Genomic DNA, 230,686 nt, shown 5'->3' with positions numbered 1-230,686 from the left:
ACCCTCCCGTCCACGCGGCCTGGGTCGGCCTCCCCCAGGCCGATCACGAAGTCGCTCCGTTTCGTGCAGGACCAACCACGGGGAGTATTGAGTGAGCAAGGCCGATTTCATTCAGGCCGAATACATCTGGATCGACGGCACCGAGCCGGAGCCCCTGATGCGCAGCAAGACCCGCATCATCAAGAAGGGCAAGGACCCGGAGATCTGGGGCTTCGACGGCTCGAGCACCAACCAGGCGCCGGGATCGAACTCGGACTGCGTGCTGCGTCCCGTCTTCAAGACGCCCGACCCGATCCGGGGTGGCGACAACATCCTGGTGCTGTGCGAGGTCGAGCTGACCGACTTCACGCCCCACCCGACGAACACCCGGGCGGCCACCCGCGCCGTCGCCGAGAAGTACGCCGACATGTCGCCGATGTTCGGCATCGAGCAGGAGTACACCTTCTTCAAGGACGGCCGCCCGTACGGCTGGCCGGAGGTCGGGTACCCCGCGCCGCAGGGTCCGTACTACTGCGGTGTCGGTGGCTCGAAGATGCCCGGTCGCGAGATCGTCGAGAGGCACACCCAGGCCTGCCTCGACGCCGGCCTCGCCATCGAGGGCACCAACGCCGAAGTCATGATGGGCCAGTGGGAGTTCCAGATCGGCGTCCTGCCGGCGCCCGCCATCGGCGACCAGATCTGGTTGGGCCGCTGGCTGCTGCACCGGATCGCCGAGGAGTACGGCGTCGAGGTGTCCTTCGCCGCGAAGCCGATCCCCGGTGACTGGAACGGTGCAGGCGCGCACACCAACTTCTCCACCAAGCAGACGATGGAGGGCTGGGACGCCATCGTCACGTGCTGCGAGGCGCTCGGCACGCGCGTCATGGAGCACGTCACCCACTACGGCAACGGCATCCAGGACCGGCTGACCGGCAAGCACGAGACCGCCCCCTGGAACAAGTACTCCTGGGGCGCCTCGGACCGCGGCGCCTCGGTCCGCATTCCCTGGGCCGTCGAGAAGGCCAAGAAGGGCTGGCTGGAGGACCGTCGTCCGAACGCGAACATGGACCCGTACCTGGTCACCGCGCTCATCGTCGACACCTGCTGCAGCGCCCTGGCCGGCGACAAGCCGACCCTGTTCGTGCCGTCACAGACCACTCCGGCGCCCGCCGAGGTCAGCGTCTGAGCCTGACCGACACGTCTGCCCGGACCGATCGGCCGAGCAGCCCGCCGGGCCGGAGACATGCCGGCGCGGCGGAGACAGGTCGACGCGGCTGGGCAGACATCGCGTCATGGCCGGGGCGCTCGCGCGGGGGAGCGCCGGCGCCCCGATCCCCCGGTTCCCGCAACGGTGCGCACCGCGCGACGTGAGGTGGCAGGCGACAGGCCGGCCGTCCGAGGCTTCCCTCGGACGGCCGGCCTGTCGGCGTCCCGGGGCGGATCCATGCCCCCGAGATCGGACCGGAGCCGGCGGCGCGCCGGAGCCGGCGGCGGTCCGCAGGGGTCCGCGGCGGGCGGCGGCGTTCAGCCGGACTCGGCGGTCCTGAGCGGGCGGCGGGGCTCAGCCGAACTCGGCGGTCCGCTCCCGCGCGAAGACGTCCGCGACGACCGCCTCGGCCCGCGTCGCCAGCCGCCGGTACTCGGCGACGAGGTCGCCCGCGCCGTCCGCCGGCCAGCCCGCGGCCCGCGCCGTCGCCTCCAGGGCCGCCGGACGATCGGGAACCACGTCCGGCCGCGGCCAGCCCGCGAGCGTGCTCGCGTTGCGCAGCCGCGACGCCGACAGCCAGGCCGCCTGCAGGTCACCCGCCTCCGCCTCACCGAGCAGCCCGGCGAGCACCGCGGCCCGCAGGCCGTCGAGCGTCGAGGTGGTGCGCAGCGACGGGACCTGCCGGCCGTGGCGAAGCTGGAGAAGCTGCACCGCCCACTCCACGTCGGTGAGCCCGCCGGGACCGAACTTCAGGTGGCGGGTGGGATCGACCCCGCGGGGGATCCGCTCGCGCCGCATCCGACCGCGAAGTCGGATGATCTCATCGATCGTCGCCGCCGGCAGCGCCGTCGGGTAGCGCACCGTGTCGGCGAGCCGGCAGAACCGGTAGGCGAGCTCGGGATCCCCCGCCAGCGGCCGCGCCCGCAGCAGCGCCTGCGACTCCCAGTCCTGCGACCAGCGGCGATAGTAGGCGTCGTAGGCGTCGAGGGTGCGCGACAGGACGCCGCTGCGGCCCTCCGGGCGCAGCGTCGTGTCCAGCCGGAGCGCCGGATCCGGGCCGGGTACGGCGAGCAGCCGGTGCAACTCCCCGATCACCTCGGCGGCGGCCCGGTGCGCCTGCTGCGCCGAGTGGCCCGGTCGGGCCTCGTGCACGAACAGGACGTCGGCGTCACTGCCGTAGGACATCTCCGCTCCGCCGAGCCGCCCCATCGCGATGACGGAGATCCGCACCGGCAGGCCGGTGGGATCGCCCCCGGCGATCCTGCGCTCCGCGACGAGCAACGTCGCGGTGACGGTGGCGGCGGCGGCGTCCGCCAGGGCCCGCCCGACCGCGGCCACGTCGAGCAGGCCGAGCAGATCGGCGCAGGCCACCCGGACCAGCTCCTCCCGGCGCACCGCCCGGGCCCGGCCGACAGCGTCCTCCCAGTCGGGGTTGCGGTGCGCGATCGCGAGCATCGTCCGGCTGAGCGTCTCTCGCGGCACCGGGACGAGGTCGGCCTCCGTGCGCAGCAGCCGGACCGATTCGGGCGCCCGCGTCATCAGGTCCGCGACGTACCGGCTGGTGGCGAGGACCCGGGCGAGCCGGTCGGCGGCGCCGGCGGAGTCGCGCAGCAGCCGTAGGTACCACGGGGCGCGGCCGAGCGCCTCGCTGACCCGGCGGTAGGCCAGCAGGCCCGCGTCGGGATCGGGCGCGTCGGCGAGGGTCGGCAGCAACGTCGGTAGCAGATGCCGCTGGATCGCGGCCGTCCGGCTCACCCCGCTGATCAACGCCTCGATGTGGCGCAGTGAGCGGTCGGGGGCGGCGAAACCCAGCGCGGCGAGCCACTGCTGCGCCTCGGCGTGGGACAGCCGGACCTCCTCGGTCGACAGCCGGGCGACCGCCTCCAGCAGCGGGGCGTAGAACAGCTTCTGGTGCAGTGACCGCACGGTGCGCACGATCCGGGCGTGGGCGTCGGCGAAGTCCTGGGCGCTACGCATCCCCATCGACCGGGCGAGCCAGCGCAGCTCGCCCGGATCCCGCGGCAGGCTGTGCACCCGGCGCAGGCGCTGAAGCTGGAGCCGGTGCTCGGCGTTGCGCAGGAAGCGGTACGCCTCGGTGAGGTCGGCGGCGTCGCGCCGGCCCACGTACCCACCGCGGGCGAGGCCGTCGAGGGCGGCGAGCGTCGAGCCCTCCCGCAGCTTCGCGTCCACCCGACCGTGGACGAGCTGCAGGAGCTGGACGGCGAACTCGACGTCGCGCAGCCCGCCCGGGCCAAGCTTGAGGTTGCGCTCGGCTTCCGCGCGCGACAGCGACGATTCGACCCGGCGGCGCATCGCCCGCACGTCGGCGACGAAGTCCGGCCGGGAGGCGGCGGTCCAGACCAGCGGCGCGACCATGGCACAGAACTCCGCGCCGAGCACCAGGTCGCCGGCGATCGGGCGGGCCTTGAGCAGGGCCTGGAACTCCCAGGTCCGGGCCCAGCGGCGGTAGTAGGTGCGGTGGCTGTCGAGGGTGCGCACCAGGACGCCGTCGCGGCCCTCCGGGCGCAGGCCGACGTCGACCTGGAACAACGCGCCTGCGGAGGTCACCAGCCCCGCCGCCCGCACCAGCCCCTCGGCCATCCGCGTCGCGGCCCGCAGCGCCGCCTCCCCGTCTGCCGCCTCCCCGCCGGCCGCCGGCTCGGCGACGAACAGGACATCGACGTCGCTGACGTAGTTCAGCTCCCGGCCCCCGCACTTGCCCATGCCGATGACGGCGAGCCGGACCGGGGGCAGGTCCGGGTCGAGGCCGGCGCGGGCGATCGCCAGCGCCGCGTCGAGCGCCGAGCCGGCCAGGTCGGCGAGCTCCGTGGTGGCGTCGTCCAGCGCCACCGCGCCGGTGAGGTCTCGGGCGGCGACGACGAGCAGCGCCCGGCGGTAGGCGACGCGCAGCGCGTCGAGGGTCGCCGGCCGGTCGTCGGCGGCGCAGGGCGCCGGATCGGCGGCGTCGGCGCCGACCGCGCGCAGCAGCGCCGCCCGCACCCGGCCGGCCTCGGGCGGGGCGCCCACCAGCTCGTCGGGCCGCAACACCCGCCAGTCCCCGGGATGGCGGGCCAGGTGATCGCCGAGCGCGCGGCTCGCGCCGAGCACGGCGCACAGCCGTTCCCGCAACCCGGCGTGCTTGGCCAGGTCCGCGACAAGTCCCCGCCCGCGGGCCGGGCCGAGCGCGTCGACGAGCCGGTCCAGCGCGGCGAGCGCAAGGTCGGGGTCTGCCGCCGCGGCCAGGGCGCCGACCACGACGTTCGCCGCGAGCCGGACCTCCCCGCCGGAGCCGGCCCGCCCATCCCCACCGGTCGCCCCATCCCCACCGGTCGGCCCATCCCCACCGGTCGGCCCATCCCCACCGGTCGGCCCATCCCCACCGGTCGGCGCCGCCGAGCCTCCGAGCAGGCCGAGCCGCTCCATGGTCGCCGCCACCTGGTCGACGTCGCTGAAGCCGAGCCGGGCGAGCTGGGCGGCTACCGAGCTGCCGCGCGGATGGTCCGCCGCGGGCGGCGCGCCGGACCCGGGCGGGACCCCCGGCCATTCGACACGCATGCCGCAACGCTCACAGCACGGGCAGGTAGCGGTCGATCTCGAACGGCGTCACCTGCCGGCGGTAGTCCTGCCACTCGGCCCGCTTGTTCCGCAGGAAGAACTCGAACAGCTCGTCGCCGAGGGTCTCGCGCACCAGCGAGGAGCGTTCCATCACCGTGATCGCCTCGGCCAGCGAGCCCGGCAGGGCGGTGATCCCCCGCTCCTGACGCTGGACGTCGGTGAGCGTCCACACGTCGTCGGCCGCCGGCGCGGGCAGGTCGTAACCGCCCTGAACACCCCGCAGCCCGGCGGCCAGCACCAGGGCGAAGGTGAGGTAGGGATTGCAGGCGCTGTCCGGCAGCCGGAACTCCACCCGGGTGGCCTGCGACTTGTGCAGCTTGTACAGCGGCACCCGCACCAGGGCCGACCGGTTGTTGTGGCCCCAGCACACGTAGGCGGGCGCCTCCAGCACCTCGCCGAGGCGCTGGTCGCCGATGAGCCGCTTGTAGGAGTTCACCCACTGGTTCGTCACCGCCGTGATCTCCGCGGCGTGCGTAAGCAGACCGGCGATGAACGCCTTCGCGACCTTCGAAAGCTGGTATTCGTCGGTCGGGTCGTGGAACGCGTTGCGGTCACCCTCGAAAAGGCTGAGGTGGGTGTGCATGCCCGAACCGGCCTGATCGCCGAACGGCTTCGGCATGAAGGTGGCGTAGATTCCCTGCCGCAGTGCCACCTCCTTCACCACCTGCCGGAAGGTCATGATGTTGTCCGCGATGGTGAGGGCGTCGGCGTAACGCAGGTCGATCTCCTGCTGTCCGGGCGCGACCTCGTGATGGCTGAACTCCACCGAGATACCCAGCCGCTCCAGCATGCTGATCGCCTGCTGCCGGAAGTCATGGCTGATGTCGTTCGGCGTGAGGTCGAAGTACCCCGACTCGTCGACCGGTGCCGGCATCGGACCGCCGCGCTTCGGCGGCTCCTTGAGCAGGAAGAACTCGATTTCGGGATGTGTGTAGAAGGTGAAACCCGCATCCGCCGCCCGGGCCAGGGCGCGGCGCAGCACCCACCGCGAGTCCGTGGCGGCCGGCGCCCCGTCCGGCATGATCAGGTCACAGAACATCCGAGCGGTGAGCGGATGCTCACCGCGCCACGGAAGTACCTGGAACGTGGAGGGGTCCGGCCGGGCCAGCATGTCGGCCTCGTGCACCCGGGCAAAACCCTCGATCGCGGAACCGTCGAAACCGATGCCCTCGGCGAGCGCGCCCTCAAGCTCGGCGGGCGCGATCTCCACCGACTTCAGGTAGCCGAGCACGTCGGTGAACCAGAGCCGAACGAAGCGGATGTCCCGCTCCTCCAGAGTCCGTAGAACGAACTCCTGCTGCTTGTCCATGGTGCCTCCGCGCTGAGGTGGGGACTCGACCATACGGGCCGCCCGGTCAGCCTGACCCGACCATAGCGAGGACATCGCTCCGCCGTCGTGATGTTGCGTGCCGGCAACCGGCCCGCCAACGGCGCGTCACATCCTGCCCGCAGCACCTACCGCAGGGTCTACCCCGCAACCCGCGGCCGCACCGCGGATCATGCTGCCGACGGGGCGAGGTGGAGACAGAACTCAGGCCTGGCCTTTGCGGCCCATTCCCAGCGCCTTCCGGTAGAGCTCCGGGACTCGGTAACGCTCGGCCTCGTCCCGGGAGCCGGAGTCGATGTGCAGCAGGCCGACCTCCAACCCCGGACTCACCACATCGGAGGGCGACTTCCCGAACCCCGCAACGCCTGTTTGACGATCACCTTGAGATAGTCGGTCTGGTTCGCCCAGGGCAGCCGTGCGTCGCGGCCGAAGAAGTGGGGTCGCCAGCGTCGTTCCAGACCCCCCGGGGTCCGTCCGAAGCCTGCATCCAGAATTCGCACACTGGATGCGACTCCGGAAGGCGAGCTCATCCGGACACGGGCTGTCCCTCCACGTCCGTACCCGGGTAGGACGTGGAGGGACGGTGGTTCAGACCTGGATGCGGCGGGTGACGGCGTCGAGGATCTCGGCGACGGCGTCGTCGACGGGCACGCCATTGCGCTGGGAGCCGTCGCGGAACCGGAACGACACCGCACCCTTGGCGACGTCCTCGTCCCCGGCGAGCAGCATGAAGGGGACCTTCTGCCTCTGCGCCGTGCGGATCTTCTTCTGCATCCGGTCGTCGGAGGAGTCGACCTCCACCCGGATGCCGTGGGCGGCCAGCTTCGCGGCCACGCCGTCGAGGTAGGGCACGTGCTCGTCGGTGATCGGGATGCCGACCACCTGAACCGGGGCCAGCCACGGCGGCAGCGCCCCGGCGTAGTGCTCGAGCAGGATGGCGAGGAAGCGCTCGATGGTCCCGAACAACGCTCGGTGGATCATGAAGGGGCGCTGGCGGGTGCCGTCCGCGGCCTGGTACTCCAGGTCAAAGCGCTGCGGTAGCTGGAAGTCGACCTGGATGGTAGACAACTGCCAGGTTCGGCCGATGGCGTCGCGGGCCTGCACGGAGATCTTCGGGCCGTAGAACGCGCCGCCGCCCGGGTCCATGACGAGCTCCAGGTCCTGCTTCTGCGCCGCGGCGCGCAGCAGTTCGGTGGCCTCCTCCCATTCGGCGTCGGTGCCGACGGCCTTGCCCTCCGGCTTGGTCGACAGCTCCAGGTAGAAGTCGCTCAGGCCGTAGTCCCGCAGCAGCCCCAGGACGAAGTTCAGCACGCTGTCGAGCTCGGCGGGCAGTTGCTCGCGGGCGCAGAACAGGTGGGCGTCGTCCTGGGTGAGCCCGCGCACCCGGGTCAGGCCGTGCACGACGCCGGACTTCTCGTACCGATAGACCGTGCCGAACTCGAACAGCCGCAGCGGCAGCTCCCGATACGACCGGCCCCGCGACCGGTAGATCAGGATGTGCATCGGGCAGTTCATCGGCTTGAGGTAGTAGTCGGCGCCGCCGTCGAGCTCCATGGGCGGGTACATGCCGTCGGCGAACCAGTCGAGGTGACCGGAGATCTCGTACAGGTCCGACTTGGTGATGTGCGGGGTGTTGACGAACGAGTAGCCACCCTCGATGTGCCGGCGCCGCGCGTAGTCCTCCATGGCGGTGCGGATCGCGCCGCCCTTGGGGTGGAACACGGCCAGGCCCGGCCCGATCTCGGTCGGGAAGGAGAACAGGTCCAGCTCGGCGCCGAGGCGGCGGTGGTCGCGCTTCTCGGCCTCGGCGAGCCTCGTCTGGTAGGCCTTGAGTGCGTCGCGGGACTCCCACGCGGTGCCGTAGATGCGCTGGAGCTGCGGGTTCTTCTCGCTGCCCCGCCAGTAGGCCGCCGCTGAGCGCAGGATCGCGAACGCCGGGATCGACCGGGTGCTCGGCACGTGCGGTCCCCGGCAGAGGTCCTTCCAGCACAGCTCGCCGGTCTTCGCGTCGAGGTTGTCATAGATCGTCAGTTCGCCGGCGCCGACCTCGACGCTGGCCTCGGCATCCTCGCCCGCGCTCGACTTCAGCCCGATCAGCTCGATCTTGTACGGCTCGGCGGCGAGCTCGGCGCGGGCCTGCTCCTCGGTGACCACCCGGCGGGAGAACCGCTGACCCGCCTTGATGATGGCCTGGGCCTTCTTCTCGATGGCCTTCAGGTCATCCGGGGTGAACGGCGTCTCGACGTCGAAGTCGTAGTAGAAGCCGTTGTCGATCGGCGGGCCGATGCCGAGCCGGGCCTTCGGGAACAGTTCCTGGACGGCCTGGGCGACGACGTGCGCGGCGGAGTGCCGCACGATGGCCCGGCCGGTCGGCGAGTCGATCGCGATGGGCTCGACGACGGCGCCGTCGTCGAGGACATGCGCGAGATCACGCTGCTGGCCGTCCACCAGGGCGGCGATGACGTCGCGGTCGTCGGCGAACAGGTCGGCGGCCGTCGTCCCGGTCGGCACCACCCGCGGATCGCTACGCTGGGCGTGCTGGACGGTAACGCGGACGTCGGACACCGAAAGTCTCCTGTTGCGATAGGACACACGTGCGCGGGGATCACCGCGCCGACGACGTGTCGCCGGCCCTGCGGGCGACCCCACGGCGGGCCTTCCTGGCCCGATCGCGATGCTACCCGCGCCCGGACAAGGCCCCCAAGGCGTTTACACTCAGGGTGACGAGTCCGCCCCGCCGCGCCCGTTGGTGACGACCGGCCCGGTCAGCCGGTGCGTCCCGCCGGAGCCATGCCGGCTGGCCACGCCGCGCACGGCCCGGGTCGGGTAGGTCCCCCCGCCATGGCCCCGCGGACCGCCAACGCTGTACGAACCGCCAACGCTGTACGAACCGCCAACCGAGTACGAACCGCCAACCGGGTAGACGCCGGAGTCCGAGCCGCCGCCGGTGTTCGGATGAGCGGCCGGAAGGGCGGCCGGATCAGCGAGGGTGCCCGCCCCCGCGGGGCCCCCCGAGGCCGGCCCGTCGGGACGGCCCGGACCCCGCGGGCCGCCGTCCGGGTCGTCGGCGCCGGGGGCGGCATCCGGGCCCGCGCCGGTTCCCGGCACCCCGGGGTCACGGCGCAGGATGCCACCGAGCACGGTGTCGACGATCGTGCCGATACGAGTGCCACTCACCTCACGGTTGCCACTCATGTACTGGCGGTAGGCGACCGGGCCGATGAGCATGTCGACGATCAGGTCCACATCGACATCGGCGGCGAGCTCCCCCGAGTCGACACCCCGGCGCAGCAGGTCGGCCGCGCGCTGCCGGGAGGGCTCGATCACCTTCTGCGAGTAGGTGGCGAACAGCTCCGGATGGGTGGACCGCTCCGCGGCGAGCCTGGGCATGATGCGCCCGGACAAGGACTGGATGTTGTGCCGGCGCAGGGCGTTGAGCCAGGCCACGAGGTCATCGCGCAGGGAGCCGGTCTCGACGGCGTCCACGCTGTCGGCCAGCGTGCCGAGGGCGTCGACGATCAGGGCGTCCTTCGTCGGCCAGCGCCGGTAGACGGTGGCCTTGCCGACGCCGGCGCCGGTCGCCACCGCCTCCATCGACAGGCCGGCGAACCCGACGGTGGCCAGCTCGTGCAGGGCGGCGTCGAGGATCGCCTCATCGCAGCGCGGATCTCGGGGCCGGCCGGGAGAGCGCGCGGGCTTCACCCCGGAGGGCACGCGATCGGCCGGACGCCGGGGACGCGGGGGGCGCGCATCCGCGGTCGTCATCCGGCGCGTCCTCCGTCTGCTCTGCCATCCATCCCGTCACCACCGTGCCGATGCATCCGCATGGATAGGCCACCCGCTACCTGGTCGCGCCGTGTTCTCCCGCCGCATTTCAAGATCAGCATACGTGCCCGGAGGCCCAGACGCATCCGTTTGCCATGGCAGCGGCGTGGCGGGCGGTTCCATTCCACCCGGGTGTGCGGTGCGCACCGATTTCGCCACTCGGCGGGCGGGCCCGACCGTGGCAGCATGGACAGCACGCCGGGACGCCCAGCGCCCGGACGGACGCATCAGGAGTGCTCATGGATTCGTCAGGCACTGTCCGTAACCAGACATCCGACGACCACCCGCGGCCCGCGGACTCTCCGGACACGGCGGCGACGCTCTACGGCGCGCCGGCCGGAACCCGGCCGCCGCGCCGGTCGCGGTTCACGGTCCGCGACGTGGCGGCGGCGAAGAGCCGGGGCGAGAAATGGTCGATGCTCACCGCGTACGACTTCACCACCGCCACCGTCTTCGACGAGGCCGAGATCCCCGTCCTCCTGGTCGGGGACTCGGCCGCCAACGTGGTCTACGGCTACGACACGACCGTGCCGGTCACGGTCGACGAGCTGATCCCGCTCGTGCGCGCCGTGGTGCGCGGCGCGCCGCACGCGATGGTCGTTGCCGACCTGCCGTTCGGGTCGTACCAGGCCGGCCCGGAGCAGGCGCTCGCGACCGCCACCAGGTTCCTCAAGGAGGGCGGCGCCCAGGCGGTGAAGCTCGAGGGCGGCGCGCGGGTCGCCCCGGCGGTCGCCGCGCTCGTCGGCGCGGGCATCCCGGTGATCGGCCATCTCGGCCTGACCCCGCAGAGCATCCACGCCCTGGGCGGCTACCGGGTGCAGGGTCGGGACGAGGCGGGCGAGGTCCTGCTCGCCGACGCGCTGGCGATCGAGGCCGCCGGCGCGTTCGCGGTCGTGCTGGAGGTGGTGCCCGCGGATCTCGCCGCGCGCGTCACCAAGGAGCTGCACATCGCCACCGTCGGGATCGGCGCCGGCGCCGACTGCGACGCGCAGGTGCTGGTCTGGCAGGACATGGCCGGGCTGAGCGGCGGGCACGTCCCCCGCTTCGTGAAGCGCTACGCCGACCTGCGCACCGTGCTCGGCGACGCCGTGCGCACCTACCGCGACGAGGTGCGCGGCGGCCAGTACCCGACGGTCGAGCACAGCTACTGATCGCCCGCTGATGCCGACGGTCGGTGGCCGTTCGCGGACCGCCACGATCTGGCCACCGACCGTCCGGCCACCGGCCCCAGCCCGGCCCGGCCCGGCCCGGCCAAGCCCGAGACGTCGGCGCGCCGGGGTCGGGCGGTCAGGCGCGGGCCAGCGCCGCCGCAAGTTCGTAGCGCGCCGCCACCAGCGACGGTCCGTACCAGGTCAGCAGGCGGCCGGGGACGCAGACCGCGGGGGCGGCGAACGCCTCGGGCCCGTCGGTCGGGCTGAAGGCGTACGGCTCGTCGGGCAGCACGACGAGGTCGTGCGGTGGGAGGTGGGCCGGATCAAACCGCGGGTAGCGCTGCGGGGAGTCCGCCAGCACGTTGTCCACCCCGAGGCGGCGCAGCACGTCGCCGGTGAAGGTGTCGCGCCCGACCGCCATCCACGGGCGGCGCCAGATCGGCACCAGGGCGCGGCGGCGCGGGCCGGGGCGCGCGGCGTCGACGGCGGCCGCGTTGGTGGCAGCCGCGTTGGTGGCAGCCGCGTTGGTGGCGGTGTCGGCGGTGTCGGCCCAGGCCGCCCGGGCGGCGCCGAGCCAGGCGGGGCGCGGTAGGCCGCAGGCCAGCCGCAGCATCCGGTCAAGGCTGTCCAGGGCCGCCTCGACGGTGTTCGGCGCCGTCACCCATACGGCGAGGCCGGCGGCGCGCAGGGCCGCGAGGTCGGACTCGCGGTTCTCCTCGGCGTTGGCGCAGACCAGGTCCGGGGCGAGCGCGACGACCGCGTCGACGTCCGGATTCTTCGTTCCGCGTACCCGGGCCACCGCGAGTCCCGGCGGATGGCTGCACCAGTCGGTTGCCCCCACCAGCAGACCCGGCGCGGAGAGCGCGATCGACTCGGTCAGGCTGGGCACGAGCGAGACCACCCGGCCCACCGGTGCGGCAATCCGCACCGGGTGGCCGAGGTCGTCGTAGCTCAGGTCGCCGTGAGGCGCGGCGCCCGGGTCGGACCCTGTCCGCATCGTCCGCGCGGCGGTCAGACGTCGGTGATGCGCAGGCCGGCGTGCGACTTGTATCGGCGGTTGACCGAGATCAGGTTCGCGGTCAGCGCCTCGACCTGGCCGGCGTTGCGCAGCTTGCCGGCGTAGATGCCACGCATCCCGGGGATGCGCTCGGCGAGCGCGGCGACCAGGTCGGTGGCGGCCCGGTCGTCCCCGAGCACGAGGATGTCGGTGTCGATCTTCGCGACCGACTCGTCGGCAAGCAGCACGGCGGAGACATGGTGAAAGGCGCCCACGACGGTGCTGTCCGGCAGGACGGCGGCGGCCTGCTGGGCGGCGCTGCCCTCGGGCACCGCCAGCGCGAAGGCGCCGCCGGAGTCGAAGCCCATCGGGTTGACGCAGTCGATGACGATCTTCCCGGCGAGCGGCTCCCGCAGCGCCTCGAGCGTCTCCCGGTGACCGTCCCACGGGACGGCGATGATCACGATGTCGGCACGCTGCGCGACGGTGGCATTGTCGGCACCCTCGATGCGACGCCCGGGGCCGGCGAGCTTGGCCGCCGCCTCCTGGCCGCGCTCGGTCGACCGGGAGCCGATCAGGACGAGGTGGCCGGCTGCGGCGAATCGCAGGCCGAGGCCGCCGCCCTGCGGCCCCGAGCCGCCGAGGATGCCGATCGTCAGTGCGGGGACGTCCGGGAGGACGCGGTCAGTCGAAGTCACCCTGTCATCCTGCCCGACCGGGCCGTTCGCCGCGCGAATCCATGACCGGCCGTGAATCCGTTCCCGGACCTTTGTCGAACGGTGGGAACCGGGACGTTCACCCTCCGGCGCGACGTCCAGCCACGGCCCCACCCCCTCGCGGCCAGCCGGGGGCAATGAGGGACTATGCATGAACAACGGGACAGCTACGTGTTTGCTTCGCCCGCCCCCACCCGGCCGGGACTTCGGCCAGACCCGACGGGGCCCACACACGTCGCTACCGGCAGAGGAGCAGCGCAGGTGACTGACAGCTACAACACCTGGACGACCACGATAGGTGAGCGAGCGCATACGCCGAGCGAGAACGGTGGCGTCCACGGCAACCCCGGGCGTGCATTGGTCCCAGATGGGCCGTACCGTTCCGTTCCACACGCATCGAGCAGATCTTCCGAATCAGGCGAGAGAGGTCGAGCAATGGCGGACGTATCGGTTCGCTTCGCGATGACGAACGACAGCGAAGTGGTGCTGAACCTGTCGCTGCCGCAGGCGCTGCGCCTGATGGAAGCGATCGCACGCAAGGTGGGCGAGACTCTCGCCGAGCGCAGCACGCAGGCGGTCGGCGGAGTCGGCGGGGTGCCGACGTCGGCGCCGTCGAACGGCATGCCGAGCCTGGGGCCCTACACCCCGTCCTGAGCGGCCGGTTCCGGGCACGCTCGGTCACCACGGCGGCAGGGCCACCCGTCGTGCAGGGTCACCCGTCGAGCTGTGCCGCCCGAGTGTCGTGCCGCCCGCGACAGGGGCACGACCGGCGCGGTCGTAGCGGCGCCGGTGGAGTCCCTCATCCGCCGGCCGAGTGCCCGGGTAGCCAGCCGCTGCCAGCGGCGGCGGGCGGGCCCGCGCCCAGCGCCCGAGGATGTGACGTCGCATACACCTCCCGCAGCCGATCCACCGTCACCAGGGTGTAGATCTGGGTGGTGCTGACCGAGGCGTGGCCCAGCAGCTCCTGGACGACCCGGACGTCTGCTCCCCCGTCGAGCAGGTGGGTGGCGAAGGAATGCCGCAGCACATGCGGTGAGACCCCGTCGACCCCGGCCTGAGCAGCCGCGGTCCGCAGCACCGTCCACGCGCTCTGCCGGGACAGCCGGTTGCCGCGCCGGGAGAGAAAGACCGCCGCCCCCGACCGGGGGCCCGCGAGGCTCGGCCGGCCCAGGCGCAGGTAGTCCGCGAGCGCGGCGACGGCGCACCGACCCAGGGGAACGATCCGGTCCCGGCCGCCCTTGCCGTGCAGCCGCACCGCCGCGGCCTCCAGGTCGAGATCGTCGACGTCCAGCCCGACCGCCTCGGAGATCCGCGCACCGGTCCCGTAGAGCAGCTCCAGCAGCGCCGTGGCGCGCAGCCGGCGGACCGCCTCGGCGGGTTCCACCGGCGCCGGCGCGGGATCCTCGGCCCGGCCGGCCACCCCCGCCACCCCCGCCTGCGGGGTGCCCGCGGCCGCGGCGAGCACCGCGGTCACCTGGTCGACGGAGAGCGCCTTGGGCAGCTTGCGGGGCGGCGTCGGCGGTCGCACCGGGCGGGACACGTCCTCGCTGACGTCCCCCTCCTCGGCGGCGAAGCGGTGCAGCGAGCGCACCGCGACGAGCATCCGCGCCACCGATGCCGCGGCGAGCGGCGGATGGGTCTCGTCCCCCGCACGCAACGCGGCGGCGAAGCCGGCAACCTCTGCCTCACCGACCGCGTCCAACGAGCACAGGCCATGCGCCGACAGGTGGTTCAGGTAGCGGCGCAGATCGCGACGGTAGGCAAGGACGGAGTTCTGGGCGAGTCCCCGTTCGCCCTCCAGATGATGGAGATAACGCGCGATGACGTTCCCCGGCGTGCCCCGCTGCGAGGGCACGGGATGATCGAGGGCGTGGGCGGGCCCGCTGCCGTCGGGCGGCGATCCCGGCCGCACCGCCTCGACCGGCCCGCCCGCCGCGGCAGGCGGGCGCATCCGGAATGCCCGGTCGCCGTCGGTGACTCCCATCATCAAACTGATAGTAGGACCTGCGCACCGTTCTCCGTTGGCGCCTATCCACATGCCGGGCTCCTGCGGCTATTCTGGCGACTTGTGCGGACGGACGCCGAATCGTCACGCTGCGCCGCACGGCTGGGGGTCGTCATCACCGCCGTCACGACACTTGCCCTCCTGTCGGGAGCGGGCCTGCTCACGGGTTGCGGCGGCGACGGCCACGAGCCCGCCGGCGCGGCCGTCCCCGCCCGCCCGGGCGCGGCGTCCACCGGCAATCCGTCCGTCGGCGGCTCGTCGTCCGTCGGCGGCTCGTCCGCGGGCGGCTCCTCCGGGACGGCGGCCGGCCCGGCCGGGGGTTCCGACGACGCGCCCGCCGCGGCCGCCCGCACGGTCGAGGCGTACTTCCGCGAGATCAACGACGCCACCCGGGCCGGCCGGCTCGCCGTGATCACGCCGACCGCGCTGGCCGGCTGCCAACCGTGCGCCCTGGACGTCGGGGTGACCCGCTCGCTCCAACAGCGCGGCCTGCACGCCGACGCCGCCGCCTACCGCCTGACCGACCTGTCCGCCCAGCCCCGGGCCGGGCTCGTCTCCGTCGTGACCTTCACCCTGCACACCAGCGCCGTCGGGCTGCTCGACCTCGCCGGGCGCCGCGCCGCCGACGCCCCCGGCGTGCCCACCCGGGCCGCCACGGCCGAGCTCGCCCTCACCCAGCACGGCTGGCGCATCCAGACCCTGCGCTACGCCCCGGGGCCGGCATGACGATCCCGCCCGCGTCCTCGGAATCCCCGCCTGGTCGGCGAGCACTCGCCAGCCCGAGCCCGCCCTCCGACCGGCGGTCACTGCCCGACCGGCGGCCTCTGCCCGACCGGCGGCCTCTGCCCGACCGGCGGTGGCTCGCCCGGATGGCGGTGGTCGCCGTCGCGGTCGGGCTGCTGGCGGGTGTCGGCGGCCTGTTTCCCGGCCCGGGGCTGACCGGGCTGCCGGGCCTGCCCACCGCTGGCCGCGCCGAAGCGGCTCCCGGCGGCGAGACCCGGGTGCCCTGCGTCGGCGTGCTCTGGGGAAGCTGCGACACCCGGGCCACCGCCAACGGCTACCAGTACCGATACCACGACGGGGTGCTCGAGCGGATCCCCGCCGGCGCCGACGGGGGCGTCCCGAGGCGGGCATCCTGCGGGCAGGCCTGCCCGGACGACCCGGCCGCGGTCTGCGAGCTGTACGAGCTCGTCGGCCCGGACCCGGCGATGACGCCCGCCGAACGCGCCCAGTTCGACCAGACGATGGCCGGGTGCAACAACTACCTGCTGCCCGACAACGCGGTGCCGCTCGCGGCCGTGCAGGCGGCGCTCGCCGACTACCTGCGGGACAAGCTCCTGCCGAAACCGTCGATCGTCATCGCGCCGTCCGGGCGCAGCTTCGCGAACCTGGCGACGATCCTCTACTCGCCCGTGCCGGAGTCGTACACGTTCAACATCGACCAGCCCGTCATCGCCACGATCAGCGCGATCCCCCACTACCGCTGGGAGTTCGGCGACGGCGAGACCGGCCCCGACGCGCCCGGGCGGCCCTACGACTCGGCGATCTCCCCGCGTGACCATCCCGAGGCGTACGTGTCGCACGAGTACGCCCGGCCGGGCCAGTACCAGGTGACCCTCACCGTGACCTGGGACGGAACGTTCACCCTGCCCGGCGTCGCGGAGGCCTTCCCGCTGGACCCGGTGACCCTCGCCGCCGCGCAGGGCCTCGTCGTCAACGAGGCCGCCGGCGTCCTGGTCCACAACGACTGACGCCCACAGCAGCCGACGCCCACAGCAGCCGACCCCCGCGGCGACTGACCCCCTACGAGGGCTGACGTCCGCGAGGGCTGTCCCGGCGGGCTCGACGCTGCCCGGTCCGGCTGGTGTCGGTGCGCTCGGCGGTCAGCCGCGGTGGGCCGGTCGGGCGGGCCAGGGGGCGTCGAGCGGGCGCAGGCCGGCGAAGTCCGCCGCCCGCGCCCGCGCCGTCGCCAGCAGGCCGACGACCGCCATCGCGTTGGTGATCTCGCCGCGCAGGACCCGGGCGACGGCCTCGTCGAGGTCGATACGCGCCAGGCCCATCTCGGCCTCCTCGTGCACCGGCACGTACCGCTCGGCCGCCGGGATCTCGTGCAGGTCCCTTGCCAGGAAGACCCGGTAGGCCTCGTCGGTCATGCCCGGCGAGGACCAGACGTCGACAAGCAGGTCGTACCGGTCGGCGCGCAGCCCGGACTCCTCGGCGAGCTCCCGGGCGGCGGCGACGGACGCCGGCTCCCCGGGCACGTCGAGGATGCCGGCGGGCAGCTCCCACAGCGGGCCGCCGACGGGATGGCGGTACTGGTGCACCATCACGACCCGGCCGCCGTCGTCGAGCGCGACCACGCCCACCGCACCGGGGTGGACGACGACATCGCGCTGGGAGACGTCGCCCTCGGGCATGCGCACCTGGTCGCGGCGGACGGAGATGATCCGTCCGGAGTAGGCGAGCGTGCTCTCGGTGACCTCGTAGCGGTGCGCGTCGGCGGTCACGGCGACACCAGGGCGGCCGTGCCGTTCGAGCTGGCCCCCGGACGGGCGTTGCCGGCGCCGCGCCGGCCGCCACCACCCCGGCCGGACGTGCCCCCCGGGCCTCCCGCTCCCCCGGCGTGCCCCGCGCCGGCGGCGGCCGGCGCCGCGGCGTCGTCCGCGGCCCCCTCGGCGAGGGCGACCCCTTCCTCGACCCCGGCGTGGACCCCAGCGTCGGATACGGTTCCGGCCACGGCGGCCCCGGCCCCGGTGTCGACCGCGGAGGCGTCCGTGCGGGCCCCGGACCCCGGGGCGGGCGCGGCGGCGGCGTCGGTGGCCGGCAGGTCGACGGGCAGCACCCCGCGACGACGGTCGGCGTGCGCGATCGCCGCGGCGACGAGCCCCCGGAACAGCGGATGTGCCCGCGTCGGCCGGGACCGGAACTCCGGATGCGCCTGGGTGCCGACGTAGTAGGGGTGCACGTCGGCGGGCAGCTCCACGACCTCGACCAGCCGGCCGTCCGGCGAGGTGCCGGAGAAGACCAGCCCGGCGGCGGCGAGCCGCTCGCGGTAGTCGTTGTTGACCTCGTACCGATGACGATGACGCTCGGCGACCTCCGGCACCGCGTACTCGCGGCGGGCGACCGTGCCGGGGGCGAGCGTGCACGAGTACAGGCCGAGGCGCATCGTGCCGCCCATGTCCCTCGTGCCGGCGACGACCTCGTGCTGGTCGGCCATCGTGGAGATCACGGGGTGCGGGGTGTCGGGCACGAACTCGGTGGAGTTCGCCTCCTCGAGGCCCGCGAGCCCGCGGGCCGCCTCGATGACCATGCACTGCAGGCCCAGGCAGATACCCAGGGTCGGCAGGCCGTTCTCGCGGGCGTGCCGCAGCGTGGTGAGCTTGCCCTCGATGCCCCGGATCCCGAAGCCGCCGGGCACGATGATCCCGTCGACCCCGTCGAGCAGCGCGGCCGTCCCCTCCGGCGAGGAGCACTCGTCCGAGGTGATCCACCGCAGGTCGACCCGGGTGTCGGTGGCGAACGCGCCCGCCCGCAACGCCTCGGTCACCGACAGGTAGGCGTCCGGCAGGTCGACGTACTTGCCGACGATCGCGATCGTCGCCGAGTTCGTCGGATGATGCACCCGGCGCAGCAGGGTGTCCCACTCGGTCCAGTCGACGTCGCGGAACGACAGCCCCAGCCGGCGCACCACGTAGGCGTCGAGGCCCTCCCGGTGCAGCACCCGCGGGATGTCGTAGATCGAGCTCGCGTCCGGCGCCCCGACGACCGCCTCGTCGTCGACGTCGCACATCATCGCGATCTTCTTCTTCAGCGCGTCGGGCAGCGGTCGGTCGGAGCGGCAGACCACCGCGTCCGGCTGCAGGCCGATACTGCGCAGCGCCGCCACCGAGTGCTGCGTCGGCTTGGTCTTCAGCTCCCCCGACGGACCCAGATACGGCACCAGGCTGACGTGGACCGTCAGCGCGTTGTCCCGGCCGACCTCGTGGCGGACCTGGCGGATCGCCTCGAGATAGGGCAGCGACTCGATGTCACCGACGGTGCCGCCGACCTCGGTGATGACCACGTCGACGCTGTCGCCGGCGAGCCGCCGGATCCGATCCTTGATCTCGTCGGTGATGTGCGGAACGACCTGCACCGTCTGGCCGAGGTAGTCGCCGCGGCGCTCGCGGGCGATGACCGCCGAGTACACCTGGCCGGTCGTCACGTTCGCGCTGCCGTCGAGGTTCACGTCGAGGAACCGCTCGTAGTGCCCGATGTCCAGGTCGGTCTCGGCTCCGTCGTCGGTGACGAACACCTCGCCGTGCTGGAACGGGTTCATCGTGCCGGGATCGACGTTGAGATAGGGGTCGAGCTTCTGCATCGTGACCCGCAGTCCGCGAGCCTTGAGAAGCCGCCCGAGGCTGGATGCGGTCAGTCCCTTGCCGAGACTGGACGCGACCCCGCCGGTGACGAAGATGTGCTTCGTGACATGCACCTGGCCCACGTGAAACTCCCGTGGTCACGCCGCCGGTCCGGACCCGACGCCTCCACGGGACTTCACGGTAACACCTTCCCCGTGAGGTGCCTGCGGCACCTCACGGGGACCCCTGGTTCCCGGCGTCCGAGAGGGGTCCCGTCCGATCGCCTTCGGCGATCCTCCTGGGCACACCACCCGGCCGCCGTACGGCGGCGACGGATGCGTGGGAGAGCGGCTTCCTGTCTCTTCCACAGGGTTCGGCGCCCGATTTATCCCTGTGGAAGAGACATCTGTCGTCGCTCCCATGCACATCAGTAGCGGGCGCCGACCACCTGGGCGTCGAGGGCGTCGAGGACGGCCAGGTCGTCGGCGTCCAGGGTGAGGTCGAGGGCGCCGGCGTTCTGCTCCAGCCAGCGGCGGCGCTTGGTGCCGGGGATCGGCACCACCGGGACACCGAGCCGCTCGGCCTGCCCGTGCACCCAGGCGAGGGCGACCTGCGCCGGAGCGGCATTCCTGCGGGCGGCGATGTCGGCGACCGCCTGCACGATCGCACGGTTGGCCTCGCCGGCCTCCCCGACGAAACGCGGGCTGCGCGACCGGAAGTCGAGCGCACCGAGATCGGAGCCGTCGACGGTCGCGGTGAGGAAGCCCCGGCCGAGCGGGGAGTAGGGCACCAGCCCGACGTTCAGCTCGCGCAGGGCGTCGAGGACGGACGTCTCGGGATCGCGGGTCCACAGCGAGTACTCGCTCTGGACCGCCGCGATCGGGTGCACGGCGTGCGCCCGCCGCAGCAGCGCCCCATCGACCTCGGACAGCCCGAGATGGCGCACCTTGCCCTGCGCGACGAGCTCGCCCATCGCCCCGACCGTCTCCTCGATTTCGGCGGTCTGCGGCGGCCGGTGCAGGTAGTACAGGTCGATGACGTCCACGCCGAGCCGCAGCAGCGAGGCGTCGCAGGCGCGCTGAACGTACGCCCGCTCCCCGCGGACGACCCTGGCGCCGTCGCCGGCGGAGCGGTCGATGCCGAACTTGGTGGCCAGTTGCACCTGGTCCCGGCGGTCGTGGATGGCGCGGCCGACCAGCACCTCGTTGTGCCCGGCCCCGTAGACATCGGCGGTGTCCAGGAACGTGACGCCCAGGTCAAGCGCCCGGCGGATCGTCGCGATCGACTCGTCCCAGTCGGTGGCGCCGTACCACTCGCTCATCCCCATGCAGCCCAGCCCCTGGGCCGAAACGTTCAGTCCACCGAGGTTCACCTCGTGCATGCCGCTGCTCCCTGCCCGCCGGTCTGTGCGCTGCCAGCGGTAACCCTAGGTGTTGGAGCGCGCGCTAAGACAAGTCCGCGCCCAACGGTTGGGCCTTGTCCGCCACTCGCCGCCCGCGACGACGGTGGGGACGGCAGCCACATCGCCCCCTCGACCGCCCCGACCTCGTCGCGGACACTCTGCGCTCCTTCTTCAACCGTCACACCTGAGCCCGGGAGAGCTGGGGCTCGGACGAGGAGCTGCGCCGGCTGTGGCTGGAGCAGATGGACACGTTCACCGACGCGGCCGTCATCCGCATCGAGTCCGACCCGGTGGCGATGCGCCGCCTCAATGGCGCCGACATCCGGGCGATCGCGGCCTCGCTGACCTGGCTCGGCGAGCGCCTGTACTACCTGGCCGCCGCCGGAGTCGCCCCCTTCACCGACGAAGCCGTTCTCGTCGACACCCTCACCGACGCCTGGACGGCCGCGCTGTACGGGGTGCGCGCAACGGATCGGACCGATGCCGGTCGGACCTGACGCCGCCCGGACCTGACGCCGCGGGGCGGCCATGCGGCGACGATGGAGTGGGCGGGAGCCGAAGCCCTACGGACGGGCCTTGTCGGCGGCGGCGGCGGCGAGGAGTTCCTCGGCGTGGCCGCGGGCCAGCGTGCTCTCCTCCTGGCCGGCGAGCATCCGGGACAGCTCGCGGACGCGGCCGGCGTCGTCGAGGGTGATGACGCCACTGCGGGTGACCGAGCCGTCGTCGGCCTTGTGGACGACGAGGTGGCGGTCGGCGAACGCGGCGACCTGCGGCAGGTGGGTGATGCAGATGACCTGGTGGGTGCGGGCGAGGCGGGCCAGGCGGCGGCCGATCTCGACGGCGGCGCGCCCGCCGACGCCGGCGTCGACCTCGTCGAAGACCATCGTGGAGCCGGCGTCGTCGGCGGCGAGGACGACCTCGATGGCGAGCATCACTCGGGACAGCTCGCCGCCGGAGGCGCCCTTCTGCACCGGCCGGGGCGGGGCGCCGGGATGCGGGATGAGGCGCAGCTCCACGTCGTCGACGCCGGTGGGGCCGAAGGCGACGAGCCGGTCGCCGACGGGCAGGCCGGCGGGATCGTCGCGCTGGGCCACGGCGGCCTCGACTCGGGCGCGGGGCATCGCCAGGCCGGCGAGCTCGGCGGCGACCGCCTCGCCGAAGCGGGCCGCCGCCGCCGACCGGGCCTCGCTGAGCGTGGCGGCGAGGCGGGCGAGCTCGGCGGTCAGCTCGTCGCGGCGGGCCATGAGGGTCTCGGCGCTCTCGCCGGCGCCGTCGAGCTCCAGCAGCCGGCGGCCGGCCTGGTCGGCCCAGGCGAGCACGCCGTCGATGTCGGTGCCGTGCGCACGGATCAGGCCGGTCAGGGCGGCCTTGCGGTCCTGGGCGTCGGCGAGGCGCTCCGGGTCGGCGTCGATGCTCTCGGCGTAGGAGGCGAGATCGGCGGCGACGTCGGTGAGCAGCATGCTCACCTCGGTCAGCCGGGTACCGATCGCGGCAAGGTCGGCATCGAGGTCGGAGTCGCCGGCGATGACGCGGCGGGCGGCGGAGACCAGGTCGACGGCGCCGGGGTCGTCGGAGCCGGACGCGGGGTCGCTGATCAGCGCCGCATGGGCCATGCGGGCGGCGCGCACGAGCGTCTCGGCGTGTTCAAGCTTCGTCAGCTCCGCGTCGAGGGCGACGTCCTCCCCCGGCGCCGGTTCGACCCGCTCCACCTCGGCCAGGCCGATCCGCAGCAGCTCGGCCTCCTGCGCGCGTTCCCGGGACCGTTCGGTGACCTCCGCGAGCGCCCGGGTGACCCGGCTCAGCTCCGTGTAGACCACGCCGTAGCGGGCCAGGGGCCCCGCGACGGCGTCGCCGGCGAAGCGGTCCAGCGCCACGCGCTGCGTGGACGGGCGCAGCAGCCGCTGCGCCTCGGACTGGCCGTGGACGGCGATGAGATCCTCGGCGATCTCCGCGAGCAGGCTCGCCGGCACCGAGCGGCCCGCCACCTGCGCCCGGGATCGGCCCTCCGACGTCAGCGTCCGCCCGACGACGAGGACGGCGCCACCGGGATCGTCGTCGAGGTCGCCGCCGACGTCGCGGACCCGCGCGGCGACCGCGGAGTCCGCCGGGATGAGCAGGCGCCCCTCGACGAACGCCCGCTCCACCCCCGGCCGGACCAGGCCGTAGTCGGCCCGGCCGCCGGTCAGCAGGCCCAGGCCCTGCACAATCATCGTCTTGCCGGCGCCGGTCTCGCCGCTGACCACGGTCAGGCCGGCGGCGAGATCGAGGGCAGCGTCGTCGATGACCCCGAGGCCGCGGATGCGAATCTCCTCGAGCACGCCCCGAACTCTAGCCGCCCCACCGGCTCCGCCGACATCCTCAACCGTCAACAACCGTCTACAACCGTCACCGGGCCCGGCCCGCACCCGCACCCGGACCGAGAGCCGGACCCGGACCTGGACCCGCCCGAGTCACCCGACCAAGTCCGACGGCCGTTCAGCGCTCGTTGCGGCCCCGCCAGCCCGCCACGGGCAGGTCGAACTTGGCGACGAGCCGGTCGGTGAACGGCAGCGGGCGCACCACGGCCAGACGCACCGGCCGCCGGCCGCGCACGACCTCGACCCGCGACTCGGGCGGCACCTCGGCGAGGCGCCGCCCGTCGCAGTAGAGGACGCCGGGCACCGGCTCCAGGATCTCCACGGCGACGGTCGCGCTCGGCGCGAGCACGAGCGGCCGGGCGAACAACGCGTGCGCGCTGATCGGGGCGACGAGCAACGCCTCGACCCCCGGCCACATCACCGGGCCGCCGACGGAGAACGCGTACGCCGTCGACCCGGTGGGCGTCGAGCAGATCACCCCGTCGCAGCCCCACCGGGACAGCGGACGACCGTCGATCTCCAGGACGCATTCCAGCATCCGCGCCCGTTCGGCCTTCTCCAGCGACATCTCGTTGAGCGCCCAGCCGGAGTAGGTGACCGCGCCGCGGCGGCGGACGGTCACGTCGACGGTCATCCGGTCCTCCACCGTGTAGTCCTTGCGGACGACGTGGTCGATGGTGGACTCCAGCGCGTCCGGTTCGGCCTCGGCGAGGAAACCGACATGGCCGAGGTTGACGCCGAGCAGCGGCACGTCGGCGCCGCGGGCGAACTCCGCGCCGCGCAGCAGGCTGCCGTCGCCGCCGAGGACGAGCACCATCTCCACCCCGACGGCGGCGTCCGGGTCGTGCGGGACGACGTTCGCGCCGGTCAGGTCGAGCTGCTCGGCCTCGTCGCGCAGCACCCGCGGCGACACCCCGGCGGCGGCCAGCCCCTCGATCACCCGCTGGGCGCTCTCCCGCACGATCGAGCGGCGCGGATGGGTGACGACGAGGATCTCCCGGGTCATGCCGGACGCTCCGGTCGGCTCCCGGCGGGACCGGCCTCGACGGCGCGGGCGAGCGCGTCGTCGTCGAGCGGCGGCGCGCCCGCGGCGAGCCAGAGCAGGTACTCCACGTTGCCGGCCGGGCCGGGCAGCGGGCTCGCGGTCACCCCCCGCACGCCGAGGCCGAGGCCGCCCGCCACGGCCGCGACGTCGCGCACCGCCTCGGCGTGCAGCGCCGGATCGCGGACCACGCCGCCGGCACCGAGCCGCTCGCGACCCACCTCGAACTGCGGCTTGACCAGGAGCACAAAGTCGGCGTCCGGCGCCGCGCAGCCCCGCAGCGCCGGCAGCACCAACCGCAGCGGGATGAACGACAGGTCTCCGACGACCAGCTCGACCGGCTCGCCGACCTCGGCCGGGGTCAGCGCGCGGGCGTTGACCCGGTCGAGCACCCGCACCCGCGGATCCGAGCGCAGCCGCCACAGCAGTTGGCCATAGCCGACGTCGACCGCGACGACCGACGCCGCGCCGTGGCGCAGCAGCACGTCGGTGAAACCCCCGGTGGACGCCCCCACGTCGAGGCACCGCCGCCCCGCCACCACCAGCGACCCACCCGGAGCCGCCCCGGCCGGCGCGGCGTCGGCGTCGGCGTCGGGGTCGGCGTCGGGATCGGCGTCGGGATCGGCGTCGAAGGCGGGCACACCGAAGGCGGCGAAGGCGCCGAGCAGCTTGTGCGCGCCGCGCGACGCCCAACCCGGGTCGTCGCTCGCGGATACGGCGATCGACGTCGTTCCGTCGACGACCGTGGCGGCCTTCGTCGCCGGGATGCCGCCGACCAGGACCCGGCCGGCGCTGATCGCGGCCACGGCCTGCTCACGCGAACGGGCGAGTCCACGCCGGACGAGCTCGCTGTCCAATCGCACGCGACGGGCCATCACCCCCCCTGCTCGACTCACCGAACCGGCCGGACCGGACCCGGCCGTGGCTGCGCCCGATCGGCTTCGGCTGCCGCGTCGCCGCCCGACCCGTCCAGGTCGGCCAGGGCGTCGGCCAGTCGGCGGTTCATCTCCTCGAAGACCTCCACATGTTCCGACGTCGCCACGACGTCGAGGGTGTCCAGGCGCGCGAGCGCGTCCCGGATCTCGGCGGGCAAGTTCTCGGTGCTCACTCTGTCAGCCTCCCGCACTTTTCGTCGATGGTGCGGCGCCTCCTGTACGACGTGGGTCATGCGACGTATCTCATGACCGCCGCGAGCTGCCCGCGCCCCGTCCGCGCAGGCCCTCCGCCGCCCTCGCGACGCGGCCACGGAGGAGCCGTCACCGAGGACACCTGCCGCCCCGTGGAAGGCACCATGGGAGGGCCCCCGCCGACGCCAGGCCCCGAACCGACCCGAAGGAGGCCGGAGCTCCCGATGGCCGACAGGTCACAGTGTGAGATCGCGTTCCGTAGTATCGCCGCCCGGCTGGACAGGCTCGCCGCCGAGGGCCGTCCGCCCCGAACCCCCGACCGCACGATCGTCTGCCGCATCCCGGATCTGGGGACCGCCTTCTCCGGCGAGCTGCGCGACGGCTGCCTGCGCGACGTCGGCGAGGGTCACCGCGACGACGCCCAGATCACCCTGACCGTGAACAGCGACGATCTGGTCGCGGTGACCGAGGGCCGGCTGTCGGTGCTGTCCGCCTGGACGAGCGGCCGGCTGAAGGTGGAGGCAAGCGTGCGCGACCTGCTGAGGGTCCGCTCCCTGCTCTGACCGCACCCCCACGCAGAACCCGTGCGGCTACCACAGCGTTCATCCTGGCCAACGCCCGCGGCCCGAGTTGCGGCCGCCCACCGATCAGGACCGATACGGTGTCTTCACCGATACGGTGAATCGGAGGTAGCCATGCCCATCGCCGTCATTGGAGCCGGCTTGGGCGGACTGGCCCTTGCCCGTGTGCTGCATGTGAACGGCGTCGACGCCGTCGTGTACGAACGTGAATCGTCACGCGGTGCGCGCGGTCAGGGTGGCATGCTCGATCTGCACTCCGGGACCGGGCAGCAGGCGATGCGTGAGGCCGGTCTGATCGACCAGTTCCACGCGATTGCCCGTCCCGAAGGCCAGGACCTGCGACTTCTTGAGCCAGACGGCACTCTGCTGCTACAGCAGGACACGCCCGACGACGCCCCGCTCGAGCGACCTGAGGTCGACCGCGTAGATCTGCGCAACCTGCTACTGGATTCTCTCCCCGAACACGCGGTGCGCTGGGGGCACGCGTTCGAATCCGCCGACAATGGTCTGCTGCACTTCGCCGACGGCAGCACTGCGACGTATGACCTGCTGGTCGGCGCCGACGGCGCGGACTCCCGGGTCCGCGCACTGCTCACAGACGCCCGACCAACGCACACCGGCCAAAACGTCGTCGAGCTCGGCATTCCCGACATCGACCGCACTCATCCCGATCTCGCGGCGATGGTTGGGCGCGGCAACTACTGGGTGCTCGGCAACGGACAATCCCTGTCGGCGCAGCGGAACGGCGACGGTCGCGTACGCATTTACCTCAGCTTCCACACCGCCGAGGACTGGTTCGCGGCCAGCGGAATACCGTTCGGCGACCCGGCCGCCGCCCGGGTGCGGCTGATCGACTTGTTCACCGACTGGGACTCACGGTTCACCGCACTGATCGCAGCCTGCGACGACGCGATCCTGCCACGGTCGATCACCACCCTCCCGGTCGGCCTGACCTGGCCGTCGAGGCCAGGCGTGACGCTGCTCGGCGATGCCGCGCACCTGATGCCGCCGGTGGGGCAGGGCGCCAACATGGCCCTGCTCGACGGCGCCCTGCTCGGCCTCGCGCTGGCCGCGCACCAGGACGACTTTCCCGCCGCCGTCCGGGAGTACGAACGCGAGATGTTCGAGCGCACCAGCGCTGCCGCCCGGCAGTCCGCGCGCGCCCAGGAAATCCTGATGGCGCCGGACGCCAGCCGGAAAATGCTTGCGTTCTTCCAACCGGACTGAGGTAGACCGGACGGTGATGGCGCGCTCGTGCTGCCGGGGTCAGGACGCGGCGGCGGGTGCGACCAGGTCCGCGCAGCCCGCGGGCCGTTCGGCCGCGATCGCGTGGACGGCGGTGCCCGCGTCGGTGGCGGACCAGACCGCCGCGCACGCGGCCCGCAGCGCGTCGAGACCGTCCCCCTCGCCCTCCCCCTCACCCTCGCCGCGGCCGCCCTCGCCGGCGTTGCCGCCGTCGCTCCCGCCGTCCGCCGTCCAGCGCAGCTCGCCGTCGTCGACGTGGGCGACCCACCCGCCGCAGGCGGCGGCGTGCTTCCCGGCGTCCGGCCGCGCCAGCACCGGCGGCGCCGGCCGCAGCAGGCCGCGCAGATCGGCGGCCAGGAAGGTCGGGCGGTGCTCCGGCGGCGCGGCGAGCAGCTCCGACGGCGTCGTGACCCCGGTGAAGACGAGCAGGGTGGGCGTCGACGATCGGGTTCCGGCTTCGATGTCGGTGTCGAGCCGGTCTCCGACGATCACCGGGGTGCGGGCGCCGCTGCGCCGCATCGACTCGCGGTGCATCGCCGCCTCCGGCTTGCCGGTCACCAGGGGCTCCTGGTCGGTCGCGGCGCGCAGGAACGCCGCGACGGCACCGTTGCCGGGGGCGATGCCACGCTCGGTCGGCACCGTCCGGTCGGCGTTGCTCGCGACCCACCAGGCGCCGGCCCGGATCGCGTAGGTCGCCTCGGCCAGGCGGGCGTAGGTGAGGTCGGGGTCGAATCCCTGGACGACGGCCGCCGGCGCGTCCTCGGCGGAGTCGACCGGGGTCAGCCCCTCCTCGGTGAGCGCCTGGCGCAGCCCGCGCCCGCCGAGCAGGAGCACCCGGGCGCCGGCGGGCAGCCGTTCGGCGAGGACGTGCGCCGCGGCCTGCGCGGAGGTGACCACGTCCGCGGCCCGCGCCGGCACGCCGAACCCGGTCAGTCGGTCGGCGACCTCCGCCGGCGGGCGCAGGGCGTTGTTGGTGACGTAGACGGTGCGCAGGCCGCGGCGGCCCGCGGCGGCGATCGCCTCCGGGGCGTGCGGCACCGCCGACCCACCGCGGTTCACCACCCCGTCGAGATCCATCAGGGCGACGTCGAACAGGTCGGCGAGCGGCCGGTCCGTGCCGCGCAGCGGGCCGGCATCGGCCGCGTCGCGGGGCTTGGCCACCAGGCCGGCGGTCAGATCTGGGGACACGGCGAACTCTCCAGGGGTCGTGCTGATCGCGGGCCTGCCGGCCGCGGGCGACGGCGGCGCCGGGACGTCCCCGGCAGCCGATCGGTCATGCCCGGGCCAGGGCCGCGCGGGCACCGCGCAGCGCGACCCCGTAGTGCCGGATGTCCGGGCGCATCGCCACTGCGAGCGCAAGGTGCTCGACGGCCGCGCGAAGGTCGCCGATCTTGCGGGCGGACAGGCCGAGGCCGAACTGCGCGTAGTCGTCGGTGGGGTGACGGTCGACGATCCAGGCGAAGGTCTCCCGGGCAGCGACGTACTGGCCGGCGCTGAACTGGGCGCGGCCCAGTGCCTCGCGGACGCTCGGCGAGGCCGGCTCAGCCGCGACCGCGTGGGCGAGAAGCTGCACAGCGGCATTGGCGTCCCCATGGCCCAGCAGGGCCATCCCGCGGGTGTACCAGTCGTAGACCTCGCCTGCCGGCCCCTGGCGGACGCTGTCCGTCGGGGCGCCCTCGTCCGGAGTCTCTTCCGGGCGGCCGGTCATGTCGACCATCTTCACCTCCACGACGTGGACGAACACCTACGCTGCGCCGGCCGCCCGCACGCCCCTGCGCGCCGGGCCCGTTCTCGGCCGGACCACCCTGCGGCGGACCACTGCGTGATGGGCCACCGCGGGCCGCCCGCGGGCAAGCCCCCTGCCCTGGCAAGCCCCCCTGCCCTGGCGAGCACCGTCCCGGGCGAGCACCGTCCCCGGCGAGCACTGCCTGCGCCGCACGGCGCCGCAGCGCAAACCGGCCCCCTCGGGCCAACACCGCCGTGGACGGAATCACTCCGGTCGGCCCCGCCGCGCCCGGCCGGCCCACCCGCCGTGATCCCGAGACCTGGGAATCACGCTTTGTAGTCACTCCTCTCACCAGCGAGGATGGCGATACTCCCGCTTCCAGTGTCGCCGCAAAGCCCGCCGGGACGCCCCCGGATCGGATAATGATCACTTCCGGTGGCCCGCGACCTCACCGTCCCGGCCGGGCACACCACGCCCTGCGGTCATGGCGGTCGCGACGGGCGATAGGCGGTGACGCCCACCTACGGGCCGCCGGCGCCACCCCCGACCCGGCCGGCGGGCCCCGGGTCGACCGGGTGGCACCGGCCGGGTCCTACGATGCGGCTCATGCCGCACGCCGATCATCCCGTCCCCGTTCCCGCGGGACTCGTGCTCGTCCCGTTCCGGGCGGCGCGCTTCCCCGTCTCAGGGCCGGCTCTCGCCGCGTTGACCTCGCCGCCCTACGACGTGATCGACGACGCCGAACGCGCCCAGCTCCAGGCCCGCGACGTCCACAACGTGGTGCGGCTCATCCTGCCCGGCGACGACTACGACGGCGCCGCCCGCACGCTGCGGGAGTGGCTCGACGGCGGGGTGCTGCGCCGGGACGACAGGGCGTCCGTCTACGTCTGCGAGGAGGAGCAGGACGGCCACGTCCAGCGGGGGCTGATCGGCGCCGTCGCACTGGCCGACCCGGCGGCGGGGATCATCCTGCCGCACGAGAACACCATGGCGGGGACGGTTTCGGACCGACTGGCGCTGACCCGGGCGACCCACGCCAACCTGGAGCCCATCTTCCTGCTGTACTCCGGCGGCGGCGAGACCAGCCGGGTTGTCAGCGAACTGGTCGAGACTCCCCCGCAGGTCGAGACGACCACCGACGACGGGGTGACCCACCGGCTCTGGGCGATCGACGACCCGACGGTGCTCACCGCCGTGGCGGCCGACCTGCTGCCCCGGCGGGCCGTCATCGCCGACGGGCACCACCGCTACGCCACCTACCGGCAGTACCAGGCGGAGCGGCACGCCGCCGGGGACGGCTCGGGGCCGTGGGACTTCGGCCTCGTCTTCCTCGTGGACGCGACCGTCTCCGGCCCGCAGGTACACGCCATCCACCGGGCGGTGACCGGCCTGGACCTCGCCGCCGCGGTGCGCCGGGCCGCCGCCGAGTTCACCGTCCGCAGGCTCGCCGGCCCGGACGTCGCGGGCCCGCTACCGGCCGACACCGAGCAGGCCGACACCGAAACGGCCGACACCGAGCAGGCCGACACCGACCGGGCAGTCCTCGAGGCGGCCGGCACCGACGCGCAGCGCGACAGCGCGCCCGGGTCGCCCCAGGGATCCGCCGCCGGGCGGCCGGGTGGCGGCGTCGACCCGAACCACCTGCTCGACGAACTGGCCAAGGCCGGTCAGGGTGGGCATGCCTTCGTCGTCACCGACGGCACCTCCGCCTACCTGCTCACCGAGCCCGCCGCGGACCTGCTGGCCCGCAGTCTGCCGGCGGACCGCTCCGCCGCCTTCCGCCGGCTCGACGTCACCGTCGCCCACCTGGGGCTGATCGTGGACGTCTGGGGACTCGCGGACACGGTCGGCGTCGTCGACTACCACCACGACGCACCGGCCGCGATCGCCGCGGCGGCCGCCGCCGGGGGGACGGCGCTGCTGCTCAACCCGACCCCGGTCGCGGATGTGACCGCGGTCGCCGAGGCCGGGGAGCGCATGCCCCGCAAGTCGACGCTGTTCACCCCGAAGCCGCGCACGGGCCTCGTCCTGCGCCCGTTGGACGCCTGACGAGCCCGACCGCCGTCGACCCGGCCACCCCGCCGTCTTCCCGCCGAGGCCGTCTTCCCGCCACAGTGCGGCCAGATCGTGCCGAGGCCGAACGTGGTCTCGGATCCGAGAACCGCCGCCCGACCTCGACACGATTCGGTACCGGCCTAGGACGGACCGTGTGACCGCTCCGCCGAATCCGCCGGATTCACCACCGATGCGGCGACGTCCCCCGAGTCGACCTGATCCCGCGTATCCGCCAGATCTCCCGTATCTGCCAGATCCCCCAGGTCCGCCAGATCTCCCGAGTCAGCCAGATCTCCGGCGTTCGTGGCATCCGGCGCATCAACGACGTTCGGCTCCTCGATGGCGGCGTTCGGCTCCTCGATGGCGGAGCCCCGGAAATCCGGATCGGCATCCGTGATATCGGCCGAATCGGTGGCGCCCGAAGCCGAGGAATCGCCCGAACCGGCGACGCCGGCCGCGGCCTCCTGGTCCGTGGCTGCCTGCCCGCCGCCCACCAACTCGACGGCGTTCACCGCCTCGGGCTCGACGTCAGCCTCGGACTCGACGTCCTCGGGCATCGGCTGGCCGGTGACGATCTCGTAGGCGCGAGCGGTCGCGTCCGTCTCGCCGTCGTCGACGGCCGCGGCGGAGGTGAACCACCGAGCCGCCTCCTCGGAACGGCCGGCAGCCAGCAGCGCCTCGGCGTAGGCGTACCAGAGCCGGGGAGCCCACGGCGCCGGCGTGCCCTTCGCGGTCGCGAGGTCGCGCAGCAGCACGACGGCGGCCTCCGGCTGGCCCAGGTCCCGGCGCGCCCCGGAGATCACGATCAGCATCTCGGCGCGGGCCGCCGGATCCAGCTCGTCGGCCTGTGGATCGCGCAGGTAGGCGATGGCCCGCTCGGGCCGGCCGAGGCCACGCTCGCTGTCCGCCATCAGCGGCAGGTTGTGCCCCGAACCGTCCATCCGCCGGGCGGCCCGCAGCTCGACGAGCGCCGTGGCGTACTCGCCGGCGTGGTAGGCCGCGATGCCGACCGCCTCACGCACGGCGGGAAGGCGAGGCACCCGGTCGGCGGCGGCCTGCGCATGGGCGAGGGCCGCGGCAGGATCGTCGTCGAGCAGGAGCGCGGTCGCGACGAGATGCCGGGCGATCGTGTCCGCCAGGTTCGTCGGCAGCCCCCGCAGCGAGCGACGAACGTCATGGTCGAGCATGTCCGCGCGGGCCTCGTCCGGTAGCGGCGGGGTTTGCACCCGCGGCCGCCGGCTGCCGACGTCGGTGCGATCCGGCCGGGCCGACCGGTCCGGTCGGTCCCCCCGCCGATCGTCGGGACGGCCAGGTCCACCCGGTCGCCCGCCGCGTCCCTGCGGGGCCCCGCGCCCCTGGATCGCCCCGCGCGCCGCGGTGCCTCGGGGGGCGCCGTTGCCTCGCGCGCCCGGCGCACTGTCGCGTTCCCCACGGCCACCCGCGGCCCGAGCACCCGCGCCGCGAGGGCCGGCGCCGGCGCCTCGAGCACCTGCGCCCGAGCCCCGAGTAGCTGCATCGGGGGCGCCGGAGCCAGCCCCGTCGCGCCATGGCCGCTGCTCGCGGTACTCGCGCCGCTCGACGCCGTCCGCCGCGGCCGATCGAGGCGCGGCGGGTGCGTCACGACGATCGTTGCCGGCAGTGGAGTCCGCGGGTCGTGTGCCCGACGGACGGTTGGACGGCCATCTGTCGGATCGGTCGTCACGCGCCGACGGATCACGGTCCGGTGCCACACGCTCCCGGCCGCGCTCCCACGGCCGCTGCTCCCGGCCATCTCGCTGGTCCTGGCCGTAACGCTGGTCCTGGCGGGGGCGCTGGTCCTGACCGTGGCGGGGCGGCCGCTCGCCGCCGGCGACCCGTGGCCGTTCGGACGGCGCTCGGCTTCCGGTGGACGGCCGCTGCCCGGCGGTCCACGGACGGGCCGCAGGCCCTCCGCGTCCCTGGCCGGACTCGGTCCGCTGCCACCCTCCGCGCCCGGCGGCGCCCTCGGGGCGCGACGGCCGCTCAGCCTGCACGCGCCCGTGCGCCATGCCGCGGTCGGGCGCGCCGCGGTCGGGGCCGCGCTCGGTGGTACCGGCTGCGCCGTACCTGCGGGCACCGTCATCACGACGGTCGTCTCGGTCGCGTGCCGTCTCCCGGAATGGGCGGCGCTGCGCATCCGGGGCGCCGGTGCGGTGGCCGCCGGTGGCGGTCCGCTCCTCCGAACCCGGCCGGCCGCGGCGAACCCGCCACGCCGACTCCGCCGTCACCTTGCCCGGGACCTGCCCCGCACGGCCGACACCGCCCCCGCGCGACGCCCCGCCGGCACGCCCGTCACCGCTGGCACCCGCGCCCTCGCGAGAGCCGGGGCGCTGACGGCCGCCGCTGGTTCGGTCGTCACGAGGCCGACCGGCGCCGAACGACGCCCCGGCAGGCCCCCGCCGATCGAAGCGGTCCCCCCCGGCCGAACCCTGCCCGCCCTGCGGGCGGTCATCCCGCGCGCGGTCGGTACGCGGAAAGCGGGCACCCCCGTCCGGACCACCGCCGGAGTCGCCGGCAGCCTGCGGCCGTCGGGCCGGTGAATCGGTCCGGCCATACCCGCCGCTCTCGCCTTCAGTACGGTCGGCCCATCGGCGGCCTGCCCCGGTTGGCCGTGCGCCTCGGCCGGGGGCGGCGTCGGTCAGCCGCCGGACCTGCCCAGACCTGGCGCGGCCCGCGCCGCTGGCGGCATCGCCGGACCAGCCGCCGCGGGTGGTGCTCTGCCCCCGGGTCGCACCGGCACGCGGTGCCGTCGACCGGGCCGGAGCCGCACCCCGCCCGGCGCCGCCCGCTGCCTGATCACGGCGCGGCGCTCCCCCGAACGCACCGTCGGGGCCGGAGCGGCCACCGCGCTGAGGGGCACCGTCCCGCCCGGGCTCCCGGTCACGCCGCTGGGGCCGGTCGGAGGTGTACGGCGCCGATGCGCCGCGCTCATTCGCTCTGTCTTCCCTCGCCATGACCGGCCGTTCCCCTTCGTCCCGCATGCGCCGCGGTCGGCGGCTGCGGATCTGATGTGTGCTGAGCCAGGAGGGCATGGACCCACCGATCTGCCCCGGCGCGGTCCGCCGCGGCGCCGGAGGAGACCTCGACGAGAATCCGCGGGATGCCCGCAGCGATGTCCACAGTACGGGGTATGCCCGACGCCGCCGCTCCCAGTCGGGTGGCGCCGCCACGCCGGCGACGAGTCCCGACCAGCCTGATCCCGATCGGCCCGGCGCCGAGCGCCGCCGAAGGACAACGGCCGGCACCGCCTCAGCCGCACGCCAAGGATTGTCCACGCACAAAACAAGTGTGGGGTTGCCTTAAAAAGGCAACCCCACACTTTGTGTAAGTCCGGCGGCGTCCTACTCTCCCACACAGTCCCCCATGCAGTACCATCGGCGCTGAAGAGCTTAGCTTCCGGGTTCGGAATGAGACCGGGCGTTTCCCCTTCGCCAAAACCACCGAAACACTATTCAACTATACAACCGAAACCGGCCATACAGCTGGGAACCGCACAGTGGACGCGTAGCATCTTCGAAGACAAGCCCTCGGCCTATTAGTACCGGTCAGCTCCATGCGTCACCGCACTTCCACCTCCGGCCTATCAACCCGATCATCTAGTCGGGGGCCTTACCAGGCTACCCTGTGGGAGACCTCATCTCGAAGCAGGCTTCCCGCTTAGATGCTTTCAGCGGTTATCCCTTCCGAACGTAGCCAACCAGCCATGCCCTTGGCAGAACAACTGGCACACCAGAGGTTCGTCCGTCCCGGTCCTCTCGTACTAGGGACAGCCCTTCTCAAGTCTCCTGCGCGCGCGGCGGATAGGGACCGAACTGTCTCACGACGTTCTAAACCCAGCTCGCGTACCGCTTTAATGGGCGAACAGCCCAACCCTTGGGACCTACTCCAGCCCCAGGATGCGACGAGCCGACATCGAGGTGCCAAACCTTGCCGTCGATATGGACTCTTGGGCAAGATCAGCCTGTTATCCCCGGGGTACCTTTTATCCGTTGAGCGACGGCGCTTCCACAAGCCACCGCCGGATCACTAGTCCCTGCTTTCGCACCTGCTCGACATGTCTGTCTCACAGTCAAGCTCCCTTGTGCACTTGCACTCAACACCTGATTGCCAACCAGGCTGAGGGAACCTTTGGGCGCCTCCGTTACCCTTTAGGAGGCAACCGCCCCAGTTAAACTACCCACCAGACACTGTCCCTGATCCGGATCACGGACCGAGGTTAGACATCCAGTACGACCAGAGTGGTATTTCAACAATGACTCCACCAGAACTGGCGTCCTGGCTTCACAGTCTCCCACCTATCCTACACAAGCCGAACCGAACACCAATATCAAGCTATAGTAAAGGTCCCGGGGTCTTTCCGTCCTGCCGCGCGTAACGAGCATCTTTACTCGTAATGCAATTTCGCCGAGTCTGTGGTTGAGACAGTGGGAAAGTCGTTACGCCATTCGTGCAGGTCGGAACTTACCCGACAAGGAATTTCGCTACCTTAGGATGGTTATAGTTACCACCGCCGTTTACTGGCGCTTAAGTTCTGAGCTTCGCCCCGAAGAGCTAACCCGTCCCCTTAACGTTCCAGCACCGGGCAGGCGTCACTCCGTATACATCGTCTTACGACTTAGCACGGAGCTATGTTTTTAGTAAACAGTCGCTTTCCCCTGGTCTCTGCGGCCACTCCCCGCTACGGAAGCAAGTCCCTACACGGAGAACGGCCCCCCTTCTCCCGAAGTTACGGGGGCATTTTGCCGAGTTCCTTAACCACAGTTCACTCGAACGCCTCGGTATTCTCTACCTGACCACCTGTGTCGGTTTAGGGTACGGGCGGCCCTGACACTCGCTAGAGGCTTTTCTCGGCAGCATGGGATCATCCACTTCGCCACAATCGGCTCGGCATCAGGTCTCAGACACATGGAACGCGGATTTACCTACGCACCGTCCTACACCCTTGCCCCAGGACAACCACCGCCTGGGTTGGACTACCCTCCTGCGTCACCCCATCGCTTGCCTACTACCAGCCGGGATCCCACCCTCCCGAACACATCTCCGAAAAGACACATCCGATCAGATGGTTAGCACAACCAGGTTCAGCATGGGCGCGTCAGCGCCGGTACGGGAATATCAACCCGTTGTCCATCGACTACGCCTGTCGGCCTCGCCTTAGGTCCCGACTCACCCTGGGCGGATTAGCCTGCCCCAGGAACCCTTGGTCATCCGGCGGACGGGTTTCTCACCCGTCATTCGCTACTCATGCCTGCATTCTCACTCGTATGGCATCCACGACTAGGTCACCCCGCCGCTTCACACGCCACACGACGCTCCCCTACCCATACACACACCTGGACATCAAAGATGCCTGGCTAACATGCGTATGCCGCAGCTTCGGCGGTGCGCTTGAGCCCCGCTACATTGTCGGCGCGGAATCACTTGACCAGTGAGCTATTACGCACTCTTTCAAGGGTGGCTGCTTCTAAGCCAACCTCCTGGTTGTCTATGCGACTCCACATCCTTTTCCACTTAGCGCACGCTTAGGGGCCTTAGCTGGCGATCTGGGCTGTTTCCCTCTCGACTACGAAGCTTATCCCCCGCAGTCTCACTGCCGCACTTCACTTACCGGCATTCGGAGTTTGGCTGACTTCAGTAAGCTTGTGGGCCCCCTAGGCCATCCAGTGCTCTACCTCCGGCAAGAAACATGCGACGCTGCACCTAAATGCATTTCGGGGAGAACCAGCTATCACCGAGTTTGATTGGCCTTTCACCCCTACCCACAGCTCATCCCCCAGGTTTTCAACCCTGGTGGGTTCGGTCCTCCACACGGTCTTACCCGCGCTTCAACCTGGCCATGGGTAGATCACTCGGCTTCGGGTCTTGGACATGCGACTCAACGCCCTATTCGGACTCGCTTTCGCTACGGCTACCCCACACGGGTTAACCTCGCCACACATCGCAAACTCGCAGGCTCATTCTTCAAAAGGCACGCGGTCACCAGACCGAAGTCCAGCTCCCACGGATTGTAGGCACACGGTTTCAGGTACTATTTCACTCCCCTCCCGGGGTACTTTTCACCTTTCCCTCACGGTACTAGTCCGCTATCGGTCACCAGGGAGTATTTAGGCTTAGCGGGTGGTCCCGCCAGATTCACACGGAATTTCACGGGCTCCGTGCTACTTGGGAACACGTCCGGGAGGAACACTGTTTTCAGCTACAGGGCTATTACCCTCTATGGCGGTCCATTCGCATGACCTTCGCCTAACAGCGCTCTTTCTGACTCCCTGACGGAACGGCAGTCCCGTCCGGACGATCCCACAACCCCACCATCGCAACGCCTGCCGGCTATCACACGACAATGGTTTAGCCTCATCCGCTTTCGCTCACCACTACTCGCGGAATCACGGTTGTTTTCTCTTCCTGCGGGTAATGAGATGTTTCACTTCCCCGCGTTCCCTCCACATGCCCTATGTGTTCAGGCATGGGTGACAGGATTTAAAGCCCTGCCGGGTTTCCCCATTCGGAAATCCTCGGATCACAGCTCGGTTGACAGCTCCCCGAGGCATATCGCAGCCTCCCACGTCCTTCATCGGCTCCTGGTGCCAAGGCATCCACCGTGCGCCCTTACTAACTTGGCCACAAAGATGCTCGCGTCCACTGTGCAGTTCTCAACGTACGGACGGCCCCAGCCGACCCGGCAGAACCCACCCCCACACAGGAAGGCGGTCTCCTACCACGACCGGTCCGTTCACCAGCAGACCCCCACCACAACCCCCCCGAAAGGGAATCAGCAGAAGGGGTCACACCAGACGAGGAAGCCTCACTCCCTCAGGACCCAACAGCGTGCCACGCACCACCAGCCACCCACCAGACCCGTTCCACCCCCACCCGACCCCCCTCCAAAGAGAGAAGACAGCCAAGGAGTACTAGACGCCCACCGGACAACCAGCAGCACAATCGTCAGCGTTCCACCCATGAGCAACCAGACCGGCATGCACATCCGGTCCTGGCCCTGAACCAGCCCACCCCCAACAGGACAGACCAGCCAGACGCTCCTTAGAAAGGAGGTGATCCAGCCGCACCTTCCGGTACGGCTACCTTGTTACGACTTCGTCCCAATCGCCGGTCCCACCTTCGACGGCTCCCCCCACAAGGGTTAGGCCACCGGCTTCGGGTGTTACCGACTTTCGTGACGTGACGGGCGGTGTGTACAAGGCCCGGGAACGTATTCACCGCAGCATTGCTGATCTGCGATTACTAGCGACTCCGACTTCACGGGGTCGAGTTGCAGACCCCGATCCGAACTGAGACCGGCTTTTTGGGATTCGCTCCACCTCGCGGTATCGCAGCCCTTTGTACCGGCCATTGTAGCATGTGTGCAGCCCAGGACGTAAGGGGCATGATGACTTGACGTCATCCCCACCTTCCTCCGAGTTGACCCCGGCAGTCTCCTATGAGTCCCCGACATAACTCGCTGGCAACATAGGACGAGGGTTGCGCTCGTTGCGGGACTTAACCCAACATCTCACGACACGAGCTGACGACAGCCATGCACCACCTGTGCAGGACCCTTACGGACCCCGTATCTCTACGAGATTTCCCTGCATGTCAAGCCCTGGTAAGGTTCTTCGCGTTGCATCGAATTAAGCCACATGCTCCGCCGCTTGTGCGGGCCCCCGTCAATTCCTTTGAGTTTTAGCCTTGCGGCCGTACTCCCCAGGCGGGGCGCTTAATGCGTTAGCTGCGGCACGGAGGCCGTGGAAGGTCCCCCACACCTAGCGCCCAACGTTTACGGCGTGGACTACCAGGGTATCTAATCCTGTTCGCTCCCCACGCTTTCGCTCCTTAGCGTCAGTTCCGGCCCAGAGACCCGCCTTCGCCACCGGTGTTCCTCCTGATATCTGCGCATTTCACCGCTACACCAGGAATTCCAGTCTCCCCTGCCGGACTCTAGCCTGCCCGTATCGACTGCAGGCCCGGGGTTGAGCCCCGGGTTTTCACAGCCGACGCGACAGGCCGCCTACGAGCTCTTTACGCCCAATAATTCCGGACAACGCTTGCACCCTACGTATTACCGCGGCTGCTGGCACGTAGTTGGCCGGTGCTTCTTCTGCAGGTACCGTCACTTGCGCTTCGTCCCTGCTGAAAGAGGTTTACAACCCGAAGGCCGTCATCCCCCACGCGGCGTCGCTGCGTCAGGCTTTCGCCCATTGCGCAATATTCCCCACTGCTGCCTCCCGTAGGAGTCTGGGCCGTGTCTCAGTCCCAGTGTGGCCGGTCGCCCTCTCAGGCCGGCTACCCGTCGTCGCCTTGGTAGGCCATCACCCCACCAACAAGCTGATAGGCCGCGGGCCCATCCCGAGCCGATAAATCTTTCCACACCACCAGATGCCCGGCAGTGTCATATCCGGCATTAGCCCCGGTTTCCCGAAGTTATTCCAGAGCTCGGGGCAGGTTGCCCACGTGTTACTCACCCGTTCGCCGCTAGGAGCCGAAGCCCCTCGCTCGACTTGCATGTGTTAAGCACGCCGCCAGCGTTCGTCCTGAGCCAGGATCAAACTCTCCATCAATGATTTCGAGAGTGCCGGCAAAACCGGCAGACCCCGACATCGACACCACAACCGTGATGCCGTGTCCAAAGGAATCCCTCACAACCACAACCAGCCACCCCCACACACCAGAACGATGCGCAAAGGACAACCAGCCAGGCCATGAACGGGGTAAAACAATTGGCACTGACAATCGGCACGCTGTTGAGTTCTCAAGGAGCAGGCGCGAACGAGGTCACATCCAGAGATGTCCCACTCGTGCGGATTCCTAGCCACTTACGAAGTTTTTGGAGCGGTGCTCGTCAGTACGCCCAAGAAGGGGCCGCCTCGCACCTGCTCTACCCAAGCGCCCTCCGAGGAGGGGCTCTGCCAGCGAGTGGAGCCGCCCTGTTCGGCGTCTGCCGTGCTGCGCTGACAGAGAGAACATTACGGGTGGATGACGGTGGGCGTCAAATCAATCCCCCGATCAGATGTGTGACCTATGTCACACCACTCGCGGAGAGGTTCGTTGTGATGTTCTGATATGGGAGGCTTGGTGGTCTGGGCCAAGTTGCCCAGGAGAGAGCGGCGCGCCGTCCGTCCACATCTGTCCGCGGCTCTGTCACCTGCGGCGACGGCTTGGCCGCGCGCTGCTGACCGATGGCTCACCCGCCAGCCAGAAGCGCCACGGACGCTCGGCGCCAGCGCTGATCCCCACCCGTGGGCCTCGTTCGATCCTTTGGCCCGGCGCCCCCGGCCTCGCTCCTTCCTCTGCCGGTCGCTCGCCCACTGCCGGCTCCCCGCCCACTGCCGGTCCGCCGCCGAACCCGGCGGCCGCGGGCGCTGGCGGGAGGACGACAAGGGGTCCGCCGCCCGTCACCGGAGTTCCGGTCAGCGACGCAGCGACGCCGAGCACCCGCCCGAGCCGACCGGGCCCCCGGGCCAGGTCCCGGGCGGCGAGCGTCGGCCAGCGGGCCTGCGCCGCCTCGCGGCCGGCGACGACCTCGCCGGCCCGCAACAGCACCGCCGACCCCTCCCCCACCGGCCCGCAGACGATGTTGAGGCACCAGTGGACGCCGTAGCTGAGATACACGTACGCCCGGCCCGGCGGGCCGAACATCACCGCGGCCCTCGGGGTCGGCCCGCGAAAGGCGTGGGAGGCGGGATCGCGCAGACCGGCATACGCCTCGACCTCCGTGATCCGAACGGCAACCGGCCCGTGCCGGACCGTCGCACCGAGCAGATCCGGTGCCACGGCCAGCACGGGCCGGTCGAAGAAGCCCGCCGGGTACGGCGCCGGGCCGACCACGTCGGCTGCCGGCCCGGAACCCTCAGGGGGCTCGGGAGTCCCCGTCAGTCCACTGCCCACTCGCGGTCCCGGTCAAGGACCGGCCGCAGCGCCGCGAGCTGCTCACGCACGCGATCCGGCGCGGTCCCGCCGGGCGCGGAGCGGGCCTGCAGGGCGCCGGAGACCGACAGCACGCCGCGCACGTCCGCGGTCAGCAACGGATTGATCACCGCGAGGTCGTCGTCGGAGACGTCGTCGAGATCGACGTCGTGGGCGACACACCAGGAGACGAGCTGGCCGACGGCCTCGTGCGCCTGACGGAACGGCACGCCGCGGCGCACCAGGTACTCGGCGACGTCGGTCGCCAGCGCGAAGCCGTCCGGTGCGGCCGCGGCCAGCCGCTCGCGACGGACCCGCATCGTCGCGACGGTGCCCGTCAGCGCGGGCAACACCAGCAGCAGCGTGTCGACCGCGTCGAAGACCGGCTCCTTGTCCTCCTGCAGGTCCCGGTCGTAGGCGAGCGGGAGCCCCTTGAGGGTGGCGAGGAAGCCGGTCAGCCCGCCGATGAGCCGGCCGGACTTGCCCCGGGCGAGCTCGGCGACGTCCGGGTTCTTCTTCTGCGGCATGATCGAGCTGCCGGTCGCGAAGGCGTCGTCCAGCTCGACCCAGCCGAACTCGCGGGTCGTCCAGAGCACGATCTCCTCGCCGAGGCGAGACAGGTGCACCCCGATCAGCGCGGCCACGAACAGGAACTCGGCGGCGAAGTCACGGTCCGACACGGCGTCGAGCGAGTTTTCGAACGCCCGGTCGAACCCCAGTTCGGCGGCGACGCCCCGCGGGTCCAGCGGCAGCGACGAGCCGGCCAGCGCCCCGGCGCCGAGCGCGCTCACCGATGCCCGCCGATCCCAGTCCCGCAGGCGGTCGGTGTCCCGCACGAACGCCTGCACGTGGGCGAGCAACTGGTGGCCGAACGAGATCGGCTGGGCGTGCTGCAGGTGGGTCATCCCCGGCGCCGGGGTGTCCACGTGCTGCCCGGCGACGGTGACCAGCGCCTGGGACAGCTCGGTCAGCCGGGCCGCCACCTGACGGGCGTGCTCGCGCAGGTACAGGCGCAGGTCGGTGGCGACCTGGTCGTTGCGGCTGCGGCCGGCGCGCAGCTTGCCGCCGAGCGCGCCGAGCCGCTCCAACAGCCCGCGTTCGAGGGCGGTGTGGACGTCCTCGTCCTCGACCGTGGGCCGGAACCGGCCCTGGGCGACCGCGTCGGACAGGTCGTCGATGGCGGCGAGCATCGCGGCGATCTCGGCGTCGTCGAGCAATCCGGCCCGGTGCAGCACCCGGGCATGCGACTTCGAGGCGAGCAGGTCGTACGGCGCGAGCCGCCAGTCGAACTGGACGCTCACCGACAGCCGGGCGAGCGCCTCCGCCGGGCCGCCGGCGAACCGCCCGCCCCACAGCCGCATCGGTGCGCCGGCCGACGCCCCGCCGGCGAGCACCCTGCCGGCGGGCGCGTCAGCGTCGGTAGCCCCGTCGGCGGGTGGCGCACCGGACGGCTTCGGCACCGAGGCATCCTCGGAGTGATCCGTCGAGCTCACGGGTTCAGCCGCTGCTCACGGGCCGCCCAGACCTTCGTCGGCAGGCCCCAGAGCTCGATGAACCCGCGCGCGTCACCCTGGTCGAACTGGTCGCCGGCGTCGTAGGTGGCCAGGGCGTGGTCATAGAGGCTGCCCGGGCTGCGCCGGCCGACGACCTGGGCGACCCCGCCCGCGAGCCGCAGCCGCACGTCCCCGGTGACCCCGGCGCTCGCCGAGTCGACGAAGGCGTCGAGGGCGGCCTTGAGCGGCGAGTACCACAGGCCGTCGTAGACGATCTCGCCCCAGCGCTGGTCGACGCCGCGCTTGAACCGAGCGACGTCGCGCTCGAGGGTGAGGTCCTCCAGGTCGCGGTGCGCGGTCAGCAGCGTGATCGCCGCCGGGCACTCGTAGATCTCCCGGCTCTTGATCCCGACCAGGCGGTCCTCGATCATGTCGATCCGGCCGACGCCGTGCGCGCCCGCGCGGGTGTTGAGCTCGGCGACGAGCTCGGCCAGCGCCAGGGAACGCCCGTCCAGGCCGGTCGGGACGCCGTCGGTGAAGGAGATCGTCACCTCGTCGGGAGTCCGGGCGACCGTCGGGTCCGCCGAGTAGACGAAGACGTCCTCCGGCGGCTGCGCCCAGGGGTCCTCGAGGATGCCGCACTCGGCGGTGCGCCCCCACAGGTTCTGGTCGATGGAGTACGGCGAGCGCTTGGACACGTCGATGGGCAGCCCGCGCTCCTCGGCGAAGGCGATCGCCTTGTCCCGGGTCATGCCCGAGTCGCGCACCGGGGCGAGCACCCTCAACCCGGGGGCCAGCGCCGACACGCCGACCTCGAACCGCACCTGGTCGTTGCCCTTGCCGGTGCAGCCGTGGGCGATCGCGTCCGCGCCGTGCTCGCGGGCGGCCGCGACGAGGTGCTTGACGATGATCGGCCGCGACAGCGACGAGATCAACGGGTACCGGTCCATGTACAGCGCGTTGCTCCGGATCGCCGGGGCGACGAAGGACTCGGCGAACTCCGTGCGGGCGTCGACCACGATCGACTCGACGGCGCCGCAGGTGAGGGCGCGCTGGCGGATGGCCTCGAGGTCCTCGCCGCCCTGGCCGACATCGACCGCCAGCGCGACGACCTCGGCGCCGGTCTCGGCGCCGATCCAGCCGATGGCCACGGACGTGTCGAGGCCGCCCGAGTAGGCAAGCACGACGCGTTCGGTCACGAGACTTACTCCTTATGTCGGATTGCGCGAAAGATCATCATCAGGTGTGCCGGTGCCGGTGCCCGCCAGGACCGCCCCGCCCGCCGGCGGGGTGCGTGGGCGGGCCTGGGCGGCGGCGGCCATGCCCGGCACGGCGCGGGCGCGTCCGTCGGCGAGCCGTAGCAGGTGGGCGGCCAGGCCCGGGCCGCCCGCGACCGGGGCCTGGCCCGCGGACGGTCCGACCGGCGGCGGCGCCTCCCCCGGGCTCTCCCCGCCGGCCGGGGCAACCCCGGAGATGCTCCCATCCCCGGGGGCGGGCATCTGCGCCCGGCAGACGACGAGGACCGTGTCGTCCCCGGCGATCGTGCCCATGACCGCCGGCAGCGCCTCCCGGTCCAGCGCGGAGGCGAAGAGCTGGGCGGCCCCGGGCGGGGTGCGCAGGACGACGAGGTCACCGTTGGCCTCCGCCGAGACCAGCAACTCCTCGCACAGCCGGGTCAGCGGAAGCCGGACGATCTCTGCCGGCGCGAGGTTCACGTCGACGGCGTAGACCAGGCCGCCGTCGGCGCCGCGCACCTTCGTCGCCCCGATCTCCTCCAGGTCACGGGACAGGGTGGCCTGGGTGACCTGGACGCCCTCGGCGGCGAGCAGGCGGGCGAGCTCCGACTGCGAACGCACCGGCCGCTGCGCGATCAGTGCCGCCAGCCGCGCCTGCCGGGCGTGCTTCGTCAGCGGAGCGGCCCGCCGCACCCCCGCCCCCGCGCCCGCCGTGGTCATCGGACCGTGCCCTCCCCGGCGGCAGTGCCCTCCCCGGCGGACGAGCCGGCCCCCGTCGACGGCGGCGCGAGCAGGAGCGATAGCAGGGCCTTCTGCGCGTGCAACCGGTTCTCGGCCTGGTCGAACACGACCGATTGCGGCCCGTCGAGCACCGACGCGGCGATCTCCAGCTCCCGGTGCGCCGGCAGGCAGTGCATGACCAGCACGTCCGGCCGGGCGGCCTCGACGGCCTTCTCGTCGAGGCGGTAGGGCTGGAACACCAGCGAGCGGCTATCCGACTCGTCCTCCTGGCCCATCGACGCCCAGACGTCGGTGTAGAGCACGTCGGCGCCGGCGGCCGCCTCCAGCGCGTCGTGCATGACGAGCGCCTCGCCGCCGGTGGCCGCGCCGATCTCGTTGGCGTGCCGGACGACCTGCTCGAACGGCTCGTAGCCGGGCGGGGAGGCCACGTGCACCCGCATCCCCGCGAGCGCCCCGGCGAGCAGCAGCGAATGCGCCACGTTGTTGCCGTCGCCGAGGTAGGTCAGGGTGAGCCCGGCGAGCCCGCCCCGGCGCTCCCGGATCGTCTGCAGGTCGGCCAGCGCCTGGCAGGGATGGGCATGGTCCGACAGCGCGTTGACGACCGGCACGCTCGCCGCGGCCGCGAGCCGTTCGAGGCGCTCCTGGGCGAAGGTGCGCACGACGATCGCGTCGACGTACCGGCTGAGCACGGCGGCGGTGTCCTCGATCGTCTCGCCGCGGCCGAGATGGCTGGTCGTCGCGTCGATGAAGATCGGATGGCCGCCGAGTTCGGCGACGCCGACGTCGAACGACAGCCGGGTGCGGGTGGAGGGCTTCTCGAACAGCAGGGCCACCGACCGCCCGGCGAGCGGCCTGTCCCCCGGCCCGGGGGCCCGGCGTCGGGCCTTGAGCTGGTCGGCGACGTCGAGAACTCCGGCCTGCTCCGCGGAGGTCAGGTCGGTGTCGAGAAGGAAGTGTCGGGCCGTCATGCGCTGACCTTAGAGCCTTGGTCCGACAGGCCTGCGCCGTCGCGGGCGGCGCCGACGATCGCGGGCAGCGCCGCGACGAAGGCGTCCGCCTCGGCGTCGGTGAGGATCAGCGGCGGGGCGAGCCGGACGGCGTCCGCCGCGACCGCGTTGACCAGATAACCCGCCGCGCGAGCCGCCGTCTCCACCGCCGGGGCGAACGCGCCGTCGAGCTCGATCGCCCGCCACAGGCCCACGCCGCGCACCCCGACGATCCCCGCGATCCCCGCCGCGACGATCTGTGCGGCGAGCCGGTCGCCCAGCCGCGTCGCGTGGTCGAGCAGTCCCTCGGCGGCGATCGTGTCGAGCACGGCCAGGGCCGCCGCGCAGACGATCGGACCGCCACCGAACGTGCTGCCGTGATCGCCCGGGCGCAGCAGGTCCGCCGCGGTGCCGATGCCGATGCAGGCGCCGATCGGCAGGCCGCCGCCGAGGCCCTTGGCCAGGGTGACGACGTCGGGTTGGACGCCGGCGGCCTGGTGGGCGAACCAGGAGCCGGTCCGGCCGATGCCGCTCTGCACCTCGTCGAACACCAGCAGGGCCCCCACGTCGTCGCAGGCCGCCCGCGCCTCGGCCAGGTAGCCCGGCGGCGGCGGCACCACGCCGGCCTCCCCGAGGGTCGGCTCCAGGAACACCGCCGAGGTCCGCTCGCCGACCGCGGCCCGCAGCGCGGCGGCGTCGCCGTAGGGCACGAACCGCACACCGGGCAGCAGCGGCTCGAACGGCGCGCGCTTGGCCGGCTGCCCGGTGATGGACAGCGCGCCGAGGGTCCGACCGTGGAAGGAACCCTCGGCGGCGACGATCTCCGGCCGGCCGGTACGCCGCGCGATCTTGATGGCGGCCTCGTTGGCCTCGGCGCCGGAGTTGGCGAAGAAGATCTTCGCGCCGCCGGCGGGCAGGCCCGGGGCCGGGGCGCCCGCGGCGAGCAGCTCGACGAGCCGTTCGGCCAGGCGCACCTGCGGCTCGTTGGCGTACAGATTCGACACGTGGCCGAGGGTGTCGAGCTGGTCGACGACGGCGGCCCGGATCGCAGGGTGGCTGTGGCCGAGCACGCTGACGGCGATCCCGCCGAGCAGGTCGAGGTACTCGCGCCCGGCGTCGTCCCACACCCGGGTGCCGTTGCCGCGGACCAGGGAGATCGTCGGACGGCCGTAGGTCGCCATCACGACGGCGTCGCGCCGGGCGAGCAGATCGGCGGTCATAGCGTTCCTCCGGTCTCGTGGGCGGTCCGTCCGACGGCCGGGGCGGGCACGGCGGCCGGTGCGGGGGGCTTAATCGTGGGCGTGGGCGGGGGCGGGACGGCGGCGGGTCCGGCCAGGTCGCGGTCGGGGGTGATCAGGGTGCCGATGCCGTCGTCGGTGAAGATTTCCAGCAGCACGGCGTGCGGCACCCGGCCGTCGAGCACGTGCGCCTGCGGCACGCCGCCGCGCACCGCCCGCCGGCACGCCTCCATCTTCGGAATCATGCCGGCCGCGAGCGTGGGCAGGAGCTGTTCGAGCTCTGTGATGCTCAGCTCGCTGAGCACCTCGTCGCTGGTCGGCCAGTCCGCGTACAGCCCCTCGACGTCGGTGAGGACGACGAGCTTGGTGGCGCCGAGGGCGACGGCGAGCTCCGCGGCGGCCGTGTCGGCGTTGACGTTGTAGACGCCGCCGTCGATCCCGCGGGCGACCGACGCGACGACGGGCACCTTGCCGGAGTCGAGCAGGGCGTTGACCGTCTCGGCCCGGACCTCGACGATGTCGCCGACGAGGCCGACGTCGACCTCCTCCCCGTCGACGATCGCGGGGCGCCGGCGCGCGGTGAACAGGTTCGCGTCCTCGCCCGACAGACCCACGGCGAACGGCCCGTGGTCGTTGACCAGGCCGACGACGTCCCGGTTGACCTGGCCGAGCAGCACCATCCGCACGACGTCCATGGTCTCCGGCGTGGTGACCCGCAGGCCGCCGACGAACGTCGACTCGACGCCGAGGCGCGCCAGGTGCGCGGTGATCTGCGGGCCGCCGCCGTGGACGACCACCACCCGCAGCCCCGAGTAGCGCAGGAAGACGATGTCGGCGGCGAACGCGGCGCGCAGCGCGGGCTCGGTCATCGCGTTGCCGCCGTACTTGATGACGATCGTGGCGCCCTGGAAGCGGGACAGCCACGGCAGCGCCTCGATGAGGACCTGGGTCTTGGCCAGCGCCGCGTGCCCGCGGGCGGTCGCCGCCGGTCCCCGCGCGGCGGTGGTGGGAGCGGTGGGGGCGGTGGGGGCGATGTCGGTCATGTGGAGTAGGCCGAGTTCTCGTAGACGTAGCCGTCGGTCAGGTCGTTCGTCCAGACGGTGAGTTCGGTGGCGCCGGCGTGCAGATCGATGAGGATGTCGATCCGCCGGTCGGACAGGTCGACGAGGTCGCGGTCCTCCCCTGGCGCGCCCGCCCGGCAGACCTGCACCCCGTTCATCGACACGTCGAGCTGGTCGGGCTCGAAGGCGGCCTGGGTGGTGCCGACCGCGGCGAGGACGCGCCCCCAGTTCGGGTCCTTGCCGTAGAGGGCGCACTTGAGCAGGTTGTTGCGGGCCACGGACCGGCCGACCTCCAGGGCGTCGGCCTCGCTCGCGGCCCCGGTGACGGTGATCGCGATGGTCTTCGTGGAGCCCTCGGCGTCGCCGAGCATCTGCTGGGCCAGGTCGTCGCACACCTCGGCGACGAGCCCGGTGAGCTCGGCCTCGGGCAGCGTCACCCCGGAGGCGCCCGAGGCGAGCAGCAGCACGGTGTCGTTGGTGGACAGGCAGCCGTCGGAGTCGACCCGCTCGAACGTGACCCGGGACGCCTGGCGCACCGCCCGGTCGAGGGTCGCGGCGTCGGCGACGGCGTCGGTGGTGACGACGACGAGCATGGTCGCCAGCGACGGGGCCAGCATCGCCGCGCCCTTGCCCATCGCGCCGACGGTCACCCCCGGCGTCGTGGTGGAGATCCGCACCGCTGTCTTCGCGACGGTGTCGGTGGTGCGGATCGCCTCGGCCGCGTCGTCGCCGCCGTTGTCGGCGAGGTCCGCGACGGCCTTGGTGACCCCGGTGAGCAGGTTGTCCATCGGCAGCCGGACGCCGATCAGCCCGGTGGAGCAGACCGCGACGTCCCCGGCGCCGAGGCCGAGTCCGGCCGCGACGCGCTCGGCCGTCGCGTGGGTGTCGGCGAAGCCGGCCGGCCCGGTGCAGGCGTTGGCGCCGCCGGAGTTCAGGACCACGGCGCGCAGCCGGCCGTCGGCGAGGGTCTGGCGGGTCCACAGCACGGGCGCGGCCTGGATCCGGTTGCGGGTGAACACGCCGGCGGCGGCGTCGGACGGCCCGTCGTTGACGACGAGGGCCACGTCCGGACGCCCGGACGGCTTCAATCCGGCCACGACTCCGGCGGCCCGGAAGCCCTTGGGGGCGGTCACGCTCACCTCGGCCACTCCTGTCTGTTGTCCGCGTCTGTGCTGTCCCTGCCGCTGCTGTCCCGGTCGCTCGATCGGCGGCCGCCGGCCGCCTCTACTGCGTATCCCGAGGCCTCGGTGTCCGGTTCGTCCCGCTGGACAAGCAGGGGACCGCCGGTCACGGGGCGATGCCCTGGGCGGTCAGGCCGGCGGTCTCGGGCAGGCCGAGCATGAGGTTGGCGCACTGCAGCGCCTGGCCGGCCGCGCCCTTGCCGAGGTTGTCGATGGCGGACACGACGATCGCCCGCCCGGACTCGGCGTCGAAGGTGCCCTGCACGTGCACGGCGTTGCCGCCGAGGGTCGCCGCGGCGTGCGGCCAACGCCCGGGCGGCAGCACCCGGACGAACGGCTCGCCCGCGTAGGCCGAGCGCAGCGCCTCGTACACGGCGTCCGCGTCGGTGCCGGGGGTGGCCCGCCCGGAGCAGGTCGCGAGGATGCCGCGGGGCAGCGGGGCGAGCACGGGGGTGAACGACAGGCTCACCGCGGTCCCGGCCACGCCGGACAGGGCCTGCACGATCTCCGGACGGTGCTGGTGAGTGCCGACCTTGTAGGCGGTGAGGTCGCCCATCACCTCGCTGCCGAGCAGGTTGACCTTGGCCGAACGGCCCGCGCCGGAGGTGCCGCTGGCGGCGACGACGCTGAGGTCCTGCGGTTCGACGAGGCCCGCGGCCAGCAGCGGCGCGAGGGCGAGCGAGGAGGCCGTCGGGTAGCAGCCCGGCGCCGCGACCCGGCGGCTCGCCGCGATCCGCGCGCGCGCCCCGGGCAACTCGGGCATGCCGTAGGTCCAGGTGCCGGCGTGCTCGCCGCCGTAGGCGCGTCGCCACGCCTCCGGGTCGGTGAGGCGGTGGTCGGCGCCGAGGTCGACGACGCGCACGGTGCTCGCCAAGGTGGCCGCCACCGCCGCCGACTGCCCGTGCGGCAGGGCGAGGAAGACGACGTCCGCCTCGGCCGCAGCGAGCGTCTCGGCGTCGGTGAAGACGCGGCCGGACAGGTCGGGCAGGTTCGGGTGCACGTCCGTCACGGGCAGGCCGACCGACGTGTTCGCCGCCAGCGCGCCGATCTCGATCTCCGGGTGGGCGAGCAGCAGGCGGAGAAGCTCCCCGCCGCCGTACCCGCTCGCCCCTGCCACTGCTGCGGTCACTCCCATGTGCAAAGTTATACACACGAGCTTATGGGCATGCAACGACATTCGGCGAACGCGGGCGGCGCGGCGGGCAGCGCGTCCGCGTCGGCCGCAGGCGCAGACGTCGGTCCGCCCACCCTCCGGACCGGGCGTCGACCGCCTGACCTGGCAGTTGACCTCACGTTGAAACTGAAAGTACCGCGCCCTTCCATCCTGAGCCGCGAATATCACGCACTGTCCATCGGACAATGCACGGCGGTGAGGAGCGGCGGATGGTAATCGCGATCGGCTATGTCGCGCTGGTGGTCGTCCTGTGGATCGGCACGTGGGTCGCGTGGCGGGCGGCCCAGCGCGGCGCGCCCGCCGTCGACCGGGTCGGCACGGGAGCGGGCGACGCCGGGCGAGACGGCACCGACGGGGACCGCACCGACGGGGACGGCACAAGAAGGGGGCGCGTCGGGACTCGCCTGACCGCCCCCAGGTCGGTCGTCGACCGCTTCGGACTTGACGCCGACGGACTGGGACCGGGGCCGGCGCAGGCGGAAGAGCTGGCCCTGCTCTACGGCGGCCCGGATCTGGCAGCACTGGTCGCGGTGGTCGCGCTCGGCGAGTCGGGAGCTGTGGGGCCGGGCGCCACCCCGGGGACCGTGATCTCCCGTCGCCCCGCGGTCTACGCAGATCAGGATCTGCGCTGCGCCATCCACCAGGAGATCGACGCGCACGGCGGGCGCCGCATCGCCGAGCTCGGTCGGTGGCTCGCCGGCACCCCCGCGCTGGCCGCGACGCGCCTGCGGCTGTGCGAGGAGGGGCTCCTGCCCACCGTCGGGCAGCAGCGGATGCTGCGCTGGTGCCGGGCCGCCGCGCTGGCCCTGTTCGTCGGCGGGATCATCCTGCTGGTGGCGGACGTCGGCTCGCCCGACGGCAGCGCCGTCTTCGTGCTGTCGCTCGGCGAGATCGGCGCCCTTGTTCTCGGTGTCCGCCGCCAGACGCCGCGGAGCACCAGGGCCGGGTGGACGGTGGCGGCCGAGGCCCAGCGGCGCCTGCCCGGATTGGCCGGCGGCGGTCTGCCGGGGCAGCATGCGCTCGCGGTCGCACTGTTCGGGCCGGAGGCGCTCGGCCGCGCCGACCGGAAACTGGCCACCGAGCTCGGGCTGCTCGCGCCCGCTGGCCGGCCGCGGCCCCGCGGCGCCGCCGGATCGAGAAGAAGCCTGGACACCACCTCGAGTGGCGGCTGCGGCGGAGGGGGTAGCTGCGGCGGGGGATGCGGCGGTGGGGGTTGTGGAGGCGGGGGGTGTGGAGGCGGGGGGTGATGGCCCGGATCCGACCGTCCCGACCGGACTCGCCGCTGCCACCCGGGTTGGGGGTGGGCTGGCGCCCGCCCCTCGCCACCGCGATCGCCGAGCGTGGCGACCTGGCGTTCGTCGAACTGATCGCGGAGAGCGTCGACCCCGACCAGCCGTTGCCGGTCGCCCTGACCGAGCTGGGCGTGCCGATGGTGCCGCACGGCGTCCGGCTGTCGCTGGGGGGCAGCGAGCCGCTGGACCGCGCCCGCGTCGACCGGTTCGTCCGCGTCGCGGAGCGTCTGGACGCCCCGCTGGTCAGCGAGCACGCCGCGTTCGTCCGGGCCGGCGGGGTCGAGGCCGGCCACCTGCTGCCGGTGCCGCGTACCCGCGCGGCGCTGCGGGTGCTGGCACGCAACATCCGGTCGCTGCGCGCGGAGCTGTCCGTTCCGCTCGCGGTGGAGAACCCGGCGGCGCTGCTGCGCTGGCCCGACGACGAGCTGGACTCCGCGGCGTTCCTCACCGAGCTCGCCGAGCAGACCGGGGTGATGCTGCTACTCGACGTCGCCAACCTGTATGGCGACGTGGTCAACCACGGCATCGATCCCGACCGGTTCCTGGCCGCGATCCCCTGGGAACGAGTCGCCTACCTGCACGTCGCCGGCGGGGTCACCGCCCGCGGCCTGTACCACGACTCGCACGCCCACCCGGTTCGCCCACAGGTCCTCGAGCTGCTGCGCGCCGCCGCCGACCACTGGCCGGGCCCGCTGCCCTGCCTGCTCGAACGGGACACCCACCTACCACCGGTGGCCGAGTTCCACGCCGAGCTCGACGCGGTCACGCGCGCCGCGGGCCTGACCCGCGCGACGATCAGCGCGACGATCAACACGACGACCGGCGCGGCGGCGAGCGGGGCGGGATCGGTGCCGGGATCCGGGACGAGGGTCGAGACGGGGGCCGGGAGGGGATCCGGGACGGGGGCCGCCCGCGCGGGCCTGGAGCCGACCGACGCGCGGGCCGACGGGGAGCTACTTGCCGGGCAGATCGCACTGGTCCGGGCGCTCACGGCGGGAGATGGCCCACCGCCCGGTTTCGCCGCGGACCGGATCGAGGCGACCCGCGCGGCATTGATCGACAAGCGCCGGTCGGCAGTGGTCGAGCACTGGCCCGCGCTGGCGCGGACACCCGGCTTCCGCGCCGGGTTCGCGGCCGTCGCCGCGCGGCTCCCACCGATGGCGACCTGGGCAGACGCCCACGCGTACGCCCGGGAGCACTACGACATGCTCGATGTCGACGCCCGCGCGGAGCTGCTCGTGGCGCGCACGGCCGGCCGGCGGTTCGCCCTGGCGAGCAGCCGACCCGGCCGCCTCCCGGCACGCCTGCGCGGCCCCGGCACGGACCGATCCCTCGGTGGAGGTGGTTCCGGAGCCGATACCCCTGCCGCGGCGGACCGCGACGAACCGGTCCCGGCCGGGGCGGGAAGACGCGGCGGGCTACTCGTCTTGATCCGGCTGCCCCTGGTGGGGTTGCTCGTCCTCGGCAGGCGCGGGCACGGCTAGACCCGGCGGCCCGCCAGGACCAGGACCAGGACCAGTGATCATGGTGTTCCGCGGAACCGTCGCGTCCTTCTGCTACCAGTTGCGCACGGAATCGTGATCGTGCCGAGACGTGGTCGCGATTCTGGGCGCAGAACCGTGAGTATGCCTCGGCCCGATCTGGCCGCCATCCGGCCGAAAACCTGCCTGCCTAGGCGCGTAGGGCGGCGCCGGTGCGCTGCGCGGCGAGGTCGACGGCCGCGTCGCGCACCGCGTTCGCCTCGGCGGCGGTCAGCGTCCGGTCCCCCGCCCGCAAGCGCAGGCCGAAGGCGAGTGAGCGCTGCCCGGCGCCGACCTGGGCGCCCTCGAACACGTCAAAGAGGGTCAGCGACTCCAGCAGGTCGCCGGCGCCCTCGCGCAGGGCCTCGGTCACCTCGGCGACCGGCACCCGGGTCGGGACGACGAGCGCCACGTCCCGGTCCGCCGGCGGGTAGGTGGAGATCACCGGCGCCACGACCGGCGGCGCCGCCGTCGCGGCCTCGATGAGGACGTCGACGCTGAGCTCCATCGCGACGGTCCGCGGCGGCAGGCCGGCGTCGCCGAGCACCCGCGGGTGCAGTTCCCCGGCGAAGCCGACGGGGCGGCCGCCGACGGTCAGCTCCGCGCAGCGGCCGGGATGCCACGGCATCGCGTCACCGGCCGTGACGGTCAGCGTGAGCCCGACCGCCTCGGCGACGACCTGCGCGGCGTCGACGGCGTCCGCCCAGTCCGCCTCGCGGCCCGGCGTCGACCAGCCGGCCGGCTCGCGGCGACCGGTGAGCAGTGCCGCGACGTGACGGGCCTGCTTGGGCAGGACCGAGTCCAGCGCGGCGATCTCCTCGGCGGACGGGCGGCGGTCCACCGGCGGCGTCGGCACCCGCACCGGCGCGCCGGGCTGCTCCCGGAAGACCCGGCCGACCTCGAACAGGGCCAGGTCCTGCTGGCCCCGGCCGATGTTGCGCACCGCGGCGGCGATCAGCCCGGACAGCAGGGTCGTGCGCAGGTAGGCGGCGTCCTCGGCGATCGGGTTCGCGACCCGGACCGCCAGGCGCCGCTTGTCGTCCGCGGCCAGACTGAGCGCGTCGGCGGCGTCCGCGGCCACGAACGGCAGGGTCAGCACCTCGGCCAGGCCGGCGTACGCCAGCGCCCGGCCCACCGCCCGGTGCATCCGCTGCGCCGGGGTCAGGCCGCGGCCGGCGGGCAGCAGCGGCAGGGTCACCGGGATCGTGTCGTACCCCTCCAACCGCATGATCTCCTCGACGAGATCCGCGGCCCGGGTCAGGTCGGGCCGCCACGACGGCGGCGTGACGACGAGGACATCAAGATCACCGCCGGCGACGGTGGTGGTGGCCCTGCCGACGGTGGTGGCGCCGGTGACGTCCGGGGTGAAGTCGGTGACGTCCGAGGTGGCGCTGGCGGCGACCACGCAGCCGACGTCGGCGAGGCGGCGGCGGACGACCTCGGCGGAGTACGGCCGGCCGGCGAGCCGCTCGGGCTCGCGCAGGGGCAGCAGCACCGGCGCGACGGCCGGCCGGTGGTCGAGGTCGGTCACCCCCGCAGCGGGGCGGGCGCCGGCGAGCTCGACGAGCAGGTCGACGGCCGTCGCCGCCGCGACCGGGGCGAGCGCCGGGTCGACGCCGCGCTCGAAGCGCCGCGACGCCTCCGAGGACAGCCGGTGACGCCGCGCGGTGCGGGCGACGCTGATCGAATCGAAGTGCGCGGCCTCCAGCACGATGTCGGTCGTCTGCGCGGAGATCTCCGTGCTCGCGCCGCCCATCACCCCGGCCAGCGCGATCGGGCCGGTGTCGTCCGCGATGACCAGGTCCTCGGGGTCGAGGGTGCGCTCGACCCCGTCGAGGGTGCGCAGCGTCTCCCCCGGCTCGGCCCGGCGCACGATGATGGCGCCGGTGAGCTTCGCCCGGTCGAAGGCGTGCAGCGGCTGGCCGAGCCCGAGCAGCACGGCGTTGGTGACGTCGACGGGCACGGAGATCGGCCGCATTCCGGACAACGACAGCCGCCGGGACCAACCCAGCGGCGTGACGGCCGTGGGGTCGACGCCGGTGACCACCCGGGCGACGTACCGGTCGCAGCCCGCGGTGTCCTCGACGACGACCGGGTACGCCTCGCCGGCCGCACCCTCCCCAGCCACGGCCTGCCCGGCCGCAGCCTGCCCGGACCGTGGGGCGCCCGGGTCGGTGAAGGGCAGCGCGAAGGCGGTCGCCGCCTCCCGGGCGATGCCGCGCACCGACAGTGCGTAGCCGCGGTCGGGGGTGACGGCGATGTCGAGGATCTCGTCGGCGAGATCGAGCAGCTCGGTGACGTCGGCGCCGATCGGGGCCGACGGCGGGAGCACGAGGATGCCGTCGTGATCCTCGCCGAGACCCAGCTCCCGGGCGGAGCAGATCATCCCTTCGCTGACGTGGCCGTAGGTCTTGCGGGCCGTGATGGCGAACCCGCCGGGCAGCACCGCGCCGGGCAGGGCGACGGCCACCCGGTCGCCGACGGCGAAGTTGTGCGCCCCGCAGATGACCCCCCGCACACCGAGACTCGACGGCTCGGCGCCGGCCGCGTCCGGATCGGCGGGCTGCGGGGCCACGCGGACCTGGCACCAGCGGACGGCCTTCTTCTTCGTCTCCACGAGCTCGAAGTCGACGATCTCCCCGACGACGACGCCGGAGATATCGCCCCCGACGCCGCGCAGCCCCTCGACCTCGAAACCGGCGCGGATCAGCGCGTCGGCGACCGCCCGGGTGGGCGGCAGCCCCTCGACATACTCCCGCAGCCAGGACATCACGATCAGCATCTGCTCAGACCTCGATTCCGAACGGGAGGCTGAACCGGACGTCACCGTCGACGAAGTCGCGGATCTCCCGGACGTCATGCCTGATCATCGCGGCGCGTTCCAGACCCATGCCGAAGGCGAAACCGCTGTAGCGGGTGGGGTCGACCCCGGTGGCCCGCAGCACGTTCGGATCAACCATGCCGCAGCCACCGATCTCGATCCAGCCCTCGTCCGAGCAGACCCGGCAGGGCTGGCGGGCCGCCTCGCCGCGGCAGGCGAAGCACTGCACATCCAGCTCGGCGGACGGCTCGGTGAACGGGAAGAACGACGGGCGCAGCCGCGTCGACAGCCCGGAGCCGAACAACGCCTGAGCGAAGACCTCCAGCGTGCCGCGCAGGTCGGCCATGGTGATGCCCTCGTCGACGGCGAGCCCCTCGAGCTGGCCGAACACCGGCGAGTGGGTGGCGTCGATGGTGTCGTTGCGGTACGTCCGCCCCGGGCACACGACGTACACCGGCAGCGGCCGGTCGAGCAGGGCCCGGACCTGCACCGGCGAGGTGTGGGTGCGCAGTACCCGGCCGGAGGCGGTGGGCTCGACGTAGAGGGTGTCGTGCTCGCTGCGGGCCGGATGGTCGGGGGCCATGTTCAGGGCCTCGAAGTTGAACCAGTCGTGTTCGATCTCGGGTCCCTCGGCGACCTCGTAGCCCATGGCGACGAACACGTCGACGAGCCGGTCGGACAGCGAGGACAGCGGGTGGCGGGCACCGCGGCGGCGGCGCGCCACAGGCAGGGTGACGTCGACGCGCTCCTCGCGCAGCACACGGGCGTCGCGTTCGGCGGTCAGCTCGGCCAGGCGCGTGTCGTAGGCGACCTGGACCTCGGTGCGGGCGGCGTTGTGCCGGCGGCCGGCGTCGGCACGCTCCTCGCGCGGCAGCGCACCGAGCTCGCGGCGGGCCAGCACCAACGGGGCAGCCGCGCCGTGGACGTGCGCGGTGCGGGCGGCGGCCAGCGCGTCGAGGTCGGTGGCGGCGCGGATCGACTCCCGGGCCGCGGCGACGGCCGCGGCGAGCTGGTCGGGGTCGAGGGCGTGGACCCGGGACGGGTCGACAGTCTCTCCAGGGGCGGGCACGGTGCTCATCCTCGTATCGTTTCGCTGGGCATGAGGTCGCCCGGCCGGAGTGGTCGCCCGGCCGGGAGGGGCCCGGTGGGCGATGGAGGCCGGGAGGCAGCCGCGGCGGCGGCGCGGACCGCGCTCGATGCCGCCCGTCGGCTGCCCGGGGCGCCCGCCGGTCGATCGTGACGCTCGGCCTCAGCCGAACACCGGACCGCCGGCGGGCACGAAAAATCGGAATTCGGCGCCGCCGCCCGCGGCCCGGCCGACCGAGATGGTGCCCCCATGCGCCTCGATCAGTGCCTTGGCGATGTAGAGCCCGAGACCGGTGCCGTTGCCGCGGCTGGCACCGCGCCAGAACTTCGTGAACACGCGCGCGGCGTTCGATTCGGACACGCCTTCGCCCTCGTCGGCCACGCTCACCTCCGTGCCGGTGTCGCTGCCGCGCAGCAGCACCGTCACAGTACCCGCGCCGTGGCGCAGCGCGTTGTCGACGAGATTGTGGAGCACCTGCTCCATCTTGTCCGGATCGACCCACATCTCGGGCAGCTCGCCCTCCTCGCGGACGTCGAACCGCTCGGCGCCCGCCGCCCCGGCGGCGATCTTGCCGTCGACCACCGAGCGCACCCGGCTGGGCAGGTCGACGATCTGCTTGCGGACCTGGATACGGCCCGAGTCGATGCGGGAGACGTCGAGCACCTCGGCGAGCAGGCGGGTGACCCGGTCGGCGTCGGTGTTGACCGTGTTCAGCATGAGCTTCTTCTGCTCGTCGGTGAACCGGTCCCACTTGGCCAGCAGCGTCGCCGTGAAGCCCTTCACGCTGGTCAGCGGCGAGCGCAGCTCGTGGGCGACGGTGGCGACCAGGTCCGCCCGGTTGCGCTCCAGCCGCTCCCGGCTCAGCGTGTCGCGCAGCGACAGCGAGACCCGGGCCAGCCGACCCGCGACCCGGGTGAAGCGGACGGTGACGTGAAAGTCGCGGTCGTGCACGGGACCGGCGTAGGTCAGCCGTCGTTCGGGCTGCCCGATGACCCGCGGCAGCTCTCGGCTGAGCGCGGAGCATTCCCACCAGTCGTTGCCGCGCTCGTCCAGCAGCGGGAGCACCTCGGTGAGGTGCCGACCGACCGCGGCCGGCACGGGCACGCCGATCAACCGGACCGCGGCCCGGTTGAAGACCTCGACCGTGCCGGCGGCGTCGGTGACGACGACCGCGTCGGGCAGCAGATCGAACGCGGCCGCGGGCAGTGGCCCGTCCAGCGCGGCCGAGCCGGCGCCGTCGCCGCCGTCGGCCTCGGCGGGGTCCGCCGGTACGCCGTGATCCTGCGCGGGCTCGTCGTCAGCAGTCATGGCCTCGCCTGATGCCGGGGCGGCGGTGGTGGGCAAGCCGGCCGAGCCGCCCGCCGGGGGAACGGTTGCACCGGCGGGAGCCGGCGGCTGCTGCGCGGTCGGCGCCTGTTCGGATGTCGATGCGACGGTGTTCACCACCGCCGACCACCTCCTCCGGTGCCGTCAGTACCGGACCTACCCGTTCTCTGCGCCCGCGCCGATGCGTATAGGCACAGGGCGGACGCAACCGCAAGATTCAGGGACTCGGCCTGACCGTACACCGGTACCCGCAACGCCGCGTCCGCGGCGGCCAGACCGGCGGGATCGAGACCGTGCGCCTCGTTGCCAAACAACCAGGCAGTGGGCCCGTCGAGCTCGCCGGCGTCTACCGCGGTGTCGAGATCACGCTGCGCGGAACCCGAGGTCGCGACGATTCGGCACCCCCGTGCGCGCAACCCCGCCACCACGTCGGCGAGCGTCGGTTCGACGATCACCGGGAGGTGGAAGTGGCTGCCGGCCGACGACCGCACGCACTTTCCGCCGAACGGGTCGACGCCGCCGCCGGTGAACACCACCGCGTCCGCCCCGGCCGCGTCCGCGCTGCGGATCACGGTGCCGGCGTTGCCCGGGTCGTTCGCGGCCACGCACACCGCCACCAGTCGGGGGACGGCCAGGTCGGCAAGCCGGTGACCCGGCAGAGCGGCGACGGCGACGAGCCCCTGGGGGGTGACCGTCTCGGACAGCGCCGCCGCGGCCTCGTCCGTCACGAGCCGGACGGGCACCGCGGCGGCGCGCAGCAGATCGTCGTGGCGGCCCGCCGCCGACACACCCACGAACACCTCGAGCAGGCCGCCCGCGGCGATGGCCGCGCCGACGGCCTGCGCCCCCTCGACGAGGAAGCGGCCCTGCTCCCGGCGCTCCGCCGGGCGCCGCAGGCGCCGGGCGGCACCGACCCGGGCCGACCGCAGCCCGGCGACCGGCCCATGATCGGGCGACGGGAGCACGCGGGCGGCGGGCACGGGTCGGCGTCGCGACGGGCTCAGGCGGCGGTCGGCTCCGGCGCCGCCGCCAGGGCCGCCCGGGCCACCTCGACCAGCGCGGTGAAGGCCGCGGCGTCGTTGACCGCCAGGTCGGCGAGGATCTTGCGGTCCACCTCGACGCCGGACAGCTTCAGACCCTGCACGAAGCGGTTGTACGTCATGCCGTTGGCCCGCGCCGCAGCGTTGATCCGAGTGATCCACAACTGCCGGAAGTCGCCCTTGCGCGCGCGACGGTCCCGGTAGGAGTAGGTCATCGAGTGGAGCATCTGCTCCTTGGCCTTGCGGTAGAGCCGCGAGCGCTGGCCCCGGTAGCCGCTGGCCTGTTCGAGGACCGTACGGCGCTTCTTCTGGGCGTTGACCGCCCGCTTCACGCGTGCCATGAGGGCACCTGTCTCCTTCGTTCGGGTGCATCCGGCCGGCCGGACCGGGATCGATCACCGCGCTGGGTGCGCCGGTGTCACCGGGGCCGGATTCGTCAGCGGGGCGCGCTCAGCGGGCGAGAAGGCGCTTGATTCGGCCTGAGTCCGCCTTCGTCAGCGGCACCACGCCGTCCAGCCGACGGGTACGGCGGCTGGACTTGTGCTCCAGCAGGTGGCGGCGGTTGGCCTTCTGGCGCACCACCTTGCCGGAGCCGGTGATCCGGAACCGCTTGCTCGCGCCGCTGTGGGACTTCTGTTTGGGCATGTCGACATCCTGACGGTTTACGGGGGGTGGTCGAGCGGTCGGCGCGGCGAGGTCCGGACGGTGGGGACACCACCGCGCGGACCCACCGACGTCGGGTCAGACGTGGCCAGCCGATTCCGGCAGCCGCTGCGGCTTGGAACCCTTGTGCGGGGCCATCACCATCGTCATGTTCCGGCCGTCCTGCTTGGGCTGGGCCTCCACGTAGCCGAGGTCGGCCACGTCGGCGGACAGCCGCTGGAGCAGGCGGATGCCAAGCTCCGGCCGGGACTGCTCCCGACCGCGGAACATGATGGTGATCTTTACCTTGTCACCGGCTCGCAGGAACCGCACGACGTGACCCTTCTTGGTCTCATAGTCGTGCGGATCGATCTTCGGCCGCAGCTTCATTTCCTTGATGACGGTCTGGACCTGGTTCTTCCGAGCTTCCCGACGCTTCTGGTCGGACTCGTACTTGAACTTCCCAAAGTCCATCAGCTTGCAGACCGGAGGGCGGGCGGTCGGCGCGACCTCCACGAGGTCGAGATCGGCCTCCTGCGCCATGCGCATGGCCTCGCCGATCGCAACGATGCCGATCTGCTCGCCTTCCGCGCCGACGAGGCGTACCTCGGGGACGCGGATCCGGTCATTGATACGGGACTCTGTGCTGATGTGTTCCTCCGTTGCTCGACGCGCGGGCGTGACCTCACCGCAGCGGAGCACCGAGCCTGGCCGCACCAGGCTCCCGGCCGACAACCGCGGGAACGGCTCGGCCGACCGGCGACCCGGCTACCGTGGCCACGGCCCGGAACTCGGGCCGGTCGACACTCTGACACCCCGTGGAGGCAGCGCCAGTCGGCAACATCGGGTGGAGGGCGAACCCCCGCTTGGTCCTGCCGGACAGGCTCCGTGCCCTCGCCAGGACCGTCACGAACGACGGCACCATCGGATGGGTGGAACCAACCGGCAATCGGTCTGAGGCCAAGAGTAGCACCACACCGCCGGGCAGGACGATCACGGCGGCGACCGGCCGCCCCGAACGGGCGCGGCGACCGCGATCCGAGTGCCGACAGGCGGGGACGATCCGGGCGACGGCCGGCCCGCGGGGAAGCGATCCGGCCCGCGGCCCGGACCCTCGCGGCCGGCGGGGTGGCTCAGCGGTGCGGCCGCCAACCCCAGCGCCGCTCGGAGCGCAGGCCACGGCCCAGGAGCCGACGCACCGCCCGGGCCTGTCCCGGCCCGACCAGCAGCACCGCCACCGCGCGCGCGTCCGCGGGTTCGGACCCGCCGAGCTGGCCCGCCGGGCCCGCCACGCCCGCCGAGGCCGTCGGGCCCGCCGAGGCCGAGCCGCTGGTGCCGGGAGTCGTCGCCAAGAGCTGGGACAGCCGACGGGCGATCGACTCCCCCGCCGCGGGCGTGTCCCCCGCCGAGCCGTGGACGGCGACGGCGAGCACGGGTCGCGGCGCCGCCGCGCCGGGCTCCACCAGTTCGGCCGGCCAGGCCTCGACCCGTTCCGTGATCGCCCGCAGGGCCACCCGCACCCGGGGACGGGCCAGCGGTCCGCCGGGCTCCGCCGGCCGCCGCAACGCCGTCAGGGTGACGTCGACGGACGGATCAGCCCGCCCCACGCCCGACGGCGCATCCGCACCATCGGCGACAACCCCACCACCCGCGGCAACCGCACCTCCCGCGGCAACCGCACCACCGGCGACGTCCGAGCTGTCGACCGCACCCGCACGATCGACGGCGACCGTGCGGTTGGCTCGATCGACTCGATCGGCATCGGCGGCGGCATCCGGACCAACCGGGATGTCGTCGCCGCCGGGACCGACCTCCAGGCTGGTCGAGTACGGGCCGGCGACGTCGATCACCACCGAGTCGAGGCCGAGCCGGACCGCCTCCGCCCAGGCGTCCGGGGCGGCCACCGGCACGGGGCGGGCGGCCCCACGCCAGGCGGCGAGCGTCGCCACACTGGAGAAGATCGGCAGCGCGGTGGCGCCGGACGGGGTGCGCAGGGTGGCCAGCGCCATCTCACTGGTCTTGTCGGCGCCGGTGGTGGCGTCGGCCGAGGTGAGCATGGCCTCGATCGCGACGAAAACCCGGGCGCGGCGCAGGGCGGCGGTCAGGGCGGCAGGATCGACGCGACCGGTCGGGCCGCCGGCGGCGAGCACCCGGACGAGGGCCTCGTCGGCTGCCCCGTCGTCTCCCTGCCCGGCCGGAGTCAGCAGATGGCGTGCCATTCCCCGCAGCCTAAACGCCGCAGCGCCGGGCGGCCCCGCGGCCGCCGGTGCCGGACCGGCATGGAACCGCCCCCCCATCGCCGCCCCGCCGCCGGGACCACCCGGACCACCCGGGGCCGGCGCGGTGGGTGCGTCAGGCCCCCGAGGGCCAGGCAGCGATGCGAGCCTGTGGCTCGGTGGCGGCGAGAGCGGGGCGGGCGAGGGCCGCCGCCGGCTGGGAACCGGGCAGCGGGGCGGTGGCGACCGCACCGGCGAGGCGTTGGAAGGCGAACCTGGTTCGCCTGCGCAGGCGGAACCAGTTGATCGGACGGCTGTCGGCCAGCGCCGCGTCGAACGGCACCGGCACCGTCATGTACGCCCGGTCCTCGAGATGGTCCAGGCGCATCCGGGCGCCGCGGCTGAGCCGGGACGGGTAGGTCTCCACGATGGCGACGATGACGGTGGCGGCGAGGTCGCCGCGGCCGGCCGCGGTGAGCGCGGTCAGCGCGTCGTCCGCACCCGCGATCTCCGCCTCCCCGGCGCGGACGGTCAGCACGAGCAGGTCCGCGCGGGCGAGCAGGGTGGCGGGCACCGGCTGGTTCCAGCCCGGCGGCGCGTCCGCGACGACGGCCGGGTACCAGTGGCCGAGCAGGTCCAACGCCCAGGCCAGCTCCTCGGGCAGCAGGCCGGGGCCGGCAAGGTCGCGCATCCCGGCGAGCACCTCCAGCCCACCCGACCCGTCCGAGGCCAGGAAACGGCGGACGTCCTCGAGTGAGGAGACCGGCGGACGGGCGCCGGCCAGCTCCCGTAGGCCGACCCCCGGGGGCATGAGACCGACCCGGTGCGCGAGCAGGCCGCACTGGTCCGGGGAGGCGTCGACGGCGACGACCCGGTGGCCATGGTGCGCAGCCATCGCCAGGCCCAGCCCGGCGGCCACGGTCGTCCGTCCGCCGCCGCCGCCGAACCCGCCGACCAGCACCCGCCGGCCCCCGGCCCGCGGACGCTGGTAGACCAGGCCGTCGGCGCCCATCGGCGCCGCGCTCACCGCCGTGGCGGGCGCGGGCTGCGGAACGGCTCCAGCGGCCCGAGGCGCGAGGACCGCACCCGCCGATCGGACCGGCGCCGCGGGAACCCGCCGGACCGGCATGTTCGGCGGGGGCGGGGGAAGCGCGGGCGCTGCGGAGATCGGCTCCGCCCACGGGCCGGCGGCGGCGGACGCCTCGGCGGCCCGCCAGGAGTCGCCGGCGGCCGGATTCCCCGCCCCGCCCTGCCCGCCGGCTCCGCCCCGCCCATCGGCTCCGCCCTGTCCGTCGGCTCCGCCCTGTCCGTCGGCCCCATCCCGCCAGCCAGCCCCCTCCCGCGCGCCAGCCCCAGCCGCACGGTCGGCCGCGACGCCATCACTGAAAACGACGATTTCATCACTTCGAGTGACACCGCGAGTCGGGGTGCCATCGCCGGTCGGGGTGCCATCGCCGGTCGGGGGGAACAGGCCGGGCCGGGTCAGGTCCGGGGTCTGGAGTGTCCGGGCCGGCAGGAGGGCCGCGCCCGGGCGGGTGACGTCGAAGCGGTTCGTCTCCCCCTGGTGCGAGGAGGCGGACTCCTCCATCGCGGGCCGGGGCGGATAGGGCACGCCCGGCGCCGACGGGCTCCCCTCCGGCACCTGCCACGGCGCGGCGGGGTTGGCGGACGAGGGCAGCGGCGGAAGCTCCGGTCCGGCCGGGGCCGCAGCCGGGTAGACGGGGGCCGCAGGGGGGACGGCGGCCTGGCCGTAGTCGGCTCCGGAGGGGCCGAACAGGGGGTCGGCCGGCCGGTACGGGTAGGCAGGGGCCGGCAGGTCGGCCTGCGATGCCGGCATGACGTCCGGATACGGCAGGGGCAGCGCAGACCGGGACGGTTCGATGGGCACGGGCCCGGCCGAGGCCTGGTCGACCTGCGTGGAGCGGGGCACAGCGGCCCACCGCTGTGCGGGCTGTTCGGTGGCCGAGCCGCTGTCGGCGTCTTCGGTGCGTTCCGGTCCCGGGGCGGCAGGTGTGGCACCCGGCGGGAGGAGCGAGCCGGCCGCGGGCACGAGGACCGTCATGCTGCCCCAGCTCTCACCGGGCGGCGGAACCGTGGGAGGCGGCGGAACAACCGGAACCGGCGGGGAGACGTTCGGCGGCATCACCGTGGCGCTGGGCGGCGGAGGTACCGGAAGAAACGGGACGCCCCCGCCAGCAGCCTCGGCGGGCGAGACGGCGTTCGTGGCCGGCGGGAGGACCAGGCCGCCGGGGGCCGGCGCGGCGGCGGGGCGGCCGGCGTCCCCGGCCGATCTCGGAGCCTCGCCGGGCGGCGGGGGGAGGAGCAGGCCACCGGGGGCGGCCGGCGTACCGGAGCCGCCGGTCGCCGCCGGGGGGGATACCGGCCGCGGTGCGGGCGGCCACGGCGCGGCAACGGCGTCGTACGCACCCGCCGGCGGATCCGCGGACGGCGGTGCGGACGGCAGGGGCGGTGCGGACGGCGGGGGCGGTGCGGACGGCGACGGGTGGGCGGGGACCGCAAGGTCCGGCGTCCACCCGGGCCGGCCCGGGACTGGCGCGCCGAGGTGACCCCAGCCCGGCAGGTCCGGGGGCGTCGCGGGGAGTCCGTCGGTCGCGGTCGGCCAGCCGCCGCCGATCGTGGGCGCCCAGCCGCTGGCCGGTGGGATCGGACCGCCGGCGCCGGGGCCGGCGGCCGGAGGCGACGGGAGCGGGCGCGCCGGCCTGTCCGGGGTGGACGCGGCCGCCTCCCCGCCGTCAGACGGCGCAGGATGTGGCGACCACGGGGGCAGCGGGGGCAGCGGGGGCGGCGAGGGCGGCGAGGTCCGATCGTCGGAGTGGTAATCCGGGGGACGGGCGGGCGGGGAGGTCCGGTCGGCGGGCGGCCGGGTCTGCGGGGGCCGGGTCTGCCCGGTTCGGACGGGAGTCGAGGCGGAAGGAGACGGCAGGGGACCAGAGGCGCGATCTCCCGGCAACCCACCGGGAAGCCCACTTCCGGGCTCGACCCGCGGCACGCCGGGGCGCGTCCGGGTGGGGCGCCGGGTGACCAGGGCGTTGCGCGGCGACTGCGGCTCGGTCAGCCGCAGGCCGAGCAGGGAGATCGGACGGGCGTCCCCGCCGCCCGCGCCGGGAGCGTCCGGATCGGCGGACCGGGCCGAGACGTCGAGGCCGTCCCGGTCGGCCCCGGACGGATCGACCGGCGCCGCGGTGTCGTCATCGTCCCGGCTCCCACCATGACCCGCCATCCGTGCCACCCCGCCCCCATCTCCGGACCGACTCCGCTGGACGACACCGGAGCGCGAGGCAACCGCTACGGCGTGGCATCACGGTCTCGCGTCACCCACTGCCCCGACAAGAGTTCCAGGATGATCCAGATAGCCGGAAACAGACCCACGAGCAGCGAACACACCACCGGCACACTCGATCCACTCCGAATCGCCATGCGATGGCAACACCATACCGACGTCATGTCACCGGGACGGATCGGGCTCGTACCGTCCGTGCGACATGAAGATGCGGACGGCCACCGCCCCCCGCGGGGACGGTGGCCGGACGGCGGCCGGCAACGCCGGTCGGGAGGCTGAAGTCGATGCGGTCAGCCGGCAAGGGCCAGTTCGCGCAGCACCGCCGCGGTGTCGAGGGCGGCCAGCGTCGCCTCCCGGCCCTTGTCCTCACTGGAGCCGGGTAGCCCGGCCCGGTCGCGGGCCTGGTCGACCGTGTCGCAGGTGAGCACGCCGAAGCCGACGGGGACCCGGGCGTCGAGGGTGACCCGAGCCAGCCCCGCGGTGACGAACTGGCAGACGTAGTCGAAGTGTGGAGTGCCGCCACGAATGACCACGCCGAGGGCGACCACCGCGTCGTGCCGCTGGGCCAGCGCCGCGGCGACGACGGGCAGCTCGACCGCGCCGGAGACCCGCACGACGGTCGGCGCCGTCGCGAGCCCGGTGTCCTTGGCCGCGTGCAGCGCCCCGGCCAGTAGCGCGTCGGTGATCTCGGCATGCCAGCGGGTGGCGACGATCGCCAGCCGCAGCCCGGCCACCGGCGGGAGCACCTCCTGCGGCGCGCCGGAGCCGCTCACAGACCCTCTCCGTCGGAGAGATCCACGCCGGCCGGGGAGCTGCCGGCGCCGCCCGGGACGGCGGCGCAGCCGGAGGTCGCGGGCACCCGTGCGGGGCTCGGCGCCCAGCGGCCGCCGGCCGGCTCGTCCTCCCCGACGGCGCGGGCCAGCCCGGGCAGGACGTGGCCCATCCGGTCCCGCTTGGTCGTCAGGTACCGCAGGTTCTCCGGGGTCTGGGTGACCGGCATGCCGATGAGCTCCACGATGCGCAGCCCGTAGCCTTCCAGGCCGGCCCGCTTGGTCGGGTTGTTCGACAGCAGTCGCAGGCCGCGCACCCCGAGGTCGACGAGGATCTGCGCGCCGGTGCCGTAGTCGCGGGCGTCGGCGGGCAGGCCGAGCGCGAGGTTGGCGTCCACGGTGTCGTGGCCGGCGTCCTGGAGCTGGTAGGCCCGCAGCTTGTGCATCAGGCCGATGCCGCGGCCCTCATGTCCCCGCACGTAGAGGACCACCCCGCGCCCCTCGGCCGCGATCATCCGCAGGGCCGCGTCGAGCTGGGTGCCGCAGTCGCAGCGCCGCGAGCCGAACACGTCGCCGGTGAGGCACTCGCTGTGCACCCGCACGAGGACGTCCTCGCCGTCGCCCAGCTCGCCGCGGATCAGCGCGATGTGCTCCACCCCGTCGAGGATGTTGCGGAAGCCGACGGCGCGGAAGGTGCCGTAACTGGTCGGGATCGTCGCCTCGGCGACCCGCACCACCTGCTTCTCCGTCCGCCGACGGTAGGCGATGAGGTCGGCGATCGAGATCAGCAGCAGGCCGTGCTCGCGGGCGAACGCGGCGAGCTCGGGCAGGCGCGCCATCGTCCCGTCGTCGTTGACGATCTCGCAGATGGTGCCGGCCGGGCGCAGCCCGGCGAGCCGGGCCAGGTCGACGGCCGCCTCGGTGTGGCCCGGCCGCCGCAGCACGCCGCCGTCCTTGGCCCGCAGCGGGAAGATGTGCCCCGGCCGGCTCAGGTCGCCCGGAACCGTGTCGGGGTCGGCGAGCAGCCGGATCGTGCGGGCCCGGTCCGCGGCGGAGATGCCGGTGGAGACGCCCTCACGGGCGTCGACGGTGATGGTGAACGCCGTGCCCATCCGCTCGGTGTTGTGCGGGACCATCTGGTCGAGCTCGAGCCGGTCGGTGTCGACGGCGTCCATCGGCACGCAGATCACCCCGGAGGTGTAGCGCGTCATGAACGCGACGAGCTCGGGGGTGGCCGCCTCGGCAGCGAAGATCAGGTCACCCTCGTTCTCCCGGTCGGCGTCGTCGACGACGACGAGCGGCCGGCCGGCCGCGATCTCGGCGAGGGCGTCCTCGATGGAGGCGAACGTCACGTCGACGTCGACGTCGCCGGCCGCCGGACCTGCGCCGGTCGCGGACGCCCCGGAAACGGCCGTGGGCAGCACGGGGACGGGCGGGGTGGGGATGGCCGTCGAGGAGGCGCCGGCCGCGGATGTGGTCATCGGGACAGTCCGTTCGGGTCGATGGGGCCGGCATGCAGCTTCTCGACGTACTTGGCCAGCACGTCGACCTCGATGTTGACCCGGGCACCCGGTGCGCGGCGACCGAGCGTGGTCAGGTCGAGGGTGGTGGGGATCAGGCTGACCGTGAACGTCGCCGGGGAGTCGCCCCCGGCCGGGGTGACCTCGACGACGGTCAGGCTGACGCCGTCGACCGTCACCGAGCCCTTCTCCACGAGGTAGCGGTCGAGGCCGGCGGGCAGAGCGATGCGGACGACCTCCCAGTGCTCGTCGGCCTGCCGGTCGACGACGACGCCGACGCCGTCGACGTGCCCCTGGACGAGGTGGCCGCCGAGGCGGTCGGCCAGCCGGACGGGCCGTTCGAGGTTCACCGGATCACCGACGGCGAGCTCGCCGAGGGAGGACCGCACGAGGGTTTCGCGCATCACGTCAGCCGTAAACGTCGCGGACGCCGCGATTGTGCCGGCGGGACCCGCGCGCCCGGCGCCGGCTGCCGGCACGCCGCCGCCCGGATCGACGGCAGCCAGATCCGCGGCAGCCAGATCAGTGCCGGCCGAATCGGAGCCGGCCTGCTGGAAGGTGGTCACCGTGAGACACACGCCGTTGACGGCGATCGAGGCGCCGTGGGTCGCGTCCGCCAGTACGGTCTGACAGGCAATGGTGAGCGCCGCCGACTCCGGCCGCGCATCCACCGCAGCCACCACGCCGAGCTCTTCAACGATGCCGGTGAACATCCGACTCGCGCCCTTCGGTCCCGGGCACCGCTCCCCGGTTTCGGGGGGTTCCCACGCGGGACCTGTCGGCATGCGCACGCCGACGCGCGCCCGCGGACGGCGACGGCCACCCACGGGCACTCGGCCCGCGCGCGTCCTCCCATCCGGACTTTGACCGTCGGTCCCGGAATTCCACCGGATCAACCGTCCCAGTACCTGCGGACGGGTCGCGGACTATCACCGCCGGTTCGGAGTTTCACCGACCCCGGAGCGCGCGTGCTGCTGGTTGTACTGCCCCAAGTCTGACATACGAAGCGGCCACACGCCGCACCCGGCGACGTGACCGAGGTCATGCCCGCCGGCCAAACACCAGGTCGGGCGCGCCCCGCCGCCCTCAGCCGAGCGGGAGGTGGCTGTTGACCGCGCGAACGTCCGCGGCGAGTGCCGGGATCTCGACCACCTCGACGCCGGCCGCGGTCAACCGTTCGGCGCCGTCGCAGTCGACGAACAGCGACGGCTCGCGCCAGGCGAACACCACCCGGCCGATGCCGGCGGCGAGGATGAGCTCCGTGCAGGTCCGCGGCCGCGACGCCCGGGCGCTGCACGGCTCCAGCGAGCTGTACACCGTCGCCCCCGCCGGCTCGACGCCGGCACCGGGGTCGACACCGGCAGCCCGACCGACACCGGCAGCCCGACCGACACCGGCAGCCCGATCGCTGCCCGCGGCCCGATCGCTGCCCGCGGCCGGAGCGTCGGCGGGGGCGGCGAGTCGACGCAGCGCGACCTCCTCGGCGTGGTCGTGCGGTTCCTCCGCCCGGGAGTAGCCGTCGGCCAAAAGGGTCCCGTCGGCCGCCACGATCAGCGCGCCGACCGAGAACGCCGTGGACGACGGCGGGCAGCGGCGCCCCAGCTCGACCGCGCGGGCCAGCCAGTACCGGTCCCCGCCGGGTCCCGGGGGCGGGCCACCGGGAGTCGGCGAGCCGGGCATCGTCACGCCGGGTCGCCGACCGAACGGGAGACCGGCGGGGTCAGCCGAGGGGCGACCCGCAGCGCCTGGGCGCGCAGCTTCTCGACGGCCTCGCCGGGATCGTCGGCGCCGAAGACCGCCGTGCCGGCGACGAAGACGTCGACCCCGGCAGCCGCGGCCTGCTCGACGGTGTCCTCGTTGACCCCGCCGTCGATCTGCAGCCACAGGTCCAGGTTACGGTCGTCGATCAGGCGGCGAGCCGCCTCGATCTTCGGCAGCACCTCGGTCATGAACTTCTGACCCCCGAAACCGGGCTCGATCGTCATCAGTAGCAGCAGGTCGAAGCGGTGCAGGTCGTCGAGGTAGCGCTCAATCGGGGTGTTCGGCTTCACGGCGAGGCCGGTGCGGGCGCCGGCGGCCCGGATCGCCGCGGTCGTCCGCGGCAGGTCGGACACGGCCTCGGCGTGAATGGTCACGTTCGCCGCGCCGCGCTCGGCGTAGTCGGCGGCCCAGCGGTCCGGGTTCTCGATCATGAGATGGCAGTCGAGCGGCGTTTGCGTCGTCGACCGCAACGCCGTCACCACGTCCGGGGAAAACGCCAGGTTCGGGACGAAGTGGTAGTCCATGACGTCGACGTGCAGCCAGTCGGCCCTGCCCTCGACCGCGAGGGCGGCGTCGGCCAGTCGGCCGAAGTCCGCGGCGAGCAAGCTGGGATAGATCTGTGCGGTTGCCACCCCGCGAGACTATCGACCGAACCGGCGCACATCCCGACCCGTTCGACACCTTCGCGGTCGACACCTCCCCTTTCACACCTCCGCAATCGACACCTCCACGGTCGATACCTCGGCGGTCGACACCTCGGCGGTCGACACCTCGGCGGTCGACACCGCCGCGGTGGGAGCCTCCCCCTGGGAGCCTTCCCGCTCGGGACCTCCGCGCCCGGGACCGCTGCCGCGCGCCGGCCCCCGCCGGGCAGGCGACCGGCGGTCGCGGGGCCGGCGCCTGCCCACCGCGCGGGCTCAGTCCGGGTTACGGCGCAGCAGCGCCAGGAACATCGCGTCCGTGCCGTGCTGGTGCGGCCAGAGCTGGACGAACGGGCCGGATCCGAGCCCGTCGACCTCCGGCAGGCCGAGCCGCGCGTCGAGCACGGAGACATCGACCCGCTGGCCGCTCACCCGGCGGACCACCTCGACGGTCTCCGCCGGATGCGGAGAGCAGGTCGCGTACGCGACCACCCCGCCGGGTCGGACCAGGTCCAGCGCGGCGACGAGCAGGGCACTCTGCAACGGCACGAGAGCGGCCAGGTCGCCGGGGACACGCCGCCAGCGGGCCTCCGGGCGGCGCCGCAGCGCCCCGAGCCCGGTGCAGGGGACGTCGACGAGCACCCGGTCGGCGCTGCCCGTCGGCAGCGGGGCCGCCCGCCCGTCCGCGCGCACCACCCAGGCCCGCGGCTCCCCCGCCAGCGACCGGGCCACCAGCCCGGCCCGGGTCGCCCGCGGCTCCAGCGCGAGCAGGCTCGCGCCGGGACCCGACGCCACCTCGAGACCCGGCGCCACATCGAGACCCGACGGCGCCTCGAGACCCGACGGCGCCTCGAGACCCGACGGCGCCTCGAGACCCGACGGCGCCTCGAGACCCGACGGCGCCTCGAGACCCGACGGCGCCTCGAGACTCGACGAGAACCCGGGCCCGCCACCCGAGCGATCAGTGAGCAGGCCGGCGAGCAGGGCAGCCTTGCCCCCGGGGCCCGCGCACAGGTCGACGGTCAGCCCACGGTCCCGGCCGACCGTGGCCGTCCGGGCCAGGGCGAGCGCGACGAGTTGGCTGCCCTCGTCCTGTACTGCGGCGGCCCCGGACGCCACCGCCGGCAGCCGCGCGGGATCGCCGCCGTCGAGGCGCACCGCATACGGCGAGTAGGGGCCGGGTGCCGCGGTGAGCCCCTCCCCGGCGGCCTCGGCGAGCAGGCGGTCCCGGTCGGTGCGGCCGGGACGGGCGACCAGGTGCACCGCGGGCCGGGCGTCGTCGGCGACGAGCGCGGCGCGGGTCTCCTCGAGGTCGTCCCCGAGAGCCTCCGCGACGACCTCGACGATCCAGCGCGGATGGGTCGTCACCACCGCGAGGTGGCCGATCGGGTCGGTCTCGAAGCGGGGAGCGCCGAGCAGGACGGCGAGGTCCCCGCCCGTCTCCGCGATCCGGGCGGCCACCCGCCGCAGCACCGCGTTCGCGAACCGGACCGGACGCTCGCCGCTGGTCGCCCGGACGAGGTCCACGGTGCTGGCCACCGCGGCGCGGGCGGGCACTCGGGTGCGCAGCAGTTGATAGGCGCCGAGCCGCAGCGCGTCCCGCAGCGGCGGGTCGATGTCGTGCACGGGTCGACTCGTGGCCGTGTCGAGCAGCCCATCGAGGGTGCCCTGGGCGCGCAGCGCGCCGTAGGCGAGCTCGGTGACGAAGCCGCGATCGCGGGCCGGCAACCCGCTGCCGGCGAGCAGCGAGGGCAGGAGCAGGTTGGCATACGAACCACGCTCGTCGACCGCGCGCAGCACCTCCCAGGCCAGCAGGCGGGGCCGGTCGACGGCGGCAGGCGGGCGGGCACCACGGGTGCCCGGTGAGCCGGCCGGGCTCATGCGGCTCCCCCGCCGCCGGACGGCCTCCCCGCCGACGACACCTGCTCCGCCGACGACACCTGCTCCGCCGACGACACCTGCTCTGTCGACGACACCTGCTCTGTCGGCGCACGCAGGACGTCCTCGTCGGTCAGCCGCGCGCCTCGGGCCCAGTCGGCGGCCCTCATCGGCCCGCGGCCCTCGGGCCGCACCTCGCCGAGCAGCACCGGCGCCGTCCCGGTGCCCACGGCGACGGCGCCGTCGGCGAGCGCCGCCAGCCGGCCCGGCCCCAGCTCGTCCGGCACGTCCTGCGCCCCGACACGCACCGGACCGATCTTGATCCGCCGGTCCCGAAACACCGTCCAGGCTCCGGGCGCGGGTGCCGCCGCCCGGGTCAGCCGGTCCACCACGACCGCCGGCAGGGTCCAGTCGATCAACGCGTCCTGGGAGGTCAGCTTCGGCGCGAACGACACCCCCTCGGCGGGCTGGGGCACGGCCTGCAGGGTCCCGTCGTCGATGCCGTCCATGACCGCGGCGAGCAGGTGCGCCCCGGACTCCGCGAGCCGGTCGAGCAGGTCACCGGAGGTGTCGGTGGGGCGGACCCGCTCGGTGACGACGCCGAACACCGGGCCGGAGTCCATCGCCGGTTCGATCTGGAACACGCTGGCGCCGGTGAGATCGTCGCCGGCGAGCACAGTGCGCTGCACCGGGGCCGCGCCGCGATAGGCCGGTAGCAGCGAGAAGTGCAGGTTCACCCAGCCGTGGCGGGGGATCGCCAACGCCTCCCGGGGCAGCAGGGCGCCGTAGGCGACGACCGGGCAGCAGTCCGGCGCCAGGTCGGTGAGCGCCGCGAGGAAGTCCGGGTCACGCGGCCGCTCCGGACTGAGCACCGGGATGCCGGCCTCGTCGGCGAGCAGGTGCACAGGAGGCGGTTTGATCTTCCGGCCTCGGCCGGCGGGCCGGTCGGGCCGGGTGACGACCGCGACCACCTCGTGGCGCGGGCTGTCGATCAATGCCCGCAGGCTGGGCAGGGCGACCGCCGGTGTGCCGGCGAAAACAAGACGCATACGCGAGCACCGATCCGCCGCGACGCCATGCGGACGCCGCGGCCGTCTACGGGGGCAAAATCCGAGCTGTCCGGCCAGCCGGGGACCGTCCGCCGGCACCCAGGGCGGGGACACGGGCGGCGTCCTCGGGCCTGCCGCTGCCCGACCGTACCGCGGGCGGGCGCCGCTGTGGCGGACGGCCGGTCCCCGGCGGCGGACGGCAGCCCCCGGTGGCGGCCGGCCGCCGGCGGTGGGCGCGCGGTCAGCCGATGACAAGCGGGTCGAGTTGGACGCGCAGGCCGGCGGTGCTCCGGCGGGCGCCGAGGACGCCGCGAGCCTCGTGCAGGGCAGTGGCGAGAGCCGCGCCGCGCTCGCGGGGCACCCGGATGAGCAACCGCTCGATCTCGCCCATCTCGCCCACGCCGCCCCTCTCGCCCCCGTTGCCACCGCCTGGGCCGTCGACCGGCGCCGGGCCGTCGACCGGCCCGGGCGCGCCGGACCTCGGAGGGCCGGGACCGGCACTGAGACCGGGGTCGGGCCCGGCCGCGGAGTCGGGCCGGCCGCCACGCCGCCGGGCTCGGCCGCCCGGGGCTGCCGCCGCCCGCGCGGGGGGTGCGGGCGGCAGCGGCACGGGGCCCAGCAGGTCGGCGCCCTCGGGCAGACGGGTCACCGCGAGCAGCTCGGCGACAGCCGCGGCGCTGCCCTCCACGGTGGCCATCCGGGTCGCCGGCGGGAAGCCGAGTTCGGCGCGCTCGTCGGCCTCCCGGGCGGTGAAGGTCGCGGGATCCCAGCGGATCAGGGCCTGCACGACCGGGAGTCCGGCGTCGGCGGACACGATGACCCGCCCGCCGCGCGGCGCCGGGCGGGCCAGCGCCGCCGCCGCCGCCCAGCGCCGCAGGGTCGTCTCGGCGGCCCGCAGGTCGGGGCGGCCGAGCAGGGCCCAGCCGTCGAGCAGGAGCACGGCGCCATACCCACCGACCGCGACCGGCTCCGCGCCGGGGGTGGAGATGACGAGCGCCGGCTCGGCCGGGACGGCGGCGAGCACGCCGTCGCGACCCGAGGTCCGCACCGGGACGTCGGGAAAGGCCCGACCCAGCTCCTCGGCGGTGCGCCGGTCTCCCGTCACCGAGGCTCGCAGCCGCACGCTCGAACACGACGGACATCGCCAGACCGCCGCCCCGGCCGCGCCACCCCGGGCGGCGGCCCGGGGCTCGGGGCGGCGGGGGCTCGGGGCGCCGGGCTCGCGGACTCCGGACTCGCGGACTCCGGACTCGGAGGCTCGGGGCTCGGAGGCCGCCGGCCCGGGCGCGGTGGCGGTTCCCAGCGCGCCAGGAGCGGCGGGCACCGGGCGACCGCACCACTGGCAGGACAGCAGGCCGGCGCCGGAGGAGCGGCCCAGCGGACCCTGGCAGTGCCGGCAGCGGGCGGGACGCCGGCAGTCCGCGCAGGCCAGTGAGGGTTGGTACCCGCGCCGAGGAACCTGGACCAGCACCGGGGCGCCGGCGGCCAGGGCCTGGCGGGCCGTGCGGACCGCGAGCGACGGCAGCCGCGCGGCACGGGCGGCCGGATCGCGGGCGTACTCGTGGTCCGAGCCGGTCGCCTCGACCCGGGGGGCGAGCGCCCGGACCTCGGGCAGTGGCAGCACCAGCGGATGGGCCCAGCCGCCGCGGACGAGCGCCTCGGCCTCCGTCGTCGGGCAGAAGCCGCCGATCAGCAGGGCGCAGCCATCCTGACGGGCGCGCAGCACGGCGACGTCGCGGGTGTGCGGGTAGGGGGCCAGCGGCTCGGCGTGCAGCTCGTCCCCGTCGTCCCACACGACCAGCAGGCCGAGGTCGGCGACGGGGGCGAAGACCGCGGAACGGGTGCCCACGACGACCCGCGCCTGCCCGCGGCTGGCCGCGAGGAAGGCGCGGTACCGGCGCGACGGGCCGAGGTCGGCCCGCAGGGCGACGGTGGTCTCGCGCCCGACGACCTCGACCAGCGCGGCCTCGACCAGGTCGACGTCGCGGTGGTCGGGGACGACGACGACCGCGCCACGGCCCGACCGCACCGTGGCGCCGACTGCGGCCGCGATCATCGCCGGCCACGCGGGGCCGGGCGGCGCCCACCACACCGCGCGCGGTGATCGGCCGGCGGCCAGCGCCGCGAGCATCGACGGCCCGGCGGGATAGCGCGCCCATTCCTCCGGCCGCCCGCCGCCGGTCGCGCTGCCCGCCGGCGCCGACGGCGCAGCCCCATCGGCCACCCGAACCGGGATCGGGACTGACGACTGGGCGGTCTCGGGCGCCGCGGCGGCGTTCTCCGGCCGGGAGGAGGTGGTCTCGGGCGCCGTGGCGGCGGCGTCCGTCCGAGAGGAGACGGTCCCGGAGGTCGCGTCGGCAGCCTCCGGAAAGGAGGCGCTCTCGGACGTGCCGGCCGCGGGCACCGGCCGGGAGGCGTCCGTCTCCGGCGGGGAGGGGGCGGCCTCGGGCGCCGCGGTGGCGCTCCGCGGCGGGGCGGGGGTGGCCTCGATGCGGCCGTGGCGGGGTGGCACGGCGAGGCGAAGGACGTCGGCCAGCGTGCCGGCGTAGCGGTCCGCGACGGCGCGGGCGAGCCGGGCGATCGACTCGGACAGCACGGGCTCCGGCGAGACCGACCGCTCCAGCGGGGCCAGCCGGCCGGGATGCTCCGAGGCGGCCCGACGTTCCAGGACGAAACCGTCCACCTGCCGGCCGGCGAAGCGGACCCGGACCCGGGAACCGGGCACGGCCGTCGCGGCGAGATCGGCCGGGACGAGGTAGTCGAAGAGGCGGTCGAGGTGCGTCAGCGGGGTATCGACCGCGACCCTGGCCACGGGCAGCTCCGCGGCCGGCGGGGACGGCGTGCCGGGACCGCGGGCCCGCCCCGGGCCCCCACGCGCACCCGAGCCGGCGCGCGCTGCCTGGCCCCGGCCCGGCCGCGGCGGCGTCGGCCCGGCGGATTCGCGCGGCGGGGCAGCCGGTCCCGGACCACCCGCCGCCGGCCGATCCGCCTCGCCGCCCGCGGGGGTGGCGCGGCCGCGGCGGCCAGCCCCGACCGGCGGCCCGGCCGGCCCCGGGCCGAGGCCGGGGATCGTAGCGGGCTGCTTGGTCATGAGGGCATTAGTACCAGGTACCTCCGACAGGACCAGCCGGCCGCAGCCATCCCGGGCGGGCCCGCGCCGAGCGGCTCGCGGCGAGCGATCCACGCCCACCGGCGGCCGGCCGGCCGTGAACCGGCCGTGAAAGCGGAAGCCGGGCCGGTCCGGCGGTGCGGACCGGCCCGGCTTCCCAGGTCGTGCCAGGAGTGCGGTCGGAGCGTCAGCCCTTGACGGCGCGCTGGAGCGCCTCGGCGCGCGAGGTGGACTCCCAGGTGAAGTCGAGCTCGGGGCGGCCGAAGTGCCCGTAGGCGGCGGTCTGGGCGTAGACCGGGCGCAGCAGGTCCAGGTCGCGGATGATGGCGGCCGGGCGCAGGTCGAACACCTGGGTCACGGCGTCCTGGATCTGCTCCTCGGGGACCGTGCCGGTGCCGAAGGTCTCGACGAACAGACCGACCGGGTGCGCCTTGCCGATGGCGTAGGCGACCTGCACCTCGCAGGCGCTGGCGAGGCCGGCGGCGACGACGTTCTTGGCGACCCAGCGCATGGCGTAGGCGGCCGAGCGGTCGACCTTGGACGGGTCCTTGCCGGAGAAGGCGCCGCCACCGTGGCGGGCGTAGCCGCCGTAGGTGTCGACGATGATCTTGCGACCGGTCAGGCCGGCGTCGCCCATCGGGCCGCCGATCTCGAAGCGGCCGGTCGGGTTGACCAGCAGGCGGCGACCCTCGGTGGAGATCTCGAGCAGCGCCAGCTCCGGCTCGACGACGTACTCGGCGATGTCGGGCGCGAGCAGCGTGTCGAGGTCGATGTCGGCGGCGTGCTGGGTGGAGACGACGACCGTGTCGAGGCGGATGGGCTTGCCGTCGGCGTACTCGATGGTGACCTGGGTCTTGCCGTCCGGGCGCAGGTAGCCGACCTGGCCGTCCTTGCGGACCGCAGACAGCCGCCGGGCGAGGCGGTGGGCCAGCGCGATCGGCAGCGGCATGAGCTCGGGGGTCTGGTCGCAGGCGAAGCCGAACATCAGGCCCTGGTCGCCGGCGCCCTGACGGTCGAGCTCGTCCTCGCTGGAACCCTCGACGCGGGTCTCGTGGGCGGTGTCGACGCCCTGGGCGATGTCCGCGGACTGCGCGCCGATGGACACGCTGACCCCGCAGGAGGCGCCGTCGAAACCCTTCTTGGACGAGTCGTAGCCGATCTCCAGGATGCGCTCGCGGACGACCGAGGCGATGTCGACGTAGGTCTTGGTGGTGACCTCACCCGCGACGTGGACCTGGCCCGTCGTGATGAGCGTCTCCACCGCGACCCGACTCTTCGGGTCGTCCTTGATCATGGAGTCGAGGATCGAGTCGCTGATCTGGTCAGCGATCTTGTCCGGATGTCCCTCGGTGACGGACTCGGACGTGAACAGGCGCGTCGCCACTGGTCTAACCCCCTGGGAGATCCGGTTGATTCCGACGAAGCTTACCGAGGCGTCCGCACGGGTACCCGCACTGCCTCGCTGGACGTTCCGTTCCCGTGACCGGCCGGGAACTCCACCACGAGATCGAGGATCCGGTGCGCGACCAGATCCTTGCTCGCGCGCTCGATGGTCGTCTCCCGACCGTCTGCGGCTAGGACCACGGCGGCGTTGTCCGCCACCTCGAACCCGAGCCCGGCGCCGACCTGGTTGACGACGAGGAGATCGACGGGCTTGCGGGCGAGTTTCGCCCGCGCGTGGTCGAGAACTCCCCCGTCGGGACCGCCCGTCTCGGCGGCGAAACCGACCAGGAGCTGCCCCGGGCGGCGGTTCGCCACCAACTCGGACAAGACGTCAGGGTTTCGCACCAGGGCAATGGAGTCGGGCGTCGCGGATTCTTTCTTAATCTTGTACGCCTGAGTTGCCTGCGGCCGGAAATCGGCGACCGCGGCCGCCATCACGACGACATCCGCGGACGGCGCCTCCTCGTGCACCCGCTCCCGCAACTCGGCCGCGGAGGTGACCGCGATCGTGCGCGCCCCGGCCACCGCGGGCAGGGCGACGTTGGCCGCGACCACCGTCACCGCGGCCCCGCGGGCGAGTGCCGCCCGCGCCACCGCGTAGCCCTGGCGCCCGCTGGAGGCGTTGCCGAGAAAGCGGACCGGATCGAGGTACTCCCGAGTACCCCCGGCGGTGACCAGCACGTGCCGGCCGGCGAGGTCCGGGCGGACGCCGGCGGCCCCGCGGGCGAGCACCGCCATGCCGAGCGCGGCGATCTCCGCCGGCTCGGGCAGCCGGCCCGGCCCGGAATCGGCGCCGGTCAGCCGGCCGACGGCCGGGTCCAGCACCACCGCGCCCCGGGCCCGCAGGGTGGCCACGTTCGCCCGGGTGGCCGGGTGCTGCCACATCTCGGTGTGCATCGCCGGCGCGAAGACCACCGGACAGGTGGCTGTGAGCAGGGTCCCGGTGAGCAGGTCGTCCGCGCGCCCGGCGGCCGCGCGGGCCATGAGGTCCGCGGTCGCCGGGACGACAAGGACGAGGTCGGCCTCCCGCCCGATGCGGACGTGGGCGACCTCGTCGGCGTCGCTCCAGACATCGGTCGTGACCGGGTTGCCGGACAGCGCCGCCCAGGTCGTCTCCCCGACGAACCGCAGCGCGGACGGCGTGGGCACGACCCGCACCTCGTGCCCGGACTCGGTGAACCGGCGCAGCACCTCGACCGCCTTGTAGGCGGCGATGCCACCGGCCACGCCGAGCACGACCCGGGGCCGCCGGGCCGAGGCGCCTGCGGCGCCGGTGGGCTCATCGGTCACGGTCGGGTCAGGCTCGGTCACGGCCGGGTCAGGCGACCGGCGGGAGGCTGTCGGAGACGGTCTCGTGGGTGAGCAGGCCGGCGTTGATCTCGCGCAGCGCGATCGACAGCGGCTTCTCCTGGGCGTTGGTCGTCTCGACCAGCGGCCCGACGTACTCCAGCAGGCCCTCGCCGAGCTGCGAGTAGTAGGCGTTGATCTGGCGCGCCCGCTTGGCCGCGTAGATGACCAGGCTGTACTTCGAGTCGGTGGCCTCGAGCAGCTCGTCGATCGGCGGGTTGGTGATGCCTTCGGGGTGGGCTACGGTTCCGGCCACGATGTCCTTCCGGGGTGGGCGTCCGGGGCGGCGGCCGCCGTCCGGACCATGCTCCCGCACACAGGCCTGCGTGCACAGGCCGCCAAGCCGCCTGCGCCCGTACTCAGGCGCGTGAGGTGCGGCTTCGCGGCGCGGTACGAGCTGACCCGCACCTAGGAGCCGATCATCAATGCTACCAACCGCGCGGCCGCGGCCCGCACATCGTCGTTGACGACCACATGGTCGAACTCCGTCTCGGCCGCGAGCTCGATGCGAGCCCGGTCCAACCGGCGGGCGATGACCTCGGGTGACTCGGTCCCCCGGCCGGTCAGCCGCCGGACCAGCTCCTCGAACGTGGGTGGCGCGAGGAAGACGAACCGGGCGTCGGGCATCGCCGAACGCACCTGGCGGGCCCCGAGCAGCTCGATCTCCAGCAGGCACGGGACGCCGACGGCGAGCCGTTCCTGCAGGGGACCCCGCGGGGTGCCGTAGGCGTGCCCGGCGAACATCGCGTGCTCGACGAACTCGCCGGCCTTGACCATGCGGGCGAACTCCTCGGCGTCGACGAAGTGGTACTCGACACCGTCGGTCTCCCCGGGCCGGGGAGCCCGGGTGGTGGCACTGACCGAGACCCAGACCTCAGGATGACGTTGGCGGACGGCCGCGACGACCGTCCCCTTCCCGACTCCGGACGGCCCGGACAGCACTGTGAGACCCACGTCCCCAACCCTAGGGCCTCCGGGACGGCTGCCGCACAGCGGTCATCCGGCCACGGATGACCCAGGATGGGACTTGTTTCCCATGGACTTTCGGGTCGGGGGCCGGTAAAGAATGCCGGCCCCCGAACCGCTCGGAAGGTACCGCGGCTTCGCCGGAAGAACGTGAGTGAGACCACTCACCCGGCGATGCCGCGTCCCGCCAAGGCCCTACTCCGGTTGCCGGAGTGGATTTCCCACTCCGCCGGATCAGGCCGTTCCGAACTCCTCGAGGAGCGCGGCGCGCTGCTTCGCGCCGAGCCCTCTCAGCCGGCGGGTCGGACTGATCCCGAGCCGTTCTCGGATCTTCTGGGCGCGCACGCGCCCAACTCCGGGAAGTGACTCCAGAACAGCCGAAACCTTCATCTTGCCGACGACCTCATCGGCCTCGGCTTGTTCCAAGACGGCGGCCAGAGTGGTCTCCGCCTTCTTCAACCGCTCCTTGAGTTCCGCGCGCTGCTTACGAGCCAGCGCGGCTTTCTCGAGGGCGGCGGCCCTCTGCTCGGGCGTTAGGGGCGGCAGGGGCACGGGTACGCCTCCTCAATTCGGTGATCGCGCCGCGCAAACTAGCGAGGAAGTGGCTCCTCGGTCCAGCCTTGGCCACAACACTCTGATGCGGACATATTGTCCGCACAAGAGAAGGCTTTGACGGGACGAAAGGGGTGGCCCGCTCGTGCCGCACCCTTTCGGTCTACGACGGCCCCACCGTACCGCTTCGTACCGCACCAGGACGAACACACCCCGCCCTGACCACGGCCGTCAGCGAGGCGTAGGCCCCTGACCTGCGGAAATACTGTCCGCGACCACCTTCGCCGCTATGCCCAGATCGGTGGCTCGGGTGATGGGACGGCCCACCACGACCAGGTCCGCACCCGCCTCCAATGCCTCCCGCGGGGTCGCGATCCGAGCCTGGTCGGCCACCTCGGACCCCTCCGGACGCACGCCTGGCGTGATGAGAGTCACGTTGTCACCGAGCTCCGAACGGACCATTCGGACCTCCCGTGGACTGCACACAAGGGTGCGAGCCCCCGCCTCGACGGCGAGCACGGCGAGGCGGCGGACGGCGTCATCCGGCGGTCCGGCGAGCCCGACGGCGGTCAGCGCTGCCGCATCGAGCGAGGTGAGGACGGTCACAACGGCTACCTCGACCGTGGGGGCCGCGGCGATGGCCGCACGTATCATCGCCGCTCCCCCAGCCGCATGCACGGTGACGAATCGAGGCTGCAACGTGGCGACCGACCGCATTCCACCGGCGACCGTTGCCGGAATATCGTGCAGCTTGAGATCAAGGAACAGCTCGGGCGGGCCACCGGTCGCCTCTCCGGGCGCAGTGCCGGCCGCAACGGACCCAGCACCCTGCGCGGGCTCGGCGAGCAGGCCGGCCCCGCGCAGGGCCGTCACGATCGCCGGCCCCTCCCGGTAGAACAGCTCCAGCCCGATCTTGAGCACGGCGGCGTGCGGCGCGACCGCCGCGGCCCACCGAAGCGCGGTCGCGCCGTCCGGGGTGTCGAGCGCGACGGCCAGCGGCGCCCGACCCGCACGCGGGGTGAAGCGGGACGCGGCGCTCATCGACCGGTACGGGCGGGGTCGAGGTCGGCGTCGGACACCGCGCCCGGTCCGGCCGAGGTTTCCGGTCCCGGGTCGCCCGTCACCGGCCCGGTCGCACCCCTCTGCTCGGCGTCGCCCGCCGCCGAACCGGTCACACCGTTGCGCACGTCGCCGCCGGTGACCGGGTCTCTGGCCGTGGCCGCGTCGCCCGGCGACTGCCAGTCGACGCGCTCGGTCGGCAGCTCCTCGAAGCGCTCGGCCGGGCTGTCGATGCGCTCGGTCGGCTGCTCCTCGAAGGCTTCGATCGGCTGCTCGTCGAACGGCACGCCCGGATCTACGGCGCCCCTGAACTCCGTGGACGCGGCGCCCGTAGACACGGCGCCTTCAGCCACGGCGTCCGTAGGCCCAGAGTCTGTGGGCGCAGAGTCCGTAGGCCCAGAGTCCGCGGGCGCAGAGTCGGCGGGCGCGGGGGCAGGGGCCGTGGGCGCGGCGGGATCGGCGGCCGGGTCGTCCGCGCCGCCCCACGCCTCGCGCAGGGCGGCGTGGTACTCCTGCAGCGGCCGGACGCCCAGCTCCCCGCGGACCAGGGCCTCGATGCCCTGCACGCAGGCGGCGGCGCCCTGGATGGTGGTGATGCACGGCACTCCCGCGCTGACGCAGGCGGTGCGGATCTCGTAGCCGTCGAGCCGCGGGCCGACCCCCCACGGGGTGTTGATGACCAGATCGATCTGGCCCGAGGTGATCATCTCGACGCAGTCGAGCAGGCCCTCGGTCGGCGCCCGGTGCTTGCCGAGCACGACCGCCTTGACCCCGTTGCGCCGCAGGACCTGGGCGGTCCCCTCGGTGGCGTAGACGACGAAGCCGAGATCCGCGAGCCGCTTGATCGGGAAGATCATCGCCCGCTTGTCCCGGTTGGCGACCGAGACGAACACCCGCCCGTAGGTGGGCAGCCCGTTGTAGGCGGCGGCCTGCGACTTGGCGTAGGCGGTGCCGAAGCCGTCGTCGATGCCCATCACCTCGCCGGTGGACTTCATCTCCGGGCCGAGGATGGTGTCCACCCCGCGCCCGACGGCGTCGCGGAAGCGGCCGAAGGGCAGCACCGCCTCCTTGACCGCGATGTGCGAGTCCAGCGGCAGGGTGGCGCCGTCGCCGGTGCGCGGCAGCAGGCCCTCGGCGCGCAGCTCGTCGACGGTGGCGCCGAGCATCACCCGGGCGGCCGCCTTGGCCAGCGGCACCGCCGTCGCCTTGGAGACGAACGGGACGGTGCGCGAGGCCCGCGGGTTGGCCTCCAGCACGTAGAGGACGTCGGACTGCAGGGCGTACTGGACGTTGAGCAGTCCCCGCACGCCGACGCCGCGGGCGATCGCCTCGGTGGACGTGCGGATGCGCTCCAGGTCGGCGTGGCCGAGCGTGATCGGCGGCAGGGCGCAGGCCGAGTCGCCGGAGTGCACGCCGGCCTCCTCGATGTGCTCCATCACGCCGGCGAGGTAGAGCGTCTCGCCGTCGAACAGGGCGTCGACGTCGATCTCGACGGCGTCGTCGAGGAACCGGTCGACGAGGACGGGGTGCTCGGGGGAGATCGCCGTGGCCCGCTCGATGTAGTCGCGCAGCATGGAGTCGTCGTAGACGATCTCCATCCCGCGCCCGCCGAGCACATAGGAGGGACGGACGAGCACCGGGTAGCCGATCCGCTCGGCGACGGCTCGGGCCTCCGGGAAGGAGGTTGCCACCCCGTGCGGCGGCGAGGGCAGGCCGGCGTCGGCCAGCACCCGGCCGAACAGGCCGCGGTCCTCGGCCAGGTGGATCGCCGCGGGCGCGGTCCCGACGATCGGCACGCCCGCCTCGGCCAGCGCCGCGGCGATGCCCAGCGGGGTCTGGCCGCCGAGCTGGACGATCACCCCGGCCAGCGGGCCGGCCTGTTGCTCGGCGTGGACGACCTCGAGGACGTCCTCGACCGTCAGCGGCTCGACGTAGAGCCGGTCGGCGGTGTCGTAGTCGGTGGACACCGTCTCCGGATTGCAGTTGACCATGACGGTCTCGAACCCGACGTCGGACAACGCCATCACGGCGTGACAACAGGCGTAGTCGAACTCGATCCCCTGGCCGATGCGGTTGGGGCCGCTGCCGAGCACGATCACCCGCGGGCGGCCGCTCGGCGCCACCTCGGTCTCGCTGTCGTAGGCCGAGTAGTGGTACGGGGTCTCGGAGGCGAACTCGGCCGCGCAGGTGTCCACGGTCTTGAACACCGGCCGGATGCCGGACCGGTGCCGGAACGCCCGGACCACGTCCTCGGACGTGCCGAGCAGCTCGGCGAGCTGGGCGTCGGCGAAGCCGGCCCGCTTGGCCCGGCGGATGCCCGCCGGCGTGCGGGTGACGGCGGCGGCGGTCTCGTTCAGGAAGACGATCTGGTCGACGAACCAGGGGTCGATGCCGGTCACCCGGGTGACGTCCGCCGGGTAGGCGCCGGCGAGCAGCGCCTGCTGGACGGCCCGCAGCCGCCCGTCGTGCGGGACCCGGGTCGACTCCAGCAGGGTGGCCGCGTCGTCGGCCGGCGGGATGAACGAGAACACCGAGCCCGCCGACTCCATCGAACGCAGCGCCTTCTGCAACGCCTCGGCGAAGCTGCGGCCCACGCCCATCGCCTCGCCGACCGACTTCATCGTCGTCGTCAGCGTCGGATCGGCGCCGGGGAACTTCTCGAACGCGAACCGCGGCACCTTCACCACGACGTAGTCCAGCGTCGGCTCGAAGGCGGCGGGCGTGGTGCGGGTGATGTCGTTGGGGATCTCGTCGAGGGTGTAGCCGAGGGCGAGCTTCGCCGAGATCTTGGCGATCGGGAAGCCGGTGGCCTTGGACGCCAGTGCCGACGAGCGCGACACCCGCGGGTTCATCTCGATGACGATCTGCCGGCCCGTCGCCGGGTCGACGGCGAACTGGATGTTGCACCCGCCGGCGTCGACCCCGACGGCGCGCATGACCGCGATCGACATGTCGCGCATCGTCTGGTACTCGCGGTCGGTCAGCGTCATCGCCGGGGCGACGGTGATCGAGTCGCCGGTGTGCACGCCCATCGGGTCGACGTTCTCGATGGAGCAGACGACGACCACGTTGTCGGCGCGGTCGCGCATGAGCTCCAGCTCGAACTCCTTCCAGCCGAGGATCGACTCCTCGACCAGGACCTCGGTCGACGGGCTCGCCGCGAGGCCGTCGGCGGCCATCCGGGTGAGTTCGGCCGGGTCGTGGGCGAAGCCGCTGCCGGCGCCGCCGAGGGTGAAGCTCGGCCGCACGACCACGGGGTAGGCGAACTCCTCGCCCGCGGCCAGGCACTCCTCGACGGTGTGGCAGATCGCGCTGCGCGCCGTCTCGCCGCCGACGGCGGCGACGATGTCCTTGAACGCCTGCCGGTCCTCGCCGGCGCGGATCGCGTCGATGTTCGCGCCGATCAGCCGGACGCCGAAGCGGTCCAGGACGCCTGCGTCGTGCAGGGCGACGGCGGTGTTCAGCGCCGTCTGGCCGCCCATGGTCGCGAGGACGGCGTCGGGCCGTTCCCGCTCGATGATCTTGGTGACGATGTCCGGGGTGATCGGCTCGACGTAGGTCGCGTCGGCGATCTCCGGGTCCGTCATGATCGTGGCCGGGTTGCTGTTGACCAGGATGACCCGCAGGCCCTCCGCCCGCAGCACCCGGCACGCCTGGGTGCCGGAGTAGTCGAACTCGCAGGCCTGGCCGATGACGATCGGCCCGGAGCCGATCACCAGGACGCTGCTCAGGTCCTCGCGCCGGGGCATCAGGACTCCTCTCCGGCGACCGCGGCGCGGGCCTGACGGGCGGCGGCCATCAGGTCGCGGAACCGCTCGAACAGGCCGGCCGCGTCGTGGGGTCCCGGCGCGGCCTCCGGATGGAACTGCACGCTGAAGGCCGGCACGTCCAGGCACTCCAATCCCTCGACGACCTCGTCGTTGAGGCCGATATGGCTGGCCACGACCCGACCGAACGGCGTGTCCGTCACGCCGGTCAGCGGGGCGCTCACGGCGAAGCCGTGGTTCTGGCTGGTGACCGCGATGCGGCCGGTGGCCACGTCGCCGACGGGCTGGTTCACCCCGCGGTGGCCGTAGGTCAGCTTGTACGTCTCGAAGCCCAGGGCGCGGGCGAGCAACTGGTGGCCGAAGCAGATCCCGAACACCGGCACGTCGGCGCGCAGCACGGTGCGCAGGGCCTCGACGGCGTAGTCGGCGGTCGCCGGGTCGCCGGGGCCGTTGGACAGGAACACCCCGTCGGGTTCGAGGGCGAGCAGTTCCTCGCCGGTGGTCCGGGCGGGCAGCACGTGCACCTCGCACCCCAGCGCCGCCATGGCGGCGGGGGTGGCCCGCTTGATGCCGAGATCCAGCGCGGCGACCTTGAACTGCGCCGTGCCGGTCGCGGCCGGGACCACGTAGGGCTCCGGGGTGGAGACGACCGGGGCCAGATCGGCGCCGACCATCTCCGGCGAGCTGCGGACCCGGTCGAGCAGCGCGGCCAGCGCCGCGCTCTGCCCACCCTCGTCGGCGTCGGCGGCCGAGCCGCGGGCGGCCGAGTCGTCGGCGGGCGAGTCGTCGGCGGGCGAGTCGTCGGCCGGCATGCTGCTGATCCCGCAGCGCATCGCCCCGCGTTCGCGCAGGTGACGGGTCAGCGCCCGGGTGTCGATGCCACTGATGCCGACCACCCCGGCGGCGGCCAGCTCGTCGTCGAGGCTGCCGCGCGACCGCCAGCTCGACGGTCGCCGCGCCGGGTCGCGCACGACGAAGCCGGCGACCTGGATGCGGTCGGACTCGTAGTCGGCGTCGTTGACGCCCGTGTTGCCGATGTGCGGTGCGGTCATGATGACGATCTGGCCGTGAAACGACGGGTCGCTCAGCGTCTCCTGATACCCGGTCATCCCGGTGCAGAACACGGCTTCACCGAAGGTCTCGCCGATCGCGCCGTACGCCTCGCCGACGAAGCTGCGCCCGTCCTCCAGCATCAACACGGCGCGGGTCGGGTTCGCCCGGTCGGCCGGCCGGTTCGCCGGCGCCGCCGCGGGGACCGCGGGCTGGTCGCCGGCCGCGGAGCCGGGGGTCGTGGTGAGGGTGCTCACCGATCCTCCTTCAGCCTGCGCACCTCACCCAGTGGTGAGGTCAACGGGTCGACCGGTGACCGGCCGGGGTCGGACTGCTCGGGGCGGCCCAGGTCGCCGTAGCGCGGGTCCGCCGGATGGGGGTCAGAAGGGCGGGGGTCGGGCTGGCGGGAGGCTGGCCGGCGGGGGTCTGGGTGACGGGCGTCGGCGGGGCCGGCCGACCGGCGCGGGTCGCCGCGGCCGGGATCGGCCGGGCGCGGACCGCCGCGGCGGGGATCCGGCTGGTCGGCGTCCTGGTAGCGGAGCTCAGGGGTGCGGGGCTCAGGGGTGCGGGGGTCCCGGCGCCGCTGCGGGTAGTCGGGCCGGTCGGCGGCGCCCGGCCGCTCCCCGCGGGCCGCACCGCGCTCGCCGCGGCGCAGCCGGGGGCCGGTGCGGATCGCCGGCATCTCCTCGGTGGGCTGGCCCGAGCCCGGCCGGGGCGGCGGGCCACCGCCCGGTCCCGGGGCCGCGGCCCGCGGGCGCAGCCGGGGTCGCATCCGCGGCACCGCGTGCGGCGAGGTGACGTCACCGGAGGCCAGGTGGGCCGGCGGCGGGCCGATGAGGTCGTGCACGGCGCGGACCACCTTGGGCTGGCGCGCCCGGTCCTCCCCGCGGAAGCCGGTCTCCAGTTCGTGCCCGCCGTACGACCAGGCGATCACGATCAGGCGTCCCGGCGCGGAGACCTTGCCGGCGTGGGCCCGCTCCAGCCGGGCGCCGCGGACGGCGTCCCGGGGGATCCAGAACGCGTCGCTGCCGCGATCCACCCGTACTCCGGTCTCATACACGCTGACGTACCCGCCGGTCCGCCCGCCCAGGCCGTGCGCGGCGATCCGCTCCAGCCAGTGGCCGGCGTCGACGGTGCCGAGGTACATCCCGCGCAGCGGGGCGGCGAAGACCGTGCCGGGCTCGGCCGGCGGGTCGGGCAGCTCGGGTAGATCCTCCTCCTGCTGGTCGGCCTTGGTGCGCCAGGCCCGCAGCATCGCCCCCACCACCGCGACGAACAGCAGCAGCAGGCCCACCACGAGCAGCAGGTGCAGGCCCAGGCGGTCCGGTCCCCGGCCCGCGGCGAGGACGACCGGTCCTGGGGCGGCGGGTGAGTCGGCGAACGGCGAGGCGGCTGCCAGCGAGACAGTCATACGACCTTCCCGTCGAGCACGGTGGGTCGGCCTCGCAGGAACGTGGCGCGGATCGCTCCCGGCAGAGACCGCCCCGCATAGGGGGTGTTGCGGCTGCGGCTGGCAAGCGTGTCCGCCTCGACGACCCGCCACGGTGACGGGTCGAGCAGCGTCACGGTCGCGGGCGCACCCACCGCTATGGAACTCCACCCCTCGGCCGCCGGTCGCGGCAGGCCACCGATGCGGGCCGGGGCCAGGGCCATCCGGTCGGCGACGCCGGCCCAGTCGAGGTGGCCGGGGATGACCATCGTCTCCATCACCACCGACAGCGCGGTCTCCAGGCCCAGCATGCCGGGCCGGGCCGCGGCCCACTCGGTCTCCTTGTCCTCCAGCGCGTGCGGGGCGTGGTCGGTCGCCACACAGTCGATCGTCCCGTCGGCGAGGCCGGCGCGCAGCGCGGCGACGTCCTCGGCGGTCCGCAGCGGCGGGTTGACCTTGTAGACCGGGTCGTACGAGCTGACCAGGTCGTCGGTGAGCAGCAGGTGGTGCGGGGTGACCTCGGCGGTGACCTGCCAGCCCTTCGCCTTCGCCCAGCGGATGAGCTCCACCGAGCCCGCGGTGGAGACGTGGCAGACGTGCAGCCGGGAACCGACGTGCCCGGCCAGCAGCGCGTCCCGGGCGATGATCGCCTCCTCGGCGACCGCGGGCCAGCCGGGCAGGCCCAGCCGGGCGGCCACGACCCCCTCGTTCATCTGGGCGCCGGCGGTCAGCTTCGGCTCCTCGGCGTGCTGGGCTATCACCCCGTCGAACGCCTTGACGTACTCCAGCGCCCGGCGCATGAGCAGGGCGTCGGACACGCAGTGCCCGTCGTCGGAGAACACCCGCACCTCGGCCGCGGATGTCGCCATCGCGCCGAGTTCGGCCAGCCGCTCCCCCGCCAGCCCGACCGTGACCGCGCCGACCGGCCGCACGTCGCAGTGGCCGGCGTCGAGCCCGAGCCGCCAGACCTGCTCGACGACGCCCGCGGTGTCGGCGACCGGGTTGGTGTTCGCCATGGCGAACACGGTGGTGTAGCCGCCGAGCGCCGCGGCCCGGGTGCCCGACTCGACCGTCTCGGCATCCTCCCGACCCGGTTCGCGCAGGTGGGTGTGCAGGTCGACCAGGCCCGGCAGCATGATCAGGCCGTCGGTGTCCAGGACGGTCGTGCCGGCGGGCAGGCCCTCGGAGTCCGGGCCGGTCGAGCCCGCGGGCCGCCAGGCCGCCACGACCCCGTCGGCGAGCAGCACGTCGACGGGATCCCCGCCGAGCGGGCGGACCCGGCGCAGCACCCAGGACTGGCCCGAGCCCCCCGCCGCCCCACCGACCGGACCCCCCGCGCCACCCGCACCCGCACCCGCACCCGCCGTCATGAGACCTCCCCGGAACCGCCCAGCAGCAGATACAACACGGCCATCCGCACGCTCACCCCGTTCGCCACCTGCTCCACCACCGTCGACCGGTCGGAGTCGGCGACCCGAGAGGCGATCTCCATCCCGCGCACCATCGGCCCCGGATGCATGACCAGGGCGTGCTCGGGCAGGGTCGCGGCCCGGTCGACGTCCAGCCCGTAGCGGCGGCTGTATTCCCGCTCGGTGGGGAAGAACGCCGCCGACATCCGCTCCCGCTGGACCCGCAGCATCATCACCACATCGGTCTTGGGCAGCACCGCGTCCAGGTCGTACGACACCTCGACCGGCCACGAGGAGACACCGATAGGCAACAGCGTCGGCGGGGCCACCACCGTCACACTGGCGCCGAGGGTGGCAAGCAGCCAGACGTTGGACCGCGCCACCCGGGAATGCAGCACGTCGCCGACGATCGTGACGGCGAGCCCCTCGACCCGACCGAGCCGCCGGCGCATGGTGAACGCGTCGAGCAGCGCCTGGGTCGGATGCTCGTGGGTGCCGTCGCCGGCGTTCACGACGCTGCCGCGCACCCAGGTGGCCAGCCGGTGCGGCGCGCCGCTGGCGGAATGCCGGCAGACCACCGCGTCGGCGCCCATCGCCTCGAGGGTCTGCGCGGTGTCCTTCAGGCTCTCGCCCTTCGACACGCTTGACCCGCGCGCCGAAAAATTGATCACATCGGCCGACAGTCTCTTGGCGGCTACCTCGAAGGACGTGCGGGTACGGGTGGAATCCTCGAAGAAAAGGTTGACCACGGTGCGGCCCCTCAGGGTCGGCAGCTTGCGGACCGACGCCTCGGCGACCCGCGCCATCCGTTCCGCGGTGTCCAGCACCAGCAGCGCGTCATCCCGGCTGAGGTCCTCCGTCGACAGCAGGTGCCCCTTCATACCCGACCTCCGTTCCCCGCCCACGGGTCCGCCGCCCCCGCGCGCCCGCGCTCGGCGACCGAGCGCCGGGTCACGGCCGGTCTCCCGGGTCCGCCGCGCCCGCCGCGGCGCCGGTCGGGCCGGCGTCGGGCGAGACGATGAGCACGCCGTCGGCGCCGTCGATCTCTCGCAGCCGGACGGCCACCGACTCGCGACGCGAGGTCGGCATGTTCTTCCCGACGTAGTCCGCGCGGATCGGCAGCTCGCGGTGGCCCCGGTCGACGAGGACGGCGAGCTGGACCGTGCGGGGGCGGCCGTAGGCGGCCAGCGCGTCGAGCGCGGCACGCACCGTGCGGCCCGAGTAGAGGACGTCGTCGACGAGGATGACCACCCGGCCGTCGACCCCGCCGTCGGGAATTTCGGTCACCTCCAGTGGCCGAACCCCGCGCAGTCGCAGATCGTCGCGGTACATCGTGGGGTCGAGCGAGCCGACAGGAAGATCCACTCCCTCGACGGCCTGTACTCGCTGTGCCAGACGATGTGCGAGGGGTACCCCTCGGGTGGGTACCCCGAGCAGCACGACACCGGCACCACCGGAGGTCTTCTCGAGGATCTGGTGCGCCATCCGACTGACGATCCGGGTGATGTCGTCGGCGGACAGTACTGTCCGGGCAATGCCGGGACGGCGCGATGCGGGGTCGCTCGCGGCGGCAGAGGCCACGCGGCATCCCTCCTTCCCCGCCTCACGGGACGGTCCTTAAAGGAGCGGTCTCAGCGACGTTACCAGGGCACTCCGGACGAGTGAGGGTCTCGCGGCAAGGGCCCGCCGACCCCCGTCCGGTCGCCTGACTCCGTCCGCGCCCCCGGTTCGCCGGCCCGTGCGGATTGTTGCCGCGCCAACTATCATCGCCAAGCCGTGACTGCACGTCACCGGGTTCACTTCCGCATGCGCCGATACGGCGATCGGCGGAAGTTCCCGCCGGGCAGGCGTAGGGCGCAACCGGAGGGCTACAGAAAGTGGTACAAAGAAAGAAGCGACACGACCCCCCGGGTGTCGAGCCTCAACCCGGCGGGCACTACTATCGGTAACCGCCGGCGGCACGAGCCCCGGTTCCAACTGATCGACCACGACAGGAGTGGGCACTCCGATGTCCGACTATGCGAAGGCGCTCGGTGCTCGGCTGCGCGCGATACGCACCCAGCAGGGGCTCTCGCTTCATGGCGTCGAAGAGAAGTCGCACGGTCGGTGGAAAGCCGTCGTCGTCGGTTCCTACGAACGTGGGGACCGCGCCGTCACCGTACAGCGTCTCTCGGAGCTCGCGGAGTTCTACGGCGTTCCGGTCGGGGAGCTTCTTCCCGAGGGTTCCACCGTCGCCCCGCTGGAGCAGTCTCCGCGGATCGTCCTCGACCTCGAGCGCCTTTCCCAGGTGCCCAAGGAGCAGGGCGGACCGCTCGCGCGGTACGCGGCTACCATTCAGAGCCAGCGCGGCGACTACAACGGCCGGGTTCTCTCCATCCGCTACGAGGACCTGCGTTCCCTCGCGGTGATCTACGACACCTCCCCCAGCAAGCTCACCGAACAGCTCGTCTCGTGGGGCGTGCTGTCCCCGGAGCAGGGCGCGGACGCCACCGCTTCCGACGTCTGACAACCACGCGGGGCTTCACCGACAGCGCACCAACCAGCGGTTCCAGCAGCATCAACGTTCCAGCACGGCCAGCGGTTCCAGCACAGCACCAGCGGTTCCAGCACCACCAGCGTTGCAGCACCAGCACCAGCACCAGCAGCGTTGCAGCACCACCAGCGTTCCGGCACCACCTAGCGTCGCAGCACCATCAGCAGTCTCGTTCGTGGCACAGCAGCTTCAGCTCGATGTGATCGCGGGTCGGCTTTCGGGGTCTCCGGCCGGCCGTACGCGAGTGGCACACAGGCAGCCGGGGGTACCCCGGTACGTCGCTGGGGCGACGTACCGGGCACGCCGATCGCGGCACCGGCCAACCCGGCAGGTCAGGACGCCCGGCCCGGCCCGGTGTCCGGACCCGGCGGGGCCGGGCGGCCCGCCGCCGGGACCTCGCCCGCGGCCGGGACCTGCCCTGCCGCCGCCTGTTCGGCCGTCACCGGCACCGCCCCGGCGTCGACCAGGCTGCCGAGCAGGCCGTTGACGAACATCGGCGATCGGTCGGTGGACAGGTTCTTCGCGAGTTCCACCGCCTCGTCGATGACGACCCGGGGCGGAACGTCGGGCCGCCACAACAGCTCCAGCACGGCGATCCGCAGGATGTTGCGGTCGACCGGGGGCATGCGCTCCAGCGTCCAGCCCTCGGCGTGCCGGCCGATCCGCTCGTTGATCTCCCGCCAGTGCTCGACGACGCCCCTGACCAGCCCCTCGGCATACTCCGAGACGGGCGGGTCGGCCTGGGCGCGCCGGGCGGCGAGGATCTCCGGGACGGCGACGCCGCGCACGTCCGCCTCGAACAGGATGTCCAGCGCGCGCTTGCGGGCCTTGGACCTGGCGCTCAGCTCGTCACCCGGCCCAGATAACGGCCGTCGCGGGTGTCGACCTTGACCTTCTCGCCGGTCGTGATGAACAGCGGCACGTTGATCGTCGCCCCCGTCTCCAGGGTCGCGGGCTTCGTGCCGCCGGTCGAACGGTCGCCCTGCACGCCCGGGTCGGTCTGGGCGATGGTCAGCTCGACGCTGGCGGGCAGCTCCACGTAGAGCGGGGCGCCGTCGTGCAGCGCGACGGTGGCGACGGTGTTCTCCAGCATGTAGTCGGCGGTCGTGCCGACGACTTCGGGCGGGATCGGGATCTGGTCGTAGGACTCGCTGTCCATGAAGACGAACTCGGCGCCGTCCCGGTAGAGGTAGGTCATCTCGCGCCGGTCCACGGTCGCGACCTCGACCTTGACGCCGGCGTTGAAGGTGCGGTCGACGACCTTCCCGGTGAGCACGTTCTTCAGGGTCGTGCGGACGAACGCCCCGCCCTTACCCGGCTTGACGTGCTGGAAGCCGACGACGTTCCACAACACCCCGTCGATGTCGAGCGTCATGCCGTTCTTCAGGTCGTTGCTGGTCGCCACTGCGCGCGTTCTCCCGTTCGGTTGCCGTGCATCGGCACGGCGGATCGTCGTCGTGCTGAAGCCTAGAGTCATCGGGTCGCACGCACCGCGGCGACCCTGCCGGCCGCGACCGCCCGCCCGGAACCGCTGCCGGTCCCTGCGCGGCGGCGATCAGCCAGGCCGCGACAAGTCTACCGAGCCCAGGCGCCCGGCGACCCGGGGCAGCGGTGCGTTCAGGGTGCGTCGGGCAGCGCCAGGCCGTCGGAAGCGACCGCCGTGAACGCGGCGATCAGCAGGCCGGTGTCCGGATTGTCGAGGATGACGGTCTCGCCCTGAGCGGTCAGACCGATGAAACGCAGCCGGCGGCCGCGGGACTTCTTGTCCACGCGCATGGCGTCGAGCAGTGCCGGCCACCGGTCGCCGCGGTAGGTCACCGGCAGGCCGATGCGGGTCAGCAGCTCGCGGTGCCGGTCGGCGGTGGCGTCGTCGAGGCCGGCGACGAGCCGCGACAGCTCCGCCGCGAACACCATGCCCACCGAGATCGCCGCGCCGTGCCGCCAGGTGAAGTGCTCGACCTTCTCGATCGCGTGGCCGAGGGTGTGGCCGTAGTTGAGGATCTCTCGACGGCCGGCCTCCCGGGGGTCGCCGGACACGACGTCGGCCTTGACCCGGACGGACCGTTCGACCAGTTCGGGCAGGTGCGCGGCGCCCGTGGGGTCGTCGTCGAGCAGGTCGAGGATGGCGGCGTCGGCGATGAACCCGGTCTTGACCACCTCGGCGAGCCCGGCGCGCACCTCGACGGCCGGCAGCGTGGCCAGCGCGGCGAGGTCGCACAGGACGGTCAGCGGCTGGTGGAACGCCCCGACCAGGTTCTTGCCCGCGTCGATGTCGATGCCGGTCTTGCCGCCGACGGCCGCGTCGACCATGCCGAGCACGGTGGTCGGCACCTGGACGACGTCCACCCCCCGCAGCCAGCTCGCGGCGACGAACCCGGCCAGGTCGGTCACGGTGCCGCCACCGAGACCGATGATCACGTCGTCCCGGGTGAAGCCGATCCGACCGAGGACGTCCCAGCAGAAGCCGGCGATGCGTAGCTGCTTGGCCTCCTCGCCGTCGGGCACCTCGACCGCGTGCGCCTCGACCCCCGCGTTCGCCCGCAGGTCCGCGACGACGGCGTCCGCCGTGGTCCGCAGCGCCGCCGGATGGATCACCGCGGCGCGGGTCCGCCCGGCGACCGTCTCCGCGAGATCGCCGAGCAGCCCCTCACCGAGCACGACGTCGTAGGCCCGCTCGCCGCCGGGACGGACCGGGATCCGTACGACGTCGGACACCCTCGCCTGCACACTCACCGTGGAATCCTCACTGACGCCCCCGTAGCCGGCGGCGCGGGCAGTTCCGCCAGGGCGGCGGCGACCAGATCGGCGACCTCGTCCGGCTCGCGGCCGGCGGTGTCGATGACGACCGCCGCCACCTCGGCGTACAGCGGCTGGCGGGCCTTGAGCAGGGCGGCGAGCCGGGCGCGCGGCCCCTCGACGAGCAGCGGCCGGTCGCGCGCGAGGCCGACCCGGCGCACCGCGTCGGACACGCCGACCTCCAGGTAGACGACCCGGTGACCGGCGAGCAGCGCCCTGGTGTCGGCGGCGAGGACCGCCCCGCCGCCCAGGGCGACGATCCCGCGGTGCTCGGCGAGCGCGGCGGCCACCGCCCGCGCCTCCGCGGCCCGGAAGTACTCCTCGCCGAACTCGATGAAGATGTCGGCGACGCTGCGGCCGAGCTCCGCCTCGACGTCCGCGTCGGTGTCGCGGAACCCGACGCCCCACCGCTGCGCGAGCCGGGTTCCCACCGTCGTCTTGCCCGCGCCGGGCGCCCCGACCAGGACCGCGCGCGGCCCGGCCGACGCCGCCGGCGCCGCCTCCCCAACCATGATCCTGTTTTACCCCGTCTGCAGTTCTGCCCGACGACCGGTGGATGGCCCGATCAGCGGATGTCCCGAACCAGTGGATGACCCCGACCGGCGGATAACCGCCGCGTCAATGGATGACCAGGGACTTCAGGTATCCCTCGCAGTTGCGCCGGGTCTCCTCCACCGAGTCGCCGCCGAACTTCTCCAGGGCCGCGTCGGCGAGCACGAGCGCGACCATCGCCTCGGTGACGACGCCCGCGGCGGGCACCGCGCACACGTCCGACCGCTGGTTGATCGCGACCGCGGCCTCGCCGGTGGTCACGTCCACGGTGGACAGCGGGCGGGTGAGTGAGGAGATCGGCTTCATCGCCACCCGGACCCGCAGGGGCTCGCCGGTGGTCATGCCGCCCTCGACGCCGCCGGCCCGGTCGGTGGCGCGCCGCACGCGCCGGCCCACGCCGCCCACCGGCTCGATCTCGTCGTGCGCCACCGAGCCACGGCGGCGGGCCGTGGTGAAGCCGTCGCCGAACTCGACGCCCTTGATCGCCTGGATGCCCATGAGCTCGCCGGCGAGGCGCGCGTCGAGGCGGCGGTCGCCGTGCACGTAGCTGCCGAGCCCCGGCGGGCAGCCGTAGGCCAGCACCTCGACGATGCCGCCGAGGGTGTCGGAGTCGGCGTGGGCGGCATCGATCTCGGCGACCATCCGCACGCTGCTCGCCTGGTCGGCACAGCGGACGGGGTCGGCGTCGATCGCCGCGAGCGAGGTGGGCGCGGGCAGGCCCGGCGGGACCTCGGCCGCGCCGATCGCCACGACGTGGGAGAGGATCTCGATGCCGTACGCCTGGCGCAGCAGCGCCTTCGCCGCGGTGCCGAGCGCGACGCGCGCGGCCGTCTCGCGGGCGCTGGCGCGCTCAAGCACCGGGCGGGCGTCGTCGAAGCCGTACTTCTGCATGCCGGCGAGGTCGGCGTGGCCGGGCCGGGGCCGGGTGAGCGGGGCGTTGCGGCCCAGGCCCGCGAGCGCGGCCGGGTCGACCGGGTCGGGCGACATGACCCGCTCCCACTTCGGCCACTCGCTGTTGCGGACGACGACACTGATCGGACCGCCCAGCGAGACACCGTGGCGCAGGCCGCCGAGCAGCTCGACCACGTCCCGCTCGAAGCTCATCCGTGCCCCACGGCCGTGCCCGAGACGCCGGCGGGCGAGCTCCGCGGCGATGTCGTCACTGGTCACCCGGATACCCGCGGGCAGCCCCTCGACCGTGGCCACCAGGGCGGGACCGTGCGACTCCCCGGCAGTCAACCAACGCACCATGCCCCCAGTGTTTCACGACCACCGGTGGAGCACCTCGCGTCGGGAACTCCGGTCACGTCCGCAGCCCGCCGAGACCCACCTGTCGGGAAAGTTCCGGCTTCCCCGGTCAGCCGCCGCCGGCCAGGACCGCCAGCAGGGTTCCGGCCAGCAGGAACGGCCCGTAGGCGAGGCGGTCGTGCCAGCGGGCCCGGCGGGCAGCGAGCAGCACGAGCGCCGCCACCCCGCCGAGGACCACCCCGGCGAACATCCCGAACACCACGCTCGGCCAGCCCAGCCAGCCCAGCGCCCCGCCGAGCAGTCCCACGAGCTTGACGTCGCCCCGGCCGAGGCCGGCGCCCGGCAGCCGGTACAGCGCCAGGAAGGCCAGCCAGCAGGCGGCGCCGGCGATCACGACCCGCGGCAGACGACCCGGCGCGCCGTCGACCAGCGCGGCGAGCCCGAGCAGCGCGGCGAGCACCGGGTAGGACGGCAGCACCAGCAGGTCGGGCAACCGGTGCACCCGCAGGTCGGCCGCGGCCAGCCACACCCCGACCACGCTGAGATACAGGTAGGCGGGTAACCAGCCCGGGTGGCGATGCAGCGCGGCGGTCACCGCGGCCACGACCACCGCTGCGGCGATCCCCAGAGTCGCCGACCCGGGGGCGGCGCGGCGCGGTTCGTCGCCGTCCGGCGGGAGCACGCCGGCCACGACCCGGTGCCCGACCGGCACCGCGACCGCGAGCGCCACCAGCGCGATCAGTACGCTGAGCCCGATCTCGCCCACCGCTAGCGGCCCGGCACCGACATCACCCGACGGTCGGGCCGGCGCGGTGAGTGTCGGACCGAATGGTGGTATCCGCACCCGTGCGTTCGTCGAGGGCGGCCTGGCCGGCGGTCAACAGCACCCCGGAGGAGACGCGGCGGCCCGTGAAGTGCTCGACCTGCCCGACGGCCTGGGCGGCGAGGATCTCCAGGCCGCTGGCTACGCGGGCGCCGGCCCGGTACGCGGCGGCGGCCAGCGCGGTCGGCCACGGGTGGTACAGCAACTCGACGAGCTGGCTGGACGCCGGCCAGCGGCGGGTCGCGAGGGGGTCGGTCGCGCCGGCGGGGGTGGTGGCGATGACGAGGTCCGGACCGGTGGGCAGGCCGGTGGCGAGCAGCTCCCAGGGCAGCGCCGTCACCTCGACGCCGAGGCGGGCGCCGATCCGGGCCACCTCCGCGACCGCCTCGGGGCGCCGCGCCACCACGGCGACGTGCGGGCAGCCGGCGGCGGCGACGGCGGCGACGGCCGCGCGGGCGGTGCCACCGGCGCCGAGAATCAGCGGTTGGCCGGGCACCGCGCCGCGCATGACCCGGCGCAGGGCGACGCCGATGCCCACGACGTCGGTGTTGTAGCCGTGCAACCGTCCGGCCTCGCCGACGACGACGGTGTTGACCGCGCCGATCGCCGCGGCCGTCGGGTCGACCTCGTCGAGCAGGTCCACGGCGACGGTCTTGAGCGGCATCGTCAGGGACAGGCCGACCCAGTCCGGGTCGGACCGGACCCGCTCCACCATCGCCGGCAGGCCGGGCGCGTCGCAGTGGATGGCCGTGTAGGTGACGGCGAGTCCGAGCTCCGCGTAGGCGGCCGCGTGCAGCACCGGGGAGAGCGAGTGGTCCACCGGGGCGCCGAGCACCGCGGCGCGGGCCGGATGCGCGGGCGTCGCCGCGGCGGCGACGCTCTGCGGCCGCTGCGCCGCCGGCCGCGCGCCCACGCCACCGTTTCCCCCACCACCGTTTCCCCCGCCACCACCGTTTCCCCCGCCACCACCGCCGCCCAGGCCGCCCGCCGCGCCTGCGCCGCCCAGTTGGATCTCCCGCACCACGTGGCCTCCCGCCTGGTTCAGGGGCGTCCGGGCACGACGAACGCGCCGGATCGCCCGCCGCCGCCCGTGTTCACACCCGTCGGTCGCCAGTCCGGGACCCCGTTACTCCCTGCCGCCCTCGGCGCGGTACTGCGCCCGCGCCTCGGCCCACTCCGCATCGGTCGTGGCGAAACGCGTCACCCTGCTCTGCGGCATGGACACGAAATACAACCATGACCCGGCGGCCGGTTCCAGGGCGGACTTCAGCGCCCAGATCCCCGGATTGGAGATCGCGCCCGGGGGCAGGCCGGCCACCGAGCGAGTGTTGTACGGATTGGCCTTGTTTAGCTGGTCCCTCGTCAGCGGGCCCTCGTACTCGTCCTCGGCGTAGCGGGTGGTGGAGTCCATGTCGAGGCGACGGAAGCGCCCGGTGGTGTCACCGAGCCGGTTGTAGATCACCCGGGCGACCTTCGGCCCCTCGCCGGCGTTCGCGACCTCCTTCTCGACGATCGAGGCGATGGTCACGATGTCGGCCGGCCTGACCCCTATCGCGGCGGCCTTGGCCTCCAGGTCGATCGACGCCGCCTCCTTCTTGAAGCGGGCGACGAAGGAGGTCAGCAACTGAACGGGGGTGGACCCGGGCACCAGGTCGTAGGTGGACGGGAAGAGGTAGCCCTCCAGGGTCGGCGCGTAGGACGGCAGGCCGAGCTGGGCGGGGTTGCGGGCGATCGCCTCCAGGTCGCTCAACGGCAGGCCGAGCCGCTGGTGCAGGCCGTCGAGCACCTGGTGGACGGTCATGCCCTCCTTGATGACGAACTTGAACGGCGCGGAGGACGCCGGATCGAGCAACGCGGCGAGCGCCGCCTCGGCGCTCATCTGGCTGCGCAGCCGGTAGGTGCCCGGCTGGATGCCCAGCGACTTGGGGTTGGCGGAGGCGGCCTTGACGAACGCCGAGACGGACGCGGTCACGTCCGCGTCGTGCAGCTCCACGGCGATCTGGCGGGCGGTGGCGCCGTCGGGGACCTGGACCACCGCGATGCCGTCGCCCGAGCCGGAGTAGTCGGCGCTGGTTGAGCTGCCGCCGGAGACCCGGCCGATGACCTTACCGATGCCGAAGATGGCGACGCCCAGCAGAGCGGCGACGACGAGGAGGACGGCGATCAGCTTCGGCAGCGCCCGGCCGCGGCGCTCGTCGGCGCCGTCGTCGTCCCAGCCGCCGCTCCAGTCCTCGGCGTCGTCCGGCGGCGGGTAGCCGCCGGCGGAGTGGCGATCACGCCGGCCGCCGCCGCGGCGGTCACGGCGGGAGCCGGCCCCGGCGTCGCGCGGGTGCGGCTCGTCCCCGTAGTCGTCGGCATAGTCCTCGCCCGCATAGTCCCCGCCGGCGTAGCCCTCGTCGACGTGGCCCCCTTCGGCATAGCCCTCGTCGACGTACCCGTCCTCGGCGTACCCCTCGTCGGCATAGCCGTCCTCGGGATATCCCTCGGGACGTCTGCCGGCGGAGCCTCGCTCACCCGGGCGACGGTCGAGCGGGCCACGGTCGACCGAGGCCCGGTCGGCCGGTCGGCGGTCGGCATGTCCGGAGGAGCGGCGGCCACGGCGATAGGGATCCTCGTCGAGCATCTCGTCGAGGTTGCCGCCCGTCACCTCGCATCCCGGGAAGTGGCCTCCGTGGAAGATGCCTCCGTGGACCCGGCCACGCCGGGCACGCCGCCCCGGGGGCGGCTGTCCAGGTCGTGCTGCAGGATCTGCACGGCTGCCTCCTGATCCACGAGACTGCGGCGGGCGCGGGAACGAACGCCACGCTCGGCCATTCTGCGATGAGCCGCAACCGTGGTGAGCCGCTCGTCCACGAACCGCACGGGGACGGGGGCGATCCGCTCGGCGAGTACCTCGACGTACTGCCGGACCAACTGGACCGCCCGCCCCTCCTGCCCCGACATCTGCCTGGGCAGGCCCACCACGACCTCTACAGCCTGCCTGTCTCGCACGATCTGGACAAGCTGGTCGATGTCCGCATTATGGCGCTTGTCCCGCGCCAGGGTCGTGACGGGCACTGCGAGGACACCGCCGGGGTCGCTGGCGGCGACCCCGACCCGCACGGAGCCGACATCGACGCCGACGCGAACCCCGGGCCGCGAGGCCGAGCTGGCACTGCCCGGCCCACTCCTCCCCGGCCCGCTCCTCTCCGGCCCGCTCCCCGGCTCGCTCACCGGGTCCGCCGGAGGGTCACCGGGACGCGAGCTCGGCCACCAGCCCACGCAGCTTCGCGAAGACGGCCGGGACCATCTCGGGGTTCCCGCCGCCGCCCTGGGCGATGTCGGGCTTGCCGCCGCCCTTGCCGCCCAGGCTCGCCCAGGAGTTGCGGACCAGGTCGCCGGCGCGCAGCCCCGCCGACCGAGCGCCGGAGTCGGTGACCACGACGATCGAGGAGCCGTCGGCCTTGACGACGGCGACGACCGCGGACCGCCCCGCCAGCCGGCCGCGCACGTCCATCGCCAGCAGGCGCACGTCGTCGGGCGCGGTGCCGGCGGGCACCTCGGCGGTAACCACGGCGATGCCGCCGACGTCCTCGGCGCCCTCGGCCAGCGCCCCGGCGCCGGCGAGCACCGCGGCGGCCCGCAGCCGGTCCAGCTCCCGCTCGGCGTCGCGCAGCCGGCCCACGATGTCGGTGACGCGATCGGCCAGCTCGTCGGGGCGGGCCTTGAGCGCCGTGGACAGCTGGGAGACGAGCAGGTGCTCGCGGGCCAGGTAGCGGAACGCGTCGATGCCGACCAGCCCCTCCACCCGGCGGGTTCCGGCAGAGATCGACGACTCCGAGAGCAGCTTGACCGCGCCGAGCTGGGCCGAGCTGGCGACATGGGTGCCGCCGCACAGCTCGCGGGCGTAGTCGCCCACGTCGACGACGCGCACGGCGTCACCGTACTTCTCGCCGAACAGCGCCATCGCGCCGAGCCGGCGGGCCTCCTCCTGGGTCGTGACGAACGCACGGACCGGCAGGTCGCGCAGCGCCACCTCGTTGATCTCGTCCTCGACGTCGGTGAGGACCGACGGCGGGACGGCGCCGAGGGCGTGGAAGTCGAAGCGCAGCCGGCCCGGGGAGTTCAGCGAGCCGGCCTGGGTCGCCCCCTCCCCCAGCGCCCGACGGAACGCGGCATGCACGAGGTGGGTGGCGGTGTGCGAACGGGACACCGCGCGGCGGCGGTTCTCGTCGACCTCGGCCTGCACCCGGTCGCCGAGGCGCAGCTCACCGGAGCGCACCCGCACCCGGTGCAGGACCAGCTCCGGCACCGGCCGCTGGACGTCGAGGACCTCGACCTCGCCGCCGTCGAAGCGCAGCAGCCCGAAGTCCGGCTCCTGGCCGCCGCTCTCGGCATAGAAGGGGGTGGCGTCGAGGACGACCCCGACCTCGTCGCCCTCGCCGACCGCCGCCAGGCCCGCGCCGTCGGCGATGCCGACAAGACCGACGACGCCGGACTCGCGCGACAGCTCCTCGTAGCCGGTGAAGGTCGTCGCGCCGGAGCGGGCCAGGATCGGCCGGAACGCCGACAGGTCGACGTTGCCGATGCGCCGCGCGGCCCGGTCGGCCTTGGCGGTCTGGCGCTGGCGCTCCATCAGCCGGCGGAACCCGGCCTCGTCGACGGACAGCCCCGCCTCGGCGGCCATCTCCAGCGTCAGGTCGATCGGGAAGCCGTAGGTGTCGTGGAGCTTGAACGCCTCGTCGCCGCCGAGGGTCGCCGCACCCGTGGAGCGGACCTGCCGCACCGCCGCGTCGAAGATCGTCGTGCCGGTGCGCAGCGTCTCGGCGAACGACGCCTCCTCCGCGACGGCGACGCCGGTGATCGTCTCGGCGTTGTCGACGAGCTCCGGGTAGATCGGGCCCATCGCGGCGCCGACGACGCCGAACAGCTCGCCCATGACCGGCTCGCGCGCGCCGAGCAGCCGGGCGTCGCGCACCGCTCGGCGCAGCAGGCGGCGCAGCACGTAGCCGCGGCCCTCGTTGGAGGGGACGACGCCGTCGGCGATGAGCATCGCCGCGGTGCGGGTGTGGTCGGCGACGACGCGCAGCCGCACGTCGTCGGCCGGGTCGGCGCCGTAGCGGCGGCCGGTGAGCCGGCCGGCGGCGTCGAGCACCGGGCGGGAGATGTCGATCTCGTAGAGGTTGTCGACGCCCTGCAGGATCGTCGCCATCCGCTCCAGGCCCATGCCCGTGTCGATGTTGCGGGCCGGCAGCTCGCGCAGGATCGGGTAGTCGTACCCGGCGCCCTCACCCCGCTCGTACTGCATGAACACGAGGTTCCAGACCTCGAGGTAGCGCTCCTCGTCGGCGATCGGCCCGCCCTCGCGGCCGTACGCCGCGCCCCGGTCGAAGTAGATCTCGCTGCACGGCCCGCACGGACCGGGCACGCCCATCGACCAGAAGTTGTCCTCCTTGCCGCGGCGCTGAATGCGCTCGGCGGGCAGCAGGTCCAACCAGATCCGCTCGGCCTCGTCGTCGTCGAGGTAGACCGTGGCCCACAGGTCGTCCGGCTTGAAGCCGAACCCGTCGACGAGCAGCTCGAAGGCGAACGGGATCGCCTCGGCCTTGAAGTAGTCGCCGAAGGAGAAGTTGCCGCACATCTGGAAGAACGAGGCGTGCCGGGCGGTGCGGCCCACATTCTCGATGTCGACGGTACGCACGACCTTCTGCACGCTCGTCGCCCGCGGCCACGGCGCCGCCAGGTCCCCGAGGAAGTAGGGCTTGAACGGCACCATTCCGGCGTTGACCAGCAGCAGCGTCGGGTCCTGAGCGACCAGCGAGGCGCTCGGGATGACGGTGTGCCCGCGCCGGGCGAAGTGGTTGAGAAAGCGGCTGCGGATCTCGGCCGTGTCCATCGGGTTCACATCGTCCAGACTGGTGGGAGGAGGGGCGTCATCCGGGGGTGGGCGGCGATGCTGCCGCCGCCCGTGCGGCCGCCGCGCCGTCAGGGCCGGCGGGCGCCCGGGACCAGCCGCATGGTGCGCTCGGCGTCGTCGAGGCCGTCCGGATAGCCGGCCGGCCCGGCGCCACCGGCACTCCCACCGGCGTCGGCGGGCCGCCCGGAGGGGGCGGAGGCATCGTCGTCCGGGTCGCGGTCGAGGCCGAGAGCAACACGGATCTCCTCCTCCCGCTCCGCCGCCGCCTCACGCACGTCCGCGAGGAACTCCTGCACCGACTGTACGAGAGATCCGGCCAGGCTCGTCGGAGTGAGGGCCGCAGCGGCCTTCGCCGCCCGGCGCACCACCACGACGCCGGCCGCGGCGCCGAACGCCAGATAGAAGATCCTGGACATCTAGCGGCCCCCCCGGCGTCCGTCGGCCGCCCCGGCGACCTGGGTCAGGCCGGCGTCCTCGGCGACCGTGCGCCGGGCCGCCTTGTCCGCCTTGTCCGCCTTGTCCGCCTTGTCCGCCTTCATCTGCGACTTCACCCGCGACTCGACCTCGGATCGGGTGCGCTTGGCCGCAGCCTGGCGCACGCCGTAGCTGAACGCGGCCACCCGAACCATCGGGCCACCGAGCGTCGCCGCGAACAGCGACGTCAGCGAGGAGACGTTCGTCGTGATCGACTGCACGTTGGCCGTGATCGCGTCGACCCGGTCCAGCTCCTTGTTCACATGGGCGAGTGCCACGTTGACCTCGTCGACCGTCGCACCGGCCTGCCGAACCCGGGCAGTTCCCTCGTCGATGGCGACACCGGTCTGACGCACCCGCGCCGCCGCCTCGTCGAAGATCTTGCCGAGTTTGAGCAGGACGAAACAGCCGAAGAGGGCGAGCACCGCGAACGCGCCCGACGCGATCAGGCCCGCGACCGCTCCACCGGACATATGTGCTCCTGCCTCCATCGTCGATTGGGCCGGTCCCACCCCACCCGATCCGGCACGCCGTGCCACGCCGCGGTCCGCCAGCAGGGCCCTCGGTCGCGAGGGCTCGCGGCCTGCGTGGGACGCGGCCGTCGGTGGCCGCGAAACCCGCGGACCGCAACCGCGGTGACCGTGGACGCCGTGGGCGCCACCCCGGTGGCGCCCTCATGTGACCTTACCGAGGCAGCCGCAGGGGCCACGGGTAACCCCCATCGCCCGGTCTGGGGCGCGGGCCCGTGGCCAGGGCGTCTCTCGGGCGGCACAACGGTGGTTGCGAGACCGGCGCTCAGCCGGACGGTCCCGGTGGCGCCGTGTCCGGCATCGCGTCCGGCGTCGCGTCCGGCATCGCGTCCGGCATCGTGACCGGCCCGCGCTGCCGCCCGCCGTCCGGACCGCCCACGGGCGTGCCCCGCACGGTGGATCGCAGTTCACGCAGGCGTTCGGTGGCCCGGCGCTCGAAGCCGTTGCCGCCGGGCTGGTAGTAGTCCGTACCGGTCAGCCCGTCGGGCGGGTACTGCTGGCGGACGACGCCGCCGGGGGCGTCGTGCGGGTAGCGGTACCCGGCCCCGCTGCCGGCCCTGGCGGCCCCCCGATAGTGGGCGTCGCGCAGATGCGCCGGCACCGGGCCGGCCCGGCCGGCACGCACGTCGGCGCTGGCGGCGTCGATCGCCCGGATCACCGCGTTCGACTTCGGTGCTAGGGCGAGGTGGATGACCGCCTGGGCGAGCGCGAGCCGCGCCTCGGGCAGGCCGACCAGATCGAGCGCCTGCCCGGCGGCGACCGCGACGCCGAGCGCTCCCGGATCGGCCATCCCGACGTCCTCGCTGGCCAGGATGATCATACGGCGGGCGATGAACCGAGGGTCCTCGCCCGCCTCCAGCATCCGGGCGAGGTAGTGCAGCGCGGCGTCGGCATCGCCGCCGCGCATCGACTTGATGAACGCGCTGATCACGTCGTAGTGCTGGTCACCGGACCGGTCATAGCGCACGGCCGCCCGGTTGACGGCCTGTTCGAGCACGTCCACCTCGAGCCGCGCCACCGGCCGACCAGGCCCGGCACCGCCGGCGGCTCCACCGGGATCGGCCGAATCGCCGGGATCGGCCGAATCGCCGGGAACGGCCGAATCGGCGGGATCAGCGGGAACGGCGGAAGCGCCGGGAGCGGCGGCCGCACCGGGCGCGCTGGGAGCGCCGAGGTCGAGGGGAACGGCCGCGGCGAGGTCGGCCAGGAGTGCCTCGGCACCCGCCTCGAGGACGGTCAGCGCGCGGCGGGCGTCCCCGCCGGCGAGGCGGACCACGTGCTCACGGGCCTCGTCGGTCAGCGCCACCCGGTCGGCGTACCCGCGGGGGTCGTGCAGCGCCCGGTCGAGCACGCCGCGGATGTCGTCATCGGTGAGCGGTTCGAGCGTGAGCAGGAGCGACCGGGACAGCAACGGGCTGACCACCGAGAAGAACGGGTTTTCGGTGGTGGCCGCGACCAGGGTGACCCAGCCGAGCTCCACCGAGGGGAGCAGGGCGTCCTGCTGGGTGCGGGTGAAGCGGTGGACCTCGTCGATGAACAGCACCGTGCGCGCGCCGGAGGCCGAGCGGGCAGCGCGCGCCTCGTCGATCACGGCGCGGACGTCCTTCACCCCCGCCGTCACGGCGGACAGCTCCCGGAACCGCCGGCCGGTGGCCCGGGAGACGATGTGGGCCAGGGTGGTCTTCCCCGTACCGGGCGGCCCCCAGAGGATCACCGACGTCGTCCCGCCGCCCTCGACCAGCCGGCGCAGCGGGCTGCCCGTGCCGAGCAGGTGGCCCTGGCCGACGACCTCATCCAGGTTCCGCGGCCGCAGCCGCGCCGCGAGCGGGGTCGGGCCTGCCCCGCCGGCCGCGGCCTTGCCGGTCGCGGCCTTGCCATCGGTGCTCGCGACGTCCGATCCGCCCGCACGGCCCGCCGCAGGGCCGGCCGCGCCGCCGGCGCTGCGCGCAGCACCCGGCGGCGGGGTGGTGTCCCCGCCGAACAGGTCCGCGGTGTCGAACAGGCTCACCGGTTCACCGTACGACCGGGACCGACCCCGGCACGCGGCCGGATCGGGCGCGGCAGCCGCGGATCGGCACGCTCAGCCGGAGCGGGTCGTCGACTCCCCCGTGGGCGGCCGGCTCCAGACGGGGACCGGCGGGGCGGGCCGGTACTGATCGCCGCGGGGGTTCACGAAGGCCGCCGGCAGGGGCGGCTGACCGGCAGCCCCGCCCCCGCCTCCCCCTCCCCGTCCGCCTCCGCCTCCGCCCACAGTTCGGCCCGCGGGCCCAGCCGCGCCCCCGTCCACCGCCGTCCTCCCCGCGCCCGGGCGGCGGTGGCGGCTGCTCTCGCGGGCCATCGAGAAGGAACCGGACTCGGTGACGCCGCCCAGGGCCGCGAAGATGACCACCGCGAGCACCGAGAAGGCGATCACGCAGACGATCGGGGCGAGGGAGATCGGATCGGTGCCCGCCGCTTCCACGTTCCCCGGCCTGGCCTGGACCTGGGTGGCGGCCATCGCGGTGTAGTGCATGCCGCAGACCGCCGCCGCCATGACCAGGGAGGCGGCGACCACGTGCCGGCCGGTGCGAACCCGGAAGGCGATCCACAGGGCCGCGAGGGCCGCGGCCACCGCGATGAGGATGGACAGCACGACGATGCCGCGCCGGTAGGTCACGGTCCCGCCGACGTGCATCGCGGCCATGCCGGTGTAGTGCATCGCGGCGATCCCCAGGCCGGAGACCACCCCGCTCAGCGCCAGCCATCCGGTACTCCGTGGACGGCGCGCCACGAGGGTGAGCCCCAGCGCCGAGACCGCCACGGCGAGGAGCAGCGATACGCCGGTGAGCGGCAGGGAGTACCGCAGGTCGAGCCCGTCGACGCGATAACCGATCATCCCGATGAAATGCATGGACCAGATCGCGCCACCGCCGAGGGAGAGCGCTGCGGCGAGAGTCCAGCGAACCCTGGCCGCACCCAGGGACAGCGGGATCCGGATCGCGCTCACCAGCGCGGCGAATGATCCCACCGCGGCAAGCCCGACAGATACCACCACGAACAGAAGGTCCTGGCTCGCATGCTGATGAACGGCCTGCGCGACGATCACGTGTTCCCCCTTGAAGCGGCCGGAGCCCATCACATCTAGCACGTGTCACCTCGAAAGCCAAAAATTATCTCGAAAGCAACCGACACCTCGCACGGGCCGTTTGACGCTGAAAGCGGACTATGGGGATTTATCGGACCCGGACAAGGTAACGCATCGGAGCGTTCGAAGCCGTCGCCCGACGATGTCCCCAGCGGTGTCGTGCCGACTCGATCGAGCCGTCCGAGGTCACGGAGCTGCACGAACGGACCCGCCATCCGCTCGCCCACTCGGGCCTAAGGTCCCTTTCGGCAGTGACCTCCAGCCCAGATCGCCCCGCCGGCCCGGATCGCCCCGCCGGCCCGGATCGCCCTGCCGGCCCAGGTCACCCCGCCAGCCCCCGATCACCCCACGTCGGGCCGGACAACGGCCGGGCACGCAGCCGGTACCGAGGTTCACGGCCTACACAGTCCCGCACGCCGACTCCGGGCCCGCGTTCCATGCGCGACGAGGAACGGGACGCACATTTCCGCGGACCGGCGGGCTTCCGGCGACCGGAAACGGCGCCTTACGCCGAGCCGATCCCTTTCCCTCAGCCACGCCCGGATCACAGAGAACCGCGCCCACCACTTGACAGGAACCCGATAGCACCGGACCGCCGCGCACCACCCGGAACTCTCCACCAAGAGACCACACTTCATTCTTCCGAGACAACATCCTCCCAATGGTGCGCGTGTATGGTTCAGGTAGTCGGTTTATCTTCTCCGGCGGCTCCCACCACCTCCGTGGGGTGTGTGGCGGTGAGCGCCGGCGAGCGATGCCGATGACTAACCCGCCGTCCACCACGTCGGTAATGCACCTGGCGGTGGTGCACCACACCGCACCACCGCGACGACGGCGGGCGGGAATGCGGCCGACGGCGCCCCCGGCGCACCGCCCCGCGACCATCTCCGCCCTGGCAGTCGCGGTCACGGATATCAGACGGCGACGCTCGACAGACGACGACACCAATAGCCGACGCCCGATCGATACCGCAGCTCACCCCGCAGTCCGCCCCGCCAGATCCACCGCCCGCCCGATCCACCCCCGGTGACCGAAACCCCGCCCCGGAAAGGTGCACCATGACCGTGATCCCACCGCCCCGCGCCCGGACCGACCGGCCCGTCCCCGTGGGGGCATCGGCCGCGGCCCCACCCCGGACCGAACCGTCGGACCGGTCCGCCCCGCCGAGCGGCTCGGCCGCGTCGGACGGTTCCCCGGCGCCGACGGGAACCTCGCGGCCGGGATGGCCCGCGACCTCCGCCCGGTCCGCGACGTCGGGCCGCGGCGGCCCGCAGCGCAAGGGCGCCGCCGCGGGCCGCCGCGGGCGGCGGGGATCCGGCCCGCCCGCGGACACCACCGCACCCGCGCAGACCGAAACACCCGCGCGGACCGACACGCCCCCGGTCACCGACCCGCCCGCGCACACCGCCGCCATCCGCATCGGGCGGCATGTCCGCGTTCCGAAGACCGCCGAACTCGTCGCCGCCCACCTACGCCGCCAGATCGTCCGCGGCGAACTCCACGAAGACGACGCCCTCCCCCCCGAAGCCGTCCTCATGGAACAGTTCGGCGTCTCCCGCCCCACCCTGCGCGAAGCCTTCCGCGTCCTCGAATCCGAAGCCCTCATCAGCGTCCGCCGCGGCGCCCACGGCGGCGCCCGCGTCCACACCCCCAACGGCCACGTCGCCGCCCGCTACACCGCCCTCGTCCTCGAACACCAACACACCACCCTCGCCGACATCCACACCGCCCACACCCACCTCGAACCCGCCGCCATCCGCCTACTCGCCACCACCGCCACCGACACCCACCTCACCCACCTCACCACCCACCTCACCACCACCGACCACGCCCTCGCCACCCCCCACCCCAACCCCACCGACATCCACACCCACCACCTCAACTTCCACACCCTCCTGCTCACCACCCCCGCCAACCACACCCTCACCATGATCAGCAGCATGCTCCGCCACATCCTCGACGCCACCACCCCCGACACCCCCACCCCCGACCTCACCACCCTGCGCCACCAACACACCACCCACCACCAACTCCTCACCCACCTCACCAACCACGACCCCGACGCCGCCGAAACCCTCTGGCGCCACCACCTCACCACCACCCCCCACACCCCCCACCACCCCACCACCCCCCTCGACCTCCTCGGCGACTAGACGACTGGGTGACTGGGTGACTGGGTGAGGGACTGAAAATCGGTCTGCGGCCGTCCTGGCCGGCCAGAGGGCGGTCAGCAGATGCTGGCGGTCGGTCTCCGTTCGGCCGGCCGCCCGTTCGGGGGGCCGGCCGCCGCGGCGCCCCGAACGGCCGGACCTGCCGGTGGGTGGGGACGACGTCGGCGCCACCGCGGCGCTCCGTCGGCCCACCGAGATCCCTGTACGCTGCCCCGCATGGGATCTGGGCGGGTACGGGTTCGATTCGCGCCGTCTCCCACCGGCATCTTCCATGTGGGTGGGGCGCGCTCGGCACTGTTCAACTGGCTGGTGGCGCTGCGCGCGGGCGGCGACTTCGTGCTGCGCATCGAGGACACCGACGCCTCGCGCAACCGGCCCGAGTGGACCGACGGCATCATCAGCGCGCTGGACTGGCTCGGGATCAGTCCCGGCCGGTACGAGGGCCCGGTGCTGCAGTCCTCTCGTGCGGACCGGCATCAGGCAGCCGCGGTGCGCCTGCGGGAGGCGGGGCTGGCGTACTTCTGCGACTGCACCCGCGAGGCGCTGGCGGAACGCACGGGCAACGCCCAGCACGGCTACGACGGCTTCTGCCGCGACCGCGGGCTGGAGCCGGGGCCCGGCCGCGCGCTGCGCTTCCGCACCCCCGACGAGGGGGCGACGACGGTGCGCGACCTGATCCGCGGGACCCCGGAGTTCCCGAACGACACCATCGAGGACTTCGTGATCGCACGGGCCGACGGCTCGGCGGTGTTCCTGCTCGCCAACGTCGTCGACGACCTGGAGATGGGGATCACCCACGTCATCCGGGGCGAGGAGCACCTGTCGAACACGCCCAAGCAGCAGCTCCTGTGGACCGCGCTCGGCGCCGCCGAGCCGCCGGTGTGGGCGCACGTGCCGGTCATCGTCAACGAGAAGCGGCAGAAGCTGTCCAAGCGGCGGGACAAGGTGGCGCTGGAGTCCTACCGGGACGAGGGCTACCTGCCCGGCGCGATGAAGAACTACCTGATGCTGCTCGGCTGGGCGCCGCCCGGCGAGGACGAGATCGTGCCGTGGGAGACGATCGAGTCGACGTTCGACCTGGCCGACGTGAAGCCGTCCCCGGCGTTCTTCGACGAGAAGAAGCTGCGGGCGTTCAACGGGGAGTACATCCGGGCACTGAGCGTCGAGGAGTTCATTGCGGCGGTCCAGCCGTGGCTGGCGCCCCCGGCGGCGCCGTGGGCGGCCGACGCTTTCGATGCCGACGCCTTCGCCGCCGTCGCCGGGCTCGCGCAGTCCCGGGTCTCGGTGCTCGCCGAGATCGTGCCGATGGTCGACTTCCTGTTCCTGCCGGCGGCCCCGGTGGACGACGCGGCGTGGGCGAAGGCGATGAAGGGGCCGGCGGCGGAGCTGCTCGCCGACGTCCACGACGTGTTCGGCAAGGTCGAGTGGGACGCCGAGACGTTGAAGGCGACGCTGACCGAGCTCGGCGAGCGCCACGGCCTGAAGCTGGCCAAGGCGCAGGCGCCGGTGCGGGTCGCGGTCACCGGGCGCACCGTGGGGTTGCCGCTGTTCGAGTCGCTGGAGGTGTTCGGCCGAGAGGCCACCCGCCGCCGGATCGCCGCGGCCCGGGATCGGCTCGCCGCCGGCTGAAGGGCCGTTGCGAGCCGAACCCGGCCCCTCGCACTCGGGGAGCCGGTCACCGTCGCCGCTGGCGGCGGTGGTCGTCCCCTGCCGCTGCCGTGGCCACGACTGATGAGCCCGGGCCGCGGCTGGGACGGGCCGCGACCCGGGCTAGGGAGACCCACCGGAGGTCGGGGTTACCTCCGCCGGGTGAAGCTCGGATCCATCAGGTCGCCCTCCGGCGCTCGTAAAGCACCAGGTTCGACGGTGACCAGCACATCTCCCGGGGCCTAAAGGATTCTTAAGATCAGCAAAAGACAAGCTGTGATCTCAGAATCACGCTCCGTCGACCGATGGTCGACATACCGTGATGTCCCGACAGAGGTGCCTGGGCGCGATCAGGGCTCGTCGTGGCCGCGGGTGGAGGCACCGCGCGGGCTTCGCTGGCGCGGGCTGAGCGCCGCCCATTCCGCCGCCCAGGCCGCGAGGGGCTCGATCACGCCCTGCAGGCGCCGCCCGTGGGTGGTCAGCCGGTACTCGCCGACCTCGTCCACCTCGACCAGGCCGCCCTCCCGCAGCTCCCGTAGCCGCTGGACGAGCTGCGCCTCGGGGGCGTCCAGCCGGGCCGCCAGCGTGCGGAACGGCAACGAGCCACCCCGCAGGTGCCAGTAGAGGCCGAGGGCGAAACGTCGGCCCAGCAGGTCCACCAGAGCGGCGAGGGCGAGCGGCGCCCCACCGGGAACCTCCGCCGGCGCCGGGCCGCCCGATCGCCCCTGCCCCGGCGTCCGTGCCCGCGCCGACCTGGCCTGCTTCATCGACATACCGTGCTCCGATCCGTCGCGCCCCACGCTCACCCGCGGTCGACCTGCCGGGCGACGGCACCCGGGGCCCGGGGCGCTTGCAGTATCTGCGGTGCGTTGCGAACGGTTCGCGGGCTCAGACCGTACGCAACGCGCCGCAACGCACCGCACCGCACCGCAGCCGGCACCGCAGCCGACACCGCCGGAGGGTTTCCACGGGTCACCTGGGGTGCGGCCCTGGTCAGTTCGATCGGCCGGCAGGAGCGGGGCGCCGGCTGTGACCAGAATCACCCGTTGGATTGGCGGTCAGAGGTGCACTTGGCGGTCACGAGGGCGGTGGTGACGGCCGAACCACCCAACGGGGGCCCATCCGACGAGAACCGGCGCGACACCGCCTGCCGGTCCACTCCCGGGACGGTGCAACGGCGGCGCGCCCGGCTCTCAGTGGGCGCCGACGGAGCTGACCCCGTTCGAGCTGTGTGCCGCCACCGGGCGGAACGGGCGGGATCCGGACGGCTCGACCTCCCCGGCGAACAGGCCGCGGACCCGGTGGAAGACCGTCCCGGCCTGGGCGGACACGACACCGGCGGCGCTCTGCACCTCCGGCCGTTCCCGAACCTCCCGAAGCTGTCGCATGATCACGTCGTAGTGTTCGCGTCCGCCTCGGGACCCCAGGACGTACCCGAGGCCGAGTGCGATGACGACGCTGGGCCTGATGCGCATGTTGCCTCCCGGGAGACCGATGGACGTGCTGGCGGATGGCCGCCGGCCGGCCGGCGTTGTGCCGCCGAGTTGATTACTACCCCACGTCCAAGACCGCTCGAACCTCAGGTAGGCTGACCACGTCAGGTGCGCAGAGCACCCAGTCCCGCGTAGCTCAATTGGCAGAGCAGCCGGCTGTTAACCGGCAGGTTATAGGTTCGAGTCCTATCGCGGGAGCATCCCTGCAGGTCAGAGGCATGATCGAATTTACGAAGATCGACGAAGTCCCAGCTTAGATCAGCTGGCCTCCCCCTCTTCGCGATCTCCCGAAGTCGGCAAGATCATATCCGCAAGATCCAGCGACAGTAGCGAACGCGACTTCAGTCACATCTCTCGGCATCGTTCATGACCTGGGACAAACCACCGCTCACCAGCCCTGGGCTGAAGTCGCCCTCGGATGCCGTTCCTCTCGCAGACCTCGCAGCTCGAGTGATCGATATTCAGCTTTCACGTCGTTTAGGTGAAGGGCGCCACGGGCCCGCGCCAGCCGCGAACAGGGTGAATGCGGCGTCCCCGGCGTCGAGGAGATCGAGCATGCTGTGGACGGGTTCAGATCACGGCGCTGCCGGGGAGTTTCCTCATCGGCAACAGCCAGCCGAGGTCCACGAGGACGTGGGTGGCGAGCCGGTCCCTGCTCTCCAGACGGCCACGGCCTTGGACATCATCGGAGTACGAGCGTGCGTGGCGGGCGTCGCCGGCGCTGCCGGCGTCGCACTGCTCCTGCCGCCGGCGTCGGCGCTCGAGCTCCCCGAGCTCGAGCAGGCCGCCAGCGCGAACACGCTCGCGACACCGACCGCGACGGCGACCCGCGCCGGGCGGCGCGTCGTTCTTACCGACCAACCCCCCAAATAACTCACTGACAGTCCCCCCGAACCGAGCGATTCACGCCGCTCGCCATTCCATGAATAATCATGGGCGGAAGTTAGCAGTAGGCAAAGAGCAACGTTAAGTAAGATCGACCCCGATAAAAACGAGTAACGGTCTCGTGAACACGGTGTTTCATCGGCCATACCCGACGCTTCACCGAGGAAGTTCCAGTGATATCGTCCGCGCGCGTTTCAACCCCGCTCGACAGTGCGGGCGTCCGAAGCCCGCGGATGCACCAGAATTGGGGCAGCCTGCGGACATCGACTGACCCGGAAATCGAGTGAGCCGAAGAAGGTCGGCACCGCACCGAGCGCCGATTGTGATTATTTCTCTCTCGGCTGCCGCCGCATTCGGCGTGGATACCACGGAACAAGATCGACAGACAACTGAACGTACCGCGCGATCAAGGTCTCCTTACCGAAGACTTCTCCAACATGTGACATGAGAGAGCGCACGCGGACTCCTCCGCGACCAGGCCGAGATCTGCGGCGCGACCGTACGCCACAGCAGTCGACAGAAACCTGGTGCGGACAGCGCACGGATTCAGGAGCGAAGAGCGCACCTGTTCACCCGCGCCACCCGGAGCCAGCGTCCGCGCCAGTCTACTCGCACGACGTTCGCCGTGCGTTCGAGCCAGGCTCGCGGTAGGCGGACGATGTCGCCGCGGAAGAGCGAGAAGCCGGGCGGCACCTCGACCCGGCGGGCGTGCGGCGCGGACGGGATGGCGGCACAGGCGCCCTCGGCCGCGCCCCAGGCCACAGCGCCGTCGAGCCAGGCGCGTTCCTCGGCAGCGAGGTTCGAGGTTCGCCGGGCGCCGAAGCAGACAGGCAGGGCCTGCGTCGGGATGTCGGCCGTCTCAGGCCCGGGCGAGCTCGGGCCGGACGGGCAGGCCCGCGGGTCAGGACAGGCAGTCCTCCCTCGGTGGCCGGTCGTCGGCCGCGTAGACGCAGGTGGGCACGGGCGCCGTGGACTGGTCGGACGTCGGGAACAGACGAACGCTGAGTATCACCTCCTTCTTGCTCGTGGCCAGTCTCGACCCGACGAAGTCCGCGGTGCCGGTCGCGCCGTTGTACCGAAACCGCAGTCCCCGCGCGATCGACTTCGGGGTCGGCTGGACCTGGCCGTCGAGCGGGAACTTCGCAGCCTGAGCGACGATCTCGGCGATGTCGTAGCCGAATCCGGTCCATTCACCCGGCCAGCTCCCCTTCGGCAGCGCAAGCTGCGTGTGGTGCACCGCGTAGAAACTGCCTATCCGCTGGCACAGGGTCTTCAGCTGCGCGGTGGCATACGGGTTGGCGGGGTCTACCACGCCGCGGAAGCAGTCCCGCTGGGTGAGCTCCATGAGGGCGTCCTCGGACACGAAGGAGATCTGCGCTCCCGGTGGTGGCGCACCCGTGTCCGGCGGCGCCACGACGTACCGGTGGACCGCGTCGTCCGCCACGATCGGCACCGGTGGAGCACCCGCCGGGCAGTTCGCAAGCACGGCGTTTAGAAAGTCACCGAAGTCCGCGGCCCGACCCGCGTAGAACAGCATCGTGTCCGGAGTGTCCGCGCAGGCCGCCGAGGCGTCGGGTTGCCCCACGTACACCGCGCCCCGCCATCCCTCGTCCCCGAACGCGAGACCCCTCCTGGCGAGTTCCGCACGCATATCCGCGACGAGGGTCCGGACGTAGAGATCGTCGCCGTCGGCGGCGTCCTTCGGGTAGTAGACGCGAACCCGGGTCTTCCGCTCATGTTCGGCGTAGGCGGCGACGAGCTGGGCCTCCCGGGCGTTCGGCGGCACCATCTGGAAGTACAGCGGTGACCTCTGATCGAGGCCGTCAGCGGACAGGGTCGAGGCCACGACGGGAAGATCGGCCCTGCCGAGCTGTTCGATGGCCCGCGCGGTGTGTTCGTCGCTGCGACCCATGCCGATCACCGCGGCGACCTGGGTGGGGTCCTGTCGGGCCAGGACGATGAGGTGCTGGGCGACGGTCTCGGCCTGGCGCATGTCCCGGCCGCCGTTGGCGATGACGACCTGCAGGATCGGCTCGGCCTGACTCGTGGGCAATGGGCATGATCCGCCCGGGGCGATATCACCGTTCTTCTGGATCTGCTGGAGCAGAATCCCCATCAGTTCGGCGGCGCGGGGCCGGGAATCCAGATCACGACGTTGCGCGTCCGGGGTCAGATCGGCGAAGTAGACGACGGAGACGAACTGCCGGCCAGGATGGTGCCGCCGCAGTTCGTCCGCGCACCGGTTCTGCTGAAAGATCAGTCGCTCGACGGCCCGGAGCTGTGGGTCCGCACCGAAGAGCTGGCTTTCCCCGTCGCTGTAGCCGATGCATCCGTCCGGCGTCTGCGCCGCCCAGGCATGCGCCCCCCTTCCCTCGCACCCGGTCGAGGACCGGCTCGCCGGAGCCCGGGGCCGTTCGCCGCCGGTCCCGCCCGCCACGGCGCCGGCCACGACGAGGACGACCAGGACGAGGGCGCACCCGAGAAACACCGCCGCCCCGCGCACCGGACCGGTGACCCTGCGCCGGGGCGGCGGGCGGCCGGGGACACGCTCGGGCGCCGCCGCGTCGCCGCCGGCGGGTACACCGGACGGCTCGACCGGTGGAGTCGATGCGCCGGGGAACGGGGGCGGCGACTCGCCCGGCGAGGCCGACCTCGTGGGCAGGATCGGGCGTGCGGCCGGTTTCCCCCGCCGACCGGCGGCGGCCGCGAGCAACCGGGCGCTCGCGATCGCCTCGTCCACGCCGAACAGCTCCACCCCGACCAGTTGCCCGAGCAGCCCCAGCCGCGGACAGTCCTCCACCCACACCGGCAGCAGCCTGCGGCGTACCCCCGACGAGTCCTGGGTCCAGGCGATCTGCGTGATCGCATCCTCGTGCGGCCGCAGGCGCCGCGCCGACGACAACACCGCCACCGTCCACTGCGCCGCCGCGGCCGCGCGGTCCATCTCCGCGACGAGATGCGACCCCGCGACAAAATCCCATTCCGGCGTCCGCACCCGGTAGCCGGCGTCCTCCAGCTCCCAGGCGACCCACGCCGCCCAGCCCCGATCGGTGTCCGCGCACCAGACGAAGAAATCCACCTCCGGCGGCGGCATCCCGCTCACCACCGCCACACCACCGCCGCACCATCGCCGTCCGTCGGTGGGACCCCCGTACCCCCGTCCATGCCTGCACAGCTTGCCACGAACGGTCACAGGACGGTCGCCCCGGCAGGCGGTGGAGATCGGCAAGCCGGCGACGGGCGACAGCCTCCACTCGCCACCCGCAGTCCGCCGGTCCAGGCGTAAAAGTCACGGACTGCGCGGCCTGATGGTGCACCCAAGGTCTCCTCGCCGGGTGCCCGGTCGACGGTGGGTGCGGCCGGCCGCGTCAGGCGGCGAGGTGGGGGCGGAGGAACGTCCAGATCCGCGGCCAGGCCGCCCTGGCCGCGGCGGGCCGGTAGGCGTCGCGGTCCGTCGCGAGGAACGCGTGACCGGCGGCGGGGAAGCTGTGGAACTCGAAGGTCCTGCCGTGCTCGGTGAGCGCCTGCGCGAGGGCCGCGACCTCTGCCGGCGAGGGCATCCGGTCGTCGTCACCGAACAGACCGAGCAGCGGGCAGGACAGTCTCCCCGCCAGGTCGACGACCGGCCGGACCCCGCGCAGCACGGAATCCTCCGGCGGCGTGGCGACGACGTAGGCGCCGTAGCAGTCGACGGCGGCGTCCAGCTCGAGGCTGCACGCGGCGAGGAACGCCTGGCGCCCACCCGAGCAGAAACCGATCACCGCCACCTTGCCGTTGGACGACGGCGACGACCGCAGCAGGCGCACCGCTCCACCGACGTCCCCGACCAGCCGCTCGTCGGGCACGCCGCCGCGGGCCCGCGCCACGGCGGCGGCCTCCTCGGGGCTGGCTCCGGGGGCCTCCCGCCAGTACAGGTTCGGGCAGACGGCGAGGTAGCCGTGCGCGGCGAACCTGCGGGTGATCTCCTTCGTCGACTCGTCGTAGCCCGGCATGTGGTGGATCACCACGACGCCGCCCACGGGTGACCCGTCGAGCGGCTGGGCGAGGTACGCCTCGACGTCGTCGTCCTCCGCGCCCCGCATCGACACCGTCTCCGCGCGCATGGCATCGCTCATCGACGTGAGATCCCCTCTACTCGGTCAACTCCCGGCTCCGCCGACCCTCGGCGCGTTCGACCCTCGGCGCGTTCAACCCGTCCGGCCGGCCCGTTTACGCGCGAAGCGGGCCATCATCGCGGTGAACTCGGGCGCCAGGTCCGGAACGGGCTCGCCCAGCCAGCGGTAGAGCAGCAGGCCCGCCGGGTTGCGGGTGTGCATGGTGGTGTCCGGGCGGGCCACGCCGCGGGCGATCGAGATGTCGGTCGAGCGGGCGCAGACGATGGCGAACCGCAGCGCCGCCAGCAGCTTGTAGTAGGTCAGATCTCGCGCCGGCCGGCCGATCAGCTCCTCCCAGCGGACGATCTGGGCGGCCTCGTCGGGGACCCCGGGCAGCGGCGGCGAGCCCAGGCCGTGGCTGTAGAACTCGTCCATCATCAGCCACCAGCCGAGGTCGACCTCGGCCGGGCCGACCGCGGGGGTCTCCCAGTCGAGGACGGCGGCGACGGTCCCGTCCGGCGCGAACATCATGTTGCCGACTCGGGCGTCGCCCCAGCTCAGCGCCCGGTCATCGTGGTCGGGGCGCTCCCGTTCGACGTGATCCATCGCCCGACTGAGCACGTCGAGGTCACGCCCGCCGCGGACCCAGTCGAACCAGTGACGGGTCGCGGTGACGAGCTGCTGCAGCCCGGTCGGGCCGAGCGCGGGCGCCCACAGGAACGCCAGCTCGCCGCGAACGGGGATGCGCCCGATGTCGACGAGGGTCCGCAGGCCGTTGTCCCACAGGGCGGCGCGCTGCGCCGGCGTCTGGTCCAGCAGCCAGCCGGCGGCGTGGCAGCTCGGGATGTCCGAGAGCACCCGGCCCGGGACGTGGCTCATCACGAAGAACGGCGATCCGACCACCCCGGCGTCCGGCTCGAACGCGAGGACCCGCGGCACCGGCACCGGCACCGGCACGGCCGCCGAGACGGCCCGCAGGACACGCCCCTCGCCGATCGTGTCCTGGTGCAGGAACAGCCGGCGCCTCGTCGGCTGGATGCGGACGACCAGCCGTTCGTCCCGCCGGGCACCGCCGTCGTCCCACCGCACGCCGACGATCACCATCTCGTTGGACGTGCCGGCCTTCGGCCTCGACAGGTCGGCGACGAGCAGCGACGGCCGCTCCAGCGCCCGGCGCAGCCAGCCGGCCAGGGTCTCCGCCAGCGCGGCGTCGTCGTTCGTGGCAGCGACCATGGCACTCCCCCATTCGGCACGGGCGGCGGCGACCGGACGCTTTTCCGAACGCACCGGCGACGGCCCGGTCACGGTAACGGGCCGACGATTTCGATCGGCTTTCGCTGTCGCCCCCAGAACAGGGCTACGGAAAAGATCGGGAAGCAGGAATGTCGGCGCCGACCCATCGAGAAAATCCGGGCAGGCCCGGCGCCCCAAGGCCGCGGCTATTGCGCGAAACGGGTCCTCAGGTCGCGTTTCACGACCTTTCCCATGGCGTTGCGGGGCAGCTCGGGCACGATCTCGAGCTGCTCGGGGAACTTGCGGATGTTCAGCCCCTGGGCGCGCAGGTGGGCGCAGAGAGTGGCCAGATCCGGCGGGTCGGCCGGATCGGCGGGCACCACCACGGCGCACACCCGCTCGCCGGCGGCGACGTCGGGCAGCCCGACGGCGGCCACCTCGCTCACCGCCGGATGGTCGATCAGCAGCTCCTCCAGCTCCCGGGCGGAGATGTTCTCGCCCTTGCGGATGATGACGTCCTTGATCCGGCCGGTGATGCGCAGGTAGCCGTCCTCGTCGAGGGTGCCGAGGTCGCCGGTGCGCAGGAACCCCTTCGCGTCGAAGGCGTCTCGATCGAGGGCGGCGTCGACGTAGCCGACCATGAGCTGGGGACCGCGCACCCGGATCTCGCCGACCTCCCCGGCGACCACGGGCGTGGCGTCGTCGAGCACGACGACGATCTCGACGTCGAGTCCGGCGCATCCCTCCGTGCTCGCGTGCTGGAAGTCGGTGTCGTCGTGGCGGCCCCAGGTGACGAACGGGCACTCGGTCAGGCCGTATCCCGAAACCACGCCGACGCCGCCGAGGAGCTCCCGGACCTCGTGGTGCAGCGACACCGGCCGGCCCGCGCCGCCGCACAGCGCCGCCCGGGCCCGCGGGAACAGGGGCACGTCCGGCTGGCGGCGCTGGCGCGCCAGGTAGGTCTGCAGCATCTGCGTGCCCGACCCGACGAGCGTCATGCCCGCCGCCGCGAGGGCGGCCGGCGTCGTCTCGGGGTCGAACCCGCTGCTCACGATGACCCCGCAGCCGGTCTGCAGGCCGGTGAGCAGGTGCGCGATCCCGCCGATGTGGGAGATCGGCAACAGGATCGGCAGCCGGTCGGCGGGGACGACGGCGAGATGCTCGCAGAACGTCGACGAGGCGGCCAGCAAGCCCCGGTCGGTGTGCCGGGCGCCCTTCGGGTCCGAGGTCGTGCCCGACGTGTAGAAGATCCACCGAACCGGCCCGCCGCCGGCCGAGCCCGCTCCGGGCCCGCTGGCGGGCTCCGCGGCCGCCGGCGAGACGACCTCCCCCGGCGGTTCGAGCGCCACCGGCGGTTCGAGCTCCCCCGGCGGTGCGGAGTCGACGACGTGCACGGCGAGACCGGGCACGGTCGCGGCCACCGCCCGCGCCATCGCCGCGTGGTCGACGCCGCGGAAGCAGCTCGGGACGAGGAGCAGCTCGCTGCCGGTCTGCCGGCAGATGAAGGTGATCTCGCGCTCGCGCAGCATCATGATCAGCGGGTTCTGGACGGCGCCGAGCCGGGACAGCGCCAGGCAGACCGCGACCGTCGCGATCGTGTTGGGTAACTGCCAGGACACGACCGAGCCGGGCCGGACGCCGAGCTCGCGCAGTTCCACCGCGGCCTGCTCGGCCCGGTCGCGCAGCTCGCGGAACGTCAGGCACCGCCGGTGCTCGTCGACGACGGCCAGATCGTCGGGCGAGGCCGCGGCGCGCGCCTCGACCAGCTCCCAGGTGCTGTCGGCGGTGAGGAGAGCCATTCGATCCCTCCGTCTTACGGGGCAGGAATGGACCCGGATATCACGTCGGAACTCTCGCACGAGAAGAAGTTCGGCGCGCGACCGCGGGCCGAACCGACAGCAAAGAGAAATCATTGAATATCCGCGTGGGCGGACCCTAGAATTCGGCGGCGGAATCAAGGACGACCGAGGAGTCGGTGTGCGCGAGCATCGGGAGCTGTTCATCGGAGGGCGGCTGGTCCCGGCGGCGACGGACGAGACGCTGGACGTGGTCTCGCCGGCCACCGAGGAGACCATCGGCGTGGTTGCGGCGGCCGGCGTCGGCGACGTCGACCGGGCCGTGGCCGCCGCCCGGCGCGCGCTGGACGACGGCCCGTGGGCAAGCACGACCCCGGCGCAGCGGGCGGCGGCGCTGGTGCGGTTGACCGACGCGCTGCGCACCCGGGCCGACGAACTCGCCGCGGAGCTCACGGCGGAGGTCGGCTCGCCCCGGTCCTGGTCGGCTCCCTACCAGGTGGGCACCGCGCTGGCCGCGTTCGACGCCTTCGCCGAGCTCGCCGGGGCCTACCCGTGGGCGGACGAGCGCCCGGCGGCGCACGGCTCGGTGCTGGTCCGGCGGCTGCCCGTCGGTGTCGTCGGGGCCGTCGTCCCGTGGAACGCGCCGCTGTTCATCACCGCGCTCAAGCTCGCGCCGGCCCTGGTCGCCGGGTGCACGGTGGTGTTGAAACCGGCGCCGGCGGCGACCCTGTGGTCCTACCTGTTCGCCGACGCGGTCGTCGAGGCGGGCCTGCCGCCCGGGGTGGTCAACATCGTGCCCGCCGCGGCCGCGGCGAGCGAGTACCTGGTCGGCCATCCCGGCATCGACAAGATCACCTTTACCGGCTCGACGGCGGTGGGCCGGCGCATCGGCGAGGTCTGCGGCCGTGACCTGCGCCGGTGCACCCTGGAGCTGGGCGGCAAGTCGGCCGCGATCCTGCTGGACGACCTGCCGCTGACCCGCCGGACGGTCACCACGCTCACCTTCGGCGCGATGGCGAACTCCGGCCAGGTCTGCATGGCCCAGACCCGCATCCTCGCCCCCCGCTCGCGCTACTCCGAGGTGGTCGACGCGCTGGCCGAGCGGGTGGCCGCGTTGCGCGTCGGCGACCCGACCGAGCCGAAGACCCAGATCGGCCCGGTCATCTCGGCGCCGGCGCGGGCCCGGATCGAGGCGCACATCGCCCGCGCGCGGGCCGCCGGCGCCCGCGTCGCCGCCGGCGGGGGTCGGCCGGCCGGGCTCGATCGGGGGTGGTTCGTCGAGCCGACGCTGCTGGCCGGGGTCGGCAACGACGCCCCGGTCGCCCGGGAGGAGATCTTCGGCCCGGTGGCGGTGGTGATCCCGTACGACGGCGTCGACGAGGCCGTCGCCATCGCCAACGACTCCGACTACGGCCTGGCCGGGTCGGTGTGGAGCGAGGACCCCGAGCGGGCGGGTCGCGTCGCCGCGCGGCTGCGCACCGGTTCGGTCGCCGTCAACTCGCCGGCGCCGCTGGACGTGGGCAGCCCGTTCGGCGGGGTGGGCGCGTCCGGCCTGGGACGCGAGGGTGGGCCCGAGGGCATCAGCGCCTTCGTGGAGCTCCAGTCGATCGTGCGCCCCGGCGGCTGAGCCCCCGCGCCGACGCGCAGCCCGCGATCCAGACCGCACCCGACAGAACGCACTCGACAGAGCGCCCCCGCCAGAACGCGACCGCCAGAACGCGACCGAGAGAAGGTGCCGTGGAGACCCTCGCCGCTGTGCTGTGGGACCGGAGTTCCCCCTGGTCGGTCGAGCCGATCGAGCTCGATCCGCCCGGCCCGGACGAGGTGCTCGTCGAGCTGCACGCCTCCGGCCTGTGCCATTCGGAGGAGCACATCGTCACCGGCGACATGCCGTTCCGGCTGCCGTGCGTCGGCGGCCACGAGGGCGCCGGGGTCGTGCTCGAGGTGGGTTCCCGGGTCCGCTCGCTTGTCCCCGGCGATCACGTGGTCTTCGGTTTCGTGCCGTCCTGCGGGCGGTGCCGGCAGTGCGCGACCGGGCACCAGAACCTCTGCGAACTCGGCGCGAAGATGTACACCGGTCGCCAGATCGCCGACGGCACCGCGCGCCACCACGCCCGCGGCCAGGACCTGTCCATCGCCTGCATGATCGGCACGTTCGCGCATCACACCGTGGCCCACGAGTCGAGCTGCATCCGGATCCCGCAGCACGTCCCGCTCGACCGGGCGTGCCTGCTGGGCTGCGGGTTCGTCACCGGCTGGGGGTCGGCGGTGTACGCCGCCGACGTGCGGCCGGGCGACACCGTCGCGGTGGCCGGAGTGGGGGGCATCGGCGCGGCGGCGATCCAGGGTGCCCGGCTGGCCGGCGCCCGCGTCGTCGTCGCCGTCGAGACGGTGGCCGAGAAGCAGGACCTCATCCTCCGTCTCGGCGCGACCCACGTCGCCACCTCGTGGGAGCAGGCCGCCGCCGTCGTGCGAGAGGCGACCTGGAACCGCGGGGTCGACCGGTTCATCTGCACGATGGGCCGCGGCGATGGCGAGCTGCTGGGACGGGCACTGGCGATGACCGCCAGCCGCGGCCGGGTCGTGGTGACGAACGTCCATCCGGCGGCGCAGCGGACGGTGTCGCTGAACATGATGGATCTGACGCTGTCCGAGAAGCACATCGTCGGCACGATCTACGGCTCGGGCAACGCGCGGGCGGACATCCCGAAGCTGGTCGAGCTGTGGCAGCGCGGCCAGGTCGACCTCGACGCGGTGGTCAGCCACAGCTACCCGCTCGAGGGGGTCAACGCCGGCTACGAGGACATGCGCTCCGGCCGGTTCCTGCGCACCGTGCTGCGCTACCCCGCCGCGGACGCGCTCGACGCGCTGGGGGCAGGCGAGGCGCTGCGGGCAGGCGAGGCGCTGCGGGCGGGCGAGGCGCGGATGGCAGCCGAAGCGCGTCCGGCTTCGGAACCGGCGCAGACAGCCGGGCAGCCGGCATGACCACGACCGGGGACATGCCGGGAACGCAGGGGCTGCCCGGCGACGTCCTGGACGACCTGACGTGGTGGACCCGGCCGGCGGCCGAACGCGACGCGACCTTCGCCTGGCTGCGCGCCCACGATCCGCGGCCGTACGTCCCCGAGCTCGACCTGACCGGGGCCGCGCGTGGCGGTGGCTTCTGGGCGTTGACCCGCCTGGACGACGTGCGCGAGGTGAGCCGGCGGCCGGCGGACTTCTGCTCCGGCCAAGGGAGCCTGATCTTCGACCAGCCGCCGAGCCTGCGGGAGTTCCGCGGCTCGATCATCGACATGGACAACCCGGAGCACGCCCGCCAGCGGCGCATCGTCTCCCGGGGCTTCACGCCGAAGGCGGTGGCCGCGCTGGTCGACGACATCGCCCGCACCAGCCGCGAGGTGATCTCCGCGGTGGCGGGACGGGGCGAGTGCGACTTCGTCACCGAGGTGGCGGCGCTGCTGCCGCTGCGGATCGTGAACAACATGCTGGGCATCCCGCGCAGCGAGGAACGGTTCCTGTTCGAGCAGACGAACATCCTCATGGGAGCGAGCGATCCGGAGTACGTCCCGGACCAGACCCCCCGGTCGGTCGCGCGGGCCGTGCGCGGCGCCGGCGAGGCGATGAGCGGCCTGCTGGAGGAGCTGGCCCGCGACCGGATCAGCAACCCGCAGGACGACCTGGTCAGCTCGCTCGTCGCCGCCCAGGAGGAGGAGAACCTCACGCCGACGGAGCTGGCGACCTTCTTCAACCTGCTCGTCGGAGCGGGCAACGAGACCACCCGCAACGCGCTGGCCCACGGGCTGTCGGCGATCACCCAGTTCCCAGAGCAGCGGGAGCTGTGGCGCTCGGACCTCGACCGGTACACCCCGGGCGCCGTGGAGGAGCTGCTGCGGTGGGCCTCCCCGGTGCTGTACATGCGTCGCACGGTCGCCCGTGACGGGGTGAGGCTCGGTGAGCAGCGTTTCGACGAGGGTGACAAGGTCGTGCTGTGGTACCGCTCGGCCAACCAGGACGAGGCGTACTTCGACGACGCGACGTCGTTCCAGGTGACCCGCGATCCCAACCCGCACGTCACCTTCGGCGCGCCGGGCCCGCACCACTGCCTGGGGGCCAACCTCGCCCGGGTCGAGCTGGCGATCGCGTTCCGAACCCTGTTCGAGCTGCTGCCCGACATCGAGGCGACGGCCGAGCCGGACCTGCTGCGCTCGAACTTCCTGCACGGGGTGAAGCACCTGCCCGCCCGGTTCACCCCCACCGCCACCAGCGCCTGATCGGAGACCGACCGTCATGGGCTCCGACATCATCGGACTGTTCGACGAGATCGCCTACGACAAGCGCGACGGGGTCGCCGAGATCCGCCTGAACCGGCCGGAGTCGCGCAACCCCATCTCGGCCCGGCCAGGCGGCACCCGGGACCAGATCCTCGCCGCCCTCGCCGACGCCGAGGCGGACCCGACCGTCGGCGCCGTGCTCGTCACCGGCGCCGGCGCGGCGTTCTCCGCCGGCGGCGACCTCGCCGGCAATCCGATCCGTGAGCACGCCGCCGACGAGGCGCGCTTCCGCGAGACCGCCGACGACTTCCACCGGCGGGTGCGCCGCTGCCCGCTGCCGGTGGTCGCCGCCGTGCGGGGCTACTGCCTGGGCGCCGCCGTCGTCCTCGCGGCGAGCTGCGACCTGGTCGTCGCCGGCGACGACGCCCGCTTCGGCATGCCCGAGGGACGCCTCGGGCTGCCCGGGGCGGCCGGGCTGGTGCCGCTGATCGGACGGCAGTGGGCGAAGTTCCTGATCCTCACCGGCGAGCTGATCGACGCCGAGGTGGCCCAGCGGATCGGACTGGTCACCGCGGTCGTGCCGGCCGCCGAGCTCGGCCCGCGCGCCCGGGACCTGGCCGCCCGGCTGTCCCGGATGCCGCGGGAGGCCACCACGCTGAACAAGCGGGCCGTGGACGCCGCCGCCGACGCCGCCGGCGACGAGGCCGCCCGCGTCGCCGCCTCCGGCTACGACGTCATCACGCTCGCGATGAGCGGACGGGCTCAGGCCCCCGACGGCCGCCCCTTCGCCGAGATCCGCCGCGAGGAGGGCGTGCGCGGCCTCAAGGCAGCCCGCGAGGCCCAGTTCGCCACGCCCTGGCTGCCCGGGACCCGTCCCAGCAACGGCGGCTGACCCGAACGGCCGTCGGGGCTACGAGCCGGGTGCAGGGGCCGAGGGCAGGAGGAATTTGCGGATCTTGCCGACGGAGGTCCGCGGGAGTTCGTCGACGAGGACGAACTCGCGGGGACGTTTGACCGGGCTCAGCCGCCGCCGGCACCATTCGGCCAGCTCCTCGGCTTCGGGGGCGGCGCCGCGGGGGTCGGCGACGACGTAGGCGACCGGGACCTCGTCGCGCACCGGGTCGGGTCGGCCGACGACGGCCGCCTCGAGCACGCGGGGGTGCTCGGCGACGACCGCCTCGACCTCGACCGCCGAGACGTTCTCGCCGGCCACCTTCAGCGTCTCGCTGTCCCGCCCGGCGAAGTGGTAGACGCCGTCGGCGTCCCGGTAGGCCCGGTCGCCGGTGCGGAACCAGCCGTCGACGAAGGCGCGCCGGGTGGTGTCGGGGTCGTCGAGGTATCCGCCGAACAGTCGGACGCCTCGCTCGCCGCCGACGAGCAGCTCGCCGACCTCCCCCGGCGCCCGCTCGCCGCCGCCGGGCCGGGGGCTCAGCCGCACGGCGCAGCCCGGCGTCGGGCGACCCATCGCGTCGGGGCGGGCCTCGTCGGATCGGCTGGTCAGGACCGCCGCGGTCGTCTCCGTCATCCCGTAGAGCTGGCGGGGGCGGCAGCCGAGCAGGGCCGAGAGCCGCTCGTACTGGTCGGCGGCCACGTTCTGGGCGAACCACACGTGCCGCAGCGCCAGGTCGTCGCGCCGTTCGGCCCCCCGGGCCAGGATCATCCGCATGGGGGCCGCGAACAGGCTCGCGTGCGTCGCCCGGTGCCGGGCGGCCTGCGCTAGGAACCGCGATGCCGAGAAGGAGCTGAGCAGCGCGACGCTCGCCCCGACGGAGATGGCGGCGGCGAACGAGTAGTACTGGGCGTTCGCGTGGAACAGCGGCAGCGCGACGAGCTGGCGATCCTCGGACCCCAGCCCGGCCGCCGCCGCCATCGTCGCGCCCGCGAAGGCGTAGTTGGCCTGGGTGATCACGACGCCCTTGGGCGCGCTGGTCGTGCCGGAGGTGAACAGGACCGCGGCAGTCGTTTCGGGGCCCGGTGCTTCGGAGCCCGGTGTTTCGGAGCCCGGTGCTTCGGAGCCCGGTGCTTCGGAGCCCGGTGCTTCGGGGCCCGGCATGTCGAGGCTCGGCGTATCGGGACCGCCGGCCGACGCGGCCTCCCCGGTGCCGGCAGCGACACCGGTCAGGGCCGCGAGCTCGACGTCGTCCTCGTCGACGGCGAACACGGCGAGGTCCGGACCGGCGCCGGCCTCCTCGGCACCTGCTCCAGCCGCCTCGGCGCCTGCTCCAGCCGCCTCGGCGTACACCGCCCGACGCCGCGGCGAGCAGATCCCGACCACGGCCCTCGTCCGGGCGAGCTGCGCGGCGATCTCCGGGGCGGTGGCGGCCGGGTCGGTGGGCACGATGTGCGCACCGAGGCCGACGGCGGCCAGCCACACCGCGACGAAGGCCGGCGAGTTGGCCAGCGCCAGGTGGACGGCGCCGCCGCCGCGCAGACCCGCCGCGCGCAGCCGGGCCGCGACCCGTCGGGTCAGCCGGTCGAACTCGGCGTAGGTCCACGTCGTCACCGCCCCGTCCGAGGACTCCCAGATCAGGAACGGGCTCCCGCCCCGGCCGGCGACGGCGCGCCGCCAGGCCGCGCTGAACGTGGTGGCGGGCTCACCAGGTCGCGATGGCATCGCACGCCGCGCGCAGCAGGTCGGGACGGCCCTCGAAGTAGTGCGTCGCCCCGTCGATGAGCAGGTAGTCCTTCTTCGCCCGCCCGATCGCGTCGTGAAGCTGTTCGAGCACCACCGGCGGCGAGCCGGTGTCCGCCGAGCCGCCGACGACCAGGGTCGGGGTGGACAGCTCCGGCAACCACCGCAGGGCGTCGCCGTTGGTGTCGTCGATCGACCACTGGTTGATCCACGACCGCAGCGTCGTGTAGCGGTTGAGCCCGGCCGGCAGGTAGTCGGCGATCTCGGGACGGCCCCACAGAGTGCTGCCGATCGTCCGGTCGCTGGCGTCGATGGCCGGGTCGAGGAAGCGCAGGTCGGCGCTGGTGCCGTGGACGACGAACGCCAGGTCGTCCAGTCCCGCCGGCCAGTGCCCCGCGGCGGTGACCAGGCGTAGCTGCGCCCGCGCCCACGCGGTGATCCGCCGGTTGCGGGCGAGCTGGGCGGCGCGGTAGCGGGCGATGAACTCGGCCGGGAACGGTGGCCCGTTGCGCGGGTCGAAGGCGTCGAGGTCCGGATCCCGGCCGAACGGCGCGGACTCGTCGATGATCGCCGGGTCGAGCCACTCCATCGACACCCGGGCGCGGGAGGGATGGGCCATGAACAGCACGATCGAGTCGGCCGGCGGCAGGTCGGCGCGGGTGAGGTCCGGCCCGACGCCGCCCGGCGGAGCCACGACCGTCGGCCGCTCGGCCTGCGCCTGGTAATAGGGGACGATCGAGCCTCCACCCGAGTTGCCGACGAGCACGATCCGCTCGTAGCCCCGCCCGCGCAGCGTCCCGATCGCGGCACCGATGTCGAGCAGGCAGTTCTCGACGTTGAGGTTCGCGTCGTTGCCCACGTACCGGGTGGCGAGCCCGACCGCGGCGACGCCGAGCTCGGCGAGCGTCCCCAGCGCGTAGTGACCCAGGAAGTTGGCCGTCGGGTGCACGATCAGCACGGCCGTGCGGGGTCTGGGGCCCGCCGGGCGCACCTCGGAGGCCCAGATCGCCCCCGACAGGCGGGCGACGCCCGAGAAGACGTCCACCCGCCCGGACGGCGGAATCGGTATCTCCACCAGTTCCCGCTCGACCCCGATCGGTAACGGCACGACGACCTCCTGCACCCTCAGTTCCTGGCTACGGCATCAGCTTTCAGCGGCGATATCAGCTTTCAGCGGCGGCATCAGCTTCCAGCGGCGGCATCAGCCTTCAGTGGCGGCATCGGTTCCTCGACGAGCACGAGCGCGTCGGCCACCGCGCAGCCCGACGGCGAGCAGATCAGGGGGTTGACGTCGATCGAGCCGATCCAGTCCGCACCGGCCGCCCCAAGCTCGGCGACGGCCAGCACCACCTTCGCCAGCGCCGCCCGGTCCCAGCCAGCCGCCGCGCGCAGCCCCCGGAACACGGTCGCCCCGCCGAGCTCGGCCAGCATCGACTCGACGCCCGGGTCGTCCACCGGCAGCAGCCGGCCGACGACCGCGCGGGTGAGCTCGACGAGGATGCCGCCGAGGCCGGCGACGACGACCGGGCCGAGATCGGTGCGGGCCTGGTAGCCGACGAAGGCCTCACCGGCGCCGGCGAGCTGGCCCTGCACGGCGACGGTGCGCGGCACCCCGTGGGCGGCGGCGATCTCCTGCAGCTCGGCGGCGACCGCGGCCACCTCGCCGGGCGCGACCCCGAGGCGGACAGCGCCCAGCTCGGTGCGGTGCGCGACGTCGGCCAGCTTGACGACCATCTGGGCGCCGTCGCCGAGGGCACCGGCCCGGGGCGGCCAGTCGGCGGGATCGTCGAACACCACCCACGGCGCGACGGTCAGGCCGCGCTCGGCCAGCAGCGTCATCGTCGCCGCGAACGACAGCATCGCCCCGGCGTCACCTCGCACCACGTCACCCGGCCGCGGCAGCGGGATCGGGCGCGGCGGGGCCGCACGGCCCGCGCGGGGCTGCGGCGACAGGTGCCGGGTGATCGCGGTGAGGCCGCGCGCCGCGCCGCCGAGCCCGCGGGCGAAGGCCAGGCCCGGGCCGCCGGCCGTCGAGGTCCACGATCCCAGCCGCGACTGCTGCACGGTGGTCAGCACGACCGGTTTGCCCGCGCGCCTCGCCGCCTCACGGGCCGGTCCCAGCAGCACCTCCGCCCGCTCCCGGTCCTCCTCGTCGAGCCACCAGGTGACGACGACGGCATCGAGCGCCTCGGCGTCGAGATAGGTCCGCAGCACGGCGTCGAGCGACTCGCGCCGGGCCATGGTGAAGCCGGTCAGATCGAGCGGGTTCACCACCTCGGCGCCGGGGATGATCGCCCGCACGTCGTCGGCGATCTCGGTCAGCTCCGGCATTTCGACGTCCCCGCCGGCCAGCACGTCCGAGGCCAGCACGTCCGAGGCCAGCGCCGCCACGCCGCCCGAGGAGGCGATCACGGCGATCCGCTCGACCGGACGCAGCCGGTGCGCGGGGAGCTGGGCCAGGATCGCCGCCCGGTCCATCAGATCGTCGACGTCGCGGGCGTCGACGATCCCGGCGGCGCGGAACGCGAGGTCGTAGACCCAGCTCTCGCCGGTCAGCGCCCCGGTGTGCGAGCGCACGATGGCGCGCGCCCGCTCGCTGCGGCCGAGTTTGAGCACGACGACGGGCTTGCCGGCCGCCCGGGCACGGTCGACCGCGGCGAAGAACGACGCCGGGTCGCGCAGCTTCTCGATGACGACGGTGATGACGCGGGTGAGCGGATCGGCGACGAGGAAGTCGAGGTAGTCGGCCAGCACCGTCACCGCCTCGTTGCCGGCCGAGATCGCCAGGCGCAGGCCGAGGTTGCGCTCGCGGGCCGCCGCCATCGCCGCGCGCATCAGGTACCCGCTGGAGGACACCAGGGAGACCCCACCGGCCGGCACCGCCACCGCCGTCCCGGTGAACAGCGACACCCCGCTGGTGACGTTCACCAGGCCGGTGCAGTTCGGCCCGCACACCGGCAGGGCGGCGCCGGCCGCGGCCCGCGCCAGGCGGTCCTGACGCTCGCGGCCCTCGTCGCCGGCCTCACCGAACCCGCTGGCCACGACGACCACCCCGCCGCACCCGAGTCGCGCCGCCTCCTCGACGACCCCCACCGACCCCGCCGCGCCGACCAGGCTGAGCACGGCGTCGACTGGGCCGCCGACCGCCCGCAGGCTGGCGACCGTCGCCCGCCCGTAGGCGCTGCCGGGGCGGGGGCTGACCAGGTGCAGCTCGACGGGCGCGGCGAGCAGGTGGCCCACGGCGACGTTGGACATGGGGCGCCGTTCGCTCACGCCGACGACGGCCACGGACGCCGGGTTCAACAACCTGCCCAGCGAACCCGCCCCGGTCTCCGACCCCGCCACGTCCTCCCCCTTCGCCCGGTCCTCCTGCGCGCAGGCCCTGCCCGCGGCAGCAAGGTATGCGCGGAACCCTTTCGGTTCGATGCCAGCGCCCCCGAGTCCCCCGCCCCCGGGCCGGCGGCGACCTAGCATCGGCGGTCGCGGCGAACGGAGGACGAATGACCCCCAGCACGGCCACCGCGATCCCGCTGGTGCTCATGCGCGGCGGGACGAGCAAGGGCGTGTTCGTCACCGACGACGCGCTGCCCGGCGCCGGGCCCGAGCGGGACCGGGCGATCCTGGCACTGCTGGGCTCGCCCGACCCGATGCAGCTCGACGGGCTCGGCGGGACGCATTCGAGCACCAGCAAGGTGGTGCTGGTCCGGCCGAGCGAGCATCCGGGCTGCGACATCGACTACCTGTTCGTCCAGGTCGGCATCGACCGTCCGATCGTCGACTACGCCGGCAACTGCGGGAACCTCACCGCGGCCGCCGCGGTGTACGCCCTCGAGGAGGGCCTGCTCGCCGGCGACGCCCGACCCGGCCTGGTGCGGATGTTCAACCGCAACGTGGGGCAGCGCATCGACGCCCTCGTGCCGGCCCCGCCGCCCCCCGGCGCCTGGCGGGAAGGCGCCCGGCGAGAGAGCGAATGGCGAGAGGAGGCACGGCTCGCGGGGATGCCCGCCACGGGCCTGGCGGTGCTGACCGAGTACCTCGATCCGTCCGGTCCGGTCACCGGGGCGCTGCTGCCGACCGGCCGACCGCGCGACGTGCTCACGCCGAGCGTCGGCGACCCGATCGAGGTGTCGCTCGTCGACCTGGCGGCGCCGATCGTGTTCGTCCGGGCGGCGGACCTCGGGCTGCGCGGTGACGAGGCGCCGGCCGCGCTCAACGGCACGCCGGGCCTGCTTGCGCGGCTGGAGTCCATCCGCGCCGCCGGCGCCGCCCGCATCGGGCTCGCGGCCGACGAGGCCGCGGCCGCGGTCGGCTCCCCGGTCCTGCCCCGGCTCACCATCGTCTCCCCGCCGCCGCAGGCGGGACCCACCGCGCCCGCGGTAACCGTCCCCGGCCACGAGGTGACCACCGGGGACCGGCACGGTGCGGCCGATCTCGTGGTCCGGGCGATGTCCCTGGGACGCGCCCACCACGCCTGCCCGATCACCACCGCGCTGTGCACGGCCGCCGCCGCCCGCACCGACGGCACCCTGCCGTTCGCCGCCGCCCGCGGCGGCGACCCGGGTTCGGTCCGCATCGCCCATCCCAGGGGCGCGTTGACCGTGACCGTCCGCACCTCGCCCGGGAAGATCGTGTCTGTGGGCGTGCTGCGCACCGCCCGGCGGCTGCTTGCGGGAACCGCCTACCTGCCGGGCTGAGCCGCCTCGGTACACCGATGCCGTCGCCGCTCGCACCGGACGGCGTCAGCGCAGGTTCGAGAACGGCAGTGGGCGCAGGATGCTGCTGTGGGTCCTCGCCACGAGCAGCCCGTGTTCGGCGGTGCTGCGCCGGCGCACCTCGGCCCACTCGGGGTCCCGGTGGAAGTCGGCCCACGCCCGCTGGCGTTCGTCGAGGCCATCCCAGGCGAGCAGGTACGTGAGGTCGGGGCCGTCACCGATCACGGTCTCGAAGTAGCCGACCTGACGGAACCCGTGCCGGTCGAACAGCGGCACGGTGTGGTCGGCGAACCGGTCGTGGAGGGCGTCGCGGTTGTGGCCGAACAGCTCGTAGCGGCGCAGTTCGTACAGCATCCCGCGGCCCTCAGTCGAAGGTCGTCGACGCGAAGTTCGTCGACTCCGAGGTCGTCGACTCCGAGGTCGTCGACTCCGAGGTCGTCAGCTCAGAGGTCGTCGACGCGAAGGTCGTCGGCTCAGCGGCGACGACGAGGGCGTGCAGCGCGGCCGACACCTCGGTGCCGTCGCGGCGGGCCCGCTCCTTCGTCGCCGTCCACGCCTCGAGCGCCCGGCGGGCCTGGGTCGGCCGGTCGTTCCAGTCGGCGACCAACGGCGTCGTGATCTCGAGCCGGTTGCCGTCCGGATCGTAGAAATAGATGCTGTAAATGATGGTGTGGTCGACCGGGCCGAGAACGTCGACGCCATGGCCGCGCACCCATTCCCGCCATTCGTCGACCATGTCGGTGGTGGGCACCTCGAGCGCGATGTGCCGGAAGACGTCGTGGGCCGGATGAGGGGCCGGCGCCGCGGCGGGCAGGTCGGGAACCTCGAAGAAGGCCACCGTCGACCCGTCCTGCATCCGGAAGAAGATGTGCAGGTAGGGCATGGTGTCCCCGGTCGACGGCACCCGCTCGTGCATCACCGCGGCCACGAGTTCCATCCGCATCACGGTGCTGTAGAAATCGGTGGTGACGGCGGCGTCGCGGGTCACCAGAGCCAGGTGACTCAGGCGGGTGGGCGCGTGCGCGTCGGCGGCGCGGACCGGTGCGGGAACGACCCTGCTCTGGGAGTTCGTGAATGTCATCGATCGTCCTCCTCGGGCGGGACGTTACCGCCGGGAAGATGTCGGTTGACGTTCGATCGCCGCCCGGTGAACCGCCGGCCCGCCGTCATCCCGCCAGTTCGGACGCCGGCCGGATGACCAGCGAGAACATGGCGGCGATCGCCACGCCGAAGGTCGTGACGGCCGGGTCGAGCGGCCGGCGGGATCGGCTGGCCAGACCCAGCCCACCCCAGGCGGTGGGGCCGTTGAAGATCGGGACGAACAGGCAACTGTGGAAGCCGTCGGCCGCCAGCGCGCGGGTGGTCTCGCGGTAGCCGTGCGCGCCGCCGACGATGTCGGCGATCTGGGTCGGCTGGCTGGTCTCGAACGCGTGGACCTGGGCGAAGCTGGACCGTAGGGGCACGCCGCCGGCCATCAGCTCCCGCCACCGCGCGGTGTTGCCCCGCTCGGCGACCAGGTGCATGAGCCCGCCGCCGCGGCGGAAGATCGCCGCGGCGTCGCAGGCGGAACTCGTCACCAGTGTGGTGGTGAGGAACTCCGCCGCCGCGGTCTGCGAGGCGCGGGGCAGGCGGCGGGCGATGTCGAGGACCGTGCGCGGCATCGTCAGCGAGGTCAGCCGGGCGGCGGCGCCGCTGACGTCGTCGCCCATCTCCAGGACGTTCTCGGTGAACTCGTAGCCGACGCCGCGCACCGCGCGGATCAGCGGCGTCGGCCGCCCCGCGACGGTGATCTTGTGGCGGAGCCGGGAGACCTGGATGCGCAGGGCGTTGGTGTCGCCCGGCCCGCCGGCGCTGCCCCACAGCGTGCGGACGATCCGGAACCGCGGCAGGGCCCGGTGCGGGTGGCGCATCAGGTAGGCGAGCAGGCGGAACTCGGTGGGCGACAGGCTGAGCTCCGTCCCGCCCAGCAGGCAGGTCCGGGCCCACAGGTCGACCTGCAGCTCGGCGGCGCTCAGGTAGCGCACGGTCGGCTCCCAGGTGTCGCTGACCCGGCGAAGCAGGGCGATGATCTGCGCCCCCAGGGCGGACTGGTCCAGCCCGGTCGGCAGGGCCAGGTCCGCCCCGTCGGTGAGCACGCGCACCCGGATCATCGGGTCGAGGTCGCCCACGACGATGACCGGGGCGTCGCAGGAGCGGCGCATCGCGCGGGTCACCTCGACGGCGAACCGTGGGTCGTCGGTGACGACGGCGACCAGCGACGCCTTGCGTAGCGAGGTGGCGCGGCGAGCGGTGTCCGCTCCCCCGGCCTCGACCAGCCGCCACCGCTCGCGGCCCGCGAGCAGGGCCAGCACCTCGGCGTCGGGCCGGGCGCCATCGGCCACCACGACGACGGGGCCGTCCAGGCGCACCTCCCGGCGGAGTTCGGCACCGGTATCCTGGGCCCGCTGCGCCTGCGTGTCTGCCCGCATGTCCAGCTCCTCTCGCGACGACGGTCGCGAAGTGCACGAATGGCGATGCGCTGTGTGTCGCGTGTCACTCTGCGGATGCTGGACGATATCCCGACTCCTCGGTCGAATGTCAGCGTTCCGCAGGCAGAAGACGAGCCCGGAACGATCCGGGCTTTTCGTGCCGACAAAGTCAGCTTTATCCGGATACTGGCCGGGGCCGCCCGACAGGTAAGCGACATCTTGCCGACGTTAGGTTCGAAGCCCATCCGCCGGTTCCGAGAGCTGCGAGGCGCGCATGGAAATCCCGAGAATCGAACTCCCGAGAATCGAACTCCCGAGGATCGTCAGCACCGATGACCACGTCGTCGAGCCAGCCCACCTGTGGCAGAGCTGGCTGCCCGCGAAGTTTCGCGAACGCGGCCCCCGGGTCGAGCGTCGTGGGGTCGCCGGAATCCGGGTGGTCGGCCCCGGCCCCAGATACGCGCACGATTTCGACCCGAACGGGCGTCCGGCGGACTGCTGGGTCTTCGAGGATCTGGTCTTCGTCCAGAAGCGCACCACGGCCGCGGTCGGCTTCGCCCGCGAGGAGATGTCGCTGACCTCGATCACCTACGACGAGATGAGGCCGGGCTGCTACGACCCGAAGGCCCGACTGGAGGACATGGACGTGAACTGGGTGGAGGCGTCGCTGTGCTTCCCCACGTTCCCCCGGTTCTGCGGCCAGACCTTCCACGAGGCGACCAGCGACCGCGAGCTCGGCCTGGCCTGCGTCGAGGCCTACAACAACTGGATGGTCGAGGAGTGGTGCGGCGACTCCGGCGGGCGGCTCATCCCGCTGTGCCTGGTCCCGCTGTGGGACGCCGACCTCGCGGCGGCCGAGGTCCGGCGCAACGCCGCCCGCGGTGTCCGGGCCGTGGCGTTCAGCGAGATCCCGCCGTTCCTCGGCCTGCCCAGCATCCACTCCGGCTACTGGAACCCGTTCTTCGAGGCCTGCGACGAGACCGGCACCGTCGTGTGCATGCACATCGGGTCGTCCTCGCGCATGCCGTCGACGTCGCCGGACGCGCCGCACGCGGTGAACGCCTCCGTCGCGTTCAACAATGCCATGGCCTCGATGTCGGACTATCTCTGGTCGGGTCTCATGGTGCGCTACCCGAACCTGAAGCTCGCCTATTCCGAGTCGCAGATCGGCTGGATTCCGTTCCTGCTGGAGCGGATCGACGCCAAGTGGCGTGACGCCCGTTCCTGGCTCGGCGACGGCGGCCTGCCCGAGCCGCCCTCGCACTACTACCACAACCGCATCTTCGGCTGCTTCTTCGACGACCGCTTCGGCGTCCGATCCCGGCACGACGTCGGCATCGACAACATCACCTTCGAGACCGACTACCCGCACACCGACTCCACCTGGCCGAACACCCGGGAGGTGGCCGAGCGGCTGATGGCGGGCGTCCCCGACGACGAGATCTACAAGATCATGCGAGGCAACGCCATCCGCATGCTCGGCCTGGACCTCGACCGTCCCTGACGGTTCGCCTTCAGCCCGCCGGCGGGGAGAATCGCTACCCACCCGCGGCTGTCCGGTTGGCGTGGCCCGCCGGATCCGCGCACCGCGGTCGAGTCGCGGCGCGGGATCCACGGCGGCCTTGTCACCGGGCGGGATCCACGGCGCCGGTCACGGACGAGACCGCCGAACTCCACCGCCGGCCCGGCCGTCAGGCTCCGCCGCCGGCCGTCTCCACGTCACGGAGTTAAAAGGGACGATAGGTCCCATTTTGAACCGTGACTAAGATCTACGATCCAACCCGGCGGGCCGCCGGGCCGCACGGCCACACTCCACCCTTACGCGAATGTTAACTTTTGCCTTTCGGCAAGCTCGGGCACGTGGGGGCCACCCCCGCGACCGGCACGACCGGCACGACCGGGGTACCAGCGCCAACTCGTCACCTTAAGTTTCCCTCAAACTCGCCGAAACCAGCGGACCGCACGGGCGCGCGACCCGTCCACCAAGTAACGTATTGGCGATATTCTTCGCACTCTCTCGTTACGGCACGGCGGAATCGGGGACACCACGTGGCGGAGTCATTGCTCTCTTTACAGCGGCTGTGCATTCTCTTCTTCTGCGAGCAGTACCCGCCGGTCGTCTGGGACGGCGCGGGCACCTACACGGCGGCGCTGGCCACGGCGCTCGCGTCACTCGGCCACGACGTCCATGTGCTGTGTGCGCAGGGTTACCGAATCTCGGATTCCGTCGAGGACGGGGTGCACGTTCACCGACGCCCGTTACTGCGAGTGCCGGTCAGCCGCGTACTGGGAAAAGTCGGTGCTCAGCTTCGAGGGCCGCTGTACCCGCGTGACTCGCTGACGCTGCGGGCCAGCCTCCCGCTGTCCTACAGCCTCTGGACACGCCAGCTCGGACTGCGACCGGACGTGATCGAGACACAGGACGGCGAGACCCGGGCCCTGATCCAGGCGACGCGCCACTCGGTGCCGCTGGCCATTCACCTGCACTGCCCGACCATGCTCACGGTCCGGCTCTCGGGCCAGCCGATCGGGGCGAAGGGTCTGCTCGCCGACCGGTTGGACCGGATCTCGGCCGCCCGGGCCGACGTGGTCACCTCCCCGTCCCAGCTACTCGTCGACACGCTGCGGGAGCGGGGCTGGCTGGATGACCGCGAGGTCGAGGTGATTCCCAACCCCTTCGACGCGGAGCCTTGGCTGGGCGTCCCCGACGTCGCCGACACCACGCCGACCATCGCCTGCGTGGGCCGGCTCGAGGCCTTCAAGGGGGTGGACGTCCTGCTCGACGCCTCGGCGCGGCTGCGCGCGGCGGGAGTGTCGCACCGGCTGGTGCTCGCGGGGCGCTCGGCGGGTGAGATCGACGGGATTCCCTCGGGCGAATGGCTGGCCCGCCGGGCGTTCCAGCTCGGGCTGGACGTGGAGTTCACCGGCCACCTGTCTGGTGCCCAGCTCCAGGAGGTCTACCGGCGGGCCCGGGTCGTCGCGGTGCCCAGCCGCTTCGAGAGCTTCTCGATCGTCGCCGCCGAGGCGATGGCGGCCGGGCGGCCGGTGGTGACCACGAACCAGGCCGGGGTCGCGCCCTTCGTCGAGCGGTGGGAGGCGGGGTGCTCGGTGCCGGCGGGCGATCCGGCACCGCTGGCCGACGCGCTGGCGCCGTTCCTGCTCGACCCCGCGCGGGCAAGCGCGTTCGGGGCCCGGGGGCGTCTCGGCGTGGTCGAGATCGAACCCGCAGCCATCGCCCGGCGCAAGGTCGAGGCGTACCGGCGCGCCATCGCGCACTTCGGGGCGCAGAACCTGCCGCAGCAGCGCCGCCGGTCGAGCCCCCCGGCCCCCGGCGCCCTCTACCCCGACCTGCCCGGGGAGCGGCGCCGGCACTGGCCCGCCCCCCGCGGCTGAGGCGGCGCCCCGGCCGACCGGCCGCCCGCTGTGGGCGGCGCGGGTCGGCCCGGGGCGCGTCTGCGGGCCGGCGGCGCTACCGGTGCTCGTCGGTGCCGGGGTCGGACCGCCACGGGCGGTCGAAGTCGAGATGATGCAGCGCCCCCGCGTCGACGTAGACCTCGTACGGGCTCTGCAGGGTCGCGAGCAGCGAGCCGGTCACCGGCGCGGCGGCGTCGGGCTCCGCGTCCCCCTCCCCCACCTGGGTGGCGTGCTCCGCGAGGGCCAGGCGCTGACGCGCCCGCAGGCCGCGTGCGTCCACCAGCAGCGGGCGGCGTTCCCGCAACCGATGGACCGGCTGGACGAGTAGCCGCTGCGCCGACCAGCCCGCCGACCCGTACCCCAGGGTCCAGGGCCAGTGCGTCCAGAGCCAGACGGTGTATTCGAGGACCTGACCGCGGTACCCGGTCGCCGCCACCGCCCGGCGGACCGCCTCGTTGGTCGCGTCATGGTCCGGATGCCCCTCGCAGGAGGTCGGCGCCAGGATCTGCTCGGGCTCGAGGGCGCCGATGAGCTCGCCGAGCCGCGCGGCCACGGCCGCCACCCGGTCGGTGAGCTCCGCGTCGGGGAAACCGAGGAACAGCACGTCGGACTCGTCGACGTCCAGTAGGGCGCACGCCCGGCGCGTCTCCGCCTTGCGCAGCTCGACCAGCTCCGCCGGCGGCAGCGTCGCCGGCTCTCCGCGGGAGCCGTCACTGACGATCACCACCGTGACCGGGGTGCCGGCGGCCCGCTTGCGCAGGATCGCCACCGCGCACCCCAACGTCTCGTCGTCGGGATGCGGGGCGACCACGAGACAGGATCTCGTCGCCATGGACGAGGTGATGTCGATGCCGCGCTTGGTCCAAGCCCTGCGCCACAGCGAGCGTGCCGGCACCATCACGCGGTCGCGCGCCGTCTCCGGATCCCCCGGGATCACCCGGCGGACCGCCTTCGCCACATCCATCCCGTCGATCTCCCCGTGCGACTGGTCCGATCACGGCCGAGGATCCGATCACGGCCGAGGATCACTGTAGCGAGCGCCTCCGACATCCCCAGCCGCGACCGGCGGCGAGGAACTGGTCAAACCCCGGTGACCTACGGCTTACCGTCGACATCTACGCCAGTGATGCGCATTGTGTCTGACCGATTACCTTGGGCGCGATCGGGTACAAGCCCCCCAGGACAGGTCGGGCGGAGTGGGTGAGTGGTCGTGACGCAGGGGGAGCGTCCGGACCTTTTCGAGGTACTGGACATAGCGATCGTCGAGACCGGCGCGCGGGACCATCGCATCCGGCGCACCAACGCGGCGGCCTGCGCCGTCCTCGGCCGCACTGAGTCCGAGGTCGTCGGCCTGACCTGGGAGAACATCGCCGTCCCGGAGGACAGGGAACGCTGGACCGCACAGGCGCACCTGCGGCTCGCAACGGGTCGGCCCCGGAGCCGGATGATGCTGCGTCTGCTGCGCCCGGACGGCTCCATCGTCCACGCCCTGTCCACCATCGCGCTGCTGGCCGATCCCGACGGGGAACAGTACTTCCTCACCCATCTCCAGGACGTGTCCGAGGAGATCGCGGCGCAGAACCGGCTCCGGCTCGTGGTGGAGAACACCCCGGTGTCGATCTTCCTGGCGGACCCCGACGGCCGGGTCCTGGTGAGCGAGGGGACGGTGAGTCCGCAGGCCGCGGCGGGACTGTCAGAGGCGCGCCAGTCCTCCATCTTCACGACGTTCGCCGATCTTCCGCAGGCCACCTCGATCATGCGCAGGGCGCTGGCCGGGGAACGGGTCAACGAGATCGTCGAGGCGTTCGGCCGCTGGCTCGACGTGCATCTCGTGCCCATCCCGGAGGGCGGCGAGGTGGGTTCCGTCGCCGCGGTGGTCACCGACATCACCGAACGGCAGCGGGCCGTGGCGGACCTGCGGGTCCGGTCCGCCGAACAGGCGATGATCGCCGATCTCGGCCAGCGGGCGCTGGAGGCCGAGTCTCCGGCCGCGTTGTGGGAGCGCGCGGTGACGGCGCTGGCCGACCATCTCGGCGCCGACCTCGTACAGGCCCACGACGTGAACGAGCACGGACAGCGGGGTGGCCTGCTCGCCCGCGTGGATCGGCGCGAACCGCCCGAGCCTCCCCCCGCCGACCCGACGCCGACGGCGACGCCGACCGAGGCCACGGCGGGTGAGGCCACGGCGAGTGAGGCCACGGCGGCTGAGGCCATGGCGAGTGAGGCCACGGCGGCTGAGGCCATGGCGGGTGAGGACACGGCGGGTGAGGCCATGGCGGGTGAGGACACGGCGGGTGAGGACACGGCGAGTGAGGACACGGCGGGGGCCGGCGGTCTGACGGTCCCGGTCGGGCGGGCCGACCAGGTCCTCGCGACGATCGAGGTCCGGCGGCCGCCGGGCGCGGAGGCGTTCACCGACCAGGACGCCGGGTTCCTCCACTCCGTCGCCGCGGTGCTCGGATCGGCGGCCATCCGCTTCCGGATGGAGAGCGAGATCCGCCACCGATCCCTGCACGACGGGCTCACCGGGCTACCGAACCGCACCGCGCTGCTCGACCACCTCGACCGGGCGCTGCGCCGCGCCCGCCACGACGACCGCCGGGTCGGGGTGCTCTTCATCGACCTCGACGGGTTCAAGGCGGTCAACGACACCCTCGGACACCAGGCCGGCGACGAGGTGCTGCGGGCCACCGCCGTCCGGCTGGGACAGGCGGTGCGGCCCGGTGACGTGGTGGGCCGGCTCTCCGGCGACGAGTTCGCCGTCCTGTGCGAGGACGTGGCCAGCATCGCGGATCTGGCGGCGATCGCCGACCGGGTGCTCGCGGCGCTGCAGGTACCGAGCCGGCTGCGGGAGCAGCCGATCGTACTGACCGGCAGCATCGGCCTCGCCCTGTCCGGCTCCGAGCTGGACGACGGGGAGGAGCTGGACGACGGGGGCGAGCTGGACGACGGGGAGGAGCTGCTGAACGCCGCCGACATCGCGATGTACGCCGCGAAGCGGGCCGGACCCGGCCGGCGCATCGCCTACGACCGGTCCATGCGCACCCGGCTGACACACCAGCTCGCCCACCCCGACGAGCTGCGGCACATTCTGGACACGAACGAGCTGATCATGCTGAGACTCGCCACGGTCTCGGCCCTCCTGCACGCCGTGCACTGCTGACCGGCGAGTGGGCTGACCGCCGGACGCCACGATCCACCCCTCACAGGGCGGTGTTGATGATCGCCTCGACCAGCGTCCGGCCGTCCCGGGTCAGCGTCACCGTCCCGGCGGCCTCGTCGACGTCGACCAGCCCGCGGTCCGCCAGGGCGCGGAACCGGCCGAGCCACGGCTCGGCGAGCAGGGAGCTGCCGGGAAACCGGGCGCGGTGCAGGCGGTCGCGCAGCGGTTGCAGGGTGGACAGGGCCATCCGGACCGCCCGTGACTCGCGGGCGGCCGGCGAGAACGACGTCGCGGACGCCAGCGGCAGCCGGCCGGACTCGACGGCCGCGGTGTAGCGCTCCCAGGCCACCTCGGTGATCGCCTCCGAGGCACGGCAGCTCGAACTGCCGCCGAGACCGATCGCCACCTCGGCCTCCTGCCGGCCCTGATCCACCATGATCGACTTCCAGGCTTCGGGTCCGAGCCCGGCGCGGGCGAAGTACATGGTCGGATGCTCCACATAGCCGGCGCCGGCCAGCCCATCGGTGAGCACCTCACGCATCTGGTACTGCTCGCCGAGCGTCGGCCAACGATGACCGGCGGCGGCCAGCCGGTCGCGGTAGGCGGGAATCTGCCAGGCCGCCGGCCGCTCTCCGGCGACCCCGGTCCGCGTCTCGGCATACGGCCGCAGGTGCAGTTTCGTGCAGACCACCGCGGTCAGTCCGGTGTCCACGACGACGTCCAGGTCCCGGCGGACGCTGTCGACGGTCTGGTCCAGCAGGCCGTACATCAGGTCGACGCTGATCCAGGTGAACCCCAGCCGCTGGGCGTCCCGGACGAACTCCACGCACCGCGCGCCGGTGTGCGGCCGGCCGGACTGTGCCAGCACCCGGTCGTCGAAGGACTGCACGCCGCAGGACAGCTTGGTGACGCCGAGCTCGGCGAGCGTCTCCAGCTTCTCGGCCGTGAGGCTGCTCGGATCGCCCTCGAACCGGATCGCGGTGTCGGGGGTGAAACCGAAGTTCTCCCGGTAGAACCCGAGAAGCCTGCGGATGGCGGATGCGGGCAGCAGGGACGGTGTGCCGCCGAAGACGTTGAACTCGCCGACCGGCGCATCCGCCAGGGTGGGTACCCGGTCGAGCCAGAGGCGGGCCTCGGTGATGTTCAGATCCACCCACCGGGCCGCCCGTTCCGCGGCCACCGCGGGTTCACCGGCGATCAGGACCGTCGGGTACTGGCAGAACCGGCAGTGGTAGGAGCAGGTCGGAATGTAGGACCACAGGTGGATGGGCGCGGTGTGGGCGAGCTGGTCGGCGAGGTCGGCGAGGAAACGCTCCGGCGGGTGGTCGGCCAGATCGCCGGGAAAGACGTGCGCACCGAACGGATCCCGGGCGACGTAGTCCAGCAGCTCCCGGTTCTGCGGCCCGCCGAGCACGGGCAGCACCGTCGGAGCCGGGTACGACGGGTCGATCTCCCGCAGGGACGCCAGTTCCGCGTTCTCGCCGACGATGGTCATCAGAACACCCCGCCGTTGCCGAAGTAGTCGTGGGCCGCGCCCGATTCCCGGTCCTCGCAGTAATAGCGGACGAACTCCCGGAAACGGCTGGCGGGCACCTCGCGCAGGCAGGTCGGCAGCGGCGGTGGCCGGCCGATGTCCGACCCTGCCGTCGCCCGCAGCCGGGCGAAGATCTCGTCGGCGAACTCGAAGTACAACCGGTAGCTCGGCGTCTTGTAGGCGTGGATCGGGGTGAGGTCGACGACGTGCATCTCGTCGAGAATCTCGGCGACGCGACGGCCCAGCCGGCGGGCCAACGACGGCGTGAAGAAGTCCGCCACGGCGTGGTCGTCGAGCAGGGACGGGGTGAGCAGGACGGGCAGGATCGTGTTCTTCGGCGTGAAGTCCTTGACGGAGAACTCCCACGCCTGCCTTGCCTGCGCGGCGGTGAGGTCCCGGGCGCCGTCGCCGGTCAGGTCGGGGTCCCGGATGTCGCGCATCACGATCGTGCCGCCATGGCCGTACGCCCGGCCGGCGATGACCTCGTCCAGGGCGTGGTCGACCCGCCGGGGATTGATCTCGACCCGCGATCTCGGGGCGTACACGATCTCCTCACCGGATCCCCGCACCGAGATGCCGAAATCCCAGTCGTCGGACAGGTGCGGGACGAACCGGCCGTCCTGAACCTGATAGAAGATCTCTATTCCACCGACCTTCTCGTACGCGCCGCGCTCGACCGCGAAGCCCTTTCCGTCGGGAAAGCCGCCGAACAGGCGGAAGGTCACCGCACGGCAGCGCAGGGTCCGGTCGATCGCGGCCCACAGCCGCGGCCGGCCGGTGAAATGCTCGGCGCGGTAGTAGTAGTCGCAGACCCCGATCGCCGCCTTTCCCGCCTCCATGGCGACGAACAGCTCCCACAGCCAGGTGGGATCGACCCGGCAGTCCGCGTCCGCGGAGACCAGGTAGAACCGCCGGGCCGCTTCGGCGTCGGCCCGGGCCCGGCTGCGCGCGACCGCGGCCTGCATGCCCGCCCGGCGGGCGCAGGCGACCCCCTGCTCTCCCTCGTGGATCACCTGGACGGGCAGGTCGGGATGCGCCGCGGCGAACCGGCGGGCGACATCGACGGTGGCGTCGGTGGAGTTGTTGTCGACGACCACCACCTCGTACGGCACCCTGGCCCGCAGCGACGTCCCGCCGTCGCCGCACTGGCCGTACAGCGAGGCCAGCACCGCCGGTAGGTTCGCCGCCTCGTTGTAGACCGGCAGCACGACGCTCATCCGGATGCCGGCGTCCATCGGCGTGGGCCGCGCTGCCGCCGCCGGCCCGACCATCCCGTCGAGCAGGTCGCAGACCTGGCGGCGGCCGCGGGCGAGACGTCGGGCGCCGAGCCGGTGGTTGACGGCGACGGTCCGCCGGCGCGTCTCGGCGTCGACCAGCAGGTCGGCGACGGCGTCGACGAAAGCCGGGGTCGGCAGGTCGCCGGCCGTGAGATCCATCACCGGCGCCTGGAAGCCCGCGCTCCCGTACACCGTGTCGTACAGGTCATAGCCGGTGGTGATGTACGGGACGCCGGCGGCGACGGCCTCCCCGATCGGATTGCCGTAACTCTCGTAGTCGCCGGAGGTCAGAAACGAGACCAGGTCGGCGTGGGCGAACAGATCCTGCACCGAATAACCGCGCCCCGCCGGCCGACCGACCTCGCCGGCGTGCGGGGCGAGCCAGCCGCCGAACACCACCCGGTCGGCCACCCCGAGCCGCCGCGCGAACGCGGCGAGACGCGCGTACTCGGTCGGGGATTCCGCCCGGTCGCCGGTGACGAACAGGTGAATGTCCGCGGGCAGCCGTGGATGGGCGAGCAACGCCGCGAGGAGATGGATGTCGCGGTCGATGCGCTTCTGCGGGATGAGGCGGGTGGGACGGGCGATGAGGATGGCCTGCGCCGGAATGCCGTAGTCCCGGCGGAAGGCGGCGTTGTACTCGTCGACGACGGCCGGCGGCGCGCTGAACGTGTTCGGCAGAACCGCGAGATGGCGCAGGTCGGGCTGCCAGTGCAGCATCCGGCGGCGGGCCTCGGCGTGCTGGACCAGATACTGGATGTGCGGCGAGTCCACGGGGGCGACCGCGTGCGGGTAGGGAAAGGTTCCGTACTTGCCCGCGGCCGGCTCGCTCTGCCACATCAGGTCGTGGTCGCGCCAGAGCACGAATCGACCGAGCCCCTCCTCACGCCCGTACCGTTCGATGGCCAGGTACAGCGCCCGGGTGTAGGTGATGTTCTCCGGCAGCGTGCCGTTCTCCACCAGCACGAACGAGACTCCGCGCCGCCGCCAGGTGTCGACGATACGGCGGCTGATCTGCTCGGCGACCGTGTCGATTCGCGGCCCGAGCCGCTCGTCGCCGGCCTGGACCACCTCCCGCAGCACGGCGGTCACGAAATCCGCGTCATATCCCGGCACGGCGTCGAGCCCGTCGATCCGGGCCAGCCGAACCCAGTCCGGCAACAGCGCGGCCTCGTCCCGATAGGGCTGGAAGAATGCGTCCTTGTCGGCCTTCACGTCATACCCGAGGTCGAGGTGGACGCGGTAGCCGCGCTGGTGGAGGATCCGGGCGGTCTTCACGAACTCGACCACCACGCCCGAGATGGGGGTCGCGTCGAAGGAGATTCCCCAGAGGACCGGTTCGCCACATCCCACTGCCACCCCCGCCTTTCGGCCGTCTGCCGTGGTCCGCGGCGCGAGAGAAGCAGCGCAGCCGACCGCGACGCGGCGCCACCCGGAAGTCGGCTGCCTTTCCGATCCGCTGGTCGCCGGTGATCCGGGTTATACCCGGAGCCGGCCGCGTTCCCACCGCCGACGCGCATCTCCGGCGGCGTTCCCGCGACCGGTTCACCCGGAACACTCCGCGGGCCGCGGCGAACCCGAACGAACACCGGGCCGACCATCCGGGAAGCCGCCGCCGGTGAGCGGCCCGCCACGCGGGGGCGCCACCCGCCACGCGGCGACCTCGCCGGCCGGCCGGGTCGCGGGACGCGCCCCCGGCCGGCGGGGTCGCCGGGACGCGCCGCGATGGCCGATGGCGGGCCCGGCCACGGCGGGCCGGCGCGTGGCGAGACGGGCTCCCCGGAGCCGGCGGCCACTTCCCGCGAAATGGTATTACGAGAGCTGATGAAGGCAGATTCGGGCGTGGGGAGGTTCAGTGCCGGATTCGGCTCCGACCGAAGTTCTCCTGGTGGAGGATGATCCCGGCGATGCCCTGATGATCCAGGTGGCGTTACTGGACCAGGGAGTGCCGGCGCAGTTGCGGGTGGCCGCGGACGGGGTGGCCGCGATGACGTATCTACGCGCCCTCGGAGCGGGCCGAACGGTGCGGCGCCCCGACCTGATCCTGCTCGACCTGAACCTTCCGCGCCGGGATGGCCGGGAGGTACTCGCCGAGCTCAAGGCCGATGTCGATCTACGGTCGATCCCCGTCGTCGTGCTCACCGCGTCGGCCGCGGAGGCGGACGTCGCCGCCTGCTACGACCTGCAGGCCAACGCCTTCGTCACCAAACCCGCCAATCTCGATCAGTTCGCCGAGGTGGTGCGCAGAATCGACGAGTTCTTCCTGACCGAGGTCCGCCTTCCGCTGCCTGACCAAAAGGCAAGGAATTCGTAACCAGTCGGGTTCCGCCCCCGACCGGGAATATCGGCTCGATACCTGACCCGGAGGTGACAAAACCCTGACCAGCCATCCGGACGTCCCCCGGCCGCACGATGCGGCCGGGGTCGGCCTTGGAGTCGCCGGCCGGGCGAGTGCACCGGCCGGGTCGGTGCGCCGGCCGGGTCAGTGGCTGGCGGAGTCGCTCATGGCACCGCGGGCCGGGAAGGGGGCCATGCTCGCCCCGCCGTCGACGAGCAGGGAGGCACCGGTGATGTAGGAGGCCTCCCGGGAGGCGAGGAACAGCACCGCCGCGGCGATCTCCTCGGGCAGGCCGGCGCGGCCGAGCGGGTAGGTGCTGGCAAGCGCGTCGGCCTGGGCGTGGGTGAGGTGGCCGAGCATCCGTTCGGTCACGGTGAGGCCGGGACCGACGACGTTGACCCGCACGCCGAGCGGACCGAGCTCGCCGGCCAGGCCGCGGGCGAACGACTCCAGATACGCCTTCGTGGAGCCGTAGGCGTTCAGGCCGGGCGAGAAGACGCGGTTCGCCGCACCCGAAGAAATGAAGATCATCCGCCCGGGAAGCTTCGACCGCCTCAGGTGCGGCACCGCCGCCCGGGTGATCCAGTGCAGCGCGTGAACGTTGCTGCGCAGCAGGTAGTCGAGCGCGTCGTCGTCGATCTCGGCGAGCAGCCCCTGAGCGTTGTCGGCGGCGCTGTGGACGACCACATCCAGCGCCCCGTGTCGGGTGACCGCCTCGTCGAACATCTTCGCGACGTCGGCCCGCTCGGCCAGGTCGCCGAGCACCAGGGAGGCCGACAGCCCCCTCTCGCGGAACTCCCGCACGGTGCGCTCGCCGTACCGCGCGGTCCGGGCGGCGACGACGACCGTGGCGCCCTCGACGGCGAACGCCTCGGCGATCGTGCGCCCCAGCCCGCGGCCGGCCCCGGTGACCAGGACGACGGTCCCGGCAAAGCGCCCCTGACCCGTCCCCGCCGGCTCCGTCGCGGATACGGGGGCCGGCGTCACGAGCGCCGGCGACACGGGAGCCGGCGGTATGGCGGGCTCGGCGGCCGGCGGTCCGGCGGAGGTGGCGGATAAGCCTGTGGCGGCTTCCGGTGCTGCTGTCATCTGCTCCTCCTGGCTGTCAGGGATGGCCCCGGCTGGCCCCCAGGGATGAGGGCTCCGACTGGCTCTCAGGGATGGCTGTGCCTGGCTCTCAGCGATGGGCCCAGCCGACGCCGGGGCGAGCGGCTCGGCCGGTCCGCGCACCCGCATCGAGCGGCCGACCGCCGAGGCGCGGCCTCCACCCCGGTGCCGGACCGCCGTCTCCGGCGGCCCGCCGGCCGTGACCCGCAACACTGTTCACATCATATGATCTAACCGATTTGGAGGCTTGAATGCCCCACGGACGCCCGCCGGAGGGCGCTCCGCGGATCACCGGTCAACGGTGCACTCGGCCCACCCCGCGCCGGGACAACCAGTGCCTCGGGACAGCCAGTGCCTCGGGAAAACCAGTGCCTCGGAAAACCAGCGCGTCGGGAAAACCAGCGCGCAGGGACAGCCGCCCTGCGTCCGGTCAGCCGCGCAGGCCAGCCCCGGTGGCTACGACATCTCCGCGGCCGCCGTCCCCGCCGTCGCCCGCTCCGCCGTCGCCGCCCACCGGTTGAGTCGGGGCGACCCCGGTCTTCGACGAGGACGCCCGGCGCCGGGCGGCAGGGATGATCATCGGGGTGCCCGTCTCGGGGTCGGGGATCACCCGACAGGCGAGGCCGAAGGTCGTCTCGATCAGCTCTGCGGTGACGATCTCGGCGGGCGGGCCCTCGGCGACGATGCGGCCGGCGGCCATCACGACGAGGCGCGTGGCGTAGCGGCAGGCCTGGTTGAGGTCGTGCAGGACGGCGACCAGCGTGCGGCCGTGGTTCTCGTGCAGGTCCGCACACAGGTCCAGCACGTCGAACTGGTGGGTGATGTCGAGGTAGGTGGTCGGCTCGTCGAGCAGGAGGATCGGCGTCTCCTGCGCCAGCGTCATCGCGAGCCACACCCGCTGGCGTTGCCCGCCGGACAGCTCATCGACGAACCGGCTCGCCAGATCGGTGACGCCGCTGACCGCCATGGCCTCGCGGACGACCTGCTCGTCGCGGGTGGACCACTGGCGCCAGATCGTCTGGTGCGGATACCGGCCGCGGCTGACGAGGTCGACGACGGTGATGCCGTCCGGCGCGATCGCGGTCTGCGGCAGCAGGCCGAGGCGCCGGGCGATCTCCTTCGACGGCAGCGACGCGATCTGCGCGCCGTCGAGACGAACCGTGCCGGCGGCCGGCCGCATGACCCGGGCCAGGGCGCGCAGGAGGGTGGACTTGCCGCACGCGTTGGGGCCCACGATCACGGTGAACGCGCCGTCGGGAATGCGCACCGCCAAGCCCTGCGCGACGACCCGACGGTCGTAGGCGAGGGTCAGCTCCTCGCCGAGCAGCCGGGCCGGCGGGTGCCCGGCGCCATCCGAGGCCGCCGGATGGGCGGCACCGTCCAAGGCCGACGAGCGCTGCGCACCCTCGAGAGCCGGCGGGTGGCCGGCGCCGTCCGGGGCCGGCGGTGCGGTCTGCGGGACCGCCCCCGCCCGGGCGGACCGGGCCGCCGAGCCCAGCCGCCGCAAGGGTGCCAGCGCCACCCGTCCTCCCCGTCGTCGAGCTGCCGCCGTCGGATCCGGGCGGGGCACGGGTGGCACCCGCGTGTCACCGACCGCCGGGTGGACCAGCCGAAATCCTCCGATGTCCCGAATGTTTAGTAAGGCTACCCTCAACTGACGTCGACGGCGACCTGATCGCCCAGGCGCACCGTCCCGGGCCGCACGACCCGCGCGACGACGCCGATCAGGTCGAGGTGCGCTGGCGGGGAACGATGGGCGTGTCGCCCTGCCGCGGCCCGCTTCCCGGCGCAGCGACAGCGACCGGGCCGAGCATGCGGCCAGCCAGGCGGCTGTCAGCGTGCCCAGCGCCGGCAGGTCGACCGCCGGACGCGGCGCGAGCGTGCCGAGATCGTTCAGCCGGAAACCACTGAGGCACAGCTCGGCGCAGCCGACGCACAGCGCCCCCGCCGCCGGGCGGGCGGGCGGGCGAACCAGCCGATGGCCGCGGTCGCCTACAGTGAATCGCGACTGGCCGGAATCGCAGCGAATTCTCACGGAAGACTAACGAGAATACCGAGCATTATCACTCGCCACTAACATCACGTCCGTCCGGAACCGAACCTGGACCGCGATCGGACGCCTCGACGGCTATCATTTCCTGCAGCTTACCGCGAGGGCGTGAGATTCGTTCTGCGCGAATCCGCGGGAGACCGGTATTTCCACAGTTCGGTCCGATCGGGCGGACGGTACACGGCGCAGCGCGACCGGCCGTCTCGTGCCGATGGCGGGTGACGGGCGAGCCCGCCGGGTGCGGCGGGCGTTCGAGGGGGGCTCATCGGCGTGGAGATCCGCCTGCTGACCGACACGGGTGTCGAACGGCACTCCGCCGAGACCCTGCCCGTGCTCGTCGCCGCCGGCGAGGGGCTGATCTGGGTGGACATGCCGAGCTGCGACGACGCCGGCACCCGGGTGCTGACCGAGGTGTTCGGGCTCCACCCCCTCGCCGTGCGCGACTGCGTGGAACGCAACCGGGTGCCCAAGGTCCGGGCCTACACCGATCATGTGTTCGTCGTGTTGCACGCGCCCGAACGCGGCGCCGGTGGGCATGTGCACTACGTCGAGCTGGACGAATTCATCGGCCCCGTTATCTCGTCACCGTGCATGGACCGGCGAACCCCGCCGTCAGCCGGGAGGCGATGCTGCGGGAGACCGGTGACGTCGCGGCCCGGCTCGACGCGGGCCGGCTTCGCCCGGCCTCCCCGTTCGACCTCGCCTACGCGATCGGCACCGTGCTCGCCCACCGGCAGGAGGCGTTCATCGAGGCGACGACCGGCGAGGTGTGGCGCCTCGAACAGCGCGTCACCGGCGGTCACCTCGGCGACCCGGAGCAGCTCCTCGACGAGCTGTTCCGCGCCCGGCACGGGCTGCTGGCCGTCCGCACGATGGGCGCGCTGGGCAGAGAGGCGCTGGACCGGCTGTCCGTCCTCGCCCGCACCGCCCCGCCCGGCGGGCATCCGACCCCGGTGGCACCCGACAGTGTCGCGATCCGAGCCCTGCTGGCCGCGCGCCCGCTCGTCGATGACCTCGCCGACCAGTTCGACCGCATCCGCGCCCTTGCCGACGCGCAGCGCGACTACCTGCAGGGAGTGATCGAGTTTTACCGCACCCTGACCGAGACGAAGATGACCATCGCCGCGGAACGGTTCGCCGTCATCGCCGCCGTCACCCTCCCGATCACCGCCCTGTCCTCGGTGCTCGGCATGAACCTGATCGTCAACGACCGCTCCCAGTACCCCGAACTGCTCATCGTCCTCGCCGTCATGGCCGCGATGTCCGCGACCCTCCTGCGCTGGGCCCGCCGCCGCGGCTGGTGGTAGCGAACCAGCTCCGCCCCGGGATGGAATTTCGCCTATGTCCAGTTCTGATAGTTGTTTCCGCTGCAGGGCAGGGTGTATGCCTGGTATCCGGTACCGTTCGGGCTTTCGTGATTGCTGTCCAGGCATTTGCCTGTTGCCACGTTGCGGAAGGCCTGTCCGAAGCGGGTGCTCGACGCGACCGCCCACTGCTGGCCGGCTGACCCGTCGCAGGTGGTCGCGTACAGGGCGTCCGGCATCTGGGCGCCGTCCGCGGTGTGCCCACCGGCGGCGCTGACCATACAGGTGCCGGTGTGGAGGTTGCGGAACCGCAGCCCGTCCCGGGTCCACTGCTGCCAGTCGCCACCGTTGCAGTCGAGCGTGTAGATCCTGGCGCCGTCGCTGTCGAGGCAGGCGCCGGTCGCGGTGTCGGTCCAGGACTTGGTCGCCGGCTGGGCCGCGGGAGCCGCCGGGGCCGGTGCGCTCGCGGGATTGCCCGCGGTCCCGCCTGGCGGCTGCGACCTCGGCGCGACCGGTTCGGCGACGGGAACCGCATGCCCGGCCGAGGCGTTGCCGGCGGCGGGCCCGGCCGCCGAGCCCGGCATCGGGTGCGACCCGGTCCCGGTGAGGGGCGCGGCCGGCGCCGCGGAACCGGACTCGGCGGTGGCCGAGGATGCGTCAGCGGTCGCCGTTGACGTGTCACCGGTGGCCGGGGACGCGTCCGAGGGGGTCGAGGATGCGGCTGTGGTCGACGGCAGAAGGAGTCCGGGGTCGCTGGCCGCCAGGTTCTGATGGGGGGCCGGGTCCGACCCGTTGTGCAACGTGCGCTCCAACGCCGTCGCCCCGAGGGTGAGGACCACCGCCACGACGGCGACGATGACGGGCACCCGCCGCCAGCGGCCGCCGTGCGCTCGGCGGGTGCCGGTGGCCATCGGGGTGTCCGGGCGGCCCGGCACCAGCCCGCGCAGCCGCGCGGCCCGGCTCGACGCCACCGGATCTGAGGCCACCGGATCTGACGCTGCCGGATCTGACGCCATCGGGCCCGAGGCCACCGGGTCTGACGCTGCCGGATCCGAGGCCACCCGGCCTGACGCCACCGGTTCCACCGCTGCCGGGTCCGACGCCACGGGGTCCGATGTCACGGGGTCCGACGTCACCGGGTTTGACGCCACCGCATGTGACGCCACCGCGTGTGACGCCACCGGGTCCGGCGAAGGTAACGGAGCCGCAGCCCGCGGATGAGCGATGCCGGCCGGGGCCGGCCCCGGTCCGGTCGTGGCGGGCGGCGGCGAGCCGAGCGGCGGCTGGGCGGGTCGGCCCGCGAGGCTGGGCTGGAGCGCGCGCAGGTCCGCCACCCCGGGCCGGTCCGCCGGGTTCTTCGCGAGCATGGCCGACACGACGGCCCACAGCGCGTCGTCAAGGCCGGGGGGACGACCGGGCAGCAGATCGATGTGGGCGCGCATGACGGCCAGCGGCATCAGCCCGGCGAACGGGGTGACCCCGCTGACCAGCTCATAGAGCATGATGCCGGCGGCGTAGACGTCCGCGGGCGGACCGACCCCACCCCCGGAGACCATCTCCGGGGCCATGTACGTCGGCGTGCCGAGGATGCCCTGGCTGGTGGTCAGCTCGGTGGAGGCATCGATCACGGCGGCGATGCCGAAATCGGTCACCCTGGGGTGCAGCGCCGGGCCGTCGCCGCCGAGCAGGACGTTCGCGGGTTTGAGGTCGCGGTGGACGATACCGAGGTCATGGGCGACACCGAGACCGGTCAGAACGTCGACGGTCAGGCCCACCGCCTCCGCCGGAGACAGGGTTCCCCGGGAACGCAGGTACTGACGCAGGTCGGAACCCTCGATGAAATCCATCACAATGGCCAGCCGGCCATGTTCGGCGACCAGGTCCCAGACCTTCACCACGAACGGCGACTGAATGCGGGTGAGGATCGATCGCTCCCGCATGAACCGGGCGACTATTCTTTCGTCGGTGGTGAGTTCCGGCAGCAGGAGCTTGAAGGCAAGGACTCGTCCGGACTGGTCGTGCCCACGCCATACCTCCCCCATACCGCCCCGCCCGATCAGGGATTCCAGGGTGTATGAGCTGCCCAGCCTCATCGCCATGCCGTGTCCCACCGCTTCGTCCGCCTACGTTGCCGTGCCGACGGGGCAACAACCTACCAACAGGCCGGTCACCGGTTCTTTCAGGGCAAGCTATTTGCCAAGAAAAGGCGGCCGGACCCGCTGACCTGCAAAAACGGCGTGTTCAAGCGTCCGGTGCCGGCCTCACGGCTGGTAGCGGTAGCCCATGCCGGGTTCGGTGGTGAGGTGGCGGGGGCGGGACGGGTCGGGTTCGAGTTTGCGGCGTAGGCGGTTGACGTAGAGCCGCAGGGACGAGGTGTCGTCGGCGTGGCCGGGGCCCCAGACCTGGTCGAGCAGGGACCGCGAGCTGATCAGCTTGCCGGGCTCGCGGACCAGGGTCGCCAGCAGCCGCCACTCGGTCGGCGTCAACCGCACCGACTCGGGCGCCACCCCCGACTCGAGCGCCTCCCCCGACACGGGCACCTGCCCGGACGCGGACGCCTGCCCAGGCTCGGCCGCCTGCACCGGCTCGGCGGCCTCGGCCTCAGCCTCCGGCGCGCCGTTGCCTGCGGGCTCGGCGGCGCCGGGAGTACCGCCGTCGGCTGGGGGTGTCGGGGGGTCGGGGAGGGTGGTGACGGCCTTGGCGGCGAAGTCGATGCGGTGGCGGCCGATGGTGATGACGGGGCCGGTCTCGGCGCCGCCGGCTCGGCGGGTGACCGCGCGGATGCGGGCGAGCAGCTCCTCCACCGAGAACGGCTTGGTGACGTAGTCGTCGGCGCCCGCGTCCAGGGCGGCAATCTTGTCGTGGCCGGAGGTGCGGCCGGACAGGACGATGATCGGGACGTGGGTCCAGCCGCGCAGGCCGCGGATGACGTCGATGCCGTCGAGGTCGGGCAGGCCGAGATCGAGCACGATCAGGTCGGGCGGGTGGCTGGCGGCCTCGCGCAGCGCGTGGCCGCCGTCGACGGCGGTGCGGACCTCGTGGCCGCGGCTGCGCAGGTTGATCCGCATCGCGCGCAGCAACTGCGGCTCGTCCTCGACGATCAGGATGCGCCCCACCGGCTCCCCGCTCCCCTCGCCCCCCGACCCGGCCGCCGGGCTCACCGTCGCGCCGGGGTGAGCGCGTCCAGCGCCCGGTTGAGGCCCAGCACGTTGACCGCCGGTTCGCCGAGGAAGCCGAGGCTCCGGCCGGTCGTGTGGTCCCGCACGAGCGCGGCGACCTGCCCGGTGGGCAGGCCGCGGACCCGGGCCACCCGGCCGACCTGAAGGTCAGCGTAGGCGGTGCTGATCTGCGGGTCGAGGCCGCTGGCGCTGGCGGTGACCGCGTCCGCGGGGACGGCGGGGCGCGCGGGGGCGTCGCCGCGGATGAGGACGCGCTGGCCGGCGGCGATGTCGTCGGTCAGCGTCCGGCAGCTCACCGGCACGCCGTCGTAGGTGGCGAGGAACGGCCGGGTCGGGCACAGCTCGTTGACGCTGACGACCCGCGTCACCCGGCCGTCATAGCCGGGACCGGCGTGGTAGACGGCGAGCACGGCGCCGACCCCGGAGGCGGTGCAGTACGGTCGGCGGCCGTCGACGCCGTCCAGCGTTCCGACTGCCCGGCTGCGGGCGCAGACCTGGGTGAGCAGGCTCTGCCGGGTCTCGTCGTCGTCCTTGGTGGCGGGGTCGTCGAAGCTGTCGACGACGTCCTCCGGGCCGAGGTTCGACGCCGAGGTGGACGTCGGGTCGTAGCCGTCGCCGGCCGCCGACGGCCGGCTCTGGAAGTAGCGCGGCAGCGCGTTGCCGTCGGCGTCGGTGAACGACTGACCGATCAGCGACGAGCCGACCCGCCGGCCGTCGGCGCCGCTGACGAACGAGCCGTCGGCGCGGTGATGCAGGCCGGGGAGCTGGGCGACGGCGAGGATCGCCAGCGGGTAGGCGAGGCCGACGACGACGGTGAACACGAGCAGGATCCGCAGGGCGGCCAGATGCTGGCGGGCCCAGCCGGGCAGTCGCGCGAACATGGGCTAGCCCACCCCCGGGATGAACTGGATCAGCAGGTCGATGATCTTGATGCCGACGAACGGTGCGATGATCCCGCCGAGGCCGTAGCGGGACAGGTTGCGCGAGAGCAGAGCGGAGGCGCTGCTCGGCGTGTAGCGCACCCCGCGCAGCGCGAGCGGGATCAGGGCGACGATGACGAGCGCGTTGAAGATGACGGCGGACAGGATCGCCGACTCCGGGCTGTGCAGCCGCATGATGTTCAGCTTGTCCAGCCCGCCGTAGACGCCGGCGAACATCGCCGGGATGATCGCGAAGTACTTGGCGACGTCGTTGGCGATGGAGAACGTGGTCAGCGCCCCGCGGGTGATCAGGAGCTGCTTGCCGATCTCGACGATCTCGATCAGCTTCGTCGGGTCGCTGTCGAGGTCGACCATGTTGCCGGCCTCCTTCGCGGCGGAGGTGCCGGTGTTCATCGCGACGCCGACGTCGGCCTGGGCGAGCGCCGGGGCGTCGTTCGTGCCGTCGCCGGTCATCGCGACGAGCTTGCCGTCGGCCTGCTCGGCGCGGATCAGCGCGAGCTTGTCCTCCGGGGTCGCCTCGGCGAGGAAGTCGTCGACGCCGGCCTCCTCGGCGATCGCCTTCGCGGTGAGCGGGTTGTCGCCGGTGATCATCACGGTGCGGATGCCCATCCGGCGCATCTCGTCGAACCGCTCCCGCATGCCGGACTTGACAACGTCGGCGAGCTGGATGACGCCGAGAACCCGCGCGTGCGCCGCCGGGCCCGCGGCGGTGCCGGCGGCGGTGCCGGCGGCGGTGCCGATGATCTCCCCGACGACCAGCGGCGTCCCGCCGGCGGCGGAAACGCCGTCGACGATCTCGCCGAGCTCGGCGGGCACCGTCCCGCCGGCCTGACGCACCCACGTGATCACCGCGCTGGCCGCGCCCTTGCGGATCCGCCGCCGCGCCACCCCTTCGGGGTCGGCGAGGTCGACGCCGGACATCCGGGTCTGGGCGGTGAAGGGGACGAACGTCGCCGCGCGCAGCTCGCCGGGGGAGCGTTCGCGCAGGCCGTGATGCTCCTTGGCGAACACGACGACCGAGCGGCCCTCCGGCGTCTCGTCGGCGAGCGAGGAGAGCTGGGCGGCGTCGGCGAGGGCGGCCGCATCGACCTCGCCGACCGGGAGGAACTCCCGGGCCTGGCGGTTGCCGAAGGTGATCGTGCCGGTCTTGTCGAGCAGCAGCGTGTTGACGTCGCCGGCCGCCTCGACCGCCCGGCCGCTCATCGCGAGCACGTTGCGCTGGACCAGCCGGTCCATCCCGGCGATGCCGATCGCGGACAGCAGCGCCCCGATCGTCGTCGGGATGAGGCAGACCAGCAGGGACGCCAGCACGATGCCGGTGATCCCGTGGCTGGTCAGGGCCGACGAATCGGGGATCGCGGGCTGCTGCGCCTTGGTGAAGATCGCCAGCGGCTGGAGGGTGGCGACGGCGAGCAGGAAGATGACGGTGAGCGCGGCGAGCAGGATGTTCAGCGCGATCTCGTTCGGGGTGCGGCGCCGGTCGGCGCCCTCGACCAGGCCGATCATCCGGTCGATGAAGCTCTCGCCGGGCTGCTGGGTGATCCGCACGACGATCCGGTCGGACAGGACCCTCGTCCCGCCGGTGACCGACGACCGGTCGCCGCCGGACTCGCGGATCACCGGCGCCGACTCCCCCGTGATCGCCGACTCGTCCACGCTGGCGATGCCCTCGACGACGTCGCCGTCGCCGGGGATGATCTCCCCGGCGACCACGACGACGACGTCCCCGCGGACGAGCCCGGGCGCGGCCACCTCCTCCACCGAGACGCGCTCCCCCGCGGCGATCTCCCCCGCGGCCGTGGCTCCCGCGGCTGTGGCTCCCGCGACGATCTCCTCGGCGGTGGGGGCGGGCCGGCCGGGCGACCAGCCGGTCAGACGGCGGGCGATCGTGTCGGTGCGGGTGCGGCGCAGCGCCGCGGCCTGGGCCTTCCCGCGGCCCTCGGCGACGGCCTCGGCCAGGTTCGCGAACACGACCGTGAGCCACAGCCACACGGTGATCAGCCAGCCGAACACGGACGGGTCGGCGATCGCCAGCACGGTCGTGAACGCCGCGCCGACCTCGACGATGAGCATGACCGGGTTGCGCCACAGGGTGCGGGGGTCGAGCTTGCGCAGCGCCGCGGGCAGCGAGCGGCCGAGCTGGCGGGGATCGAGCAGGCCCCCGCCGACCCGCCCCGGCCCGCCCCGGCCCGGACGCGGCGCGGCGCCGGGCGCGGCGATGACGGTGGTGGTGCTCATCGGTGGATCCCTTCCGCGAGCGGGCCGAGGGCGAGGGCCGGGAAGAACGTCAGCGCGACGATGATCACGGCGATCGCGCCGAGCATCCCGGCGAACTGGGGCCGGTGCGTCGGCAGCGTTCCGGCGGTCGCCGGGACCGGATGCTGGCGGGCGAAGGAACCGGCCATCCCGAGCACCAGCAGCATCGGCAGCAGCCGGCCGAACAGCATCGCCAGGCCCAGCGCGGTGTTGTACCAGGTCGTGTTCACCGTGAGACCGCCGAACGCCGAACCGTTGTTGTTCGCCGCCGAGGTGAAGGCGTAGAGCACCTCGCTCAGGCCGTGCGCCCCGGAGTTGAGCATGCCGGCGCGCTCGCCGGGCAGGCCCATCGCGATCCCGGTGCCGAGCAGGGCGATCGCCGGGGTGGCGAGGAAGTACAGGGACGCGAACTTGATTTCCCGGGAACCTATCCTCTTCCCGAGGTACTCGGGTGTTCGCCCGATCATCAACCCGGCGACGAACACGGTGACGACGGCCAGCACGAGCATTCCGTACAGGCCGGACCCGGTGCCGCCGGGCGCGACCTCGCCGAGCATCATGTTGACCAGCAGGGTGGCGCCGCCCAGGCTCGTGTAGGAATCGTGGAATGAATTGACGGCGCCGGTGGAGGTGAGCGTCGTCCCGCTGGCGAACAATGCCGAGTCCGGCACGCCGAACCGGGTTTCCGTGCCCTCCGTCGCCGCGCCGACCGCGACCGGCACCGTCCCGTGGTGCGCGGTCTGGAAGGCGGCGTTCACGGCGAAGCTGCCGAGGGCGAGCACGGCCATGACCGCGACGATCGCCAGGCCCTGGCGGCGGTCGCCGACCATTCGGCCGAAGGTGCGCGGCAGCGAGAAGCCGATCGCGAGCAGCAGGTAGATCTCGAACAGGCTCGTCCACGACGTCGGGTTCTCGAACGGGTGCGCCGAGTTGACGTTGTAGAAGCCGCCGCCGTTGGTGCCGAACTCCTTGATGGCCTCCTGGCTGGCGACCGGCCCGCCGGTGATCGCCTGATGGCCGCCGGCCAGGGTGGGCACCACCCGGTTGCCGTGCAGGTTCTGGATCGCCCCGCCGGCGACGAGGACGATCGCCGCGAGCACACAGACCGGCAGCAGGATCCGGACCACCGTCCGGGTGAGGTCCACCCAGAAGTTGCCGATCTCGTCGCCCGCGCCGACCACGTCGTCCCGGCTGCCGGCACCCACGGCGACCGGCGACCGGCGCCGCGCGAAGCCGCGGACCACCGCCACGGCGACCGAGATGCCGACGGCCGCCGAGACGAAGTTCTGCACGGCCAGGCCCGTCATCTGCACGGTGTGGCCCATGGTCGACTCGCCCGAGTACGCCTGCCAGTTGGTGTTCGTCATGAAGCTGACCGCGGTGTTCCAGGCCAGCGCAGGCCCCACCGCGCCGAAACCGAGGTTGAGCGGCAGGTGCTCCTGGACGCGCTGGAGCAGGTACAGCAGCAGCACGCTGACCAGCGAGAACGCCAGCACGCTGCGGGCGTAGACGCCCCAGCGCTGGCCCGCGTCGGGGTTCACCCCGGTCAGCCGGTAGATCGCCCGCTCGACCCGCAGGTGGCGTCCGCCGGTGAAGACCCGGTACATGTGGTCACCGAACGGGCGGTAGGTGACGAAAAGCGCGGCGACCAGTAGCGCCACGGCGAGGACGCCGGCGACGGACGTCGACATCAGAACCGCTCCGGGAACAGCAGCGCCGCGACGATGAATATCCCCAACCCGATCGACAGCACCAGTCCGGTGATGTTCTCCGCGTTCACAGCCTTTCGACCCCTCGCAGCACCAGCGCCAACAGCGCGAAACATCCCAGCGTCAGCAGGACGTACACCACGTCTTGCATGCGCCCCTCCTTCATCCCGGCAGGGGCCCAGTAAAGCGCGACGAAAATGGAAAAGGGCGATCGCTCACGCGGTTCTCACGCGGTCCGACCGGTTTCTCACGGCCCACTAACACCGATCTTGAAAAAGCGGCCTGTCCGGACCTTCCGATGGTTCCCGCCCAGGCCGGACGGGAGCACCATGGGTGGCGTGCCACGCGGAACACTGCGCATCTACCTGGGAGCGGCGCCCGGGGTGGGCAAGACCTACGCCGCGCTCGACGAGGCCCGCCGCCGCCGCGACCGGGGCACCGACGTCGTCGTCGGCCTGGTCGAGACGCACGCGCGCCAGCACACCGCCGCGATGCTCGACGGGCTGGAGGTGATCCCCCGCCGGTTCCTGGACCATCGCGGCGCCACCTTCACCGAGATGGATCTCGACGCGGTGCTGGCGCGGCGCCCGGCGGTGGCCGTCGTCGACGAGCTCGCCCACACCAACGTCCCCGGCAGCCGCCACCCCAAGCGCTGGCAGGACGTCCAGGAGCTGCTCGCCGCCGGCATCGACGTCATCTCCACCGTCAACGTCCAGCACCTGGAGTCGCTCAACGACGTCGTCGAGACGATCACCGGGGTGTCGCAGCGGGAGACCGTGCCCGACGCGGTGGTCCGCGAGGCCAGCCAGGTCGAGCTCGTCGACATGGCCCCGGAGGCGCTGCGGCGGCGGATGGCCCACGGCAACATCTACGCCCCGGACAAGGTCGACGCGGCGCTGGCCAACTACTTCCGCCCCGGCAACCTCACCGCCCTGCGCGAACTCGCCCTGCTGTGGCTGGCCGGCAAGGTCGACGACCAGCTCGACCGGTACCGGGCCGAGCACCACATCGGCGGGACGTGGGAGACCCGCGAGCGGGTCGTCGTCGCGCTCACCGGCGGCCCGGAGGGCGAGACCCTGATCCGCCGGGCGGCCCGGATCGCCTCCCGGACCAAGGGCGCGGAGCTGCTCGCCGTGCACGTCGCCCGCTCCGACGGCCTCACCGGCGCGGACCCCGCGGACCTGGCCGGGCAGCGGGTGCTCGTCGACCGCCTCGGCGGCAGCTTCCACCAGGTGATCGGCGACGACGTGCCGACGGCCCTGCTCGACTTCGCCCGCGCGGAGAACGCCACCCAGCTCGTCCTCGGCGCCAGCCGCCGCGGCCGGCTCGCCCGGATCCTCAGCCCCGGCATCGGCGTCACCACCACGAACCTGTCCGGGCCGATCGACGTGCACATGGTCACCCACGCCGAGGCCGGCACCGGCTGGCGGCTGCCGCGCGTGCGCAGCGGGCTCACCCCGCGCCGCCGGCTCATCGCGACCGCGCTGACCCTGGCACTCGTCCCCGCCCTGACCGCGGGGCTGATCCAGGCCCGCGGGACCCTCAACCTGGCCACTGAGATTCTCGGCTACCTGATCATCGTGGTGACGGTGGCGCTGATCGGCGGGTTCTGGCCGGCGCTGCTGTGCGCCCTGGCCAGCTCCCTGCTGCTGAACTACTACTTCACCCCGCCGCTGCACCACTGGTCGATCTCGGAGGGCAACAACGCCCTCGCCCTGGCCGGCTTCGTCCTGGTCGGGACGATGGTCAGCCGCGTCGTCGACCTCTCCGCCCGCCGCTACGGCCAGGCGGTGCGCGCCTCCGCGGAGGCGGCGACGCTGTCGGTGCTCGCGGGCAGCGTGCTGCGCGGCGAGGACGCGCTGCCCGCCCTGCTCGACCAGGCTCGGGAGACGTTCGCCATGACCTCGGCGACCCTGCTCGAACGCGACGGCGACGGCTGGCGGGCCGTTCTCAGCGTCGGCCCGGACCCCTGCACCCGGCCCGAGGACGGCACGGTGGACATCCCCGTCGGCGACAGCCTCGCCCTCACGCTGACCGGGCGGCCGCTGCCGGCCGCCGACCGCCGCATCCTCGCCGCCTTCGCCGCGCAGGCCGCCGTCGCCCTCGAACAGCGCCGCCTGGCCGAGGCCGCCGCGCAGGCCGTGCCCATCGCCCAGGCCGACCGGGTCCGCGCCGCACTGCTCGCCGCCGTCAGTCACGACCTGCGCACCCCGCTCGCCGCCGCCAAGGCCGCCGTGACCGGCCTGCGCTCCGCCGAGGCCGTACTCAGCCGGGACGAGCGCGACGAGCTGCTCGCCACCGCCGACGAGTCCCTCGACCGGCTCACCCGCCTGGTGGAGAACCTGCTCGACATGTCCCGGCTGCAGGCCGGCGCGCTGAGCGTGTTCCCCCGCCCGATCGGGCTGGACGATGTCGTCCCGCGCGCCCTCGACGAGCTCGGGCCGCCCGCACGGAGCATCGCCATCCGCATCCCCGACGACCTGCCGACGATCGACGCCGACCCGGCGCTGCTGGAACGGGTGCTGGTGAACCTCGTCGGCAACGCGCTGCGTCACGCCCCGCCCGGGCGCCCCCCGGTGATCACCGCGAGCAGCCTCGCCGGCCGGGTGGAGCTGCGCGTGGTCGACCACGGCCCCGGCATCCCCGCCGCCCACCGCGACCAGGTCTTCCAGCCGTTCCAACGGCTCGGCGACCGCGACAACACCACCGGCGTCGGCCTCGGGCTCGCGCTGTCCCGCGGGCTGACCGAGGCGATGAACGGCACCCTCACTCCGGAGGACACCCCCGGCGGCGGCCTGACGATGGTGGTCAGCCTGCCCGCCGCCGAGCCGCCACCGTCCCTGACCGCCCTCGACGACGCCGAGCCGACCGTCCCCGCGCCACCCACCCTCCCGCCGCCACCCACGCTCCCGCCGCCACCCGCCGACGACTTCGCCTGACGCCTCCACCCGCCCCGCGTGCGGCGCAGTGCCAGGTCGCGGCGCATTCTGCACGGTATCGGCGGCCAGACCGTACGGAACGCACCGCAACTCGCCGCGGGTAGGTGGGGGGCAGGGTGCGGGCCTGGTAGGTGGGAGGAGAGCGGGTGGGGCGGGTTTCTGCGGCGCTGGAGCGGCGGCAGGTGCCGATCTACCTGGGCGCGATCGCCGCCGGGGCGGTGGCGGGGGTGGCGCTCCCCGGGGCCGGGCCGGGGCTGGAGTACGCGATCAACCCGGCGCTCGGGGCGTTGCTGTTCGTGACGTTCCTGCAGGTGCCGGCGGCCGAGCTGGTGCGGTCGCTGCGGGCGGGACGGTTCCTCGCCGCGGTGCTCACCGTCAACTTCGTCGTCGTCCCGGGCGTCGTCGCCGCGATGGTGCCGTTCCTGCCCGACGAGCGGGCCGTGCGCCTCGGCGTGCTGCTCGTCCTGCTGTGCCCGTGCGTCGACTATGTGATCGTGTTCAGCGGGCTCGCGGGGGCCCGCGCCGGCGCGCTGCTGGCCGCCACGCCGGTGCTGCTGGCCGCGCAGATGCTGCTGCTGCCGGTGTTCCTGCTGGCCTTCCTCGGCCCGGGGCTCGCCGACGTCGTCGAGATCGGCCCGTTCCTCGCGGCGTTCGGCGGGCTGATCGTCGTCCCGCTCGCGCTGGCCTGGACGGTGCAGGCGTGGGCTGCGCGACGGCCCGCGGGCGCGGCGTTCGCCGGGGCGGCCGGGACGGCGATGGTGCCGCTCATGGTCGTCGTCCTGGTCACGGTCGTCGCGTCGCAGACCCCGAAGATCGACGACGACCTCGCCGAGGTGGCCGCCGTGGTGCCCGCGTACGTGGCGTTCCTCGCCGTCATGGCGTTCGCCGGGCTCGGCGTCGCCCGGCTGTTCCGCCTCGACGTCCCCGCCGCCCGGGCGGTGGTGTTCAGCGGGGCGACCCGCAACTCGCTCGTCGTGCTGCCGCTGGCCCTGTCGCTGCCCGACCGGTTCGCGATCGCCGCCGCCGTCGTCGTCACCCAGACCCTCGTCGAGGTCCTCGGCATGATCGTCTACGTCCGGGCGGTCCCCCGCCTGCTACCCGACCGGTGATGTGCCCGTCCGGACGGGCGATGTGAGCATCCGGACGGGCGATGTGAGCATCCGGACGGGCGATGTGAGCAGACAGACGATGGCACGGATGGGTAGGTACGCCCTTTGCGAGCAGGATGAATGTGCAGGACAACAACGTTCACGGGGGACGGTCACGAAGGAGTCGTCATGTCATTCGATGGAGCGGGAGTCGTCGTCACGGGGGCGGGTTCGGGGCTGGGCCGCGCCGTCTCGCTGCGGCTGGCGGCCGACGGTGCTCAGGTCGTGGTCTCCGACATCGACGAGAAGGGCGGTCAGGAGACCGTCCAGCGCATCGCCGACCAGGGCGGCAAGGCGACCTTCGTGGCGGCGAACGTCGCCGACCCCGCCAGCGTCACCGAGCTGTTCGACACCGCCGTGTCGGTGCTCGGCGGTCTGGACATGGCGGTGAACAACGCGGGCGTCGCGCACGCGCCGACGGACCTGCACCTGCTGCCGGTCGAGGACTGGGACCGGGTCCTCGGGGTGGACCTGCGGGGCGTGTTCCTCTGCATGCGCGCCGAGCTCGGTCACATGGTCGACGCGGGGCACGGCCGGATCGTGAACATGGCGTCGAACGCCGGGGTGAAGAACGCGCCGTCGATGGCCGGGTACACCGCCGCCAAGCACGGCGTGGTCGGCCTGACGAAGAACGCGGCGCTGCAGTACGCCCGGCGCAACATCCGCGTCAACGCGGTGTGCCCCGGCACGATCCTCACCGAGGGGCTGGCCGGCTACGGCCCCGAGCAGCAGGCGGAATGGGCCTCCCTCGTCCCGATGGGGCGCATCGGGACCCCGGAGGAGGTCGCCGGGTCGGTCGCCTACCTGCTCTCCGACGAGGCCGGGTTCATCACCGGCCACTCCCTGCTCATCGACGGCGGACTCATGTGGGACTGACCGCCTCCGCGGAGCCGATGGACGGTTGACGGCGCACGGCCTGCGCGAGGCGGTCGGCGGGGGCCCGCAGGACGGACTTGTACGCTCTTGTGCTAATGACTGTCACGACTGAAGTCCTCGAGTCCCCCCGGCTGTCGGCGTCGACCGTCCTCGACGGCCGACGGCACCTCCCGACCTCGGCCGCCCCGGTGCTCGTCCCGCACCGGCGCCGCCTGGCCACACTCGCCGCGATCCTGGTGGCGATGGCGGTGACCGTGCACTGGGCGAACGGGTTCGTCGTCGGCCATCTCGACTCCCCGATCGAGTCCTGGGTCATCGCCCATCGCACCGGCACGCTGGACTGGGTCGTCCGGCGGCTGTCGTTCCTCGGCAGCTCCCGGGTCGTCTACACCCTCGGCCCGCTGCTGGGACTGGTCGCCTGGGCGCGGTGCCGGACGGTCGGCGCCACCGTGCTCGCCGTCACCGCTCTGCGGCCGCTGGTCGAGTTCACCGCCAAGGCCCTGGTCGACCGGCCGCGGCCGGACATCGACCGGATGGTCGCCGGGGTCGGCCCGTCCTTCCCGTGCGGCCACGTGATGGCCGCCGCGGCGCTGTGGGGCATGGTTCCGATCGTGATCTCGCTGTACACGTCGTCGAGGCGGGCCTGGCGGGTGAGCGTCGCCGTCTCCTGCGTGGTCGTCACCGCGATCGGTTCAACCCGGGTGTACCTCGGGGTGCACTGGCCGACCGACGTCGTGGCCGGTACGATCTTCGCCCTGCTCCTGCTCGCCGGAGTCGACCGCGCGTTCCACCGCGTCCACGACCGGCTCGCCTGCCGGCGCGGTGAGGCGAATCTCGCGTCCCCCGGCTGAGCCTCGCCCGTCTGGGTAGCCTCGGGCGTTAAGGGAACTGTCAGGTCTGGGGGACTCGGATGCCAGCGGATGACGCGATCGCCTCCGGGCCGGTGGTCGTCCCGCTGGACGAGCCGGTGGCGAGCGACACCGCTCTCGTCGGCGCGAAGGCCGCCAACCTCGCCGTCGCCGCCCGCGCCGGGCTGCCGGTGATCCCCGGCTTCGTCGTCACCACCGCCGCGACCGGGCGGCCCGGCGGGCTTGAGCCGGCCCGCGGCGACGCGATCCACGACCGGTGGCGCGAGCTCAGCGACGACGGCCGCCGGCCGCTGGCGGTGCGCTCGTCATCGGTCGCGGAGGACTCGGCGTCGTCGTCGATGGCCGGCCAGTACCTGTCCGTGCTGCACGTCACCGGCTGGGACGCCTTCACCGAGGCGGTCGGCAAGGTCGTCGCCTCGGCGGCCGGAGTCGGCCCGCAGGACGCGCCGATCGCCGTGCTGGTCCAGCCGATGGCGCAGGCCCGCGTCGGCGGGGTGATGTTCGGCCTCGACCCGCTGACCGGCAGCCGCTCCCGCATCCTGGTGTCGATGACCGACGGGCTGCCCGAGGCGATCGTCAGCGGCGAGGTCACCGGCACCTCGCTGCTGCTGACCCGGCGCGGGCGGCTGAAGTCCGTCGACGGGACGATTCCCGCGGCGGTGCACGCCCGCCAGCGCGGCCAGCTCGCCCGGCTGGCCCGGCGCACCGCGCGGGTCTTCGGTGCCCCGCAGGACATGGAGTGGCTCATCGAGCCGGACGGCACGCTGCGGCTGTTGCAGAGCCGGCCGATCACGGCGGCCGTGCCGGTCGCGCACGGCCGGGTCTTCGGCCCCGGGCCGGTGGCCGAGACGTTCCCCGAGCCGCTGGCCCACCTCGAGCTGGACCTGTGGGTGCCGCCGTTGGAGGACGGGCTGCGCGAGGCGCTGCGGCTGTCCGGCGCGACGGGCCGGGGTCACCTGCGCCGCCGGTTCGTCATCGACGTCGAGGGTCGGGTCGCCGTCGACCTGGAGGCCCTGGGCGTGATCAAGCCTCGGCGGCGGTGGTGGATGCCGCTGGACCCGCGGCCCGGGCTGCGACGCCTGCGCGCGGCCTGGCGGCTCGGCCGGCTGCGCGGCGCCTTCCCCGCGATCGTCGGCGACCTCGCCGAGGAGATCGACGCGGACCTGCGCGCTGTCCCGGACCCCGCCACGCTCACCGAGCACCAGCTCCACCTGCTGCTCGCCAACGCGCGAACCACGCTGCGCGGCGTGCACGCCCACGAGGTGCTCGCCGGGTTCTTCCTCGACGCCCGGGCGACCGCGACGGCCGGCGCCGCGGTGGCGCTCGCCGCGGTCTCCCGCGCCCGGGAGAACGGGCTGACCGACGCGAAGATCATCACGCACCATCCCGTGAGCCTGGCGCTGATCCCGCCCGCCATCGGCAGCCCGGCCGCCCTGCCGCCGACCCCCGCCTACGTGCGGCTGCCCACCGGCGAGGGCGACGACCCGGTCGCGGTGGCCCGCGAGGCGATGCGGCTGCGGGCCCGCTGGCTGCACGAGCTGACCGCGCAGGCGGCGATGGAACTCGGCCGGCGCCTGGCCCGCCACGGCCAGTTGCACCATCCCGCCGACGTGCGGCACCTGACCCTCGACCGGCTGCGGGAGCTGACGATCTCGCCCGACCTCGCCGCGTCCGTGCCGGTGCAGGTGCCCGCCGCCCGCGGCCCGGCGGTACTGCCGGCCGCGTTCCGGCTCTCGGCCGACGGGCGCATCGTCGCGGCGCGGCGGACCGCCGGCGCCACCCAGGGCGTCAGCCCCGGGCGGGCCCGCGGCGTGGTCACCCACGACCCGTCCGATGCCGCGGGTCGCGTGCTGGTCGTCGACACCCTCGACCCGGCGCTGGCCGGCGCGCTGCCGGGACTGGCGGGGCTGGTGTCGGTGACCGGCAGCCCGCTGAGCCACCTCGCCATCCTCGCCCGCGAATACGGCATCCCCACCGTGATCGGCGTCGCCGACGCCACGACGACCTTCACCGACGGCGACGAGGTGATCGTGGACGGCAGCGTCGGCGCGGTCGAACGCGTCGGGGACGGCGACACCGAGGCCGGGGACGGCGAGGCCGGCGACACCGAGGCCGCCGAGATCGGGGTATGAGCGCATGAGGAGATTCGTCGTTCCCGGGATCGGCGCGATCACGCTGATCGCCTCGGGGGCCTACTTCTTCGTCTACCTGTATCGGTGGGAGTGGAACCGGGCGCTGACGAGCGGGGTCATCTTTCTCGCCGTCGAGGTCATGCTGATCGGGGTGACGCTGTGGCAGCGCGTCGGGCGGCTCGCCGCCGCCGCGCAGGCGAGCCCCGAGCGGCGGCGGCGCATCGAGGCCCGGCTGCGCGAGGCCCCGCCACAGCGCACGTCGGTGTTCGACTGGCTGCGCCCCGACGGCTCGTCCGCGCCGGTGTTCATCCCGATCCTCATGGGCGCCGGGCTGCTGCTGTCGGGCCTGGCCTGGGTGGTGGAGCGGCTGGCCCGCGCGACCGCCGGCAGCGTCGCCGACCCCGGGGTCGCGGCGACGATGGCGAAGCTCGGCCCGCCGCCGGGCGGCCTGCTCGACGATGCGGCGGACCCGCTGCGCCTGCTGCGCCAGCCGACCAGCCCGCGATGAGGGCGCTGCGCCCGCTGGTCGTGTTCGTGGTCGTCGTCGCGGTCGTCCTCGGCGGGGTGCACCTGCTGCGGGAGGCGACCGAGTATCACGGCGGCGCCGGCGTCGAGGCGCAGACGACCGTGCTGTTCTCGATCAAGGACAACGACTTCGGCCACGGCGACGCCTTCGCGGCGACGGCCCTGTGGCAGACCTGCATCGCCACGATCGGCTGGGCCGGCGAGGACGAGCCGGTCGCGGCGGGCGAGCGGACCTTCCGCGCCGTGCTACGCCCCTCGCTGCCCGAGGACACCCGCCGCCGCCTGCGTGGCTGCCTGGAGGACCTCGTCGTCAACCACGTCAAGGGCAACGTCGTCAGCATGCACTCCGGCGCCGCCTGACCGCAGAGAGACCGCGGCGCGTCTGTCTAAACTCGATGTTCAGGGTGCCGTCCGTCCTCGGTGCCACGGGCATGGTCGGAGGACAGCCACGGTGTCCGCACGCAGTGTGCAACTCGACGAAATTGCTTCGCACCCCGAGGGTGCACGGAACGCCGCCCGCGGGCGGCACCGCAGCCCCACCGGGAACACCGCGCCCCGCAGAGGCACGCACGCCGCCTTTGCGCTGATGACGACCGGAACGGTCGCCGTCTCCGGGGCGACCCTGGCCGGCTGCGCCACCGATGTCTTCCTCCCACAGAATCTGGACGGCCCGAACTTCGCGCCGCTCACCCTCGCCGCGCAGATCGGCTCGCGTGCCGCCCTGGGTGGCAGCATCGCCGCGGCGGCAGTCGGGGAGCACAGCTCCTGGGGAGCCATGCTCGCCGCGACCACCCACGAGCCGCTGGCGAACCAGCTCGTCAAGGTGCAGGTGAAGCTCCCCACCGGGTGGGCCACCTGCAAGCACCTGCAGACGAACGCGCAGGGGTACGCGTCCTACATGGCGCGGGTGCTCACCACGACGAACGTCACGGCGATCTTCGACGGCACCGACGCCCTGCGGTCCGCCCGCCCGGCCAAGGACGCGACCCTGAACGTGCGGGCGCAGAGGCCCACGCGGACGGCGGGCTCCCCCGGCCTCGGCCTGTCCGCCGGATCCATCGACATAGGCAGGACCCCCATCTCGGCGCCCGGGCCGTCCAGCTCCATCGGGGAAAAGGTCGTCTACCGGGCCTCCCTGCAGGCGGGCAAGCCGCACGTCTACGGCGCCGACGGCGCGAGCTCGTTCGACTGCTCCGGGCTGGTCCAGTACGTCTTCAAGCAGTTCGGCACGAGCCTGCCGCGGACCACGAACGCCCAGTTCGCCGCCACCACCCGGGTGTCGCAGTACAACAAGCAGCCCGGCGACCTGATCTTCTTCGGCTTGCCCGGGGACTTCTACCACGTCGGCATCTACGCCGGCGACGGCAAGATGTGGGCCGCCTCACACACCGGCAGGGTCGTGAAGCTCCAGTCGATCTACACCACCTCCTACTACGTCGGACGCGACACCGGCCTGCCTCGCACGCTCCTCGACCAGCCCGAACATCGGCTACCTGCCGCCACGCCGCGCACAGGCCCTCCAGCTCACTCCCCGAAACTCCGAGACGCCGAGTCCACTCCGAACAATTCCCGGACTCCTGCAGGCCAGGAACGGGAACCAGGTGGAGACGAACAACCTGGACCGTCGGCTTCTGACACACGTGGCGACGGTGCGCTGAACATCGCGCTCGCACAGTCCGAGCCAATTGCCTCGGTGCAGACAGTCACCACGGCACAGGAGTCAGGGTCGTCGATGACGACTGACCTGCAGCCGCCCACCGACGATCCGGCACCCAGCGGCGGTCCGGCACCCGTCGGCGAACAGCCGGCCGGCGCCGATCAGGCCCCGGAATCTACCGACGAGCCGGAGAATCCCGACCGGAAGAGCCTTTCGATTCCCGCTCTGCCGATCGCTGTAGGTGCGCTCGTCGGGGTCCTTGCCGCGATCGCCGCCGTCCTGAAGGCACTTGCCGCGGCGTTGGAAAGCGTGACCGCACTGCTAGGCGCAATACAGAACTTGCGGCGTCAGCGAGCCGGTAGGGCAGATCAAGTTTCCGGTGCCGCCGATCGCGCCGAGGGGGACACCGGGGCGGAGGACGACGGCAACGAGGAGTTGTGAGGCGGACGCCCACCTCCGGCGACCCGTGGGAGGCGAGGCAGCTCCGATGGGTGTCCGACAGGTGGATGTCGCGAATCTGGGCGCCTACGCCTTCCGCGTCGCTGTTTGCCAGCCGGCGGCGACCAGGAGCAGACCGGCTACCAGCGCGAGTACGCCGGTGACGACGCCGTGGAAGACGACGGCATGCAACCCGTGTGGCACATTCGCCAGGCCGACGACGGCGCCAGCCCCCGCAGCGACGACCACCGCCGCCGGAAGAACCACCGATCCCGACGGATGCCGAGGCGGGCGATGCGGCCCCCGCGGCAGCGCCCGCAGGTGAGCGACGGCTGCCGCCGCGACGACGACCAGGCCGGCTACGCTCATGCCGTACTGGAGCCACTTGTAGCCGGGCAGGGCGCCGTGCTCGGCGCTCAACCAGGCCACCTGACGGACGCCCCACCGCTGTTTGTGGGTGAAGTCGTCCCAGCCGACGTGCGTCACGGCTCCCACGCTCGCGGCCACCGGTGCCAGCAGCCACTGGCGTCCCGTGAGCCGTGCCCGCGCAGCCAGCCGCAACTGGACCGGATCCGGGGCCAGATCGGCCAGGGCGTCGCGAATCAGGTGAAACCACAGTCCCAACGCGGCCAGCGACAGCACCGGAACGACGGTCACGACACCAAGCAGGCTGTGCGTGAGCCGATACATCTCCGGCCACCCGAAGAACACCGGCACGTCGGGAACCATCGACCCGGCCACCATCGCGCTCATCGGCAGGCCAAGCCGCCGCAGCGGCAGCACCGCCGCCGGATGGCTCAACGTGAACGGCACCCGTCTCCTCCCCCGAACCGGCTGTGGTGCCCCGAATTATCCGCATAGGCAAGAACGACGGGGCCGACCAGGGTAGTGCGCAGGGCCAGGCCGAAGGTGCAGACTAGGCCGCGCAGCGCTGGGAGGTGTGGCGGGCGTTGACCTCGACGACGACCCGCCCGGCGCTTTCAGCCTTGGCGCGCAGCACCCCGAGGAACGCCCCCCACCCGACGTCGTGGATCGACCTGTTCAACCCGGACTTCGCCGCCTGCCCGTTCGCCAGGAACACCCCCGGCCTGTCCGGGTCCGGCTTGGGCTTCGCCCGCCGGGTCATGCCCTTGATGTTGAGCTTCTCCACGGCGATCAGATCATGGTCGCGGACCAGCCCGAGGGCGGTCTTGTGCGCGTGGTCGAGCCGCTGCCGGGCAACCCGCCGGCTGATCGTCCCCACCCGGGCGGCGGCCTTCCTGCGCCGCGTCGAGCCCCGCTTCGCCCGGGACAGGTCCCGCTGAGCGGCAGCCAGCCGGCCGGCGGACCGGTCCAAACACGTCGGGTTCGGCTCGTGCTCGCCGTGCGACGTGGTCAGGAACGACGCGACGCCGACATCCACCCCGACCACGACACCGGTGGGCGGCAGTGGCTGGGCGGGCACGTCGTGGCACGACAGGATGACGTACCAGCGCCTGCCCGCACGCGTGACGCTGACCGTCTTGACCCTGCCCAGTACCGGCCGGTGCTGGTGGACCTTGACATGACCGACGCCCTGCAGGCGCACGAACGTCCGCGTGGGGTTCTCGGGCTGCGCGTCCCAGCGGCATCCGTCCCCGTCCGACGGCCACTCGACCGTGTCGAACCAGCCCGCGCCCTTGAAACGCGGATAGCCAGGAATCCCACCCGCCTTGACGCGGCGGAAGAACGCGGCGAACGCCCTGTCCAACCGGCGCAACGTCGCCTGCTGCGACGAAAACGACCAGCGAGCCTGATCAGGATCGCCCGCCCGAATGTCCTTCACCTGAGCGGACTGGTCGCCGTAACGGATACGGATCTGCGACGGATGCCGGTAGGCATCGCGCCGCTCCTGCAACGCCGCGTTGTACAGCGCACGATGATCGTCAAGCATCGCGCCGAACGCGATCACCTGCCGGGCGGTCGGGCGCAGCAGGAACTTGTACGCACGCCGCACCAGACCACCCCCTCATGCCACGGCCACTCGTTCCACGCGTCGATCTACCGTCGCACAGTCCCAACAGACACGGCACCGACAGTGGCAACGAAGCACGACCAGGACCACAGGGCGGGCAACCGGAACCGCAGATGTGCGAACTCGGCGCACAGCATGTGGGACGTGAAACCCTTCACCTGATTGGCGATCTACGACGGGAAATGCAACGAGTGAGCCTCGACGAACAGGCGAACATGGTCCGGTTCGATCTCCAGCGCGACAACCGGCCAGCGGCCAGGGTGGGCGCCCGCGCCTGCTGCGTGGCCGGGCTGCTCCTGGTCACCGCCGGGATGGTCGTGCTGTCCAGGCTCGACCAGGGCGGCTCGTACTGGCTGCTGCTGGCCGGGCTGTTCCCCCTCGGCGTCGGCATGGGCCTGGCGATGACGCCGGCGACCACCGCCGTCACCGACAGCCTGCCCCCGGCGCTGCAGGGCGTCGGCTCCGCCGTCAACGACCTGTCCCGCGAGCTCGGCGGGGCGCTGGGCATCGCCGTGCTCGGCAGCCTGCTCAGCTCCACCTACCGCAGCCACCTGGCCCTGCCCGCCGCGCTCCCGCCGGCCCTCGCCGAGAAGGCCCGTTCCTCGCTGGGCGTGGCCGCCCACCTCGGCGAACCGGTTCTCGGCCACGCGCGGACGGTCTTCGTCGACGGCCTGCAGATCGCCTTCCTCGGCGGCGCGGTCGCCACCGGGGTCGCCGCGCTCGCCGTGGCCCTCCTGCTGCGCGCTGAACGGCCGAACTGAGGTCCTAGTAGGACTTTGTTAGGTGACTCCAGCCGGTTTGACTGATGATGGTGCGTAGGATTGGTGGCAGGTGCGGCAGGCGCCGGTCCAGACGTTGAGCAGGGTCTGGAGCGTGCGGAGGACTCCGTAGAGGGTCAGGCCGGCGCAGGGGCTTTTGGGGTTCGGCGTAGCTGCGTGCAGAGGGCCTGGGCCAGGGAGGTGAGGGTGACGTGGCGGTGCCAGCCGTCGAACGAGCGGCCTTCGTAATGGTCGAGCCCGAGGCCGTCCTTGAGCTCGCGGTAGTCGTGTTCGATCCGCCAGCGCAGTTTCGCGAGCCGGACCAGGCGGCGTAGCTGGATGTCCGGGGGCAGGGTGGACAGCCAGTAGTCGGTGGGTTCGCCCTGGCCGGGAGGCCATTTGGCGAGCAGCCAGCATTCCGGCAGGACGCGGTCGGTGTCGCGGGTGACGCCCCGGGCGGCGGGGCGAACCCGCAGGGCCAGGAACCGTGAACGCATCACCGCGGCCGGGTTGTCCGGACCGTGGTGGGTGCCACGCCGCCAGGTCACCCACCGCGCCTGGCCCCGTCCCGCGGCCAGGACCAGCGCTTTCAACGTGCGGGGCGGGTCCGGGTAGGCCGGCACGGGTGGACGGCCGTTCCCGGAGTAGGCCGCGCACACGGGTTCGGCGGTGGCCGGGTGCGCGGTCGCGGTCGGGGTGACCCCGACCGCGTAGACCAGGCCGCGGTCGGTGAGGCCCTGGCGGAACAGCGCCGAGTCGCCATAACCGGCGTCGGCGAGCACCGGCCGGGCGGGCACACCCCAGCCGATGACCTCGTCGAGCATGTCCAACGCCAGGCGCCACTTCTCCCGGTGCCGCGCGACGTCGGGGATCTGCGCCCGGGCACGGCGGGCCCGCACCGTGGTGGCCTCGTCCGGGTCGTCGAGCCCGGTGTCGTCCCAGCTGGCGGGTAGGAACAGCCGCCAGTCCAACGCGGCGGACGCCCAGTCCGTCGCCGCGTGCACGGACACCCCGACCTGACAGTTCCCGACCTTCCCGAGGGTGCCGGAGTACATCCGGGCCACCCCCGGCGAGGCCGAGCCGTCTTTGGCGAAGCCGGTGTCGTCGAAGACCAGCGCCTCGGGCTGGACGAACTCGACCGCCCACCCGGCCAGCCGGCGGCGGACCTCGCTGTACTCCCAGGTCGAGTTCCGCAGGAACTGCTGCAACCCCTGATGATCGACCCCGAGCCGCTCGGCCATGGGCTGCAGGCTCTTACGCTTCCCGTCGAGCATCAGCCCACGGACGTAGAGCTCGCCCTTCGCCCGCTGGTCCTTGCGCGGTAGATCGGCGAGCATCCGTGCCGCGAACTCCTCCACGACCGGCAGCACCGCCGCCATCTCCTCCGGTGTCACAGCAGGCAGCCAACCAGAAGCGGATCCGCACCTCGAAACCAGTCGATCAACGATCTAACAAAGTCCTACTAGCCGTCGGCGCGAGTCCTATCCGCCAATGCGGCTCTCATCCGTCAGCGCGCCGGTAACGCTGATGGAAGACATTCGCCTCGACGGGACGCCGTCCGGGGTGGTGGCGTTCCTCCGCGAGATAGCCGACGGCGACCAGCAGGGCGATGGCGAGGTCGTCGCGTTCGGCGATGCCGATGGTCTCCTTCACGGCGGCCTCGTCCCAGCCGTTCATCGGTGAGCTGGCCAGACCCAGCTCGGTGGCGGCGAGCAGCACGTAGGACGACCGGGGCCTCGGCCGGCTGCGGCTGCCCGCCGGTGGCACGGAGGAGACCTTCCCTGCCCGCGTCGTCGCTGACGACGACGATCGAGCGGTCCTGCAGGTTCCAGGACGTGGGCGCCTCGATGGCCAGGGCGAGCAGGGCGTCGAGCGTGGCGGCCGGGACCGGGTCGGGCCGGTAGTGGCGGACCGTGCGGCGGGTCCGGATCGCGTCCGCGACCGACAGGGTCGGCCGGATGGGCGGAACAAGACCGGCGGCGGGTCCGGGGGGCAGGAGCTGCGTCATGGCACTTCTCCCCTGCATGGATGACCGCACCGTGGTCGAGTCCTCGGGGCTGCCCGCCGAAGCCTTCTGCGCGAAGTGCCCGACCCGCCAGGTGCTCGACCACATCGCCGGCAAGTGGACGGTGCTGATCGTCGACGCGCGGCCGCTACCCTCCGCCGGGGCCGGCATCGGGTAGCAATGGAGCGACCAGTCCGGGCTTCGGCTGCGGAGTGAGGCTTCGCCGCGGCAGCATCAGGGGGGTCGCCAGGAGGAGCAGGCCGGCGGCCGCGATCGCGATCCGCGGGCTGGTGAGGCCGGCCAGCAGTCCCCACAGCGCCGTCAGGGTCGCGATGCCGGCCTTGCTGGTGACCGACCAGGCCGACAGCGTCCGGGCGACTCGCCCGGCATCGGTCTGCTCGAGCCGGTAGGTGGCGAACACGGGATTGAACACGCCCATGCAGGTGACCAGGCCGAGTTGGACGGCGATGACGAGCACGATCCCGGCCGTGCCGGGGTGGATGAAGGCCAACCCGAGCGACCAGCACGCCCGCAGTGTGCCGGCGACGAGCAGGACCCGATGCCTTCCATGCCGCGCGACGAGGGGCCGGGCCAGGCGAGAGCCGACGAGCCCGCCCACGCAGGGCACGCCGAACGCCAGGCCGTACTGCCACGGCTCGAAGCCGAGGCGGCCGAGCATGAGGACGGCGACCAGCGGAGATGTCGCCATGATCAGCCCGTTGACCAGAACCGTGTTGACGAACAGGGGTCGCAGCGCCGGGTGGCTCAGGATGTGCCGCCACCCCTCGGTGAGGTCGTGAATCCGGGCCCTTGGCATGCCGGCCGGCGCGGAACGCTGCTCGCTCCCGCCGATCGCGCCGATCGCGCGCAGTCCCGCCGCCGAGAGCAGGTAGCTGATCGCGTCGGCCAGCACGGTCGTCACCGGTCCGAACAGTCCGATCGCGGCCCCGCCGAGCGGCGGCCCGACGACGGTGGCGGTCCAGGTCGTCGATTCGAGCCGGGCGTTCGCGACGAGCAGGGCCTCGCCCCGCAGGAGTCCCTTGACGTAGGCGCCGGCGGCGGCCGTGAAGGCGATGTCGGCGGCGGCGACCGTCATCGACACCACGAGGAGCTGGGCGAAGGTGAGCCAGCCGAGCGCGAACGCGAACGGGACGCTCAGCACCGCGACGAACCGGGTCAGGTCCATCGCCACCATCACCGGCCGCTTGCGACGGAACTCGACCCAGGGGCCGAGCGGCACCGCCACCAGCGTCCCCGCCGCCAGCCCCGCCGCCGCGAGCACCGCCACCTCGGTCGGCCCGGCGTGCAGCACGAGGATCGCGATCAGAGGAAACGCGTCGAACGCCAGCCAGGTGCCGAGGGTGCTGACCGCGAACGCGGCCCAGAGCCACCCGAAGCGCCACCCCGCGGACCGCCCCTCGCCCACCACCCGACCCAGCCCTTCCCGCCGCATCCGAACAACATCTCGTTGACCAGCAGGATCTAAGCGAGCAGGAGAGGGCCAAAGCAAACAACCGCCGTGGCGGCGAGCAACAACCCCGGGTTGTGCGACTAACGTCGGGCGGCGTGGATCTCGAGGCTGTGCGAACGTTCGTCTCCGTCGCGGACACCGGTCAGTTCCAGAACACCGCCACCGAGATGGCGATCACCCAGCAGGCGGTCTCCAAACGCATCGCCAAGCTGGAAAGAGACCTCGGCGTGCGGGTGTTCACCCGCACCGCGCGCGGAGCTCAGCTCACGATCGACGGGCAGGCGTTGCTCCCGCACGCCCGCGAACTGCTCCAGGTCGAACAGCGGGCAACGGACTCCGTGCGACCCGGCCGACGCGCGCTGCGCATAGACGTGATCAACCGGCGGATCGCCCCGGCAGCCCTGCTCCGCGATTTCCACCGTGCCCACCCCGACCTCCACCTGGACGTCGTGGTCCTCGACGACTCCGGCGTCGACGCCGCCATCGCGGCCGTCCGAGCCGGAATGATCGACGCGTCGTTTCGGGCTGTCCCTCTCCCCGCGCGGCAGCTACCCGACGTCATCCAGGCAATTCGGGTCGTCGACGAACCCCACGAACTGCTCACCGGGCCGCACCACACGCTGGCCGCAGCTCGCGCCGTCACGCCTGCCGACCTGGTCGGACACCGAATCTGGATACCCGGCATCCTCCCCGGGACAGAATGGGCCACGTATTACGACGACCTCGCCGCGGAGTTCGGACTCACCATCGATCCGGTCGGTCCCAATTTCGGCACCGAGCACCTTCTGGACGTCCTCGCCGACTCCGCGACCCTGGCCAGCCTTGTCGGCGAGCAGACCCGCCTGCTCTGGCCCACCCACTACGACCTGCGCCGCATCCCGCTCCACGACCCGACACCGGTCTACCCGCATTCCCTGATCTGGCATCGCGACAATCCTCACCCGGCGCTCGCCACACTCCTCCATCACCTGGGTTCGATCCGGCCCAGGCGTTGGGACACCGGGATCTGGACGCCGGCGTGGGCAACCCGACAGGAGTAAAAACTGCACGCGACCGGGTCAACCAGGCCGACTGTTCGCCCGGAATGTGTCACCGGTTACCCGGCGAGCAGCTCTTCGCGGAGCACATCCATCAGCAGCCCGTCGCGGAAGGTCCCGTCCGATCCACGCTCGTACCGGCGCATGATGCCGACCGGACGGAAGCCGATCTTTTCGTAGCAGGCCACGGCCCTGGTGTTGACGACCGCCGGGTCGATCGTCAGCCGGTGGTGCCCCCGCTGCTCGCAGAGGAAGTGGGCCAACAGTCTGACCGCCTTCGTTCCTACGCCCCGACCCTGAAACCGGTCGCTGAGGCACACGTCAATGGCGGCGTGACGGAACTTCGGGTGCTTCTCCTCGATGTACCGAATGCCACCAGCGACCTCCCCGGACACGTCGACCACCAGCAGGACCGTGCCGGTGTCTGCCAGGAGGTCTGCCGCCACCTCCGCCTCGGACGCCGGCTCGCCCCACCACTCCGTGACCGACGGCTCGGCCAGGATCGCGCGCAACGCGGCGATGTCGGACGAACGGCCAGGTCGGACGGCGACCTCGCCGTCTACGAGCAACGGGCGCAGTTCCACGACGTTCCCATCTGTCCGACCACGATCTTCGTCCGACCACGATCCCCACGGCACGTTCCCACCATGTCACCCGGCCTCCAGCCGCGCACCTGAGTTTGCGCCGCCCCGGCAACGCCCCTCCTTAGCCTTCCCTGGTCGCAGCCAGATGCGCGCCCTCGAACACCGCGGCGCTGAAGCGGGGACGCGCCGGCGCTGTAGCGCGGACCCAACCTTCCGCGGCCGCGGGACCCTCTGTAGGGATGGAACCGCCGGGCGCTGCCATTGACCCCGCCGCAGGAACATGGCGCCCGTTCGGCTCCCGGGTTCTCGCGTCCGGACCGCCGCATGCCGGCATGGCGAGGCCCGGCACCCGTTTCCGCATGGAGAGGGCTCGCCCATGGCAGCTTCCCACCCGGTCATCACCCCGCGTCCGCAGGAGCACCGAGTCCCATCCACGGCCGTCGTTCCGGTCAGGCGGATTCCGCCGGACCGGCAGCCGGTTCGGCCGGTTCGGCCGGACCGCCGCGGCGTCCGACTGACGCGCCGGGTCGTCCGGTTCGTCGGCAGCGCCGTCGTCGCGGGAATCGCGGGCGCCTTCGCGGCCTACCCGGCCGGGTGCTTCTGGGAGTGGGTCGCAAATCTGCCCGGTTTGCCCATCTGACCAGTGCGTACGCCTGGCTCGGGCGCCGCGCCGGCGACCCGGGCCGGGCGTGGTTGGATGATCTGACTACGACGTCTCCGAATATTTCTTTCGGGGCGGCCCAACCTTTCCCGCCCGGCGGTGCTCTGTGCAGGCAGTGGCACAACCGCGAAGCAGCGGGAACGGAGGGCCCAGCAGTATGACGACGACGCACGAACCCGGCGGCGACGCCTCGCCGCAGGCAGCCGGAGCGCCGCGGTGAGCGGCCTGCCCGAGCGATCTCGGGCCCTGTCCTTTCCGAGTGTGTGGCCGAGTGAGGTGGAGAAACTCTTCGACGACAACGCCGCCCGGCTTCGCGGGTATCTGCTCTCCGTCGGCTGCCCGGAACCCGACGTCGACGATGTCATCCAGGACAGCATCCTGATCGTGGCCCGCAGGTATGCGAGTCTCGACCGCCCGGAGATGGTCCGGACCTACTGGTATCGCATCGCCAGCCGCCTGGCGTGGAAGCTCCTGAAGGAGCGGCGCGACCGATCACTTCCCGGTGATCCGGCCGACTATCTTCAGGCACTCCCAGACCCGGTGGAAGGGGCGGTCGATCCGGACGGCCGGCAGGCCGCGCTCGCGCTCGTCCACCGCCTTCCGCTCCGACAACGGCAGGTGCTCTGGCTGCGGGTCGTGGTGGGATTCAGCGAGGCCGAGACGGCGGAGGTGCTCCAGATCTCCGTCGGCACGGTGAAGTCGCAGTTCAGTGACGCCAAGAAGAACATGAGGAAGTTCGTGGAGGGCTCCGGGGAAACTCGGGAGGAGGGCACCAACTGATGGACGTCGAATCTCTGCTGAGGACCCTTGCCGACCCCGGAGAGCCGACCGGCGGGGATTCCGGGCGGACTTTCGTCGAGATCATGCAGGGTGCCGACGAGGACCCGCGGGAGCGCCGCCGCATCCAGCGCCTCGCCGATCTCCTCGACGTCGAGGACGCGCTCTACGCCCAGGCACTCGACCATCTCGCCGCCGGCGACGACCACGCGGCCGAGCCGCTGCTGCGCCTCGCCGCCGACGCCGGTGTCGGCGAGGCCGAGGACCATCTCGCCCGCATCCTGGCGGATCGCGCCGCGGACGCCGTCACCGCCGGGGCCGGCGCCGACACCCCCCGGCCCGGCGGTGCCGGCGGTACCGGCGGGCAGTCCAACGCGCCGGATCGGTCCGAGCAGACCTCGACCGCGAGCGGCCCGGACGATCTGCTTCTCCCTTCCAGCCACCCGCGGCCCGACGGGGAAGGCGCGCCGGAACTTCTGCCGGCATCCCGGTGGACATCCTGGATCGAGGCGGCGCTGGCCGGGCGGCTGGTGAACCCCGTCGGGGTGGAGCACCATCCCGACGTCTGCGACGATCTCGGCCTGCGGTTCCGGTACTCCACCGTGACGGTTCTTACGGTGGACCTCCAAGAATTTTCGCTACTTCGGGCACAGGCGTCGAGATCACGCTCCTTCCGACCTCACACGGACCGACCTTCCGCGCACGTCGTTTGGGCGGAAGAGATGGCAGCTCTTGGGGCGGCATGTACGTTCGACTCCCGTTTTGTGCTGGTTCCCCCGGCCCGCGATCTCCAGCCGATCGATCAGCAGATCCGACGAATCGACCGCGTCAGTCGGCCCGCCGCGAGGACGGTCACCGACGTCATGCGCAACGACGTACCCGTTCCGGTGATCTCTGCCGGAACGACCGTGCATGCGGCGCTGGAACGGATGTTCGCCGCCGAGACCCAGGTGGCCGCGGTGGAGGCGGGTTCCGAACTCATCGGCGTCATCCGCCTGTCCACCCTCGCGCAGCGGCTCGCCGCCACCCAGGGCTCCCCGTCGATCGAGCGAATCACCGACCTGATTCATCCGGCGGACTTCGTGTCTCCGGACGCCCCGCTCGACGCCGTCAGGCGCACCCTCGCCCGCGATCCCGGGGGAATCGTCGTCGTCCGCGGCCGGGATGGCCGGCGGCTCGGATACGTCACCGCCGAACTCCTGCTCACCAGCCCCGACCAGGACGACGGGCCCGCCAACCACACCCTCGACCAGCCGGGTACCGTCACGCCCATTCTCTTCCCGTCGCGTTCGCTCCCGGCGAGGATCGGTCGCCGCGCAACTGCCACGTGACGCGGGGGCGCGCGGCGCGCGTCGCGCGGTCCGGTCGACGTCAAGCCTCACCCACCGACGGCGCCCGTGCGTTCGGCGTAGCCGTCGCGGGCCGCGAGCAGGCTGGGCAGGTGTTCGTCGGCCCAGCGGCGACCGGTCGCGATGAGGTCGAGCAGGCTTCGGCCCAGCGACGTCAGCTCGTACTCGACCCGCGGGGGTACCTCCGCGCGGACGGTACGAGTGATCATGCCGTCGCGTTCGAGCGCCCGCAGGGTCTGGGTGAGCACCTTGGGAGTGGCGACGTGCATCGGCACGCGGAGCTCGGAGAAGCGGCGGGGGCCCTGCTCCAGGCAGACGATGACCATGGCCGCCCATTTGTCGCCGATGCGGATCGGCACGGCGCCGCTGGGGCAGGCCGGGTGGAACATGTCCGGGCTCAGTGGTTCCATCGGTATCCTCGCGGTGCTCGACTACCTTTGCAGTAACCAGTGTTTCACGGGTTACCTTCGCGTCCGCGCCGCCCCGATCAAGCGGTGGCGGCGGCACTCAGCCGGAGACGCGAGGAGATGAACAATGCAGACCGTTCGCTTTCACGAGTACGGTCCCCCCGACGTTCTGCGGGTCGAGGAGATCGCTGATCCGCGGCCGGGTCCCGGCGAGCTGCTCGTCCGGGTCACCGCCGCGGGAATCGGATTCGCCGACGTCCAGATCCGAGCTGGGCTGATGCGCGACACTCTGCCCGATCTGCCGCTGCCCTTCGCACCGGGATTCGAGGTCGCGGGTACCGTTGTCGGCGTCGGAGATGGCGTCGATCCGGAGGCTGTCGGTCGCCACGTCGTCGGCGCGACGTCCCGCGGTGGCTACGCGGAGCTCGCCGTCGTGCCCGCGGCCTCGGCGCTGCCGCGACCCGAGGCACTCGACGACCCGACGGCCCTCGCGCTGTTCGGGCAGGGCTCGACCGCGGTGGGCGTGGCCGCGGCGGCCGGCCTCGGCCCGGCGGACACGGTGCTGGTCGAGGCCGCGACGAGCGGCGTGGGCAGCCTGCTGGTGCAGTTGGCCGCGCGGGCGGGCGCACTGGTGATCGCCACTGCCCGCGGCGCACGGAAACTCGCGCTGGCCCGGGAGCTCGGCGCGGACGTCGCGATCGACCACGACACACCGGACTGGCACCGGCGCGTCGGCGAAGCCGCGGACGGCGGCGTCTCGGTGGTGTTCGAATGCCTCGGCGGAGTGGCCTCGCAGGCGGCGTTCGGCCTGTTGACGCCGGGGCACAGCCGGATGGTGATCTACGGGACGACCAGCGGGCAGCCACCGCGCCTCGACCCGCTGGCCGTGTTCCACCGGGGGGTGTCGGTCATCGGCTTCTCCTCGCCTGCGCTGCCTGCGCACCGGCTCACCCAACTGCGGAAGCAGGCGTTCGCCCTGGGTGGCGGCGACGCGCTGCGGCCGATCATCGGCAGCGTCCTGCCGCTGTCGCAGGCGGCTGCCGCGCACCGCAACGCCGAAGATCGCACCACGGTCGGAAAGTCCGTTCTCGCCCCCTGACGGCCCGCTCCTCGACATGCCCGACGGGAATCTGTCGGGCGGACGTTGGCGGCGGTCGTCCTGCGGCAGCGCGTTCACCAGGCAACCCGACGGTTCCGCGGATGTGCACAGCCGCGGGCCGCCGCGGGGACGACGATCCGTCGGCGCGCCCAAAAGTTGGCGAACCGCCGAACCTCCAGGTGCGCCGGGGATGTACCGTGCCGGCGGTCCCGGACCTCGCCCGGGCCGCCCATGACCCCGGTTCGCAGCTTGGAGCGCCTACCTCGTGACGCGTCGCAAGAAGGGGACGGCGGCGACCGCCCCGTCCGGCGGGCGCCTGCCCGGACCTGCCCTGATCGCGACGCTGACCGCCCTCGTCGGGCTCGTCGACGTCATCGGCGCGATCAGCCACCGGCCGACCCGGTGGACCTGGCTCGGCCGGCTGATCCCCGGCATCGTGACGCAGGCCGCCACCGGTACCAGCGTGGGTGTGGGCCTGCTGCTCGTCGGCCTGGCCCACGGGCTGCGCCGGCGCAAGCGGCGGGCCTGGCGCGCGGCGGCGGCGCTGTCCGGCGCGGCCGTGCTGCTGGACCTCGCCCGCGGCCTTGCGGTGGTTCCCGCGGCCATCGACCTCGTCCCGTTCGCCGTCCTGGTCGCCTGCCGGCGCCACTTCCCGGCCGCCGGTGACCCGCGGACCAGGTGGCGGGCCCTCGGCGCCCTCGCCGCGCTGGGAACCGCGGACCTGGTCGTCGGGCTCGCCGTCATCCGGTTCCGCCACGGCGGCGGCGGCCTCGGGGCGCGGGTGGAGCACGTGCTGGCGGGCCTCGTCGGGGTGACCGGTCCGGTGCGGTTCGGCCCGGGTGACGGCGACCTCGTCGCGGCGGTCCTGCTCGCCCTCGGCGCACTCACCGTCGCCGTCCCCGGCTACCTCGCGCTGCGTCCGGCCGCCCCGGTCGCCGCGCTGACCGAGGCCGACGAGGCAGGGCTGCGGGCGCTGTTGGCCCGCCACGGCGGGCGGGATTCACGGGGACACGTGGCGCTGCGCCGCGACCGCAGCGTGCTGTGGTCGCCGTCGGGGAAGGCCGCGATCAGCTACCGGGTCGTCGGCGGGGTCGCGCTGGCCGCCGGCGACCCGATCGGCGACCCGGAGGCGTGGCCCGGGGTGATCCGCCCGTTCCTCGACCTCGCCGCCGCGCACGCCTGGGTTCCGGCGGTACTCGGCTGTGGGCCGGACGGCGGGCGCGCCTACCAGCGGGCCGGCCTGCGGGTGCTGGAACTCGGCGACGAGGCGGTCGTGCGGACCGCGGCGTTCGGCCTGGACGGGCGGGCGATGCGCGGTGTGCGGCAAGCGGTGGCGCGGGTCGAGCGCGCCGGCTACACCGCCCGGATCGACCGGGCCGCCGATCTGGATCCGGCCGAGCGGGCGGCGCTGGCGGACCGGGCGGTGGCCTGGCGTTCCTGCCGCACCGAACGCGGCTTCTCCATGGCGCTGGGCCGCGTCGGCGCGCCCGAGGACGCCGACTGCGTGATCGTCCGGGCGTTCCAGGACGGGCGGCTGCGCGGCCTGCTGACCTTCCTGCCCTGGGGACCGGACGGCCTGTCCCTGGACGCCGTGCGCCGCGACCGGACCGCCGCGAACGGGCTGACCGAGTTCATGGTCGTGGCCCTGCTACGCGAGGCCGGCCGGCTGGGCGTCACCCGGGTGTCGCTGACCTTCGCCCCCTTCCGCGCCGCTCTGGCCCGCGGGGAACGGCTGGGCGCGACCCCCGCACTGCGGCTGTGGCGCGGGCTGCTTCTCGCGGCGTCCCGCTGGTTCCGGATCGAGTCGATCTACCGCTTCAACGCCAAGTTCGACCCGGACTGGCAGCCCCGTTACGGCTGCTACCCGACCACCCGCGACCTTCCCCGCGTCCTGTTCGCCGCCCTGCGCGCCGAGGCCCTGCTCCCCCGGCCCTCGCTGCCCGGACGCCGCCCGCACCCGCCCTCCTCCCCGACAGCCGACGACAGCAGCACCGCCGAGCAGGCGCCGCAGGAATCACGCGAACGGCCGGGACCCGAGCCCGCCGAATCAGCGGGGTCAGCGGCGTCAGGGCGGGCGGAGGTGCCGGCGCGGTCCACCGCCCGCCGCCGGGATGGATCTCATCCGACGGACGGCGGCCACTCCCGCGAGGGCCGGCACAGCCAGGAGCCCGGCCAGGCCCACGACGGCGGCCCTTCCCGGGACGGCATTCGTCGCTCCCCGCACCGGGCCACCCGACCGCGATCCCCCCGTCCGCGCCATGCCGAGACCCCCGACCGCTCCCCCAATATTAGTTAAATCATTAACGATTTCCGCTTCCGTGAAGCGGAGGGACAGCAGGGGATCTCATCCACAATGACGAAGCAAAAACCGGCGAAGTGGCCTCCGCTCGGTCCTGGACGCGGCCGATGACGAGGGGACACGCCGGACAGGAAAGGATGATGCCGGCGCCCGGCTCGTCTCCGCGACCGGCCGCACCTCTCTGCCCACAGATAGCCATGGACCCGTTACGATGATTTGTGCCGCATCGTCCGGATAGCGAAGGAGCTGGACCGATGCCAAGCACGGATCTTCCCGACCGGGCCGACCGTGGCCGGAACGCCCCGGATCGAGATTCCTCAAAGCGGGACGACAAGGAGTGGTGGAAGGCATTCATGGAGCAGCGCACCTCGGTGGAGCTGAAGACCGATCGGCCGCACGCCGCCCGCATGTACGACTACTACCTGGGCGGGAAGGACAATTTCCCCGCCGACCGGCTGGCCGCCGAGCAGGCCCTGGCCGTGTTCCCGAACGGTCGCGTCACCGCCCGGCAGAACCGTGCGTTCATGGCACGCGCGATCCGCTACCTGGCCGGCGAGGTGGGAATCCGCCAGTTTCTCGACGTCGGCACGGGCATCCCCACCTCCCCGAACCTGCACGAAATCGCCCAGGCCACCGCGCCGGAGTCGCGCGTGGTCTACACCGACAACGACCCGATCGTGCTCGCGCACGCCCGCGCCCTGCTGACCAGCAGCCCGCAGGGACACACCGCCTACCTGGACGCCGACGTCCGCGACACCGACCGCATCCTCACGTCGCCCGAACTGCGCGACACCCTGGACCTCGACCGACCGGTGGCGCTGTCCCTCGTCGCGCTCCTGCACTTCGTCCCGGACGCCGACGACCCGGACGGCATCGTCCGCCGGCTCGTCGACGCGCTGCCCTCCGGAAGCTACCTGCTGCTGTCGCACATCACCGCCGACTACGACCCGGCCTGGGAGCGGGTGACCGAGACCTACCGGGCCCGCGGCATCCCCGCCCAGCAGCGCTCCCGCGCCGAGTTCGCCCGCTTCTTCGACGGCCTGGAACCGGTCGACCCGGGCATCCAGGTGGTCCACCGCTGGCGCCCGGACGGCGCCGTCCCCGACCTGACCGACGCCGCCGTCAGCATCCACGGCGGCCTGGGCAGAAAGCCCTGACGGCCCGGCCACCGTCAGTTGCCGGTGGGGCGGCAGGGCTTCTGGTCGGCTGTCGAGACTTCGATGTTCGTCGCGGTCGCGGCGAGCGACAGACCCGTGGCGTCGGTCGAGGCGTTGGTGACGGTCAGATTGAAGGGCAGGTCACCGACGGGAATCGGGATCTGTGGCACGTAGCTGCCGAGGTTGCCGAGCGGGAACGTCAGGTTGAACAATCCGCTCAGCGAGATCTCCGACGGCACCAGCGTGACCTTGTTGTCGTGGACGGCGAAGGTGGTCACGCCGCCGACCTGCTGGTCACCGAGCAGCGGGATGTTCGCGGTCGCGGTGATCTCGAGGCGGCTACCACCGTCGACCGGGGTGATGTGCACCCGGCCGGGTTGGGTCTGGAGGAAGGCGTTCAGGTCGGCGTACGTCATGCGGACCGCCGCCCGCATGTCGTCGATGCGGATGGTGCCGTCGCCGCCGGTGGCGAGCCTGAAGATCGGGACGTGGACGCCGCGGACGTGTGCGCTGATCCGCTCGATGCGGGGGCCGGTCGTGGGCAGGCCGGTCATGGTCATGCCGACGTCGGAGAACGATCCGGTCAGCACCTGGGTGAGGAACGGGAAGCCGCCGATGCTGACGTCGGAGACCGTCGGCGGGGGGGTGTCGCACGGCAGGTCGGCCAGGGCACCGCTGCGGATCTGGCTGGCCATCTCCCGTTTCGCGAACGCGACGGCGACTCGGTCGGCGACGACGAACTGCGCGACGAGCGCCGCCAGGACAATGAACGCGATCCCGGCACGGCGACCGGGGCGACCGGGGCGACCGGGGCGACCGCGCCAGGCGGTGCGGGTCCGCCGGGTCGCGGTGGTGACTCGCTCTGGCGACTCTGCGGGTCGTGCCGGCAGGTCCGGCGACTCGCCGTCGGCTGCCGTCGCGACGGCTGCGCCCGCGACGGGATGTGCGACGGTGTAACCACCGGTCCGTGACCACTTTTCGCTCCACGGCCTGTCCGCACCGTCGTTTCCCTGGTCGGCGTCGACCTCGACCTCCCATGACCTGCCGGTGTTTCTCAGGCTACCGTCACCGGTGCGCGCGACGGCCGAGTGACGCGAGGAGATAGTGACGCGAGGAGTTGACGCCCGACCCTGACCTCCTCGACCGGCGTGCGTCGCCAGTGACACGCGGACGTCGCGAGCCCGCGCCGGCCGACTCCTGGACTGACGTTGACAGTCGCCGGCAGCATCGGTTCGCTCGGCTGGTGACAGGTGGCGCAACCTTGCGGCTGGCACTGGTGAGTGCGGCACCGACGCCGGCGCTGCGGGCCGCCCGATTCCCGGCCGACGAGGACCTCGACCCCGATGGTCGGCGCCGCGCCGCGCTCGCGGCCCAGGCCGTGGCGGGCGGCGTGCTGCCCGGCCGGGCTCGGGTGCTCACCGACGGTTCCGCCCGCGCCCGCCAGACCGCTCAGGCGCTTGCCCTTCCGGGCGCCGACCCGCCCGCGGACGTCGACGGGAGCGGGGCCGTGCCCGCGGCGGGCGTCGAAGCCGCGCTGCGGGACCTGGACGTGGGTGACTGGCGGGGCCGCGGGCTGGACGAGGTGCCCCTGGACAGCCTGCGGCGGTGGCATGAGGACCCGGCGATGACGCCGCCGGGCGGCGAGTCGCGGCTGGACCTGCTCGACCGGGTCGGTGGCTGGCTCGCGCGGCTGGGCGGCGAACCGGTGGATGTCGCCGCGGGGAATGTCATCGCGGTGACCCATCCGGCGGTTGTCCGCGCGGTGCTGCTCCTCGTGCTGCGCTGCCCGCCGGAGATCTTCTGGCGGATCGACGTCGCCCCGCTGACCGCCACTCTGCTGCACCGCCGCGTCTCCGCCGAACCCGATGCCGCCGCCGGCTGGACCCTCACCCATGCCTGCCGCCCCCTCTGAGTCCGCCCAGAGGGCGGACTTCTGCCCTTTCAGCCCCCGCGCGTTCCGCGCGGCAGCATCGAAGATCAGAAGGACAGGACCGGCCCTGCCCCCGCCGAACGCGCCTACGAACCGGCTACGACCCGAACCACGGCCCGACCGATCGGGCCTATCCGAACCGCCGGCATGGGCCGTCGAGGCTGCCAGGGGGCAACTGGGACGGTTCGCGGTCCCGTCGGCTGTGCTGGCTGTGGCCCGATCGCTCGCGGCAGGACACGACCGGTGAGGCGCATCCCCGCGCCGCGGTCCGGATCTGGCAAGTCGAGCGAACGACTTGTGCGGCTGTCACACGTCGACTACCTCTTCCCGGAGCATGGCGGCAGCGTCCAAAGCTGATGAGGATGCAGGCGAGTGGAGAACCTTGGCCGTGGCGCTCAGGAGAATCGCATTGACCCGAGATGAATTGATCTCCCCCGCGTAGACCAGCAGGCCCTCCATAGTCGATTCCAAATCCCTCCAGTTCCCGGCCATGACCTGCACTTCCAGCAGCGACGCAAGGTTGTGATATTTCCGGCACCTTTCCCTCGCGGGTGTGACTTCGATAGATCTTTGCAGCGCTTCTAGCGAATCGGACCAGCGACCAAGGTCAGAATAGATCATTCCCTCATGCCAGAAGACTTCCTGATCATTGATCCACCAAAACCAGTAGGGCTCACCGTCGCGTACACCTTCCATGTAGAGGCTTCGCGCTTTCGCGAAGCTGTCGAGCGCGCCACTTATGTCGCCCCCCTGGGCCAGGGCGCGGGCCTCCCGCGTGCGGAACAATGTCTCTAGACGAGGGGTCAGCCTGTTGGTTTCGAGCACTTGCCGGGCGAGCGTGAGAGCTTCGGCAGGGCGGCCAAGGTGAGCCGCATGCATCGCCATATTCTGCGTGACGAGCAGCTCCATTGCGTGGAATCGGACGGATGACATCTGCGCGTGAACTGGTGACCCCTGACCTGTTCGACCGTCTCACTGAGCGGGTCATGAAGGACGAGGGTCACGACCGCGGCCACTCCGAAAGGGTGGTCGATCAGGCGTTGGTCTTCCTCAAGGCGTGTGCCGACAACCCCGGTGCCGCCCTCGCTCCGTCGACGGCCGTCGACCCCGGGTGGCACGTCTTCCTCCTCCACACCCGTGACTACGCGAGCTTCTGCGCCCGCGTCGCGGGCCGGTTCATCCACCACGAGCCCACCGACGGCGACCGCTCGCGCGCCGGTACCCTGCACCGGACCATCACGGCCGTGCGCGCGACCGGGTACGAGGTCGACGAGAAGCTGTGGACCTTGGCGGCCGTAGCGGACTGCGCGGACGAAGGGAACTGCTCCGCCTCCGGCAAGGACGGGGACGAGAACCAGGGCAGCAGGATTCCCAAGTAGGAGGAAGAGCGACAGATGGTGACCACCGCATGGGAGGATCTCCCGGCCCTGCTACGGGGCGAAGTGGAACGCCACGTCGGCCCCGTCGCGCAGGCGACCCCTATCAGGGTCGGAGGTAATAGCGACCTCGCCGCATTCCTTGATGTACCTGAAGGTCGGGTCTTCCTCAAGGGCGTCAAGGGGATATCGCGGCCCATGCGGTGGCTCCGCAACGAGGTCTCAGCCGGCACGCTCGCGGCGCCGCTGGCTCCGGCCGTCCTGTTCTCCGTGGAGCTAGACGACTGGTTGGCGGCCGGCTTCGAGTATGTGCCCGGCCGTCCGGCCGACCTCTCCCCCCGCTCGCCGGACCTGGAACGTGTCGCGTCGACTCTTGAACGGATGAGCGTCATGGCGGCCACGGGACTCAAGGGCCTACACGAGCGGTGGACGGTCCGAGACTGGTGGAGCCGCCTTGCCACAGAAGCACCCGCCCACGTGGCAGAATGGGACGTTGACAGGATGGACCGATGGACCGCGCTTGCACCGGAAGCCGTGCAGGGCGACCGGCTCACCCATACCGACCTTCACGGCGACCAATTCGTACTCGGCGCAGACGGGCGGGTCCACGTCATCGACTGGGGATGGCCAGCAGCGGCAGCCGAATGGGTTGACACCGCCTTTATGGTGATCCGGCTTGTCGAAGCCGGGCATACCCCTGCCGAGGCGGAAGAATGGGCGGGAACGCTACGGACATGGTCCGGCATTGACGGCGACGCGGTCAATGCCTTCGCAGCCTTCGTTGCTGGCCTGTGGACCTACCGCGCGGCCACGGACAACGATTCCGGCATGCACGGCCGTGCAAGGATAGCGCGGGAGTACGCCGCGTGGCGACTTGCCGATATCGGACACGATCGGTAACCCCGACGATCATGAAGTCGGATGTGCGGCCTAGTCGATGCGGTGGCCGAGGTCGAGGAGTTCCTCGTGGAAGCCGCCGAAGGCGCGACCGCGGTCGACGAGGTGGATCTCCAGGATCCAGTGGCAGGGCCGGCCGTCGACGTCGACCCGCCGCATCGGCTGGTCACTGCCGGGGGTGACGTAGTACTCGACCTTGTTGCCGGGGATGCGGGCGTGCGGGAACTCGCCGACGAGGTGGCCGGCGAGCGGGCCGCCGTAGACCCAGCCGGCGTCGGCGGCGAGCTGGCCGACGGCGGCGTACAGCTCGGCGCCGGTGACGTCCGGATGGGTCTCGAAGTAGCGGCGGCCAGCGTCGAAGATCCGCGGCAGGTCGGCGAGCAGCCGGTGCTTGACCGGGTCGTCGCCGAGGACGAAGGTTCGGCCGAAGTCGGCCTCCCAGCCCTCGAAGACCGGCCCGAAGTCGCAGAAGACGATGTCGTCGGCGCCGATCGGCCGGTCGGGCGGGTTGTCGGCGTAGGGGTACACCGTGTTCGGCCCGGCTCGAACGATCCGCTTGTGCCAGTGCCGCTCGACGCCGAACATCTCGTGGGCGAGGTCGCGGATCTGGTCGCTGACCTCACGCTCCCCGCGACCGGGGGTGATCAGGCCACGCACGGTGACCTCGTCGAACAGCTCCACCGCGCGGGCCTGCGCGGCGAGCAGGTGGGCCACCCGGTCAGCTTCGAGATCCACGATGGGTCATCGTACGGACGCCGCGGCACCGGCGCCCCGAGTCTCACATGGAGCTGGCAGCCGAGGTGCGCGCGACGTTACCGCCGCCGCCGGCGCGTGCGATGCCCGCGAAACGGGTCGTTCCTACAGTCAGTGCGGACATCGTCCGACTGTCCCTGGTCAGGGAGGGGACCACCCATGACCGCACCCGCCCATCCGGCCCCGACCCGCCAGGACATGGCAGGTCAGGTGCGGTCGGTCTGCTCCTACTGCGGGGTCGGCTGCGGGATGGTGCTCGACGTCGAGACGGGCGAGGACGGCCGGCGCCGCGTCGTCAAGGTCACCGGCGACCGCGAGCATCCGGCCAACCGCGGCCGGCTGTGCACCAAGGGGGCTACCAGCGCGGAGATGCTGGCCGCGCCGGGCCGGCTGACCAGCGCGCTCGTACGCGGCGACCGGCAGGGCGAGCCGGCGGCTCTCGACGTGGACGCCGCCATCAGCCGGGTCGCCCGGGAGCTGCGCCGGATCGTCGACACCCACGGCCCCGACGCGGTCGCGTTCTACGTCTCGGGGCAGATGTCGCTGGAGGCGCAGTACCTGGCGAACAAGCTGGCGAAGGGGTTCGTCGGCACCAACCAGATCGAGTCGAACTCGCGGTTGTGCATGGCCAGCGCCGGCAGCGGCTACAAGCTGTCGCTCGGCGCGGACGGCCCGCCGGGATCGTACGAGGACTTCGACCACGCCGAGGTGTTCTTTGTCATCGGCGCGAACATGGCCGACTGCCACCCGATCCTGTTCCTGCGGCTGCTCGACCGGGTCAAGGCCGGTGCCCGGCTCATCGTCGTCGACCCCCGGCGCTCCGCGACGGCCGCCAAGGCCGACCTGTTCCTCCAGATCAACCCGGGCACGGACCTCGCGCTGCTCAACGGCCTGCTCCACCTGCTGGTCACCGGCGGGCACATCGACGAGGCGTTCATCGCCGAGCACACCGAGGGTTGGGAGGCGATGCCGGCGTTCCTCGCCGACTACCCGCCGGACCGGGTCGCGGAGATCACCGGCATCCCGGCGGCGGACATCCGCCGGGCGGCGCAGTGGATCGGCGCGGCCGGGGCGTGGATGAGCCTGTGGACGATGGGCCTGAACCAGTCGACCCACGGCACCTGGAACACCAACGCGCTGTGCAACCTGCACCTGGCGACCGGGGCGATCTGCAAGCCGGGCGCGGGCCCGTTCTCGCTGACCGGCCAGCCGAACGCGATGGGCGGGCGGGAGATGGGCTACATGGGACCGGGCCTGCCGGGACAGCGTTCGGTGGTGGCCGCGGACGACCGCGCCTTCGTCGAGCAGCGGTGGGGCCTGCCGGCGGGCACGCTGCGCACCGACGCCGGGCGGGGCACCGTCGACATGTTCGCCCGGATGGCCGCCGGCGAGATCAGGGCCTGCTGGATCATCTGTACGAACCCGGTGGCCTCGGTAGCCAACCGGCGCACGGTGATCGAGGGGCTGGAGGCGGCCGAGTTCGTCGTCGCCCAGGACGCCTTCGCCGAGACGGAGACGAACGCCTACGCCGACGTGCTGCTGCCCGCCGCGATGTGGGCCGAGAGCACCGGCATCATGATCAATTCGGAGCGGAACCTGACCCTGGTCCAGCAGGCGGCCGACCCGCCCGGCCAGGCCATGGCGGACTGGCGGCTCGTCGCCCGGGTCGCCGCCGAGATGGGCTACGCCGACGCCTTCGCCTACCGCGACGCCGAGGAGGTCTTCGCGGAGATCCGGGCCTTCCACAACCCGCTGACCGGCTACGACCTGCGCGGCGTCAGCTACGACCGGCTGCGCGAGACGCCGGTGCAGTGGCCGGCCGCGGCGGCGGACGGCCCGGCGCGCAACCCCGTCCGGTACCGCAACGACGGGATCAGCCAGCGCCTCGTCGAACGGCCCGACGGGACGCGGCCGCGCCTGGCGTTCGCGACCCCGTCGGGGCGGGCGGTGTTCCATCCACGCCCGCACCTGCTCGCCGCCGAGCTGCCCGACGACGACTTCCCGTTCGTGTTGAACACCGGCCGCGTCCAGCACCAGTGGCACACCCTGACCAAGACCGGCAAGGTCGCGAAGCTCAACCGGCTCAACCCGCGCCCGTTCGTCGAGATCCATCCGCGCGACGCCGAGGCCCTCGGAGTCGGCGAGGGCGACGCGGTCGAGGTCGCCTCCCGGCGCGGACGGGCGGTGTTGCCGGCGGTCGTGACCGACCGGGTGCTCCCCGGGAACTGCTTCGCGCCGATCCACTGGAACGACCTGTTCGGCGAGTACCTCAGCGTCAACGCGGTCACCTCCGACGCCGTCGACCCGATCTCGTTCCAGCCGGAGCTGAAGGTCTGCGCGGTCGCCCTCACCCGGGTCGCCGCCGCGCCGACCGACTCGCCGGCCGATGCGCCGGCCGATGCGCCGGCCGATGCGCCGGCCGCTCGCCCCGCGGCGAGCGCCCCTCCCGCGGACGCGCGAACCGCGCCGATCGCGACGGGCGCGCACCCGGGGGCACCGTGGCCCACGGCACCGCCGACGGCGGATTCCGGGCCGACCGCGGCGGAGGCGCTCGGGGAGCTGTTCGGCCTGCGGGGAATCGCCGCGCCAGCCCTCGGCGACGACGAGCGGCGCTACCTCGCGGGATTCGTCGCCGCCCTGGGCGACGCGGTCCCGGGGACGACACCGGGCGGGGTTCCGGTCCTGCCGCCCGGCTCTCCCCTCGCCCCCGCGCAGGCGGCGTGGGTCAACGGCGCGCTCGCCGGGGCGTTCTCCCGGACCCCCGTGCCCCCGCTCGCCCCCGCGGGTGACCTCCCCGCGGGTGACGTCCCCGCCCAGCGCCGCGGCGGCTCCGCCCCCGCCGACCCGGAGAGCCCCGCCGGCCCGGAGAGCCCTGCCGGCCCGACTGCCACGGACGCGGAGGGCGGGACGGGACCGGCGACGCGGGAGATCACCGTGCTGTGGGCGTCCCAGACGGGCACCGCCGAGGACTTCGCCGTCACGACCGCCGCCGAGCGGCTCACCACCGCCGGTTGGACCGCGCGAATGCGGTCCATGGGCGAGTGCTCGCCCGAGGAGCTGCGTGACGGCGGCGACCTGCTCGTCATCACGAGCACCTTCGGCGACGGCGAGGCGCCGGACAACGGCGGCGGCTTCCTGGAGTCGCTGTCGGCGCCGGATGCGCCCCGCCTACCGCACCTGCGCTACGCCGTGCTCGCCTTCGGCGACTCCAGCTACGCCGACTTCTGCGGCCACGGCCGGCGCGTCGACGAGCGGCTCGGCGAACTCGGCGCGGTGCGGCTGGTGCCCCGGACAGACTGCGAACCGGACTACGAGCAGGACGCCGCGAGCTGGCTCCACGCCGTGCTCGCCGCGCTGGCCCCCGCGAACCACGGCGACCTCAGGAGGCCGGCCGACCCTGAGAATCCCGCCGCCGCTGAGAACCCCGCGGGCCCAGGGAACCCCGCGGGCACGGCGCCGGCCACCGTCGCGGGCCGGCCCTCCCGCGCGGCGCCGGCCGCCGCGCCGCTGATCGGCAACGAGCTGCTCAGCCGGCCCGGTTCGGCGAAGGAGGTGCGGCGGTTCGCCTTCCGCACCGCCGGCACCGCGCTGACCTACGAGGTCGGCGACGCCCTCGGCGTCTGGCCGGTGAACGGCGCCGACCTCGTCGCGGAGTGGCTGGAGCGAACCGGTGTCGACCCGGGCCAGCCCGTGCCCGTCAGCGGGGTGGGCGAGATGCCGTTCGCCACGGCGCTGCGCAGCCATCTAGACATCACGGGGATCACCCCGGCGTTGCTGCGGTTCGTCGCCGAGCGCAGCGGCGACCGCGACCTGCGCACCCTGCTGCGCCCGGACAACTCCGACGCGCTCGCGCGATGGACGTGGGGACGTCAGGCGGCGGACGTGCTCGCCGAGCTGCCTGTGCGGGCCGGGGCGGCCGAGTGGGCGGGGGTGCTGCGGCGGCTGCAGCCCCGGCTGTACTCGATCTCGTCGAGCCCGTTGGCCCATCCCGGCGAGGTGCATCTGACGGTGTCGGTGGTCCGGTTCGACGGCCGCGGCGGCCGGGCCCGCGGGGGCGTGTGCTCGACGTTCCTCGCCGACGGGCCCGGCGAGGCGCCGGTGCCGGTGTTCGTGCAGCGCTCGACCCACTTCCGTCCGCCGGCCGATCCGGACACGCCGCTGGTGATGATCGGGCCGGGGACGGGCGTGGCCCCGTTCCTCGCGTTCCTGCAGGACCGCCGCGCCCGCGGTGCCCGCGGCCGGACGTGGCTGTTCTTCGGCGAGCAGCGCCGGGCCACCGACTACTACTACGCCGAGGAGCTCGCCGCGCTACAGGCGGACGGCACGCTACACCGCCTGGACGTCGCCTTCTCCCGCGATCAGCGGTCGAAGGTCTACGTCCAGGACCGGATGCGCGAGCACAGCGCCCGGCTGTGGTCGTGGTTGCAGGACGGCGCCCACCTCTATGTCTGCGGCGACGCCAGCCGGATGGCGGCGGACGTCGACCGGACGCTGCGCGAGATCATCTCCCTGCACGGCGGCCTCGACACCGACGGCGCCGCCGTCTACGTCCGCCAGCTCACCGCCGACCGCCGCTACCTGCGCGACATCTACTGACCCGCCGCATCTACTGACCCGCCGCCGCCGACCCGTCATCACGGACGCCGGGCCGGACCAGCATCGCCACCGCGTGCCGGCCGACGTTGCCCGTCGGCGTCGTCACCGCTGTGCGCATCGGGCGCCTCCTCAGTGATCCTCGCGGACTGCCGCCCGATCTTTACCCCGTCCGGCGGCGCCATAGGCGCGGGCGGACCGGCCGGGCGGGCGGGGGTGGCGCCTCTCGGCACCGACGCCCCGCGCAGCACCGACGCGAGGCCGGCGAGCACGCCGAGCCCGGCGGCGACCGCGAACACGATGACGAGCCCGTGGTGGAAGGGCCCGGCGAGCAGCTCGGGGAAGAAGTCGCGGCCGGTCAGCGTCGCCCGGTTCGCGGGCGGCACCGCGGCCAGGCCGCCGCCGGCCGACAGCAGGTGCTCGACCGGGTTCACGCCGAGGACGGTGGCGAACAGCGACGACACCGGCGGCAGCGCGGCGACGTCGTGGGCGACCCCCGCCGGCACGCCCTGCGCGCGCAGGCCGCCGTCCAGCGCGTCCGGCAGGGTGGCCGCGAGACCCGCGATCATCAGCGAGAAGAACACGCCGATGGACAGCGCGGTGCCGGAGTTCTGGAACGTCGCGCGCATCCCCGAGGCTGCGCCGCGCTGTTCCGTCGGCACGCTGCCCATGATCGCCGATGAGTTGGGGGCGGCGAACATCCCGCCGCCGATCCCGTTCAGCCCGATGAGCAGGGCGAACGCCCAGTACGGAAAGTCGACGGGCAGCAGCATCAGGCCGACGAAGCTGCCGGCGAACACGGCCATCCCGGCGGAGGCGAGGCCGCGGGCACCGAACCGGTCGGACAGGAAGCCGCAGACCGGCCCGGCGACGAGGATGCCGACGGTCAGCGGCAGCAGGTAGATCCCGGCCCACAGGGGCGTGTCCTCGTAGTCGTAGCCGTGCAGCGGCAGCCAGATCCCCTGCAACCAGATGATGAGCATGAACTGCAGGCCGCCGCGGGCGACGGAGACGGCGAGGCCGGCGACGTTGCCGGCGGCGAACGCCCTGATCCGGAACAGCCCGAGCGCGAACATCGGCTCGGGATGCCGGCGCTCGACGGCGACGAAGACGGCCAGCAGCGCCACTCCCCCGACGAGCAGGCCGACGACCGTGGGATTGGTCCAGCCCATCGGGTGACCGCGGTAGGGCTGCAGGCCCTCGGTGACGGCGATGAGCACGGCGGCGAGACCGACCGCGAAGGTGATGTTGCCCCACCAGTCGATGCGCCGGGGACCGCCGCGCGCCGCGGAGGTCTCGCGCAGCCGCCGGTACGCCCACACCGTCCCGAACACCCCGACGGGCACGTTCACCCAGAAGACCGCCCGCCAGTCCAGCACGGCGAGCACGCCGCCGGCGACGAGGCCGACGAACTGGCCGGCGAGCGAGGCGACCTGGTTGATGCCGAGCGCGAAGCCCCGCTGGTCGGCGGGGAAGGCGTCGGTGAGGATCGCGGCCGAGTTCGCCGTGAGCATCGAGCCGCCGACCGCCTGCAGCACCCGCCAGCCGATCAGCCACAGCGCCCCGCGGCCGGCGTCGAACGGGTCGAACGACAGCAGGACGGAGGCGAGCGTGAACACCGCGAATCCGGCGTTGTAGATCCGGACCCGGCCGAACAGGTCGCCGAGCCGGCCCAGGGCGACGACGAGCACCGCCTGCACGAGCCGGTAGCCCATGATCATCCAGAGCAGGTAGCCGACGTTGCCCGGGGCCAGCGGGTCCAGATGGATGCCGCGGAAGATCGGTGGCAACGCGATGAGGACGATCGACCCGTCGAGCGCGGACATGAACACCGCCGCGGTCGTGTTCGCCAGCACCACCCACCGGTAGTTGCCGTCCGCACCCACCGCCGTGACAGCCGTCCCCGCGACGGACCTCCCCGCGCCGGACGTCCCGACGTCGGACGCCTCAGCGCCGGACGTCCCCGCGCCGGCCTTTCTCGCGCCGGACCCCGGCATCAGATGCGCTCTGCGAGGCGTTCGAGCAGCGGCGCGGCCGCGGCGAGCTGGTCCAGTTCGGCCCGGGTGAACCCGGCCGACAGAGCTCCGGCGAGCCGCTCGGTGCGCGCGTCGCGCCGGTCGCGCAGCGCCGCGAGCCCCGCCTCGGTCGGCGAGAGGATCACCTGCCGGCCGTCGGCCGGGTCGCGGCGGCGTTCGACCAGGCCGCGGGCCTCCAGGGCGCCGAGGGTGGCGCCCATGGCCTGCGGGCTGATCTGGTCGAGCCGGGCGAGCGCCGCCGCCGTGGCCGGACCGCCCCGGTCCAGGCGGGCCAGCGCCGCCGACTCGGGCATCGTCAGCTCCTCCGTGGGCTGGGCCTGGCGCAGCCGGCGCACGAGCATCCCGACGCTCAGCCGCAGGGCGACGGCGATCTGACGGACATCAGGGAGGGCATCAGGAAGGTCATCAGGGTGCGGGGGCATTTCATCAGGCTAGGTTGATAAGGCTGGCCTGACAAAATCTGGACTTGCCAAACCGGGCGTCAGCCGGCCCCCGGGCCCACGCCGGCGCGGGCCTCGTCGAGCACGCGGGCGAGCAGCCGGGCGGCGAACTGGTCGATCGGCGGCACCCGGTCGGGCGGCAGCAGCTCGTACTGGCGGATCAGCCTGGTGACCCGGGCCGCGAGCAGGGTGTGACGCAGCGAGGCGAGCAGGAGGTAGTAGTCCATGTCCGCCATCGGCCGACCGAGGAGCTCGGCGTAGCGGGCCACCGTCGCCGCACGGTCCGGCAGGCCGGGCAGGCGGGCCAACCCGACGCCCTCGCCGAGGTGGCGGTCGAGGTGCAGGAACCAGCCGAGGTCGGTCTCGGGCTGGCCAAGCGACACCATCTCCCAGTCGAGCACGGCCGCGACCCGCTCCCCCTGGAAGATCATGTTCCCGATCCGGGCGTCCCCCCACACCAGCCGGACGGGATGGCGCTCGGCCGGCGGATGGTCGTGCAGCCAGGCCAGCGCGTCGTCCACCACGCCCCGGGCGGCCTCGTCGACGGCGAAGAACTCCAGGTGCCGCTCGTAGGCGGCGAGCTGCTGGACCGCCCCGACCGGGCCGTACTCGGGCTGCCCGGCGAAGCCAAGCCCGAGCCGCTGCGGGTCGAGCCGGTGGATCCCGGCCATCGCGACCAGGCCCGCGTCCCACACCCTGGCCCGCGTGGCCGGCGCCATCTCGATCATGAAGCCCTGCATGTGGTAGGGCGGGAGGTCGGCGGGCACGTCGCCGTCGACCCGACCGAGCACCACGAACGGCGCGCCGAGCACCTCAGGGTCGAGCTCGTGGCCGTACACCGGCGGCACCGGAACGTCGGTGTCGCGGGCCAGGATCTCGGCGACGCGGCACTGTTCGGCGAACCGGTCCCACGGGTAGAGCCGAAACCGCCGCGGTGCCATCCGCACGACCAGCGGCAAGGAGACCCGCCGCCCGTCCGGACCGATCCGGGACGCCGGCAGCAACACCAGCTCCCCGGAGAACCCCTGCCCCGAGGGCACGGTCGGCTCGCCGAGCTCCCACCGCACCCCCGCCGTCTCCGCGTCGTCGTCGGGACGCGCGGCGAGCCAGGCAGCGAGTCGAACCCGCAGCCGGTCCGGATCGTCCTGGAACGGGACGGCCACGGCTGGCACCCCCTCAGGCCAGGCCGGGCGGCGTGGCGGTCGACCCTCACCTCGGGCGAGACCCGAGGGCTGCCCGCGGATGAGACAATCACGCCGAACGGGACATTCTCCAAAACCAGCCTCCCGCCGACCCCCACGCCGCGCAAGCACCACAGGCGGTTCCGCGGAACCGCGCCTCGCCGCGCGACCCGAGGATCGCCGTTTCGAGCGACTCTTCCGGGATGCGATCGGGCCCGGACGGGAGTGTCAGGGATGCCGCCTCGAAGACCTCGCGGTAGTCCGCGCCGGCGTCATCCACGTCCACGCTGCCCGCCCTTGCTCGGCACCCGGCCCCCGTGCGCGGGCCCCGTGCGCGGCCGGCGGGCGCGAAACCAACATTACGGTCGCTGCGCCCCGATCCGGACGTCGACGCCCGGCGAGTAGTGCACGAGCGGGTCGCCGGTGGGATGCGGCAGCCCGGCCGCGGTGAGCAGGTGATCGTCGACGTCGAGCAGGTCGGCGCGGTGCAGCGGCCACGGCTCGTGCCAGACCGGGGCATGACGGCGCCGCCCGCCGGCGGCGCTGAACAGCCGCCAGCGGGCGGTCAGGAAGTGCTCGCGCGGGCCGAGGTCGGCGGCGGCGAACGGCGCACCGATGCGCACCCGCATCCGGCTTTCCGCCGCCACCGGCCGCGGGGCCCGCCGCCGGCACCGGTAGGTGATCTCGTCACCGACCCGGGTCAGCGCCATCGACGACCAGAAGTACGGCAGCCGGAACCGCGTGCGGGCGACGACGACGGCGCCGAGCCGCGCGGCGTCCAGCGAGAGGAACCACACTCCGGGCCGGCCCGCGGCGTCGACGACGTAGGTCCGCACGTTCGTCTCGCAGAACGTCGTCAGCGGCCCGAACCCCCGGCCGCCCGCGGTCGCCACCCGCATCCGGAACGGCACCAGTCCCACCCAGGCGGCGCCGTCGAGGACCTCGACCCGCAGGTGCGCGGGCACCAGCCGCGACACCACCGCCGGCTCGAACGCCCAGTGCACGAATGTGAGCTCCGCCCACCGCTGCGTCATCGTGGGCCGCTCGATCATGAACGGGCAGGACCCGCCCGCCACGCCGTCAGCCGACCCTGCCACCGAAGAAGACCTCCGTACGCACAAGCTGGCCGTCTCTCACCGTGCTGAACTCGGTGTTGCGGAACCGTTCGCCGGTGCGCAGCTCGTACGCGTAGAGCAGGAACACGCCGCCCTCCCCCGCCTCGACGAGTGCCAGGATCTCCTGGGAGACGAACCGGTCCGCCGTCGGAAAGCACCGCAGCAGGAAGGCGTCGCGGTCGAGATGGTCGTCCTGCGGGCTGGTGAAGGTGAACCCGGGGGCGAGCAGCCCGGCGGCACGCTCGCGATCCTGGGCCCGGTAGGCGGCGAACGCCGCGCGGACGACGTCGGCGGCGGACATGGCGACTCCTCCTCGAGACCGTGTTCCTACCGGCTCGGCGGGCGTGCAACGGCACCCGCGTCCCGCCGCGGGTGCCCGCCGCCCCCTGGCGGGGGCGGCGGGGGAGGTCAGGTGCGGTCCTGGATCTCGCGGACGGCGCGGTCGATGTGGTCGGTGTGCTTGTGGTCGGTGCGGTCGTCGACCACGTCGCCGAGCTTGGCGACAGCAGCGTCGATCTTGTCGTCGTGCTCCTCCGCCAGGTCGCCGAGCTTGCCGAGCGCGCCCTTGAAGTCGACCATCGATTACTCCCCTCCGTCGGGTGCCGGGCCCGGGCCGCGGGCGGGACGCCTGGTGACGTCACCCCCGCGGCGGCCGGCTCGCCGGCACGATCCTGCCGGCGCTAATCCTTCCAGGCGGCGGGGACGACGGTGCCCGGATGGACGCGTTGGTAGGGGTCTCGCGTCAGGGCTTGGCCGGGCGGGCGGCGGCGCAGCAGGCCCGCCGCGCCTCGCGCGGCGGGACGGCGCCGGTCAGCAATTCGTCGAGCCGCGGCTCCAACGCGTCGTCTCGTCGCACCCTCAGTACTCGTCGCACCCCGCGTCAGCGCAGCTCGTCGGCGGTGGTGCGGGCGGCCTCGGTGTCGCTGGCGGCGCCGCCCGCCTCTCGGGCGAACACGTCGGCGGCCCGGCGGTCGGCGGACGTCTGCCCGGCGACCTCGCGCGCGGCCTCGGCGTCGGACAGGCCGGCGCCGGCCGGGCGGGAGTGCTGCTGGCCAACGGGGCGGACATGGTCCACGATCGCCGCGCAGAAGGCCTTCAGATCATCCGGGCGCCGGCTGCTGATCAGCGTGTTCGCCTCCGCGGTGTCGATGACGACCTCCTCGTCGACCCAGTGGGCGCCGGCGTTGACGAGGTCGGTGCGCACGCTCGGCCAACTCGTGATCCGCCGGCCGCGCACGACCTCGGCGTCGATGAGCGTCCACGGGCCATGGCAGATCACCGCGACCGGCCGGCCGGCGTCGAAGAAGGCCCGAGTGAACTGGACGGCGTCGCGCCGCGAGCGCAGGAAGTCCGGGTTCGCGACGCCGCCGGGCAGGACCAGGGCGTCGAAGGCGGCAGGGTCGGACTGGTCGACCGTCTCGTCGACGTCGAAGCGGTCGCCCCGGTCGAGGTGGTGGAACGCCTGGATCTCCCCGGGTGCGGTCGACACGAGGACCGGCTCGCCGCCGGCATCCCGGACGGCCTCCCAGGGCTCGGTGAGCTCCACCTGCTCGACGCCTTCGGGCGCCACCAGGAACGCGATGCGGGTGCCCGCGAGGTCCTTCGTCATCATCATGTTCCTCTCTCGTCCGTTCTGGTCCGCGGTCTGCTCTCGGCAGCCCTGCCCGACCTCGGCCCGGTTACGCAGATCCGCCACCCAACGATCCGGCGGTGACTCTGGGCAACATCGAGGCGACGAATGACGCCGACCGATCTCGCGGCCGACCTTGATTCACTACGGAATGCGACAAAGCCACTCCTGTCGGAATTAAGACTCATCCCGGAGCATCGGCCATTGAAGACGGCCACATACGATTTCCTCCGACCGGGACATATGATCTTGGCCGCCGGTATGGCGGGTTCTCCAAGACATGTCCGCCGCATCAGGGAGGCATCCGATAGACCGCAACGAGCTCATCGACCTGACTCGACGGGCGCTCAAAATCGTCACCGACAAGACAACGGACATGACGCCCGAGGAGCGGCGTCAACCGGCGGCCGTGTACACGGAACGGGAACGCTTCGAGCAGGAGCGGGAACTTGTCCTGAACTCGCCGCAGCTCGTCGGCTACCGGTCCGAGCTGCCGAACCCGGGAAGCTTCTGCACGAAGACCGTCATGGACGTTCCCGTGCTGTTGACCCGCGGATCGGACGGCATTGTGCGGGCCTTTCAGAATGTGTGCGCCCATCGTCAGGCACCGGTTGCGCAGGGCTGCGGCGAGGCCGAGCGGTTCGTCTGCCCGTACCACGCGTGGACGTACGACAACCGCGGCTGCTTCGTCGGCGGCCCCGGCCGGGAGGGCTTCCCCACCACGATGGCGGGCGGCGTCCGCCTCACCGAGCTGCCCGCCGCCGAGCATTCCGGCTTCCTGTGGGTGGGCCTGCGGCCGGACGCCGGGCCGCTCGACATCGACGCCCACCTCGGCGACCTCGGCCCGGAGCTCGCTTCCTGGGACATCGGCAACTGGGCGCCGATCGGCGAGAAGACCCTCGACTTCCCGATCAACTGGAAGCTCGCGCTGGACACGTTCGCGGAGAACTATCATTTCGCGACCGTGCACAAGGACACGTTCGCCCTGTTCACCCGGAGCAACTGCGCGCTGTTCGACTCGTACGGCCCGCACCACCGACTGGTGTTCCCGATGCGCCACATCGGAGATCTCGCCGACCAGCCGGAGGAGAGCTGGGAACCGCTGCACAACTTCGTGGTGATCTACGCACTGTTCCCGAACATCGTCCTGTCGTGCACCGTGGCCAACGGCGAGGTGTTCCGGGTCTACCCCGGCAGCGGTCCGGGCCACTCGGTGACCTACCACCAGAACGCCACCCCGATGGACCTCACCAACGAGGCGAACCGCAAGGCTGCGGACGAGATCTTCGAATACGCCCACGGCACCGTCCGCGACGAGGACTACGTCCTGGCCAGCGACATCCAGCGGACCATGGCGACCGGCGTACGCCCCGAGCTGGTGTTCGGCCGCAACGAGCCCGGCCTGCACCACCGGCACGCCGCCCTCGACGCCGCTCTCGGCACCGCTCTCGGCCAGCCGATCGCCGAGCCGCTCGGCCGCTGACCCCCGCGCGGGCGCCCCGCCCCCGCCCGCGCCGCCCCGGTCCGTCGCTCCCCGCGCACGGACCGGGGCGCCACGCTCGTAGGCCATGCGGCACGCTCGTAGGCCATGAGGATGGTCTCGCAATCATGGTCCTCTGCGGAACCGGCCGCGCCTCCAGCATCCGGGGCCCAGCTCCGACTCCGACGATGACGGTGTTCCGCGGAACCGCGCCAGGCCACTCGCGCCCCCCGAGCCCAGCGACGATCTGCGACATGTGGACGTAATGGGCGGGTTCTACCGTGCTGACGTCGAAGCCGCCGGGTGAGTCGAGGGATCCACATGCCGACCCAGCACACGGAGCCAACCCAGCACACGGAGCCGACCGGGGCCGCCAGGCCGACTTCCGCTGCGGAACCGACCCCCGGAGCCCGGCCGACCGTCGGTGCGGGCGCCGGGCTTGTGCCGGTCGTCGACATCTCGGCGTGGACCGGCGCCGGGACCGACGCCGGGACCGGAGGGCGGGCGGCCGAGCGGCGGGCGGTGGCGCGGCGGCTGGACGAGGTGTGTCGGACGATCGGGTTCGCGCAGATCGTCGGGCACGGGGTGCCTGCGGAGCTGATCGCCGACATGATGGCCGTCACCTCGGAGTTCTTCGACCTGCCCGTCGAGGAGAAGGGGCGCCTGCTGCCGCCGGGACCGGAGGTCAACCGTGGCTACGCGCCTTACGGCAGCGAGGCGCTCGCCTACAGCCTGGGTGCCGAGACGGCGCTGCCGGACATGTTCGAGGCGTTCAACATCGGCGTCGACGCGTGGCCGGCGGGCGACGCCTACTACGAGGCCGAGGCGCACCGGATGTTCGCCGCCAACCTGTGGCCGGCCCGCCCGGAGCGGATGCGGGCGGTGTTCGTCGCGTACTTCGACGCGCTCGCCCGGCTCGCCGGGACGCTGATGTCCGCGTTCGCCCAGGCGCTGGGCCTGCCCGAGGACTACTTCGCCGGCCGCACCGGCCGGGCGCCGAACGTCCTGCGGGCCAACCGGTACCTGCGCCAGCCCGGCGCGCCGGACCCGGCGCCGGGCCAGCTCCGGATGGGCGCCCACACGGACTACGGCGCCTGCACGATCCTGCTCGCCGACGACGTGGCGGGCCTGGAGATCCTCGGCCCGGACGGGGCGTGGCACGGGGTGCGGCCGGTGCCGGGGGCGTTCATCGTCAACATCGGCGACCTGCTCGCCCGGTGGACGAACGACCGGTGGCGCTCGACGCTGCACCGGGTCATGCCGCCGCCCGCCGCCGAGCGTGGGCCGGCGCTGCGCCGCTCGATCGCCTTCTTCCACGAGGGCAACCACGACGCGGTCGTCGAGTGCCTGCCGACCTGCGTGTCCGCCGACAACCCGGCGCGCTACCCGGCGGAGACGGTCGCCGGCCACCTGATGGCCAAGTTGCTCGGCCCGCGCACGCTGACCTCGTCCGCGGCGACCTCGACCACCACCAACCGTCTCGGCACCTGACTGTCTCGGCACCCGACCACAGCGGCACCCGACCGCCGCCCCCGCGCGGGGGCGGGTCAGCGCTCACCCCGGCGTGACGAACGTCAACGCGGATCGCCGGGCGCGCCGGGAACCCCGTCGGCGACAGACTGCCGGGGACGCCCGCGGCCAGCGGTTTCCGCCGAGGCGCCGCTGCGGCAGGGCCGCCGGTCCCGGACGGGCACGACCTTGGGCCCCCGGCGGGTGCCCGGGGGCGGCGTAGCGTGCCGGGTATGGCATCGGTACCCACTGCACCTGTCGTCGCGACCGGTCTCGTCGGAGGCTATTCGGCCGCCCGTCTCAGCGGGCGCCGTGAACTCGCCGGCGTCGTCCTCGCCGTCGCCGGTACGGTCTGCGGACGCAGCTGGCTGCGCTCCCGCGGTCCCGTGCTGACGGGCGTGCTGCTCGGCACGTACACGGCGGCGTTCGGGGCGGCCCACCCGCTCGCGAAGAAGCTCGGAGCCTGGCCCTCCGTCCTGACCGTCACCGCCGCCGCCACGGCCACGACCTACCTGCTCGCCGACCGTCCCACCGCCTCCTCGAACTGACCGCCGGACGCGCGCCGCGCCGCAGGCCCGCCCGCGGCCGGCGCCGTCCCGCTCAGCAGCGGTAGACCCGGGCGGCGTTGGCGGCGAACAGGCCGTCGCGGGCCGGGGCGGCAAGCTCGTCGACGAGCCGCGCATACGTCCCGTACAGGTCGTCGTAGCTGCCGAACATGCCGTCGACGGGGAAGTTCGACGCGAAGAAGCAGCGAGCCGTGCCGAAGACCTCCAGGCTGTGCGCCACCCACGGCCGGAACGACGCGACGTCGATGCGGTGCAGCGTCATCGCCAGCCCGGACAGCTTGAGGTGCACCCGCGGGCCGAGCCCCGCCAGGCGGGCCAGGCCATCGCGCCATACCTCGGCGTGCTCCGGGTCCTCCGCCAGCGGCCAGCCGGTGTGCTCGACGACGACGGTGAGGTCCGGGAACGCGGCGAGCGCCGCGGCGGCCGCCCGCATCCCGTCCGGATGGACGACGAGGTCGTAGACCAGGCCGCGGTCCTGGAGCGCGCCGAGCAGGGCGTGCCCGGTGTCGGTGTCGAGGTCGAGACCGGCGCTGGCGCGCACGCCGCGGAAACCCGGCGCGCCCGCCTGGGCGTCGAGCTGCGCCACGAGCCCGGCGGCGCCGCCCCGCCCGTCGACCCCGCCGATGATCGCCTGCGGCTGGCCGGTGGCCTTGGCGAGGAGGGCGATCTCGGCGGTCTCGGCCACGAAGTGCTCGGGGGCGGCGGTCACGTGCACGTACGCCTCGACGTTCCAGCGGCCCGCCTCGGCGAGAAACATCGGCTGATCGAACGGCCGGCGCATCCGGTCGGCGTCGGGCATGCCGACGGCGGCGAGCGAGGCGTCGGCGGCCAGGAACGGGTACCAGTCGGTGCGCGCCGGATCCCAGTGGTGGACGTGGGCGTCGACGACCCGTTGCGGATGTTCCACAGCAGCCTCCCGGGGACGGGGCGATCAGCCGAACGGTGCGAGGGCGTCGCGCAGCACGTCGTCGATCCAGGGGCCGGGTTCCGCCCCGGCCAGCGACGCGGTGACGGCCGGCGCCGGATGCGCGCGCAGGCCCAGCCAGCCGGGTCGGACGACGAGTTCGGCGCCGGCCAGCGACGCCGTGTCCGGCGCGGCGACGAGGCTCGCCACCAGTTCGACGAGCCCGACGCGGCCGGCCGGGTACGGGCTCTCCGCGCTGACGGCGAACTCCAGCAGTCCGCCCCCCGAGCCGTCGGCCGCGGTCGGGCCGCCGGCACCGGTCAGACCGGACGGCCCGGTCGGGGTGATCGGGGTGTCGTTGACGGAGCGGGCGAGCTGGGTGACCGCCTGGGCGGCGCTGCGACCGCCGGGGGTCAGCGCGGGCACGACGTGCACGACGCGCAGCGCCCGTCCGGTCGCCGCCGCATGCCGAGCGGCGGCGCGGGACCACGCGGCGTGCCCGAGGATCGTCGCTGCAGTCCCCGCGTGACTGGCCAGGATGGCGGCCCAGTCCACGCCCGGTTCCCCGCCGACACCGATCGTCTCGACGCCGTGGATGACCACCACGGCGTCGAGCCCGGCGGCGGTGGTCGCCGCGGCCTGGCGGATGCCCTGCTCGGCGGCGGCGAAGCCGGTGGCCGCGTCACCGGTCCCGGTGACGCCGACCGGCGCCGCGACGGTGGTGTAGCCCCACGGGGCGAGTGCGCCGGCGAGCTGGTCGGTGAGCGCGCGATCATCGCCGACGACGAGGCACGCCCGCACGCCCGGCCCCGCCGAACCGGTTGGCCCCGCCGAACCAGCCGGCCCCGCCGAACCAGCCGGCCCCGCGGAACCGGTTGGCCCCGCCGGACCGGGAGGCGCGGCGGAACCGGGAGGCGCGGCGGCGAGCGGGGCGGAGCGTGGGTTCGAGCCGCCGGTCGAGCGCTGCTGCGCGTGCGCCGGCGCCAGCACCGGCCGCACGAGCGCGCCCAGCGCGGCGGCCGCGCCCGCGCCGCCCGTCGCCACCGCCTCGACCAGCCGCGGCGGCGCGATCAGGGACAGCTCGGAACCGGCGGAGAACAGCACCCGCCCGCGGCACCAGCCGAACTCCTCGCTCGCCAGCCGGACGGCGGCGGGAGCCATGTGCTCCGGCTGCGGCATCGCGGACAGGTCGAGGCCGCGCGGATCGGCGCCGGCGGCGACGAGGCCCTCGGTCACCATCCGGGTCGCGGCGATGGGCGAGAGCGCGTTCACCGCCACCCCCGCGGGCAGGACCGGGCCGAGCTGCCAGGTCAGGGCGGCGACGGCCCGCTTGGCGCTGCCGTAGGCCGGGCCGTCGACCGAGGTCCGCGCCAGCCCGACGCCGGAGGTGACGCCCACGATCCGGCCGTACCCGGCGGCCGTCATCCGCGGCAGCGCGGCGGCCAGCACGTTGAGATACCCGCCGAGGTGCACGCCGAGCAGCGCCGCCCAGTCGTCCGCGGCGGCGTCGGCGATGCGGGGGAAGCGCACGATCCCGGCCGCGTTGACGACGATGTCCAACGAGCCGAACCGGGCGACCGTCTCCTCGACGAGCCCCCGCACGGCGTCGGCGTCGGTGACGGAGATCGGCGCGGCGACGGCACGCCCGCCCGCCGCCTCGATGCGCCGGACGGTCCGCTCGGCGCTGCGCTCCCCCAGCGGCTCGCCGCGCAGGCCGTCGCCGCTGTCCAGCACGACGACGGTGGCGCCGCGCCGGGCGAGCTCCACCGACACCTCCGCGCCGATGCCGCCCCCGCCACCCGTCACGATCGCCACGCGGTTCCGCACCCGACCGACCTCCCACCCGTTCCAATAGGTGACGACGCTCACACGCTATGAGCGGGACGATTCGTCGTCAACGTGGCAACCGGGCCCGCCGCCGGTCCGGCGACCCGATCAGGGGCCGGCTTGGATGTTCGCCGTCATATCGCCCAACAGCTCACCGAGACGTTCCCAGGCGGCCTGGGCGGCCGCGGCGTTCGCGCCGGTCGGCGGGCCCGCGGCGAGCAACTGGACGGTCTTCACCGCCGCGTACAGGTACATCGGGCGGGCCCGCCAGACGGTGAGCTGCGGATACGTCTCGTCCAGCGCGCGGTGGACGGTGCGCCGCAGGGGAATGTCGGGGTTGCGGCGAGCCAGATCCATCCGGTGCAGGATGGTCACGGCCGCGTCGATCTCGTCCGGGTCCGGCTGCCAGGCGCCGGCTCGCAGCGCGGCCTCGGCCTCGGCCAGCGCCTCGGCGGCGGCCACCGCCGGGTCGCCGCCGCCGAAGGGCACGGGCGGCGGGGCCCAGTCGTCGTCATCATCGGTCACCCGACTACGGTCCCTCACCGACACGGCTCTGGGACGCCGAGTGACGCGACCCATAGCGGACGAAGAATGCACTGAATTCGGCGTGCACAGCGTGCACGACGCGCGGGCCGGCGAGTAGGTCACGTCGGCCTCACAGGCTGGCCCGCACGGGCCAGATGGGATGATCGGCGCCATGCGACCGAGCAGGCGGGCCCTCGTGATCGCGGCACCGGTCGCGGCGGCCGGCGCCGTCGCCGCCGGGCTCGTCGTCGGTGGCGTCGGCCACTCCTCGACCGCCCACGGGCCCGGCGCGGCGGACCCTACGTCGCCCTCCGCCGCCCGGCGTGCCAGCGCCGAGAGCACGGCACGCGGCGCGGCGCCACCGGTCACGGCACCACCGGTCACGGCACCATCGGAGCCGGCCGCCGGCCCGGCCGTGGTGATCGCCACGACGTTCACCAGTGCGGCCCGGCGTCGGCCGGTCACCATGGTCACCGTGGCCCCGGCGGGCGGCGGGCGTGGCCTGCCCGTTTGCCTCGTGCTGCACGGGCGGGGTGACGATGCACGCCGCGCCGTCGGCCTGCTGGGCCTCGGCAGCCTGCTGCCGGCCGCGATCGGTGCGGGCGTGGCACCGTTCGTCCTGGTGACCGTGGACGGCGGTACGACCTACTGGCATCGGCGGGCCTCCGGCGACGACCCGGAGGCGATGATCCTCGACGAGATCCGGCCCCGGCTGGCCGCGGCGGGCCTGCGCACGGCCAGGATGGCGGCGCTGGGCTGGTCGATGGGCGGTTACGGCGCGCTGCTGCTGGCCCGGCGCCATCCCGACCTCGTGGTCGCGGCGGCGGCGAGCAGCCCGGCGATGTGGCGCAGCTACGGCGCCAGCGCCCCCGGCGCGTTCGACTCCGCCGCCGATTTCGCCGCGCACCGGATCCTGGGAACCGCGCCGGCGCCGGGGGTGGCGTACCGGATCGACTGCGGCGACGCCGACCCGTTCGCCGCCGTCTCCCGCCAGGCCGTCGCGGACCTGCGGCCGCAGGAACACAGCCTCGGCCCGGGCGGGCACACCCCGGCCTACTGGCGCGCGGTCGCCCCGGCCCAGCTCGCCTTCGTCGGCGCCGCCCTGCACCGATCCGCCTGAGGCCGGCTGGCCCGAGCAGCACCACGGAACGTGCCGAACTGGCGGTCGGCGGGATCGGACGCCAACCGCATGCCGTCGCACTGCGACGACGACAGGGGCGGACGACGACAGGGGCGGACGACGACAGGGGTGTCGGGCGGCGGGCCGCGTGAGCCGGTGGGCACGCGGCCTGCCCGAGCGGCCCGTCCGTCCGCTCCCGGCGCGGCCGGGAACCGTGGGACGGGCGGCCCGTGAGAGCCGCCGGACTAGCCGATGGCCTGGACCTTGGCGGCCTGCAGACCCTTCTGGCCCTGCTCGATGTCGAAGCTGACGCGCTGCCCCTCGTCGAGGGACTTGAAGCCCTCACTCACAATCGAGGAGAAATGGACGAAGACGTCGCCGCCCCCACCGTCCACCGAGATGAAACCGAAGCCCTTTTCGGCGTTGAACCACTTCACGGTTCCTGCTGACACAGTCGCTCCTCTACTTTTCCTGCCGCGGCGCATCCACACGACACACCGCCATACCTCCGCCGACCGGATCCGCTCCGGTCGATGGCTCGTGCCATCCTGAAGGTGACCGGCGGCACCAAGAAGAGCAACGTCGGCCAGCGTACCCGCATGCGGCGCGTACGCCGAGCGGGACCGACCGTCCGCGGTGCCGTGCACGCCCGTCCGTGGTCCCCGGCGCGGGCGGGGCAGGGCGCCCGCTGGCGGCGCCGGGGCGTGCCGTTGTCGCATAGCATGACGGTATGGCGGTAGACGATCTGTGGACCACCGCCGATATCGCCCGTCGGCTGTCGATTTCGGCGCATCGCGCCCGTGGGCTGTGCGCTCGCGACGATTTTCCCTCCCCCATCCACTCCGTGGGCCATTTTGTCCTGTGGCGGGCGCGCGACGTCGAGGCCTGGCTGACCGAGGGCCGTTCTGATCTCTGACGGTCCCGGCCGCGCCGCCGGTGTCCGTCGGCGCGGGTCGCGTACGGCCGCGGGCGGCACGTGCTGGGAGGGCGGCACGTGCTGGGAGAGATAGCCTTCGGGCTGCTCGGAGTCGCGCTCGTGGTGACGGCCGCCCTGACGGCGCGCCGGTTCGGCCTGCCGGCGCCCGTGCTGCTGGTCGTGGCGAGCGCGGTCTACGCGTTGCTGCCCGGGCCCACCGTGCGGCTCGAGCCGGACCTCGTCCTCGCACTGATCATCCCACCGCTACTCTACTCCGCCGCCCTGAGCTCAAGCCTGGTGGAGATCCGCGCGAACCTGCGCGCGGTGGTCTCGCTGTCCGTCCTGCTCGTCGTCGTCACCGCGGTGGTCACCGGGGCGGCGCTCGTCGCCGTGGTGCCGGGCCTGTCGTTCGCCGCCGCCTGCGCCCTCGGGGCGGCGCTGGCGCCGCCCGACGCGGTGTCGGCCCTGTCGATCGGACGGCGGGTGGGCCTGCCGGACCGGCTGCGCACCGTCATCGAGGGCGAGAGCCTCTTCAACGACGCGACGGCGCTGACCCTCTACACGGTGGCCGTGGCCGCGGTGGTCGACGGACGGTTCGACGTCTCGTGGGTCGCCGGACGTTTCCTGCTCGCGGTCGTCGGCGGGCTCGCCGTCGGACTCGCCGTGTCCTGGTTGATCGGCCAGCTCCGGCGGCGCATCGAGGACCCGGTGACCGAGACGACCGTCTCCCTGGCGACGCCCTTCGCCGCGTACGTGCCGGCCCAGGCGCTGCACGCCTCCGGGGTCCTCGCGGTGGTGACAGCGGGGCTGGTCCTCGGCTCCCAGTCCCGCAGCCTGCTGTCCGGGCCCGCGCGGCTGCATGCGCGCGCGGTGTGGCGGCTCGTGGACCTCCTGCTGGAGGGCTTCGTCTTCCTGCTCATCGGCCAGCAGCTCGCGGCGGTCATCCCGGCGATCGGTGACTATCCGCGCTCGACGGTCGCGGCCGCGACGGCGGTGACGGTCGGCGCGGTCGTGTTGGTCCGGCCGCTGTGGCTGCTACTCCCGGCGATGCTGCCGACCCCCGAGACGCCGACCCCTGAGACGACGGCCCCCGAGACGCCGCCGACCCGGCTGCGCTTCCTGTCCCCCCATCCGTACCTCTCGACCCGAGAGCTGGCGGCGCTGTCCTGGTCCGGGATGCGCGGCGTGATCTCCCTCGCCGCGGTCTTCGCACTGCCACTGTCCATCGACGGGACCGGTTTCCCGCACCGGGACCTGCTGGTGTTCTGCGCCTACGTCGCGGTGCTGGTGACGCTCGTCGGCCAGGGGCTCACCTTCGGACCGGTCCTGCACCGGCTGGGGGTGCGGCCCGACATCGACGAGGGCCGGCGGCAGCGCGCCCGCGCCCGGGTCGCGGCGGCCGACGCCGGCCTGCGGACCCTGGCCGCTCTCCATGAGCGCGGCCAGCTTCCCGACGATCTCATCCTGCGCCTGCGCACAGTCGCCGAGGAGCGCAAGCGGCGCAGCGAGGACAGCCTGCGCGCGCTGAAGCGCGCCGACGCCGGCCGGCCCCCCACCGCAAGCCTCACGGAGGCCTTCAGCCGGGTTCGCCGCACGATGATCGAGGCGGAACGCGACGAGCTCCAGCTCTGGCGGGACACCGGCCACCTGTCCGACGCCTCCCTTCGCCTGCTCGAGGACGAGCTCGATCACGAGGAGGGCGCGCTGCCCCCACCCCCACCGCCACCGCCACCGCCGCCGTCCTAGTGCAGCCGTTCATCAGCCCCTGTCCGGTGCGCGGAGACGGCCTACAGGGGAGCGCAGCCACCGCATCCCCGCCCACGTTCCCCCGCGGGCCGGGTGGCCCTCGGGGGTGCCGGTCCGGTCAGCGGGAGCCGGGTCCGCTCGGCAGTCCGAGCGCGAGGATGGCGATGTCGTCGTGCGGTGCGCCCTCGGCGAAGTCGAGGACCTCGGCCTCGACCGCCGCCGTCAGCCGTTCGGCGGTGACCGGGCCCAGGCCGCTGAGCAGGGAGCGGAGGCGTTCGTCGCCGTACTGTTCGCGGCCGCGGCGCGCCTCGGTGACGCCGTCGGTGTAGAGCAGGAGCATGTCGCCCGGATTCAGCCGGATCGGGGTGTCGACCAGATCGGCGTCGTCGAAAAGCCCGAGCACGAGGCCGTGCACGCCGACCGGCCGTACGTCACCGTCGGCGCGGCGCAGCAGGACGGGGGTGTGGCCGGCCGAGCACAGGGTGAGCCGGCGGCCCGAGCGCGCGTTGCGGACGTCCAGATAGGCGGCGGTCAGGAAGCGTTCGCTGTCCGGGCGCTGCGTCAGCAGTGCCGTGTTGAGCTGGCCCAGGATGGCGGCGGGACTGGAGCTGTGGCTCGCCGCCGCCCGGATCGTGTAATGGGCCAGGGCGGTCACCCGGGCCGCCTCGACGCCCTTGCCGGCGACGTCGCCGAGCACGACGCCCAGACCGGCCGGCCCGGTGTCGAAGACGTCGAAGAAGTCACCGAGCACCTGGGAGCCGTCGCCGGCCGGCCGGTACCGGGCCGACAGATCCAGGCCCGGCACCTCGGGCAGTCGGGGCGGCAGCAGACTCGCCTGCAGGGTGCGGGCCAGCTCGGTGGCGCGCGCGAGCGTGGCCCACAACGCGATCTCGCCGGAGGCCGCCTCGGACAACGTCTCCAGGATGGTGAGGTCGCGGGCGGTCCACGGGCGCGGATGGTCGTCCGCGACGCTGAAGACCCCGACGATCTGACGATCCGGGCTGAAGACGGGATGGCCGGCCCACGCCGCCACCCCGAGCGTGACGTTCATCGGGTTGCCCCGGGTACGGGTGTCCGCCGCCGTGTCGGGCACGGCGAGCGGCCCGGCCGCGTCGATGACCAATGGGCACAACGCCTCGGCGAGCGCGTGACGCCGGCCGGTCCGGGCCGCCGGATCCACGCCGGCCTCGAACTTCCCGCCGGCCTCGAACCTGACGCCGGCCCGGGACTTGACGAAGGCGTGCCGGTCGTCGATCACTGTGAGCATCGCCAGCGGAGCGTCCAGCATCATCGCGGCCAGCCTGGTCAGCCGGTCGAACGGCTCTTCCGGGTCGGTGTCGAGCAGACCGCACCCGCGGACGGCGGCCAGGCGGACGGGGTCGGCCACCCGTGTACCCAAGTCCTGCGTCGGATGGGCCCGTCCCTCCGCCGGCCCGCGTTCCACAGCACACAGACTAGCCGCGCGTACGCACCCTTTCCGGCCACCGATGGGTGACGGCCCGGCCCCGGCGCGGCCGGCGACTGGCCATCGCCGCGCGGACGTGCATACTGGAGGTGATGACCGAGTCAGCGGTGCCCCGACGTCGCCTACCCAACAGCCCTTTCAAGGTTCCGGCGGTCCCCGCCCAGGAGCGGTTCTCGGTCGGTGACCGCGTCACGCATGACGTGTACGGGCTCGGCCGGGTTATCGGGGTCACCGGAGACACCTCCGTGGATGTTGATTTCGGCTCCCGGCAGGAACGCATCCCGAGCCCGTTCAGCCGGATGTACCGGCTCTGACGGCCCGCCCACGGGTCGTGTCGGTCCGCAGGCATTGCGCCGCGGACGACGGCTCCCGCGTGGTCGCCATACCGATCGTCATCCGACGATCCGTTCCCGAAAGCGAGACACCCCTCATCGCCACCTCATCGATTCATCCTTTCTCCGGGACGCGGGCAGCCCGGTCGCAGCCGAGGCGCGAGCTTCCGCCGCCGACGACCCGCCCCTTCCGGATCCCCGACTTCGCCCGGCCCGCCGCGGAGGCCAGCGCGCACCCGGTCTCGGTCGCCCAGGTCGCCAGGGTCGTCTTCCAGGCTCCGCCGTCAGACTCGGCGCCGGCCGCGACCACGCAGGACGCCGACGAGCCGGCCGCCCCGAACCGGCGCCGGCCCGGCACCGCCCCCACCCGGCACAACCAGCGGCGGCGTCGCCCCACCCGTTGACCGCTTGACCGCGTCTCCCGCGGCCCCAGGCTGGCTGACCTCCGCCAGCAGGACCCCGCGGGAGCGACGATCTCCTGGAACGGCCGGTAGATCGCGTCGCCTGGTGGGAACCCCGGGTTGTCACCCTGGTAGTTCGTGTCCGGCCACCGAATCATCTGCAGGTGCCGGCCGGTCGGTCGGGATGCGGCCGGAGATCTCACGTGCGAGTGCGACGGTGATGTTGTTCCCGTCCTCTTTGAGCCAATAGGACGCCGTCGACAGCCAGACGGCGGAGTCCGTGGACGCCGCCGGTCAGGGCGAGCGGTCGACGGAGCGGATGGCGGCGGTGACGGCGGCCAGTGCGAGCAGGCGGACGAGGTCGACGTCGGCCTCGACCCGGCCGGTTGCCGCGGCGACGAAGGCGTCGCCGTCGAGGCGGGTGTGCGGCGGAGTGATGGCCCGCGCCAGCCCGTCGTGGGCGCCCTGCGCAACCAGCAGGCAGCTCGTCTTGTCCAGGCGGGCGTTGGTGACGACGACCCCGATCGTGGTGTGGGTCCGCCCGGCCGCGAGGTCGAACGGTCGCCACTGCGACTCGGCGGCGTCGAGGGGGACGGGGTCGCCGCCGTGGTCGACGTCCCCGAACGCGTTGACCACGCACAACGCGGCGACGCTGACCTCGCCGCGGCACCGGTACGCGTGCCCGAGCCCCCCGGGACGCCGGTGCTCGGGCCCGCGCCACTGGCTCGCGTACGCCCCCGTGCCCGCGCCGACCCGGCCGCGCAGCACCTGCTCGCCGCCGGTCGCCCGCGCGGCGAGGTAGCCGGCATCGGCGGTCGGGCGGGCGGTGGGCGCGCCGACGGCGAGGTCGAACAGGGCCAGCGCCGGGACGACCGGCACCGGGCCCCCGCTCGTGGGCACGCCGCGGCCGCGCTCGGCGTAGTAGCGCATCACCCCGTCCGCGGCGGCCAGGCCGAACGCCGAACCGCCGGTCAGCAGCACGGCGTCGATGCGGGCAAGCGCCATCTGCGGCGCCAGGGCATCGAGCTCGCGCGAGGCCGGCGCCCCGCCGCGCACCTCCGCCGAGGCCACCGTGCCCACCGGCAGCTCCACCACCGTGCATCCGGTGACACCCACCGGATCGGTCCAGTGCCCGACCCGCACCCCGTCGACCCCGATCGCCATCGCGCCGAGCCTCGCACGAATCCGTCCCGGGCGACAAATCAGGACTAGGGACCCAGTCGGCGCGGACGGGCGCGGCGCGGTGCCGGGCCCCCGACAGTAGCGTCCGGGGCATGAGCGATGTACTGATCTCCGCGACGGACCTGGCCCGGCTCCTCGACTCCGCGCGGCCTGCGCGGGTGCTCGACGTCCGCTGGCAGCTCGGCGGTCCGCCCGGGCGGGAGGGGTACCTGGCCGGGCACATCCCCGGGGCCGTCTTCGTGGACCTCGAGACCGAGCTCGCCGCGCCGCCCGTGCCCGCGCAGGGCCGCCATCCGCTGCCGGACGTGGCCGCGCTGCAGGGCGCCGCCCGCGGCTGGGGGCTGTCCGCCGGGGACACCGTCGTCGTCTACGACGACTCGGGCGCGATGTCGGCGGCGCGGGCCTGGTGGCTGCTGCGCTGGGCCTCGGTCGAGCCGGTGCTGATCCTCGACGGCGGGCTCGCCGCCTGGACGGCCGCGGGCGGGACGCTCCAGACGGAGCCGGTCCAGCCGCCGCCCGGGGACATCACCCTCGTCCCCGGCGCGCTGCCGGCGCTGGACGCCGACGGGGTCGCGGCGCTGGCCCGCGACGGGATCGTGCTCGACGCCCGGGCCGGGGAGCGCTACCGCGGCGAGGTCGAGCCGGTCGACCCGGTCGCCGGGCACATCCCCGGCGCGCACAGCGCCCCGACCGGGGACAACCTGGGCGCCGACGGGACGTTCCGCTCCCCCGCCGAGCTCGCCCGCCGGTTCGCGGCGCTCGGCGTCACCGGCGAGCGGCCCGTCGGGGTGTACTGCGGCTCTGGCGTGACCGCCGCCCACGAGGTCGCGGCGCTGGCCATCGCCGGTCACCCCGCGGCGCTGTACCCGGGCTCCTGGTCCCAGTGGTCCAACCTGCCCGACCGTCCCGTCGCCACCGGCCCCGAGACCGGCTAAGCGAGAACGGCGGCCGCGCCTCACCCCGTCATTGCGCGGGGGATTTCCCGACAGTTGCTAGGCTGATCGACATGGATGGGAGCATCGAGCGATGACGCTGCTGATACCGGAACTCCGTGACCTGATCTCCAGTGGTCCGCTCGCGCACCTGACGACGATCAATCCGGACGGCAGCCCGCAGGTAAGCGTCATCTGGATCGGCCTGGACGGCGACGACGTCGTCAGCGGCCATATGGGCCGCTACGTGAAGGTGCGCAACGTAGAACGCGATCCCCGCGTGGTGCTTTCCTTCTCCGCGCCGAGGGTGCCGGAAGCCTACCTGGCCGAGTACGCCGTCCTGCGCGCGACGGCCACCGTCACGACCGGCGGCGCCTGGGACCTGCTGAACGACCTGGCGAAGGTCTACATAAACCCGGAGGCCGAATTCCCAGGCTCGAAGGGCGAGGGCCTCGTCCTGCGCTACTCGATCGACCGCGTCGGCGGCATCGGCCCCTGGGCGGCGGCGGCGCGCTGAACCTCGGCCGCCGGTATGCCGGCGGACGAAGGACGGCATGCCCGTGCCCTCACCGAACTCATCGGCCAAAGCCGGGAGCCGCGAACGAACTTTCGTTGCGGCAGGTCGATTCCGCGGGAAACAACATTGCGCTCGTCCGGGGCGAACATCGGCCCGTGATAGCTTGTCGAATAGCAGAATACCGACGTTCCCGACAAGGAGGCCGGATTCATGTCGAATCTCGCCGACGGCGACGCGCCCCTGGCCGCACCCGCGCTGACGACCCCCGAGCAGTGGCGCGATTATCTGCGCGAGTACAGCGAGACGTGTCTGCGCACGGCCGCTCCAGGCGAGCTCTCTGACGAGCAGATCCAGCAACGTTGGGCGGGTCACGAGCCGGCGGCCGAGCAGACGGTGGTGGCGGCCGAGCAACGCCTGGCGGTCCGTTTCCCGCCGACCTTCCGCAGCTTTCTGGCGACAAGCGACGGATGGCCCAACCTCGCCGGGTGGGTCGACGAGCTGCACGCGAGCACCGACGTCGACTGGTTCCGCGACACCGTAGACGGCGCCGGTTTCATCGACCTCTACGAGGAGCCACATAACGACGAACAGGACCCCAACGACCCGCTGCCGATCTTCCGTCGATCGCTGGTGATCGCGAGCGGCGAGGACTTCTGGCTGCTCGATCCGGCCGATCCCGGCCCGGACGGCGAATGGGTGGCCTGGGAGTTCACGCCGAAGTACGGTAGCCTGGAACGCTTCGCGAGCTTTGCGGAGATCTTCCACGCCGACCGGGCCTTCATGGAGCAGGAGGCAGCGGACGACACCGATCGATGACGCGGCGCTGACCGACGCGGCGCCCGGGAAGGCGGCATGACCGCCACCGGGAATCCCCCTCGTTCCCGAGGAGGAGGAAGTCAAGTGAACCCGGACGTCGACTTCCCGGGCCCGAAGGGCGACGGGTTCATCCTGCGCTACTCGATCAACCGCGCCGGCGGCGTCGGCCCCTGGGCGGCGGCGCACTGAATCCTCGGCGTGGACGCGCCGCCCGGCCATCGATCAGGCTGGCAATTTCCCGTCGAACATTGTCACGCCGGCCGGCGGTCGGCGTCGCACCGCATCGATAGCGTCGGCACCGACCCCGCATTCCGGGGTCGGGAGACGGGCCAGCCTCGTATTACGCGGTTTACCGCCGAACCGGAGGAGTTATCGATGACCGATCGCACGGCCGACACGCCCACCCCGCCACGGGCTGCGATGCTGCTGTACCCCGGGCTCACCCTGCTCGATCTGATCGGCCCGCAGACCGCTCTCGCCCCCGTCATGGAGGTGCATCTGGTCTGGCGGACGCTCGACCCGGTCATGTCCGACACCGGCGTCGCGGTGATCCCGACGACGACCCTGGCCGACTGCCCGCCGGACGTCGAGGTCCTGTTCGTCCCCGGCGGGCGGGACCAGGCCGCTGCGGCGGACGAGGACGTCCTCGCCTTCCTCGCCGACCGAGGCTCGCGGGCCCGCTACGTCACCGCCGTCTGCGGAGGCTCGTTGCTCCTCGGCGCCGCCGGACTGCTGCGGGGCTACCGGGCTGCCACCCACTGGGCCGGCCGCGACGCGCTGGCCCTGGTCGGCGCCGAGAACGTCAACGACCGTGTCGTGATCGACCGTAACCGGATCACCGGCGGCGGCGTCACCGCCGGCCTTGACTTCGGCCTCACGCTGCTCGCGCAGATGTTCGGCGACGACGTCGCGAAAATGGCCCAGCTAGCCATGGAATACGACCCGCAGCCGCCCTTCGACTGCGGTTCTCCCGAGAAGGCCGGCCCCGCCCTGACCGAGCTGGTGCGGACCACCACCCGGCAGACCAACGACGACATGATCCGCGTCCTGACCGACCTCGATGGCCGGGGCTGGGGCCGCGAACGGAGCGTCGTCACGGCCGGTTGACCCGCGGGCCGACCCGGTCCGCTCAGGCGAGGGTCCAGATCCGGACGGCGCTGTCCAGACCGCCGCTGGCCAGGGTGCGGCCGTCCGGGGAGCAGGCCACCGACACCGTCACGAGCTCCTCGTCCTCCGACCGCGCCCCGCCAAATCGTCCGATGTCTGCACAGCGCCGACGTCCGTATAACACGGTTGCGCGGGCCGGCCGCTCCTGCGGCCACAGGCCGGACCTGCCCTCGGTCGCACCCCTGGCACCGCCGATTTGACCACGGGCCATGGCCGCGTCATGTTACTCTGAGTAACGTCTCATGACGCCGGGTGGGGGAACGTGCGATGACGAGGCCGTTGATTGGACTCGGCGGGCGCGACAGCGGCCACGACGTCATGATCGGCCGTCGGCCGATCCGTCGTCCCCCGGCCGGCCCGGCGACGCCGAAGGGTCTCCCCGACCGGCCGCTGTCGGCGGCACTGACGACGGCCGTGCTGCTGGCGATGACGGTCGTCCTGCCGGGACTGCCGGCCAGGGCGGACGGCGGCTCGGCGCAGACCACCGTCGGCCTCATCGTTCTTGGAACACCCGCGCTGGCTGCCACCAAGCGCGGCAAAGTGGTGCACGCGGACAAGGACGGCAGGATCGGTCCAGGTGACCGGGTGCACTGGACGATCACGGTCTCGAACACCGGGAACACGGTGGTGTCCGGGGTGACCGTGAACGACCCCAAGGCGGGCCCGGTCCGCTGCCCCGCCACGTCGCTCCTCCCGAAGCAGGCTGTGACCTGCACCGTTCCTGATCACACGATCACGTCCGCGGATGTCGCGGCGGGCGTCATCACCAACGTGGCGAACGCGTCCGCAGCCGCTCAGGGTGGGCAGGTGCTCGCGCCGCCCGCCTTCGCCAGCGTGCCGATCCCGACCGCCAAGCCGGGCGTCGTCTTCCCGCCCCCGCCGTGGCTACCCGGATTCCCTGGCATTCTTCCCCATCACCCCGACTTCGACGGGCCCGACTTCGATCACCCCGGCTTCGAGCACCCCGACTTCGAGCACCCCGACTTCGAGCACCCCGACTTCGAGCACCCCGACTTCAGTGGCCCCGGCCTCGGTGGCCCCGACTTCGGTGGCCCCGGCCTCGGTGGCCCCGGCCTCGGTGGCCCCGCGGCGGGCGGCGCCATCGTGGGCGGCGGCGCGGTGGCAGGCGGTTCCGGCCCTGGTGACAGCTCCGGCACTGGCCCGGGTACCGGGTTCGGCGGCGGCCCGGGCCGGACCGAGCCCGGTTCCTCGGATGGCCATGGTGGTGCGTCACCGGCGCCGGGGGGCCAGCAGGATGCCCATCCGCCGGTGGCGGTGGCGGGGGGGCAGCCCGATGAGCCCGGGCGCAGCGGTCTTGAGCTGGTCGCACTCGGCACGGTCACCGCCGGCTGCGCGCTCGCCGCGCTCGGGGCGCTCGGCGCCCGGCGGACCAGACGCCGGCGTTGAGGCGACCGCCGGTGCAACGCGCCGCCGGGCGGCCGACCACGGTGGGGCACCCCTGACCACGAGACGCCCGGCCGCCTCGCCGTCCGTCCTCGGCGCCCTGGCCCTCGCCGGGATCATGCTGGCCGGGATCGCGCTGGTCGTCCTGGGATGGCCGGCCGCACCTGCCCCTGTGGCCGCCCCCCTGCCCGAGGCGGGCGGGCCGCACCTGCCCGGGCCGTCGCCCGAATCCGGCGGGGCGCACACGGTCCAGATCCCGCGGCACCAGTCCGATCTGCCGGCATCCAGCCTCCGGATCCCGGCGCTCGGTGTCACCGCCAGGATCGGTCGGGCGACCGAGAACAACGGCGTCCTCACTCCGCCGCTGGCGCCGTCCGAGGTCGGGCTGTGGTCCGGTTCGGCCGCGCTGGACGCCGGCTCCGGGGAGGTGACCCTCGTCGGGCACGTGAACTGGCGTGGGATGCCGCCCTTCGCGTTTGGACGGCTGGCCCACCTGCACGCCGGAGACCTCGTCTACACCAGCGACGCAGGCGGGCAGCAGACCGCGTGGCGGGTCAGGCGGGTCTCCGCCCGCGCCAAGGCCGGCGGCGTCGATCCGGCGGCCTTCGCCGGAGCGCAGGGCCCACGACAGCTAGTCCTGATCACCTGTGGCGGGCCGTTCGACGTCCGGGCCCACTCCTATTCCGACAATGTGTACGTGCGTGCCAGCCCCGCGTAAGCGACGACCCCGTCAGCGGGGAGGCTGCTCGCGGCCAGGATGTGGCCGTCGGGGAGTGACAGCACCGGAGAGGCTGCCGTGCATCGCCCATCCAGGCGGCAGTCAGTGGCTCAGAAGGGCAGGACCGACGCGATCGCCTTCCACAGACGCGGGCGTTGGACCCCCTTGTCCAGCGCCCCGTGGGCGGCGTAGTAGGCGGTCGTCTCGGCCCGCAGGCGTCGCTCGCCGGCGCGCCGCGGCCGGGACACCCACCTGACATACAGCTCCCGCACGTCCGCCGGCTGCTCCTCCCAGCCGGCCCAGGCGTCCGCCTGGCTGAGTGCCTCGAACAACTCGTCCGGGAGCGACCGCCGATCGTCCGCCATGTCCCACTCAGCCCACGTCGATGAGCTGGCCGTTGCGGAACATGTCGACGAAGAGCTGGTGGTCACGGTGGACCTGGGCGCCGTAGTCGTGGGCGAAGTCGACCAGCGAGGCGACGAACGCCTTGGCGTCGCGCGAGATCGCGCCGTGGATCGCGTCCTCGGTGGAGAAGCTCACCAGGTCGTGCTCGCTCTCGTCGTCCGCGACGGCGTGCATCCGGGCGGTGGAACGGCCGAGGTCGGCGACCAGGGCGAGCATCTGCTCGGGTTCGTTCACCTCCGACCAGTCCAGGTCCTGCGCGTACGGCGACACCTCGGCGACGAGCTGGCCGACGCCGTCGAGCTCCGTGTGGCCGAGCCAGGAGTCGCTGTGCGCCTGCAACGCGCGCTGCGACAGCGCCGTGCGGTGCCCCTGGTGCCGGAAGTAGTCGGCGATCCGTCTGTCGGGGACGAACCGGCTCAGCGCCGGGACCTGTCCCTGCTTCATGTACAGGACGACGTCGTTGTCCAGCGCCTCCGTCTGCCCCTCGACAAGCAGGCTGTACGACGGCAGACCGGCGCTGCCGATGCCCACCCCGCGGCGCAGCACGACGTCCTTGACGGTCAGCGACACCGGGCGGGTGCGCCGGTCCGGCGGCACCGTGTCCACATAGCGCTCGAACGCGGCGAGGACGCCCGCCTGGGTGGCCTCGTCCACCGGGCTGATGCCGTCGCCCCGGGCGAACCGACGGTCGTGGCCCTCGACCACGGTGAGCTCGTCGAGCAGCCCCACCCTGGTTGAGCGCCGCGCCTGCTGGAGGAACGCGTGGACCACTCCCGAAGTCGTCGCGAGCGTCAGCAGGTCGGACGACGGCGCGTCACCGCCCTCGGCAAGCTCGCGGATCCGGTCGGCGTAGGCGCCCACGCACGCCTCGACGAGCCGGGTGATCACCGCGTCGCTGAGAGCCTTGGCGCGTCCCAGCAGGGCCAGGCTCGCGACGAGGCGCCGCAGGTCCCAGGTGAAGGGGCCGACGTAGGCCTCGTCGAAGTCGTTGACGTTGAACACGAGCACGCCGTTGCTGCTCATGTACGTGCCGAAGTTCTCCGCGTGCAGGTCGCCGTGGATCCAGATCCGGCTGGTCCGCTCGTCCAGGAACGGGTCGTCGAGGGCGTGGACGTCGGCGTAGAACAGCGCCGCCGAACCCCGGTAGAAGGCGAACGGCGTCGCCGCCATCTTGCGGAACTTCCGCCGGAACGCCCCGGGCTCTGCCGCCATCAACTCGCCGAAGGCGGCGGCGAAGACGTCGGCGAGGACCCGGGCGCGCTCGGGGTTGGTGCCGGGCGTCGCCCTGCTCAGCCCGTCACCTCGCTGGTCTGCATCACCGGTGTGATCGTGGTGAAATTCGCGACGTCAGCGACGATCGCCTCCCTGTCGCCGCGGGACATCGCCGCCTGCATCTCCTCCATCGACGCGAACCGGAAGTGCGAGGCGGCGACGTAGGGGCCGTCCAACCCACGGTCGATCTCGACCCCCGAGATGCCCCACGTGGCGCTGGCCAGCGGGATGTGCTTGTCCCGGTAGTAGTCGTGGTCGAACGTCGCGCCCTCGGTCCTCGGGTACAGCACGCTGAACCGGATCATGGTGACCGCCTCCTCACAGTCGCGGCATCCGCCGATCGGGCCGCGCTGGTCCAGTTTCTCCCAGAACGCCCCACCCGCGCGCGCCACCCGCACCCGGCCCGCCGTCACCCGGTCGGCGGGCAGCGCCCGTTACTGCCGGGACGCCAGGTGGGCGAGGATCCCCGCCGGGGCGTCGGGCGCGATGGCCGAGGCGGCGGACGTGTCGGTGACGACGCTGTTCAAGCACTTCCCCGAGGGCAAGGTGGCGCTGCTGTTCGACGAGGACGCCGACCGCGAGGCCGCCCTCGTCGCCGCCGTCCGCGACCGGCCCCCCGGCCAGCCGATCCCCCAGGCCCTGCGCGATCACCTGACCAGCGCCCGGTCGGCCGAGCGCCGGGCCGACCCGCGCCTGCGCGACTTCCACGCCCTGGTCGACGGCACGCCCGAGCTGCGCGAGCACTCCCGCCGGATGTGGCTGCGCCACGAGACCGCACTGGCGGCGGCGATCGCCGAGTCCAGCGGACTGCCCGCGGACGACCCGGCCTGCCTGGCCCTCGCCCGCTTCGCCCTGGAAGCCGCCAACCTCGCCGCCACGCGCACCGGCACCGGCATCGACCCCGCGGCCGAGATCGACACCGCCCCCGAGAGCGGCGGGCACCCCGACACCGCCGCCCTCACGCGGATCTTCGCGTTGCTGGAGCATGGATGGACGGCGCTGGCCGCCTCCCCGCCCGACTCGCGGTGATCCCGCCTCCCAGGCTCGGAGTTACGCGATCGTCAGGTCGGCGGAGGGTTGTCCAGCGCCGTTGAGATGACGGCGAAGGCCTGGTCGGCCAGCGCGGCGGGGTCTTCGGCGCCGTCGCTGTCGCTCCACCGCCGCAACACGGCGTCAAAGGCGATCAGGGCCATTCCGGCGGCCATCTGCGGGTACAGATCGGTCGCCGGATCGAGGTCGAGTCGACGGGCCACCTCCGATGCCAGCTCGTCTCGCCACTGCGCCTGGCGCTCCAGAAAACGGGCGAGCAGTGCGGGCGTGCCCAGGATCAACTGCACCACGCGCAGCGCTCGGTCCCCATGGCCGGCGCAGGCGTCGATGGAGACCCAGACGGTGTGCCGCAGCGCCACCGACGGCGGCTCCTGCGTGGGACGGACCGCCAGTTCCGCACGCATGCCGGTGCCCATCTCCGCCAGGAAATGGACGACGACGTCCTCCTTCGACGCGAAGTACCGGAAGAACGTCCGCTTGGACACGCCCGCGGCGGCCACGATCTCGTCGACCGTGACCTCGTCGAACCCCTGACGGGCCAGCAAGTTCAGCGCGGCCTCGGTCAGCACGTCCGAGACGAGCTGACGCTTGCGCTGGGCCAGGCTCACACCAGGGCGGACGGTCACGCACTCATGGTACGCACCATGCCATTGATGACATCGAGAAGCACTTTGACACTTGGTGCCACCGAGGGCAATGTGTGCCGCATGAAGAGTCGACGAAGCTGGACCGTCGAGCAGATTCCGGATCAGACCAAGCGCGTGGTCGTCGTCACCGGAGCCAACAGCGGCCTCGGCCTCGCGACCACCAGGGCGCTCGCTCACAAGGGCGCGCAGGTGCTCCTGGCTGTCCGCGACGAGGCCAGGGGCCACCGAGCGGTCGCGGAGATCACCGCCGAGCAGCCTGGCGCCCGCCTCGAGGTCCGCCGGCTCGACCTGGCCGATCTGGACTCGGTCCGCGCCTTCGCCGACCGGTTGCGCGCCGAGACCGCGCGCCTGGACGTGCTCATCAACAACGCCGGTGTGATGGCACCGCCCCGGAAGGTCAGCGCACAGGGCCACGAGCTGCAGTTCGCCGTCAACCACCTGGGCCACTTCGCGCTCACCGGCCTGCTGCTCGACCTGCTGGCGAACGGGAACGACCCCCGGGTGGTCACGATGAGTTCGACCAACCACCGGCAGGGCCGCCTCTTCTTCGACGACATCTCCGGCGAGCGCAGGTACTCACCCATGGGTTTTTACAACCAGTCGAAACTCGCCAACGCCGTCTTTGGCTGGGAACTTCACCGGCGGCTGACCGCCGCCGGGAGCCCGGTGCGCAGCGTGCTCGCCCACCCCGGATACACCTCCACGAACCTGCAGAGGAGCGCGCCGGTCGGCATGGTGAAGCTGCTGTTCGGCCGCATTCTCACCCCGCTCGCCCAGTCACCGGACCAGGGTGCGCTGCCCCCTCTGTATGCGGCGACCGCGCCGGATGTGGAAAGCGGGCAGTTCATCGGGCCGGACGGCATCGCCGAGCTGCGCGGGGCACCGAAGCGGGTGCACATCGCCCCAGCGGCCGCTGACGCCGAGATCGGCCACCGACTGTGGGAGTTGTCGGAACGACTGACCGCCGTGCGGTTCGCTCTCCCCGCCGCCTGACGGCAGGTACGGAGTCGCCACGCGCCGTCTACCGCGCGATGCCCGCCATCTCCGACCGAATAACGATTTCCGCGCCGCCCTCCCGGCCGGCACGCTGCCGGCCGGCACGCTGCCGGCCACGGTTCCCGCCAGGCGCGCCGGCCTCGGGAACCGCCGCGCGGGCGCCCCTACGCGCCGATCGCGGAAAGCAGCAGGGGCAGGGAGGCGTGCAGTTCCTGCGTCCAGTAGCTCCAGACGTGGACGCCGGGGCTGTAGAAGTGGGTGGTGAGCAGCGGATCGCCGGTGGCTCCGGGGTGCGCGGCGACGTAGGCGTCGTTGAGCTTCTGGGTGAATGCCTGGCTCTCGGCGTTGACGATCGACTCCGTGTTGGTGGCGCCGGGGTCGGGATCGTTCGGGCCCCTGGTGCCATCCCCGGACGACACGTAGAGCGGGATGGAGGTCAGCTTGTCCGCCAGGTAGTACGGGTCGTGCTGCTGCCAGGTCGCCGCCCCGGACGTGGTCGTCGGGTCGCCCCACAGCTGCCTGACGTCCTTGCCGGCCGACCACACCTGCGTCCTGATGGTCGGGTAGTCGGCGTAGGGGTGGAGGGCGCCGCTGTAGGACGCCACCGCCTTGAAGTCGTCGGGATGCCGGGCCGCGTAGGACACCGCGCCGAACCCACCCATCGACAGGCCGGCGATCGCCCGGTCGGGACCGGCGTGGTAATTGCGTTCGAGCAACTGCCGCAGCTCGACCAGGTGGAACGTCTCCCACTTCTGCGGATCGGCGATCCAGTCGCTGTAGTAGCCGACGTTCCCGCCGTCGGGCATGACGACTATCACGCCGTGTCCGGCGGTCTGGCTTTCGACGTCGGTACTGGTGGTCCAGTCGACGTGGCCGGACGTCCCGCTGCCCGCGCCGTGCAGCAGGTACAGCGTCGGCCAGGTCCGGTCGGCCTGCGGGTCATAGCCGGTCGGCAGCAGGAGCCGCACGATCTCGTTCGCGTTCATGGCCGCCGAATGGACGGTGAGGTCGACCAGTCGCGTGTCGCCCGACGTTGGATAGGTGACACAGGTGACGGACGATCCGTCGTCGCTGGTGGCCCCGAGCGCCGTGCACGTCGCCGCCTGCGCCGGGGAACCCGCGATGGCCAGGCCGACCAGCGCGCTCGCCGCGACCACCGCGGGCAGCGTGATCCACCGTCTCCATCTCCGTGATCTCATGGCCACGACGCTATTGCGAATCCGGCGTACACACCATAAATGGGTTGAGTTTGGACTAATCGGCGTGTGAGAATACAAAGTTCGGCGGATCGCGGTGCAGAGCCGGCGAATCACCGAGTGCGGATCGACCCCTACACTTCTGGCGCGGGGCGCCGGACTCCCAGGGCCGATGCAAGAACGCGGTTCGCGGGAAAGTCATCGAGCGCCGCGCGCAGTATTCGCCGCCGGCCGTCGACCAGGATACCGAAGGTCAACAGGTCACTCAGGCCGCGCCAGAACTCGGCCGCGTCGCCCGCCCATTCCGGCACCCGCTGCAGCGGAAGACCCGCGCGTACCAGCAACCGACCGGCCGACGGCCGCGAACTGTAGATCATAGCCAGCTCAGAGATCTCGACCTCGGACAGTCCCGTTTCGCCGCCCGCACCCTCGGCGTCCGGACCTGCGCCCCGGGCGACGTCCGACGCGCCATGCGGTGTCGCGGCGGGACGCTCAGCCCGAGACTGCTCGGCGCCGACGGACCCCAGGTTCAACTGCGCGCCGAGGAAGCCGCCCCGGTTGTCGAGGGTACCGACATCGCCGAGACTGACGGCGAGGGAGTTGGGCTGCGGATCGTGGCTGTCAGACGCCATCGTCGGATCCCCGTCCTTCGTCGGCTTTCGGTACTACTGATGGTCGCCGTGCTGATGATTGATCGTCGAACCGAGCCGGCCGCCACGGTTATCCAGATGATCGATCCTGCCGACGCTGGTCGTGATGTTATTGTAATAGGTGTTCACCTGGTTCGCCCGTGGGTTCTCGACCGCCTTCGCGATCAGGTCGGCGAGATGGCTGATCGCGACCGGGTCACCGCCGACGACCACCTCCACCGGGACTCCGGCCGCCTCGAGGACGATCGAGTGGAGCGTGTACCCCCGCCCACCCATCATGAATGCCTGGACGACCCCGGCCAGGGCGGCCGGAACGCCGACGACCAGTAGGACCGAGGCCAGCACGAGGATGATGCTGGCCGGAAACGCCAACCCGCGGTTGCCGAGGAACAGCAGATTCACGAAGGCGCCGACGGCCAGCGGCAGATACCACCGCCATTTCGCCAGCAGTGCCGCCCCGAGTCCGCCCTGAAAGCCTATCCTTCGCTCGATTCTGGAGACCCTGGTTATGGTGCTGAGATTGTAGACATCACGATCGATGTACAGGAGGCCGCCCTGAACCGTGATGCCGGTACCCTGGCTCATTCCACCCCCACCTCCCACGCACCCTGGAACTCACGGTCCCGGCAGTTTCGCCCGCTGACGGACTCGCGATGCGCCTGGCGTCAGCATAGTCGCCGCAAGGATCGGAAGTCGCGCGGATTCGGGGATCCCGCCGGAGCCGTCGCCCGTCCATCCGTCATTTCCCGAATGGACGGGAACGGACGTGGCGGCGGCCGCCGACCCGTCCCACCTCGGCATTCTCACCACCTCCCGCTCGACCGTGCCCACCGGCTCAACCAGCCACGACGCGTGACCGGGGCATCCGCGTGCGGACCATGTTCGCCACGGCTGCTCGTCGGCCCATCCGGGACGCGGGCGCACGGAGGTGGCGTCGACGTGTGACGATGGACGGGGATGTCGGGTCGGGTCGGCGGACCGCCGCGTCGTTCGGCGGTCGGCACAGGTGGAAGCGGGAGGGTGGCATGTCACAGCGCCGTCCGCCGGTCGCGAACCCCTTCGAGTCGAAGCTGTCGGCCTTTCTCGTCCAGCCGGACGGCACCCGCGCGCCGTTGCCGGCGGCGCTCCGCTTCGATCGGGCCGATCCGTTTGCCGTCAGCCTGCGGCTGCGGACGAGCACCGTGCAGACGGTCACCTGGACGTTCGCCCGTCAGCTCCTGATCGACGGCGCCCGGCGGCCGACCGGTGTCGGCGCCGTGGAAGTGCGCCCGGCGTTCCACGACGGGACCCGGCTGCTGGTCCTGTCGCTGAAGTCGGCGTCCCGGCACACCGAGGTCCAGCTCCGCCACGAACAGGTCACCGCGTTCATCAACGACACGTTGGCGGCGGTGCCCTCCGGCGAGGAGGGCGACCACGTCGACTGGAACGCCGAACTGGACAGGTTCCACGACGACGGTTCTTGACCGTGCACGACGTTCCCGCCGAATGCGCGAGCACCGTGGGCGCCATGAACGCGCGGGTGCGCCAGAGCGAGTCCGGCCCCGCGGGCGACCCGGCGCGGGTCGAAGCTGGTGTCCGGACGCGGGGCGTGTGGCGCGGTTCCGCGGAACCCCGTGTGGAGTCCGCCGGCGACGCTCAACCGCGCGAGGCGGTCAGACGGTGGGAAGCAGTCCTCCGTCGATCACGTGGTTGGTGCCGGTCAGGTAGCTGGCGGCCGGAGACACGAGGAAGGTGACGAGCGCGGCGACGTCGTCGGCGGTGCCGGGCCGCTGGAGCGGGACGCTGAAGTTGGTCATGAACTGCCGGCGTGCGGTGTCGAGATCGGTGCCGGACTCGTCGGCGAGGACCTGCAGCCGGGTGGCGAGGGCGGAGGTCTCGATCACGCCGGGCGAGACCAGGTTGACCCGCACGTTGCTGCGGCCGACCTCGTTGGCGAGCCCCTTGCTGTAGGTGGCCAGCGCGGCCTTCGCCGAGGCGTACGCGAGCGCGGCCGGTTGCGGCAGTCGGGCCGCGTTGGAGCCGATGTGCACGATGGCGCCGCCACCGGCAGCGATCATGCCTGGCACGACCGCCCGGTCCAGCCGGACAGCCGACAGCAGGCTCCCGTTCAGGTCGGTGAGCCAGTCGGCGTCGGCCATCGCCAGGACGCCGCCGGGAACGCGGGTCTGGCTGGCCGCGTTGTCGACGAGGATGTCGATGCCGCCGAGGTGGTCGGCCGCCTCGGCCGCGAGCTGCCGGGGGCCGTCCGCGGTGGCGACGTCAGCCGCTACGAAGTGGCCGGGTCCGTCGTAGTCGCCACGGGATCGAGCTGACACGACGACGCGGGCGCCGGCGTCGCTGAGGTGCCGGGCGATGGCCGCACCAATCCCGCGCGTGCCGCCGGTGACGAGAGCCCTGGACTCTGGAAGGTCGTTCATACGAGGTTCCTTCATCGATGGTCGAATCATCGATAATCGTCGATGATAGGTGAGCGTAGCATCGGCGGATGCGTCGCGTCGTGCATCCCCCCGCCGACCAGATCAACCTGCCCGGTGTGCTGTCGGCGCTGGGGGACCCGATCCGGCTCGAGATCGTGAAGGTGCTCAGCGACGGGCAGGAGCATCTCCAGCCGGATTTCGTCGTGCCGGTCGGGCAGTCGACGCTGAGCCACCACATGAAGACCCTGCGCGATGCCGGCATCGTCTTCAGTCGACCCGAGGGCACGCGCTGCTTCGTGTCTCTGCGTGCCGACCTCGAGCAGATGTTCCCCGGGCTCCTGGAGGCGGTTCTCCGGTCAACCCGTCCATCGGCGGCGGAGCGGGCTCGAGCCGACGGTTAGCTCCATCCCCGGCGCCTCTCCGTCCCCTGGCGCCTCTCCGTCCCCCGGCGCCGCCTATCCCCCGGCGTCTCCTATCCCCTTGCATCTCCTAGACCGGCGTGGAACCGCAGCACCTGGGCTCGATGATCGCCGAGGATCGGGCGGGCAGCTTCGATCAGGCCGGCGAGCTCGGCGGCGCGCTCGCGGCTCGGCGCGCGGAACGTCGTGGCCGCGTCCCTGACCAGCCACGCGGTCACGTCGGCCCGCGAGCTGGCACGCAGCCGTTCGTCGGCGTCGCCGAGCAGTCTCAGGTTGGTGGCCAGGCGCTGCCAGGCATCCCCGGCGATCAGCAGCCGGTAACCGGCCAGCCGCAGGGACGGCGCGTTGCCGGCGTCGAGCAGCTCCGCCAGGACGGCCGGTGCGACGGCGCCGACCTGACCCCGCAGAGACGCCACCGCCTGGCGGGCGACCGCGGGCGACTCGTCCCGCAGCATCGGCACCAGCTCGGCTGGCCGAGTGACCCCGAGGCGCCGCAGCGCGCGGATCGCCTCCGCCCGGACGCGGGCCCGTGGATGCGCCAGCCATCGTGCGACGACGTCGGCGTCGTCAGCCACGCCGGTCTCCCCGAGCCCCGCGACGACCCCGAGCTCCCCGGTGACCTCGAGCCCCGCGACGACCCCGAGCTCCGGCACCTGCCGCGCGGCGAGCCGGCGGTAGTGCTCGGCCGGATCCGCACCGGCCCGGCGCACCGTCGCCTGGGCGATGCCCCGCACAAGCGGATGCCGATCGGCCAACGCCGCCTCGGCCACGTCGAGGTCACCGGTCACGTCGAGGTCACCGGTCACGTCGAGGTCACCGGTCACGTCGAGGTCACCGGTCACGATCAGCGCCTGCAGCGCCTCGGCCCGGACCAGGGCGGTGCGGCTGGCCAGCATCGCGTGCAGGTGCGCCGGACCGGCCGCGGCCCGGACCGCGGCCCGGGCGCACATCGTTCGGATCGGCAGGTCACCCTCCCTGATCGCCGCCGTCGTCAGCCGGTCCAGGCTCAACTGGCCGGCGGCGATCGCGGCGCGGTATGCGGCCCGCCGCGTTCCGCGGTCCCGGGCCGACAGCAGCGGGTCCAGCCGCTGCGCCGGCAGGTCCCGCAGCACCTGGTCGACCCGCTGCGCCAACCAGCCGCCCGCACTCCGTCCGCGCAGCGCGAACGCCAGCTCCGCCAGCGTGCTCAGCGCCGGCCCGCCCGGCGGCGACGGCCAACCCTCGACGACCGACCGCGCCCGGCTCCGCACCTCGGCCACCCAGTCGCAGGCACGAAGCGCGAGCACCGCGACCGCGGCCGGGTGTTCGCGGTCGGCCAGGCGGACGACCGCCGCCTCGCGGATCCGCCCGTCATGGTGGCAGCCGGCCACGACCAGCCGCAGCTCATCCACCTCGCCGTCGGCCAGGTCCGCCGCGAGGCGCCGCGACCAGATCGGCGCCCACCACCACCGCTGCCGCAACGCCTGGTCCACCGCCGACCACCACGGTGCCCCGGCCGTGCCGAGCGCGGTCACGACCGCCGCCCGCAGGGCCGGGTCGCCGTCGCGGGCCACGATCAGCAGCGCGGTCGCGAACTCCGCCGGGCCGACGCTCGGGTCGGCTCCCC

The 230,686-nt window shown here is 73.0% G+C and carries 188 protein-coding genes, 1 tRNA gene, 3 rRNA genes, 3 pseudogenes and 1 riboswitch (1 of these 196 running past the window's edge); of the genes and pseudogenes, 64 read left to right on the top strand and 131 right to left on the bottom strand.

From position 1 onward, the window contains the following. The first annotated feature begins 91 nt into the window (after positions 1-91). On the top strand, positions 92-1,165 hold the full coding sequence (glnII, locus tag AC5R91_RS27610) for a glutamine synthetase GlnII (RefSeq protein WP_495394199.1): 1,074 nt from the start codon (positions 92-94) through the stop codon (positions 1,163-1,165). 375 nt (positions 1,166-1,540) lie between these two features. Here glnII and AC5R91_RS27605 read toward each other — a convergent pair whose 3' ends face one another. The 5 genes from AC5R91_RS27605 to AC5R91_RS27585 all read right to left on the bottom strand — a co-directional run bounded on the left by AC5R91_RS27605 (position 1,541) and on the right by AC5R91_RS27585 (position 9,893). Beyond that, a complete protein-coding gene (locus AC5R91_RS27605) occupies positions 1,541-4,741 on the bottom strand; it encodes a bifunctional [glutamine synthetase] adenylyltransferase/[glutamine synthetase]-adenylyl-L-tyrosine phosphorylase (RefSeq protein ID WP_495394198.1) in 3,201 nt (1,066 codons plus the stop codon). A 10-nt stretch (positions 4,742-4,751) separates the two neighbouring features. After that, entirely contained in the window at positions 4,752-6,110 is a 1,359-nt protein-coding gene (glnA, locus tag AC5R91_RS27600; RefSeq protein ID WP_041939652.1) for a type I glutamate--ammonia ligase, read from the bottom strand. 222 nt (positions 6,111-6,332) lie between these two features. Continuing rightward, positions 6,333-6,458, bottom strand: coding sequence for a hypothetical protein (locus tag AC5R91_RS27595; protein ID WP_495394197.1), 126 nt, complete (start codon positions 6,456-6,458; stop codon positions 6,333-6,335). Between the two features lie 258 nt (positions 6,459-6,716). After that, positions 6,717-8,693 carry a threonine--tRNA ligase gene (gene thrS, locus AC5R91_RS27590; RefSeq protein WP_495394196.1) on the bottom strand — a complete coding sequence of 659 codons (1,977 nt, stop codon included), beginning with the start codon at positions 8,691-8,693 and terminating at the stop codon, positions 6,717-6,719. 150 nt (positions 8,694-8,843) lie between these two features. Further along, the gene (locus AC5R91_RS27585) at positions 8,844-9,893 is read right to left on the bottom strand and encodes a TetR/AcrR family transcriptional regulator (RefSeq protein WP_495394195.1); all 1,050 of its coding nucleotides are present in this window, start codon (positions 9,891-9,893) and stop codon (positions 8,844-8,846) included. A gap of 299 nt (positions 9,894-10,192) precedes the next feature. Between AC5R91_RS27585 and panB the strand changes: the two genes are divergently transcribed. After that, positions 10,193-11,104 (top strand): 3-methyl-2-oxobutanoate hydroxymethyltransferase, encoded by a 912-nt coding sequence (gene panB / locus AC5R91_RS27580; RefSeq protein ID WP_495394194.1) that lies wholly within the window; start codon positions 10,193-10,195, stop codon positions 11,102-11,104. 136 nt (positions 11,105-11,240) lie between these two features. Here the strand turns inward: panB and AC5R91_RS27575 are convergent, their stop codons facing one another. Together AC5R91_RS27575 and npdG are read right to left on the bottom strand one after the other, a co-directional pair. Then, entirely contained in the window at positions 11,241-12,101 is an 861-nt protein-coding gene (locus AC5R91_RS27575) for a helical backbone metal receptor (RefSeq protein ID WP_495394193.1), read from the bottom strand. Positions 12,102-12,115: 14 nt separating this feature from the next. Further along, positions 12,116-12,799 carry an NADPH-dependent F420 reductase gene (gene npdG, locus AC5R91_RS27570; protein ID WP_495394192.1) on the bottom strand — a complete coding sequence of 228 codons (684 nt, stop codon included), beginning with the start codon at positions 12,797-12,799 and terminating at the stop codon, positions 12,116-12,118. A gap of 453 nt (positions 12,800-13,252) precedes the next feature. Between npdG and AC5R91_RS27565 the strand changes: the two genes are divergently transcribed. Continuing rightward, entirely contained in the window at positions 13,253-13,471 is a 219-nt protein-coding gene (locus tag AC5R91_RS27565; RefSeq protein ID WP_009742848.1) for a hypothetical protein, read from the top strand. Positions 13,472-13,616: 145 nt separating this feature from the next. Here AC5R91_RS27565 and AC5R91_RS27560 read toward each other — a convergent pair whose 3' ends face one another. Beyond that, positions 13,617-14,801, bottom strand: a complete 1,185-nt coding sequence (locus AC5R91_RS27560; protein ID WP_495394191.1) for a site-specific tyrosine recombinase XerD — start codon at positions 14,799-14,801, stop codon at positions 13,617-13,619. A gap of 84 nt (positions 14,802-14,885) precedes the next feature. Between AC5R91_RS27560 and AC5R91_RS27555 the strand changes: the two genes are divergently transcribed. Together AC5R91_RS27555 and AC5R91_RS27550 are read left to right on the top strand one after the other, a co-directional pair. Next, positions 14,886-15,548 carry a hypothetical protein gene (locus AC5R91_RS27555; protein ID WP_495394190.1) on the top strand — a complete coding sequence of 221 codons (663 nt, stop codon included), beginning with the start codon at positions 14,886-14,888 and terminating at the stop codon, positions 15,546-15,548. A gap of 143 nt (positions 15,549-15,691) precedes the next feature. Further along, a complete protein-coding gene (locus AC5R91_RS27550) occupies positions 15,692-16,573 on the top strand; it encodes a PKD domain-containing protein (RefSeq protein WP_495394189.1) in 882 nt (293 codons plus the stop codon). 132 nt (positions 16,574-16,705) lie between these two features. Here the strand turns inward: AC5R91_RS27550 and AC5R91_RS27545 are convergent, their stop codons facing one another. From AC5R91_RS27545 to AC5R91_RS27535, 3 genes are all read right to left on the bottom strand, one after another. Beyond that, on the bottom strand, positions 16,706-17,329 hold the full coding sequence (locus tag AC5R91_RS27545) for an NUDIX domain-containing protein (RefSeq protein WP_495394188.1): 624 nt from the start codon (positions 17,327-17,329) through the stop codon (positions 16,706-16,708). Then, a complete protein-coding gene (pyrG, locus tag AC5R91_RS27540; protein WP_495394187.1) occupies positions 17,326-19,308 on the bottom strand; it encodes a CTP synthase in 1,983 nt (660 codons plus the stop codon). The genes AC5R91_RS27545 and pyrG overlap by 4 nt, the downstream gene beginning before the upstream one ends. Before the next feature lie 284 nt (positions 19,309-19,592). Then, positions 19,593-20,546: an aldo/keto reductase gene (locus tag AC5R91_RS27535; protein WP_495394186.1), complete on the bottom strand. Its 954-nt coding sequence runs from the start codon at positions 20,544-20,546 to the stop codon at positions 19,593-19,595. A 239-nt stretch (positions 20,547-20,785) separates the two neighbouring features. Here AC5R91_RS27535 and AC5R91_RS27530 point away from each other — a divergent pair, with 239 nt between their 5' ends. Next, positions 20,786-21,064 (top strand): hypothetical protein, encoded by a 279-nt coding sequence (locus AC5R91_RS27530; RefSeq protein WP_495398074.1) that lies wholly within the window; start codon positions 20,786-20,788, stop codon positions 21,062-21,064. 66 nt (positions 21,065-21,130) lie between these two features. On the opposite strand, the gene recN is transcribed toward AC5R91_RS27530, so the two are convergent. From recN to AC5R91_RS27510, 4 genes are all read right to left on the bottom strand, one after another. Further along, positions 21,131-22,885 (bottom strand): DNA repair protein RecN, encoded by a 1,755-nt coding sequence (recN, locus tag AC5R91_RS27525; RefSeq protein WP_495394185.1) that lies wholly within the window; start codon positions 22,883-22,885, stop codon positions 21,131-21,133. A gap of 157 nt (positions 22,886-23,042) precedes the next feature. After that, positions 23,043-23,930, bottom strand: coding sequence for an NAD kinase (locus tag AC5R91_RS27520; RefSeq protein ID WP_495394184.1), 888 nt, complete (start codon positions 23,928-23,930; stop codon positions 23,043-23,045). Beyond that, positions 23,927-24,841 (bottom strand): TlyA family RNA methyltransferase, encoded by a 915-nt coding sequence (locus tag AC5R91_RS27515; protein ID WP_495394182.1) that lies wholly within the window; start codon positions 24,839-24,841, stop codon positions 23,927-23,929. The genes AC5R91_RS27520 and AC5R91_RS27515 overlap by 4 nt, the downstream gene beginning before the upstream one ends. Positions 24,842-24,858: 17 nt before the next feature. After that, a complete protein-coding gene (locus AC5R91_RS27510; protein WP_495394181.1) occupies positions 24,859-25,074 on the bottom strand; it encodes a hypothetical protein in 216 nt (71 codons plus the stop codon). A gap of 243 nt (positions 25,075-25,317) precedes the next feature. Here AC5R91_RS27510 and AC5R91_RS27505 point away from each other — a divergent pair, with 243 nt between their 5' ends. Beyond that, positions 25,318-25,656, top strand: a complete 339-nt coding sequence (locus AC5R91_RS27505) for an alkyl sulfatase C-terminal domain-containing protein (protein WP_495394180.1) — start codon at positions 25,318-25,320, stop codon at positions 25,654-25,656. Positions 25,657-25,788: 132 nt separating this feature from the next. Then, positions 25,789-26,901 carry an FAD-dependent oxidoreductase gene (locus AC5R91_RS27500; RefSeq protein WP_495394179.1) on the top strand — a complete coding sequence of 371 codons (1,113 nt, stop codon included), beginning with the start codon at positions 25,789-25,791 and terminating at the stop codon, positions 26,899-26,901. A 39-nt stretch (positions 26,902-26,940) separates the two neighbouring features. Here the strand turns inward: AC5R91_RS27500 and AC5R91_RS27495 are convergent, their stop codons facing one another. Together AC5R91_RS27495 and AC5R91_RS27490 are read right to left on the bottom strand one after the other, a co-directional pair. Further along, positions 26,941-28,107, bottom strand: coding sequence for an HAD-IIA family hydrolase (locus AC5R91_RS27495; protein WP_495394178.1), 1,167 nt, complete (start codon positions 28,105-28,107; stop codon positions 26,941-26,943). Positions 28,108-28,192: 85 nt separating this feature from the next. Next, complete coding sequence (locus tag AC5R91_RS27490; protein WP_495398073.1) at positions 28,193-28,627, bottom strand: tetratricopeptide repeat protein; 435 nt, start codon at positions 28,625-28,627, stop codon at positions 28,193-28,195. A 615-nt stretch (positions 28,628-29,242) separates the two neighbouring features. Between AC5R91_RS27490 and AC5R91_RS27485 the strand changes: the two genes are divergently transcribed. Continuing rightward, the gene (locus tag AC5R91_RS27485) at positions 29,243-30,694 is read left to right on the top strand and encodes a DUF1015 family protein (protein ID WP_495394177.1); all 1,452 of its coding nucleotides are present in this window, start codon (positions 29,243-29,245) and stop codon (positions 30,692-30,694) included. 146 nt (positions 30,695-30,840) lie between these two features. Here AC5R91_RS27485 and AC5R91_RS27480 read toward each other — a convergent pair whose 3' ends face one another. From AC5R91_RS27480 to argC, 13 genes are all read right to left on the bottom strand, one after another. Further along, positions 30,841-31,887, bottom strand: a complete 1,047-nt coding sequence (locus tag AC5R91_RS27480) for a tetratricopeptide repeat protein (RefSeq protein WP_495394176.1) — start codon at positions 31,885-31,887, stop codon at positions 30,841-30,843. 2,159 nt (positions 31,888-34,046) lie between these two features. Further along, a 5S ribosomal RNA gene (gene rrf / locus AC5R91_RS27475) occupies positions 34,047-34,163 on the bottom strand. A 70-nt stretch (positions 34,164-34,233) separates the two neighbouring features. Then, a 23S ribosomal RNA gene (locus AC5R91_RS27470) occupies positions 34,234-37,338 on the bottom strand. Positions 37,339-37,760: 422 nt separating this feature from the next. Next, a 16S ribosomal RNA gene (locus AC5R91_RS27465) occupies positions 37,761-39,270 on the bottom strand. Together the 16S, 23S and 5S rRNA genes form the textbook arrangement of a ribosomal RNA operon. A 580-nt stretch (positions 39,271-39,850) precedes the next feature. Continuing rightward, positions 39,851-40,597, bottom strand: a complete 747-nt coding sequence (locus tag AC5R91_RS27460) for a DNA-3-methyladenine glycosylase (RefSeq protein ID WP_495394175.1) — start codon at positions 40,595-40,597, stop codon at positions 39,851-39,853. After that, positions 40,582-42,108, bottom strand: a complete 1,527-nt coding sequence (argH, locus tag AC5R91_RS27455; RefSeq protein ID WP_495394174.1) for an argininosuccinate lyase — start codon at positions 42,106-42,108, stop codon at positions 40,582-40,584. Before argH ends, AC5R91_RS27460 begins: the two co-directional genes overlap by 16 nt. Continuing rightward, positions 42,105-43,307, bottom strand: a complete 1,203-nt coding sequence (locus AC5R91_RS27450; protein WP_495394173.1) for an argininosuccinate synthase — start codon at positions 43,305-43,307, stop codon at positions 42,105-42,107. Before AC5R91_RS27450 ends, argH begins: the two co-directional genes overlap by 4 nt. A gap of 12 nt (positions 43,308-43,319) precedes the next feature. After that, a complete protein-coding gene (gene argR, locus AC5R91_RS27445; RefSeq protein ID WP_495394172.1) occupies positions 43,320-44,063 on the bottom strand; it encodes an arginine repressor in 744 nt (247 codons plus the stop codon). After that, a complete protein-coding gene (gene argF / locus AC5R91_RS27440) occupies positions 44,060-45,052 on the bottom strand; it encodes an ornithine carbamoyltransferase (protein WP_495394171.1) in 993 nt (330 codons plus the stop codon). The genes argR and argF overlap by 4 nt, the downstream gene beginning before the upstream one ends. Then, entirely contained in the window at positions 45,049-46,290 is a 1,242-nt protein-coding gene (locus AC5R91_RS27435; RefSeq protein ID WP_495394170.1) for an acetylornithine transaminase, read from the bottom strand. The genes argF and AC5R91_RS27435 overlap by 4 nt, the downstream gene beginning before the upstream one ends. After that, positions 46,287-47,351 (bottom strand): acetylglutamate kinase, encoded by a 1,065-nt coding sequence (argB, locus tag AC5R91_RS27430; protein WP_495394169.1) that lies wholly within the window; start codon positions 47,349-47,351, stop codon positions 46,287-46,289. Before argB ends, AC5R91_RS27435 begins: the two co-directional genes overlap by 4 nt. Then, positions 47,348-48,508 carry a bifunctional glutamate N-acetyltransferase/amino-acid acetyltransferase ArgJ gene (gene argJ / locus AC5R91_RS27425; RefSeq protein WP_495394168.1) on the bottom strand — a complete coding sequence of 387 codons (1,161 nt, stop codon included), beginning with the start codon at positions 48,506-48,508 and terminating at the stop codon, positions 47,348-47,350. Before argJ ends, argB begins: the two co-directional genes overlap by 4 nt. A 148-nt stretch (positions 48,509-48,656) precedes the next feature. Beyond that, positions 48,657-49,685: an N-acetyl-gamma-glutamyl-phosphate reductase gene (argC, locus tag AC5R91_RS27420; RefSeq protein WP_495394167.1), complete on the bottom strand. Its 1,029-nt coding sequence runs from the start codon at positions 49,683-49,685 to the stop codon at positions 48,657-48,659. Positions 49,686-49,933: 248 nt separating this feature from the next. On the opposite strand from argC, the gene AC5R91_RS27415 reads away from it, so the two are divergent. Next, on the top strand, positions 49,934-50,971 hold the full coding sequence (locus AC5R91_RS27415) for a TIGR04222 domain-containing membrane protein (RefSeq protein ID WP_495394166.1): 1,038 nt from the start codon (positions 49,934-49,936) through the stop codon (positions 50,969-50,971). Further along, a complete protein-coding gene (locus AC5R91_RS27410; RefSeq protein ID WP_495394165.1) occupies positions 50,971-52,500 on the top strand; it encodes an MbnB/TglH/ChrH family RiPP precursor modification enzyme in 1,530 nt (509 codons plus the stop codon). Before AC5R91_RS27415 ends, AC5R91_RS27410 begins: the two co-directional genes overlap by 1 nt. 187 nt (positions 52,501-52,687) lie before the next feature. On the opposite strand, the gene AC5R91_RS27405 is transcribed toward AC5R91_RS27410, so the two are convergent. From AC5R91_RS27405 to pyrR, 29 genes are all read right to left on the bottom strand, one after another. Then, entirely contained in the window at positions 52,688-55,318 is a 2,631-nt protein-coding gene (locus AC5R91_RS27405; protein WP_495394164.1) for a phenylalanine--tRNA ligase subunit beta, read from the bottom strand. Between the two features lie 4 nt (positions 55,319-55,322). Continuing rightward, the gene (gene pheS / locus AC5R91_RS27400) at positions 55,323-56,426 is read right to left on the bottom strand and encodes a phenylalanine--tRNA ligase subunit alpha (RefSeq protein ID WP_495398072.1); all 1,104 of its coding nucleotides are present in this window, start codon (positions 56,424-56,426) and stop codon (positions 55,323-55,325) included. 180 nt (positions 56,427-56,606) lie between these two features. Beyond that, the gene (locus AC5R91_RS27395) at positions 56,607-57,752 is read right to left on the bottom strand and encodes a sensor histidine kinase (RefSeq protein ID WP_495394163.1); all 1,146 of its coding nucleotides are present in this window, start codon (positions 57,750-57,752) and stop codon (positions 56,607-56,609) included. 131 nt (positions 57,753-57,883) lie between these two features. Then, positions 57,884-58,750 carry a TrmH family RNA methyltransferase gene (locus tag AC5R91_RS27390; protein WP_495394162.1) on the bottom strand — a complete coding sequence of 289 codons (867 nt, stop codon included), beginning with the start codon at positions 58,748-58,750 and terminating at the stop codon, positions 57,884-57,886. 20 nt (positions 58,751-58,770) lie between these two features. Then, positions 58,771-59,151, bottom strand: coding sequence for a 50S ribosomal protein L20 (rplT, locus tag AC5R91_RS27385; protein WP_009742815.1), 381 nt, complete (start codon positions 59,149-59,151; stop codon positions 58,771-58,773). Positions 59,152-59,260: 109 nt separating this feature from the next. Beyond that, positions 59,261-59,455: a 50S ribosomal protein L35 gene (rpmI, locus tag AC5R91_RS27380; protein ID WP_495394161.1), complete on the bottom strand. Its 195-nt coding sequence runs from the start codon at positions 59,453-59,455 to the stop codon at positions 59,261-59,263. 96 nt (positions 59,456-59,551) lie between these two features. Then, a complete protein-coding gene (gene infC / locus AC5R91_RS27375; protein WP_495394160.1) occupies positions 59,552-60,169 on the bottom strand; it encodes a translation initiation factor IF-3 in 618 nt (205 codons plus the stop codon). A 416-nt stretch (positions 60,170-60,585) separates the two neighbouring features. Beyond that, the gene (locus AC5R91_RS27370; protein ID WP_495394159.1) at positions 60,586-61,671 is read right to left on the bottom strand and encodes an SseB family protein; all 1,086 of its coding nucleotides are present in this window, start codon (positions 61,669-61,671) and stop codon (positions 60,586-60,588) included. A 133-nt stretch (positions 61,672-61,804) separates the two neighbouring features. Then, positions 61,805-64,909, bottom strand: a complete 3,105-nt coding sequence (locus AC5R91_RS27365) for a hypothetical protein (RefSeq protein ID WP_495394158.1) — start codon at positions 64,907-64,909, stop codon at positions 61,805-61,807. 350 nt (positions 64,910-65,259) lie between these two features. Beyond that, entirely contained in the window at positions 65,260-65,742 is a 483-nt protein-coding gene (gene ribH / locus AC5R91_RS27360; RefSeq protein WP_495394157.1) for a 6,7-dimethyl-8-ribityllumazine synthase, read from the bottom strand. Further along, the gene (locus AC5R91_RS27355) at positions 65,739-67,220 is read right to left on the bottom strand and encodes a bifunctional 3,4-dihydroxy-2-butanone-4-phosphate synthase/GTP cyclohydrolase II (RefSeq protein ID WP_495394156.1); all 1,482 of its coding nucleotides are present in this window, start codon (positions 67,218-67,220) and stop codon (positions 65,739-65,741) included. The genes ribH and AC5R91_RS27355 overlap by 4 nt, the downstream gene beginning before the upstream one ends. Further along, positions 67,217-67,972: a riboflavin synthase gene (locus AC5R91_RS27350; protein ID WP_495394155.1), complete on the bottom strand. Its 756-nt coding sequence runs from the start codon at positions 67,970-67,972 to the stop codon at positions 67,217-67,219. Before AC5R91_RS27350 ends, AC5R91_RS27355 begins: the two co-directional genes overlap by 4 nt. 127 nt (positions 67,973-68,099) lie before the next feature. Beyond that, positions 68,100-68,229, bottom strand: a riboswitch (FMN riboswitch). A 116-nt stretch (positions 68,230-68,345) separates the two neighbouring features. Next, the gene (locus AC5R91_RS27345; RefSeq protein WP_495398071.1) at positions 68,346-68,939 is read right to left on the bottom strand and encodes a cytidine/deoxycytidylate deaminase family protein; all 594 of its coding nucleotides are present in this window, start codon (positions 68,937-68,939) and stop codon (positions 68,346-68,348) included. 2 nt (positions 68,940-68,941) lie between these two features. Next, on the bottom strand, positions 68,942-69,652 hold the full coding sequence (rpe, locus tag AC5R91_RS27340; protein WP_495394154.1) for a ribulose-phosphate 3-epimerase: 711 nt from the start codon (positions 69,650-69,652) through the stop codon (positions 68,942-68,944). Positions 69,653-69,937: 285 nt separating this feature from the next. Then, positions 69,938-71,542 carry an RsmB/NOP family class I SAM-dependent RNA methyltransferase gene (locus AC5R91_RS27335; protein ID WP_495394153.1) on the bottom strand — a complete coding sequence of 535 codons (1,605 nt, stop codon included), beginning with the start codon at positions 71,540-71,542 and terminating at the stop codon, positions 69,938-69,940. After that, the gene (gene fmt / locus AC5R91_RS27330; RefSeq protein ID WP_495394152.1) at positions 71,539-72,588 is read right to left on the bottom strand and encodes a methionyl-tRNA formyltransferase; all 1,050 of its coding nucleotides are present in this window, start codon (positions 72,586-72,588) and stop codon (positions 71,539-71,541) included. Before fmt ends, AC5R91_RS27335 begins: the two co-directional genes overlap by 4 nt. A gap of 241 nt (positions 72,589-72,829) precedes the next feature. Then, complete coding sequence (locus AC5R91_RS27325; RefSeq protein WP_495394151.1) at positions 72,830-75,679, bottom strand: primosomal protein N'; 2,850 nt, start codon at positions 75,677-75,679, stop codon at positions 72,830-72,832. Between the two features lie 205 nt (positions 75,680-75,884). Continuing rightward, the gene (metK, locus tag AC5R91_RS27320; RefSeq protein ID WP_495394150.1) at positions 75,885-77,081 is read right to left on the bottom strand and encodes a methionine adenosyltransferase; all 1,197 of its coding nucleotides are present in this window, start codon (positions 77,079-77,081) and stop codon (positions 75,885-75,887) included. Positions 77,082-77,122: 41 nt separating this feature from the next. Then, positions 77,123-78,430 carry a bifunctional phosphopantothenoylcysteine decarboxylase/phosphopantothenate--cysteine ligase CoaBC gene (gene coaBC, locus AC5R91_RS27315; RefSeq protein WP_495394149.1) on the bottom strand — a complete coding sequence of 436 codons (1,308 nt, stop codon included), beginning with the start codon at positions 78,428-78,430 and terminating at the stop codon, positions 77,123-77,125. 28 nt (positions 78,431-78,458) lie between these two features. Next, on the bottom strand, positions 78,459-78,743 hold the full coding sequence (rpoZ, locus tag AC5R91_RS27310; protein WP_009742799.1) for a DNA-directed RNA polymerase subunit omega: 285 nt from the start codon (positions 78,741-78,743) through the stop codon (positions 78,459-78,461). A 152-nt stretch (positions 78,744-78,895) separates the two neighbouring features. After that, a complete protein-coding gene (gmk, locus tag AC5R91_RS27305) occupies positions 78,896-79,441 on the bottom strand; it encodes a guanylate kinase (protein WP_495394148.1) in 546 nt (181 codons plus the stop codon). Between the two features lie 246 nt (positions 79,442-79,687). Next, positions 79,688-80,005, bottom strand: a complete 318-nt coding sequence (mihF, locus tag AC5R91_RS27300) for an integration host factor, actinobacterial type (RefSeq protein WP_009742797.1) — start codon at positions 80,003-80,005, stop codon at positions 79,688-79,690. A 231-nt stretch (positions 80,006-80,236) separates the two neighbouring features. Then, entirely contained in the window at positions 80,237-81,046 is an 810-nt protein-coding gene (gene pyrF / locus AC5R91_RS27295; protein WP_495394147.1) for an orotidine-5'-phosphate decarboxylase, read from the bottom strand. Continuing rightward, the gene (gene carB, locus AC5R91_RS27290; protein WP_495394146.1) at positions 81,043-84,813 is read right to left on the bottom strand and encodes a carbamoyl-phosphate synthase large subunit; all 3,771 of its coding nucleotides are present in this window, start codon (positions 84,811-84,813) and stop codon (positions 81,043-81,045) included. The genes pyrF and carB overlap by 4 nt, the downstream gene beginning before the upstream one ends. Continuing rightward, the gene (gene carA, locus AC5R91_RS27285; RefSeq protein ID WP_495394145.1) at positions 84,813-86,138 is read right to left on the bottom strand and encodes a glutamine-hydrolyzing carbamoyl-phosphate synthase small subunit; all 1,326 of its coding nucleotides are present in this window, start codon (positions 86,136-86,138) and stop codon (positions 84,813-84,815) included. Before carA ends, carB begins: the two co-directional genes overlap by 1 nt. After that, complete coding sequence (locus AC5R91_RS27280; RefSeq protein WP_495394144.1) at positions 86,135-87,292, bottom strand: PH-like domain-containing protein; 1,158 nt, start codon at positions 87,290-87,292, stop codon at positions 86,135-86,137. The genes carA and AC5R91_RS27280 overlap by 4 nt, the downstream gene beginning before the upstream one ends. Further along, positions 87,289-88,680: a dihydroorotase gene (locus AC5R91_RS27275; protein WP_495394143.1), complete on the bottom strand. Its 1,392-nt coding sequence runs from the start codon at positions 88,678-88,680 to the stop codon at positions 87,289-87,291. Before AC5R91_RS27275 ends, AC5R91_RS27280 begins: the two co-directional genes overlap by 4 nt. Then, on the bottom strand, positions 88,677-89,600 hold the full coding sequence (locus AC5R91_RS27270; protein ID WP_495394142.1) for an aspartate carbamoyltransferase catalytic subunit: 924 nt from the start codon (positions 89,598-89,600) through the stop codon (positions 88,677-88,679). Before AC5R91_RS27270 ends, AC5R91_RS27275 begins: the two co-directional genes overlap by 4 nt. A gap of 70 nt (positions 89,601-89,670) precedes the next feature. Further along, complete coding sequence (gene pyrR, locus AC5R91_RS27265) at positions 89,671-90,300, bottom strand: bifunctional pyr operon transcriptional regulator/uracil phosphoribosyltransferase PyrR (RefSeq protein ID WP_495394141.1); 630 nt, start codon at positions 90,298-90,300, stop codon at positions 89,671-89,673. Positions 90,301-90,727: 427 nt separating this feature from the next. Between pyrR and bldD the strand changes: the two genes are divergently transcribed. Next, the gene (gene bldD, locus AC5R91_RS27260; RefSeq protein WP_009742788.1) at positions 90,728-91,225 is read left to right on the top strand and encodes a transcriptional regulator BldD; all 498 of its coding nucleotides are present in this window, start codon (positions 90,728-90,730) and stop codon (positions 91,223-91,225) included. Positions 91,226-91,584: 359 nt separating this feature from the next. On the opposite strand, the gene nusB is transcribed toward bldD, so the two are convergent. The 14 genes from nusB to AC5R91_RS27190 all read right to left on the bottom strand — a co-directional run bounded on the left by nusB (position 91,585) and on the right by AC5R91_RS27190 (position 106,698). Further along, complete coding sequence (nusB, locus tag AC5R91_RS27255; RefSeq protein ID WP_495394140.1) at positions 91,585-92,040, bottom strand: transcription antitermination factor NusB; 456 nt, start codon at positions 92,038-92,040, stop codon at positions 91,585-91,587. Between the two features lie 53 nt (positions 92,041-92,093). After that, positions 92,094-92,657: an elongation factor P gene (gene efp, locus AC5R91_RS27250; protein WP_495394139.1), complete on the bottom strand. Its 564-nt coding sequence runs from the start codon at positions 92,655-92,657 to the stop codon at positions 92,094-92,096. Between the two features lie 212 nt (positions 92,658-92,869). Next, entirely contained in the window at positions 92,870-93,985 is a 1,116-nt protein-coding gene (gene aroB, locus AC5R91_RS27245; protein WP_495394138.1) for a 3-dehydroquinate synthase, read from the bottom strand. Further along, positions 93,982-94,560, bottom strand: coding sequence for a shikimate kinase (locus AC5R91_RS27240; RefSeq protein WP_495394137.1), 579 nt, complete (start codon positions 94,558-94,560; stop codon positions 93,982-93,984). The genes aroB and AC5R91_RS27240 overlap by 4 nt, the downstream gene beginning before the upstream one ends. Before the next feature lie 106 nt (positions 94,561-94,666). Next, positions 94,667-95,851 carry a chorismate synthase gene (gene aroC / locus AC5R91_RS27235; protein WP_495394136.1) on the bottom strand — a complete coding sequence of 395 codons (1,185 nt, stop codon included), beginning with the start codon at positions 95,849-95,851 and terminating at the stop codon, positions 94,667-94,669. A 106-nt stretch (positions 95,852-95,957) separates the two neighbouring features. Then, positions 95,958-96,614 (bottom strand): prepilin peptidase, encoded by a 657-nt coding sequence (locus tag AC5R91_RS27230; RefSeq protein ID WP_495394135.1) that lies wholly within the window; start codon positions 96,612-96,614, stop codon positions 95,958-95,960. 22 nt (positions 96,615-96,636) lie between these two features. Next, complete coding sequence (locus tag AC5R91_RS27225; RefSeq protein ID WP_495394134.1) at positions 96,637-97,695, bottom strand: shikimate dehydrogenase; 1,059 nt, start codon at positions 97,693-97,695, stop codon at positions 96,637-96,639. A 102-nt stretch (positions 97,696-97,797) separates the two neighbouring features. Further along, entirely contained in the window at positions 97,798-99,318 is a 1,521-nt protein-coding gene (gene mltG, locus AC5R91_RS27220) for an endolytic transglycosylase MltG (RefSeq protein WP_495394133.1), read from the bottom strand. Beyond that, positions 99,315-99,884, bottom strand: coding sequence for a Holliday junction resolvase RuvX (gene ruvX, locus AC5R91_RS27215; RefSeq protein ID WP_495394132.1), 570 nt, complete (start codon positions 99,882-99,884; stop codon positions 99,315-99,317). The genes mltG and ruvX overlap by 4 nt, the downstream gene beginning before the upstream one ends. A gap of 16 nt (positions 99,885-99,900) precedes the next feature. Continuing rightward, positions 99,901-102,546 (bottom strand): alanine--tRNA ligase, encoded by a 2,646-nt coding sequence (gene alaS / locus AC5R91_RS27210; RefSeq protein ID WP_495394131.1) that lies wholly within the window; start codon positions 102,544-102,546, stop codon positions 99,901-99,903. A gap of 89 nt (positions 102,547-102,635) precedes the next feature. After that, positions 102,636-102,983 carry a hypothetical protein gene (locus tag AC5R91_RS27205; RefSeq protein ID WP_495394130.1) on the bottom strand — a complete coding sequence of 116 codons (348 nt, stop codon included), beginning with the start codon at positions 102,981-102,983 and terminating at the stop codon, positions 102,636-102,638. Continuing rightward, positions 102,984-103,514 carry a DUF948 domain-containing protein gene (locus AC5R91_RS27200; protein WP_495394129.1) on the bottom strand — a complete coding sequence of 177 codons (531 nt, stop codon included), beginning with the start codon at positions 103,512-103,514 and terminating at the stop codon, positions 102,984-102,986. Between the two features lie 322 nt (positions 103,515-103,836). Beyond that, positions 103,837-105,579 (bottom strand): replication-associated recombination protein A, encoded by a 1,743-nt coding sequence (locus AC5R91_RS27195; RefSeq protein WP_495394128.1) that lies wholly within the window; start codon positions 105,577-105,579, stop codon positions 103,837-103,839. 72 nt (positions 105,580-105,651) lie between these two features. Further along, complete coding sequence (locus AC5R91_RS27190) at positions 105,652-106,698, bottom strand: MHYT domain-containing protein (protein WP_495394127.1); 1,047 nt, start codon at positions 106,696-106,698, stop codon at positions 105,652-105,654. 1,055 nt (positions 106,699-107,753) lie between these two features. On the opposite strand from AC5R91_RS27190, the gene AC5R91_RS27185 reads away from it, so the two are divergent. Further along, positions 107,754-108,848: a FadR/GntR family transcriptional regulator gene (locus tag AC5R91_RS27185; protein ID WP_495394126.1), complete on the top strand. Its 1,095-nt coding sequence runs from the start codon at positions 107,754-107,756 to the stop codon at positions 108,846-108,848. A 234-nt stretch (positions 108,849-109,082) separates the two neighbouring features. Beyond that, positions 109,083-110,495: a glutamate--tRNA ligase gene (gene gltX, locus AC5R91_RS27180; protein WP_495394125.1), complete on the top strand. Its 1,413-nt coding sequence runs from the start codon at positions 109,083-109,085 to the stop codon at positions 110,493-110,495. Positions 110,496-110,863: 368 nt separating this feature from the next. On the opposite strand, the gene AC5R91_RS27175 is transcribed toward gltX, so the two are convergent. Together AC5R91_RS27175 and AC5R91_RS27170 are read right to left on the bottom strand one after the other, a co-directional pair. Then, positions 110,864-111,286, bottom strand: a complete 423-nt coding sequence (locus AC5R91_RS27175) for a winged helix-turn-helix transcriptional regulator (protein ID WP_495394124.1) — start codon at positions 111,284-111,286, stop codon at positions 110,864-110,866. Between the two features lie 420 nt (positions 111,287-111,706). Beyond that, entirely contained in the window at positions 111,707-111,988 is a 282-nt protein-coding gene (locus AC5R91_RS27170; protein WP_495394123.1) for a hypothetical protein, read from the bottom strand. 143 nt (positions 111,989-112,131) lie between these two features. Here AC5R91_RS27170 and AC5R91_RS27165 point away from each other — a divergent pair. Beyond that, positions 112,132-112,204, top strand: a tRNA-Asn gene (locus tag AC5R91_RS27165). Positions 112,205-112,708: 504 nt separating this feature from the next. After that, positions 112,709-112,879 (top strand): hypothetical protein, encoded by a 171-nt coding sequence (locus AC5R91_RS27160; RefSeq protein WP_495394122.1) that lies wholly within the window; start codon positions 112,709-112,711, stop codon positions 112,877-112,879. Between the two features lie 913 nt (positions 112,880-113,792). On the opposite strand, the gene AC5R91_RS27155 is transcribed toward AC5R91_RS27160, so the two are convergent. The 4 genes from AC5R91_RS27155 to AC5R91_RS27140 form a co-directional block, all read right to left on the bottom strand. Beyond that, complete coding sequence (locus tag AC5R91_RS27155) at positions 113,793-115,985, bottom strand: TIR domain-containing protein (protein WP_495394121.1); 2,193 nt, start codon at positions 115,983-115,985, stop codon at positions 113,793-113,795. 274 nt (positions 115,986-116,259) lie between these two features. After that, positions 116,260-117,006 (bottom strand): dienelactone hydrolase family protein, encoded by a 747-nt coding sequence (locus AC5R91_RS27150; protein WP_495394120.1) that lies wholly within the window; start codon positions 117,004-117,006, stop codon positions 116,260-116,262. Positions 117,007-117,078: 72 nt separating this feature from the next. Then, the gene (locus AC5R91_RS27145) at positions 117,079-118,218 is read right to left on the bottom strand and encodes a phosphotransferase family protein (protein WP_495394119.1); all 1,140 of its coding nucleotides are present in this window, start codon (positions 118,216-118,218) and stop codon (positions 117,079-117,081) included. A gap of 206 nt (positions 118,219-118,424) precedes the next feature. Continuing rightward, entirely contained in the window at positions 118,425-120,017 is a 1,593-nt protein-coding gene (locus tag AC5R91_RS27140; RefSeq protein ID WP_495394118.1) for a class I adenylate-forming enzyme family protein, read from the bottom strand. A gap of 178 nt (positions 120,018-120,195) precedes the next feature. Between AC5R91_RS27140 and AC5R91_RS27135 the strand changes: the two genes are divergently transcribed. From AC5R91_RS27135 to AC5R91_RS27120, 4 genes are all read left to right on the top strand, one after another. Continuing rightward, positions 120,196-121,641 (top strand): aldehyde dehydrogenase, encoded by a 1,446-nt coding sequence (locus AC5R91_RS27135; protein ID WP_495394117.1) that lies wholly within the window; start codon positions 120,196-120,198, stop codon positions 121,639-121,641. A 110-nt stretch (positions 121,642-121,751) separates the two neighbouring features. Then, complete coding sequence (locus AC5R91_RS27130; protein WP_495394116.1) at positions 121,752-122,999, top strand: NDMA-dependent alcohol dehydrogenase; 1,248 nt, start codon at positions 121,752-121,754, stop codon at positions 122,997-122,999. Then, entirely contained in the window at positions 122,996-124,285 is a 1,290-nt protein-coding gene (locus tag AC5R91_RS27125) for a cytochrome P450 (RefSeq protein ID WP_495394115.1), read from the top strand. The genes AC5R91_RS27130 and AC5R91_RS27125 overlap by 4 nt, the downstream gene beginning before the upstream one ends. A 16-nt stretch (positions 124,286-124,301) precedes the next feature. Continuing rightward, a complete protein-coding gene (locus AC5R91_RS27120) occupies positions 124,302-125,177 on the top strand; it encodes an enoyl-CoA hydratase/isomerase family protein (protein ID WP_495394114.1) in 876 nt (291 codons plus the stop codon). An 18-nt stretch (positions 125,178-125,195) separates the two neighbouring features. Here the strand turns inward: AC5R91_RS27120 and AC5R91_RS27115 are convergent, their stop codons facing one another. From AC5R91_RS27115 to AC5R91_RS27105, 3 genes are all read right to left on the bottom strand, one after another. Beyond that, positions 125,196-126,899: a class I adenylate-forming enzyme family protein gene (locus AC5R91_RS27115; protein WP_495394113.1), complete on the bottom strand. Its 1,704-nt coding sequence runs from the start codon at positions 126,897-126,899 to the stop codon at positions 125,196-125,198. Continuing rightward, positions 126,880-128,025, bottom strand: a complete 1,146-nt coding sequence (locus tag AC5R91_RS27110; RefSeq protein WP_495394112.1) for an alpha/beta hydrolase — start codon at positions 128,023-128,025, stop codon at positions 126,880-126,882. Before AC5R91_RS27110 ends, AC5R91_RS27115 begins: the two co-directional genes overlap by 20 nt. 74 nt (positions 128,026-128,099) lie before the next feature. Beyond that, the gene (locus AC5R91_RS27105; protein ID WP_495394111.1) at positions 128,100-130,262 is read right to left on the bottom strand and encodes an acetate--CoA ligase family protein; all 2,163 of its coding nucleotides are present in this window, start codon (positions 130,260-130,262) and stop codon (positions 128,100-128,102) included. A gap of 155 nt (positions 130,263-130,417) precedes the next feature. Between AC5R91_RS27105 and AC5R91_RS27100 the strand changes: the two genes are divergently transcribed. Beyond that, positions 130,418-131,611: a PrpF domain-containing protein gene (locus tag AC5R91_RS27100; protein WP_495394110.1), complete on the top strand. Its 1,194-nt coding sequence runs from the start codon at positions 130,418-130,420 to the stop codon at positions 131,609-131,611. A 45-nt stretch (positions 131,612-131,656) separates the two neighbouring features. Here AC5R91_RS27100 and AC5R91_RS27095 read toward each other — a convergent pair whose 3' ends face one another. From AC5R91_RS27095 to AC5R91_RS27085, 3 genes are all read right to left on the bottom strand, one after another. Continuing rightward, the gene (locus AC5R91_RS27095) at positions 131,657-131,983 is read right to left on the bottom strand and encodes an NIPSNAP family protein (protein ID WP_495394109.1); all 327 of its coding nucleotides are present in this window, start codon (positions 131,981-131,983) and stop codon (positions 131,657-131,659) included. A 10-nt stretch (positions 131,984-131,993) separates the two neighbouring features. Beyond that, positions 131,994-132,710, bottom strand: a complete 717-nt coding sequence (locus AC5R91_RS27090) for a VOC family protein (protein ID WP_495394108.1) — start codon at positions 132,708-132,710, stop codon at positions 131,994-131,996. Positions 132,711-132,795: 85 nt separating this feature from the next. After that, positions 132,796-134,097, bottom strand: a complete 1,302-nt coding sequence (locus AC5R91_RS27085; protein ID WP_495394107.1) for a winged helix-turn-helix transcriptional regulator — start codon at positions 134,095-134,097, stop codon at positions 132,796-132,798. Positions 134,098-134,371: 274 nt separating this feature from the next. On the opposite strand from AC5R91_RS27085, the gene AC5R91_RS27080 reads away from it, so the two are divergent. Both AC5R91_RS27080 and AC5R91_RS27075 read left to right on the top strand, forming a co-directional pair. Next, positions 134,372-135,601 (top strand): amidohydrolase family protein, encoded by a 1,230-nt coding sequence (locus AC5R91_RS27080; RefSeq protein ID WP_495394106.1) that lies wholly within the window; start codon positions 134,372-134,374, stop codon positions 135,599-135,601. A gap of 545 nt (positions 135,602-136,146) precedes the next feature. Next, the gene (locus AC5R91_RS27075; protein ID WP_495394105.1) at positions 136,147-137,490 is read left to right on the top strand and encodes a glycosyltransferase family 4 protein; all 1,344 of its coding nucleotides are present in this window, start codon (positions 136,147-136,149) and stop codon (positions 137,488-137,490) included. 76 nt (positions 137,491-137,566) lie between these two features. Here the strand turns inward: AC5R91_RS27075 and AC5R91_RS27070 are convergent, their stop codons facing one another. Further along, entirely contained in the window at positions 137,567-138,475 is a 909-nt protein-coding gene (locus AC5R91_RS27070) for a PIG-L deacetylase family protein (protein ID WP_495394104.1), read from the bottom strand. A gap of 240 nt (positions 138,476-138,715) precedes the next feature. On the opposite strand from AC5R91_RS27070, the gene AC5R91_RS27065 reads away from it, so the two are divergent. After that, positions 138,716-140,674 (top strand): sensor domain-containing protein, encoded by a 1,959-nt coding sequence (locus AC5R91_RS27065; protein WP_495394103.1) that lies wholly within the window; start codon positions 138,716-138,718, stop codon positions 140,672-140,674. 40 nt (positions 140,675-140,714) lie between these two features. Here AC5R91_RS27065 and AC5R91_RS27060 read toward each other — a convergent pair whose 3' ends face one another. Beyond that, positions 140,715-142,169, bottom strand: a complete 1,455-nt coding sequence (locus AC5R91_RS27060; protein WP_495394102.1) for a radical SAM protein — start codon at positions 142,167-142,169, stop codon at positions 140,715-140,717. Beyond that, complete coding sequence (locus AC5R91_RS27055; protein ID WP_495394101.1) at positions 142,169-144,844, bottom strand: glycosyltransferase; 2,676 nt, start codon at positions 144,842-144,844, stop codon at positions 142,169-142,171. The genes AC5R91_RS27060 and AC5R91_RS27055 overlap by 1 nt, the downstream gene beginning before the upstream one ends. 529 nt (positions 144,845-145,373) lie before the next feature. Between AC5R91_RS27055 and AC5R91_RS27050 the strand changes: the two genes are divergently transcribed. Continuing rightward, positions 145,374-145,799 carry a response regulator gene (locus tag AC5R91_RS27050; protein WP_495394100.1) on the top strand — a complete coding sequence of 142 codons (426 nt, stop codon included), beginning with the start codon at positions 145,374-145,376 and terminating at the stop codon, positions 145,797-145,799. A gap of 168 nt (positions 145,800-145,967) precedes the next feature. Here AC5R91_RS27050 and AC5R91_RS27045 read toward each other — a convergent pair whose 3' ends face one another. Then, entirely contained in the window at positions 145,968-146,912 is a 945-nt protein-coding gene (locus AC5R91_RS27045; RefSeq protein WP_495394099.1) for an SDR family NAD(P)-dependent oxidoreductase, read from the bottom strand. A gap of 448 nt (positions 146,913-147,360) precedes the next feature. After that, positions 147,361-148,314, bottom strand: coding sequence for an ABC transporter ATP-binding protein (locus AC5R91_RS27040; RefSeq protein WP_495398070.1), 954 nt, complete (start codon positions 148,312-148,314; stop codon positions 147,361-147,363). A gap of 1,035 nt (positions 148,315-149,349) precedes the next feature. On the opposite strand from AC5R91_RS27040, the pseudogene AC5R91_RS27035 reads away from it, so the two are divergent. Continuing rightward, positions 149,350-149,439 (top strand): annotated as a pseudogene (locus AC5R91_RS27035) (hypothetical protein); the annotation flags it as partial. Positions 149,440-149,567: 128 nt separating this feature from the next. Next, the gene (locus AC5R91_RS27030; RefSeq protein ID WP_495394098.1) at positions 149,568-150,287 is read left to right on the top strand and encodes a CorA family divalent cation transporter; all 720 of its coding nucleotides are present in this window, start codon (positions 149,568-149,570) and stop codon (positions 150,285-150,287) included. Between the two features lie 32 nt (positions 150,288-150,319). Here the strand turns inward: AC5R91_RS27030 and AC5R91_RS27025 are convergent, their stop codons facing one another. The 6 genes from AC5R91_RS27025 to kdpF form a co-directional block, all read right to left on the bottom strand. Next, positions 150,320-152,383 (bottom strand): serine/threonine-protein kinase, encoded by a 2,064-nt coding sequence (locus AC5R91_RS27025; protein ID WP_495394097.1) that lies wholly within the window; start codon positions 152,381-152,383, stop codon positions 150,320-150,322. A gap of 162 nt (positions 152,384-152,545) precedes the next feature. After that, the gene (locus tag AC5R91_RS27020) at positions 152,546-153,400 is read right to left on the bottom strand and encodes a response regulator (RefSeq protein ID WP_495394096.1); all 855 of its coding nucleotides are present in this window, start codon (positions 153,398-153,400) and stop codon (positions 152,546-152,548) included. Between the two features lie 41 nt (positions 153,401-153,441). Beyond that, on the bottom strand, positions 153,442-154,344 hold the full coding sequence (locus AC5R91_RS27015; protein WP_495394095.1) for a potassium-transporting ATPase subunit C: 903 nt from the start codon (positions 154,342-154,344) through the stop codon (positions 153,442-153,444). Between the two features lie 3 nt (positions 154,345-154,347). Beyond that, on the bottom strand, positions 154,348-156,642 hold the full coding sequence (kdpB, locus tag AC5R91_RS27010) for a potassium-transporting ATPase subunit KdpB (protein ID WP_495394094.1): 2,295 nt from the start codon (positions 156,640-156,642) through the stop codon (positions 154,348-154,350). Further along, the gene (gene kdpA, locus AC5R91_RS27005) at positions 156,639-158,351 is read right to left on the bottom strand and encodes a potassium-transporting ATPase subunit KdpA (RefSeq protein WP_495394093.1); all 1,713 of its coding nucleotides are present in this window, start codon (positions 158,349-158,351) and stop codon (positions 156,639-156,641) included. Before kdpA ends, kdpB begins: the two co-directional genes overlap by 4 nt. Continuing rightward, the gene (gene kdpF / locus AC5R91_RS27000) at positions 158,351-158,440 is read right to left on the bottom strand and encodes a K(+)-transporting ATPase subunit F (RefSeq protein ID WP_495394092.1); all 90 of its coding nucleotides are present in this window, start codon (positions 158,438-158,440) and stop codon (positions 158,351-158,353) included. The genes kdpA and kdpF overlap by 1 nt, the downstream gene beginning before the upstream one ends. Positions 158,441-158,698: 258 nt before the next feature. Here kdpF and AC5R91_RS26995 point away from each other — a divergent pair, with 258 nt between their 5' ends. The 8 genes from AC5R91_RS26995 to AC5R91_RS26960 all read left to right on the top strand — a co-directional run bounded on the left by AC5R91_RS26995 (position 158,699) and on the right by AC5R91_RS26960 (position 168,956). After that, complete coding sequence (locus AC5R91_RS26995; protein WP_495394091.1) at positions 158,699-161,308, top strand: ATP-binding protein; 2,610 nt, start codon at positions 158,699-158,701, stop codon at positions 161,306-161,308. 146 nt (positions 161,309-161,454) lie between these two features. Continuing rightward, on the top strand, positions 161,455-162,417 hold the full coding sequence (locus AC5R91_RS26990) for a bile acid:sodium symporter (RefSeq protein ID WP_495394090.1): 963 nt from the start codon (positions 161,455-161,457) through the stop codon (positions 162,415-162,417). Between the two features lie 168 nt (positions 162,418-162,585). Next, positions 162,586-163,332, top strand: coding sequence for an SDR family NAD(P)-dependent oxidoreductase (locus tag AC5R91_RS26985; RefSeq protein ID WP_495394089.1), 747 nt, complete (start codon positions 162,586-162,588; stop codon positions 163,330-163,332). Between the two features lie 95 nt (positions 163,333-163,427). Further along, positions 163,428-164,183, top strand: a complete 756-nt coding sequence (locus AC5R91_RS26980) for a phosphatase PAP2 family protein (RefSeq protein ID WP_495394088.1) — start codon at positions 163,428-163,430, stop codon at positions 164,181-164,183. 59 nt (positions 164,184-164,242) lie between these two features. Next, positions 164,243-166,333: a PEP/pyruvate-binding domain-containing protein gene (locus AC5R91_RS26975; protein WP_495394087.1), complete on the top strand. Its 2,091-nt coding sequence runs from the start codon at positions 164,243-164,245 to the stop codon at positions 166,331-166,333. A 4-nt stretch (positions 166,334-166,337) separates the two neighbouring features. After that, positions 166,338-166,841, top strand: a complete 504-nt coding sequence (locus AC5R91_RS26970) for a hypothetical protein (protein ID WP_495394086.1) — start codon at positions 166,338-166,340, stop codon at positions 166,839-166,841. After that, positions 166,838-167,218 (top strand): hypothetical protein, encoded by a 381-nt coding sequence (locus AC5R91_RS26965; protein WP_495394085.1) that lies wholly within the window; start codon positions 166,838-166,840, stop codon positions 167,216-167,218. Before AC5R91_RS26970 ends, AC5R91_RS26965 begins: the two co-directional genes overlap by 4 nt. 91 nt (positions 167,219-167,309) lie before the next feature. Further along, on the top strand, positions 167,310-168,956 hold the full coding sequence (locus AC5R91_RS26960) for a C40 family peptidase (RefSeq protein WP_495394084.1): 1,647 nt from the start codon (positions 167,310-167,312) through the stop codon (positions 168,954-168,956). An 84-nt stretch (positions 168,957-169,040) separates the two neighbouring features. Here the strand turns inward: AC5R91_RS26960 and AC5R91_RS26955 are convergent, their stop codons facing one another. The 3 genes and pseudogenes from AC5R91_RS26955 to tnpA form a co-directional block, all read right to left on the bottom strand. After that, positions 169,041-169,766, bottom strand: a complete 726-nt coding sequence (locus tag AC5R91_RS26955) for a DUF4184 family protein (RefSeq protein ID WP_495394083.1) — start codon at positions 169,764-169,766, stop codon at positions 169,041-169,043. Between the two features lie 103 nt (positions 169,767-169,869). Beyond that, complete coding sequence (locus AC5R91_RS26950; RefSeq protein WP_495394082.1) at positions 169,870-170,928, bottom strand: RNA-guided endonuclease InsQ/TnpB family protein; 1,059 nt, start codon at positions 170,926-170,928, stop codon at positions 169,870-169,872. Positions 170,929-170,972: 44 nt separating this feature from the next. Continuing rightward, positions 170,973-171,197, bottom strand: a pseudogene (gene tnpA / locus AC5R91_RS26945) (IS200/IS605 family transposase); the annotation flags it as partial. Between tnpA and AC5R91_RS26940 the strand changes: the two are divergent. Then, complete coding sequence (locus tag AC5R91_RS26940; RefSeq protein WP_495398109.1) at positions 171,129-171,707, top strand: MFS transporter; 579 nt, start codon at positions 171,129-171,131, stop codon at positions 171,705-171,707. The pseudogene tnpA and the gene AC5R91_RS26940 sit on opposite strands and share 69 nt — an antisense overlap. A 134-nt stretch (positions 171,708-171,841) precedes the next feature. On the opposite strand, the gene AC5R91_RS26935 is transcribed toward AC5R91_RS26940, so the two are convergent. The 3 genes and pseudogenes from AC5R91_RS26935 to AC5R91_RS26925 form a co-directional block, all read right to left on the bottom strand. Next, positions 171,842-173,098, bottom strand: coding sequence for an IS701 family transposase (locus AC5R91_RS26935; protein ID WP_495394081.1), 1,257 nt, complete (start codon positions 173,096-173,098; stop codon positions 171,842-171,844). A 106-nt stretch (positions 173,099-173,204) separates the two neighbouring features. Further along, positions 173,205-173,471 carry a nitroreductase family protein gene (locus AC5R91_RS26930; RefSeq protein WP_495394080.1) on the bottom strand — a complete coding sequence of 89 codons (267 nt, stop codon included), beginning with the start codon at positions 173,469-173,471 and terminating at the stop codon, positions 173,205-173,207. 12 nt (positions 173,472-173,483) lie between these two features. Beyond that, positions 173,484-173,712, bottom strand: a pseudogene (locus AC5R91_RS26925) (nitroreductase family protein); the annotation flags it as partial. On the opposite strand from AC5R91_RS26925, the gene AC5R91_RS26920 reads away from it, so the two are divergent. Continuing rightward, positions 173,711-173,887: a hypothetical protein gene (locus tag AC5R91_RS26920; protein WP_495394079.1), complete on the top strand. Its 177-nt coding sequence runs from the start codon at positions 173,711-173,713 to the stop codon at positions 173,885-173,887. The pseudogene AC5R91_RS26925 and the gene AC5R91_RS26920 sit on opposite strands and share 2 nt — an antisense overlap. Here the strand turns inward: AC5R91_RS26920 and AC5R91_RS26915 are convergent. Further along, on the bottom strand, positions 173,858-175,162 hold the full coding sequence (locus tag AC5R91_RS26915; RefSeq protein ID WP_495394078.1) for an MFS transporter: 1,305 nt from the start codon (positions 175,160-175,162) through the stop codon (positions 173,858-173,860). The genes AC5R91_RS26920 and AC5R91_RS26915 overlap by 30 nt on opposite strands. Positions 175,163-175,275: 113 nt before the next feature. Between AC5R91_RS26915 and AC5R91_RS26910 the strand changes: the two genes are divergently transcribed. Next, on the top strand, positions 175,276-176,220 hold the full coding sequence (locus AC5R91_RS26910; RefSeq protein WP_495394077.1) for a LysR family transcriptional regulator: 945 nt from the start codon (positions 175,276-175,278) through the stop codon (positions 176,218-176,220). A 56-nt stretch (positions 176,221-176,276) separates the two neighbouring features. On the opposite strand, the gene AC5R91_RS26905 is transcribed toward AC5R91_RS26910, so the two are convergent. After that, positions 176,277-176,801 (bottom strand): GNAT family N-acetyltransferase, encoded by a 525-nt coding sequence (locus tag AC5R91_RS26905; protein ID WP_495394076.1) that lies wholly within the window; start codon positions 176,799-176,801, stop codon positions 176,277-176,279. 877 nt (positions 176,802-177,678) lie between these two features. On the opposite strand from AC5R91_RS26905, the gene AC5R91_RS26900 reads away from it, so the two are divergent. Beyond that, complete coding sequence (locus tag AC5R91_RS26900) at positions 177,679-178,242, top strand: RNA polymerase sigma factor (protein WP_495394075.1); 564 nt, start codon at positions 177,679-177,681, stop codon at positions 178,240-178,242. Then, positions 178,242-179,570: a CBS domain-containing protein gene (locus AC5R91_RS26895; protein ID WP_495394074.1), complete on the top strand. Its 1,329-nt coding sequence runs from the start codon at positions 178,242-178,244 to the stop codon at positions 179,568-179,570. Before AC5R91_RS26900 ends, AC5R91_RS26895 begins: the two co-directional genes overlap by 1 nt. 47 nt (positions 179,571-179,617) lie before the next feature. Here AC5R91_RS26895 and AC5R91_RS26890 read toward each other — a convergent pair whose 3' ends face one another. Next, positions 179,618-179,998, bottom strand: coding sequence for a winged helix-turn-helix transcriptional regulator (locus AC5R91_RS26890; RefSeq protein WP_495394073.1), 381 nt, complete (start codon positions 179,996-179,998; stop codon positions 179,618-179,620). 124 nt (positions 179,999-180,122) lie between these two features. Between AC5R91_RS26890 and AC5R91_RS26885 the strand changes: the two genes are divergently transcribed. The 3 genes from AC5R91_RS26885 to AC5R91_RS26875 all read left to right on the top strand — a co-directional run bounded on the left by AC5R91_RS26885 (position 180,123) and on the right by AC5R91_RS26875 (position 184,550). Then, positions 180,123-181,094, top strand: a complete 972-nt coding sequence (locus AC5R91_RS26885) for a quinone oxidoreductase family protein (RefSeq protein ID WP_495394072.1) — start codon at positions 180,123-180,125, stop codon at positions 181,092-181,094. Positions 181,095-181,359: 265 nt separating this feature from the next. Beyond that, complete coding sequence (locus AC5R91_RS26880) at positions 181,360-183,390, top strand: phosphatidylglycerol lysyltransferase domain-containing protein (protein ID WP_495394071.1); 2,031 nt, start codon at positions 181,360-181,362, stop codon at positions 183,388-183,390. A 257-nt stretch (positions 183,391-183,647) separates the two neighbouring features. Next, positions 183,648-184,550, top strand: coding sequence for an SAM-dependent methyltransferase (locus AC5R91_RS26875; RefSeq protein ID WP_495394070.1), 903 nt, complete (start codon positions 183,648-183,650; stop codon positions 184,548-184,550). Positions 184,551-184,564: 14 nt separating this feature from the next. On the opposite strand, the gene AC5R91_RS26870 is transcribed toward AC5R91_RS26875, so the two are convergent. Next, a complete protein-coding gene (locus AC5R91_RS26870; RefSeq protein ID WP_495394069.1) occupies positions 184,565-185,716 on the bottom strand; it encodes an LmeA family phospholipid-binding protein in 1,152 nt (383 codons plus the stop codon). A gap of 95 nt (positions 185,717-185,811) precedes the next feature. Here AC5R91_RS26870 and AC5R91_RS26865 point away from each other — a divergent pair, with 95 nt between their 5' ends. Further along, positions 185,812-186,462 (top strand): histidine phosphatase family protein, encoded by a 651-nt coding sequence (locus tag AC5R91_RS26865; RefSeq protein WP_495394068.1) that lies wholly within the window; start codon positions 185,812-185,814, stop codon positions 186,460-186,462. A gap of 324 nt (positions 186,463-186,786) precedes the next feature. Here the strand turns inward: AC5R91_RS26865 and AC5R91_RS26860 are convergent, their stop codons facing one another. Then, entirely contained in the window at positions 186,787-187,389 is a 603-nt protein-coding gene (locus AC5R91_RS26860) for an NsdA family TPR-like regulatory protein (RefSeq protein ID WP_495394067.1), read from the bottom strand. A gap of 17 nt (positions 187,390-187,406) precedes the next feature. On the opposite strand from AC5R91_RS26860, the gene AC5R91_RS26855 reads away from it, so the two are divergent. Further along, positions 187,407-187,859 (top strand): glycine-rich domain-containing protein, encoded by a 453-nt coding sequence (locus tag AC5R91_RS26855; RefSeq protein WP_495394066.1) that lies wholly within the window; start codon positions 187,407-187,409, stop codon positions 187,857-187,859. 15 nt (positions 187,860-187,874) lie between these two features. Continuing rightward, complete coding sequence (locus AC5R91_RS26850; RefSeq protein ID WP_495394065.1) at positions 187,875-188,756, top strand: hypothetical protein; 882 nt, start codon at positions 187,875-187,877, stop codon at positions 188,754-188,756. Between the two features lie 30 nt (positions 188,757-188,786). On the opposite strand, the gene AC5R91_RS26845 is transcribed toward AC5R91_RS26850, so the two are convergent. After that, on the bottom strand, positions 188,787-189,488 hold the full coding sequence (locus AC5R91_RS26845; protein WP_495394064.1) for a M24 family metallopeptidase: 702 nt from the start codon (positions 189,486-189,488) through the stop codon (positions 188,787-188,789). A 177-nt stretch (positions 189,489-189,665) separates the two neighbouring features. Here AC5R91_RS26845 and AC5R91_RS26840 point away from each other — a divergent pair, with 177 nt between their 5' ends. Further along, the gene (locus AC5R91_RS26840) at positions 189,666-194,102 is read left to right on the top strand and encodes a bifunctional nitrate reductase/sulfite reductase flavoprotein subunit alpha (protein WP_495394063.1); all 4,437 of its coding nucleotides are present in this window, start codon (positions 189,666-189,668) and stop codon (positions 194,100-194,102) included. Between the two features lie 38 nt (positions 194,103-194,140). On the opposite strand, the gene AC5R91_RS26835 is transcribed toward AC5R91_RS26840, so the two are convergent. The 7 genes from AC5R91_RS26835 to AC5R91_RS26805 form a co-directional block, all read right to left on the bottom strand. Then, on the bottom strand, positions 194,141-196,096 hold the full coding sequence (locus AC5R91_RS26835; protein ID WP_495394062.1) for an MFS transporter: 1,956 nt from the start codon (positions 196,094-196,096) through the stop codon (positions 194,141-194,143). Next, positions 196,096-196,557, bottom strand: coding sequence for a MarR family winged helix-turn-helix transcriptional regulator (locus tag AC5R91_RS26830; protein WP_495394061.1), 462 nt, complete (start codon positions 196,555-196,557; stop codon positions 196,096-196,098). Before AC5R91_RS26830 ends, AC5R91_RS26835 begins: the two co-directional genes overlap by 1 nt. A gap of 59 nt (positions 196,558-196,616) precedes the next feature. Beyond that, positions 196,617-197,738 carry a phosphotransferase family protein gene (locus AC5R91_RS26825; protein ID WP_495394060.1) on the bottom strand — a complete coding sequence of 374 codons (1,122 nt, stop codon included), beginning with the start codon at positions 197,736-197,738 and terminating at the stop codon, positions 196,617-196,619. Between the two features lie 377 nt (positions 197,739-198,115). Next, positions 198,116-198,853, bottom strand: a complete 738-nt coding sequence (locus tag AC5R91_RS26820; RefSeq protein WP_495394059.1) for a YqjF family protein — start codon at positions 198,851-198,853, stop codon at positions 198,116-198,118. Then, complete coding sequence (locus tag AC5R91_RS26815; RefSeq protein WP_495394058.1) at positions 198,837-199,172, bottom strand: nuclear transport factor 2 family protein; 336 nt, start codon at positions 199,170-199,172, stop codon at positions 198,837-198,839. The genes AC5R91_RS26820 and AC5R91_RS26815 overlap by 17 nt, the downstream gene beginning before the upstream one ends. 107 nt (positions 199,173-199,279) lie before the next feature. Continuing rightward, a complete protein-coding gene (locus tag AC5R91_RS26810; protein WP_011606420.1) occupies positions 199,280-199,450 on the bottom strand; it encodes an antitoxin in 171 nt (56 codons plus the stop codon). 301 nt (positions 199,451-199,751) lie between these two features. Then, positions 199,752-200,567, bottom strand: a complete 816-nt coding sequence (locus AC5R91_RS26805; RefSeq protein ID WP_495394057.1) for a type 1 glutamine amidotransferase domain-containing protein — start codon at positions 200,565-200,567, stop codon at positions 199,752-199,754. 310 nt (positions 200,568-200,877) lie between these two features. On the opposite strand from AC5R91_RS26805, the gene AC5R91_RS26800 reads away from it, so the two are divergent. The 3 genes from AC5R91_RS26800 (at position 200,878) to AC5R91_RS26790 (ending at position 204,038) form a co-directional block, all read left to right on the top strand. Further along, positions 200,878-201,984, top strand: coding sequence for an aromatic ring-hydroxylating oxygenase subunit alpha (locus AC5R91_RS26800; protein ID WP_495398069.1), 1,107 nt, complete (start codon positions 200,878-200,880; stop codon positions 201,982-201,984). A 318-nt stretch (positions 201,985-202,302) separates the two neighbouring features. Further along, a complete protein-coding gene (locus tag AC5R91_RS26795; RefSeq protein WP_495394056.1) occupies positions 202,303-203,472 on the top strand; it encodes an isopenicillin N synthase family dioxygenase in 1,170 nt (389 codons plus the stop codon). Positions 203,473-203,723: 251 nt separating this feature from the next. Then, entirely contained in the window at positions 203,724-204,038 is a 315-nt protein-coding gene (locus AC5R91_RS26790; RefSeq protein WP_495394055.1) for a hypothetical protein, read from the top strand. A 52-nt stretch (positions 204,039-204,090) separates the two neighbouring features. Here AC5R91_RS26790 and AC5R91_RS26785 read toward each other — a convergent pair whose 3' ends face one another. The 3 genes from AC5R91_RS26785 to AC5R91_RS26775 all read right to left on the bottom strand — a co-directional run bounded on the left by AC5R91_RS26785 (position 204,091) and on the right by AC5R91_RS26775 (position 207,312). Then, a complete protein-coding gene (locus AC5R91_RS26785) occupies positions 204,091-204,963 on the bottom strand; it encodes an amidohydrolase family protein (RefSeq protein WP_495394054.1) in 873 nt (290 codons plus the stop codon). A 24-nt stretch (positions 204,964-204,987) separates the two neighbouring features. Beyond that, positions 204,988-206,787 carry an SDR family NAD(P)-dependent oxidoreductase gene (locus tag AC5R91_RS26780; protein WP_495394053.1) on the bottom strand — a complete coding sequence of 600 codons (1,800 nt, stop codon included), beginning with the start codon at positions 206,785-206,787 and terminating at the stop codon, positions 204,988-204,990. A gap of 108 nt (positions 206,788-206,895) precedes the next feature. Then, positions 206,896-207,312 carry a hypothetical protein gene (locus AC5R91_RS26775; RefSeq protein WP_495394052.1) on the bottom strand — a complete coding sequence of 139 codons (417 nt, stop codon included), beginning with the start codon at positions 207,310-207,312 and terminating at the stop codon, positions 206,896-206,898. A gap of 172 nt (positions 207,313-207,484) precedes the next feature. Between AC5R91_RS26775 and AC5R91_RS26770 the strand changes: the two genes are divergently transcribed. After that, on the top strand, positions 207,485-208,432 hold the full coding sequence (locus AC5R91_RS26770; protein ID WP_495394051.1) for an alpha/beta hydrolase-fold protein: 948 nt from the start codon (positions 207,485-207,487) through the stop codon (positions 208,430-208,432). Between the two features lie 245 nt (positions 208,433-208,677). Here the strand turns inward: AC5R91_RS26770 and AC5R91_RS26765 are convergent, their stop codons facing one another. Further along, positions 208,678-208,884, bottom strand: coding sequence for a cold-shock protein (locus AC5R91_RS26765; protein ID WP_041939680.1), 207 nt, complete (start codon positions 208,882-208,884; stop codon positions 208,678-208,680). A gap of 278 nt (positions 208,885-209,162) precedes the next feature. Here AC5R91_RS26765 and AC5R91_RS26760 point away from each other — a divergent pair, with 278 nt between their 5' ends. Then, the gene (locus tag AC5R91_RS26760) at positions 209,163-209,348 is read left to right on the top strand and encodes a helix-turn-helix transcriptional regulator (protein WP_495394050.1); all 186 of its coding nucleotides are present in this window, start codon (positions 209,163-209,165) and stop codon (positions 209,346-209,348) included. 78 nt (positions 209,349-209,426) lie between these two features. Continuing rightward, complete coding sequence (locus AC5R91_RS26755; RefSeq protein WP_495394049.1) at positions 209,427-211,094, top strand: Na+/H+ antiporter; 1,668 nt, start codon at positions 209,427-209,429, stop codon at positions 211,092-211,094. A 118-nt stretch (positions 211,095-211,212) separates the two neighbouring features. Here the strand turns inward: AC5R91_RS26755 and AC5R91_RS26750 are convergent, their stop codons facing one another. Continuing rightward, a complete protein-coding gene (locus AC5R91_RS26750; protein ID WP_495394048.1) occupies positions 211,213-212,481 on the bottom strand; it encodes a PP2C family protein-serine/threonine phosphatase in 1,269 nt (422 codons plus the stop codon). Between the two features lie 170 nt (positions 212,482-212,651). On the opposite strand from AC5R91_RS26750, the gene AC5R91_RS26745 reads away from it, so the two are divergent. Then, entirely contained in the window at positions 212,652-212,873 is a 222-nt protein-coding gene (locus tag AC5R91_RS26745; RefSeq protein ID WP_041940919.1) for a hypothetical protein, read from the top strand. A 133-nt stretch (positions 212,874-213,006) separates the two neighbouring features. On the opposite strand, the gene AC5R91_RS26740 is transcribed toward AC5R91_RS26745, so the two are convergent. After that, complete coding sequence (locus tag AC5R91_RS26740) at positions 213,007-213,450, bottom strand: hypothetical protein (RefSeq protein WP_495394047.1); 444 nt, start codon at positions 213,448-213,450, stop codon at positions 213,007-213,009. A gap of 136 nt (positions 213,451-213,586) precedes the next feature. After that, positions 213,587-214,456, bottom strand: coding sequence for a P1 family peptidase (locus AC5R91_RS26735; protein WP_495394046.1), 870 nt, complete (start codon positions 214,454-214,456; stop codon positions 213,587-213,589). A gap of 110 nt (positions 214,457-214,566) precedes the next feature. Here AC5R91_RS26735 and AC5R91_RS26730 point away from each other — a divergent pair, with 110 nt between their 5' ends. From AC5R91_RS26730 to AC5R91_RS26705, 6 genes are all read left to right on the top strand, one after another. Further along, positions 214,567-215,409, top strand: a complete 843-nt coding sequence (locus tag AC5R91_RS26730) for a sulfurtransferase (RefSeq protein ID WP_495394045.1) — start codon at positions 214,567-214,569, stop codon at positions 215,407-215,409. Positions 215,410-215,500: 91 nt separating this feature from the next. Then, on the top strand, positions 215,501-215,923 hold the full coding sequence (locus AC5R91_RS26725) for a PPOX class F420-dependent oxidoreductase (RefSeq protein WP_495394044.1): 423 nt from the start codon (positions 215,501-215,503) through the stop codon (positions 215,921-215,923). 210 nt (positions 215,924-216,133) lie between these two features. Beyond that, positions 216,134-216,739, top strand: a complete 606-nt coding sequence (locus tag AC5R91_RS26720; RefSeq protein WP_495394043.1) for an SMI1/KNR4 family protein — start codon at positions 216,134-216,136, stop codon at positions 216,737-216,739. Positions 216,740-217,114: 375 nt separating this feature from the next. After that, complete coding sequence (locus AC5R91_RS26715) at positions 217,115-217,846, top strand: DJ-1/PfpI family protein (RefSeq protein WP_495394042.1); 732 nt, start codon at positions 217,115-217,117, stop codon at positions 217,844-217,846. Positions 217,847-218,173: 327 nt separating this feature from the next. Beyond that, positions 218,174-219,313, top strand: a complete 1,140-nt coding sequence (locus AC5R91_RS26710) for a DUF7507 domain-containing protein (protein WP_495394041.1) — start codon at positions 218,174-218,176, stop codon at positions 219,311-219,313. A gap of 115 nt (positions 219,314-219,428) precedes the next feature. Further along, positions 219,429-220,028 (top strand): class F sortase, encoded by a 600-nt coding sequence (locus AC5R91_RS26705; protein ID WP_495394040.1) that lies wholly within the window; start codon positions 219,429-219,431, stop codon positions 220,026-220,028. 110 nt (positions 220,029-220,138) lie between these two features. Here AC5R91_RS26705 and AC5R91_RS26700 read toward each other — a convergent pair whose 3' ends face one another. The 3 genes from AC5R91_RS26700 to AC5R91_RS26690 form a co-directional block, all read right to left on the bottom strand. Then, complete coding sequence (locus AC5R91_RS26700; RefSeq protein WP_495394039.1) at positions 220,139-220,393, bottom strand: hypothetical protein; 255 nt, start codon at positions 220,391-220,393, stop codon at positions 220,139-220,141. Between the two features lie 7 nt (positions 220,394-220,400). After that, positions 220,401-221,645, bottom strand: a complete 1,245-nt coding sequence (locus tag AC5R91_RS26695) for a DUF2252 domain-containing protein (RefSeq protein ID WP_495394038.1) — start codon at positions 221,643-221,645, stop codon at positions 220,401-220,403. Between the two features lie 77 nt (positions 221,646-221,722). Beyond that, entirely contained in the window at positions 221,723-222,010 is a 288-nt protein-coding gene (locus AC5R91_RS26690; protein ID WP_495394037.1) for an EthD family reductase, read from the bottom strand. 1 nt (position 222,011) lies between these two features. On the opposite strand from AC5R91_RS26690, the gene AC5R91_RS26685 reads away from it, so the two are divergent. After that, positions 222,012-222,734, top strand: coding sequence for a TetR/AcrR family transcriptional regulator (locus AC5R91_RS26685; RefSeq protein WP_495394036.1), 723 nt, complete (start codon positions 222,012-222,014; stop codon positions 222,732-222,734). Positions 222,735-222,766: 32 nt separating this feature from the next. On the opposite strand, the gene AC5R91_RS26680 is transcribed toward AC5R91_RS26685, so the two are convergent. Beyond that, positions 222,767-223,324, bottom strand: a complete 558-nt coding sequence (locus AC5R91_RS26680; protein WP_495394035.1) for a TetR family transcriptional regulator — start codon at positions 223,322-223,324, stop codon at positions 222,767-222,769. Positions 223,325-223,462: 138 nt separating this feature from the next. Here AC5R91_RS26680 and AC5R91_RS26675 point away from each other — a divergent pair, with 138 nt between their 5' ends. Continuing rightward, complete coding sequence (locus tag AC5R91_RS26675) at positions 223,463-224,395, top strand: oxidoreductase (RefSeq protein ID WP_495394034.1); 933 nt, start codon at positions 223,463-223,465, stop codon at positions 224,393-224,395. A gap of 167 nt (positions 224,396-224,562) precedes the next feature. On the opposite strand, the gene AC5R91_RS26670 is transcribed toward AC5R91_RS26675, so the two are convergent. From AC5R91_RS26670 to AC5R91_RS26660, 3 genes are all read right to left on the bottom strand, one after another. Further along, on the bottom strand, positions 224,563-225,597 hold the full coding sequence (locus AC5R91_RS26670; RefSeq protein WP_495394033.1) for an alpha/beta hydrolase: 1,035 nt from the start codon (positions 225,595-225,597) through the stop codon (positions 224,563-224,565). Positions 225,598-225,728: 131 nt separating this feature from the next. Continuing rightward, entirely contained in the window at positions 225,729-226,226 is a 498-nt protein-coding gene (locus AC5R91_RS26665; protein WP_495394032.1) for an effector-associated domain EAD1-containing protein, read from the bottom strand. Positions 226,227-226,259: 33 nt separating this feature from the next. Beyond that, positions 226,260-226,829 carry a hypothetical protein gene (locus AC5R91_RS26660; protein WP_495394031.1) on the bottom strand — a complete coding sequence of 190 codons (570 nt, stop codon included), beginning with the start codon at positions 226,827-226,829 and terminating at the stop codon, positions 226,260-226,262. A 440-nt stretch (positions 226,830-227,269) separates the two neighbouring features. On the opposite strand from AC5R91_RS26660, the gene AC5R91_RS26655 reads away from it, so the two are divergent. After that, on the top strand, positions 227,270-227,707 hold the full coding sequence (locus AC5R91_RS26655; protein ID WP_495394030.1) for an SsgA family sporulation/cell division regulator: 438 nt from the start codon (positions 227,270-227,272) through the stop codon (positions 227,705-227,707). Positions 227,708-227,896: 189 nt separating this feature from the next. Here the strand turns inward: AC5R91_RS26655 and AC5R91_RS26650 are convergent, their stop codons facing one another. Continuing rightward, entirely contained in the window at positions 227,897-228,661 is a 765-nt protein-coding gene (locus AC5R91_RS26650; protein WP_495394029.1) for an oxidoreductase, read from the bottom strand. Positions 228,662-228,729: 68 nt separating this feature from the next. Between AC5R91_RS26650 and AC5R91_RS26645 the strand changes: the two genes are divergently transcribed. Further along, complete coding sequence (locus AC5R91_RS26645; RefSeq protein ID WP_495394028.1) at positions 228,730-229,062, top strand: ArsR/SmtB family transcription factor; 333 nt, start codon at positions 228,730-228,732, stop codon at positions 229,060-229,062. 71 nt (positions 229,063-229,133) lie between these two features. Here the strand turns inward: AC5R91_RS26645 and AC5R91_RS26640 are convergent, their stop codons facing one another. Beyond that, positions 229,134-230,686, bottom strand: partial view of a hypothetical protein gene (locus AC5R91_RS26640; protein ID WP_495394027.1) — the 3' portion only. 133 nt of this gene lie beyond the right edge of the window; the window shows 1,553 of its 1,686 coding nt (coding positions 134-1,686); its start codon lies beyond the right edge, outside the window — the gene reads right to left on this strand; the stop codon is at positions 229,134-229,136.

Source organism: Frankia sp. BMG5.60, assembly GCF_059428125.1.
Note: the sequence above shows the minus strand (reverse complement) of the source record. Positions and strands in the feature narration are given on the sequence as shown.

Coding starts and splice junctions, on each gene's coding strand:
- AC5R91_RS27605 (WP_495394198.1), bottom strand. CDS start 4,741: ATGCGTGTCGAATGGCCGGGGGTCCCGCCCGGGTCCGGCGCGCCGCCC.
- glnA (WP_041939652.1), bottom strand. CDS start 6,110: ATGGACAAGCAGCAGGAGTTCGTTCTACGGACTCTGGAGGAGCGGGAC.
- AC5R91_RS27585 (WP_495394195.1), bottom strand. CDS start 9,893: ATGACGACCGCGGATGCGCGCCCCCCGCGTCCCCGGCGTCCGGCCGAT.
- panB (WP_495394194.1), top strand. CDS start 10,193: ATGGATTCGTCAGGCACTGTCCGTAACCAGACATCCGACGACCACCCG.
- AC5R91_RS27575 (WP_495394193.1), bottom strand. CDS start 12,101: ATGCGGACAGGGTCCGACCCGGGCGCCGCGCCTCACGGCGACCTGAGC.
- AC5R91_RS27565 (WP_009742848.1), top strand. CDS start 13,253: ATGGCGGACGTATCGGTTCGCTTCGCGATGACGAACGACAGCGAAGTG.
- AC5R91_RS27560 (WP_495394191.1), bottom strand. CDS start 14,801: ATGGGAGTCACCGACGGCGACCGGGCATTCCGGATGCGCCCGCCTGCC.
- AC5R91_RS27550 (WP_495394189.1), top strand. CDS start 15,692: ATGGCGGTGGTCGCCGTCGCGGTCGGGCTGCTGGCGGGTGTCGGCGGC.
- AC5R91_RS27535 (WP_495394186.1), bottom strand. CDS start 20,546: ATGCACGAGGTGAACCTCGGTGGACTGAACGTTTCGGCCCAGGGGCTG.
- AC5R91_RS27520 (WP_495394184.1), bottom strand. CDS start 23,930: ATGACCCGGGAGATCCTCGTCGTCACCCATCCGCGCCGCTCGATCGTG.
- AC5R91_RS27515 (WP_495394182.1), bottom strand. CDS start 24,841: ATGGCCCGTCGCGTGCGATTGGACAGCGAGCTCGTCCGGCGTGGACTC.
- AC5R91_RS27505 (WP_495394180.1), top strand. CDS start 25,318: ATGGCCGACAGGTCACAGTGTGAGATCGCGTTCCGTAGTATCGCCGCC.
- AC5R91_RS27500 (WP_495394179.1), top strand. CDS start 25,789: ATGCCCATCGCCGTCATTGGAGCCGGCTTGGGCGGACTGGCCCTTGCC.
- AC5R91_RS27490 (WP_495398073.1), bottom strand. CDS start 28,627: ATGACCGGCCGCCCGGAAGAGACTCCGGACGAGGGCGCCCCGACGGAC.
- AC5R91_RS27485 (WP_495394177.1), top strand. CDS start 29,243: ATGCGGCTCATGCCGCACGCCGATCATCCCGTCCCCGTTCCCGCGGGA.
- AC5R91_RS27480 (WP_495394176.1), bottom strand. CDS start 31,887: ATGCTCGACCATGACGTTCGTCGCTCGCTGCGGGGGCTGCCGACGAAC.
- argR (WP_495394172.1), bottom strand. CDS start 44,063: ATGACCACGGCGGGCGCGGGGGCGGGGGTGCGGCGGGCCGCTCCGCTG.
- argF (WP_495394171.1), bottom strand. CDS start 45,052: ATGACGGCCCGACACTTCCTTCTCGACACCGACCTGACCTCCGCGGAG.
- AC5R91_RS27435 (WP_495394170.1), bottom strand. CDS start 46,290: ATGACCGCCGATCTGCTCGCCCGGCGCGACGCCGTCGTGATGGCGACC.
- argB (WP_495394169.1), bottom strand. CDS start 47,351: ATGACCGACATCGCCCCCACCGCCCCCACCGCTCCCACCACCGCCGCG.
- argC (WP_495394167.1), bottom strand. CDS start 49,685: ATGGGAGTGACCGCAGCAGTGGCAGGGGCGAGCGGGTACGGCGGCGGG.
- AC5R91_RS27415 (WP_495394166.1), top strand. CDS start 49,934: ATGGTAATCGCGATCGGCTATGTCGCGCTGGTGGTCGTCCTGTGGATC.
- AC5R91_RS27410 (WP_495394165.1), top strand. CDS start 50,971: ATGGCCCGGATCCGACCGTCCCGACCGGACTCGCCGCTGCCACCCGGG.
- AC5R91_RS27405 (WP_495394164.1), bottom strand. CDS start 55,318: ATGCTGATCGTGATGTCCTGGCTGCGGGAGTATGTCGAGGGGCTGCCG.
- AC5R91_RS27395 (WP_495394163.1), bottom strand. CDS start 57,752: ATGACTGCTGACGACGAGCCCGCGCAGGATCACGGCGTACCGGCGGAC.
- rplT (WP_009742815.1), bottom strand. CDS start 59,151: ATGGCACGCGTGAAGCGGGCGGTCAACGCCCAGAAGAAGCGCCGTACG.
- rpmI (WP_495394161.1), bottom strand. CDS start 59,455: ATGCCCAAACAGAAGTCCCACAGCGGCGCGAGCAAGCGGTTCCGGATC.
- AC5R91_RS27370 (WP_495394159.1), bottom strand. CDS start 61,671: ATGGCACGCCATCTGCTGACTCCGGCCGGGCAGGGAGACGACGGGGCA.
- AC5R91_RS27365 (WP_495394158.1), bottom strand. CDS start 64,909: ATGGCGGGTCATGGTGGGAGCCGGGACGATGACGACACCGCGGCGCCG.
- AC5R91_RS27355 (WP_495394156.1), bottom strand. CDS start 67,220: ATGACCACATCCGCGGCCGGCGCCTCCTCGACGGCCATCCCCACCCCG.
- AC5R91_RS27350 (WP_495394155.1), bottom strand. CDS start 67,972: ATGTTCACCGGCATCGTTGAAGAGCTCGGCGTGGTGGCTGCGGTGGAT.
- AC5R91_RS27345 (WP_495398071.1), bottom strand. CDS start 68,939: ATGCCCGGCTCGCCGACTCCCGGTGGCCCGCCCCCGGGACCCGGCGGG.
- AC5R91_RS27335 (WP_495394153.1), bottom strand. CDS start 71,542: ATGAGCCCGGCCGGCTCACCGGGCACCCGTGGTGCCCGCCCGCCTGCC.
- fmt (WP_495394152.1), bottom strand. CDS start 72,588: ATGCGTCTTGTTTTCGCCGGCACACCGGCGGTCGCCCTGCCCAGCCTG.
- AC5R91_RS27325 (WP_495394151.1), bottom strand. CDS start 75,679: ATGACCAAGCAGCCCGCTACGATCCCCGGCCTCGGCCCGGGGCCGGCC.
- pyrF (WP_495394147.1), bottom strand. CDS start 81,046: ATGAGCGCCGCGTCCCGCTTCACCCCGCGTGCGGGTCGGGCGCCGCTG.
- carB (WP_495394146.1), bottom strand. CDS start 84,813: ATGCCCCGGCGCGAGGACCTGAGCAGCGTCCTGGTGATCGGCTCCGGG.
- AC5R91_RS27280 (WP_495394144.1), bottom strand. CDS start 87,292: ATGACTGTCTCGCTGGCAGCCGCCTCGCCGTTCGCCGACTCACCCGCC.
- AC5R91_RS27275 (WP_495394143.1), bottom strand. CDS start 88,680: ATGACGGCGGGTGCGGGTGCGGGTGCGGGTGGCGCGGGGGGTCCGGTC.
- AC5R91_RS27270 (WP_495394142.1), bottom strand. CDS start 89,600: ATGAAGGGGCACCTGCTGTCGACGGAGGACCTCAGCCGGGATGACGCG.
- bldD (WP_009742788.1), top strand. CDS start 90,728: ATGTCCGACTATGCGAAGGCGCTCGGTGCTCGGCTGCGCGCGATACGC.
- AC5R91_RS27240 (WP_495394137.1), bottom strand. CDS start 94,560: ATGGTTGGGGAGGCGGCGCCGGCGGCGTCGGCCGGGCCGCGCGCGGTC.
- aroC (WP_495394136.1), bottom strand. CDS start 95,851: ATGGTGCGTTGGTTGACTGCCGGGGAGTCGCACGGTCCCGCCCTGGTG.
- alaS (WP_495394131.1), bottom strand. CDS start 102,546: ATGGACACGGCCGAGATCCGCAGCCGCTTTCTCAACCACTTCGCCCGG.
- AC5R91_RS27205 (WP_495394130.1), bottom strand. CDS start 102,983: ATGTCCAGGATCTTCTATCTGGCGTTCGGCGCCGCGGCCGGCGTCGTG.
- AC5R91_RS27200 (WP_495394129.1), bottom strand. CDS start 103,514: ATGTCCGGTGGAGCGGTCGCGGGCCTGATCGCGTCGGGCGCGTTCGCG.
- AC5R91_RS27185 (WP_495394126.1), top strand. CDS start 107,754: ATGACCGTGATCCCACCGCCCCGCGCCCGGACCGACCGGCCCGTCCCC.
- gltX (WP_495394125.1), top strand. CDS start 109,083: ATGGGATCTGGGCGGGTACGGGTTCGATTCGCGCCGTCTCCCACCGGC.
- AC5R91_RS27175 (WP_495394124.1), bottom strand. CDS start 111,286: ATGTCGATGAAGCAGGCCAGGTCGGCGCGGGCACGGACGCCGGGGCAG.
- AC5R91_RS27170 (WP_495394123.1), bottom strand. CDS start 111,988: ATGCGCATCAGGCCCAGCGTCGTCATCGCACTCGGCCTCGGGTACGTC.
- AC5R91_RS27155 (WP_495394121.1), bottom strand. CDS start 115,985: ATGCCGCCGCCGGAGGTGGATTTCTTCGTCTGGTGCGCGGACACCGAT.
- AC5R91_RS27150 (WP_495394120.1), bottom strand. CDS start 117,006: ATGAGCGATGCCATGCGCGCGGAGACGGTGTCGATGCGGGGCGCGGAG.
- AC5R91_RS27145 (WP_495394119.1), bottom strand. CDS start 118,218: ATGGTCGCTGCCACGAACGACGACGCCGCGCTGGCGGAGACCCTGGCC.
- AC5R91_RS27140 (WP_495394118.1), bottom strand. CDS start 120,017: ATGGCTCTCCTCACCGCCGACAGCACCTGGGAGCTGGTCGAGGCGCGC.
- AC5R91_RS27125 (WP_495394115.1), top strand. CDS start 122,996: ATGACCACGACCGGGGACATGCCGGGAACGCAGGGGCTGCCCGGCGAC.
- AC5R91_RS27120 (WP_495394114.1), top strand. CDS start 124,302: ATGGGCTCCGACATCATCGGACTGTTCGACGAGATCGCCTACGACAAG.
- AC5R91_RS27115 (WP_495394113.1), bottom strand. CDS start 126,899: ATGCCATCGCGACCTGGTGAGCCCGCCACCACGTTCAGCGCGGCCTGG.
- AC5R91_RS27100 (WP_495394110.1), top strand. CDS start 130,418: ATGACCCCCAGCACGGCCACCGCGATCCCGCTGGTGCTCATGCGCGGC.
- AC5R91_RS27095 (WP_495394109.1), bottom strand. CDS start 131,983: ATGCTGTACGAACTGCGCCGCTACGAGCTGTTCGGCCACAACCGCGAC.
- AC5R91_RS27090 (WP_495394108.1), bottom strand. CDS start 132,710: ATGACATTCACGAACTCCCAGAGCAGGGTCGTTCCCGCACCGGTCCGC.
- AC5R91_RS27085 (WP_495394107.1), bottom strand. CDS start 134,097: ATGCGGGCAGACACGCAGGCGCAGCGGGCCCAGGATACCGGTGCCGAA.
- AC5R91_RS27080 (WP_495394106.1), top strand. CDS start 134,372: ATGGAAATCCCGAGAATCGAACTCCCGAGAATCGAACTCCCGAGGATC.
- AC5R91_RS27070 (WP_495394104.1), bottom strand. CDS start 138,475: ATGGATGTGGCGAAGGCGGTCCGCCGGGTGATCCCGGGGGATCCGGAG.
- AC5R91_RS27060 (WP_495394102.1), bottom strand. CDS start 142,169: ATGACCATCGTCGGCGAGAACGCGGAACTGGCGTCCCTGCGGGAGATC.
- AC5R91_RS27045 (WP_495394099.1), bottom strand. CDS start 146,912: ATGACAGCAGCACCGGAAGCCGCCACAGGCTTATCCGCCACCTCCGCC.
- AC5R91_RS27025 (WP_495394097.1), bottom strand. CDS start 152,383: ATGGCGATGAGGCTGGGCAGCTCATACACCCTGGAATCCCTGATCGGG.
- AC5R91_RS27015 (WP_495394095.1), bottom strand. CDS start 154,344: ATGTTCGCGCGACTGCCCGGCTGGGCCCGCCAGCATCTGGCCGCCCTG.
- kdpB (WP_495394094.1), bottom strand. CDS start 156,642: ATGAGCACCACCACCGTCATCGCCGCGCCCGGCGCCGCGCCGCGTCCG.
- kdpA (WP_495394093.1), bottom strand. CDS start 158,351: ATGTCGACGTCCGTCGCCGGCGTCCTCGCCGTGGCGCTACTGGTCGCC.
- AC5R91_RS26995 (WP_495394091.1), top strand. CDS start 158,699: ATGGGTGGCGTGCCACGCGGAACACTGCGCATCTACCTGGGAGCGGCG.
- AC5R91_RS26985 (WP_495394089.1), top strand. CDS start 162,586: ATGTCATTCGATGGAGCGGGAGTCGTCGTCACGGGGGCGGGTTCGGGG.
- AC5R91_RS26980 (WP_495394088.1), top strand. CDS start 163,428: ATGACTGTCACGACTGAAGTCCTCGAGTCCCCCCGGCTGTCGGCGTCG.
- AC5R91_RS26975 (WP_495394087.1), top strand. CDS start 164,243: ATGCCAGCGGATGACGCGATCGCCTCCGGGCCGGTGGTCGTCCCGCTG.
- AC5R91_RS26970 (WP_495394086.1), top strand. CDS start 166,338: ATGAGGAGATTCGTCGTTCCCGGGATCGGCGCGATCACGCTGATCGCC.
- AC5R91_RS26965 (WP_495394085.1), top strand. CDS start 166,838: ATGAGGGCGCTGCGCCCGCTGGTCGTGTTCGTGGTCGTCGTCGCGGTC.
- AC5R91_RS26940 (WP_495398109.1), top strand. CDS start 171,129: ATGCAACGAGTGAGCCTCGACGAACAGGCGAACATGGTCCGGTTCGAT.
- AC5R91_RS26920 (WP_495394079.1), top strand. CDS start 173,711: ATGGCACTTCTCCCCTGCATGGATGACCGCACCGTGGTCGAGTCCTCG.
- AC5R91_RS26915 (WP_495394078.1), bottom strand. CDS start 175,162: ATGCGGCGGGAAGGGCTGGGTCGGGTGGTGGGCGAGGGGCGGTCCGCG.
- AC5R91_RS26895 (WP_495394074.1), top strand. CDS start 178,242: ATGGACGTCGAATCTCTGCTGAGGACCCTTGCCGACCCCGGAGAGCCG.
- AC5R91_RS26890 (WP_495394073.1), bottom strand. CDS start 179,998: ATGGAACCACTGAGCCCGGACATGTTCCACCCGGCCTGCCCCAGCGGC.
- AC5R91_RS26885 (WP_495394072.1), top strand. CDS start 180,123: ATGCAGACCGTTCGCTTTCACGAGTACGGTCCCCCCGACGTTCTGCGG.
- AC5R91_RS26875 (WP_495394070.1), top strand. CDS start 183,648: ATGCCAAGCACGGATCTTCCCGACCGGGCCGACCGTGGCCGGAACGCC.
- AC5R91_RS26860 (WP_495394067.1), bottom strand. CDS start 187,389: ATGGAGCTGCTCGTCACGCAGAATATGGCGATGCATGCGGCTCACCTT.
- AC5R91_RS26855 (WP_495394066.1), top strand. CDS start 187,407: ATGACATCTGCGCGTGAACTGGTGACCCCTGACCTGTTCGACCGTCTC.
- AC5R91_RS26850 (WP_495394065.1), top strand. CDS start 187,875: ATGGTGACCACCGCATGGGAGGATCTCCCGGCCCTGCTACGGGGCGAA.
- AC5R91_RS26840 (WP_495394063.1), top strand. CDS start 189,666: ATGACCGCACCCGCCCATCCGGCCCCGACCCGCCAGGACATGGCAGGT.
- AC5R91_RS26835 (WP_495394062.1), bottom strand. CDS start 196,096: ATGCCGGGGTCCGGCGCGAGAAAGGCCGGCGCGGGGACGTCCGGCGCT.
- AC5R91_RS26830 (WP_495394061.1), bottom strand. CDS start 196,557: ATGCCCCCGCACCCTGATGACCTTCCTGATGCCCTCCCTGATGTCCGT.
- AC5R91_RS26815 (WP_495394058.1), bottom strand. CDS start 199,172: ATGTCCGCCGCCGACGTCGTCCGCGCGGCGTTCGCCGCCTACCGGGCC.
- AC5R91_RS26810 (WP_011606420.1), bottom strand. CDS start 199,450: ATGGTCGACTTCAAGGGCGCGCTCGGCAAGCTCGGCGACCTGGCGGAG.
- AC5R91_RS26800 (WP_495398069.1), top strand. CDS start 200,878: ATGACGCCCGAGGAGCGGCGTCAACCGGCGGCCGTGTACACGGAACGG.
- AC5R91_RS26795 (WP_495394056.1), top strand. CDS start 202,303: ATGCCGACCCAGCACACGGAGCCAACCCAGCACACGGAGCCGACCGGG.
- AC5R91_RS26790 (WP_495394055.1), top strand. CDS start 203,724: ATGGCATCGGTACCCACTGCACCTGTCGTCGCGACCGGTCTCGTCGGA.
- AC5R91_RS26770 (WP_495394051.1), top strand. CDS start 207,485: ATGCGACCGAGCAGGCGGGCCCTCGTGATCGCGGCACCGGTCGCGGCG.
- AC5R91_RS26760 (WP_495394050.1), top strand. CDS start 209,163: ATGGCGGTAGACGATCTGTGGACCACCGCCGATATCGCCCGTCGGCTG.
- AC5R91_RS26745 (WP_041940919.1), top strand. CDS start 212,652: ATGACCGAGTCAGCGGTGCCCCGACGTCGCCTACCCAACAGCCCTTTC.
- AC5R91_RS26740 (WP_495394047.1), bottom strand. CDS start 213,450: ATGATTCGGTGGCCGGACACGAACTACCAGGGTGACAACCCGGGGTTC.
- AC5R91_RS26735 (WP_495394046.1), bottom strand. CDS start 214,456: ATGGCGATCGGGGTCGACGGGGTGCGGGTCGGGCACTGGACCGATCCG.
- AC5R91_RS26730 (WP_495394045.1), top strand. CDS start 214,567: ATGAGCGATGTACTGATCTCCGCGACGGACCTGGCCCGGCTCCTCGAC.
- AC5R91_RS26725 (WP_495394044.1), top strand. CDS start 215,501: ATGACGCTGCTGATACCGGAACTCCGTGACCTGATCTCCAGTGGTCCG.
- AC5R91_RS26720 (WP_495394043.1), top strand. CDS start 216,134: ATGTCGAATCTCGCCGACGGCGACGCGCCCCTGGCCGCACCCGCGCTG.
- AC5R91_RS26715 (WP_495394042.1), top strand. CDS start 217,115: ATGACCGATCGCACGGCCGACACGCCCACCCCGCCACGGGCTGCGATG.
- AC5R91_RS26710 (WP_495394041.1), top strand. CDS start 218,174: ATGACGAGGCCGTTGATTGGACTCGGCGGGCGCGACAGCGGCCACGAC.
- AC5R91_RS26705 (WP_495394040.1), top strand. CDS start 219,429: ATGCTGGCCGGGATCGCGCTGGTCGTCCTGGGATGGCCGGCCGCACCT.
- AC5R91_RS26700 (WP_495394039.1), bottom strand. CDS start 220,393: ATGGCGGACGATCGGCGGTCGCTCCCGGACGAGTTGTTCGAGGCACTC.
- AC5R91_RS26695 (WP_495394038.1), bottom strand. CDS start 221,645: ATGGCGGCAGAGCCCGGGGCGTTCCGGCGGAAGTTCCGCAAGATGGCG.
- AC5R91_RS26690 (WP_495394037.1), bottom strand. CDS start 222,010: ATGATCCGGTTCAGCGTGCTGTACCCGAGGACCGAGGGCGCGACGTTC.
- AC5R91_RS26675 (WP_495394034.1), top strand. CDS start 223,463: ATGAAGAGTCGACGAAGCTGGACCGTCGAGCAGATTCCGGATCAGACC.
- AC5R91_RS26670 (WP_495394033.1), bottom strand. CDS start 225,597: ATGAGATCACGGAGATGGAGACGGTGGATCACGCTGCCCGCGGTGGTC.
- AC5R91_RS26665 (WP_495394032.1), bottom strand. CDS start 226,226: ATGGCGTCTGACAGCCACGATCCGCAGCCCAACTCCCTCGCCGTCAGT.
- AC5R91_RS26660 (WP_495394031.1), bottom strand. CDS start 226,829: ATGAGCCAGGGTACCGGCATCACGGTTCAGGGCGGCCTCCTGTACATC.
- AC5R91_RS26655 (WP_495394030.1), top strand. CDS start 227,270: ATGTCACAGCGCCGTCCGCCGGTCGCGAACCCCTTCGAGTCGAAGCTG.
- AC5R91_RS26650 (WP_495394029.1), bottom strand. CDS start 228,661: ATGAACGACCTTCCAGAGTCCAGGGCTCTCGTCACCGGCGGCACGCGC.
- AC5R91_RS26645 (WP_495394028.1), top strand. CDS start 228,730: ATGCGTCGCGTCGTGCATCCCCCCGCCGACCAGATCAACCTGCCCGGT.